The organism is Stenotrophomonas sp. 96582_Sma, from assembly GCF_056480905.1.
Window position 1 is genome coordinate 2,755,921 of the sequence record NZ_CM151122.1, and the last position, 227,350, is coordinate 2,983,270.

Here is a 227,350-nt window from a genome sequence, read left to right on the forward strand (position 1 = left end):
GGTAGACCTCGGTGGTTGTGGCAAAGCGCGCGTCGGTGAAGCCGGCGCAGGCGCCGATCGAACGCGACTCACCCCAGACCACGCCTGGCGACTGCAGCGGCAGGCCGACCAGGTTGCCTTCGGCGTCTGCCGGGGCGATGTGAGTGACCGGGGCGACGGCGGTGATCAATGCCTTCTGGAACTCGGCCTGCGGATCTTCGCTGTTGCCGATCACGTAGAAGCCATCCGGAATGGTGTCGCGCTCGAACGGCTTGCCGTCGCGGGCGCAGCGCGCCGGATCGAACTCGTGCAGGTCGCTGTCGGTGGTCTCGTGCAGGTCCAGGTGCACCAGCAGGTTCGGCTTGCGCTCGGCCACCCAGCGCATCAGCGCGGCGGCTTCCTCGATCTGGCCGCCGTCACGGAAGCTGCGGTTCGGGTCGATGGCATCCGGGTTCCAGCGCTGGATGCGCTCGTAGCCCCACGGGCTGACGCACGGCGCCACGATCAGGTTCAGCCGGCCCAGGTAACGCTCGGCCTGCTGTTCCAGGAACTGCAGCGCGCCGTGCACGCCGCTGGTCTCGTAGCCATGCACGCCACCGGTGATCAACGCGGTCGGCAGCGCCGGGTTCCAGTCGTGGTTGACCACGGCGAACAGCGGGTAATGGTCAGGTGCATAGTCCAGCTGACCGTACTGGATCACATCGAAGCTGTCGTCCAGGCGTTCAAGGGCGGCCACCACGTCGTCGTGGTAGCTGCGCTGACGCTGCTGGCGCGCCCGCCACTGTGCGCGTTCCGCGTCGCCCCAGGGCTGTCCGGGGGTGCCGATCGGGTAGAACTGCGCAACAGTCATTGGGTACTCCAAGGGTCGAACGGGATGGGTGCAGCCGGTCATTCTAAGCCTTGTCGCGCCTGCGGGTCCCCTCCCCCCGCCCCGCCTTCATCCAGGCAGGGTCATCTGGTTGTAAAATCAACGGTTTTTGGCCCCTCACCCCTTGATGGCGAACGCAGCGCAGCCGGTCCTGGGTGGACCGGAATTCCTCCGCCTGCTCGCCCGTCTCAGCGACGGCGCGATGCCGGCCAGCAGTCCCGCCCTGACCGATCGCCTCGGCCAGTGGGTGGACTGGAGCCGTGCCGTGGCCCTGTCCGGGGCGCTCGGCGGACGCCTGCCCGAGCCGGGCGAGGCCACCGAAGCGGCCGGGGATGTGCTGGACGACTGCGCCCAGGCCCATGCCAGCCTGCTGGCCTCGATCAGTGAGGATGCCGAGGCCGAGCGCCTGCTGGACCTGGCCGAAGCCGCCGCCGCACCCAATTTCGCCTCGCTGCGCCAGCGCTACCGGGTGCTGCAGCAGGCCATCCAGACCGCCACCGGGCGCCTGCGCGGCCGCCTGCGCGACCAGCTGGTGCAGGTTTCACCCGAGCTGGCACGGCTGGCCGAGGTCGATGCGGTGATGGAACAGACCCTCACCCCGCGCGAGCACAGCCTGCTGGCCACTGCGCCGGCGGTGCTCGGCGCCCGCTTTGAACGCGTGCACGGCCAGCCCGGCTGGCGCGCGGCCTTCCGCCATGACATGCGCATCCTGCTGCTTGCCGAGCTGCAGCTGCGCTTCCACCCGATCGAAGGGCTGCAAGACGCCCTGCGCTCCCACTGACCGGAACACCATGTCCAGAACTGCTTTCCATGTCGTTGTTTTCCTTGTCGGCCTGCTGGCCGTGTGCTGGATCGGCATTGGCTACGTTTCGGTGCATCCGCTGGGTGCAGCGGTGGCGGCAATCATCGCGGCCTGCTACATCGCCGGTGGCGTGGAGCTGTACCGCTATCGGCAGGCCAGCAACGGCCTGCGCAGCGCGCTGAGCGATCTCTCCAGCGCGAAGGAAAGCCTTGCCCCCTGGCTGGAGCGCGTGCCGATGGGCCTGCGCAACGCCGTGCGCCTGCGCGTGGAAGGCGAGCGCACCGCCCTGCCCGCGCCGGTGCTGACCCCGTACCTGGTTGGCCTGCTGGTGCTGCTGGGCATGCTCGGCACCCTGCTGGGCATGATGGACACGCTGCGCGGCACTGGCCTGGCCCTGCAGAGCGCGACCGACATGGCCGCCATCCGCGGCTCGCTGGCCTCGCCGGTGCAGGGCCTGGCCGTGGCATTCGGCACCTCGATCGCCGGTGTGGCCAGCTCGGCCATGCTCGGCCTGCTGGCGGCGCTGCTGCGCCGTGACCGCCTGCAGGCCGTGCAGCAGCTGGACCGTGCCATTGCCGGCGACCTGCACCCGTACTCGCAGGCCTGGCAGCGCGCCGAATCGCTGCGCCTGCTGCAGGCACAATCTGCCGCGCTGCCGGCGCTGGTCGACCGCCTGCAGGCGATGACCAGCACCTTCGAACAGCACAGTGCGGCCGCCAATGAGCGCCTGCTTGCCGGCCAGGCCGAGTTCCTGACCCAGAGCCAGGCGCTGCAGGAACGCCTGGCGGTCTCGCTGCAGCAGTCGCTACGCGAAGGTGCCGAGGCCAGCGCCGCCGCCATCGGTGGCGCGCTGCAGCCGATGGCCGAGACCACGCTGGCCGGCCTGGCCCACCATGGTGAGGCGTTGCATGCGCGTGTCGAGCAGGCGGTGCAGCAGCAGCTGACTGGCCTGAGCGACGGTTTCGAGCGCAGCCGCGTCGCTACCGAAGCCAGCTGGGCCAAGGTGGTGAGCGAGCAGACCCAGGCACAACAGGCGCTGGTGAGTGATCTGCGCCAGCACCTGCAGGCCTTCAGCGATGGCCAGGGCACGCAGGCGGAAGCACTGGTCGCGCGCATTGGCGAGCGCCTGCAGGCCGATGCCAGCGGCAATGCCGAGGCCTGGCGCGCCGCCGCCGAACAGCAGCAGGCATTGAATACCGCGCTGGTCGAACGCCAGCAGCAGGCATTGCTGGCCACCAGCGAGCATCTGGACGCGCGTGCGCAGGCGCTGCTGCAGGCACTGGAACAGCATCACAGCGCCAGCCAGTCGCTGCTGCAGGATCATGAAGAGCAGCGCTCGCAGCAGTGGCAGGCCGCGCAGGCCGCCGCCGCGACCGCGCACGCCGAACTGCAGGCCAGCCTGGACAGCCGCGAGCAGCAGCGCCAGGCACGCTGGGATGCGGTCAGTGCCGAACTGCAGCAGGCCCACGCCGCGCTGCAGGCCCAGCTGCAGGCCGGCGACGAACAGCGCCTGCAGCGCTGGAGCGATGCCCTGCAGCACGTTTCCACGGAGCTGGCCGAACGCCTGCAGGCCAACGGCGAACGCCTAGCCGCGCAGCAGCAGCAGGTCTGCGACACGTTGGCCGAGACCGCACAGCAGATCGGCGAGAACGGTCGCGCGCAGGCCAGCGCCACGCTGGCCGAAGTGTCCACCCTGCTGCAGACCGCGGCCGCTGCACCGAAGGCCGCCGCCGACGTCATCAACGAGCTGCGCAGCACGCTCTCCGAGAGCCTGGTGCGCGACAACGCGATGCTGGAAGAACGCGGCCGGCTGCTGGCCACCGTGCAGACCCTGCTGGATGCGATCAACCATGCCTCGCACGAACAGCGCACCGCCGTGGACGCGCTGGTCGGTGGTTCGGCCGAGCTGCTGGAACGCGTCGGCAACCGCTTCACCGACCATATCGCCGCCGAGACCGGCAAGCTGGATGGCATTGCCGCAGCGCTCAGAGGCAGCGCCGGTGACGTCGGCCAGCTGGCTGGCGCCTTCGGCGATGCGGTTGCGCAGTTCGGCAGCGCCTCCACCGAGTTGTCCGGCCGCCTGGAACAGATCGGCGGCGCACTGGATGCCTCGCTGGCGCGCAGCGACGAGCAGCTGGCCTACTACGTGGCGCAGGCGCGCGAGGTGGTCGACCTCAGCCTGCTGTCGCAGAAGCAGGTGATGGAAGAACTGCAGCAGCTGGCCGCGCGCCGCGGCAAGGCCGGCAGCGCATGAGCGACGAGCTGGAGGTCGACGGCGGCTCACACGCCCCGATCTGGGCCGCCTTTGGCGACCTGATGTCGGTGCTGCTGGGTGCGTTCGTGCTGATACTCGTCGGTGTGGTCGCCGTGCAGCTGGAGCTGTCGCAGCGGCTGGACCAGGAAGTGAAGCAGCGCCAGGCCGAAGCCAAGCGCCTGCAGACCCTGGAACAGGCACTGGCCGGCCCGTTGGCCGCCGGTCGCGTGACCTTGGTCGATGGCCGCATCGGTATCAGCGGCAGCGTGCTGTTCGCGCTGAACTCGGACCAGCTGCAGCCGGAAGGCCAGGAGCTGCTGCGCAGCCTGGCCGCACCGCTGGCCGCCTATCTGGGGACGCGCGAAGAAATCCTGATGGTCAGCGGCTTCACCGATGACGCACCGGTGCGCGAAGGCAACCGTCGATTCGCCGACAACTGGGAGCTGTCGGCGCAGCGGTCGCTGACCGTGACCCGCACCCTGATCGCCGACGGCGTACCGGCCGACGCCGTATTCGCCGCTGCCTTCGGTAGCGAACAACCGGTCAGCTCCAATGCCAGCGAAGACGGCCGCGCGCGCAACCGTCGCGTGGAGATCGCGCCGATTCCCAAGCCCAAGGCCGCGGATGCCAAGTAAGCCGCCCGCACTGGAGGGCCTGCGCGCACTGGTGCGCGACCTTGATGCGGGGTCGCGCTCGCTGCCGCATTACCCGCAGGTGCCGATGCTGCAGCAGGTGCAGCGCGAGTGGTCGGAACTGCGCAGCGAACTGCAGGTACGCCGCTCGCTGCGCACCGAGGCCCCGGCCGATGGCGGTCCGCTGAATTCGGCGGTGCTGGTGCAGCGCATGCTGGACACGATGCAGTCGACCAGCCCCGGTTACCTGCGCCACTTCATCGACTATGTGGACACCCTGTCGTGGCTGCAGGCGCTGCAGGATGGCGCCGCCAGCGGCGGCGATACCGCGAAGCCGAAGCGTACGCGCAAGCCGCGCTGAACACCGATTGGTAGTGCCGGCCGCTGGCCGGCAGCTGCACATTGCCAGATGGGTCCACGTGGCTGCCGGCCAGCGGCCGGCACTACCCGTCGTGGTAGGCGCCTCACAACGAATGAACATGTCACCAGACAGTCATCTGTCTAGCGCACCATTTTCACGTTGATCCACGGCGCCTGCAGCGCCACCGGTCGCATCGGTTGTCTCCCCTTTTTAACTCCATGAGCTCCGCGCCCGTGCGGTGGCTCGTGCCTGCCTGAGTGTCCGTAACATGACGAAGACTTTGTTGGCCGCTGCGCTGTCCCTGGCGCTCGCTCCCGCGGCCTGGGCGCAGGATGCTGCCCCGACCTCCACTGGCACGTCCGCCACCGATCTCGATGCGGTTTCGGTGATCGGCAGCGGTGAAGCGCGCCAGGTGCAGCGCATCACCCGCGAGAACCTCGACATCCTGCCGCCGGGCACCAGCCTGCAGAAGACGCTCAATCTACTGCCGGGCGTCAACGCGCAGTCGGCCGATGCGCTGGGCACCAACGAGCAGTCGATGACCCTCAGCCTGCGCGGCTTCAACTCCACCCGTCTCGGTTACACGCTCGACGGCGTGCCGCTGGGCGATGGCGCGTACAACAACTACAACGGCCTGACCATCAACCGTGCGCTGATCAGCGAGAACATGGCCGGCGCGGAACTGGCGGTGGGCATCGGCAGCCTCGGCACGCCGTCCACCAGCAACCTCGGCGGCACCATCTCGTATACCTCTGACCGCCCAGCCCAAGAGTTGGGTGGCCGCGTGGTGCAGACCTTCGGCAGCGATGCCAACCGCCGCACCTTCGTGCGCGTCGACAGCGGCGAGTACAACGGCTTCTCCGGCTACGTTTCCGGCATGAATGCCGTCTCCGATCTGTGGAACGACCAGACCGCCTACAACAAATCCACCACAAAGCAGTTCAACGCCAAGGGCGTGTGGAACTTTGGCCGCGGCCAGATCACCGGTTTCGTCGATACCTCGCGCACCACCCAGGCGGACTACTTCTACCTGTCCAAGGACGAGATGTCGCGCGGCCTGGGCTGGGACTGGGGCGGCTACGCGCCGGACTGGAACAAGGCGGTGGCCAAGGCCTACTGCAACACCGCCAGCTTCAATGCGAAGAAGTGCGACAGCAGCGGCCCGGACAAGGATGCCGATGGTGCCTTCACCGCCGGCCAGATCCTGCGTGACGACAACCTGTACTACCTGGCCGGCGACTTCTTCCTGGCCGATGGCTTCAGCCTGCGCGCCCTGGCCTACCACCACGACGACCGCGGCGAAGGCCACAACTGGAACAGCGGCGCGTGGTCGAACAAGGGCACCGCGCAGGAGATCCCGATCATCTTCCGCAACACCATCTACACCATCGACCGCGATGGCGGCACGCTGTCGTTCGACTGGGAGCTGGGCGCGCACCGCATCGAAGGCGGCGTCTGGTACGAGCGCAACACCAGCAGCGCCGAGCGCTACCAGACCGCCGTGGACGGCCCGCGTGACCTGAGTGGCATGAACACCCTGCCCTCCGACGTCGGCGTGTTTGCCCAACGCACCCGCTGGAAGACTCACCAGTTCTTCCTGAAGGACACCTGGCGCCTGCTCGATGACCGCCTGACTCTGGAGTTCGGGGCCAAGAGCCCGCACGCCACCTCCGATGCACAAGCGCTGCCGGGCGATGCGAAGACGCCGATCTCGCCGACCTCGAACAACCAGTTCGCCACCGGTTCGTTGAAGGCCAGCAAGAATTTCCTGCCCAGCATCGGCGCCAACTTCCGCCTGGCCGAGCACCACGAGATCTTCGCCAGCTACGCCGAGAACATCGCCATGTTCCAGGGCGGCTTCAAGCTGGGTCCGCAGGCGGTCAGCCAGGCGACCTGGAACGCTCAGGGCAACCTGAAGCCGGAGGAGTCACGCTCGCTGGAAGCCGGCTACCGCTTCGTCACCGATACCCTGCAGGCCTCGATCGCGGCCTACAGCGTGCGCTTCGACAACCGCCTGCTGCAGTACAACCCATGTGATTCACGCCAGCCGGTGGGTCCGACCTGCGGCAACCGCTTCTACAACGTAGGCGGCGTCGACAGCCGCGGCGCCGAGCTGACCGTGCTGTGGACCCCGAACGAGCACTTCAGCTGGTACACCTCGGCCTCGCTGAACCGTTCGACCTACGCCTCCAACTACGTGCAGGCCGGTGTCGAGCAGCAGATCAAGGGCAAGATCCAGACCGATACGCCCAAGCAGCTGCTGGCCACCGAGATCACCTGGCGTGACAACGGCTGGTTCGCCAGCTTGCGTGGCAAGTACACCGGCGAGCGCTTCTACACCTACACCAACGACCAGGGCTTCGGCGGCTTCACCGTGTTCGACCTCGCCGGTGGCTATGACTTCGGCGAGGTCGGCTTCGCCAAGGGCATGCGCCTGTCGTTCAACGTGACCAACCTGACCAACAAGCGCTACGCCAGCAACCTGGATTCGAGCGTGTTCGCGCCCAGCGACCCCGCCGGCAAGCTGTACGTGTTCCATGCCTCGGCACCGCGCCAGGTGTTCGGTACGATCGACCTTCGCTTCTGATCTTCCGCCCGGAGTCCACTGATGCTCACGACCGCCCTGCTGCTGGCCACCCTCTCCGCCAGCGGATACTCCGCTCCGCATGAGGCAACGGGTGCACCACCGCGCACCCTGCAGCTGGGCGGTCGTACCTATGTGGACAAGGGCCTGGTCGCTGCCGGACGGTTGCCCGCGGGCACGGTGGACTTCCTCGGCGATACGCTGGGCTCGTTTTCGTCGCTGGCGGTGCAGCCCGGCACCTGGAAGCGCACCGCCAGCGGCTACGAAGGCGTGCTCTGGACCCTGCCCGACCGCGGCCGCAACGATCCCGAGGCTGGCCTGTTCTACGACTACGCTGGCCGCGTGGAGCGCATGCAGCTGCGTATCGACGTTATCCGGGCCAAGCCCGGTGCACTCGGCACGTTGACGATGGTGCCGGACAGGGGCGTGGTGCTGAAGGACTTCAACGGGCAGCCGTTCACCGGTGCCGACCCGGGTGAGCACACGATCACCCAGCGCGAGGTGGTGTTGCCCTCGCCGGCCAGCGGCGCAGGCGCGGGCAAGGTCTCGCTGGATGCGGAGTCGCTGCAGTTCACCGCCGATGGCCACTTCTACATCGGCGACGAGTACACCGCCAACGTCTACTACTTCGATGCGCAGGGTCAGCTGCAGGGTGTGATCGTGGCGCCGCCGGCGATCCGTCCGCAGCGCGATGGCAAGCCCGCCTTCGGTTCGCTGGCGGCGCCGCAGACTGGGCGCCGCAACAACCAGGGCGTGGAAGGCATGGGCCTGTCCCCCGACGGTACCCGCCTGTTCGTGGCCCTTCAGAGCGCGACGCTGCAGGACAGCGCAAAAGGCAACGCGGCCGGGCGCATCAACACCCGCGTGCTGGTCTACGACGTGACGGCCTCGCCGACGCCGCAGCAACCGATCGGCCATTACGTGATGGCCCTGCCCGCCTATGCACACGACGGCAAGGGCAAGCTGGACCGTACCGCCGCGCAGAGCGAGCTGCGTGCACTGGATGCCCACCGCTTCCTGCTGCTGGCCCGCGATGGCAACGGTCTGGGCAAGGACGGCGATGACCCGATCGTCTACAAGTCGGTGCTGCTGGTGGATGTGGCCGATGCCAGCAACCTGGCAGGAAGCAACTATGAGTCCGGTACGGCCTCGGTGCTGGCCGACCCGGCGGGCACCGTGTTGAAGGACGGCATCGTGCCCGCACGCAGCGACGAACTGCTGAACCTGCTCGACCGCCCGCAGCTGGCGCGTGCCGGCCTTGACCTGGACACCAAGCGCGGCCCGCATGCCGGGCTGCTCTCGGAAAAGTGGGAAGCCATGGACGTACTGCCAGCGCTGGACCCGCAGCATCCGAACGACATGCTGTTGCTGATCGGCAACGACAACGACTTCATCGCCCGCCACTGCCGCATGCAGGGCCAATCCTGCGACAGCCCGTTCGACAACGACAACCGCGTGCTGGTCTACCGACTGACCCTGCCCTGAGACGTCGCCGGGCATGGCCCGGCGCTACCGGATCAACCCGATACACCCTGTAGAGTCGAGCCATGCTCGACTCATGCCGCAAGGCAGTCGAGCATGGCTCGACTCTACAAAGCTCACCCGCGCAGGGTGGCGCCGCCGTCCACGTACAGATCGCTCATCGCCACGTGCCCGGCCTGCTCGGAGAGCAGGAACATCACCGAGTGCGCGATGTCCTCCGGGGTGGCCAGCTTGCGCAACGGAATGCCGGCCTTGTACGTCTCCAGGCTGCCGGCGATCACCCGCTCGGCCCCGTGCTCGTCCTGCCACATGCCGGTCTGCATCGGGGTCAGCGTTGAACCCGGGGCGACGATATTGCAGCGGATGCCCAGCGGCGCCAGCTCCAGCCCGAGGCAACGGGTAAACATCGTGGCGGCGGCCTTGGACGCGGCATAGGCGGCCATGCCATGCCGCGGCACGCCGGCGGCATTCGAACTGACGGTGACGATCGCGCCTTGGCCTCGCGGTGACATCACCCGCGCCAGCGCACGGCCAACATGGAACACACCATCGGCATTGACTGCGAACACCCGGCGCCAATCGGCATCGGTAGTCCCGGTCACCTCGCCCACGTGCAGGACCCCGGCCACGCTTGCGGCGAGACCGATCGGCCCAATGCTGGCTTCCACACGATCCACCAGTGCGTCCACCGCTACGCTGTCGGTCACATCGAGCGCAAATGCCTGTACACGTGCATCCATTACCACGGGCGCCTCGCGGTCGGTTGCCACCACCGTGCAGCCGGCCTCGGCCAACAGCCGTACCAGAGCCTCGCCGATGCCGCCGGCGGCACCGGTCACCAGGGCCACGCGACCTTCAAAGCCGGTCAACTGCATGTTGCGATCTCCTCTTGCTCATCCCAGTGGCGCAGGCGCGCCGACAACCACGGTGCCAGCTGCGCCACCGCATCGCGGCCGGTCAGCTCGGCATGCAGGAACGGCAGCTCCAGCGCCTGCACCCTGCGCGCGTGCGTGCGCCACAACGCCGACTGCAGCTGCGGCCGCGCCTGATGATCCCGGCCAGCGCGCACGTGCACCAGCGTGCCGTCGAATGGTTGGTGGATGTGTTCGCGGATCAACCGGTTGGTGCCGGTCACCGCACGCACCACGCCATCGAGCACTACATCCGGCAGGCTGCCGAGCGCACTACCACCGCGACGCAGGAAGCCGAGAATACGTTCACGGCTGTCCAGCTCCGGATGTGCATCCGGATCATGGCCGGCAATCGCCAGCAGTGCGCGCAATGCGGCGATGGCATCGGGTTCCGGCTCAGCCCGCCAGCATTCGCTGGGGTAGGCGTCCAGCAGCACCAGTTCGCCGACTTCACGCCCAATCTCGTGCAGGCGCACCGCCATCGCCTGGGCGAGGATGCCTCCCACCGACCAACCCAGCAGATGCACCGGCCCTTTCGGCTGCAATGCGACCACGCGCTGCACGTAGTCGTTGGCCATGGCTTCGATGCTGGACGGCAACGGCTGCTTCGGATCCAGCGCGGGCGACTGCAGGCCGTACACCGGGCGAGCCGGCTGCAGGGCGCGCGCCAGGCTGCGGTAGTTCCAGGCGATGCCACCGGCCGGGTGCAGCACGAACAGCGGAGTGGGCCCATCAGCATCAGTCGCAGCCAACGAGATCACCGGGCCCAATGCGTGGTCGGCCAGCGCCGGCGGCTCGGCAATGCGCGTCGCCAATGCGGCCACGGTCGGCTGCGCGAACAAAGCGCCCAGGCCGAGGTCACAGCGCCAGCGTTGTTCGATGGCCAGCAGCAGGTGCACCGCCGACAGCGAGTCACCGCCGAGACTGAAGAAGTCCGCATCCACCGCCACCGGCGCTTCACGCCCGAGTGCCTGGGCAAACAGCACCGCCAGCTCCTGTTCCAGCGGCGTGCGCGGCGCCAGTCCGGCAATCTCGTTCTGCGGCGGCTTCGGCAACGCGTTGCGGTCGAGCTTGCCGTTGGCGGTCACCGGCCACTGATCCACGCCAACGAACGCCGACGGCACCATGTAGTCCGGCACGCGCGTGGCCAGGTGGCTGCGCAGCATCACGGCATCGGCAAGCGCCGCTGGCACATAGGCCACCAGCCGCGCATCGCCCGGCGTGTCCTGGCGCAGCAGCACTTCCACGCGCTCCATGCCCGGCAGCTCGCGCAGCGCCGCCTCGATCTCGCCCAGCTCGATGCGCAGGCCGCGCAGCTTCACCTGGTGGTCGCTGCGGCCGAGGTATTCGACGGCACCATCGGCGCGCCAGCGCGCCACGTCGCCGGTGCGGTAGATCCGTTCGCCCGGCAGGAAGGGATCGGCCAGGAAGCGCTCGGCGGTCAGATCATCGCGGCCGACGTAGCCACGCGCCAGCTGCACGCCGCCCAGATACAGGTCGCCCGGCACACCTACCGGCAGCGGCTGCATCCGCGCGTCCAGCACGTACAGGCGTGTGTTCCAGACCGGGAAGCCGATCGGTACCGGCCCTGAGCGGTCCTGCGCAGAGGCCGGCCAGTAGCTCACGTCCACGGCCGCTTCGGTCGGGCCATACAGATTGTGCAGTTCGGCCTGCACGCGCGCATGGAAACGATCACGCAACGATGCGTCCAGCGCCTCGCCACTGGTGAACACGCGGCGCAGCTGCAGGCCTTCGGAGGCCGGCGCGGCAAGGAACGCGTCGAGCATCGACGGCACGAAATGTGCGGTGGTGATGTCGTGGGCACGCACAAGCCGTGCCAGCTCGGTCGGATCACGATGCGCGTCCGGACCCGCCACCACCAGCGTCGCGCCGCACAGCAGCGGCAGGAAGAACTCCCAGACCGAGACGTCGAACGTGGCTGGGGTCTTCTGCAGAACACGGTCATCGGAACGGATGCCGTAGTGCTCGCGCATCCACAGCAGGCGGTTGACGATGGCGCGGTGCTCGATGACGACGCCCTTCGGCTCGCCGGTCGAACCGGAGGTATAGATCACATAGGCTGCATCGCTGGGCGCCGGATCGGCCCACGGTGCTGCGAAACTCAGCGCGGTCCATTGGTCGGGGGCAAGCACCGGCACACCGTCCATGCGCGCCGATACCTCTGCCGCAGCCAGTACGCACGCCGGCTGCGCCGAGGCGAGAATACGCGCAAGGCGCTCATCGGGATGGGCAAGGTCCAGCGGCAGGTAGGCGGCACCCGCACGCAGCACCGCCACCAGCGCGATCACCAGTTCCAGCGAGCGCGGCAATGCCACCGCCACCACACTGCCCGGACCGACCGCCATCGCGCGCAGTTGTGCCGCCAGCGCGAAACTCCGCGCTTCCAGCGTTGCGTAGTCCAGCCTGGTGTCGCCGAACACCAGCGCAGGCGCGTGCGGGTCACGGTCCATGCCCTGCTGCAGCAGTTCAACCAACGTAGTCTGTGGCAGCGCATGCGCGGTGGCATTGAAACCATGCACCACCTGCTGCGCTTCTACGGCGGAGGCCAGCGGCACCGCCGCGATGTCTCCGGCCTCCAGCGCCGCCGATACGAAATGCAGCAACCGGGTCGCGTGCGCCTCGACATCCTCCCGACTGTACAACGCGGGATTGGCTTCGATCTCCAGGTCCAGCAGGTGCTGGCCATCGCCACGGAAACCCAGCGTCAGATCATCCACCGGACCGGTGCACAGCACCTCCAGCGTCGCCTGCACGCCAGTCACCGCCAGCGGCTTGTAGAACGGCTGCACATTCACCAGCGGACCGTGCAGCCGCTGCTGTGCGCCCACCAGACCAAGGTCACGGCGCAACTGCTCGCCGCGATAGCGGCCATGCTTGCGACCCTGGCTGAGCTGCCGCCCCAGGCCGCGGGTATAGGCCTCGACGCTGCCCTCGCCAGCCGCCACGCGCAGCGGCAGGACATTCATCACCATCGCCGGCACCCGCGCCGACGCGTTGCCGAGTCGCCCCATGTAGGGCACGCCCAGCACCACTTCATCGGTGGCGCTCATCCGTCGCAGATACTCGGCGGCGAGCGCGGCCAGTACATCCGGCCATGGCTGCAACCAACGCACCGAGGCCTGCAGCAGCTGCTCTCGGAACTCCGCATCCAGCGGCTGCACCCAGCGCAGCGCGTCGTCACTGGCCGCGAGCGTACCGGCCAGGCCCGCGCCCGCCGGCGCGCCCTGCAGCTGCCCGCGCCACCACTGCCCGGCCTGCTCGCGCCGCGGATCGGCACGATACGCGGCATCATCGGCCAGCACGCCAGCCAGCGCTGGTAGTGGCTCACCCGTACGCCCCGCGTACAACGCGCACACACGATCAGTGAACAGCGCCATGCCATAGCCATCGGCCGCCAGATGATGCACGCGCAGGTACCAGACCCAGCGCTGCCCCCCCAGATCGAACAACACCTGCTGGCTTATGCGGTCGCGGGTCGGATCGACCGCGCTGAGCCGGTCGGCCTGCATCAGGGCACGCGCCGCCGATGCCGGGTCGACCTCGCCCGCTAGATCGCGCACCGACAGCAGCGGCACATGTGCCGGGTCATGCCACTGCAGCGGCTGACCATCGGTCCCTTCCGCAAAGCGCAATGCGAATGCCTGGGCTTCGCCCGCAGCCTGGTCTGCTGCTGCGACGAACGCGGCCACGTCCAGCGGGCCCTCGATCCACACCGCATGCGCGGTATTGAACGACGGATTGTCCGGTGCCAGCCGCTGCGCGAACCACAGTCCGGCCTGGGCCTCGGTCAGTGCCACCGGCGTGGCCAGCACAGCGACGTTCATGCGTTCTGCGCGGCCTGCAGTTTCTGCACCACGCCCCACCACTGGCGCAGCGTGGTGTGCTCGGCCAGCTGCGAGAACTCCAGCGGCAAGCCAGTGTTGCCCCAGGCCAGGACCAGGCCGAGCATGCGCATCGAGTCCAGGTCCAGGTCGATCAGGTTGTCGTCGTCACCGATCTCTGCTGGCTCGCACTCCAGAACGCGCGCCACGTCGGCACGCATGCGCTCCAGATCCAGCACCTCACCCGTGGCAGCCATCACAGCACCTCCAGCAGCTGGTCGGTGGTCATCGGCACCCCGCTGGTGCGCGCAATCCAGTGCAGCGCCTGATCGTGATCGGCGCGCGAGAAGTCCGCCACCGCATCGGCGGCGATGAAGGCCTCGATATCACGCTGGAACGCTTCGACCACGGTCGCGGTGCAGCCGATATGGGCGTACACGCCGGTCACCAGCAACTGGTCGCGGCCACGCACCCGCATCAGCGTCTCCAGGTTGCTGCGCTGGAACGCGCTGTAACGGTGCTTGACCAGCACGTGCTCGCCCGGCTGCGGTGCCAGCGCCTCGATGATCGGTTCATGGTCGGCGCTGCGGCGCATTCCGGGCCCCCACAGATCGGCCTGCAGGCCACGGTCACGGCGATCCTGGTCGCCATGCTGGGCGGTGTAGAACACGGGAATGCCGTGCGCGCGGCAATGCGTCAGCAGGCGCACGATATTGTCCACCGCCCGCCGCAGCGGCGTACTACCCGCGTCGAATGCCGCCAGGAAGTAGCGCTGCATGTCATGCACCAGCAGCGCAATACGATCACGCTGCGGGCGCCACGGGCCTCGGGCCTGCGGCAGTTCGGCGGCGGTCGGCAAGGGGTAATCGGTGATACGGGGCAGCGCCATCAGCGCGTTCCTCCTGTCTGTTGCAGATGACGCGCACGCAGCTGCGCGCGCAGTTCGCGGCGGCTGATCTTGCCGACCGCGGTGGTATCGAAACTGTCGACGAACACGACCTGGTCCGGCACCTTGAACGCCGCCAGGCCGCGCGTACGCATCCAGGCTTTCAGTGCCGGCGCCTTTATCGGCTCCCCCTGCTGGATCACGAACGCGCAGCTGCGCTCACCGAGATACTCGTCGGGAATGGAGACCACGGCCGCGTCGAACACACCAGGGTGGGCCAGCAGGTGATCTTCAATCTCCTCGGCGGAGATTTTCTCGCCCGCACGGTTGATGTGGTCACCGGCACGGCCCTGCACCACCAGATAGCCACCGGCCAGCTGCTGCACGCGGTCACCGGTTCGGTAGAAACCGTCGTCGGTGAACGAGCGCGCGTTGGCCACCGCATCGTTGTGATAGCCACGGATGGTGTACGGGCCGCGGGTCAGCAGATGGCCCACTTCGCCTTCGGCCACCGGCTGGTCGTGGTCATCGACCACGCGCACTTCGTCGTCCGGACTGATCGGACGGCCCTGGCAGGCCACGATCAGTTCCTCCGGATCATCCAGGCGGGTGTAGTTGACCAGGCCCTCGGCCATGCCGAACACCTGCTGCAAGGTGCAGCCCAGGCCGTCGATCACGCGCCGCGCAGCTTCCGGCACCAGCTTGGCGCCGCCCACCTGCAGTACCTGCAGGCTGGACAGATCGTGCGGAGTGGTTGCCGCCGCCTGCGCCCACAGCAGCGCCAGCGGCGGCACCAGTCCGCAGCAGGTCACCTGTTCGCGGGCGATCAGCGGGAAGGCCGCATCCGGGCCGGGACCGGGGCTGAGCACCACGCGGGCGCCGGCATACAGCGCACCGAAGAAGCCGGGCGAACTCATCGGGAAGTTGTGCGCGGCCGGCAGCGCGACCAGGTAGACGCTGTCGCGGTCGATGCCGCAGAGGTCATTGCTGGCGCGGAACGAGTAGATGTAGTCGTCGTGCGTGCGCGGGATCAGCTTGGACAGGCCGGTGCTGCCACCGGAGATCTGCAGGAACGCCACCGACTGCGGATCCGGGTCGGCCGGCAGCTCGCTGCGATCGCCCTGCAGCGCCTGCAGCGCGGTGAACTCCGCCGCATCGCCATCGATGACCACGTGGCGCAGCGCCGGCACCTCGGCCTGCAGCGCCCGCGCCAGCCCGCGATGATCAAAGCCATCGTGCAGGTCGGCAGTGATGTAGGCACTGGCCTCGGCCTTGTTGGCGAAGTGCACCAGTTCGGTGATGCGATGCGCCGGCAACGCATATACCGGCACCAGACCCGCACGGAACAGTCCGCATACGGTGGTGATGAATCCGGCGGTGTTGCCCAGCTGCACCAGCACCCGCTCACCGGGCTGCAGGCCGAGTGCCAGCAGTCCGGAACCGATGCGACCGGCTTCGTGCCACAGCTGCGCGTAGCTCAGGCGGACATCGCCGGCGACCACCGCGATGTCATCCGCATAGCGTTCCGCGCGCTCGCGCAGGAACGCCGGGAAGGTCTCGCCGCGCCAGTGACCGGCCTCGCGATAGCGCGCCATCAGTTCATCAGGCCACACCTGCTGCAGTGGCAGGCGGGAGGGATCAATGGAGGTAGTCATGCGGCAGGCTCGATGGAGGGCGCGGATTCATGGACACCCAGCGCGTTCAACAGGGCAGCGAACTTCGCCGCGGTTTCGGCCACCTCGGCCTCGGGTTCCGATTCGGCGACGATGCCGGCACCGGCATACAGGCGCAGCTGCGTGCCCTGCAGGCGTGCGCAGCGGATCGCCACGTACCAGTCGCCGTCACCCTGCGCATCCAGCCAGCCCACGGCGCCGGCGTAGAAGCCGCGCGGCACCGGTTCCAGTTCGCGGATGCGCTGCAGTGCCGCCAGCCGCGGCGTACCGCAGACCGCCGGTGTGGGGTGCAGCTGTGCCAGCAGTTCGGCGGCAGACGTCTGCGGATCCTTCAGGGTGGCATGGATGCGGGTGCCCAGGTGCCACATGCTGGCGGTGGCATGCAGCACCGGCCGTGGCTGTGCATCGATGTGGCTGCAGTACGGTGCCAGGCCCTCGACGATGGCGTCCACCACATGGCGATGCTCGTCATGGTCCTTGGTCGAGGCCAGCAGCGCCTGCGCGGCACGCTCGTCCTCGGCGGCATCGGCGCTGCGGCGTGCTGAACCGGCGAGCGGATGCGACAACAGTTCGGCACCGCGCTTGCGCAGCAGCAGTTCCGGGGTTGCCCCCACCAGCCACGCCGGCGCCTGGCCCAGCTCCACCGGCAACGGCACCGCGTAGGTCGCCACCGACGGATCCGCGCCCAGGCGTGCCAGCAGCACGTCCGGCGACAGCGCCTCGCGGGTGCGTGCCAACAGGCTGCGCGCCAGCACCACCTTGTGCAGGTTCTGCTCGGGCGCACGCAGGACCTGCACCGCCGCGGCAACCGCTGACGCATAGTCCTGCGGCACAGGCTCGGCCCGCAGGGCGCCGTCCAGCGGCGGTGCGGCCTGAGGTTGCAGTGCCAGCGCCGGCAGCAGGCGCTCGGGCTGGTACAACGCATCGTCCGCACGCGGTTCGAACGGCACCGCGCCAACCAACAGGCCCGGACCGCCGCGCTGCTGGGCAAAGAACTCCGAAACGCGCTCTGCCAGCGTCGCCAGTGCACCGGCCGGCAGCGCGGCGCGGCACCCGCGTGCGTGCACGTGCTGGCCCGCATGCTGCAGCAGGAACAGCGACGCGTCGTCGGTGTTCTCCTGCGGCGCTGGCGCAGCCTCCGGCCACGCGCCCTGCATCAGGGAATCGTTCATGGGGTCTCCTTCATTCGATGCGCTGCGGCCAGCGCGCACAGCAACAGCAGCAGCGCGCCGACCAGCAGGTAAGGCAGGCTGGGCCCGCCGCGATACAACAGCGTGCCGAGCATCGGCCCGGCCACCATGCCCAGCCCCTGCGCGGCCGCCACCGTGCCGGCCGCGGCGCCCTGCTCGTGCGCCTCCACCCCATCGGCGGCCAGCGCCTGGAACGAGGGGAATACGAAACCCATGCCGAACGCGGCCAGCGCGTACGCCGCCGGCAACTGCCAGGCCTGCTGCACGCCCGCCACCGAAGCGAAGCCGATGCCGGAAATGAGCGCGCCGAGGACGATCCAGCGGCGTGGATGTACCTCCAGCTTCATCACCAGCGCCTGCGCCAGGATCAGGCCGACGCCAACCGCTGTGAGCGCGATACCCGCCATGCGCGCGCCCGCCGCTGCATCCAAGCCGAGGCGGTCGATCGCGAAGAAGCCGACCGTCACCTGCGCGATGGTCACCGAGACCATGGCGATGAACGCCGCCAGCTGTGGCAGGCGCAGGCGCGGGTCGAGACGGCTCATCGGCTGGCGGCGTTGCGCAGAAGCGCTCTCCACCGGCGGTGTGGCCGGCAACCGCCACGCCAGCAATGCCAGAGCAAGCAGCGGCAACAATGCGGCCACATACAGCGCCAGCGACAGATTCGTATAGGCCAGCCAGCCAGCGGCGGCCGGGCCAAGCACCATGCCCAGTGCGTTGGCGCTGCCCAGGCGGGCGAGGAATTTCGCACGCTGCCCGGTCGGTGCCTTGTCGGCAATCAGCGCGGCAGCGGTAGGAGGCACCGCGGCGTAGAACAGGCCGATCAGGCCACGCGCACCGACCAGCACCAGCACCGATACCAACACAGGCGGCACCGCCTGCAGGGCCACGTCGATAAACACCGCCAGCGCGATGTAGACCACGGTGTAGGCACTCATCGCCAGCATCAGCACGCGCTTGCGGCCGATGCGGTCGCTGAGCTGGCCCCACGGGCGCGCGGCCAGCATCCACAACACACCGGCGGCGGTGACCGAGAGGCCGGCATGCCACTCGGACAAGCCGAGCATGCGGACCACCGGGCCGATCACGGCGACGAAGGACATCATCGCCATGGTGCCGATCAGGGCAGCCAACACCAGCGCCGGCAAGCCGGGAACGACGGGACGTGCGTGCATGAAACACCAGCCGTAACAGGAAAGGATGGCCGGGTGCGTCTGTACGCCCCCGCCCGGCATCAGTCCTGCTCAGGGCCCGATGCCATCCTTAAATGATAACGGCTCGTATTTGCATTTGATACCCATTCTCTTGAATGGGCATGCAACAGTGGGTTCAGCGCATTGCACGCAGGCCCAGCAGACCACGACGCTTGAACCACCACTCCAGCGGCAGCGTCACCAGCGGCGGGATCGCCGCCAGCAGTGCCAGGGCACTGGCCCACCACGGCCAGCGCAGCCGCACCGCCGCGAACAGAGTGACCGCCACATAGGCCAGGAAGGCGACGCCGTGCAGGGGCCCGAACAACTTGACCAGCGCAACGTTGGCCATCGGGCCGTACTTCATCCACATGCCGATGAGCAGGCCGGCCCAGGTCACGGCCTCGATGAAAGCGACCACCGCGAACAGGCGTCCAGTCGGGTGCATGGGGGAACGTTGGGTCACGCGGAGCTCCAGCATCGGGATATCAAATGCGAATGATACGCAGATGCGAACCCCATGTAGAGTCGAGCCGTGCTCGACTGCTGGAACGTGTCCACCAAGGTGGACACCTACCGGAGCACATCCGGCAGGACCTGCTCGCCGATCTCGCGCAGCACCGCGTCCATCGACCGCCCGTTGTCGACCAGGTTGAACATCACATGTGCCACGCCCTGCGCATGCACGCGCAGCAGGTAGTCACGCAGACCATCGCGGCCGACCTTCAGGCCCAGCGGCAATGGCTCGGCTGGCGCCTGCGGATCCGTCTGCAGGTCCAGCAGCATCGACTGTACGAACGGCTTGCCCGGCCCGCCGCGCTGCACCAGCGCCTGCTGCCACAGGCCGATGCGTCCTTCCTGCGCCACCTCCTCGCGGTGATAGGTGGCCCAGCCTTCGCTTTCGCGCGCGATCCATTGCAGGCTCTGCCGCGCAGTACCCACCACCAGCATCGGAATGCGCGTTGCCGGCGCCGGCAGCACGTCGAAACCACCGGTCGCCTGCAGTACGGTGGCCCGTTCATCGGCCTCTGGTGACAACGCTGCGCGCAACAACGTCCAACGCTCACGGAACGCCGCCGCCCTGCCCTCCAGATCCTCACCGAACGCGGCAAATTCTTCCGGGCGGTCACCCGAACCCAGGCCCAGCACGAAGCGTCCGCCACTGATCCGGTCCAGGCTCAAGGCCGACTTCGCCACCTGCAGCGGCTGGCGCAATGGCAGCACGATGGCTGCGCTGCCGACCACGATGCGCTCGGTCGCGGCAGCCAGCATGCCCAGCCACAGGAACGGGTCATCCAGCGCACTCGCTGTTGCATCCGGGCCCTGTGGCACCATCAACGGTACATCGCGGGTCCACAGCGCGGCGAAGCCAAGATCATCGGCCAGCCGCGCGATCCGCCTGGCTTCATGCGGATCGGCCAGCCCATGTGCGGCGACAGGCGTCATCAGGCCCAGGCTCAGACCCTGTTGCGGAAACAAGGCAGCGTAAGCAGGATTGAAATCACTCATGCCGCCAGCTTAGCGTGCAGACCTGCGGCGACGATGACGCACCGCCCACCACTGGAAGAACACTGCATGCCGACGATCCGCCCTGCCCACGTCGATGACCTGCCCGCGATCAGCGCGGTGTGCCTGGCCGCGTTCACTGCGGCGGTGGCGCCTTCGCTCAGCGCGGCCGGTATCGCCACCTTCGGCAGTGTCGCTGCAGCCGATGCGTTTGGTGCGCGCCTGCAGGGTGACAACCACATCCTGGTGGCCGAACAGGATGCGCGCGTGGTCGGCGTGGTCGAACTGAAGGAGGGCCGGCACCTGGCAATGCTGTTCGTCGATCCCGCCTGCCAGGGCCAAGGCATCGGCCATGCCTTGTTCGAAGCCGTGCTGCCGCAGGTACGCGAGCCGGTACTGACAGTGCGCGCCTCGCTCAATGCAGTGCCTACCTACCTGCGCTATGGCTTTGTGCTGGATGGGGAGGTCGGCGAGTTCAACGGGCTGGTGTACCAGCAGATGGTGCGGGCAGCGGCCTGAAGGCATCCGCCGGGCAATGCCCGACGGGCGTCATGCCCTGCGGCACGCCTGTCATAAGCAAACTGAATCAGCAGGCTCCCCGGCGGTTCCTACAATGGCCTGTCACCCTGCCCTTCGAGATGCTGCCGATGCGCGTCGCGCTTTCCGTGTTGCTGCTGGCCTCGGCGCTGAGCGCCTGCACCCCGGCCCCGGTATCCACCGCCAACTCCGCCGAGGCACCCGCGCCGGCGTCCGCCATCGCCTGGCGCCAGGGCGATGTGGACGATGCCTTCGCCGAAGCCGCCGACAGCGGCAAGCCGGTGCTGCTGTACTGGGGCGCGGTCTGGTGCCCGCCGTGCAACCAGCTCAAGGCGGGCCTGTTCAAGGACCCGGCCTTCATCGCGCTGACCAGCAAATTCGTTCCCGTCTACCTGGATGGCGACGAGGAAGGTGCGCAGGCTTGGGGCGAACGCTTCGGCGTACGCGGCTATCCGACCCTGATCGTGCTGGACCCACAGCGCAACGAAATCACCCGCGTGGCCGGTGGCAATGACGCCGCCGAACTGACCCGGGCCCTGACCGTCGCTGCAGGCCGCCGCAGTGCTGTTGCCGCCACCTTGGCCACCGCGCTGGCAACGCCGGACCGGCTGGCCGCCGAAGACTGGCAGGTGCTGGGCGACTATGGCTGGGAAGTGGACGCCAACCGCCTGGCCGGCGAGCGCAGGAGCCAGGATGTGCTGCGCCAGTTGTCCAGGGCGGCACCCGACGCCGCCCTGCAGCGCCGTTTCGCCCTGCTGGCTCTGGCCACAGCCGAGAAGCCCGATGCCTCGCCCACCGAAGTGCGCGAGCTGCTGCAGGCCGTACTGGCACAACCGGCGGAAGTGCGCCGCAATCGTGAGCTGCTGGGCTATGCGGGCGTGCAGCTGGTCAAGCAGGCCAGTGCCGGGCCGGCCACCAGCAACACGCTGGGACGGCAGCTGCTGGTCGCACTGGAGCGCGCAGATGCCGAGCGCGGTGATCGCGCCGACGACGCGTTGTCGCGTGCGCTGACCGAAGTATCGCTGGCCCGCCAGCAGCAGCCCAAGGGCGCACTGCCCGCGGCGCTGGTCGAGCGGGTCAAGCAGCGCGTGGCCGCTGCCGATGCCGCCGCCACCGATGCGCATGCACGCCAGGCCACGATCAGCAGCGCGGTGTACGCATTGCGCGAGGTAGGTGACGACGCGGGTGCCGAGGCGCTGTTGCTGGCCGAGCTGAAGCGCAGCGAGCAGCCGTACTACTACATGCCCGAGCTGGCCGAACTGGCCGAGCAGCGCGGCGACACCGCCGGTGCGCTGGAGTGGTTGAAGCGCGCCTACGATGGTGCACAGGGCCCGGCCACCCGCGTGCAATGGGGCGTGCTGTACGTGGAAGGCTTGCTGAAGCTAGCGCCGGACGATGCACCGCGCATCGAGCAGGCCACCGCGTCGCTGATCGCCGAGCTGGAGGCACAGCCGTCGGGTTACCACCAGCGTACCCGCCAGCGTTTCGAGCGCCTGGCCGGGCAGTTGAAGGCGTGGAGCGGCAAGCACCAGGGTGCGGAGACGCTGGCACGGCTGCAGCAGCGGATGCAGCAGGCGTGCGGTGACCAGGTGGATGGCGCGTGCAAGGACTGGTTGAGTTGAGCTGATGAAAGCGCTGGCGGCGGGTTCGCCTGCCGGCGCTTTTGTTGATCCGTGTGGGAGGGGGCGGGGGCAGCGCATCAGCACGCCGGTGAGGGTTCGGAAAGCGGGTTCTGGTAGTGCCGGCCGCTGGCCGGCAACCCGACCGTCGCTGAATGCCGGCCAGCGGCCGGCACTACCACGCCTCCGTCTTGACCTCTTGATCTATTGACCTCAACCATTGTTGAGGTGCGATAACAGTCTCCCCACGGCCAGCCCCCTTGGCCTTCCCCACGGAGATTGCTTCGATGTCGTACTCGCTTCCCCCGCTCCCCTATGCCTATGACGCCCTCGAGCCGCACTTCGATGCGCGCACGATGGAAATCCATCACAGCAAGCACCACCAGACCTACGTCAACAACCTCAATGCCGCCATCGAGCAGGCCGGCATCGCCGAGCAGCCGGTCGAGGCGCTGATCACCAACCTCGATGCAGTGCCCGAGGCGCAGCGTGGCGCAGTCCGCAACAACGGCGGTGGCCACGCCAACCACAGCCTGTTCTGGACCGTGCTCAGCGCCAACGGCGGCACGCCCGATGATGAGCTGGCCGCCGCCATCGACCGCGATCTGGGTGGCTTCGATGCCTTCAAGGAGGCCTTCACCAAGGCCGCGCAGACCCGCTTCGGCAGTGGCTGGGCCTGGCTGACCAGCGATCGCGACGGCCGCCTGAAGGTTGAAAGCAGCGCCAACCAGGACAGCCCGTTGATGGGCGCTACGGTCGGCCTGTCCGGCAATACCCCGATCCTCGCACTGGATGTCTGGGAACACGCCTACTACCTGCACTACCAGAACCGCCGCCCGGACTACATCGGTGCGTTCTTCAACATCATCAACTGGGCCGAGGTCGGCCGGCGCTACCGCCAGGCCCGGGCCTCATGAGCGGCGAGACACTGCCGTACGCCGGGCCGTGGGCGGGGGTGTTCCCCGCCCCGGCCCCGGTGCCGTCGGTCGAGATGCCGCCGCGTGCCCTGCGGCGGCTGCTCGGCCACTTTCCTACCGGCGTGGCCATCGTCTGCGCGCGCGATGCGCAGGGCAAGCCCATCGGCCTGACCATCAATTCGTTCGTGCCGGTGTCATTGCAGCCGCCACTGGTGCTGTGGAACCTGGCGTTGCACGCGCAGAGTCTTTCCACCTTCCAGCGCGCCACCCGCTTTGCGATCAGCGTGCTGGCGGCCGACCAGGAAGCACTGGCCCGGCGCTTTGCCGATCCGCAGGTACGCAACCGCTTCGACGGTCTGGCATTGCTGGATGACGACGAGGACGCCCCGCCACGCATCGCGGGCGCGGTAGCGCATCTCACCTGTACCCGCCACGCACAGTGGCCGGTGGGCGATCACCTGTTGCTGGCCGGCCGCATCATCGAAGTGCACGAGAACGGCGGCGCGCCGCTGCTGTTCCATCGCGGCCGCTTCCAGCCGGGACCGGCCGAGCTGCTGGTGGAGGTGCGCTGATGAACATCGAGGCTCTGGAATGCATGCTGGCCAGCGGCAAGGACGGCGCGCTGCTGCGCTTCGGCCTGGGCAAGGGCTGGCTGGATGCCGGCAACCCGGTGCGCGCGGCAACCCATCTGGGCCGTTGCGTGGTCCTTGATCCGCAGTATTCGGCGGCGTGGAAGCTGCTGGGCAAGGCCTGGCTGGCCAGTGGCCAGCCGCAGGCGGCGCGCGAAGCGTGGCAACGCGGTTTGAGCGTGGCCGGCAGCAAGGGCGACCAGCAGGCACGCAAGGAAATGCAGGTATTCCTGCGCCGCCTGGACCGCGAGCAGGCGGCCCTGGCGAAGGCGGGCTGAGTCGATCAGCCCGCGTTGGCCGATGCCGGTGCGGACATGATGTCCGACATCGGCAGGCGGCGCGGCTTGCTCGGGAACGCGTGGCGCAGGATGCGCCAGACCACCTGGCCGAACTGGCGCGGCAGCGAGCCGTTGTTGTAGTGCTGGCCGTAACGGCGGCAGATGTCCTTCACTTCCTTGGCAATGGCCGCATAGCGGTTGGCCGGCAGGTCCGGGTAGAAGTGGTGCTCGATCTGGTGGCTGAGGTTGCCCGACAGCACGTTGATCAGGAAGCCGCCGCTGATGTTGGACGAACCGCGCAGCTGGCGCAGGTACCAATGGCCGCGCGACTCATTGCGCAGGCACTCCTTCGGGAAGGTTTCCGATTCGGCGGTGAAGTGCCCGCAGAAGATGATCACGTAGGTCCAGATGTTGCGCAGGCCGTTGGCCACCAGATTGCCCAGCATCACGGTGAGGAAGAACGGGCCGGCCAGCAGCGGGAAGAACACGTAGTCCTTCAGCACCTGACGGGCCATTTTTCGCGCCACCGGGCGGGTCTGCATCCACATCGCACGGCCACTGATGCGGCCCTTCAGCCAACGGCCCAGGCGCAGGTCCTGCGCGGCCACGCCCCACTGGAACAGCAGCGCGAAGATCGGCGCGATGATCGGCTGCAGCAGGTAGAACGGCTTCCAGCGCTGTTCCGGGAAGATGCGCAGCAGGCCGTAGCCGATGTCATCGTCCAAGCCACGCACGTTGGTGTAGGTGTGGTGGCGGAAATTGTGGGTCTTGCGCCAGTTGTCGGCGGTGGCAACGATGTCCCACTCGTAGGTGTTGCCGTTGAGCTTGGGGTCGCCGGTCCAGTCGAACTGGCCGTGCATGACGTTGTGGCCCAGCTCCATGTTCTCCAGGATCTTCGACAGCGCCAGCAGCAGCGTGCCGGTGATCGCGGCCGGCCACAGCAGCGGCATCCAGAACAGTGGCGAGAACGCCGCCAGGAACAGCAGGCCACGGCCACCCACGCCGAACCAGCGCACGGCGGCGGCCACGCGGCGGATGTAGCGGGTATCGGAGGCGCCGAGGCTGCCGATCACACGGTCGCGGATCGCATCGAGTTCCTCACCGAAGGCATGCATCTCGGCGGTGCTCAGGGCACGGTCGGTAGCGCGGGTCATGGCAGACGTCCTCAGAGATCCAGGGTCAGGTCGGTGGTCGGTGCGCTCACGCAGATCCGCACCGGCTGTGCCGATTCGGACTGCAAGTCGCCGGTGCGCAGGTGGCGGGTGGCGCCACTGACGCGGTCACAGCTGCAGCTGTTGCAGATACCCATGCGGCAGCCGTGTTTGGGCTTGATGCCATGGGCTTCGAGGCTTTCCAGCAGCGAGCGGCCACGCGGTACGCTCAACTGTCGGCCACTGCGCGCAAGCGTCAACGACACCTCTCCTTCGCTGCTGGCATCGCGCAGCGGCGCCGGCGGGGTGAAGGCTTCGGCCTGGAAACCGGCCACCTGGTGCGCCAGACGCTCGCGCGCAGCGGCAACGAATCCATCCGGGCCGCAGGCCAGCACATGGCGCTGCGCCAGAGGCGTGTCATCGCCGGCCACCTGCAGATCATGGGTATCGATACGCGCGGCCGGCGCCTCACCCTCGCGGGTGGTCAGCAGATGCACGCGCAGGTTCGGATGCGCTGCGGCCAGCGCCTGCAGTTCATCACGGAACTGCAGATGGGCAGCGGTGCGCTCCCAGTAGAACAGGTCCACCGGCGCCGCCAGCGGGCGCTGGCAGGTGTCGCGCAGCAGGCTGCGCATCGGCGTGATGCCACTGCCGGCCGCCAGCAGCAGCACTGGCGCCGCGGCCGGCATATGGAATTCGCCGAAGGCGGCATCGAGGCGGAATAGTTCGCCCGGCTGCGCATGATTGACCAGATGCTGGCTGACCCGGCCGCCATTGATCGCCTTGACGGTGATCGCCAGCTCGCGCCGACCGAGTGCGGTGGGGCTGTAGCTGCGCTGCCACAGGCGCCCTTCAATCTCGACGCCGAGAGTGACGTGCTGGCCAGCGCGCATGCCGGCCCAGTGCCGGTTAGTGCGCAGGACCAGGGTCGCCGCGCCCTCGCCGGCCGGCTCGCGCCGGACCAGGCGGGCCACCGGCTCGCGCAGGGTCCACAGGGGATTGAGCTGGCCCGCCCAGAAATCGAACAGCGACGGCGAGACCCAGCGGTACGGAGAGAACAGGGACGGACGGACGACAGCGCTCATGGGCGCACTATACGGGCGCACATACACCTGTGTATACATGTGTATATTGAACCGGATTGGGTATGATTCAGCCTCGCCCCACCGGAACCCCCATGGCCGCCGCCACCGCCTTGTCGACGCCCGAAGATGCCAACAGCCCGGCCCGCCGTACGGTGAGCCGCGAGGATCTGCTGGCTGCTGCTCTGAAACTGATCGGGCCGCACCGCAGCCTGTCCACGCTCAGCCTGCGCGAAGTGGCGCGTGAGGCCGGCATCGCGCCGAACAGCTTCTACCGGCAGTTCCGCGACATGGACGAACTGGCCGTGGCGCTCATCGATGCGGCCGGCCGCTCGCTGCGCACCATCATCGGCGAGGCCCGGCAGCGCGCCACCTCCACCGCCACCAGCGTGGTGCGGGTCTCGGTGGAGACCTTCATGGAACAGCTGCGCGCCGACGACAAGCTGCTGCACGTGCTGCTGCGCGAGGGCGCGGTCGGCTCGGACGACTTCAAGCATGCGGTCGAACGCGAGCTGCACTACTTCGAGGAAGAGCTGCAGCACGACCTGGTGCGCCTGGCCGCACTGGATGGCGCCGTACTGCATGCCCCGGAACTGGTGGCCAAGGCCATCACCCGGTTGGTGTTCGCGATGGGTGCCACCGCCATGGACCTGCCACCGGAGAAGGATCCGGAGCTGGTCGAGCAGATCTCCACGATGATCCGCATGATCATCGTCGGCGCCCGTACCCCCGCCGCGTTCCGCCGCGGCTGATCGAGGCCCCTGGGTCGGACCCCTTTCCAGGGGAAAGGGCTCTGACCCGCCCCAGCTCCATGAAGCCCGCCACGCAGCGCCACGGCGCCGATGGACTGTGGCCGCTGTCACAGATCTAGATTGCAGATGCGCAGCTTGAGCATCCTGCACGCGCCATTCACTGCGGTCTCACGCACGCTGAATTATTCAGACCGCGCGCTCCATTCAGTTTGGTGAGTTATTGAACGGGGTTTGAATCCGGCAAGTGCCGCTGCAGTCCTTTCAGATTAATTGCATGGCCCAGGCAAGACCCGATCCGCACAGTGCCGCCTCCGGTCCTGCGGATGCAGGTCCCCCCCAATGAGCTTCAAGGAGAAACACCCATGCGCATGATGCAGTTCACGCCGAAGTTTCCTTCCACGCTTGTCCGATCACGGCTGGCACTTGCACTCGCCGGGCTGATTCTCGTGCCCTCCATGGAGGCCGCGGCCGTTGATCTGAACAACGGCGCGTCCGCTACGGTCGTTCCGGGCCATGTCTGGGTCGGGCAGGACTTCACGCTCCGTGGCAATTCGCAGCTGAACGTCGACGGTACTCGAGTAGGCTCAGTAAATTCGCAGAATTCGACACTCACCCTCAGTAACGCATCCGCCGGCCTGGTCTCGTTGATGGATTCCGTCGGCGACATCCGAGGCAGCACGCTGGCCGGCCTGAACACCAGTGCATTTCTGTCCAACCCGACATCGGCGCGCACAGTCATCGCCATTTCAAACAGCCGCGTCGAAAGTCCTTTTACGGCTTCGCGCATTTCGGGTGGCGGAACCATCCGTGCCTCATCGACGGCCTTTGCTGGCGATGTGCACGGCGTCCTGATGCTGGCGGGCATTCTGGAATTACGCAGCGGCTCTTCTGTCGTCGGCGCGCAGGATGGCATCGACAGCAGACACAACGCCGGCGGCCAGCCCGCCATGGGCCCAGATGGGTGGTACGTACTTGTCGATGGCTCTTCGGTGGAAGGAACCGCTGGCGCAGCGCTCAGCGCGAATACCCAGGGCTCAGCTCCGCAGGTCAACCGCTTCATTGTGCAGAACGGCGCCACGCTGAAGGGTGGCAACGGCAACCTCCTGCAGGCCAATGCAGGTGCCCGGTTCGACTTTAGCGGCCGAACTTCCACGCTGGCCGGTAACTTCACCATCGCAGATACCGCCACCGGCACGCTGCGCTTCCTTGACGGTCTCGACCTCACCGGCCGCATCCTCGGCCCGGCCGACGTCATCGTCGACCAGGGCGGTCGCTGGACGCTGTCCGGCGACAGCAACACCGGCAACCTCACCCTGGGTGCAGGCAGCAATATCTTCCTCGGTGCTGCGGGTACGGCGGCCTATCCGCAGCTGACCGTCAACGGCAACTACGCCGGCAATGGCGGCACCCTGCACTTCAACACGGTACTGGCCGGCGACGACGCGGCAAGCTCGCGCATGCACGTGACCGGTGATACCAGCGGCACCACCCAGGTCACCGTCAACAACATTGCCGGCGCTGGTGCACAGACCGTCAACGGCATTCCGTTGATGCAGGTGGACGGTGCCAGCAATGGTCACCTCGCGCTGCAGGGCCGCGCCATCGGCGGCATGTACGAGTATTTCCTGCGCAAGGGCACTCCGGGCGCGACCAACGGCAACTGGTACCTGACCTCGGCCTACACCGGCAATCCGTGCGACATCAATCCGGCGCTGCCGGAGTGCCAGGGCACTGGTCCGGTGGATCCGGTCGATCCTGTTGACCCGGTCGATCCGGTGGACCCGGTCAATCCCGTCGATCCGGTCCCCGTACTGCGTCCGGAGCCGGGCGCGTACCTGGCCAACCAGGCCGCGGCCGTGCAGATGTTCCAGCTGCGCCGCCATGACCGCGGCTAGCCCGGCTTCGACCGCGCCCGCATCGGCACCTGGGTGCGCGCCGGGCGTGACCAGCTGCAGGCGAACGTGGCCGGCCAGGTTGACGCCCGTACCCACATCAACACCCTGCAGCTGGGCAGCGATGTCTGGCGTTGGGGCGATGGCCGTGGCCAGGTCGGCGTGATGCTGGGCACCGGCGAGGCGACCACGCAGGCGGTGTCGACGCTGAGCGGCTATGGCACGCGCGGCAAGGTCAAGGGCAAGTCGGCCGGTGTCTACCTGGGCTGGGTGCAGGATGCACAGAGCAGTGCCGGCCTGTATGTGGACGGCTGGCTGCAGGCGGCGCGCTTCGACAACGAGGTGCAGGGCGAAGGCATCGCCCGCGAGACCTACGATTCCAGGACCCGCAGTGCGTCGCTGGAAGCCGGATATGCCTGGGCCATCCGCAGCAGTGAGGCCAGCACGCTGTACCTGCAGCCGCAGGCGCAGCTGACCTGGACCGACTACGACGGTGACAGCCTGGTCGAAAACAATGGCACCACGGTCGAGGATGGTCGCGGCGGCGGCCTCAACAGCCGCCTCGGCGTTCGCCTGTTTGGCCAGGGCACGCTGCAGGGCAACCGCGTGCAGCCGTTCCTGGCGGCGAACTGGCTGCGTGGCCAGCGCGATGAGGCCATGCGCTTCAACAGTGAGTCGTTGAGCGCGAAGACGCCGGAGAACCGCTACGAAGTGCAGGCCGGTGCCCAGCTGCAGCTGGGCCAGCGCTGGAGCGCATGGGGTGACCTGCGTGTGCAGCGTGGCGACAGCGGCTATCGCAACCACGGTGCCCAGGTCGGCCTGCGCGCCGCCTGGTAAGCCCCTCGCCGCCCTGGGGCCAGACCGGGGCGGCGTTCCTCGATTTCGATCGCACCCTGCCGGGCATGACATCCGGCAGGGTTCTGGCGCTTAATTGTAATGTTATAACGCCGTCGTCCGCGATGTTCTGACCCTGCTTTCGGCTTCGTGATTGCACGGACTTATTTATATAGCCGTTGCTATATCTATGACCCTCTGCTTTTATATGCGTCAGCCAGGTCGCCCTCGCCGCCTTTCCTCTCCCAAGGACGACGCCTTCATGCCCGTTTCCAGACCCCTTTCCCGCCGGCTGCCTCTGGCTGCCGCCATCGCCCTGACCCTGCCGCTGCCTGCGCTGGCAGCCACACCGAAGCCGACCGAGCTGGACCGTGTGCAGGTCAAGGTCAGCACTGCCACCCGCAGCGAACGCCTGCTGTCCGATGTCCCGATCCGCACCGAAGTGCTGCGCAAGGAAGACATCGCGCTGCGCGCGGCCACTGACTTCTCGCGTGCCGCAGAGCTGATCAACGGCCTGCGCGTGGAAAGCAACTGCCAGAACTGCAACACCAGCGAGGTACAGCTGCTGGGCCTGCCCGGCGCCTACAACCAGCTGTTGTTCGATGGCATCCCGCTGCTGTCCACGCTGGGCAGCGTGTACGGCCTGGAACAGATTCCGGCCGGGTTCGTCGACCGCATCGAAGTGGTCAAGGGCGGCGGCTCGGCGCTGTACGGCCCGGGCGCGGTGGCCGGTGTGATCAACCTGATCCCGCCACTGCCGGCGCGCAGCGGCGGCCATGTGCAGGCCGGCGTGGATGTGCTGAAAGGCACGCCGCAGAAGAACGCCGATGTGCGCCTCGACCTGGTGGCCAAGGATGCCGACGCCGGGCTGTCGGTGATTGCCCAGCGCAACTGGAACAGCGGCATCGACTACAACGGTGACGGCTATACCGAGATCACCCGCAAGAACCTCAAGGTCGGCGGGCTGCAGGCCTGGTATGCGCCCACGCCGGGCACGCGGCTGCGCCTGGACCTGCAGGTGACCGATGAAACCCGCCGCGGCGGCAACCGCCTGGACCAGCCCGAATACCTGGCCAACATCGCCGAATCGCTGGATACGAAGTACCGCCGAGGCAGCGTGTCGTGGGATCAGGAGATCAATGCCGACCTCGATTTCCGCCTGGCCTATGCCTTCGCCGACATCGACCGTGACAGCTTCTATGGCGGCCTGGGCGATGTGGTCACCGATCCGTCTGCGCCTGGCTATGACCCGTCGCAGCTGGATCCGAACGTAGCCGGCAGCGCCGCCTCACGCTCATGGCGCCAGTACGGCCGCACCCACAACCCGCTGCACTACATCGACAGTCAGTTGAACTGGCGGTTGGGTGCGCACGCGCTGGCCTTCGGCGTGCAGTACAAGCACGAGTCACTGCGCGACGACAACCGCACCGGTGACGGGCAGCGCCTGGCAGTGCTGGAGGATGCCACTTTCCACAACCTGGGCGCCTTCATCCAGGACGAGTGGAGCCTGCGCGACAACGTCGACCTGGTGCTGGGTGCGCGCGTGGACAAGAGCTCGGAGCTGGACAGCGCGGTGTTCTCGCCGCGCATCGCGCTGGCCTGGCAGGCCACGCCCAACCTGAAGTGGCGGGCAGGCGTTGCCACTGGCTTCCGTGCACCGGAAATCTTCGTCGAGGATGTGCATGTCGATACGCTGGGTGGCGAACAGGTGCGCGTGCGCAACACCGACGGCCTGAAGGAAGAGCGCGCGTTGACCACCCTGTTCGGCTTCGACTGGCGATCTGACCCGGCCAATCCGGTGTGGAGCTGGGATGCCACCGCCTCGTATGCGCGCATCCGCGACACCTTCGCACTGGGCGAGATCCAGCGCGGCGATGACGGACAGCTCAGTCAGCTGCGCTACAACGCGTCCGGTTCCAACGTGCTGGGGGCGGAAACCAACCTGGGCTGGCAGCCGTCGCCACAGTGGCGCCTGACCGCGGGTGCCTCGTGGTACCGCTCGCGCTTCCGCGAACCGCAGCGCATCTTCGACGACACCGGCGACGGCGGCGACACCGTGATCGAAAGCCGGGACTACCTGAAGACCCCACGCTGGACCGGCCTGGCCCAGCTCAGCTGGATGCCGGCCGAGCCGTGGGAGACCTTCGTCGCGCTGCGCCACACCGGGCCGATGTCGGTGCTGAACAACCGGCTGGGCGAACTGCACCGCACGCGTTCATTCCTGGTGACCGATCTGGGTGCGCGCTGGCACCGTCACCTGGGCGCGCAGGCGCAGCAGGAAGTGTCGGTGGCCGCAGGCGTCAAGAACGTGTTCGACCAGCGCCAGAAGGATCTGGAGGTGGGTGCGTTGCGTGACAGCGACTATGTCTATGGGCCGCGCTTCGCGCGCTCGTGGTACGTCAACCTGCGCTATGCGTTCTAAGCCGCTACGAGCGTTGTTGCTGGCCTGTGCCGTGCTGCTGGCCGCACCGGCGATGGCTGCGGACCTCCACGCGCAGGTCTCGGCCTCGCTGGTGCGGCCGGATCAGCGCTCGCTGCGGCCGATGCAGTGGTCATCGCCACCGAAGCTGGTGGCGTTGTACTTCGGCGCCGACTGGTGCGCGCCCTGCCATGCCTTCGTACCCACACTGCGCAGCGTGCGTGACGCATTGCGCGAGGCCGGCGCCGATACCGAAGTGGTGTACGTCAGCCTGGATGAGAGCGAGGCCGCGCTGCGCCGCTACATGCATGCGCAGGAGATGCCGTGGCCGGTGCTGGACCCGCGCCGCGCCGCGCGCATGCCGGCACTGCAGGCGTTGGCTGGGCTGGCACCGCCGAATCTGGTGCTGATCGATGCTGACGGCAAGGTGCTGGCCAATGGTTGGCAAGGCCGGCGTTACGAAGGCCTGCAGCCCGTGTTGAAGGAATGGACGAAGCAGGCGTGTGCGCAGCAGCAGGCCCATTGCCCCAACGCCGGCATCCAATCGCGGTAACGCCGGGCCATGCCCGGCGAATTGCTTGACGCAGCCTTACGGCCGCCGGGCATGGCCCGGCGCTACCGTTACGGCGCCTCGCCCTCAGCCTTGCGCACGAACGCTTCGAACAGCGCCAGCGTCTGCTCGCTTACATGGTGCTCGATACCCTCGGCATCGCGCCGCGCGGTATCCGGGTCCACGCCCAGCGCCAGCAGGAAACGCTCCACGGTCTGATGGCGCTGGCGGCTGGCATGCGCCAGCGCCTCGCCTTCCGGGGTCAGGAACACGCCGCGGTACGGCCGCTGCACCACCCAGCCATCACGGGCCAGCCGCCGCAGCATCTTCGCCACGGTGGGCTGGGCTACGCCCAGCCGGGTGGCGATGTCGACCTGGCGGGCCTCGCCGCCGTCGGCCAGCAGGTCCGAGATCAGCTCGACATAGTCCTCCACCAGCTCCATCCGGTGCGCCTCGCGCACTTGCCGGAAGCTCTCGACCTGGCGCTCGGCCTCGATCAAGGGGGTGCTTTTCAGCGATGTCGAATCGTCGGTCTTGCCCACGCCTGCGCCTGTCCTTCCGGTTGTTCCGGTGTTGAACCTGAATTCTGGACCAGTAACGCGATAAAGACGATTGTTTCACATTGCTAATGACTATAGCAGGAGCTATATTCGGAGCCATGAACACCCTGGCACCCCGCGACCCTTCGGCCTCCACTGCGGCCAGCCTGGGTGCGCTCAACGCCTCGGTGGCGGTGCCCGACAAGGGCCATTGGTGGTTCCGCCTGCTGGCCTTTCTCGGCCCGGGCTACATGATCTCGGTCGGCTACATGGACCCGGGCAACTGGGCCACCGACCTCGCCGGCGGTTCGCGCTTCGGCTACCTGCTGCTGTCGGTCATCCTCATTTCCAACCTGATGGCGGTGATCCTGCAGGCGCTGTCGGCGCGGCTCGGCATCGCCACCGGCATGGACCTGGCCCAGGCCTGCCGCGCGCGTTACCCCAAGCCGGTGAACCTGGCGCTGTGGGCGCTGTGCGAGGCGGCGATCATCGCCTGCGACCTGGCCGAAGTGATCGGCACCGCGATCGCGCTGAAGCTGCTGTTCGACCTGCCGTTGCTGTGGGGCGCGGTGATCACCGCCCTGGACACGCTGCTGGTGCTGCTGCTGATGAACCGCGGTTTCCGTGCGCTGGAAGCCTTCGTGATCGCATTGCTGATGGTGATCTTCGCCTGCTTCATGGTGCAGATCGCGCTGGCCGCACCGCCGGTGATGGAAGTGCTGGGCGGTTTCATTCCGCGCGCGCAGGTGGTAACTGATCCGCACGCGCTGTACATCGCCATCGGCATCATTGGTGCCACGGTGATGCCGCACAATCTCTATCTGCACTCGTCCATCGTGCAGACCCGTGCCTACCCGCGCACCGATGAAGGCCGACGCAGCGCGCTGCGCTGGGCAGTGACCGACAGCACCCTTGCACTGACCCTGGCACTGTTCATCAACGCCAGCATCCTGATCCTGGCGGCGGCGGTGTTCCATGCCAATGGCCGATTTGATGTGGAAGACATCGAGCAGGCGCACCAGCTGCTGGCGCCCATGCTGGGCGTGGGCGCCGCTGCGACGCTGTTTGCAATTGCGCTGCTGGCCTCGGGCCTGAATTCAACGGTGACCGCCACGCTGGCCGGCCAGATCGTGATGGAAGGCTTCCTGCACCTGCGTCTGCCGCCGTGGCTGCGGCGGCTGATCACGCGGGCGCTGGCGATCATTCCGGTGGTGGTGGTGATCATGCTGTTCGGCGACCAGGGCGCGGTAAAGCTGCTGGTGCTGAGCCAGGTGGTGCTGTCGATGCAGCTGCCGTTCGCGATCATCCCGCTGGTGCGGATCGTGACCGACAAAGTGACGATGGGCGCGCTGGTGGCCCCGCGCTGGCTGGGCAGCATCGCCTGGGTGATCGCACTGGTGATCGTGGCGTTGAACGTGAAGCTGCTGGTGGATACCTTCAGCGGCCAGTAGATCCACGCCATGCGTGGATGCCTTTGTAGAGTCGAGCCATGCTCGACTCATTCCATCACCGCGCGAACAGCAGTCGAGCATGGCTCGACTCTACAGAAAGCAAATCCCGCCAGCAGATCCACGCCACGCGTGTATGCCTTTGTAGAGTCGAGCCATGCTCGACTCATTCCATCACCGCGCGAACAGCAGTCGAGCATCGCTCGACTCTACAGATACAGCGCAATGGCGGCTTCAATCTGCTGCGGCGACTGGAACCCGGCCAGGCGGGTGCGTTCGTCGCCGTCACGGAACAGGGACAGCGTCGGCGTCTGCCGCAACCCCAGTCCCCTGAAGAACGCTTCACCCAGCACTTCCAGCTGCACGCGCAGCAGGGTGATGCCCTGCCCTGCACTGCTGGTCGCCACGCGGTGCAGCGACATCTCCAGCATCCGGCACCCTGGGCACTGGTCCTTGTGGAAATCCACCAGCACCCTCGGATGTTCGGCCAGCAGCTGCTGGAACTGCTCAGGCGTGGTGGCGTCGATGATCTGCATCGGTGTTGCTCCAGTAATGGGCCAGGACCGCGTCGGTCCAGGCCTCGATGGCCGCGGAATGGCAAACGCCATGCGGCATCTGTTCGATCTCCAGCGGCGGGTAGTCGCTGCGGAAGTAGCGGATCAGCCGGTGCACGGCGCCGCAGTAGTACTCCTGTCCCCACTGCGTCTCGCCGGTACCGAACACCGCCAGCTGCCGTGGCCGCTCGCCGCGCTCGGCGATGCCGGCCACCCAGGCTTTCATCTCCGACGGCGTGCGGCCGGCGTTGTCGGTCCAGCAGCCCAGCAACACCAGGTCGGCCTCATCGACGGCCAGAGGCGGTGCCTGGCGCAGGTCGTCGGCCTCCTGCCAGTGCACCGCATGGCCCGCTGCGCGGCAACGCTCCGCAATCAGCCGAGCGAGCTCGCGGGTGTTGCCACTCAACGAGGCCACCACCAGCAGGATGCTCAGCGCTTCGCTGGGCTCAGAGGTCGTCGAAGCCGTTGTCGACGTTGGTCTTCTTGTAACTTGCATTGCGCATCTCGAAGAAGTCGGTCTTGGTTTCGGTGAAGTTGTCGGCGTAGGCCTTGATCCACGGCATCACGTTGTCGGTGGTGTCGCTGTACAGGCGCTCGATGCCGAGCATGCCGGCCATCTTGTTGGCGCGGTACTTCACGTAGCGCACCATCTCGTCCACGTCGATGCCATCGATACCGTCCAGCACCTCCGACGACCACTGCGTCTCCAGCTCGATGGCGTGTTCGAACGATTGGTGCACGTAGGCGGTCAGCTCGTTGGTCTGCAGCTCAGGGTTCTCACCGATGATGGCGCGGACCAACTCGCTGATGAACTTGGTATGCGCCAGCTCGTCACGGTTGATGAAGCTGATGATCTTGCCCGTACCGTTCATGCGGTTCTGCCGCACCATGTTGTAGAAGTAGGCGAAACCGGAATAGAAGTTGATGCCTTCCAGGATCGAGGACTGGATCAACGACTTCAACAGGGTCTCGGCGGTCTTCTCGCGCATGAAGTCGTCGTATGCACCCATGATCGGTGCGTTGCGCTTGATGATGGTCGGGTGGGTCCGGGCGATCTCGAAAATGCGGTTCTGGTTCGGCAGGTCGGTGATCGACGCCAGCACGTAGCTGTAGCTTTCGTTGTGGATCACTTCCTGCTGGCCGATGATCGCGGCGTTGGCATGCGCGGCCGGGTCGGTGATGTACTCGGCCACGTTGTAGATGAAGCGCGTCTGCGGTGAATCCAGCGTGGCGAGCAGGCCGATGATCGAGTCGTAGGCGTTCTTTTCGCGTGCGTTGAGCTCGCCGTACTGGCGGGCATCGAGCTTCATGTCGACCTCGTCGGGAATCCAGAAGTTGGTCGACAGCTCCTTGTAGGCCCGATAGAACGACGGGTACGGAATGTCGTTCCAGTTGAGGATGCCGCTGGTGCGGCCGTTGATGATGCCGGTGCTGCGGTTGGGATGGCGCGGTTCGAGGATCTTGATGCGGTCGAGGGGGGTTGCCATGGGTTTCTGCCTTCGTTCTCTTTCTATCGTGTTGCCGGCCAGCGGCCGGCACTACCATGGATCGCGGGGTTGCCGGCCAGCGGCCGGCACTACCGTAGATCGCGGGGTTGCCGGCCAGCGGCCGGCACTACCGTGGGTCGCCGGCGGTCAGCTGGAGCACCACTCGCATTCGCTGATGTCTATGTCGTTGGAGCGCACGTAGTAGGTGGTCTTCAGGCCTTCGCGCCAGGCACTCAGGTGCAGCTCCAGCAGCGTGCTGGCGCGGATGGTGCTTGGCACGTACAGGTTGAAGCTGATCGACTGGTCGACGTGGCGCTGGCGGCGTGCGTTCTGGCGCACGCTGGCGAACTGGTCGACCTTGTAGGCGCCCTTCTCGTAGTACGGCCAGGTTTCCAGCGACAGGCCCGGCACGGCCACCGGCCGCCGGAAATCCTTCTTTTCCTCGTAGTAGAACGCGCTGTAGATCGGGTCGATGGAGGCGGTGGAACCCGCGATCTGTGCCGTACTCATGTTCGGCGCCACCGCCAACAGCCAGCCGTTGCGCAGGCCGTGCGTGGCGACCTCGCGGGCCAGGCTGTTCCAGGCCGCGCCGTTGTAGTCGCGGTCACTGAAGTAGCGTCCGTTGTGCCAATCGCTGCCGGTGAACATCGGGTAGCTGCCTTTCTCCTTCGCCAGCTGCGCGCTGGCCTGGATGGTCAGGAAGTTGATGCGCTCGTAGAGGCGGTCGGCCAGCTCTTCGGCATCCGGCGATTCCCACTGGATCGCCTGCTGCGCCAGCAGGTGGTGCCAGCCGAACGTGCCCAGGCCGATGGCACGGTACTTGCGGTTGGTGATCGTGGCCTGCGGCACCGGCAATGCGTTGAGGTCGATCACGTTGTCGAGCATGCGCACCTGGATCGGGATCAGGCGCTCCAGCACGTCGGTGGCCAGCAGGTCATCCGGCGCACTGATCGCACGTCCCAGGTTGATCGAGGACAGGTTGCAGACCACGAAGTCACCGGCCCGGCGTGTGGTGACGATCTGGTCGCCGCTGACGATCTCCTGGATCATCCGCGTCGGGCTCATGTTCTGCAGGATCTCGGTGCACAGGTTGCTGGAATAGATCATGCCCGCGTGCTTGTTCGGGTTCCGGCGGTTGACCTCGTCGCGGTAGAACAGGAACGGGTTGCCGGTCTCCAGCTGGCTGAGCATGATCCGCTTGAACAGATCGATGGCCTTCACCGTGCGGCGGCTGATGCGCTCATCGGCCACCAGCTCGGCGTAGCGGTCGCGGAAGCTGCCAGAACCACGCTTCTCGTCGTAGAAGTCCTGCAGGTACCAGCCCTTGGCCTGCTTCACCTCGTGCGGATCGAACAGGTACCAGTCGGCGCGACGTTCGACCGCTTCCATGAACAGGTCGGGCACGCACACCGAGGTGAACACATCGTGCGCGCGCAGGCGCTGGTCCCCATTGTTGAGGCGCAGGTCCATGAAGGCTTCGATGTCGCGGTGCCAGATGTCCAGGTACACCGCCACCGCACCCTTACGCTGGCCGAGCTGATCAACAGACACCGCAGTGTTGTTGAGCTGCTTGATCCACGGCACCACGCCGCCGGAGGAATTGGCCACGCCACGGATCGGCGCGCCGCTGCTGCGCACATAGCCCAGATAGGCTCCAACACCACCGCCGTGCTTGGACACACGGGCGATATCGGTGTTGGAGTCATAGATGCCCTGCAGGCTGTCGTCCACCGTGTCGATGAAGCAGCTCGACAACTGCCCGCCCACCTTGCCGGCATTGGCCAGGGTCGGTGTGGCCACCGTCATGTACAGGTTGGACAGCGCCCAGTACGCCTCTCCGACCAGCTGCATGCGCCGCTCGCGCGGCTTTTCCTCCTGCATCAGGTACAGCGCGATGGTCAGCCAGCGCTCCTGCGGCAGTTCGTAGACCTCACGGCTGCGGTCGCTGGCCAGGTAGCGCGTGGCCAGCAGGTACAGGCCGTTGTACGCGAACAGGCGATCGCGTTCCGGATCGATCATCTCGCCGGCCTGCTGCAATTCTTCCTTCGAGTAGCAGCGCAGGATGTCGTTGCTGTAGATGCCGCGATCGGCCAGGCTTTCCTGCAGGCCCACGTAGGAGCCGTACTTCAGGCCGACGTCGTAGAAGCGGTTGCGGCTGGCGCGCTTGTACAGGCGGCGCAGGTAGATGCGCGCGGCAAACTGTTCCCACTCCGGCGCGACCAGGTCCACGCGCGATTCGGCCTCGCGGATCAGCAGATCGACCAGGTCATCGGCGCTGATGCTCGGTTTGCGTTCGACCATCGACTGCACTACACGGCGGTAGTCGCTCACATCCAGCTGCGGGAACTCGGCATGCACGGCGTCGATGCTGCGCTGCAGGCGCTCGGCCTCGAACGGCAGGCGACGGTTGCCGGCCTCCTTGGTGATCCAGGTCGGCACGCGCTCGCCACCGGCGCGCAAGGCGTCGCCAGCGCCGGCCAGATCGGCCACGCGGAAGGTACTGTCGGTCATGGTGGTGAAACTCCAGGCTCGCACGCGCGTCGGCGGTCGATGCCATGGCGGCCCTGCACGCGATACCGGCGCACGGGGCGGTCGGGGTGGGATGCCAAAGCGCGGGAACACCAGATCGTCGGCAACAGCCTGCGCCTGCGGCCGGTATCCGGGCCGTGGGGGCGATCTGGGTCCGCACGATGGCGGCCGCGTCGACACGGCAAGCCTTCAGGGGCGGGCCGCGGGACGTTTGCTGCATGTCCGGCGGCGGCGGCTGACCGGGAGTGACGGCCACAACATAGTGGGGATACTCGGAGCCGTCAACACAAGATGCGGTAATCAGCACATGTCGCGACGATCAGTCGCAGGATGCCGTGTTGCACCGGCGGCGCCTTGTCGACATCCCCTGCGTCCCCAGTTCGGTACAACATCAACTTTCCCCGGAACACCGCCCATGCGCGCTGCCCAGTACCCCTCCTTCGGCGACCCGGCCGACGTCCTCGCCATTGCCGATGCCGCCCTGCCCGAGCCCGGCCCCGGCGAAGTGCGCATCCGCACCGTGCTGGCCTCGATCCACAACCACGACCTGCTGACCGTGCGCGGCCTGTATGGCTACAAGCCAACGCTGCCGGCGATCGGGGGCAGTGAAGCACTGGGCGTGGTCGATGCACTCGGCGACGGCGTCGACGGCCTGCAGATCGGCCAGCGGGTTGCCGCCGCCTCGGTGCACGGCACCTGGGCCGAGGCCTTCATCGCCCCGGCACGCATGGTGATTCCAATGCCGGAGGCGATCCCCGACGAAATGGCCGCACAGCTGATCGCGATGCCGCTGAGCGCGCTGATGCTGCTGGAGTTCCTGCACGTCGAGACGGGCCAGTGGATCGTGCAGAACACTGCCAACGGCGCGGTGGGCAAATCGCTGGCGATGCTGGCGCGGGCGCGTGGCGTGCATGTGGCCAACCTGGTGCGCAATGCCGATGCGGTCGCACAGTTGAAAGCGCTGGGCATCGATCATGTGTTCGACACCTCGGTGGACGGCTGGAAGGATCGCGTGCGTGAGGCGACCGGCGAAGCGCAGGCCGCGGCCGCGGTGGATTCCATTGGCGGCGACGCCAGCGGCGATCTGGTCGACCTGCTTGGCCACCACGGCACCCTGGTGTCGTTCGGTGTGATGAGCGGCGAGCCGATGCGCATTCCCGCCGGCGGCCTGATCTACAAGGAAGCCACGGTGAAGGGCTTCTGGGGCAGCAAGGTCAGCCAGGCGATGGCGGTGGAGGACAAGCGCCGGCTGGTTGGCGAACTGCTGAAGCGCGCGGCGAGCGGCGAACTGACCCTGCCGGTGGAGCAGGTCTTCGCGCTGGACGACATCGCCCAGGCAGCAAAGGCCGGTGCGGGTTCGGGCCGCAACGGCAAGGTGCTGCTGCGGCCGTGATGGCCGGACAACCGGGGTCGGATCCCTTTCCGTTGGAACGGGATCTGACCCGCAGGAGGAGTGCGGACCAACGGTCCGCACCCACCGAAGGACAGATCGCGCCGCCGAGAGCGTCTACTTTCGTTAAGAACCTGTGATGTATAACTGAATGCGCTTTCGTCATTGGAAGGCGCACGTGGCTGCGTGCGGTACTGACGGCTCCTCCCCCGTTTGGCGTTGTCGCTTCCATGTACCGCACCACCCTGAACCTGCTTGCCGGCGCGATCGCGCTGGGCCTCACCGCCGGCGCTGCCGGCGCCGCTGAAACCGCCGATTCCGGCAAGGACAGCACCACCCTCGGCACTGTGCTGGTGACCGGCTCCAACATCAAGCGCAGCGATACCGCCGGGCCCAACCCGGTGCAGATCGTCAGCCGCGAACAGATCGAACAGACCGGTCGTTCCACCCTCACCGACGTGCTGCGCAACCTGTCGGCCAATGCCGGCAACAGCTTCGACGAGCAGTACACCGGCAGCTTCGCCGCCGGTTCTGCATCGATCGGCCTGCGTGGCCTGTCACCGAAGAACACGCTGGTGCTGGTCAACGGCTATCGGGTGTCCAACTTCGGCTTCGCGCTCAACACCCAGGACACCTTCGTTGACCTCAACGCGCTGCCGATCAGTGCGGTCGAGCGCATCGAAGTGCTGAAGGATGGCGCCTCGGCGGTGTACGGCTCCGACGCCATCGCCGGCGTCATCAACATCATCCTGCGCAAGAACTTCCAGGGCGTGGAAGTCGGCGGCGGCTTCGGTACCGCCACCCAGGGCGGCCTGAACGAACGCAAGGCCAACCTGCTGGCCGGCTTCGGTGATCTGGAACAGCAGGGCTGGAACGTGCTGTTCGGGCTGGATCTGCTCAAGCGCGACCGCCTCGATGGCGATGACCGTGCCTATACCCGCAGCGGCGATTTCCGCGACAAGCCCGGTGGTCGCCTGGCCGGGTGGTCCACTGCCGGTGGCAACTGGCTGAGCAACCCGCGTGCGCCGCAACCGTTCGCCAACTGCCCCGACGGCAGCCAGCTGCGCCCGTACAGCGACTTCGGCAGCACCCTGCCCGGCCAGGCCTGCGCCTTCAATGCGCAGCCGTTCAAGACCCTGCAGCCCGGCGCCGAGCGCCTGCAGGCGTCGCTGAGTGCGACCTACCGCTTCAATGACAGCGTCGAGGCCTTCGCCGATGTGCTGTACAGCCACAACAAGGCCGACCAGATCTTCAGCGCGCCACTGACCGTCGGGCCGGGCCTGCGTGCCTACAACCCGGCCACCGGCACCCTGATCGATGTGCCGGCGGTGCTGCCGGTCGGCCACCCGAACAACCCGGGCAGCACGCCGCTGCCGTTCGAGTACACCTTCTTCGATCTCGGCCCGCGCCTGAAGGACAACACCCAGGTGTTCTACCGTGCCCTGGCCGGCGTGCGCGGCAGTGGCGAGCGCTGGGACTGGGAAGTGGCAGCGCTGACCTCGCAGAGTGCACAGCGCGAGTACGTCGACAACTTCGTCAACCGCTACGCCTTCGAGCAGATCCTGCGCGATGGCAGCTACAACTTCCTCAACCCGTCCAGCACGCCGGGGGCGCTGGATGCACTGCGCCTGCAGACCAAGCGTCCGGGCTGGTACAAGCTGCACGCGTTGAACGTAAAGGCGTCGACCACGCTGTGGGAGCTGCCGGCCGGTGCAGTCGGCTTCGCCTGGGGCGCCGAGTTCCGCAAGGAATCATTGGATGCGCGCACCAGCGCACAGGTGCTGTCGGGTACCGAGCTGCGCCCGGCCATCAACGTGGTCAACGGCGAGCGCCAGGTCAGTGCCGCCTACGCAGAACTGAGCGTGCCGCTGCACCGCACGCTGGAACTGCAGCTGGCCGGTCGCGGCGACCGCTACGACGACTTCGGCAAGGCGTTCTCGCCGAAGGTGGCATTGCGCTGGCAGCCGCTGGACAGCCTGCTGCTGCGCGGCTCGTTCTCGCGCGGCTTCCGTGCACCGTCGCTGCCCGAAATCGCGCCGGGCCAGACCGTCAGCTACGGCTCGGTGATCGATCCGTTCGACCCACTGCAACCGGGCGGCAGCCGCGGCGTGACCAACATCCGCACCGGCAACCCTGACCTGAAGGCCGAGCGCTCGCGTAACTTCAACGTGGGTGCGGTGTGGTCGCCGGATGGCGATACCAGCATCGGCCTGGACTGGTACCGCATCGAACAGGACAACCTGGTCAAGCCTGACAGTGCGCAGTTCATCGTCGACAACCCGACCCTGTTCCCGGGCCGCGTACAACGCGAGAACGGACGCATCCAATTCATCACCAACCAGTACGCCAACCAGGGCGAACTGACCACCTCGGGGCTGGACCTGGACGCCAGCCGTACCTTCCGCACCGACGGTTGGGGCAACTTCACCGTCGCCGGCAGCTGGACCCACCTGCTCAGCTTCAAGCAGCCGCTGGTGGCCGGCCAGGCGCCCTATGACGGGGCCGGCAACAACCGCCACGGCGCACTGCCGCGCACCCGCGGCACCACCTCGCTGAACTGGGCGGTGGGCGACTGGAGCAGCACGCTGAGCCTGCAGTACGTGAGTGGCTACGACCAGCGTGTGGCGACGGTCACCAGCAACCCGGGGCTGCGTGACCGCATCAAGCCGTATCACCAGCTGGATCTTTACGTGGCCTACGAAGGTATTCCCAACACCACGCTGTCGCTGTCGGTGCTGAACCTGACCGACAAGGACCCGCCGTTCGACCCGGCCGGTGGCTCCAACGGTTTCGACATCAGCCAGTACAACCTGCGCGGGCAGTTCGTCTCGCTGGGGGCGCGCTACCGGTTCTGATGCGATATCGGGGCGGCGGTGATGCGCCGCCCCGTTCGCGTTGCCGGCCAGCGGCCGGCACTACCATCAACGTGCATCAGCGGCTCAGGTGCAGGAACTGCAGGTGCCGTTCGTACTGGCTGATGATGTCGTTGATGATCTGCTTGCGGCTGTAGCCGACCAGGTCGTAGTCCTGGCTGCCTTCGAACAGGTGCACTTCAGCGCGGTAGTAGCGCTGGTTGCGCAGCTGCTGCGCGGCGAACGACGGGGTCAGGTAGCCACTCAGGATCACCCGGTACAGGAAGTCCTGCTGCTCGCCGTGGTTCACCGTCAACTCCATGTCGCCGGCCTCGAACCGCGTGGCCACATCCCAGCCCTGCCCGCGCAGCTGCTCGGCCACCGCCTCCATCGCTGGCTTCACGGTGTCGTCCATGAAGCGGTAGACCTGGTCGCGCACCGGGAAGTGCATGGCCTGGCTCAGGCGCTGGCGCCAGCCCTGGTGGTGGCGGTCGTCACCGATCAGCGGCGAGGGACGGTACTGCAGCGCGCGCTTGCGGTGCGATTCGTCACTGAAGGCGCGGGTCAGGCCCCACATCATCAGCAACAACACCGCCGAGAACGGCAGCGACGCCAGCACCACCGCCGATTTCAGCGCATCGATGCTGCCGGCCAGCAGCAACCCGGCGGTCAGCACCGCGATCACCGTGCCCCAGAACACGCGCAGCCAACGCGGACCATCATCCTCCGGCGCCCCGCCATGCGAGGACAACGTGGACAGCACCACCGCGCCGGAGTCGGCCGATGTCACGAAGAAAATGAAACTGACGAACACCGTCACGGCGATCACCGCCTTGCTCCACGGATACCCATCCAGCAGGGCATACAGCACGGTGGGTGGATCATCCACCGCCAGTTGCGCCAGTTGCTGCTGGCCATGGTGCAGCACCTGGTCCAGTGCACTGTTGCCGAAGATCGACAGCCACGCCAGGGTGAAGCCGAGCGGGATCAGCAGCACGCCGAACACGAATTCGCGGATGGTGCGGCCACGCGAGATGCGGGCGATGAACAGGCCGACGAACGGCGCCCAGCCGATCCACCAGGCCCAGTAGAACACCGTCCAGCCGCCCAGCCATTCCGGTCGGCCGCCATAGGCGTACACATCGAAACTCTTGCCGACCACGCTGCCGAGGTAGTCGCCCAGGTTCTGCATCAGCGTGCTGAGCAGATACTGGGTGGGCCCGGCGCACAGCATGAACAGCACCAGCGCGATCGCCAGCAGCATGTTGATGTTGGCCATCCAGCGCACGCCCTTCTCCACGCCTGAAACGGCCACGGCCACCGCCGCGCCCATCATGCTGACCACCAGGATGATCTGCACCAGGTTGGAGTGCGGGATGTTGAACAGGTGCGACAGGCCGGCGTTGAGGTGCAGCACGCCGAAGCCCATGTCGGCGCCGATGCCGAACACGGTGGCGACAATGCCCAGCGCGTCCACGGTGTAGCCGATCGGGCCATTGATGCGCTTGCCGATCAGCGGGTACAGCGCCGAACGCAGGGCCAGCGGCAGATTGTGGCGGTAGGCGAAGTAGGCCATCGCCATCGCAGCGAGTGCAAACACGCCCCAACCGTGCAGGCCCCAGTGCAGGAACAGCAGCTGCATGGCCTGGCGCGCGCCGGCCTCACCGGCCGCCGGATCGCCCTGTGGCGGCTGCAGGTAATGGGTCAGCGGTTCGGAGACGCAGAAGAAGAACAGGGTGATGCTGATGCCGGCGGCGAACAGCATGCCGGCCCAGGAGAGATAGCTGAACTCCGGCTCGTCATGGTCGGCACCGAGCTTGATTCCACCGTACTTGGACAGCGCCACGCCGACCACGAACACCAGGTAGAGGGTCATCGCCAGCAGGTAGTACCAGCCGACATTGAGTGCGGCCCAGTCCTGCGCCTTGACCAGAAGGCGGCCCGCACCGAGCGGGAACAGGCTGACAAACAGCGCGAACGCCACGACAACGATCGCCGCGAAGGCGAACACAGGTCGAAGAGTGCGCACCGGGGATTGTTGCGGCTCCAGTACTTCCATGGGGCGGCGTTCTCCGGTAGATCAAAGGGTTAGCCGATCGATTCTGGCTGAACCGCAGTGGACAGAGCATGAAGTTGCGGCCTGCGGTCACAGGCCCGGCCCACCATTCCGTGTTATCACGCGCGCGCCGAAGCGTGCCTGCGAGCGCAGCCGCGCGCGGACCGCGTGCATCGCGGCCACGCGCGTACTGGCCAATCACGACATTACGTGCACCGCGCACAGCTTGTTGCCATCCGGGTCGCGCAGGTAGGCCAGGAACAGCTGGCGCCCGGCCATGGTGCGGATGCCGGCCGGGTCTTCGATGGCGGTGCCACCATGGGCCACGCCCGCATCCTGCCAGCCACGCACCGCCTCGGCGCTGTCGAGGGTGAAACCAATCGTGCCGCCGTTGGCATGGCACGCCGGCTGCCCATCGATCGGTGCGGTGACGATGAACATGCGGCCGTCCTTGAAGTACACCAGCCGCCCCTTGTCATCGAAGACACCGGGACGGGCGCCCAATGCGGTGAACAGGGCATCGTAGAAGCGATGCGCGACGTCCATGTCGTTGGTTCCAACGGTGATGTGGCTGAACATGCGGGCACTCCCTGCGGAAAGACCGCAGTGTCGGCGAGCCCGGCGGTCATCGCAAACGCCCTGGCCGTTGCCCCCCCTGCACAGGGTTTGTCGTACACCTCCCGATCACACTATAATGGGAATCATTCTCATTAATGATCGATGCCGATGGCCGTGCCCGCCGCCTCCAGCACCGCGCTGGCGGGGTTCTACCGCGAACACCATGGCTGGCTGCTGGGCTGGCTGCGCCGCCGCACCCGCAACGCCGACTGCGCCGCCGACCTGACCCAGGACACCTTCGTGCGCCTGCTCAGCCGTCGTGTCGATCCGTCCGAACTGCGCCTGCCGCGTGCCTATCTCAGCACCATCGCGCACGCGCTGCTGGTCAATCACTGGCAGCGCGCGGATCTGGAGCGCGCCTACCTGACGGCCTTGGCCGCCCAACCGGAGCCGGTGCATCCATCGGCGGAAGAACGCACGCAGGCACTGCAACTGCTGCACGCCATCGCCGACATGCTGGCCGGCCTGGCCGAACGCCCGCGGCGTGCGTTCCTGCTGGCCCGGCTGTCCGGCCTGGGCTATGCGGAAATCGGCCAACAGCTGGGCGTATCCGAGCGCATGGTCAAGAAATACATGGCGCAGGCGATGCTGCATTGCCTGCGCCTGTCCGGCGATGCCACGGCATGAATGCCGCACTGGCCAGCCCGGCGCTGGAGCAGGCGGCAGAGTGGTTCGCGCTGCGCGAGCAGGGCTGGAGTGACAGCGACCAGCAGCGATGGCACGCATGGCTGCATGCCGATGCTGGCCATGCCGATGCGTGGCGCCGGGTCGAGACGGTCTGGCAGTCCTTTGCTCCACTGTCGGCGCCGGCCGCCGCCACCGCGCTGGATGCCGCAGGCCGTCGTCGCCGGCAGGCTCTGTGCAGCCTCGGTGGTGCACTTGGCATCGGCGCGGTTTCACTGCTGGGCCGGCATGGCCTGCAGGCGCAACGCGGCCTGCAGACGCAGCGCACCGTTGCCGGGCACACCGGGCACTGGAGACTGATTGATGGCAGCCAGTTGTGGCTCAACGCCGACAGCGAAGTCACCATCGACATCGGCGGCGGCCGCCGCGCCCTGCATCTGCTGCGTGGCGAGCTGCTGCTGCAGACCGGCCATCACCCTGCGTTCGCCGGCCAGCCGTTGACCGTGCATGTGCCGGGAGCACGCCTGCAGCCGATCGGCACCCGCTTCGCGGTCGGTCGTGAGGCGCAGGGCAGCCGCCTGGATGTGCTCGAGGGCGTGGTGCGCTGCCTGCCGATGTTCGGTGTGGCGCTGGATGTGGCTGCCGGAGGCGCGGTGCGGATCGGCCCGATGGGCGGGCTCACAACGGTCGCTGCCGATCCTCTGCGCGGTGACTGGCAGGACGGACGCCTGCAGGTACAGGACACGCCTTTGGTCCGCGTCATCGATGAGCTGGCCCGCCACCATCAGGGCTATCTGGGTTGTGATCCGGCGCTCGCCGCATTGAAGGTCACGGCAGTACTGCCACGCCTGGACAGCACCCAGGCGCTGCATCTGCTGGCCCGCGCCCTGCCGATCCGTGTCGAGCAGCGCTGGCCGTGGTGGACCGTCGTGCGTCCGCTTTGAAATCGCGGTTCCCTTTCTGCGCGCTCACCGGGCACTACAAGGGAACCCATTGCGGATGTTGCCGCCCCCATGAAACTGCCCTGCCCCTCCCCTCGCCCCCTGGCCATCGCCTTGTGCATGGCCCTGGCGACCCCCTGCCTGCTGCCTGCCTCGGTCCATGCACAGGAGACCGCCGCTGCGGTCCGCTGGCAGATTGCGCCCGGCCCGCTCGACCAGGCCCTGACCGCGTTCGGCCAGCAGTCGGGCCTGTCGATCGCTGCCGATGCGCGCCTGACCCGCGGCCGCCACAGCAGCGGCGTGCAGGCCACGCTCGGTACTGACGCCGCATTGGCGCAGCTGCTGGCCGGCACCGGCCTGGCCTTCCAGCGTGATGCCAGCGGTGTGGTGCTGCAGGCGGCACCCACCGCTGAAGCCGGGGTACGCCAGATCGGCACCCTGCGCGTGGCTGGCCAGGCCAGCGAAGGCGCTTCACCGTGGGGCCTCGCCGATGCCGATGCGGTCTACCGTGACAGCGGCTCCCGCGTGCACCTGGACCATCAGCAACTGGAACGCTTCCGCGGCCAGTCGATCGGCGACGTGCTGGCCGGCGCGGTGGGCGTGCACACCGCTGACGTTCGCAACGGCGGTGCGCTGGACGTCAACATCCGCGGCCTGCAGGGCCAGAACCGGGTGCCGGTGATCATCGACGGCGGCCAGCAGGCCATCGACGTGTACCGCGGCTATGCCGGCGTGCAGCAGCGCAGCTATCTCGATCCCGATCTGATCAGTGCGGTCAGCATTGAAAAGGGACCGAGCCTGGCCGCCAACGCCGCCAGCGCGATCGGCGGCGTGGTCTACATGGAAACGTTGAACGTCGATGACATCCTCGATGATGGCCAGACCTGGGGCCTGCGCATGCGCGGCGGCGTGGCCGACAACAGCATCGACCGCACCCGCACCTTCAAGCAGATCGCGCGCGGCAGCGACAACCGCAACAGCCTGCGCGACCCGCGCGACTGGAATGGCAGCGTGGCCTTCGCCCAGCGTGGCGAAGACTGGCAGCTGGTCGCGGCCTATGCGCGGCGCCGCCAGGGCAACTTCTTCGCCGGCAGCAACGGTGCGCATCGCTACGACAACCAGCACCTGTCCAGCGGCGGTACCGGCATGTCCAGCCAGGCCGTATCCAAGCTCTTCCATCCGGGCGATGAGGTGCTCAACACGCATACCGACAACGAATCGGCATTGCTGAAATTCACCTGGACGCCCAACCCGGACCAGCGGTTGGAGCTGAGCCACCGCTACTTCAACTCCAGCTTCGGCGAGATCATGCCGTCGGCGATCGGACGCGTGGGTGAGTCCAATGAATGGGTGACCTACGTGGACAAGGCCAACACCATGTTCCAGTTCGAGCCGGGAAAAATGCGGGTCAACGCCACCTCGCTGCGCCACCGCTACCGGCCCGAGGCACATCCGTGGCTGGACCTGAGCAGCACGCTGTGGTTTACCACCGCCACCAGCCGCATGTTCAACAGCAACATCGCCAACACGCCGCTGTTCAAGGACGTGCCCAACGACCAGATGCCGGACACGCTGGGCGAAACCTACGGCCCGGGACTGCAGTCGGACGTGAAGACCCAGCGCTGGGGCGTGGACAGCAGCAACACCACGCGCTTCAGCAATGCTCTGGGCGACTGGACGCTGCGCTATGGCGCGTCCTTCCAGCACGAGGACACGGCGCCCAACTCACCGGTGCTGCCGGTGGATTTCAACAACAACCGCTACCTGCGCTCGGGCACGCGCCGCGAAGCCAGCGTGGTGGCATCACTGCAGTGGCAGCCGTGGGACTGGCTGTCGCTGACCGCGGGCGGCCGCTTCACCGACTACCGCACCCGCGACCGCAACCGCGTGGCCTTCGTCAGTGAATCGCGCGACCTGCGCTACACCTTCGCGCGCCTGAGCAAGGGCGGCCAGCTGCTGCCCGGCTGGTACAAGGAGTGGTACCCGGATGCCCAGGGCAATTACACCTATGACTCGCTGCGCGCCACGCCCTATGGCGACAGCACGCTGGGCCAGGCCTACGATTTCGACGGCTTCATTCCCGATCCGCGCGGCGCCAACGGCTTCTATACCAAGCAGATTCCCACTGCCTGGGGCTACAAGCCGGCGATCCGGCGCTCCGGCCACGGCTTCGCGCCCTATGCCGAAGCACGCTTCAACCTCGACCAGGACATGTTCTTCTACGTGAAGTACGCGCAGGGCTGGAAGATGCCCAGCCTGTTCGAGTCGACGCTGGGCAACAGCACCTCGGCACCGGTGGCCGACCTCAAGCCGGAGAAGAACCGCGCCTGGGACATCGGCTTCAGCCTGCTCAAGCAGGACCTTTGGCGTGACGGTGATCGCCTGGCGTTCAAGGTCGCCTGGTTCAAGAACGATATCGACAACGCGATCACCCGTCGCTTCGATTCCAGCAACTGGGCGTTCTACGTCGACAACGTCGACAATTACACCGTGTCCGGCTATGAGCTGCAGTCCGGCTATGACGCCGGCATCGCCTACCTGGACCTGTCGGCCAGCTACTACCAGCGCGCGCGTACCTGCGATGCGGCCACCGCCAAGCGCCTGCGCGAAGACCCCTATGCGAAGTGGAGCAAGCTGGACACCACTCCGGACTGCGTGGACGGCGGCTTCGGCACCTCGTTCGTCAACGCGCAGAACCCACCGAAGTACTCGATTCACAGCACGCTGGGCTTCCGCCTGTTCGACAAGCGGCTGGATACCGGCATCCGCCGCACCTACAACAGCGGCCCCACCCACGAACTGGACAAGCCCTGGAACACCACCGGCTCGACCGGCCTGCAGAACATCTACCTGCCGACCGCGATCTATGACTTCTATGCGCGCTGGCAGTTCACGCCGCGCAGCGAAGTGGAGCTGGTGGTCAGCAACCTGCGCAACACCTACTACATGGACACGCTGGCGATGAGCCTGATGCCGGGCCCGGGGCGCACCACGCGGCTGAACTTCACCGCACGCTTCTGAGTGCTTCAGAAACAGCAACGCCCCGGGGAGATCATCCCCGGGGCGCTTGCTTGCGGCCGCTCACGCTCTGGAAGGGGCCAACCGTGGTTCTGGTAGGCGCCAACCTTGGTTGGCGCAACGATGCATCACTTCGCGGTACTCAGCAGCAGCACTGCAATAGTGACCAGCGCAATGCCGACCCAGCCGATCGGACGCAGGCGGTTGCCGAACAATAGGCGGCCGCAGGTGGCGGTACCGATCACGCCGATCGCACCCCACATCGCATAGGCGGTAGCCAGGTCCATGTAGCGCACCGCTTGGCCGAGCAGGGCGAAGGCGATCCAGACCATGACGATTGCAGCGACGCCCCAGCGCCAGCGGCGGAAACCTTCCGACTTGGCCACCATCATGTTGGCGGCGACGTCGATCAAGGCCGAACAGATCACGAAAAAAAACGCCAAGGTATTCATCAGTGCGCCTCCCCGAGGGTGACGCAGACGATGCCGACCACTGCCAGCACCAGGCCGGCCAGCTGCTGCAGCGACAGGCTTTCACCAAAGACGGTGAGGCCGACCACAGTGAGCAGGGTCAGGCCGAGGCCTTCCCACACTGCGTAGGCCACGCCCACGGCGATGCGGCGCACCGACTGCGCGAGGAAGAAATAGGACAGCGCCAGCGCGCCGGCCATGATCAGATAGCCGGTCCAGCCGCCATCGCGAGCGGCATGGGCCATGAACGAGGTGCCGACCACTTCGGCGACGATCGCCACGGTCAGGCAGGCCCAGGCGACCAGCGCGCCACGGGCGGGAACAGTACGGGACATGTGAAGCTCCTTGCAGGGCGGGGACCACGCCGCCTCATCAATGGATCCACGCCGAGCGTGGAGGGTCCGGAACGCCCCGCAGACGGGGGCGACGGAAGCAAGTATCATCGCCTTTTACGGTGGTATCAAAATGGATTCCATCGACAGGAGCGATGGATCAATGCCCTACTCCCCTGAATCCCTGCAGGCCTTCGTGGAAGCCGCGGCGCTGGGCTCGTTCTCGGCGGCGGCGCGGCGCCTGCGCAAGACCCAATCGACGGTCAGCACCGCCATCGCCCACCTGGAAGCCGACCTGGGCGTGAGCCTGTTCGACCGCAGCGGGCGCTACCCGCAGCTGACCGAGGCCGGGCGCCAGGTACTTGGGCACGCGCAGGAAATCCTGGCTGCCGATGCCCGCCTGCAGCAGTTGAGCGTACGCCTGGCCGCACCGGTCGAACCGCGCCTGACCGTGGCGTTCTCCGACGTCTACCAACTGGACCCGGAACAACGGGGGCTGCAACGCTTCGCCGAGGCGTTCCCGGAGATCGAGCTGGAATGGCTGGATGCCGAGGGCGAGGACGTGCTGGAACTGGTAAGCAACGGACGCGCCGCGCTGGGTCTGCTGCCACGGCAGGAGCACTATCCGGACGGACTGGTGGCACGTCCGCTGGCGCACCACAGCGAGCTGTCGGTGTATGTGGCGCGCGAGCATCCGCTGGCCAGCGCTGGCCGTCGCGCCGCCGCACAGCTGGCGCGGCATAGACAGGTGCGCTTGAGCGCGGAAGTCGATCAATCCCGCGTGGTCACCGGCCTGGCCTGGACCGCCACCGACTACCTGATGGTGATGGAAATGGCCGAGGACGGCCTCGGCTGGGCCGAACTACCGCGCGCACTGGTACAGCGCTACGACCGCGGGCGGCTGGTGGAACTGGTACTGCCCGGCTGGCCACGGCGCATCCACAGCGACCTGCTGTGGCGCCGCGACACGCCGCCAGGCCCAGCCGCACTATGGTGGGCCGACGCGCTGGGGTGAAAAGGGGACGGAGGGGATTAAGTCGTTTGTGGCACAAACGACTTAATCCCCTCCGTCCCCTTTTTCGATTGCCGGCCAGCGGCCGGCACTACCGGTCAACGATGGGCTAGCGCGTAATCCAGCGCCGAGCACACCGCCGCCACCTGTGCGTCGTTGCACTGCTGCGGGGTCGCGCGCGGGCTGTCTGGGTAGACCTCGGTGGTGGTGGTGTACTTCGCCCCGGTAATGCTGGCGCACAGGCCCAGCTTCACCAGCGGGTACTCGATCACGCCATGCGCCACCACCGGCGAACCGATGATCTCGCCCTTGTCGTCGGCCGGCGCGATGTGAGTAACCTTTTCCACTGCGGCGATCACCGCCTGCTGGAAGGCCGCCTGCGGGGCCTCGCTGTCGTCCACCAGATAGAAGCCATCCGGAATCAGGCCCGGCTCGAACGGCTTGCCGTCGCGCGCCGCCAGCGCCGGGCGGAACTCGCTCTCGTCGCTGTCGGTGGTTTCGTGCAGGTCGATGTGCAGCACGAACTGGCCCTTGATCGGTGTGATCAGCTCGATCAACGCGGTCGACTCACGGGCCGGGCCATCGGCGCGGAAATTGCGGTTCGGGTCGATCGCATCGAAGTTCCAGCGGTTGATGCGCTCGAAGCCCCACGGATTCACGCACGGCGCCACCAGCAGGTTGGCCTTGCCGGCGTAATCGGCCGCGTGCTTTTCGAGAAACTCCAGCGCGCCCATCACGCCGCTGGTCTCGTAGCCGTGCACGCCACCGGTGACCAGCGCGGCCGGCAGCGCCGGGTTCCAGTCGCGGCTGCGCAGGGCGAACAGTGTGTAGGTCTCGCCGGCGTAATCGAGCTGGCCATAGGCCACCTTGTCGAAGCGCAATGCCAGGGCTTCGATGCGCGGCAGCACTTCCTCGTCATAGCGACGCAGGCGCCGCTGGCGGCCACGCCACGCCTCCCGTTCCGCCGCTCCCCACGGCTTGCCAGGGGTTCCGACGGGGTAGAAAGCGGCTTGGGACATGGCAGATCTCAGCGAGTCAGGAAGCAATCACCTACTTTACCATCGGCCCGTCAGCATGAACCGGAGGCGCATTCCATTGGCGAATGGAATCAGCAATAATTCTCATTTACGACCTTCCACAACCCGCACCGATGCCCACCCACGCCCCGCAAACGGCCCGCCTGCCACTGGCTGCCGCCCTCGCCCTGTGCCTGATTCCGGCCGCCAGCGCCTTCGCCCAGGACGGCGCCACCACGCTGGACAGCATCCAGGTTTCCGGCAGCTGGCTGGGCACCGGCCTGCATGACAGCGTCAAGCGCTTCGCCGGCGCACGGACGGTGGTCGACCGCCAGCGCATCGAGGCCAGCGGCGCGGCCAGCATCGGCGATGCCATGCGCCGCATCCCCGGCGTGCAGGTCACCGACAACTCCGGCACCGCCGGCAGTTCGGTCTCGCTGAACATCGGCGTGCGCGGCCTGACCGGGCGCTACTCGCCGCGCTCGACCGTGCTGCTCGATGGCGTGCCGCTGGCGGTGGCGCCGTATGGCCAGCCGCAGCTGTCGTTCGCACCGACCAGCCTGTCCAACATCGAGTCGATCGACGTGGTGCGTGGCGGCGGCGCGGTGCGCTACGGGCCGCAGAACGTGGGCGGCATCATCAACTTCAGTACCCGCGCCATTCCCACCGGTGCCGGCCTGCACGGTGAGGCCGGCGTGCGCTACACCGCCTACGACCACGGCGGCGGCGACAGCACCCAGTACAACGCCTTCCTCGGCGGCACCGGCGACAACGGCCTGGGCGCGGCCCTGCTGTACTCCGGCCAGGATGGCCGCGGCTGGCGCCAGGGCAGCGATGACCGTTTCAACGACCTCGCGCTGAAGTTCGCGTACGCCATCGACGAACAGCAGGAACTGCGCGCCAAGCTCTCCTACTACGATGTGCGCTCGCTGACCCCGGGTGGCCTGACCCGCGCCCAGTACGAAGCCGACCCGTTCCAGAACACACGCCCCACCGATTTCTGGAAAGGCCACCGCACCGGCATCGACCTGGGCTACACCAATACGCTCTCGGCCAACAGCGAGTTCGAGGTACTGGCCTATTACAACGAAAGCAGCCGTGCCAGCTCGCTGATCAACGCCGCCAATACCCAGCTGACCGTGCAGCCGCGCGACTACCGTGTGCTCGGCATCGAGCCGCGCTACACCCAGCGCCTGCACTGGGGCGCCAGCGTGCACGACATCACCGCCGGCTACCGCTTCCTGCGAGAGCGTGGCAACGACCGCAGCTACACAGTCACCCGCCGCACCGGCGCGGCCAGTGCCACCACCCGCTTCGACAACGCCACCGACGCACACGCCTTCTACATCGACGACCGCATCGCGATCGGCCAGTGGCGGATCACCCCGGGCGTGCGCATGGAGTGGATCGACATGGACCGCCGCCAGGCGGGTGGCGCGGCGACCTTCAGCAGCCGCAACGACAAGGCCCTGCCCTCGATCAACGTCGCCTACCTGCTGACTCCGCAGCTGACCGTGTTCGGCAACTACACCACCTCGTTCGGGCCGGTGCAGAACATCCAGCTGAACTCACAGACCGCCAGCAACCCGCTGAATCCGGAAATCGCCAAGACCACCGAACTCGGTGCGCGCTGGCAGGACGGTGCACTGCGCGCGGAAGTGACCGTGTTCAAGATGCGCTTCGACAACCAGATCCTGCAGGTGCCAGGCATCACCCCGCCGACCTTCCAGAACATCGGCGCCACCGACCACAAGGGCGTGGAAAGCGCGCTGGAGTACCGCTTCGCCGAAGACAGCGCACTGGCCGGTCTGGAGCTGTACGCCAACTACACCTGGACCAAGGCGATCCAGCAGTCCGGCGACAACCGTGGCCTGGACGTGCCGTTCTACTCGCGCGACACCGACAGCGTCGGCGCACGCTATGCACTGGCCGGCTGGACCTTCAATGTCTCCAGCACCCACCAGAGCGGCCAGTTCTCCGACGCCGCCAACACCTGCGCCGAGAGCGCCGATGCGCGCGTGGGCCGCGTGCCGGGCGTACGCCTGTGGAACGCGCAGGTGGCCTGGCAGGTGCCGGGACTGGGTGACAGCGAGATCGCGCTGGGCGTGAACAACCTGGCCGACAAGCGCTGGTATACCCGCAACGTCGATGGCAACGCCGGCCGCATGGTGGCTGCGCCGCGCACCTTCTACGTGCAGGGCCGCTACCGCTTCTGACGCAGTAACCGCCCGATGCAGTGACGGCGGCGATCACGGTGGCGGCGTATCATGCCGCCACCATGTCACTGCCTGTTTCGCCATCGCGCCTGCATGCGGCCTTCCAGGGCCTGCGCCTGCGGCTGCGCGGCAGTGACTTGTGGTTCATTGCGCTTGCCCTGCTGGTCGGCCTGATCGCCGGCTACCTGACCTTGCTGCAGTCCGGCATCGCACGCTGGCTGCAGGGCACTCTGTACGGGCTGGACGACGGCATGCGCCTGAGCTCCCTGCCCTCGCTGACCTGGACCGCGCTGCTGGTGCTGCCGCTCGGTGGCCTGCTGGTCGGGCTGGTCAGCCTGGCTGCGACCCGGCTCAAGCGGCCCCTGCTCGATGCGGTGGAAGCCAACGCCCTGCATGGCGGCCGCATGTCGATGCGCGACAACCTGATCGTGCTGACCCAGACCCTGCTGTCCAACGGCTGTGGCGCCTCGGTCGGACTGGAAGCGTCGTACACGCAGATGGGCGCGGGCAGCGGCTCGCAGCTGGGCCGGGTGATGCGCCTGCGCCGCAACGATGTGCGCATCCTGGTCGGCGCCGGTGCCGCCGGTGCCATCGCCGCCGCCTTCGGTGCACCGCTGGCTGGTGCGTTCTACGCCTTCGAGATCGTCATCGGCGCCTATACCCCGGCCGCACTGGCCCCGGTAGCCGTCGCTGCGCTGGCCGGTGCATTCGTGGCCGACCAGGCCGGCATCGAGGCCTATCTGCTGCCCGCTGCCTCGACCATCGATGTGCGCGCCGCCGACTACGCCATCTATGGCCTGCTGGGGTGCTGCTGCGCGATGGTCGGCATCGCGGTGATGCGGCTGATCGCTTCGATCGAAGGCACGGTCAAGCGCAGCCCGTTGCCGCTATGGGGCCGGCCGGTCGTCGGTGGCCTGCTGCTGATCCCGCTGGCGCTGGCCAGCCCACAGGTGCTGTCGTCCGGCCATGGCGCGCTGCATCTGGACCTGACCACGCACCTGCCACTGATCTGGATCGGCGGCCTGCTGACCCTGAAGTGCCTGGCATCGGGCATCTCGCTTGGCTTCGGCTTCCGCGGCGGCCTGTTCTTCGCCTCGCTGTTCATGGGCACCCTGGTCGGCGCCCTGTTCGCCGGCCTGCTGGCGATGGCCACCGGCGTGCCGGTGATCGACGCCACCTCGGCCGCGCTGGCCGGCATGGCCGCACTGGCCGCTGCGGTGGTCGGCGCACCGATGACCATGGCCATGCTGGTGCTGGAAGGCACCCACGACTTCCTGCTGACCAGCGTGGTGATGAGCGCGGTGCTGGTCTCCAGCACGCTGGTGCGGCAGTGGTTCGGTTATTCGTTCTCGACCTGGCGCATGCACCTGCGCGGCGAGACCATCAAGAGCGCCCGCGACGTGGGCTGGGTGCAGAACCTCAACGCCGGCCGGCTGATGCGCAAGGGCGTGGCCACCGCGCCGGCCGACCTCGACGCCGCCGCCTTCCGCCAGCGCTTCCCGCTGGGCTCGGGCAGCCGCGTGATCCTGATCGACAGCGAAGGCCATTACGCCGGCATCGTGCAGATTCCGCACGTCTACGGCGACGGCGTGAAGCCCGAAACCACGATCGGCGAACTGGCGGAAAACCGCGACGTGTCACTGCTGCCAAGCGCGGACGTGGTCACCGTGATGCAGCGCTTCGACCACACCCAGGCCGACGAACTGGCCGTGGTCGCTGCCGACGGCCAGGTGCTGGGCGTGGTCTCCGAAGCCTTCGTACGCAAGCGCTACGCCGAGGAACTGGACAAGCGCCAGCGCGAACTGATGGGCGAGCGCGTCGAGGACACCGACTGACCCCGCAAAAAGGGGACGGAGGGGATTAAGTCGTTTCTGGCCGCCTCGAAATCCACGCATGGCGTGGATCTACTGTCACCTCGACCGGGTAGACTCCGGCCATGCGCTTCATTGAAACCTTCCAGGCCGGCCCCTTCGCCGACACCGTGGTCAGCCTGCTGGCCGCCTTCGTGCTGGGCACGCTGATCGGCGCCGAGCGCCAGTACCGCCAACGCACCGCAGGCCTGCGCACCAACGTGCTGGTGGCGGTCGGCGCCGCTGCCTTCGTCGACCTGGGCATGCGCATCGCCGGCAGCGCCGAGGCGGTGCGGGTGATCTCCTACGTGGTCTCCGGCGTCGGCTTCCTCGGTGCCGGCGTGATCATGAAGGAAGGCATGAACGTGCGCGGGCTGAACACCGCCGCCACGTTGTGGTGCTCGGCGGCGGTCGGCAGCTGTACCGGCGCGGACATGCTGGCCGAGGGCGTGCTGCTGACGGTCTTGATCATCGCCGGCAACACCCTGCTGCGGCCGCTGGTGAATGCGATCAACCGCATCCCGATCAACGAGACGGCCACCGAGGCCACCTACGAGGTGCGCCTGAGTGTGGATGCCGAAGCGGTGCCACGTGTACGCGAACGCCTGGTCGATGCGCTGGAAGCGGCGCAGTATCCGGTCGGTGATGTGCAGGTGGTCGAGCATGCCGACGCGCCCACCGATGTGATCGCGGTGCTGGTCAGTACCGCCGTGAGTGCCGATGAGCTGGACGTGGTGCTGGCGCGGATGGAGCATGTGCCTGGCGTGCTGCATGCCACCTGGGAAATCAGTACCCGCGATTGATTCATCCACGCATGGCGTGGATCTACCGAGGTCGTGGTGCAGTAGATCCACGCCATGCGTGGATGCGCTTCTCTCACCCACCCGCCATGCGCTGCTGGGCCCTCAACAACTTGCGGAACGAACCGCACTGGCGCGCGTCCTGTGCTTCCGGGCAGGCCGCCGCGCGCTGTAGATGGCGGCGCACCCGCTGCAGCTGGGTGATCTGCTGCTGCAGGACATCGGCCTGTGCCAGCAGGGCTTCACGATCCAGCGTAATGCATCCGCGCTGAGGCGGCAGCGACAACCCGATCTGCTGCAGCGACAACCCGGCCGACTGGCCAAGGCCGATCAACGCCAGGCGCTCCAGCACCTGATCGTCGTACTGCCGACGCAGGCCGCGACGGCCCAGCGACTGCAACAACCCGAGCTGCTCGTAGTAACGCAGGGTCGAGGCCGGCACGCCACTGCGCTTCACCACCTCGCCGATATCCAGTTCACTCATGGGCTTGACCTCAAGTCGCCTTCAAGCATCAACCTATGGGCAACTTCCCGGCAGGACAAGGCCATGGCCAGTACATCCCCCGTTGATCAGAATGCGCTCTGGAATGGCCCTGGCGGCCAGATCTGGGTCGCCCAGCAGGCCATCCTCGATGGTCTGTTCCAGCCGATGGCCGACCTGCTGGTGGCCGAGCTTCCGCAAACCGTCACGCAACTGCTCGATATCGGCTGTGGCACCGGCGCCAGCCTGCTGGCATCAGCCGCCGCTCGCCCGGCGACACACAGCACCGGCCTGGACATCTCCGCGCCGATGCTGGCACTGGCCCGTCAGCGCGCCGAGGCGGCAGGACTGGACGCGGACTTCATCGTGGCCGACGCGCAGCAGCATCCGCTGCCCTCCGCGCACTTCGACTGGATCCAGTCGCGGCTGGGTGTGATGTTCTTCGAGGATACCGGCGCGGCCTTCGCCAACCTGCACCGCGCCGCGCGACCGGGTGCCGGCCTGCGTTTCATCGCCTGGCGCAGCACAGAGGAGAACCCATTCATGACGACGGCTGAGCGTGCCATTGGCGATGAACTCGATCTACCCCCACGCGCACCAGGAGCACCCGGCCAATTTGCCTTTGCCGATGGCCAGCGCGTGCAGCGTCTGTTGCAGGCCGCCGGCTGGAAGGATGTGGAGTTGGTCGCGGTAGACCTGCCCTGCTCGATCGCCCGCGATGAACTGCCGACCTATGTCGGCCAGCTGGGCCCGTTGGGCTTGGCGCTGCGGAACCTGCCCGAAGACCGCGCCGACGCACTTCGAAACAAGGCGCTGGCCGCGTTCGCGCCCTTCATCGAAGGCGACCGTGTGCGCGTCGATGCCGCCTGTTGGCTGGTCCGCGCCCGCGCCTGATACAAAAAAGGGGACGGAGGGGATTAAGTCGTTTCCGGCACAGCCGGGGCAAGAACGACTTAATCCCCTCCGTCCCCTTTTTCTACTACAGCGCCTCGCCGGCGTCCGCCAGGCGCGATTCAATCAGCGCATACCACTGCTGCAGCACGTCGATCAGCATGTCCAGCTCGGCGTCGGTGCGCTGTGCGCGCCCACTGCGCAGGCAGGCCTGGGCTTCCTGCAGCTGGGCGAGGAAGCCGGCCACGGTATCGGCCTGCAGGATCAACCCCGGCAGGCGCCGCCCGGGAATGCGCACCACCGCATGATTGCCGAGCTGGCCGTACACACTCAGTGTGGTTTCCGTCTTCATGGAAAGAGGCAGGAATTGGGCGTTCATCGCGTGCACCATGGAAAACCTGAGCCGCCGGCAGGCGTGGACAACGGGGGAGACGTGGCCACGTCCTGCCGGCGGTCAGGGGGGACTCGGGATGCCGGGGACTTGCCCCGGTGCGGGACTCTCAGCGCGGCTGGGCCATTCCGGCAATCTGCACGCGCCGGTTCGGCGCCAGGCAGGCGATCAGCTCGCGACGGTTGCGCTGCTCGCACTGTACGATCGGCTCGGCCGCGCCGCGTCCTTCGGCACTGATGCTGGCTGCAGGCACGCCGCCCTGCACAAGCGCGCTGCGCACGGCCTCGGCACGTCGCTGCGACAGGGCCTGGTTGTAGCTGGCACTGCCGATACGGTCGGTATACCCGGTCACCCGGATTGACTGCACCTGACTGGCCTCGCGCACCTGCGCCAGTACGCCCTGCACGGCCTGCTGGCCTTCGGCACTGAGCACCGCGCTGTCGAAACCGAACAGCGCATCGGCGGACAGGCGCAACGGCTGCTCCGGCAACGGCGCCGGTGCAGGCGGGGCCGGCGGCCGCGGCGGGTCCAGCACCGCCGCACATGATTCAGGCTTCCAGTAGCCGCCCTGGGCAATGCCCTTGCTGTCGAATCGCACCTGGAACTGGCAGGTGAAGTACTCCGCGCCCTGCGCAGTGCGGAAGTTGAACAGGTAGTTCCACTCGCGCACGCCCCACATGCCTTCATTGAAATGCGGCGTGCCCAGCAGCGTGTACAGCTGGCGCTTGCTCATGCCCGGCGCGAAGCGGCGCAGGTCGGCGACGTCGGGATAGATGCCTTCCTTCAACGAGGCCTTCGAGGCCTCCGGGAACTGCACGGCGGTGGTTTCGGCAGGACCTTCGGCGGCCGGCGCATGGCTGCGGCAGGCGGCCAGCAGGCCCATTCCCAGGACCAGGCCCAGCACTGCGGCCATCTGGCCGGTGCGGGCGATGCGATGCTGTTTCATGTCATTCCCCCTTTGGACGTTTCCGCGATGCCGGGCCGCGCGTGCGGCCCGGCGGCGGGGATCACCACTGGATGCCGGCACCGACGGCCACACCGGCCTCGCCACGGCTGTTGGTGGAGCCGCTGAACTTGTAGATCCAGCGCCCTCCTTCGGAGACACCGGAGATACCAACCGCCACGCCCGACTCGCCGTTGTAGCTGCCGGCGGCGACCGAGGCCATGCTGCGGCCCGCTTCGCTGGGCTGCGGCAGTGCTGCGGTGGCCATTGCCGAGGCGATACCGGCCGAGGCGCGGTTGTCGGTCTTGCGCAGGTCGCGCTCGAAGCCACCCATGCGCTCGTCGGTGTAGGCCTTCGACCAGTCCAGGGTCTGCGCCATGCCCGACTTCAGCTGGTCGACGTTGACTGCGTCGGTACCGGCGGTGCCGGCGGCGACGTTACGCACCGTGGTCGGGCCGCTGTTGGTGCTGCCCAGCGTGACACTGTTGTAGTTGGTCGCGCCGTTCACCGTGGTGTCGTAACGGATCGTACCCTGCTGCGAGGCCTGCAGCTGGCGTACGTTGACCGCGTCGGTCGCCTGCGAACCGTCGGCCACGTTGACCACCTGGCGTTCGGCACCGGCGGCACCCACTGAGACCGTGTTGGCCCGGTTCGCCACCGAACCCGCACCCAGCGCCACCGAGTTGTCGGCCTGCGCCTGCGAGCCATTGCCCAGCGCGGTCGAGTTGGCACCGGCGGCGGTGGAGCCTGCGCCACCTGCGGCCGAGTTTGCACCGCTGGCGGACGGATCGGCCAGGTTGTTGGTGTTGTTGGCGCGGAAGCTGCCGGCCACGTTGGTGATGTTCTGGATCTTCTGGTCGGTGTACTTCTTCGATTCGTCGATGGCGTAGTTCACGCCGTTCTTCAGCTGGCCGACATTGGTTGCGTCGTACGTATCGGAACCGTCGGCGACATGGGTGATCTTGCGCTCGCTGCCGGTGCTGCCGACCGAAACCTCACCGGCCGAGTTGCTGGCGCCGGTCTGGCCATAGGCGCCGGTGTAGCCGCTCTGCGCACCGACGCTGGCCACCGACCCGGCACCCAGGGCGACGCTGTTGCCGGCACTGGCGCTGGCTCCGTTGCCGACCGCCACGCTGTTGGCACCGGCCGCACTGGCCTGCGGGCCGACCGCCACCGCTTCCGCACCGGCAGCCGTTGCAGGCGCTGCGGTCGAGTTCACTGCCAGGTAGGCACTGCCACCGCTGTTGTTGGTGATGCGTTGGTTGAGGACCTTCAGCGAGCCGTCCACCGCAGTGAAGGCGGCGGTGACATTGTTGTAGTCGCCGCTGGTAAAGGTGCCGTCGGTGGCGATGCTGGAGATGCTGAACTTCGGCGCGGTCCACACGTTGGTGGTGCCGTTGTACGCGGTGGTGCCACCGAAGTAGTTGGCGATGGAGCTGTTCGTGCTGAACAGCTGGTCGCCGGTGATGGCATCACTGCTGCCGGCCAGGATGCTGCCGGCGGCGACGTTGGTGATCTTCACCGCGCCGGTGCCGGTACCCGTCAGCGTCACGCTGTTGAGCACGTTGCCACTGCCATCGACGTCGTACTTCACGGCCAGCTTGTCGATCTCATCGGTCTGGTCGGCAACGTTGGCCAGCGAGTTGCTGACCGCATCGAAGGCGGTACCAACGTCGTTGTAGCTGCCCTTGGTCACGGTGCCGTTGGCGGCGACGTTGTTGATCGAGTAGGTCGGTGCGGTCAGCACGCCGCTGGCGTTGACCGCCGCGCCACCACCGAGGTGGGTGGCCACGGCCTGGTTGGCCGCAAACAGCTGGGCACCGTTGATGGCCTCGCTGCTGGTGGCACTGACCTGGCCCGGGCCGAGATTACGCAGCGTGGTGGCCGTGCCGGTCTGGCCGAGCGTGGCACTGGCGTAGTTGACGCTGCCATCGCCATTGAGGTCATAGCGCAGTGCCCCCTGTTCCGACGCCTGCAGCTGGCCGACATTGACCGCATCGGTGGCGGCGGTACCCGCAGCCAGGTTGGTGACCTGACGCTCGGCACCGGCGGCACCGATGGACACGCTGTTGGCACGGTCAGCCAGGCTGCCGGCACCCACCGCGATGCTGTTGGCGGCGGTGGCGCGGGCGTTGGTACCGACCGCGATCGAGTCGGCGCCGCTGGCCAGTGCCTCGGTACCGGTCGAGTTCACCCGCAGGTACTTGGTGCCACCGTTGCGGATGTCGGTGATCTGCGTGTTGAGATTGACCAGCGAACCATCGACCGCGGCGAAGGCATCGGTGGCGTTCTCATACAGACCCTTGGCGATCGCACCGCCGGTGGAGATGGTGCTGATCTCGAACAGTGGTGCGGTGAAGGCACCGCTGGCCGGATCGAAGGCTGCGCGACCGCCGAAGAAGCTGGCGATGGCCGCATTGGTCGCCGCCAACTGGCCGCCATTGACCGCTTCCAGGCTGCCGGCGGTGACCGCACCGCCGGCCAGGTTGCCGATGGTGGTAGTGCCGGTGCCCGCACCGAGCGTGACGCGGCGATAGTTCGGATTACCGGCACCGTCCAGATCGTAGGTCACCGCAGCGGCCGCCACATCATCGATCAGGCTGATGGCACCCTTCAGCTGGGCCACGTTGACCGCATCGGTATTGACACTACCGGCGGCCACGTTGGTGATCTGGCGCTCGCCGCCACCGGCGGTACCCACCGACACTTCACCGGCCGAGACCTGCGGCGCAGTGAGGCCATAGGCGCTGTAGCTGGCCTGGGCACCGCGCAGCGCGGCCGAACGGTAGCCCAGTGCAACCGAATTGGCCTGGTTGGAGGTCGCCTCGGCACCGAGCAGGGTCTGCCCGTTGGCCGTGCCCACCGCGCTGTCGCCGACGATCACCGAATGGCCCATGCGTGCGGCGTAGTCCGCGGTCGGCACACCGGTCGGGTTGCTCGGATCATTGGTGCCGGCGCCCGGGAAGGCGACGTTGGCATCGACCTTCGGCAGCTCGTGGCGGGCATTGGCACCGATCACCACTTCCTTCGAACCGTTGGCAAAGGCGCCGTCACCCATCAGCACCTGGTAGTCCTGCGCCGCATTGACTGCCCAGCAGGAGATGTCGGCGAGGACAATATCCAGGCACTTGGCCGCCCATGCCGGCGAATCCTTCGGCAGCAGCAGCCCGAGCAGGCCGCCCGGATTGCCGTTGTTGATGTTGTAGATGTAGCTGTCGGAGGTGACACCACCGATCAGGGTCAGGTGCGAGCTGCCGCCGGTGACGGCGCCACCCAGGCCGTTGAGAGTGCTGCCGACCGGCGACAGGTTGACCACGGGCAGGCCCAGCACATTGACCGTCGAGTAGGTCTGCATCACGTTGGCGTTGCTGAGCTTGAGGTTGCCGTTGCTCAGGTAGCCGTTGCCGCCGAACAGGCTGGTGGTGGTCGGGCCGATCAGCTGCCCGACATTGCCGACCAGGCCACCGGTGCCGATGATCAGGCCCGCGTTCGGATCGGCCGGAGCCGGCGCCTTCGGGCTGGTCGGCGGGATCGCCGAGGGCTTGGTCAGGCCGAGACCGCCGAGGGTGCCGCCGACCAGGCCGCCTACGGCACTGCCGAGATTGCCGATGGTGCCGTTGAGGTTGCCATTGAGCAGGTTGCCGACGGCGCCGCCGACATTGCCAAGCGTATCGCCCAGCAGGCCACCGAGGCCGCCGGTGCTGCCACCTGTAGCGCCATTGAGTACACCGCCGACGGTGCTGCCCACCGCACCCACTGTATTGTTGAGCGTGCCGCCCACGGTGCCGCCCACTCCACCCACCGTGCCAACCGCACCATTGAGTGCGCCGCCGACGGTGCTGCCGACCGCACCAGCCGTGCCGTTGAGTGCACCACCCACAGTGCCGCCGACTGCACCAACCGTGCCAACCGCACCGTTGAGTGCGCCGCCGACGGTGCTGCCGACCGAACCGACCGTTCCGTTGAGCGCACCACCGACGGTGCCGCCGACTGCACCAACCGTACCAACGGCGCCATTGAGCGTGCTGCCCACTGCCCCGCCCACCGCACCGACCGTGCCGTGCACGGCGCCGCCGACCGCACCAACCGTGTTGCCGACGGTGCCATCAAGGACGCCACCCACGGCGCCACCTGCCGCGCCGACAACGCCGCCCACCAGGCCACCCACGCCCAGTGCGCTGTTCTGCGCTGCCACAGTCGCTTGGCCGGCCAGCTTCAGATTGCGGTCGGCCACGACTTCCTGGCCATCAGGCGCCTGCACGCGCACTTTGCCGGCAACACCGGTATCGAAAGCTGCGGTGATCGCACGATCATGGGTCTCGCCCGGCAGCTCCTCCTTTGCCGGCAACGTGACCGCCGCCGTCGCCTTGACCTGCCCCTGACCATCGATCTGGTGGCCCGCCAGCTTCAGCTGCGAATCCACCTTGCCGTCAACGGACGCCTTGAGGCCGGACAGCGAGCCAGCGGATGCGCCAGCAACAGCGGCGGCCGCCTTGGCACCGGTATCGATCGAGGCCGCCTGGGCACCGGCGATGCCAACCCTGGCCTTCGCCTGCGCATCCGCAGCCACACCGAGCGGCGCATGCGCGGACGGCGCAACGTTGGCCGCCAGCGAGGCATCCATCTTCGCCACATTGGACGCTGCGTGCCCCAGCCCGACATTGGCGCGAACATCGGCGGCCAGTGCAGGAACCGCGACCTGCTTCGGCGCGGCATTCGCCGCCAGCTTCACCTGTACGGTAGCCGGCAGCACGTCGCGCACGATCGGCAGCGAGGTCGTACTCAGCTGCAGGCCCACACGCGCGTCTGCGCTGATCGCCGGACTGCTCTGCGCCTGGCGCGATGCCGCGGCCAGCGCGACTTCTGCGTCGACCTTGACCGGCATCGGCTGCGCGTATTTCGCGGCCAGTGCCTGCAGATCACGCAGCGACTGATTGGATTCGGATGCTCCTGCATGCCCGCTGGCCAGCGCACACAGCAGGGCCAGGGCCAGTGCGGTCGGCATCAGCAGGACACTGCGCGGATCGCGGGCGGCGCTGCCGCCGCTATCGCCGGTGGCCAGTTCCGAGGCCACAACCAGAGCATTGAGCTGGCGGTTCCATACACGCCGGTAGATGCGGTTCATGAGCATTTCCCCCGTAGGCGAACAACTGGAATGTCAGTGGACTTGCCGTTAGGCAGGTGACTGACATTTCAGCGTTTGCAACGGCGGCTGCGCACTTCATTCCGGCACGGCAATCGCGCATTCCGGCAAATCCACGGTCGGAATCGGCAGCCGGTTATGCAGAAGCGGCAAGCATATCGGCAAGCGGATATGCAATTCCGGCAGGAACCGCCGGGAAACCCTTATGGGGCCTGGATCAGGCGGGCTGGCCGATCTGCGCGGGTGCGCGCATCAGCGTGTCACGCGGCAGTTCACCGAAGACCTTGCGGTAGTTGTCGGCGAAACGCGACAGGTCCCACAGGCCACAACTGAGGGCGATGGCCTTGACCGAACGGCGGCTGGAATCGGCCATCGACAGGCTGCGGCAGGCTGCGCACAGGCGCAGCATCGACAGGTAACGATTGGGCGACGTACCGAACAGGTCCTCGAACGCGTAGCGCAGCCCACGCTCACTGACACCGGCAGCGTCGCAGATCTCATTCATGTAGATATTGCGGCGCAGGTTGAGGCGCATGAAGTTTTCCGCCCGCTGTGCGATCAGATAATGCGTGCGCCGCGCACGGCTGCAACCCGGGCGTTCGGCGGAACCCGCACCCAGCAGTGCCTGCACGTGTTCGTGCAGCAGCCGCTCGGTTTCTTCCGGCTGCAGGCCCGTGCCCTGGCCCAGCTGCAGGTGCAGCTGCTGGTAATGCTGTGCCAGCGGGGCGGCCTCGCTGGCGAGATTGAACAGTGAAAGCGCCTGTCCGGCCGGCGGCGTGCTGCGCAGGCTCAGTTCGGTCAGCTTGCGTTGCACCCGTGCCACCGGCACCAGCATCAGGGTCATGTGCGTGCCCGGGCTCAGGGTGAACTCGCTGATGCCCTCGGGCATCACGGTCAGCGCCATCCCAGGGGCAAGCGGTACGCCATGGCACCAGCTCAGGGTTTCATCGGTCGCATGCAGATACCCCAGCATCGCCCAGTCCGGCGGCAGCATGAAACGTCCACGGCAATGGAATCCACAGCTGATGCTGCAGAACAACGCCTCCTCGTGCACGCGTGACGCGAAGGCCGCCCGCGGCCCATTGCCATCGAGCAGAAGCAGTTCGACATCACATACACGAAGCACGCCGCTCAGCGTCGCCAGGTCGATCGACCGCAGGCCGCTGTCGTCGCTGTCTCCTACCCCACCATCGACCATGACAGTGTCGTCGCCCCCGATTATCCGCCGTGCGGTACGGCCCCCACTGCCTGACAGGGCGCGCACCTCTCATGGAATCTCTTCCATCACCGGGATGCGCGCCGCCAAGGTGCGCACCCCAAAAGAAACGCGAGTACTTGAATGCGAGTATGCCCGATAATTCAACGGGGTAAACATCTGCACCGCGTTGAATAAGATGGATACAGAGGTGAAAATCAGATTGTCGCGTTTGGCACAGTTTTCGCATGCGACCTGAAGCCTGCCTCACATTATCTGCACGTCGATGAATCGTTGTGCGGGCGAACGGATTTCCGTCACAGAACCCGGCTTGAAAATTAAGGACCAATGGGATTCTGCCGAATTTGCATATAGGTTCCGGTTGCAGCCGGCCGCCATTCAGGCAAAGTCGATAACACGGTGATCCGGTCTTTGATAATGACCGCACCCAGGGGGACAGCATGACCATGCACGTATCGCTCGACACGTCGACCACCGGCCCCGCGCCGCGCGGTCGCGGTTGCGCGAACGGCGTCCCGCCTGGAAACGATCACCCTGCTTGAGCACAGCGGGTCCATCCCGCCGTGCCTCCTCCGCCAGGACGTGCGGAGGTCCACGGACGATCCCGGCGGAGCCGGGCCACCGCCCAACAGGTGTCCTGTAGCAGACAGGTAGAGGGAGACAAACGTCATGAACGCATCGATCCGCAAGTTCCTGAAGGAAGAAGATGGCGTTACCGCACTCGAGTACGGCCTGCTGGCGGCTGTGATTGCCGGCATCCTGATCGCGGTCGGCAATGCGCAGATCAAGTCCTTCTTCGAGACCCTGTTCACCAATCTCTCCGCATTGGCCACCAAGGCCTCCGGTAGTGCAGCACCGCCTGCCGGCGGGAACTGACCGGGACCGCGCAGCCGTCGGCTGCGCTTGCGGCTCATTGCAGAAGGCGGCGGCTGACCGTCCACTGACGGACAATGGAGGGTGCGATGACACTGCTGGGATTGCTGGCCATCGGTGTGTGCCTGCGGATCGCGATCAGCGATCTGTACGCCCGTCGGGTGCCCAACGCCTGGCTGCTGTCCGCATGCGCGATCACCGTTGTCGTGCTCATCGCCGGACAGTTCAACGCGCCGCGCCTGCCGTGGGCTTCCCACGTTGCCGGCGCGGCGCTCGGCCTGGTCGCATTGCTGCCTTTCCACGCAGTGCGCTGGATGGGCGCCGGCGATGTCAAATTCTTTTCGGTACTGGGATTGATGCTGGGCTGGCAGGCACTGCTGCCGATCTGGATCGCGGCCAGCCTGGCAGCGGGCGCACATGCCGCACTGGTGCTGGTATCGCGCCGGTTGGGCCCAGTACTGCCCATCGGCCTTCAAGCCCATATGCATCGGGCAAGTTCGCAATGGCATTCGCACCCGGCGCTGCGCGGGATGCAGAGCGCCCGCCAGGGACGCCAAGGCATTCCCTACGCCGCCTACCTGGCGGTATCCGCCATCGCCTGGGTCTTCATCAGCACGTACGGAGGTGTGGCATGAACATCCACAACCGACGCCGGCAACGTGGCGCGGCCAGCATCGAGTTCGCGCTGATGTTGATGCTGGGCCTGCTGCCGCTGCTGCTGTTCACGTTCTCCGGCGTGATGATCATGGCGGCCCAGCAGACGTTGGCAACCGCCTCAGCCGAGGGTGCACGTGCATCGCTGCGCTATGGCAGCGCCAACGAACGCCGTACCGCCGCCTGCGTTGCGGCGCGTAGTTCGATGCAGTGGCTGCTGAACTTCTCGGGTCAGCCGGTCGACTGCAGCAATGGCGGAAACAACGCCATTCTGGTCTCCGCGCAGGCCCCCTGCGCCGGACTGGCCAGCGCCCAGTGCATGACCGTGACGGTCAGCTACGACTACGCAAGCCATCCCTTCCTGCCCGGCACCGCCACGCTTTACAAGTGGGTGATGCGGGCTCCCATCCGCAGCGTCGCGGTCGCTCAGCTCGACCTCGGCAGCGGCAACTGACGTTCGGTACAGGAGACGGTTCCATGCTCAAGTTGACCCGCATTGCTGCCGTCGCCCTGATCGGGCTGGCCGTGCTGCTGGCGGTGATCGCCTTGATGATCGGGCGCAAGCCGGCCGCACCGGCCACGGTTGCCCCGGTAGCGCAGAGCGAAGCCCAGGCGATCACCGTGGTGGAAGCGGTGGCGCGACTGCCGGCCGGCGAACCGATCTCTGCCAACGGACTGCGTCTCGCACAGCGCAGCGCCCCGGTTGCCGGCGCCGCCACCAGCATTTCCGCCGTGGTCGGAAAGGTGCCGGTGCAGGACATCGCCGAAGGCACGGCGATCAGCAGCAACGCACTCGCGCAGGGATTCTCGCTGCAGCTGCGCCCCGGGGAACGCGCACTGGCGGTCCCGGTCGACGAGCTGGTGGGGGCCGGCAACCGCATCCTGCCCGGTGATTTCGTCGACGTGTTCCTCAACCTGCGCACTGCCCAATCCACTGCCGGCGGCCCGGCCGACGCAGCACAGACGCGCCTGCTGCTGTCGCGCCTGCGCGTGCTCAGCTATGGCCAGCAGGACATCGCCCCGGCCAACCATGACGCTGTTGCCAGCAACGAGGCCGATGGCCGCAACGATCCACGCGCCGCCGACATCACCGGAAGCAGCAGCACCCAGAGCACGGGCAGCGGGACCGCCCAGCCGGCACGCAGCGCGGTACTGGCGGTGCCGGTGGCCGATGCCAACCGGCTGCTGCTGGGTGCACAGCAGGGCAAGCTGTTCCTCGCCCTGCGCAACCCTGCCGATTCCGGCCAGCCCGATCTGGCGCTGTTCCCGCAGGCACGCGGGGTGATTGATCCACTGCGTGGCCTGGATGCGGAACAGCAGCTTGCGCTGCAGCGGCCAGAGAATCACGCCTTCGCCGGCATCGACGGCGATGCATTGGCCGGCCGCAGCAACGCGCCCGCGCGCAGCACCCAGGATGCCCCGGCACGCGCACCCGCACCACGGCGCAGTGCCCCACGCGCATCGGGCATCGAAATCATCCGAGGTGACAGCTCCGCCCCCCGTGGTTCCCTTTGACCTGCATCGAGCGCATCCATGACCGAACGTCGCCGCAGTCCACGCCCTTCCCCCCGCCAGCGCTGGCTGGCCCTGCTGCTGGTGCTGCTGGCACCGGCGACAAGCGTGGCCGCCGACGACCTGGTGCTGCAGGCGCGTGAGCAGCGCCCCTGGACGCTGCCGGGCGATCTGGAGCGGGTCGCCATTGCCGATCCGGGCGTGGCCGATATCGTGATGCTGCGCGGCCAGCGCCAGGCCCTGCTGGTCGGCAAGGCGCCGGGCACCACCACGCTCCTGCTCTGGCACCGCAAGCAGACCGAACCACAGCGCCTGCAGGTGCGGGTACAAAGTGCGGTGCAGGGTGCGGCCGACGCCGGCGCGAACGGGCTGGTATTCACCCAGCAGGACAATCAGGGCCTGCTGCAGGGAAGCACCGAGAGCGTGCTGTCGCACATGCAGGAGCAGAAGACTGCCGCCATGGCCCTGGGCAAGGATGGCCTGCTTGCCGACGCATCCACAGTGAGCAGCGGCGGCGTGGTCCAGGTCGAAGTCAAGGTGGTCGAGTTCAACAAGACCGCACTGAAGCAGATCGGCATCAGCTTCCAGAACCGCAATGGCAACTTCGCCTACGGCTTCGCCCGCCCGGGCGGCCAGCTGCCGGGCAATACCGGCATCCTGCCCGGCATGAAGGAAGGCAACTCCGGCAACGAAGCCGAATCGCCCATTTCTTCGGCCTTCCGCCTGGTGTTCGGCTCGACCAAGGGCCTGTGGAATGCCGACGTCGACCTGCTGCAGAGCAATGGCATGGCGCGTGTGCTGGCCGAGCCGACACTGGTCGCGCTGTCCGGGCAGAGCGCCAGTTTCCTGGCCGGCGGCGAGCTGCCGATCCTGGAACCGCAGGGGCTGGGCACCACCACCATCACCTACAAGCCCTTCGGCATCGGCCTGACCGTGACACCGACGGTACTGGCACCGAACCGCATCGCCCTCAAAGTCGCACCGGAAGCCAGCGACCTGGACTACAGCAACGCCATCGCGCTCAACGGCGTGCAGATTCCCTCCATCACCACCCGCCGCGCCGATACCACGGTCGAACTGGGCGATGGCGAGAGCTTCGTGATCGGTGGCCTGGTCAGTTCCAACGTGGTTTCCAGCGTCGGCAAGATCCCGCTGCTGGGTGACCTGCCGATCATCGGCTCGTTCTTCCGCAACTTCGACTACAAGCGCCAGGACAAGGAACTGGTGATCATCGTCACGCCACGCCTGGTGAAGCCGCTGGCACGCAACACCGAGCTGCCGCTGCCCGGCGACCGCGAGGCCAAGCCGCACATGCCCGAATGGGGTGCCTGGCTGCTGGGTCCTATCAGCCAGGACCCGGTGCCCGGCTTCTCACGCTGATTCCATGATGCCTGCGATACCACGCCCATGCCCTACGCCACTGCCCAGCCGCTGCATCCGCAAGGACCGCCGATGAACCTGGTCCTGTACGGAATGGATCGCGAACTGCTGCCCCGGCTGGCGGCCAAACTGCCGCCAACCACCACCCTGCACTGGCAGGACAGCAGCACGCCGACCTCCGCCCAGGACCTGCAACGCGGGCCGCAGAGCCTTGTGCTGCTCGACTTCCGCCCGGAACATGCGGCCGCCTCCAGCGTGCTGGCGCAGCAACTGCAACAGACAGAGCCGGATCTGGCATTGGTTGCCGTCGGTGCCACCAGTGCCGGCCAGGTGGAAGGCGTTGTCATCGCATTGCGGGCGGGCCTGCGTGATGTGCTGGACCTGGACAGCGACAACGTCGGCATCGAGGCCGCGCTGCGTCGCGCCCTGTCACCACGACCGGCTGCCGCCGCGCAGCAGGCGCACAAGGCCCGCCTGATCGTCCTGCTGGGCGTGCGCGCCGGGGTCGGCACCAGTACGCTGGCCGCGCATCTTGCGGTGCTGGCACAGCAGACCCGTGCACTGGCACAGGGCGAGGCACTGCAGCAGGATGGCCTGCTGATGGAGCTGGCCCAGCCTTCGGGCGACCTCGCCCTGTACCTCAACCTGGACAGCCGCTTCCACTACGAAGACGCGCTGCGCAATGCCAGCCGCATCGACGCCACCCTCGCCCGTACGGCCATGGCCCGTCACGATTCCGGACTGGTGCTGCTGGACCGCGCCAGCGGCAGCGATGCGGTACCGCCGTCCGATCCGGGTGCGCTGCTGCAGCGCCTGCGCACCGTGTTCGCCAGCGTGCTGTGTGATGCCGGTGGCTGCCCGCTGCGTCAGCTGCCGCCGCTGCTGCTGGACCAGGCCGACGAGATCTGGCTGGTCACCGATGCCTCCATTGCCACACTGGTGTCGCTCGACCAGGCACTGAAGCATCTTGCCGGGCAGCGCGAACGCGAGAAGCGCCTGCAGCTGGTGATCAACCGCCACGATGACAGCAGCGGCATGAGCCCGGAGCAGATCGCGCGCCGCTTCGAGGTTCCCCTGCTGGCCACGCTTCCCGAACGACCGCGCGTGCGCCTGGCTGCCAGCCAGGGCCACCTGCTGCTGCAGGATGCGCCGCGCGACCCCTACCTGCGTGCCCTCGCCCCGCTGGTTTCGCGCCTGGATCCGGCTGCCTGCCCGGTCCAGGCGCAGGGCCTGCGGGAAAGACTCTCCCTTGCCCTGGGTGGATCGCAATGGAAGACAAGGTAACCCCGTTCCCGCATGCCGTTGCCCGGCCGGTGCTGCCCGAAAGCTCGCCGGGCCATCAGCCGTTCGCGCAGACCGAGCAGTACCAGAAGGTGCTGTCGGCCGCGCATGAGCACCTGCTCAACAGCATCGAGGACGAGCGCATCGACATCGACTCCTGGGCCCCCGACACCATCGCCCGCTGGGTGCAGGTGCAGACGGTGGGCTTCATCCAGGAGTGGCGCATCCCGATCAACGAAGAGGAGATGCAGGTGGTTGCCGACGGCCTGGTCAAGGAGCTGACCGGCTTCGGCCCGCTGGACGACCTGCTGCACGACCCGTCCATCGAAGACATCCTGATCAACGGTTTCAAGGATGTGCACGTGTCCCAGGGCGGCCAGCTCAAGCGGGCCACCCAGCGCTTCACCGACGATACGCATCTGCTGCGCATCCTGCGCCGCATCCTCGCCCCGCTTGGGCGCCGCCTGGATGACTCCAATCCGATGGTCGATGCGCGCCTGCCCAACGGCGGCCGTCTCAACGCGATCATCTCGCCGCTGGCGGTGGATGGACCGATGGTGTCCATCCGCAAGTTCCGCAAGGATCCGTTCACCCCCGATGAACTGCTGGCCAAGGGCACCTTCGATGCGCCGATGCAGGCCTTGCTGAAGGCGATGGTACTGGGGCGCTGCAACATCCTGGTGTCCGGCGGAACCAGCTCGGGCAAGACCTCGCTGCTGAACGCCCTGGCCAGCTACGTCCCCGCGAACGAGCGCGTGATCACCGTCGAAGACACCGCCGAGCTCTCGCTCAACCACCCGCATGTAGTTCGCCTGGAAAGCCGTATCGGCGGCGCCGAAGGGCACGGTGCGGTCAGCATCCGCGATCTGGTCCGCAACAGCCTGCGCATGCGCCCCGACCGCATCGTCGTCGGCGAGGTACGCGGTGCCGAGGTGCTGGAAATGCTGCAGGCGATGAACACCGGCCACGACGGCTCGATGGCCACCATCCACGCCAATTCGCCCCGCGACTGCCTGTACCGGATCGAGATGCTGGCCGGCTTTGCCGGCTTCCAGGGCAGCGAGGACAGCCTGCGCCGGCAGATTGCCAGTGCCATCGACTTCATCGTGCAGATCTCGCGCCTGGGCAGCGGGCGCCGCGTGCTGGTCTCGATCACCGAGATCACCGGGGTCAGCGACAACCTGATCACCACCCAGGAAATGTTCCGCCACGAGCTGCAGATCGACGGCAACGGCAAAGAGATCGATCGCTGGGTCGGGCTGGGCTTCCATCCGCACTCGCACAAGCTGGAGCCGTTCCGCCAGCAGCTGCGCGAATCGCTCTACGGAGACTTCTGAGCATGGGAACCGGCGCGCTGCTGGGCATGCTGAGCATCATCGCGGTGCTGCTGGCGCTGGCAGCCTGGCTGTGGGGCACGGCCAGCAGCCGTGAGCAACGCCAGGTTTCAATGCGGCACGCCGAGCAGCAGCTTTCGCGCGGAAGCGCCACGGGCGGAGCACCCGCCGGGCCGTCCGTCACCGCTGCCAACGACCCGGCGCGGCCCGCCAGCGCCGGGCGCCGCGTGCTGCCGCTGGATGGCCTGCTGCAGCGCGCAGGGCTGCAGACCGGCTGGAAAGTTCCCATCATGCTGCTGGTACCGGGGCTGGTACTGTCGGTGGTGGCGATGCTGCGGCTGGGCACCGCATGGATGTTTCCGCTGACCCTGCTGCTGTACCTGCTTGGCTGCTGGCTGTGGGTGATGCGGCGGACCACGAAGCTGCGTGCGCAACTGCTGCATCAGCTGCCGGACTTCCTCGACAACCTGGTGCGGCTGACCGCACTGGGCAACAGCCTGCAGGCCGCGTTCCAGGTTGCGTCGATGCAGACGAGCGCGCCGTTGCGCGGGCTGCTGGACACCACGGTGCGCTTTGCACGCAGCGGCATGGAGCTGGACCGTGCACTCGCACAGGCCTCGCATCCCTATCGCATGGATGTGCTGAAGGTGTTGTCGGTGGTGATCGGTGTCAGCGTGCGCATCGGCGGGCGCTCCGACCAGATCCTGCAGCGCATGGGCGATTTCATGCGCGATCTGGAACAGGCCCAGCAGGAGCTTGCAGCGACCACCTCGGAGACGCGGATGTCAGCGTGGGTGCTGGGCCTGTTGCCACCGGCCTGCGCGGTATTGATGGCGATCACCAGCCCGGACTTCTTCCAGCCGGTGCTGCACGATCCGCTCGGCCACAAGATCCTGCTGCTTGCACTGGGCATGGAACTTGTCGGTGGCTTCCTGCTGTATCGCTTGGCCAAGTCGCTATGAACCCCCTTCGCCCCGCCGGAGACAACCGATGAGCGCCAGCGCCTGGTTCGCCCTCTCCCTGCTCGTGCTGGCCGCCGGTATCGCCCTGCTCGGTATCGGCGGCTGGGTACGCAGCCATCGTGAGCAACGTACAACGGCCACCTTGAAGACCGCCCTGCAGCCGCGCGAGGCGTCCCGTGACACCGAGCCTGCGCGGCACGATTCGCTGGGCTGGCTGGAACGCTTCGGCCGTGCCCTCAGCGGCGGCCGGCTGGAAACGGCGTTGCTGGCCAATGAAGACCGGCTGCTGTTGGATCTGGCCGGGTGGAACACCCGCCGCGGTACGGCCATCTACCTCGGCCTGCGCCTGCTGCTGGCCGTGCTGGTGCTGGTACTGGTGCTGACATTCAGCAGCGTCACCGGGCTGGCCAGGATCATGGTGATCATCGGCGCCCTCGCCGCCGGCCTGCTGCTGCCCAAGTTCGTTCTCTCCTCCTGGGTGAAACGGCGCCGACGAGCGGTCGACAACGAGCTGCCGCTGCTGATCGACCTGCTGCGTCTGCTGCAGGGCGTGGGCTTCAGCATGGACCAGAGCCTGCAGACGCTCGGCGACAAGCTGCGCGATGCATTGCCGGTCCTCGGCGGCGAGCTGCAGGAGGCCAACATCGCCTATACCCACGGCCGCACGCGCGCACAGTCGCTGCGCCGGCTGAGCGAGGTCTATGCCGACGATGACCTGACCAGCCTGATGCAGCTGATCCTGCAGGTGCACGCCCATGGCGGCGCGGTGCAGGAGCCCCTGCGGCAGTTCAGCATCCGCCTGCGCGAACAGCGTCGCAACACGCTGAAGGAAAAGGTCGGCAAGCTCTCGGTGAAGATGACCGTGGTGATGATGCTGACCCTGCTGCCAGCGTTGATGCTGGTCCTTGCCGGCCCGGCGCTGGTCGCGCTGGCCACCACCATGTCCAAGATGGGGTCCCCCTGATGCCTGCCCTGCGCACTTCCTGCCTCATTGTTGCCCTGGCTGCCGTTGCCGGCGCCAGCGGCTGTGCATCGACCACGCCGAAGTACCTGCGCGCGCCCAGCCTGGCCGCGCCCGAACCGGCACCGCAGGACAGCCGCAATGCCTACCTGGAGCTGATCGAGCGCATGCAGCAGCAAGGCGCATGGTATGCCTCGCTCGCCCACGTCGACGCCTTCCGCCAGCGCTACGGCGATCCGCCGGCGTTGCGCCTGCTGCAGGCCGACGCGCTGCGCGAGACCGGCCAGGCCGATGCCGCGGTCACCCTGTACCGCGATCTTTCCAGTGGCCCCCAGGCCGCCGCGGCCGCCCATGGCCTGGGCCTGATTGCCGCGCGCCGCGACGACGACGCCGGCAGTGAGCAGGCGTTGGCGCGGGCGACCGAACTGCAGCCATTAAATACAAGTTATCTCGGCGACCTGGGCTATGCGCGGCTGCGCGCCGGGCAGTTCGAGCGCGCGCGCGAACCCCTGGCCAAGGCGCTGGAGCTGTCGCCGGGCAATGCCAAGGCCACCGCCAACCTCGCCCTCTGGGCGGTACTGCGGGGCGACACCGCCACTGCCGAACGCCTCGCCCAGCAAGCGAACCTCAACGACGAGACCCGGCTCAGCATCCAGCAGCAGGCGGCGCAGATCCGTGCCCGCCTGCAGCAGCGCCAGGCCGCAGCGGCAGCCGCCGCAGTCGTGCCGGCCGCTGCCCGTGCTCTCGCCAGCGATGCCGCCGGCAACCCGCCCGGCGCCACGCGACTGGCGGCGGAACCGCGCCGCGACAGCCGCGATCAACGCGATCCGCAGCGCCTGCCGCCCTCGATGCTGGAACGCTTCAGCGCCTCCGACCACCCGAACGGGAACACACCATGACCGCGACGCCCCTGACCCGACGCCTGCTGCCCGTTCTGATCTGCCTGCTGCCAGCCGCCGCCGTGCAGGCGCAGCAACAGCCGCTGACCGGGCAGATGCTTGGCGGCAGCACGCCGGCTGCGTCGGCTTCGCAGCCGCTGCAGTCCGAGTCACTGCCCACCGTGGAACTGGCGGCCCCGCCAGCACCGGTGCCGCATGCGGCGCCTGCAGCAGTGGCCAACACCGACGGCAGCACTGCAGCCCCGCGGCCCGGCCGCAGCCAGATCGGCGATACCACGCGCAACCTGTTCCGCCTGCAGGCATCGGGGCAACAAGCCGGACAGCACCTGCCGATCCTCGGCGACCAGGCGACGCTGAGCTACGCCCGCTACATGAAGAGTTTCGAACACGAGATCCCGGACTTCTTTGAAGCCGATGTCGCCAAGTCCAAGGGATCATCCTCATCCGGACGCTGAGGTAGGCCATGAAACGCCCACGCCAGTTCAGTTTCAGCCGCCCACGGGGCGGCATGTCGATCACCATGATGCTGGTCATGCTGGCACTGCTGGCGATGCTGGGCCTGATCGAGATCGGTTACCTGTTCTGGGCCAAGCGCGATGCACAGAAAGTCGCTGATCTGGCCGCACTGGCCGGAGCGCAGCGACTGGAACTGTGCACCTCGGACAACAGCGACAACAGTGCTGCGCGGCAGAGCGCACTCACCCAGAACACCTTCGCAGGAAGCCTGGAAGTCCGCTGCGGAAACTGGAACGTGACCCGCGCCACCGAAGGGCACTTCAGCCCGGTCGTCGATGCAGCGAATCAACGCAATGCTGTCCGTGTCATCACCCGCCGCGCGGTGCTTCCCTTCTTCGGGCAGAACAGCAGCCTGCCGACCGTGACCGCACAGGCGGTGGCGCGCCGTGCAGAACCGACGGCGGTTTTCAGTGTCGGCTCGCAACTGCTGCGCATCAATGGCAACACGCCACTGGGAAATGTCCTGAAACTGGTGGGTGCCGACCTCGACAAGACCACCCTGCTCGGCTACGACGGCCTTGCACAGGCGCATATCACCCCGAACGGACTGCTGCAGGCACTGGGCATTCCGATCGACGTCAACATGGGCGTGGCGGAGTTCAACAATCTGCTGGCCGGCCGCAAGGTCAAGCTGGGCAAGATCCTTCAGGCGACCGTTGACCTGCTCACCCAGCAGGGCGTTGCCCACGTGGACCTGAGTGCACTGGAGAATGCCCTGGTCGTGAAGGGCATCGACCTCAAGCAGCTGGAGGTGAAACTCGGCTCCGATGACAGCGGTGGCGGCCTGTTCGCACGCGTGGTCGCGCCGGATGGAACGATTTCCAGCGCGCTGCAGGCCGATGTCAATGTGCTGGACCTGATCGGCACCAGCATCAGCATCGCCAATGGCGGCCGTGCGGTCTCGGTCGATGAACTCAACCTGCTGGGCCTGGTCAATGCCAAAGCCGCTGTGGTGGAACCGCCGTCCATCGCCATCGGTGGCATTGGCTCGCGCGCTTACAACGCGCAGATCCGTGTCTTCCTCGACATCGACACCAACAACATTCCCGTTGCAGGCGGCGTGCTTTCACTGCTGGGCATCCGCCTGAAGCTGCCGGTCCATGCGGACGTGACCAATGCAATGGCGACCCTGACCAGCCTGCAATGTGGCAGCACGCCTCCCACGGCGACGATCAAGGTCGAGTCTTCCGTGCTGCGCGCCTGCGTCGGCAAGGTGGCCGACAGCGAGCGGTTCTCCAAGCAGAATGTCTGTGGCGACACCCTGCAGAAGGAACAGATGCTCACACTGCTCGGCGCCCCGTTGATCAATGACAGCATCAAGGTCAATACGCTGACCGACACGCAAAGCCTCACCCTCCCCGCCGGCGCGACCGGTTCAACCCAGGTCAACTCCCTGGAGGTGGGCACCGCCGTGTCCGAGCTGGTCAGCGAACTGCTGCGCGTACTGTCCGGCATGCTCGATCCGCGCGACGATGGCATGAGCCAGGGCTCGACCGCAGCGCAGTTGGCCGATCGCTACCTGAAAGCAGCCAACGTTGGTCGCAATCGCTACGACGTCGATGCGTCCATCAAGCTGCTTGAACTTGGCGACCAGACGCGGGGGTTGAAGCCTTTGGGCGCGTGGGATGTACCCAAGGGTGTTCCAAAACCCTGCCTGGTGGGCCTGCTCACATGCTGGGAGGATGGCTCGGTCTGGAAAGGCTATCGCACGGCTGTGACTGGCGAAGGGCTGGGCGTGCTGCCGGCACTGCTGGGTAGCCTGCTCGGCGGACTGACCGTCAACCGGTGTGCAAGCCTGCTGATTTCCTTGAGCGACCAGGCCTACAACAACTGCATGACGCAGAACCTCGCGTCTTACCTGCAGACCGCCCACGACGGCTTCCTGGACCAGTTCGCCGGCGACGGTGTCACCGCCCCCGGCAATGGCCCGGTCAGTTGTTCGGGCCTGCTGTGCTTGCTGCTGAAGCCCGCCCTGGACGTCCTGAAGCCGCTGCTCAACAGCGTCGGCTCCCTGCTGCGCTCGCTGCTGGCGCAGGTGCTGGGCCTGGAACTGGGCCGTACGGATGTGCATGTCCAGTCCATCCAGTGCACGCCCGCACAGCTGGTCTACTGACCCGTGACGGGCGCCCTTGGCGGCGCCCGCGCACATGCTAGACTCCCGGCGGGGAACCACCTTCATCTCAACCCACACTCATCCGTGGATGGTCTAGACATGCGAGAAACTTCAGGGGGCGCGGTCTTCGCCCGGCACGCGCGCGGCGCGGCACTGCTGGCCGTGGCCATGATGCTGGTGGCACCGGCGGCGATGGCTGCCCGTGGCGACCGCGAAGCAGCCGCAGAGCCGGCCGCACGTACCGCACCGGTGGTGCGCAACACCGTTGACGAGCTCAAGCAGCTGATGGATGCCCGCCAGCTGACCGAGCTGCGCACCACCTACAACGGCAACTACGGCGCCAGCCTGCTGTTCAATGCCAACACCCTGACCTACTACGTCGCCCTGTTCCAGGAGAAGAACTTCTGGCGGGTGATCAAGACCGATGCCGTCGACAACGCCGAGCGTGTCTACCGCACCTTCGCGCAGCAGTCAGAGCAGCTGGCCCAGGTCTACATCGACACCACCCGACTGGAAGCCGGCAAGCGCTATACCGAGCGCCTGGTGGCCTACAACGAGGAGCGCCTGCGCACCCTGCAGCAGGAAATGGAACAGCAGCAGGCACAGTCGGCCCAGGTCAGCGCTGCCCTGCAGCAGGCCCAGCAGCAGGCGGTCAGCCTGAGCAGCGACGTGCAGAGCACCAACAGCCAGCTGGATTCCCTGCAGCGCCGCATCCAGATCCTGCAGGCCGAACAGGGCAACCCGGAGCTGAGCCTGCCCAAGCCGGACAGCGTGCCCTCGCCGGCACCGGCGGCCGCCAGCGACGGTCGCTGAGGTCCAGCGCCTGGCGTGCCGTCCAACGGCGCCTACGGGCGCCGTTGTCGTTTCCGGCACCATTCCATTTCAACGGCACGCCTCATGCACGGCATCGTCCAGTTGCCGGCGCTGCACGAAGTCCATGCGCTTGCCATTGGCCAGCACCTTCCCACGATGCTGCCGCGCGCGCTCACAGGCGGCGGGATCCGCGCTGATCGGTATCAGTGCAGCCCGCGCACGCCGCTGCTGCACCACACGCGGACGCAATGAAGCTGGGCTCGCTGCCTTGGCCGCGCTCGCACCTGTTGAGGTCGGCTCCGCCGGCACCTCCCAGCGCCATTCCGCGCGCCCCTGGCACGGCGTCTGCTGGTAGACCGGATGCGGCCCGTCCACACATTTGTAGACGTTGGTCTGAGCATGCGCCCCCGTGGCCAGCAGCAGGTACAACAGCGGGCTCCAACACGCGTTCGACATTGCAGGCTCCTCGTCAGGGCTGCCGCCATCCTCGATGCCGGCACGGCTTCGTGCCAGAGCGATACACGTCACATCCGGCGTAATCCAGCACAGCCGTGCAAGTCGTCGGTCTGGCGCTGCGCTGTACTGCCGAAGGCACCGGCATCCGCGCCAGCGCCTTCCCTCCCTTCCGTCAAGGAAACCACAATGAGCAACTTCGTCACCGTCGCCGACGGCGCGCGCATCTTCTACAAGGATTGGGGTACCGGCCAGCCGATCGTGTTCGCGCACGGCTGGCCGCTGTCGTCCGATGCCTGGGACCCGCAGATGCTGTTCATGGGCCAGAACGGCTTCCGCGTGATCGCTCACGACCGTCGCAGCCACGGCCGCTCCAGCCAGACCTGGGACGGCAACAACATGGACACCTACGCCGACGACCTGGCCGCCGTGCTCGAGGCGCTGGACCTGAAGGACGCGATCCTGGTCGGCCACTCCACCGGTGGCGGCGAAGTGGCCCATTACATCGGGCGCCACGGCAGCAAGCGCGTGGCCAAGGTGGTGCTGGTCGGCGCCGTGCCGCCGCTGATGCTGAAGACCGATGCCAACCCGGCCGGTACCCCGCTGGAGGTCTTCGACGGCATCCGCAAGGGCACCGGCGGTGACCGCTCGCAGTTCTTCAAGGACCTGACCACGCCGTTCTTCGGCGCCAACCGCGACGGCAACACGGTCACCCAGGGCATGCGTGACTCGTTCTGGCTGCAGGGCATGCTCGGTGGCGTCAAGGGCCAGTACGACTGCGTGCACGAATTCTCGGAAGTGGATTACACCGAAGACCTGAAGAAGATCGATGTGCCAGCGCTGGTGGTGCATGGCGATGACGACCAGATCGTGCCATTCGATGCCTCGGCCAAGCTGTCCTCGCAGATCATCAAGGGAGCCGAGTTGAAGGTGTACGCCGGTGCGCCGCACGGCCTGACCGTCACCCACGCCGACCGGTTCAACGCCGACCTGCTGGCGTTCGCACGCGGGTGAGGCACTGCGGCGGCGCCACCCAGCGCCGCCGCCCCTGTGGTAGAGCCGACCGCTGGCCGGCTGCGCAGGATCGGGATGGATTGATCGCGCAAAAAGGGGACGGAGGGGATTAAGTCGTTTGTGCACAAACGACTTAATCCCCTCCGTCCCCTTTTTTGTCAGATATCGCTGTGGTGGTGCGGGACCCCGGTCTTCGGCAGCGGGTCATGCCCGCCCACGAAGTGGCGCACCACCGGTGCACGCTCACCGCGATGCAGCCCGCGCAGCACTTCCTGGATCGCCTTGTCATCGGCGGTGATGCGCTCGTGCTGGCGCAGGTGCTCCAGCCACGATGGGGTCACGAAATACTCCAGGTGGATGCCCGGACTGGCCACATCCTCGACCACGCCCCAGACCACCGCGCCATCGCGGCGGCGGATCGTGCCCAGCGCGCGCATCTGCGCCTGGAACGCGGCGCGGTCAGCCTCGTCGATGCGGTACTCCAGGGTGACCAGTACCGGGCCGCGATCGTTGGATACCGGCACCGACAGTTCCGGTGCCGGCCAGTGTCCCGCCGGGCGCAGGTTCAGGTCTTCAGTACCGGCAATGCGCACGCGCCACACCAGCAATCCGCCGATCACCGCACCCGCGGCAGCCACCAGCAAGGCCAGCTCCGGCGAGGTGCGCTGCGCCAGTGCACCCCAGCTCAGGCCACCGGCCGCCATGCCAGCGGAGAACACCATGATGTACAGCGCCAGTGCACGCGCCCGTACCCACGCTGGCACTGCGGTCTGCGCGGCAATCTGCAGCGACGACAGCACGGTGATCCAGGCAAAGCCATTGATCAGCATCACCAATGGCAGCACGTACCAGCTGCGGGTCAGCGCCAGCCCGACCAGGCTGAGTGCCAGCGACAGCGTGGCCAGCAGCACCAGCAGGTCGCGATCCATCTGCGCGCGCAGCTTCGGCAGCAACAACGCACCACCCACGGCACCGATCCCGATGCAGCCGAGCAGCATGCCGTACTGCCCCGCCCCACCCTGCATCTGGCCGCGTACCACCACCGGCAGCAGTGCATTCATTGCTGCAGCAAAGAAGAAGAAGCCGACCGACTTGATCAACACCGCCTGCAGGCGCCCGGCGCGGCTGGCATAGCGCAGGCCCGCCTTCAGGCCGGCACCGAAGCCTTCCGGCGGCAGGCTGGACTGTTTCGGGTCGCGCTTCCAGCCCCACACCACGAACAGCATTGCGGCAAAGGTGATGGCGTTGAAACCGAAGGCCCAGACCGCGCCGAGCTGGGCGACGATCACACCGCCGATGGCCGGGCCGATCGAGCGCGCGATGTTGATGCCGATCGAGTTCAGCGCCACCGCCGAGGCCAGCAACGGCTGCGGCACCAGTTCGGATACGATCGCGGCCTGCGCCGGCATCGCCATCGCCGCACCGCAGCCCATGCAGAAGGTCAGCAGCACCAGCAACTGCGGAGTCAGCATGTCCATCGCGGTCAGGGCCGCCATCACCGCGGCGACCAGCAGCATCCAGCCCTGGGTGGCCAGCAGGTACCTGCGGCGGTCGACGATGTCGGCCAGGGTGCCGGCGGCCAGTGCCAGCAGCACGATCGGCACCGTGGTGGCCGACTGCACCAGCGCCACCATCAGTGGTGAGCCGGTGCGCTCGGCCATTACCCAGGCGGCGGCCACATCGTTGACCCAGGTGCCGATGTTGCTGGCCAGGATCGCCAGCCAGATCGAGCGGAACATCCGGATTTTCAGCGGGGACCAGGCACCTGCGGCCTGTGCGGGGGGTTGCGACGCGGTTGCGTTCACCATTGCCATGCTCCAACGATCGAGGCGAACAGCGTGTCCTGGCCTCCGGCCTGCTTCAGTGCAGGACCGGCATCGACCCAGGCCAGCTGCAGCTGCCATTGCCAGTGTTCGCTGGCCTGCCAGCGTGTTTCGGATTTGTATTGATTACCGATGCGGCGCGCGCCACCGGCGCTGCCTGGCAACGCCACCAGCGGTGCCGGCGTGGTGTAGACCGCATCGGCACGACGATGCTTCCAGGCCATCTGTACGCCCAGTTCCGTCGTCACCGCGTCGTGCAGGCGCAGGGTCAGGGTCGGCTGGAGGTCCATCAGGTTGGCCGGGGCCAGCAGGCTGGCCTCGCTGAAGTAGGCCGATTTCGGGAACAAGGCGTTGAAGGTTCCCAGGCGGCCGTCATGCAGGTTGCCATCGCCACTGGCGATGTCGGCCTTCAACCCCAACCGCGGCTGCAGCGGCAGGTTCGTCCAGCGCCACCCCGTATCGGTCGCCAGCGTCCAGGCGCGGATATCGAGGGTGCCGGCGGTCGTCCGCAGTTCACCGCCCTGCGCCACCAGCTCGCTGTTCCAGTCCAGTGCACCGGCATGGCCGAACCAGCGCGCGCCCAGAGTGTGCCGACGTTCGGTACCGCTGCCTGCGGCGAAGCGCGCGCCTTCGCGGCGGTAGTCCAGCAGATACAGATCCCACTGTCCCGCGCCCTGTCCCCGCACCGTGGTGGCATAGGCACCCCACAGGTGGGCACCGTGCTCGCCGCGATCATCAAAGGCACCCGGTCGGTTTTCCACTGGCCGCAATGCCATCAGATCAAGCGTACCCAGGCGGCCTTTCCAACCCACACGCGCACCGTCGAACGCCAGGCGAATGTTCGGCCCGTCGCGCACCGACAGCAGCCGTGAACTGCCATAGCCGGCTTCCTGCCGGCCGAGTTGCAGGTGGAAGCCATCGCGCTGCCAGCGCCAGTACGCCTGCTGCACGTCCAGCGCGCTACGGTCGGTACGGCCGGGGCCGCCGGCCTTGCCCCTCTCACCGTGCACACCCAGCTGCAACTTCGCCTGCCAGGTCTCTTCCACATACGTGGCCGAGGCCAGCGCGCGCAGCAGGCCATAGCCATCCTCGCTGCCGCCAATGCCGAACCGGGTCGGGTCGTAGTACAGCCCACGCACACGCAGCGACGCATCCCATTGCAGTTGGCCGTCACCGGCGTCGCTGCAATGACCGCCGTCGCAGGCCTGCACCAGCGACGGTGCGGCCAGCAATGCCAGGCTCAGAACGCGAAGCACGAGCATCCCATCGCGCCCCAGAACGCGGTCAGGTCATCGGTGGGCGCCGCGTGCCGGGCCGCATGACCATGAGCACCGTGAGTGCTGCAGGCTACGCCGTGATGGTGACGATGGGCGGCGGCCAACCCGGTGGCGGTACCGCCGACGTGGTAGCCGCCGAACCGGTTGACCGGCGACCAGTTGGGCATCGCCGGCGGCAGCTGCGGCGCAAGCCCTGCATAGTCGGCGTCGGCATGCACGATGCGGCCACCGACCACGGTCAACACGCTGGTGATGTCGGCGATCTGCGCATCATCCACGCGGAAGAAATCGGCCGAGAGCAGGATGAAATCGGCCAACTGGCCGACCTTCAACGTACCCTTCACTGCTTCGTCGCCGGAGAACCAGGCACTGCCCTGGGTCCACAGGCGCAGCGCCTGCTCGCGTTCGAGCAGGTTCTCATCGCCATACAGGGCCAGCCCGCCGACGGTGCGCCCGGTCACCAGCCAGGACAACGCCACCCACGGGTTGTAGCTGGCCACACGGGTGGCATCGGTTCCAGCACCGACCGGCACGCCTTCGGCCAGCATGCGCTTGACCGGCGGCGTATGCCGCGCGGCCTGCACGCCGTAGCGCTCGACGAAGGCTTCGCCCTGATAGGCCATGCGATGCTGCACGGCGATGCCGCCACCCAGCGCACGGATGCGCTCGATGTTGCGCGGGGTGATGGTTTCGGCGTGATCGATGAACCAGTGCAGGCCATCGAACGGCACCTCGCGGTTGACCTGTTCGTACACATCGAGGATGCGGGTGATGCTCTCGTCGTACGTCGCATGGATGCGGAACGGCCAACGCTTCTCGACCAGCAGCTTCACCACATCGTGCAGTTCCGGCTCCAGCTCCGGCGGCAGTTCCGGGCGCGGCTCGTTGAACAACTCGAAGTCGGCCGCGGAGAACACCAGCATCTCGCCGGCACCGTTGTGGCGCAGCAGGTCATCACCCTGCCGCGGCTGCAGCATCTCGCTCCATCCGCGGAAGTCATCCACTTCCTTGCCCTTGTTCTGGGTGAACAGGTTGTAGGCGATGCGCACGGTCAGCTGGTCATCGCGGTGCAGCTGCTCGATGACCTGGTAGTCCTCGGGGTAGTTCTGGAAACCACCGCCGGCGTCGATCACCGAGGTGATGCCGAGACGGTTCAACTCACGCATGAAATGACGGGTGGAATTGGCCTGGTACTCGATCGGCAGCTTCGGACCCTTGGCCAGGGTCGCGTACAGGATCAGCGCGTTGGGCTTGGCCAGCAGCAGCCCGGTCGGGTTGCCGAGCGAATCACGCACGATCTGCCCGCCCGGCGGATCCGGGGTGTCCTTGGTATAGCCACAGGCACGCAGTGCGGCGCGGTTGAGCAGCGCCCGGTCGTACAGGTGCAGCAGGAACACCGGCGTGTCCGGCGCGATATCGTTGAGCTCCTGCAGCGTGGGCAGGCGCTTCTCGTTGAACTGGGTGGCGGTGAAACCACCGACCACGCGCACCCACTGCGGTGCAGGCGTGCGGTCGACCTGCGCCTTCAGCATGTCCAAGGCATCGCCCAGCGAACGCAGGCCGTCCCAGCGCAGTTCCAGGTTGTAGTTCAGGCCACCACGTATCAGGTGGGTATGGCTGTCGTTGAGGCCGGGCAGCAGGCGCCGGCCCTGGGCGTCGATCAGGGTCGCTTCATTGCCCCAGCCACGCATGATCTCCTCGTCGCTGCCGACGGCAACGATGCGCCCTTCCTGCACGGCCAGCGCCTGTGCATGCGGCTGCTGTGGGTCAAGGGTGGTGATGCGGGCATTGCGGATGACCAGCGTGCTCATGCGACGCTCCTTGGAAGTGGAATCGAGTGCGGCACCGGCACGGCCGGCCAGACCCAGCGCCACCGCGGCGCTGCCGGCCAGCACCACGTTGCGGCGGCCGTGATCGAGTGGATCGTGACTCATGCGAGATCTCCCGGAAGGCGTTGGCCGTCCAGTGCCCAGGCGCCGGGCCCGGTCAGCGCGAGGGCCAGCAGTACCGTGGTCCACATCAACGGGTACTCACTGCCACCGCGCATCCAGAACCAGCCCTTGGGCAGGGCCAACAGAACGGTGAAGCCGATGAAGGCCGCCGCTGCAAGCGCGGCGACGCGGGTCTGCCAGCCCAGCAGCACGGCCAGCCCTGACAGCACCTGCAGCAGGGCCAGCAGCAGCGGCAGCGGTGCCACCGCTGGCAGGCCGAAACCGCGCAGTTCGGTGGCGAAGCCGGCCAGCCCAGGACCGCCGAACCAACCGAACAGCTTGCCCAGCGCGTGTGGCAGCAGGAATCCCCCGGCTGCCACGCGCAGCATCAGCAGGGCCAGGTCGAGGCCATGGCCAGCCAGCATGCTCAGTGCCCGCCTTCCTGCGCGCCGAACATGCGCTTGGCGTACTGGATGCCGATGCCATAGCCACCGGCGTGGTCGCGGGCGATGCCGGTGGTCAGCTCGTAGGTCTCGCCACGCGCCCAGTCACGCTGCAGCTCCAACAGGTACTGCACGCTGGTCATCGGCACTGCACCGGCCTGCACCATGCGGGTGATCGCACGCTCGTGGGCTTCTTCGCTGACATCGCCGCAGGCATCGGTGATCACATACACCTCGAAACCCTGCGCCAGCGCCGACAGCGCCGGGCCGACGATGCAGACGCTGGTCCACAGGCCGGCAACGACCAGGCGACGCTTGCCGATGCGGTTGATCTCATCGATCACCGGCTGGTCTTCCCAGGTGTTCATCGAGGTGCGGTCGAACACCGTCTGGCCCGGGAAGATCTCCGGCAGTTCCGGGAACATCGGGCCGGAGAACGACGCTTCGGCGACGGTGGTCAGCAGCACCGGCACGTTGAAGCCCTTGGCGCCCTTGCTGATCAACGACACGTTGTTGCGCAGCGCGGAGATATCGATGGTGTGGGTGGCGAATGCCATCTGCGACTGGAAGTCGATCAGCACCAGGGCATGGTCGGTGGGCGACAACAGGGCCGGGGCGGGCGTGGCGGTGGCAAGGCTCATGGTTGGACTCCGTTGGAAACACGATCAGGGGGAAGCAACAGGGCCGCATCGCCGGCCAGGTACTGGCCGGGGCTGCAGCCGGTTTCGGCGCGGAAGCTGCGGACGAAATGGCTCTGGTCGAAGAAGCCCAGCTGCTGCGCCAGGCAGGACATCGGCAGCTGCGCGACCGGCAACAACTTGCGCGCACGTTCGATGCGACGACGGCGCACGTAGCGCAGCGGGCTTGCACCGGTACCGGTCCGGAACAGGCGCACCAGATGGAAGCGGCTGACGCAGGCGGCTGCGGCCAGCTCGGTCACCCGCAGCGGCTGCGACAGGTGCTCATCGACATAGCGCAGGGCGCGCTGCAATGCGGCGGCCTGCTGCGGTGCCAGCGCCACGGCGGGCGGATCGGGCGAAAAGACGGTGGCCATGCGGGACGCCGCGAGGGGGTGCCCCATGGTGCGTGGCCGCCGCACGATGCCCTACCCCCGTCGGTCGAGGCCAGCACCTACCCGAATGGGGGAGGCCGACGCCCGAGCAGGCGACGACCGAACAACCGCGCATCCAGTGAATAGGCGCCAGGGCCCAACATCAACAGCGCCAAGGGCAGCACCACCTGTGACCACGGCGCCTGCTGCGCGAGCAGGCCCACGGCCGCCATCAGCACGGCCAGTGGCGTCAACACACCCAGCGTGAGCATCGGCACTGCCAGCAGGCACAGCGCCGACCACCCGCCCGCATGCGTGCCGGGCGTGCACAGTGCCGCGGACAGGCACAGCCGCAGCCACAGCAGGCCGATGCCCGGCCCGCGGTCGGGGAACATCACGAACAGGCGCTGCATGGCCGGGCTCCACAGGGCATGCCGGCGTGATAACCGACCGCGGCGGCGACCGCCTACCCCGTTCGGGTCACCCCGGACTGCCCCGCACCTGCCAGAATGCGCGCCATGCGTGGCCGCCCCTTCCCGTTCCTGCGTCGCCTGCCGACGCTGCTGACGTGCCTGCTGCTGTGGACCGCCCTGCCCGCTTTTGCCGTGCAGCGCCCGCCGGTGAGCGGCGGGCTGCCCGGTTACGAGCACACCGCGTGGCGGGTCGGCCAGGGTGCACCCGGCGATATCTGGGACATCACCCAGGACCGCGACGGCCTGCTGTGGCTGGCCACCGGCTCGGGCCTGTACCGCTTTGATGGCCGTCGCTTCGAACGGCAGGCAGCGCCCGTCGGCAGCCAGTTCCCGTCCACCAACATGGTCACGCTGGCGCATGCCGCCGACGGTGCCCTGTGGATCGGCTACTTCCAGGCCGGCATCAGCCGGTTCGCACAGGGGAGGCTGCACAACTACGGCCGCGAGCAGGGGGTGCCGGTCGGCGTGGTCCCACGCTTCAGCCAGGATCGCCAGGGCCAGCTGTGGGCGGCGATCAATGGCGGGCTGCGCCGCTTTAATGGACAGCGCTGGCAGCCACTGCCGGCCGCAGCCGGCCTGCCCGAACGCCGTGTGCAGTGGGTGCTGCACGACAGCCGGGGCAGGTTCTGGGTGCTGGCCGACCTGAAGATCTGGATGCGTGCGGCCGGCCAGACCACGTTCGAGGACACCGGCATCGCGGTCTCGCAGATGGCAACGCTGGCCGAAAGCCCGCAGGGTGAAGTGTGGTTGGCCGACCGGGTGCGCGGCACCTCACACCCTGGCCAACGCGCAGGGCCTGTTGGCGGCCAGCGAACGTGAAGCGCGGCGTCTTCCGGAACTGGTTGCTGCACGCCTGCAGTTCACTGCCGATGGCGCGCTGTGGGCCACGATGAGCCCGCACGGCGGCGTCGCCCGCATCACCTTCGACGGCAGCCGCGCCGTGCGCATGGAGCGTTTCGATTCGCCGCACGGGCTGACCGCCACCTCCGCGGTGCCGATCATCGTCGATCGCGAAGGCAATCTCTGGGTCGGCACCAACCTCGGCCTCAACCGCTTCCGCGCACGCAGCGTGCACACCCTGGCAGTGGGCCCGAGTGATCCCTACCGCTCGCTGGTGCGGGCCAGCGATGGCCGCGTGTATGGCTATGGCGAAGACCTCAAACCCTACGATCTGCGGCGCACTCTGCTGGATGGCAGTGCCCCGCAGCTGCAGGCCGCCGCGCGCCAGGCACCCACGCCGATCTGGCAGTTCGACTGGGTCAATCTTGCGCGCACGGTCGCCGGCCACACCTCGTTGATCCCGCTGCCGGCCCCGTTCACCGGGCAACCGCTGCACGCCCTGCTGTTCCCCGACGACGCGCAGGCCTGGGTATGCACGGGTGAACGCGGCGTCCTGCACTACCTGCATGGCCAATGGCAGCGCGAGGTCCGCCTGCCCGAGCAGGCCTGCTCATCGCTGGCGCTGGATGCCCATGGCCAGCTTCTGCTCGGCTATGCCGACGGCCGCCTGCGCCGGATGAGCGCGGGCCACATCGAGAGCTTCGATGCCAGCCAGGGCCTGTCGGTGGGGCCGATCACCGCAATGCTGCATCACCAGGACCTGCTGCTGGTCGCCGGCGAAGCCGGTCTGGCTGCGCGCGTTGGCAACGGTCGTTTCGTTCCGGTGCGAACCGACATGGCCGGTGTACTGGAAGGCATCACCGGCATGGTGGCCGATCCGAACGGACACCTCTGGTTCAATGGCAGCCGTGGCCTGGTCCGGCTGGGGAGCGATCAGCTGCGACGGACGCTGCGGACCGGGCTGCCGGTGACGCCACGCCTGTTCGATGCAGTGGATGGCATGCCGGGCATCGCCCTGCAGAGCGGACCGATCGCCACCGCCACGCTGGCCGATGACGGACTGCTGTGGCTGGCCACCAACCAGGGCCTGGCCTGGCTGGACACCACCCGCTCGCACGTCAACACCATGGCGCCCAGCGTGCGCATCGGCGAAGTGCTGTATGGCAGTGAGCACGAGCCACTGCGCGATGGCCTGCGCCTTCCGGCCGGCACCAGCCAATTGCAGATCGATTACGTGGCGCTGTCGCTGGCGCGCCCGGAGCGCAACCGCTACCGCTATCGCCTGTCCGGCGTCGACGACGGCTGGCAGGATGCCGGCAGCAGCACCCGCGCGTATTACACCAACCTCGCTCCGGGCAACTACCGGTTCGAGGTGGAAGCCGCCAACGAAGACGGCATCTGGAGCACTGCACCGGCCAGTCGCAGCTTCCGCATCGCCCCCACTTTCATGCAGACGGTGTGGTTCAAGCTGCTGTGTGCGGCCGCGATCCTCGCACTGCTGGTGATGGCGGTGCGCATCCGCAGCGGGCAGCTGGCCGCGCTGTTCCGCGCGCGCCTGCAGGAACGCAATGGCGAACGCGAACGCATCGCACGCGACCTGCACGACACCCTGCTGCAGGGCAGCCAGGGCCTGATCCTGCGCCTGCACGCGATCAGCCAGTCGCCGCAGACCCCGGAGCAGGTACGCGGCCAGCTGGAATCGGCGATGCAACTGGCCGAGCGCAACCTGGCCGAGGGCCGCGAGCGGGTCAATGCCCTGCGTGAGGGACCGTTCGCTGGCCGCGACCTCGCTTCGGCACTGGCCGATGTGCACGCCGAGTACGCCGGGCATGGCACCAACCCACTGCGCCTGACCGTGGAAGGTGCAACGCCACCGCTGCAGGCCGACGCGGCCGAAGAAGTGTTCCTGATCGGGCGTGAGGCGATCCGCAATGCGTTGCGTCACGCCAACGCCAGCGCCATCGAAGTGGAGCTGTCCTACGGCACGCGGTGCTTCCTGCTCCACGTGCGCGACGATGGCGTCGGCATCGCCGACGACAATGCCGGCCATGGTCATTGGGGCCTGCAGGGCATGCGTGAGCGCGCGCAGCGCCTCGGTGCGGAACTACAGCTGTGGACCCGCGCCGGACTGGGAACCGAAGTCGCGCTGGCGGTTCCCGCCCGGCGCCTGTATCACCGCCGCCCATCGCGCTGGCGCTGGCCCTGGAGTAAAGCAAACCATGACTGAGTCCCCTGCCCTGATCGGCGTGCTGGTGGTCGACGACCACCCGCTGCTGCGTGACGGCCTGGCGGCGCTGCTGGGCGCACAACCCGATCTGCGCCTGCTCGGCGAAGCCGCCGATGGCGAGGAAGCCATCGCCTGCTACCAGCGGCTGCAGCCCGACGTGGTGCTGATGGACCTGCAGATGCCACGGCTGGATGGTGTGGAAGCGATCGTGCGGATCCGCGCGATGGACCCGCGCGCGCGCATCATCGTGCTGACCACCTACCGTGGTGACGTACGCGCGGTCCGCGCGCTGCAGGCCGGCGCCAGCGCCTATCTGCTGAAGGACATGCTGCGCCATGAGCTGGTCGATACGATCCGCATGGTCGCTGGCGGCCGCCGCGCACCGATTCCCCCGGCGGTGGCGGCCAGCATCGCCGCGCATGTGGTGGAAGACCGGTTGTCGCCGCGCGAAACCGAGGTACTGAGGCATGTAGCCGGCGGCCTGTCGAACAAGCGCATCGGCGAGCGCATGCAGATTTCCGAGCAGACGGTGAAGGCGCACATGAAGAGCCTGATGGACAAGCTGGGCGTGGGTGATCGCACGCATGCGGTGACCCAGGCGCTGCGGCGCGGGATCATCAGCCTGGACGACAGCGGTCACGATTAGGGGTTGTTCGGCAGGGCTTGCAGCCCTGCACCCGCGGTAGTGCCGGCCGCTGGCCGGCAACCTCAGGAGCAACAACAGCAACAGCGGGCTTTCCATGGGATGGCGGGGTGGTGCCGGAGTGCGGGGACGCTGCAAGTCCCCCTCCGGGGCCCGGCCCAGCCGCTGGCGGCTGTGCGTTCGGGCGCTTGCGAAGCCGTGCTTCGCAAGCAAAGCGCCCTCACCCATGTAAGCTCGGTCGCCGCTTGCTCGTGTGCGCTGTCCTGCGCACACGGCAAGACCGGGGTTGGGCGTCCTGCCCAACCCGTCGGGCGCATGCGCCCGACCCATGCGGCTCACGCCCCCGCAACCGGACCCACCCCGCCTTCGACAGTTGGCCGCGATCTGTCGGAACGGCGTATTGCCCTGGTGGGTGTCGACCTTGGTCGACACAGTAGATCCACGCCATGCGTGGATGACTCATTCGATATCTGACAGATATTTCGACCAAGGTCGACACCTACCAACAGCCACCGGAATCTGTCAGAGGTGGGGCGGTGTCGGAGTGCGGGGTGTCAGCCGCATGGATGCGGCTGCCAAGCCTACAAGGACGTACTTGCGGCGTCCCCGCACTCCGACACCGCCCCACCACCCAACAGGAAACCCGCCGTTGCTGTTGCTGTTGCTGTTGCTGTTGCTCCAGCTTCCAGCAGGTGCAGGGCTGCAAGCCCTGCCGAACACCATCCTTACCTCAAACGCAGCAGCAGGCTGCCACCCGCGCACACCACCGCCAGCCAGGCCACGCCGTTCCAACCCCACTGCGCCAGCGCCAGGCTGCCCAGCGCACCACCGGCGGCCATGCCGATGAACATGCCCGTGAACAGCAACGCATTGAGCCGGCTGCGTGCCGGCGGCACCAGTCCGTAGACCAACGTCTGGTGCGCCACCAGCGCCGACTGGAAGCCGAAGTCGAACAGCAGCGCGCTCACCACCAGCAGCGGTAGCAGCGCAGCGGCCGGCAGCCACGACTCGGTCAACAGCAGGCCAAAGCCCAGCAGCGCCACCGCGATCGCCAGCCGCGCCACGGCGTGGCAACCCAAGCGATCGGCGAATCGACCCGCAAACGGCGCGGCCAATGCGCCGGCCGCACCGGCAATGCCGAATGCACCCGCTGCGGCACTACCCAGCCCCAACCGTGCATGCAGCATCAGCGCGAGGGTTGACCAGAACGCGCTGAAGCCCACCGCCAGCAGCGACTGGCTGGCCACCGCACGGCGCAGCTGTGGCTGCTCGCGCCACAACGCCAGCAGTGAACCCAACAACGCCGGATAGCGCAGTGTGCTGGTCGGTGCGAAGCGCGGCAGCGCACGCGCCATCACCGCTCCCATCGCCGCCACTGATACCGCGGCCAGCACGAACTGCGTGCGCCAACCCCACGCTTCGGCCACTACGCCACTGACCACCCGTGACAACAGGATGCCGAGCAGCAGGCCGGTCATCACCCGGCCGACGATCTGGCCGCGCTGCACATCCGGCGCCAGCACCGCTGCAGCCGGCACGATGTCCTGCGCCAGCGTGGCCATCAGCCCGACCAGCAGGCTGGCCATCAGCAGGCCCGGCAGGTGGCCAGCCATCGCAGCAGCGCCCAACGCCAACGCCAGCAACGCGGACTTCCACAGGATCAGGTTGCGGCGGTCGAACCGGTCGCCCAACGGCGCCAGCAGCAGAATGCCAAGCGCATATCCCAGCTGGGTCAAGGTCGGTACCAGGCCGGCAGCGCGCTCGCCGGCGCCGAGATCCTGGGCGATCAGGCCCAGCATCGGCTGGCTGTAGTAAAGCGAGGCAACCGAGAAGCCGGCGCCGGCTGCCATCGCCATCACCAGCGGGGTGGAGGGTGCGGTCGCGGGTGCCGCAGCGACGGACAGCGAGGGGGTAGACATGGGGAGTCCGGTGGGGGAAGTGGGCCTATCCTGCCGGTATTCGCGAGACGTCTGTAGTAGCCTTTCGCACATACACTTCATACGTAAAGCGCATGAATGACCTCGCCACCGGCGCCGATCGTCTGGATCTTCTGCGCACCTTCCTGCGCATCGTCGATGCCGGCAGCCTGTCTGCTGCGGCCTTGCAGCTGGGCACCACCCAGCCGACGGTCAGCCGACGCCTGCAGGCACTGGAGCGGCAGCTCGGCCTGCGCCTGCTGCAGCGCTCCACCCACGGCCTGCAGCTGACCGAGGATGGCCTACGCTGCCAGCGTCATGCGCAACGTGTGATCGACGAGTGGGAGTCGCTGCAGGCCGAGCTGCACGGCGAACCGGAAACGCTGCGTGGACGCCTGCGGGTGATGGTGCCGCACGCCTTCGGCCAGGCGCAGCTGCTGCCGACCATGCTCGCGTTCCTCGCCCAGCACCCGCAGCTGAGCCTGGAGTGGATCCTCGAGGATCGGCGCCCGGACTTCATCGCAGAAGGCATCGACTGCGCGGTGCGGGTGGGCCCCGTCGACGAACCGCGCATGGTCGCACTACCGCTCGCCGAAGTACCGCGCATCGTCGTGGCGGCACCCTCGCTGGTGGACGCCACAACAGTCAGTACGCCGGAACAGGCGCAGGCACTGCCTTGGATCTCGCTGGTCACCTATTACCGCGAACGCCTGCTGCTGCATGACGCACAGGGGCGCGCGCATACCCTTTCGATCAGCCCGCGCCTGCTCAGCGACAACCTGTTCGTGGTGCAGCAGGCCGCATGTGCGGGGCTGGGCGCAGCGGTGGTCTCGGCCTGGCTGGTGGCCGACGATCTCGCACAAGGGCGGCTGGTGCAGCTGCTGCCGGACTGGCAGGCGCCGGCACTGCCGGTACACGTGGTGTTTCCCGCCGCGCGCCAGCAGCCGCCGCGGCTGCGCGCCTTCATCGATGCGATGAAGGCCGCGCTGCCGCAATTGCATGGAATGCGGCCGGCGCCGCGTTAGGTCATCGGCGGCATCATCCACGCATGGCGTGGATCTACTGATGGTACGGGTAGATCCACGCCATGCGTGGATTCTGCCCCGCCCCGCAATCAGTTGGCCTTGGCCGCCTCGGCATTCCACGCTGCGACCCTGGCCTTGGTGTCGGCCAGCATCTTGTCCAGCGCGGCGCGGTCATACATGTTGCCGCGCAGGATCACGCTGTCGATCTTTTCGGTGGCAGCAATGTCCTGCAGTGGGTTGGCGGTCAGCAGTACCAGATCGGCGGCCTTGCCCTGTGCGACACCACCGTAGCGGTCCATCTGGCCGAACCAGGCCGGGCCGGAACGGGTTGCGGCCGACAGCGCCTGCGGTGCGCTCAGGCCTTCCTTCACGAACAGCTGCAATTCCTGGTGCAGGGCGATGCCCGGGAAGTTGAACGAGTTGAGGAAGCCCGCATCGGTGCCCGCAATGATCGTCACACCGGCTTCCTGCAGCATCGGCAGCACCGCCGCGACCTGGTGGTACTGCGCGTGGCGCGCTTCGATCTGTGCCGGCGTGGCCTTCGCCGCGCGGTCCACGCGCCACTGGTAGGTCGCGCGCAGGCCCGGGCCGATGTAGGCCAGGTACGGATCGTTGGCGTGGTCATCCTGGTCAAGGAAATCGAGGATGCGGCCACCGTTGAGGGTCGGGGTCACGAACACGCCGCGCTTGGCGAAATCGCGGTAGGCGTGCATCGCCGTGTCACGGTCGAAGCTGGCGTCGAGGCGGCGGTTGGCTTCGGCGCGGTCGATGCGGCCGGCACCGAAGTCGGCGGCGATCTGCGCTTCGTCCTTGCTGCCGGCCTTGAATGCATAATCCAGATGCTCGATCGAGGCCAGGCCCGCATCGACCGCCTGCTCCACGGTCAGTGCCATCGGAATATGCCCCGAGGCCTTGAAGCCGGCCTTGCGCGCAGCACTGGCCGAGTACAGGAACAGCTCCGGCTTCAGCGTGCTGTCGGTGATCTTCACGAAATCAACCTTGTCGTGCTGCAGGCGGGCGATCGCCTTGTCGGCGTCGGCCTCGCTTCCCACTTCGATCGTACCCTTCCAGACCGGCTTGATGCCTTCGATCTTCGCGCCCGAACTGAGCAGGCGCGGACCAAACAGCGTGCCCTTGGCGATCTCGCCGCGCCACTGCAGCACCTGCTCGGGCAGGTCACCGGAACAGTCGCGCACGGTGGTGATGCCGTGCGCGATATATAGCGGCAGCAGCGCCTTGTTCTCTTCGATCAGCGCCGGGCCACCACCGAAGTGCACGTGCATGTCCCACAGCCCCGGAATCAGGTACTTGCCCTTGGCATCGATCTGGCGGGCCGCGCTCCACTGGCTGCGCAGCTGCGCGTCCGGGCCGACGGCGACGATGTCCTCGCCACGGATCACCACGCTCTGCCCGGCCAAGGTGCTGGCGTGCTCGACATCGACCACGGTGGCATTGCGGATCAACAGGTCAGCGCGCTCGGCGGCCGAGGCCGACAGCGGGGCCACTGCAAGGAGGATGGCAAGGGACAACGGACGGGAACGGAACATGGACAGCATCCTGATGGGCACGCCCAGCGTGCGGGTGGAAGGGGTTTGCATTCAGCGCACCGCGCCGTGCTGGCGCAGCAGGGTCTCAATTCCGGTATAGCCGCGCTGGCGCGCGTGCGCCAGCGGCGTCACGCCGTCGCCGTCGGCAAGCTCCGGGTCGGCACCGGCCTCCAGCAGCAGCTGCACGATCTGCACGTGGCGCGCACCGCCATCGCCGAGCAGGATCGCTTCCAGCAGCGCGGTCCAGTGCAGCCGGTTGACATGGTCCACCGCCACACCGGCCCGCAGCAGCGTGCGCACAGTGGCGACGTGACCGCGCTCGGCGGCCGGAATCAGCGCGGTGCCGCCATAGCGGTTGGTGCTGCGCAGATCGGCGCCATGCGCCAGGGTCATCGCCAGGATCTCGTCCAGGCCGCGCGCACCGGCGTACAGGTAGGCGCTGTCCTGCAACGCGTCCTTGGCGTTGACGTCTGCCCCGGCCTCGATCAGCTCACGCGCGGCATCCACGTTGTTGCCATGCGTGGCCAGCAGCAGCGCGGTGCGGCCCTGGCCATCGCGCGCCTCCAGCGTGGCGCCATCCTCGATCGCCTGTCGCAGCGCATCGGCATCGCCACGGCTGGCAGCATCGCGCAGGCGGCCATCGACGTCGGCTTTGGACGTTGCGGTGCAGGCCGGGGAGACCATGGCCAGCAGGAACAACAGCAGCACGCGCGCTAACGGCGCAGGCCAGCTAGGGGAACGATGGACGCGCATGACGGTGTCTCCTCATGACCGTCGCCACGGAACGCCGTGCGACGGTAGCAACAGCCGGGCATTGCCGGCCCCTGCCCTGCATGGTAGAAGTCGGCCTGGGTATCCAGAAGTGAAATGTTCAAATGCAAGACAGTGCCAAATCGAATAGAACCCTGTTCGAACTGGACCTGCTGCGTGCGCTGGTGATGGTGGCCGACTGCGGCAGCTTCACCACTGCGGCCACGCGCCTGCATTCGACCCAGTCCACCGTCAGCCAGAAGGTGCGCCGGCTGGAGGAACTGGCCGGGCATCGCCTGCTCGAACGCCGCCACCGCGACGTACACCCCACCGATGCCGGCCACACCCTGCTCGGCTACGCGCGGCGCATGCTCGACCTGAACGAGGAAATGGCGCAGGCGCTGGCCGGTGCGATGGTGGAGACCGCAGTCCGCATCGGCGTGCCCGAGGATTTCGTCAACGCGCAGACCACGCGCATGCTGGCCGCCTTCAGCCGTCGCCACCCGCAGGTGAAGCTGGAGATCAGCAGCGGCCTCAGCCGCGACCTGGCGCAGGGCTTCGACCACGGCGAGCTGGACCTGGTTCTGGTCAAGCAGCGCCGCAACAGCCGCCAGGCGGTGCATTGCCGGCGCGAGCCGATGCACTGGATCGACAGCCTGCGCAGCAGCTGCCTGCAGCAGGACCCGCTGCCGCTGGTCACCTTCCCGCCGCGCGGGCTGTACCGCGACGAGATGATCCATGCCGTGGAAGCGCTGGGCCTGCGCTGGCGCATCGCCTTCACCAGCTCGTCGCTGAGCGGCATCCAGGGCGCGGTGGCCGATGGCATCGGCATCAGCCTGCTGCCGCGCCGCGCGGTCAGCCGCGAGCACCGCATCATCGATGGAGAGCGCGAGCTGCCGGTGATCGACAACTATGAGATCGGCCTGCTGCATCGCTCCGATGCCGAGGATGCCGTGCGAGCGCTGGCCAGCGAACTGTGGCGGCAGGTGCAGCGCGAACCGGACTGAGCACCGCACATGAGGTAGTGCCGGCCGCTGGCCGACAACCTCGACAGCCACATTGTCCAGGCGCGGGCATGGATCTAGCGCATTGATCATCGATATCTGATCAGACCTGCCGCACCAGGGCACTACATCGCCGGCTACAGTCCCCGTTGTTTCCGTGTCCCACGGCGCTCTGCCATGTCCGATGAAATCCCCACCCGCTTCGATCCCCTGCCCGCTGCACTGCAGACGCATCTGCAGCACCAGCGCTCGCTGATCGCTGCGCGCGTGGCCGCCGGCTTTCCGACGTTGCCGGTGCAATGGCCGCTGGCGGCCACCACGCTGCAGCGCGTGGTCGATGCCGAGCTGATCGACCGTGATGACGGCGATGGCTGGGAAGCGCTGGGCGTGGCGTTCGGTGACACCCTGGCCCAACGCGTGCCGGGCCTGGCCTGGATGCAGGTCACCGATGCCTGGGGCATCGACGCGGTGCTGCGCTATGCCGACAGCAGCCTGCAGATCGGCGCCAGCACGCTGCTGCTCAAGCGCATCGAGCAGGGCGAGCTCATCGACATCGCCCATCTGCTGGCGTGGCTTGAGGAATTTGTCGCCACCCGCGCCGACGATTACGCCTGAAAAGCTGCCGAGCATGGCTCGGCGCAACCGGAACTGGCGTGGCGTCGTGGGTAGATCCACGCCATGCGTGGATGGAACCACCGCGCGGCCACATTCATCCACGTATGGCCTGGATCTACAGCCAACGGCCATCAACTACCACGCGTCGCTCCACCGGCACTGCGGCCACAGCGGCCGGGCCGTGGTCGGCACGCACCGCCACGAATGTGGCCGGATGCCCTTCCACAAGACCGTACTGCGGCAGCCCGATCACCTGCGCGGCATGGGTGGTCACCATGTCCAGCGCCAGCATCAGGTCGGCATCGGTATGGAAGCCGGAGCGGTAGCCCAGCAGCATCGCGCGTTGCAACAGGTCGCCGTTGCCATACGGCCACCAGCAGTCGCGGATGTTGTCGTTCCCGGCGAACACGCGCACACCAGCGTCATGCAACGCGCGCAGCGGCGGGAATGGATGATCGCCCGGCGCGTTGCTCATGATCGCCACACCCGCCGTCGCCAGCGCCTCGCCCACCTGCAGCGCGCGTGCCAGCGGCACCTCGCCCAGCGAATAAGTATGACTGACCGCCACCCTTCCCTGCAGGCCGGCGGCCCGGGTCCGCGCGGCGATACGCAGCAGCTGGGCCAGGCCGGTTTCGCCAGGCTCATGCAGGTGGATGTCCAGCTGCACGCCATAGCGCTCGGCCAGGCCGAACAACAGTGCCAGCTGGCCCTCGGCATCGCCATCGAGCGTGGTCGGATCGATGCCGCCCAGCACGTCCACACCCGCTGCAAGGGCCTGCTCAAGCACCGCTGCGGTACCCGCGCAGGACATCACCCCGGCCTGCGGGAACGCCACCAGCTGGATGCGCATGATGCCGGCGCAGCGCAGCGCGGCCTCGCGTACCGCCTCCAGGTGGCGCAGGCCGGTGCTGCCATCGATATCGACATGGCAGCGCATTGCCACTGTGCCGAAGCCGCTGCATTGGCGGATCAGCGCCTCGGCGCGATCGACCATCGGCGCCGCAGCCGCCACTGCCGCCTTTTCCACCGCCAGCCGTTCACGCAGGCTGTTCACCGGCTGATGCGGGTGCCAACGGTCGCCGACGAAGCTCTTGTCGAGGTGAATGTGGCCGTCGACCAGCCCGGGCAGCACCGCGAAGCCCTGCAGGTCGACGCATTCCGCCCCTTCAGCCGGCGCGGCCTCGCCATTGAGCCCGCTGATGCGGCCATCACGGATATGGAAATGCAGTGGCGCGCCGTCGCGGTCGACACCAGCGTGGATGAACTGCAGGGTCATCGGGAATTCCCGGAAAGCCAAGACTGGCGCCATCCTGCGCCTCGATAGCGCCATCGGCCAACGAAATATCTGGATGGCACGCATTCACCAGAACGATGATTCCCCCTGCGACAACCGGTCGCAGCCACGCCGTGCACACCCCTGAACGGGTAACATGGGCGCCTGTTTCCGCTGTGATGCCACATGGGCCCGTCCGACCGCCACGATCGTCTCCGCCGCTGGCAGGCCGCGTCCCTGCTTGCCGCCGCTCCGATCGCCAGCCTGTCCGCCACTGATGCTGCGGCCGCTGCGCCGCTGCAGTCGCCGCCGGGCCAGCAGCGCATCGCCCCGGCTGCGCTGGTCGAGCGCCTGCACCAGCGCGTGCTGTCCGGGCAGAGCGCCACCGCCACGCTGGAACACTGGTGCGCCGAGCACGGCCTGGCCGAACAGGCGCGGGTGCGCGCCGTGCGCATACACGGCCAGGACAAGCCGGCCCCCGCCGACGTGCTGCAGGCGCTGGGCGTGAAGCCGGGTACCGACCTGCGCTATCGCCGCGTGCAGCTGGTCTGCGGCAGCCGCGTGCTGTCCGAGGCCGACAACTGGTACCTGCCTGGTCACCTCAGCCCGGCCATGAACCAGGTGCTGGACAGCACCGACGAACCGTTCGGTCGCGTGGTCGGCCCGCTCGGCTTCCAGCGCCAGACCCTGTCTGACCAGACGTTCTGGCCGCCGCGGGGCGAAGGCGATCACGGCGTGATCCTGGAAGTGCGTGCCCTGCTGCGCGACCGCCAGCAGCAGCCTTTCAGCTACGTCATCGAGTCGTACCTGCAGCAGGCGCTTCCGTAACGCGCCGCGGCGCCGGGCATCCGACGGCTACGGGCCCGTGATGGCGTTGGCTGCAGGATCCACCGAGAACACGAAGCGCCCACCACGCTGGTCCCTGCCCCATGTCATCGGCGCCGTGGTCAGACTGTAGACCGGGGCCGCCTTGTCCGTGCCGATCGCCTCGGACCAGGCACTGAAATCCTCATCGGTACGGCTTCGGATCTCGCCAACACACAGGCTGTAGCCACAGGCGAAAGACACCAGCGTGCCGTCGCTGCCGATGAGCCGGGTCGCGGCCGTCCTGTAGAGCCGGGTCAGGTCCTGCACTTCCGGGTGGCCAGCCGCATCGCGCTCGAACTGGCTGATCGCCTGCGCGAAAGCCTTGTCGGAACCCAGCAGCGCCTCGCTCTTCTGCACGGACACCGCACCCTCGTTCAGCAGCATGCGCTCGCCCTCGAGGAAGTGCCCCTCCGGTTGCGCGAGCCCAGCGGCAGCCGTCGTGGCACTCGATGCCGTTGCCGCGCGCGATGGCCCAGCGTGCTCCGCTGGCTGCGCGTGAGACTGCGCAGGCGCGGCATTGGCCACTTCCGCGGCATCCTCCACGCTGGCCGCCTGCCTGCCGCTGCAACCTGCAATGGCCAGCACGGCAATCACGCTCCACCCCCTGACATCCATGCGCATCCTCCTCCGGGTAGCGCCACAGCATGCCACGCGCGCAGCGGCAACACGGGTGCACTGCACAAAGAAAAGCCCAGCAATGCTGGGCCTTTCGTTCGCCTGCGGGATCAGCGGAACCGGTAGTCCAGCTGCACCCAGTACTGGCGGCCATACGGGTCGTAGTTGCCGACCGGGTAGAACGGCCAGCCGCCACCGTTCTTGTCCGCCGGCGGGCGGCTGTCACGCAGGTTGTTGACGATCACACCCACCGACAGGTTCTCGCCGAACTGGCGGAACACGCTGGCGTTGTACGTCATGTACGGCGCGATGCGGCCACTGCCATCGGTCTTCGGCAGCGAGCCGAAGCGGTTGCCGTACAGCGTGGTGGTCCAGTCACCCTGGTTCCAGGTGATGCTGCCGTTGGCCTTGCTGCGCCACTGGTAGTCATCCAGCGAATTGCGGATGTCACGCTCCGGATCATCGGAGAACTGGCGGTATTTGTGCTCCAGCACCACGGTGTAGGCCAGGCGCGTGGTGAAGCGGCCATAGCGACCGGCATCGAAACGCCAGTTGCCCTTCAGGTCCAGGCCGCGAACCGATTCGGAGGCCGCGTTGATCGGATTGATCAGCACCCGGGTCACCTGGTCCGGCTGCACGGTGGCATCGGACGGATTGCGGATCACCCGCGACAGCGCGTCCTGGCACAGCGGCGAACCGATATCGCGCGCTTCGCCGCCCAGCGTCCGGCCCAGGCGGCAATCGGCCTCATCACGCAGGATGCGGCTGGTATCGAGGCTGGTCACTTCGTTGTCGATGCGGATGTCGTAGTAGTCAGCGCTGAAATCCAGGCCGGACAGCGGCGACCAGACCACGCCGAAACCATACGACTTGGCCGATTCCGGCTGCAGCTGCGCATTGGCGCGGTTGCTGTAATCAATCGACAGGCCGTTGTAGTCGCAGTTGTCGTACGACTGGCCCGCAGTGCGGCAGCGCCAGTAATCGGTCATGCCCGGGTTGTAGCCGCGGGTTTCGGTGGCAAACACGTAGTTCATGTCCGGCGCACGGAAGCTGGTCGCCGCCGTACCACGGATCAGCAGGCTCTCGATCGGACGGAACTCGACGCCGAAACTCCAGGTGGCCTTGCCGATGTGCTCGCCACCGGCACGGTACTGGTCATAGCGACCGGCCAGGGTGGTGGTCAGCGACTGCAGCAGCGGCAATTGCAGCTCCACACCTGCAGCGTAGCGGTCACGCTCGCCACCGGCGCCGACGCCTGCACTGGTGTTCCAGAACTCGCCGCTGCCCAGGCGCGGGTCCGGTCGGTTGCGATAGCCCTGGCTGCCGGCCTCGACCACCGCTGCCAACGCCGCATCGCCCCCAGGCAGCGCGAACAGGCGGCCGTTGACGCTGGCGCTGAAGGTCTGCAGCCATGCCGCGTTACGGCTTTCCTGGTAGTCGGACAGCCCCTCGTATTCGTTCGGGGTCAACGGCTGGAACAGGCGCGCCGGATCCGGCGCATAGACCTCAACGCCGTTGCGCACACCCAGCTTCGGGCCGAGCAGGTATTCGTTGATGCCGGCCAGCAGCACCGGGCGGCGGGTGCGGTTCTCGTATCGCGAGCGGCTGTAGACCGCCTCATAGTCCCAGCCGCTGTCGCCGATCTGGCCACGTGCGCCGACGTTGAACGACCACGAGTTTTCCAGGAAGCGGTTGGCATTGCGCGGCAGGCCGCCGATTTCCTCCGGCGCGAAGCGCCGGTACCAGCTTTCCAGGTTGCCGGTGGTCTGGTTGTAGAAGTAGTTGCGGGCCGAGGTCCAGGTCGGCGCACGCGTGTTGTTGTAGATCCGCGCGCTGCCCACGGCGACATCGGCGAACAGGTCAGTGGTCTCGTTGACGTGGAAGGTCAGCAGGCCATAGCCATTGAGGTTGCGCTTCTGGGTCTGCACGGTCCAGTAGCTGGCGGCGGCCTCGTTGCTGCCGCAGTACCAGCCCTGGCGAGGGTTGAAGGCGCGGAACACGCTGCCGCCATAGATGTCAGACGCCCCGTCGCAGCCAGTGACGCCCGGATCGATGTTGCGGCCGGTGGCGGCATTGCGGCGATAGGCGATCGCGGTCGCCTGCGGTGCCTTGCCGGCCGGATCATCGTCCAGCGAATCCATGAAATCGCGCTGGCGCGCGTGGATCGCCTTGCGCACATCGAACTCGAAGCCGAACAGCGCATCCCAACGCTCGCCGGAACTACCACCGACCACCTGCGCGCGCTGGTTGTCGCCGCCGCCCTGCTGGGTGCCACCGGCGCGCACATTCACATCCACGCCCTCAAAGCGGTCCTTGAGGATGATGTTGACCACGCCGGCGATCGCATCGGAGCCGTATACCGCCGATGCGCCAGCGGCCAGCACCTCGATGCGCTCGATCAGCGCACTGGGAATGTTGGCCAGGTTGACCACGTTCACCGAGCCCTCGTAGGCCAGCGGGTAGTCGGCCTGGCGGCGGCCGTTGACCAGCACCAGCGTGCGGTTCGGGCCCAGCCCGCGCAGGTTGATGGTGTTGGCGGCCGGGGTGAAGGTGTTGCCGAAGTCCTCGCCCTGTACGTTGCCGGTGTTCTCGGTCAGCGCGCTCAGTGCGTCGAAGGCATTGCGGTAGCCCTGCGCATCGATCTGTTCGCGGCTGATCACCGTCACCGGCGACGGGCCCTCGACACTGGCGCGTGGAATGCGCGAGCCGGTGACCTTCACTTCCTGCAATGTGGTGGGTGCGCTTTCCTGCGCGAAGGCCGGCATCGAGACCAGCATCAGGGACGACAGTGCGAGCACCAGCGGACGCGGGCGCAGCGCCTTGTGGGAGGCGGACATGGGCTTCCTGGGGAGTTGGGCGGGTGGTGGTACGGGGGCAGCGGCCTGTACGGCGCATAACGATCCCGTAACGAAAGTGTCCTGAATGGGGGGTTTCAACGGAAATGACCAGGCCTGATGGCCTTATGCCTGAACCGAATCAGACCCGCAGTGCCATCCACCACACTTTTGCAATGTTTTGAATGGTGCAGGGCTGCAGGCACGGCCATCGTGCCCGGGATGATGACCCCGTACCCCACTTCCCTCCTTCCCCCATTGCGCCCGGTGCTGCGCCGTCACCTGCTGCAGCTGCAGGCCGCACCGGTCACCCTGCGCCCTTTCCAGCGTGCCGACCTGCCGCGCTGGCGCCTGTTCGATGACCGCCGCCGGCGCGGCCGCCGCGATCCGTCCGTCATCGATGAGGAAGCGCGCTTCCTCGCCCACATGCATCGCTCACGCCTGGAACAGGACAACGACCAGCTGCTGCTGGGGGTGTTCGATGACGAGCACGGCAACGTACTGGACCAGCTGCACGTACGGCTGCAATCACTACACGCGCGCAGCGCCGAACTGCTGTCGCTGCAGCATTGGCACCCGCATGCCGACGCGGCGCTGCAGGCGCTGTGCCCGTTCCTGTTCGAGGACGTCGGCCTGCATCGCCTGTTCGTGATGCTGCCACCGGACTGCAGTGATCCGTTCGCCACCGCGCTGCGGGCCTTCGGCTTCGAGCAGGAAGGCCTGCTGCGCGACCATCATCTGGATCTGGATGGCTGGCAGGATCGCCAGCTGCTGGCGCTGACCGCCCCCATGTGGCGGAGCAAGCACAGCGTGCTGGACTAGCGCACCCGCTCCAGCGCGTTGCCGGCACCGGTCAGCACCGAGCAGGCGTGGTCCTGCAGCTCTTCGGCGCTGGCCTCGTTGCCGGTGCCCGCGTCCACACGGGTGGCCAGCAGGATGAAGCCCGGGACGCCCTGCACGGCGTCCCGGCCCGCCACAACCAGGCTCCACTGGCCGACGTCGTCCACGCCTGCGAGGTCGTAGGCCAGCAGATTGAGCGGATTGGCGGTCAGTTCTGCGCCCGGCAGCAGGCGTGCCTGGTACTGATGGCCGCGCAGCAGCACCGGCAGCGGTGTCCACTGGCTGCCCAGAGCGGCAGCATGCGTGTCCAGCGCCTGCAGCACGTCGGCACGCAGGCAATCCACGTGAATATGCAGCTGATGTTGCGAGCGGCCATGCGGTGAATTCAGCGCCAGGCTGGCAACGTTGCGCGGCAGCGGTTGGCCCAGCGCCCGTTCGGTGTGGGTGCGGGCCAGCCAGGCCGCGCCGAAGTAGTTGGGTGCACCACGCTGGTACAGGCTGCGGCTCTCGATGCCGCTGACCTTGTCCAGCGGCATCAGCAGGAACTGGTAGTCGCCGTGCGCGTCCTTGACCAGCACATCGCGGCGGTCTGCTGCCGTCTCCACCCGCAGGCAATCGCCACGCGGGCCTTCGGCGCCCTGGCAGTCACGTTCAATCAATCGCCACAATGCATCGGAATGGGCCGGCGGCGGAGGCGCGCTGGCACAGGCAGACAACAGCAGCAGGGACGACAGCAGGAAGGGGCGCAAGGACACGGCACGACTCACGGAGCAGGCACGGCAGACAGCGCCGCGCTGCATTCTAGCCAGTGCAACGCTGCAATCAGTAGGTGCCGAACGGCACTTCAACCACGATCGGGGCGGCACCCTCGCCGGCCTGCAGGCTGTAGCGGTCCAGCGCGCCATCGTCATCGGCGTGCGGCTGGCGCTGGAAATGCAGCGGATAGCGGCTGTCCCCCAGGCGCACGGCACTGCCGTCGGCCTCCAGCGCGGCACCTTCCGGAATCAGCAGACCGCCCAGGTCGCTGTAGGCGCCAGGTATATCGGCGAAGCTATAGTCGGCCAGCTCGTCCACCCGCTGCATCGCATAGACGTGCGGCACATAGGGTCGTGCAGGGCTACGGCCATTGCTCAGATCCGTCACCCAGGCCTGCGGCAGGTGGTACTCCCCGCGCAGCGCAGCGACGCCCAGCGAGGGGCTGGCCACCTGCAGGCAGCACACCGCCCGCTTGCCCTCGCGGTCGAGGATGGCGAAACGGTCGCCGCGGGTGGCCGCCTGCGGCAGCATGGCGAAGGCCAGGTTACGCTGGGCCGGCGCGTAGCCGGATTCGGTCTGCAGGTTGCGCCAGGCGCCGAATACCGGGGTTTCGACCGGCGCGGGTTCCGGATCGGCAGCGGAGGCGGCAAACGCCATGCCCAGCAACGACAACACCAGCGCCGTCATCGTCTTGTCCTTGCCGCGGAAACTGCCTGCCGTCATACCGTATCCAACACCTGCGCCGGAAAGGCCCGGCCTGCCCGCTGGCGTACTGCCAGCCATTGCTCCCACTATGCAATGACCACGCTGTGCCGGCAATGACCGGGGCGCTGACGCCTTTCGCACGCTCGGTGCTATCGTTCCCGCCATCTTCCCCTGCGCAGGAGCGCTCGCATGTCTGCATTCCGTCTGTCCCTGTTGCTGCCGGCCTCCGCCCTGCTGCTGTCGGCCTGCGTCAGCACCCCTGGCCCGGAAGTCAAAGGCAGTGGCCGCTGCGACGCCAGCCAGCTGGGCTGGGCGATCGGCCAGCCGGCCAACGAGCCCAACATCCGTCGCCTGTCCCGCGAGAGCGGTGCCGGCCTGGTCAACCCGATCGGCCCCAGCACCATCACCACCAAGGACATCCGCCCGGACCGCCTGCGCGTGTTCGTGGACAAGGACAACATCATCACGTCCACCCGCTGCGAGTAAGCGCGGCAGCGGGATTTTGTAGAGTCGAGCCATGCTCGACTGGCTTTTCGGATGGGTCGCGCAGAAAACCAGTCGAGCATGGCTCGACTCTACATTTCAGGGTTCGGTATACCCCGCGCAGTCCGGCAGCGCCTGGTCGGGGTGGAATACCCCATCGCTGAAGCGGAACAGCCGCGTGTAGGTGCACGCCGGGTCCTGCTCGGTGCGCAGATCCTGCTTCTTCAACGGCCCCTTGGCCAGCGAATCCTCGAAGCGCGAAACACCGGCCGGGAACCGGGTCGCCACGGTCTGGTAGCGCAGCACCGGCATGCCCTCGGCGACCGTATCCAGCGCCAGCTTCGCCGAGAAGCCGTATTCGTCATGGCAGGCACCTGCGCGCTGCTTGATGTCCTGTTCGCTGAAACAGGCGCGGATCATCGCATTGCCCAGCCATGGCACGGTCAACACGTCGTCGTCCACCTGGATGTCGTCCTGCAGGTGGCGCACGCGTGCCAGTTGCAGCGTGGACGCGTCGGCACCTCCACCGGAGTACATGGCGCTGAACGTGACGATGCCACCCACCAGCACATTCTGGCGGGCGCGCTGCTGCGGGTCGGTCACCGGTTCATCGCTGCCCACGCCAGGTGCCAGCCGCACGATCCACGGCCACAGCGACAGCTCGCTTTCCTGCGGCACGTCGATGCTGACGTGGTAGGTGTGTGGCGTGCCCTGGCCCGGTTCCTTCTCAAGTACTTCCAGCACGGTCGGCCGGTCACCATCTTTGGCAACCGGCTGCACGCGCACGCACCAGATGCCGTCCCGCGTGCACTCGTAGAGCCCCACCGGCCCCGTCTCATTGGCGATCAGCACCTGCCCCAACGGCTCCATCACGTTGCCCGCAGCGTCACGCTGCTGCGGCAGGATCGAGCCCTGCGCCAGCGCCAGCATCGGGGTGGCCAGCAGTGCAACGCACACGGTCGTGCGGGCAAGGACGGGGGGCATGGATGAGATTCCTGCTCGTGGAATCCAGATGGTAACCGCTGCTCCGGTAGAGTCGAGCTTGCTCGACTGTGCCTGTCGGGAATTGCAGCCGAGCATAGGCTCGGCTCTACAGTAAAGCCACATTGTATCCGTCAATGCCCACTACAGTCGCAGCCACCCCACCCTTTCGCCTTCGATGTCTGGCCGATGCCCGGATTGAACGTATTGCTCGGATCCAGCTGCCTGTAGAACCCGGCCAGCGCCGGCTTGGCCGGGTACAGGTGGCCGACGTTGTGCTCGGCTGGATACTCGGCGCCACGCTGATCCAGCAACGCCCACATCGCATGCTCGATCGCCATCGGGTCTTCGCCTTTGCGCGCGATGTAGTCCTGGTGGAACACGTGGCACAGGAAGTGGCCGTAATACAGCTTGTGCAGCAGGCGGCCATCGATATCGACCGGCAGCTGCTCGAACCAGTCGGCATCATCGCGGCGCAGGGCGATGTCCAGCGCGACGATGTCCTGCACCTGGTCGCGGTGTACCTCGCGGTAGCGCACCGCGGCGCCGGCCACAGCGAAGCGATGCAGGAACGCCTTGCGCCCCTCATCGGCCGTGCAGTGGAAGTAGCCGCCCTCATGGTCGGCGAAGAAGCCGCGCAGCCAGGCCTCGGTTTCCGCGGCGTCCTGCGCGGAGACCTTCAGCAGCAGATGATGCTCGTAGCGCTGGCGGAACTCGCCCATGCGCTTGGGCAGGTGCGAGGGCAGCAGGCCGGTCAGCACCTGCATCACCCGGTCGGTCACGCCGCGCAGGCCCAGCCGCTCGAACCAGCCATCAACCCGGCTCTTCAATGCGAAGGCGGCCGGCACGCGGGCGGTGCCGAGGCGGTCGATCAACAGGAAGCTGTCCTTGCCGTAGCGTTCGCCGATGTCATAGGCATCGCGGTGGATATACTCGCCGGCAATCGGCAGGCGTTCGAAGCCGGTCAGCAGCTGGCGCCGGATCGCGGTCAGGCTGTCGGTGCGGTTACTGCCGATATAGAAGACCTCGGCGGCCTCCTTCTCGAAGGTATCCAGGCGCACCGCGAATACTGCCAGCTTGCCGGCAGACCCCGCTGCCTCGAAGTGGCGGCTGGGGTCGGCATTGAAGCGTGCTGGCGTATCGGCATCGACCCGGCGCACTTCCTCGGCGTAGCGTGGATCGGAGGCGGCGCGGCCATCGCCGTCCCCAACGTCGGCAGCACGGTAGTCACCCGCCTGCACGCGCTGCAGGATCTGCTCGGGCGTATCGCCCAGCGCGATGCCCAGATGGTTGACCAGCTGCAGCTGGCCCTGCGCATCGACCTGCGCATACAGTGCCAGCTCGGTGTAGGCCGGGCCACGGCGCACCAGCGCGCCGCCGGAGTTGTTGCAGATGCCACCGAGTACCGACGCACCGATGCAGGACGAGCCGATCACCGAATGCGGTTCGCGGCCGAGCGGTGCCAGCGTCTGCTCCAGGCGGTCCAGCGTCGCGCCAGGCAGGCACAGCACCTGGCGGCCCTCGTTCAACAGCTGGATGCCGGTCAGGCGCAGCGTGCTGACCAGCACGATCGGACGCCCATAGTCGTTGCCATCCGGGGTCGAGCCACCGGTCAGGCCGGTGTTGGCCGCCTGCAGGATGATCGCTGCCCCGCCCTGCACCGCCGCCTGCAGCACACGCCACAGCTCCAGCAGCGTCCCCGGGCGCACCACCGCCAGCACCGGGCCGTCGCCGAAACGGTAGCCACGGCGGAAACGGCGGGTGGCCTTGTCGCCGGTCAGTACATGGCGGTTGCCGACCGCATCGCGCAACTGCGCCAGCACGGCATCGTGGCCACTCACGGCAGGTTGACCAGCGAATCGCGGCCGATGTCAGCGATGCGGCGCGCACCGGTCAGTGTCATCGCCACGCGCATTTCCTTGGCAATCAGGTCCAGCAGGTTGGCCACGCCCGCCTCGCCCTGCGCTGCAAGTGCATAGACGAAGGCACGGCCCAGCAGCATGGTATCGGCACCCAACGCCAGCATGCGCACCACGTCCAGGCCGGTGCGGATGCCGGAATCGGCGAGGATCTTCAGGTCGCCCTGCACCGCATCGGCAATCGCCGGCAATGCACGCGCGGTGGACAGCACGCCGTCGAGCTGGCGGCCACCGTGGTTGGAGACCACGATGCCATCGGCGCCGAACTTGACCGCATCACGTGCGTCATCCGGGTCGAGGATGCCCTTGATCACCATTGGGCCCTTCCAGAACTCGCGGATCCACTCCAGGTCCTTCCACGAAATGGAGGGATCAAAGTTGCTGCCCAACCAACCGATGTAATCCTCCAGCCCGGTCGGGTTGCCGCGGTAGGTGGAGATGTTGCCCAGATCATGCGGGCGGCCGAACAGGCCCACGTCCCACGCCCAGTGCAGGTGGGTGATGGCCTGGCCGATGCGGCGCAGCGAGGCATTCGGGCCGCTCATGCCCGAGTGGGCATCGCGGTAGCGCGCACCCGGCACCGGCATATCCACGGTGAACACCAGGGTGGTCACGCCCGCGGCCTGCGCCCGCTCCAGCGCGTTGCGCATGAAACCACGGTCGCGCAGTACATACAGCTGGAACCACATCGGCCGCTGGATGGCCGGTGCCACTTCCTCGATCGGGCACACCGATACGGTGGACAGGGTGAACGGGATGCCGTGGCTGTCGGCGGCGCGCGCCGCCTGCACCTCGCCGCGCCGGGCATACATGCCGGTCAGGCCGACCGGGGCGAGCGCCACCGGCATTGCCAGCGTTTCGCCGAACAGTTCGGTTTCCAGGCTCAGGTCGGACATGTTGCGCAGGATGCGCTGGCGCAGCGCGATGTCGGACAGGTCGGAAACGTTGCGCTTCAGCGTGTGCTCGGCATACGCGCCGCCATCGATGTAGTGGAACAGGAACGGCGGCAGCCGGCGTTGCGCTGCGGCACGGTAATCGGTGGAGGCGGAGATGATCATGGGGTCAACCGTGTGGGGAAGGTAGACGCGAGGCCCGCGCACGCCGGGCTTCGTTGTCATCGAGGGTGCGCAGCGTGGTGTGCACGAACTCGAGGTGGGCATGCGCGGCGGCGCGCGCGCGTTCGGGGTCGCCGGCCAGCACCGCGTCCATCATCTCGCGGTGCTGGTCGGACAACGGCGAGAAGGTCCTCGCCGAGGTGTAGAGCTTTTCGCGGCTCTGCGAGATGTTGGTCTGCAGCAGGTCGAACAGGCCGCGCATCACCTGCAGCAGCACCAGGTTGTGCGAGGCCTCGGCGATGGACAGGTGGAAGGCCGCGTCGGCCTCGGCTTCACCGGTGGGATCGTCCTTGCCGTGCGCGTCCATCATGGTCTGGAAGGCCTGCGCGATGCGCGTACGATCCTCATCGGTGGCGCGCAACGCTGCATGCCAGGCGGTGGCACCTTCCAGCGCGTGGCGGATCTCCAGCACGTCGAAGCGGTATTCCGGGTCGCCCTGGAACAGCGGCAGGTACGGCGCCAGCGGTTCATCCAGCGCCTGCCGCGCGCGCGCCGCGGGTTCGGCCACGTAGGTGCCGCCACCGACCCGTGCGGTCAGCAGGCCCTGGCTGGCCAACTGCGCGATGGCCTCGCGCAACGCCGTTCGCGAGACCCCCAGCTGCACCGCCAGGGTGCGTTCGGCCGGCAGCCGGTCACCCGGCTGCAGCCGCTGTTCCTGCACCAGGCCGCGCAGCTGCGCGGCCACCTTGTCCGAAATACGTTGCGTGCTCATGGCGTCATTGTGGCCCGAAGCGCGCAGCGGGTGGTCGACTGACCGTGCATGGCTCAGGGAATCATCCAGGTCAGCCAGTAAGCCTGGGCCAGGGTGATCAGGCCGACCATCGTGGTGAAGATCAGGCTGTGCTTGACCGTGAAACGGAACAGGTCCGATTCCTTGCCGGCCAGGCCGACCGCCGCGCAGGCAATGGCGATCGACTGCGGCGAGATCATCTTGCCGGTCACGCCGCCAGTGGTGTTGGCCGCCACCAGCAGCACGTCGGACACGCCGATCTGCTGCGCGGTGGTGGCCTGCAGTGCCGAGAACAAGGCATTGGACGAAGTATCCGAGCCGGTCAGGAACACGCCCAACCAGCCCAGGAACGGCGAGAAGAACGGGAACGCATCACCGGTGTGCGCCAGTGCCAGCGCCAGCGTCGCCGACAGGCCCGAGTAATTGGCGATGAAGGCGAAGGCCAGCACCATGCCGATCGAGTAGATCGGCATGCGCAGCTCACGCACGGTCTCACCGAAGGTCTGCAGCGCCGAACGGGCCGGCATGCGCAGCGCGATGATGGCGATCACCGCGGCGAGGATGATCGAGGTGCCGGTGGCCGAGAACCAGTCGAACTTGTAGATCGCCTCGTAGCTGAGCGGTGCATCCACGATCGGCGGCATCTTCTGCACCATCTGGTCCAGGCCCGGCACCGGGATCTTCAGCACCCAGCTTTCCAGCGGGCCGCCCGCCGCGAACAGCGACTTGAACGGCTTGATGCTCCACAGCGTGACCATCGCAGTGAGGATCAGGAACGGCGACCAAGCCTTGGCGATCTGGCTGACGCTGTAGCGCGGCGCCTCCAGTGCCTGTGCGGCCGCCTCGGCGCTGGTTTCGGTATCGAAACGGAAGATCCGCACCGGCTTCCAGCGGCGCAGGAACAGCGTCAGGCAGACCAGCGAGGCCAGCGACGCGGTGATGTCCGGCAGCTCCGGGCCGATGAAGTTGGAGGTCAGATACTGCGCGATGGCGAACGAACCACCGGCCACCAGCACTGCCGGCCAGGTTTCCTTGATGCCGCGCCAGCCATCCATGATCGCCATGATCCAGAACAGCACGATGATCGTAAGGAACGGCAGCTGGCGCCCAGCCATCTGGCCGATCTCGAAGGCATCCAGACCGGTGACCTGCCCGGCCACGATGATCGGAATGCCCATCGCACCAAAGGCGACCGGCGCGGTGTTGACGATCAGGCACAGGCCGGCGGCATACAGCGGTTTGAAGCCCAACCCGACCAGCAGTGCCGCGGTGATCGCCACCGGTGCACCAAAGCCGGCTGCCCCCTCCAGGAAGGCACCGAAGGCGAAGCCGACCATCAGCATCTGCAGGCGCTGGTCCTCGGTGACCGACAGGATCGAGGCGCGGATGATGTCGAACTGCCCGGTCTTGACCGAGACTTTATAGAGGAATACCGCGCCGATGATGATCCAGGCGATCGGCCACAGGCCGTAGACGAAGCCGAAACCGGCCGCGCCCAGCGCCTGGCTCAGCGGCATGCGGTAGAACAGCAGGGCGACGCCGAGCGCGATGGCCACGGTGATCGTGCCGGCCAGCCAGCCCTTCATGCGCAGCACGGCCAGGGCGACGAAGAAGAACGCGATCGGCAGCAGCGCGATCAGGCTGGACAACCACAGGTTGCCGGCGGGGTCGTACAGGTGTTGCCAGGGCTGCATGAGGGCTCTCGACTGGGGCGGGATGTGCTCCACCGCAGGCGGTGGGTCGCCATGGTCGTCGATTATTGGTATTACCAATAATGATTTCGATCAGACCACTTGCAGCGGATTTAACCGCCGCTCCGACGAAGCGCCTATTAGACCATAGGGCTAGATGCCATATTGGTCCGACCATTTAGATCCCGTGATAGTGCCGGCCGCTTGCCGGCAATTCGAGATTCCCTACGAAATCCGCTTCTCCAACCGCCGCATCACCGCCAGCACCAGCACGCACAGCACGCTCACCCCGATGGCAATCACGTACTTTCCTATGCCCACGGCGATGCCGATGGCCGCCGCCATGATCAGCGAGCTGGCCGTGGTCAGGCCGCTGACCTGATCCTCGCGTGACCCACGCAGAATGGTGCCGGCGGCAACGAAGCCGACGCAGGCGACCACGGCTTCGATCAGGCGCACCGGGTCGACCTGCAGCAGGTCGCGGTAACGCTCCTGCTGGAAGTGCTCTGCCACTGAATCGCCGAGTCCAACAATCAGCGCAGCAGCGCCGGCAATCAGCATGTGGGTGCGCAGGCCCGCAGCGTGCTTGCCCATCTCGCGCTCGACACCGAGCACGCCGCCGAACAGCATTGCTGCGGCCACGCGCAGCAGGATCGAGACATCCTGGGTGAGTTCCATGGGCAGGCTCCGGGCGTTTCCCGGAGCGTTGCTCGGCAGCCGTGGGATGGCGGTGAAGACGATGGCACGCCCTCTTCACCGCATGCTTCACCGCATGCGCTCATCCACGCATGGCCTGGATCTACTGGCCATCGCCATGCGTAACCTTCACGCACTCGATCATTGCGCCAGATAACCACCATCGATCGCATAGTATGTGCCGGTCGCGAACGAGGCGTCGTCGCTGGCCAGCCAGGCAACCAGCGCCGCCACTTCCTCGGCCGTGCCCAGCCGCTTCAACGCGTGGCGGCCTTCCAGCGTGGCGCGCACCTTCGGGTCCATCTTCTCCAGCAGCGGCGTGCTGATGAAGCCCGGGCCGACCGCGTTGACACGGATGCCGTCGGCCGCATGCTCCCAGGCGGCGGTCTGGGTCAGCCCGACCACGCCGTGCTTGGCCGCCACGTACGCGGTGGAACCGGCATAGCCCACCTGGCCCAGGATCGAGGCCATGTTGATGATGCTGCCACCGGTTCCGGCCGTGCGCATCGCCTGGATCTGCGCACGCTGGCACAGGAACACACTGGTGAGGTTGACGTCGATTACCCGCTGCCAGCCATCGATCGGATAGTCACCGCTGCTTGCGGCCGGCCCGCCGATACCGGCGTTGTTGACTGCCACATGCAGGCCGTCGAGTTCCTTGATCGTGCGCTGCACCGCCGCCTCCACGGCCGCGTCGTCTGTAACGTCCAGCGCAATGCCGATGGCCTGTGCACCGGCACTGCGCAGCTGCGTCACGGTGGCATCGACTGCATCCTGCTTCAGGTCCCAGACCGAAATACGGGCACCGGATGCGGCCAGCGTCTGGGCCACGGCCAGGCCGATACCGGACACGCCGCCGGTCACAATCGCGGTCTTGCCGGTGAGCTGGTAGTCAATCATCTGCGTTCTCCATCAGTGGGGGTATCGATGTGACCTGCAATGGCCAACCGCCCCACCCTACGCGCCCGCTCGTGATGGCCCGGCCGACATCGCGTCTACGGGTGATCGTTCCAGCCATGAAACCTCAACTCAAGTTGATGTATGGAATTGCGTACGGATATGCATGCAAAACGCTGGCGTATGTTCGGCGGCATTTTCACTTTGGCCGTAATCGTCAATCGTTTTGACCATATTGAAATCAAAAGCGCGCGAATCAAGGCGACAATGGGAAACGTTTCCAGTTTCTTCGACACATTCCATTCAACCTGGTGTTCCCCCACTATCCAGCGTGCCCACGCCCCTGCTTCCCAGCATGTCTGCACGGGTAACGACGGGATCTGCATCTGCATTGCAGAGCGCGTGGGCGAGGTAATGCCAGCGTCCACCTCCAAAGCACGTGCCGAGCGATGTCCCGATATTTCACTTTTGCTGATTACCGCCGCTTCGGCCACCGCCATGGCTTCGATTACCGCGCCGACCCGGAGCACCTGCGTGACGACCAGTGGGCCGGCCATGGCGAGGTCAACGAGCAGTTCCTGCGCGGCGGCATGAGCCTGATCGCCTCCGACGTCCATAATCGCTTCCCTTATGTCGCCACCGCCCAGCAGAGTCCCGGCCTGGCCATCCGCGTGATGCTGCAGGGCCAGGTCGATGTGCGCATTCCGCGACGTGGTGGTTTCACCCTGCGTGCTGGTACGGCGATGACCGCGCACCACCGCGAACAGGTTCAGATGACCGGTGCGCATCCTGGCGAAACGCGCATGCGCGGCGTCAGCGTGATGGTGCCCGGCCAGATCGATCCGGACCTGTTCCAGCTGCCACAGTTGGAGACCGCGCTCAACACCCACCTGGAATGCCGCCACTGGGCCATTCCGCATACCCTGCTGCCGGTGCTGGGCCAGCTGTTCGAAAGCCCATGGGAGGACGGCATCGACGCGTTGTGGCGCGAAGGCGTCGCACTGCAGCTGCTGGCCGTTGGGCTGAAGGCCGAGGATCTGCAGACCGACCATGTACGAACGCTGCGGGCTGGCCAGCGCGAGCGCCTGGAGCGCGTGCGTGCCTACCTGCATGACGATCCCAGCCACGCCCATAGTCTGATCGAACTGGCCCAGCTGGCCTGCATGAGCCCAAGCTCGCTGCGCCGTCATTTCGCCCAGCAGTACGGCTGCTCGGTGTTCGACTACCTGCACGAACAACGCATGCGCCACGCCGAGCAGGGCCTGCGCGAGGACGGCTGGACTGTCGAGCAGGCTGCGGCCGCCAGTGGTTACCGCCACCCCAGCAACTTCGCGGCTGCATTCCGCAAGCGTTTCGGCCTGGTACCCAGCCGCTGGCGCACCGGACCCTCAAAGGTCGGATAGCAGCTTCTGCTTCACGCCATCGCGGATGCCGGCCAGCGGCCGGCACGACCGCAGCCGCCTGAATCGACCTGCCATGGCTCCGCTCTGGTAGGTGTCGACCTTGGTCGACACGCTTTCACGCCATCGCGGATGCCGGCCAGCGGCCGGCACGACCGCGGCCGCCTGAATCGACCTTCCATGGCTCCGCTCTGGTAGGTGTCGACCTTGGTCGACACGCTTTCACACCATCCCAGATGCCGGCAAGCGGCCGGCACGATCGCGGCCGCCTGAATCGAACTTCCATGGCTCCGCTCTGGTAGGTGTCGACCTTGGTCGACACGCTCTCACACCATCACGGATGCCGGCCAGCGGCCGGCACGACCGCGCACCGCCGGGTATCGCGCACCCGGCGCACCTCATCAACCTCAATACACCGGCAGATCGATGTAACTGGCCTGCGCCGCGCTGTGCCAGACCCGCTGCGTGGCCTTCTGGTAATCGCCGGGCTTGGCCAGGTAGACGTTCGGCACGTAGGTCTGCGGGTTGCGGTCATACAGCGGGAACAGACTGGACTGCACCTGCACCATCACCCGGTGCCCCTTCTGGAAGATGTGGTTGGCGTTGGGCAGGTCGAAGCGGTACGGCAGCACCTCGTTGGCGGCCAGCGGCTTCGGATCGCTGAAGCTCTCGCGATAGCGACCACGGAAGATCGCCAGCGACACCGGCAGCTCGTAGCCGCCCATCTCCGGCGTCGACGCTTCCTGGTCCGGATACACGTCGATCAGCTTCACCACCCAGTCGCTGTCGGTGCCACTGGTCGACGCCTGCAGGTGCACCACCGGTGCGCCGCCGATGCGCAGCGGCGCGGTCAGCGGTTCGGTGATGAAGGTCAGCACGTCCGGGCGGCCATCAACGAAACGCTGATCCTTGACCAGCCAGGTGGTCCACATGTCGCGGTCACCGAAACGGACCGGGCGCGGCACGAACGGCACCGGCTTGGCCGGGTCGGACACGTATTCCTCGAAGTCACCCTCGCCCGCCGCCGGCGCCTGGAACGCCAGCTTGCCGCCGGCCCGCAGGTACAGCGGCTTGCTGCTGGCGGTACAGCCCTTGTCGCAGCTGCGAGGCCAACCCTTCAGGCGATCCCAGTGGTTCTCGCCGGTGTTGTAGATCAGCACCGGCGGCGTGTCCGCCTTCGGCGCACCGTCCACCAGGTACTGGTCGAAGAACGGCTTGAGCACGTCACGGCGGAACTGCAGTGCGGTATCACCATCGAACTTCAGCGCGCCCAGCTCGCTGCCACTGTAGTTCACCTGGCTGTGCCGCCACGGGCCCATCACCAGGTAGTTGCGGTTGTTGCCACTGTCGTGCCCTTCCATTGCCTGGTAGGCGTGGTTGGCACCCCACATGTCCTCCTGGTCCCACAGGCCCTGCAGCCACATGGTCGGCACCTTCAACGGTGTTTTCGCCATTACCGCGTCCAGCGCCTGGCCCTGCCAGAAGCCGTCATAGGCCGGGTGCTCCACCAGTTTCTTCCACCAGGTCAGATGGTCCACGCCGGTGAAACGCGCGTAGTCGCCAGCCGAACCGATACGCAGGAAGGTGCTGTAGTCATCGTAGCCGAGGCTGGGCAGCGGCGTGCCCTTGCCGCGCTTCTCGGTCTGCATCGCGAAGTAGTTGAAATTGACCTGGCGGAACGCGCCGTAGTTGAGCCAGTCGTCGCCCATCCAGCCATCCACCATCGGGCTCTGCGGCGCGGCCACCTTCAGCGCCGGGTGCGGGTCGGTCAGCGCCATCACCACGGTGAAGCCCTCGTACGACGAGCCGAGCATACCGACCTTGCCGTTGCTCTCCGGCACGTTCTTCACCAGCCAGTCGATGGTGTCCCAGGCGTCGGTGGAGTGGTCCACCTTGGTGTTGTTCAACGGTCCGCGCAGCGGCCGGGTCATCACGTAATCGCCCTCGGAGCCGTACTTGCCGCGGATGTCCTGGAATACGCGGATGTAACCGCCATCGACAAATACCTCGTCGCCCTGCGGCAGCAGGTCGCGCATGCGCGGCGAATCACTGCGGCTGGCGCGGCCGGCAGCATCGTAAGGCGTGCGGGTGAGCAGGATCGGGGCATTGCGCGCGCCCTTGGGCACCACGATCACCGTATACAGCTTGGTGCCATCGCGCATCGGCACCATCACCACGCGCTTGTCGTAGTCACGACCGACATCAGGGGCAACGAAGGGCTTGCCGCTGATGTCCGGGGTCATCGGCGGGGTTTCGGCGGCCAGCACTGTGCTGGACAGGCAAAGGGCAATGGCTACAGCGACGGCACGCACACGCATGGACAACCCCTCCCGGCAGGAAAGCCTCAAGCCTACTCCTGCCTTGAGCCGTGAAGTGTGTGCAGGCTTTGCATTCTGCGGTGGATGTGGGCAGGACTGATGGCACATGTGCGACCAGCTGCTGCGCTCGTCGGCAACCGGTAGTGCCGGCCGCTGGCCGGCAACTTCATCCACCTCGGGCACGGTACGCGGTTGCCGGCCAGCGGCCGGCACTACCGATCAGGCTGCCGTTACCTCATGCAGCGCCAGCCAGCGCCAACGCCCCTCTTCCCGCCGCAGCACCGCCAGCGATTCCCGCCATACGGGCTCGCCGCCATCGATCGCATGCCCTTCGCGATAGCGCAGCACCGCCAGCGGTGATGGCGCTTCCACCGCCTGCAGGGCGTCGATGGAAATCTGCAGCCCTGGACGCGCGCCATGACCACCCGCGAACAGTGCCTGCACGGCCTTCCGGTCCAGCCTGCGACCCGCGATGCCGACCATGCTGAAGTCCGCGCAGAAATGCGCCATCAGGTCCTCCAGCGCGTCGGTGCCGGCGTCGGCGCGGAACCAGGCCTGCAGCTTGTCGTGCAGGTGGTGGACTTCGTGTTCTGCGGTGGTATCCATCAGGTGTTCTCCGGTTGCGAAAGGGTGAGCAACTGCGGCCGGCGCAGCAACGCCATCGGCAGCAGGGTAAGTAGAGCGGCCAGACCCAGCGCCACGCCGGTGGCGCGGGCCGGCAGCCACTGCATGGCCAAGGCCAGCAGCAGCGCGATGGCCGCGGTGCCCAAGCAGAAGCTGAGCTGGCGATTGAGGTTCCAGAGCGCACTGGCATCGCCCAATGCTTCGCCCTCGACCCCATGGAAGGCCAGCGTCTGCGCCGTGCTGCTGCACAGGCTGCCGCCAGCGCCCATCAAGGCAAACAGCAATGCGGCAATGGCAAAGACCGGGTGTGGCAGCAGCGCCATCAACAACAGGCCGCAGGCCTGCAGGAGCATGCCCGCACGCAGCACTGTGGCCGGGCCGAAGCGGGTCAGCAGGCGCTTGCTGGCCGTGATCGCAATGGCCGAGGCCAGCGCCCACGGCAGCATCAGCGCGCCGATGCGCGCGGCACTATAGCCGGCCTGGTGCAACTGCAGGGTACTGACCAGCTGGCTGCCGATGAACACGCCGGGTACGGCCAGGTAGACCAGCATCGCCAGGCGCAGCCCGCGATGGGACAGCAGCGACCAGCGCAGCAGTGGCTGCGCCTGCTGCCGTGCATGCCGCAGGTGAGCCGCCGCCAACAGCATTGCGATCAACAGCAGTACGGCACCGGCGGTCCGATGTCCGGGCTCGCCCAGCCAAGTCAACGCCAGCAGCAGCGCGCCCAGCGCCGCCATCGCGGTGGACAGCGCATAGGCCTGCAGGCGTGGCGCACTACGCGCGCCATCGGCCGGCATCCACGCCAGCACCAGTCCAATCGCCACCACGGCCAGCGGCAGGCTGGCCCAGAGCACACCGCGCCAAGACAACCACTGCACCAGCAGCCCACCGAGCGCAGGCGCCAGTGCCGGCACCAGCAGCGCCACCAGCAGGATGCGGCGGGTCAGCGCGCCACGCTGGTCAGGCGTGCACTGTCGGTACGCTGCCGCTTGTGCCACCGGAATCAGCAGGCCACCAGCCAGGCCCTGCAGCAGGCGCCAGCCCAACAGCCAGCCAATACCCGGTGCAGCCCCGGCCAACACTGCGGAGGCGGCGAACAGCAGCAACGCCACCAGCAGCAGGCGACGCTCACCGCAGCGTGCGGCCAGCCAGGGCGCCAGCGGAATCACCACGCTCAGGCCCAGCATGTAGGCGGTGCCGACCCAGGCCAGGGTACCGACGTCGGCATGCAGTTCCGCCGCCAGCGCCGGATAGGCCACCGTGGCGATGAACATGTTGACCAGATCCAGAGCGAACACCAGCAGGAAGATGGCCTCATGGCGCAGGCGGGGGGACGGCATCGGCGACGCTCCAGCAGGGAAGCGGCCAGCATGCCGTGCGGGCCTTGTTGGAAAAACACGACAGCAACTGCAACACTGTCAAATCTGCTTTGACAATGAATTGCCATGGTCAGCCTTGATCGCTTCGATATCTTCCGTGCAGTGGTCGAGGCCGGCAGCCTGACCGCTGCCGCCGATCGCCTGGGCCTGAGCCGTGCGGTGGTCAGCTTCAACCTGAAGCGGCTGGAGCAGGAGCTGGGCGTGACCCTGCTGCTGCGCAGTACCCGCCACCTGGCCCTGACCGAGGCCGGCGAACAGTTCCTGCAGCACTGCGTGCAGGCGCTGGACGCCGCACAGGCGGCGATCGATGCCGCCCGCCGCGACCAGCATCAGCTGCAGGGCGTGCTGCGCCTGACCACCACCCCAGAGTACGCCCAGCTGCGCCTGATTCCTGCGTTGGAGGCGTTCCGTGCGCGGCATCCGGCCCTGCAGCTGCACCTGTCGACCTCACCGGCACCGGCCGATCTGATTCCCGAACGCTTCGATCTGGCCATCCGCCTCGGCCGCCTGCCCGATTCGGGCCTGCACGCCAGCGAACTGGAACGGCACCCACTGTGCGCGGTGGCGGCTCCGTCCCTGCTGGCACGCCTGCCCTCTGCCGATGCTGCCGATGACCCCGTGCAGCTGGGCACCCTGCCCCGCCTCGGCTACCCACGCCTGGCCGACGTGCCGGTGATTGCACCTGACGGCAGCGACGCCCTGTTCGCCACCAACCCGGGCAACGCGGTGGTGCGCGTGAATGGCGCCAGCAGCCTGCGCGCCTTCGCCGTGGCCGGCGCCGGGGTCACCGTGCTGCCACGCTGGCTGATCCAGGACGACCTGGCCCAGGACCGGCTGCGCCCGGTGCTGCGCCAGCACCGGTTCCCGCAGCAGAGCGTGTACGCGGTCTACCCGCACAGCACGCAGCCCTCACCGAAGGTGCGGCAGCTGATCGATTTCCTGCGCGGGTGGTTTGTCACCTGAAAAAAGGGGACGGAGGGGATTAAGTCGTTTATGCATAAACGACTTAATCCCCCCCCCTCCTTTTTGCATGGCCCCTTGCGGGGCCATGCCTTCAGGCATCAGCGCAGCACCTGCTCCACCAGCTGCACATCCACCGTCTGCAGCGGTTCGGCGGCGTTGCGCGACAGCTGCACCTGGTAGGTGCCGCCATCGATCTTCCACTGGCGGGCCTGCGCATCGTAGTGAGCCAGCGTCTTCGGCTCGGCTTCGATGCGGATGCGGCGCTGTTCACCCGGCTGCAGGGTCACCTTGTCGTAGCCGATCAGGCGGATCGGCGTGGTGCTGCCGGCCGGCAGCTTCAGGTACAGCTGGGCGACGTCGGCACCGGCGCGCTTGCCGGTGTTGCGGATGTCGACGCTGGCGACCAGGCGCGAACCCTCCACGCTCACCTTCAGGTTTTCATAGGCGAAGGAGGTGTAGGACAGGCCGTGGCCGAAGGCGAAGGTCGGGGTCAGGCCCTTGGCTGCCATCCACTTGTAGCCGACGTTGGCGCCTTCGATATCGAAATCGAACACATCACCGAACGGCTTGGCCGGCTTGAAGCCGAGGCCGTCGATGTGCGGGCGCGGCAGCTGCGATTCGTCCACCACCCAAGTCACCGGCAGGCGGCCGGACGGATTGACCTGGCCGGTCAGCAGCGCGGCAATGCCTTCGCCACCGCGGATGCCCGGGTACCAGGCCTGCAGCATCGCCGGCACCTGCGCCAGCCACGGCGTGCGCACCGGGCCGTTGGTTTCCAGCACCAGCACGGTTTTCGGGTTGGCCTTGGCCACGGCCGAGATCAGTGCGTCCTGATTATCCGGCAGCTGCATGTCCGGCAGGTCCACCGATTCGGCCGCCCACTGGGTGGCAAACACGATGGCCACATCGGCCTGCGCGGCTGCCTTGGCCGCAGCGGCGGCGTTGGTGCCGTCCACATACTCGATGGTTGCATCCGGACGTGCCGCACGCAGCGATTCCAGCGGCGAGGACGGGTGGAAGATCACCGGGCCCGGCCAGGTGGTCGGCAGCACGCCCGGCACCGCGTTGGTGCCCTTGGCGGTCACGCCCACCATCGACGAACCACCGCCACCGATCACGCCCTTGTCGGCATGACCGCCGATGATGACGATGCGCTTCACGCTGTCGGCCAGCGGCAGCAGGTTGCCTTCATTGCGCAGCAGCACGCTGCCTTCTTCCACCGTGCGCTGGGCGACGGCGAAGCCAGCCTCGGCATCGACCTTCTGGTGCTGCGGCGGGTTGTCGAAGTTGCCGTGCAGGAACATCGTGCGCAGGATGCGCGCCACCATGTCGTTCAGGCGCGCCTGCGGCACCACGCCACCATGCACGGCCAGGCGCAGCGGTTCGTCAAAGAACACTGCCGCATCGAACACTTCACCGGCCGACTGCTGGTCCAGGCCGGCCAGCGCTGCCTTGGAACCGCTGTGCACGCCGCCCCAGTCGGACATCACGAAACCGGGGAACTTCCATTCCTGCTTCAGCACCTGATTCATCAGGTAGCCGTTCTCGCAGCCGTAGGTACCGTTGATCTTGTTGTACGAGCACATCGCCACGCCCGGGCGGCCGGCGTCCAGCGCGATCTCGAAGGCCAGTAGGTCCGACTCGTGCATGGCCTGTTCGCCGATGCGCACGTCGTGGAAGTTGCGGCGGGTCTCCATGTCGTTCAGCGCGAAGTGCTTCATCGAGGAGATCACGTGCTGGCTCTGCACGCCCTGGATCAGCGCGCCGACCATCGAACCGGCCAGCAGCGGGTCTTCACCGGCATATTCGAAGTTGCGGCCGTTGCGAGGGTCGCGCTGCAGGTTGACGCTGCCGGACAGCAGGATGTTGAAGCGCTGCTGCCACGCTTCGCGGCCCATGGTCGCGCCGCCGGCAAAGGCGACCGCACGGTTCCAGGTGGAGGCGGTGGACGGGCCCGACGGCATTGCCGTGGCGAAGTCACCCGGGCGGATGCCACCCGGATTGGTCACGCCGACGCCGGCATCGGCCGACTGCTGCGATGGAATGCCCAGCCGCGCTACGCCCGGCACGAAACCGGCCGACCCGACCGCGCCTTCCGGCAGCGGGCCACCGTCCTTGCCCAGCCCGAAGTAGCTGTGCAGCATCTGGAACTTCTCATCCTCGGTCATCGCCTTCAGCAGCAGCGCAGCGCGTGCATCGGCGTTGAGGGTGGTGTCCATCCACGGCGTGTCGCCATGCTTGTCGGCGGCATAGGCCAGGGTCAGCAGCGTGGCACGCAGGGCGCTGCCTTCCACCTTGAACGGTGCACTGCTGGCGGCCTGGAAGCCGTCGCTGAAATAGCTGGCATCGGCCTCCAGCGCCACACGTGCCGGGTCGAAGCCTGCGGCCTTGGCCGATTCACCGGCCACCGCGCCGAGCAGCACCGCCGGTGCGCCCAGCCGCGAACACGTGACCAGCGCCGGCAGCTGCGCGGCACCTGCACCAGCATCGGTGTAGACCGCCACGGCATGGCGACCGTCATCCAGGCGCAGGTAGTTCAGGCCCGGCTGGTCCGGGCCGGATTCAGCAGCAATCGGCAGCCGGGTCAGCACGGCCTGGCCGCGCTGGGTCTGGCCATCGTCCTTGCCCGCAGCAATGAAGCGGTACGCGTAGCCCAGGCCATCGGCCAGCACCTGCAGCGGATCGACCTGGCCGATGCCGCGCTGCACCTGGCGCACGCTCACCGCGTCCACCTGCAGGGTCTTCAGCTGGGCGGCCAGGGCCGGCATGGCCTCGGCGGTCGGGGCCTGTTCCAGGGTCAGCACAGTGAACGCGGCGGGGTCGGCCCAGGCCGGGGCGGCCAGTGCGGCTGACAGGGCCAGGGACAGTGCAAGCGGCTTTGTAAACGTTTTCATCGGCAGGCGTAATTCCGTTGCCAAGGCAATCGGTCCAGGGAAAGTGCCGCCGAAGGGTGCAGCGTTCATGCCGCGCAGGGGTTGCCAGGCAACGTCCCGCAGGCCGAAGGACGGGCTGGTCTGCGCCTGGGACCCTCCTCCCGGCGTGACAACCTGCCTGTCCGGGCCGCGCAGGGCGACCTAATCATGTGAAGATTGTGCGAGGGCGTTCACACCTGTCAACAGGACCTAAGTCACAGGCCGACCCCAGCCACTGGTTATCAGGCCATCACCGGCGGTCATCAGCGCGCCGCGCGAGGCTGCTGATAATGGAGATCCCTGGCCACGAATCGAGCCCATGACCGTACACCGCGACTTCGATCATCTCTGGCGCGACCGCTGTGACACCTCCAGCCAACGCGCGCCGCGCGTGCTGATCCGGGTGTTCGTGGCCCCCGGTGAGCTGGAGCGCAGCGTGGCGTTCTACGAGCAGTTGCAGGGCGTGGTGGCCGATGCCGGGTTCCCGTTTCCGGAGGCCGGCCTGCGTCTGGCGATGGTCGGTGCGTTCCTGTTGATCGAGGGCAGCAAGGCGGCGCTGGCGCCCTTCACTTCGACCACGGGGACGCTGCTGGTCGATGACGTTCGGCCCTATCACGACAAGCTGGTGGCGGCTGGCGCTGAAATCATCTTCCCGCTGCAGGTGGTACCGACCGGGGCGGCGTTCAATGCGGTGCATCCCGATGGCACCGTGGTCGAGTACGTGCATCACCGGCCGGATCCGCAGGGGCGGTGAGGGTGCGCGCGGCCGGGCTGCGCCCGGCACCCGCAGAGGCAACGGCCAACGCTACAGCAGAATCAAATGCCGCATTCCGTGGGATGGCGGGGCACTGTGGGTCTGCGGGGACGGCGCAAGTACGTCCATGTAGCCTTGGTCGCCGCATCCATGCGGCTCACACCCCGCAAACCCACAGTGCCCCGCCTTCGACAGCTGGCTGGTGGCCAGTAGATCCACGCCATGCGTGGATGCTTTTCAAATCAACACGAGATATTCGATTCCGGTGGAGGTCCATCCACGCATGGCGTGGATCTACAATTCCTCCATGTCCTCTCCCGCCCTGCCCTGGAATGGCACGCTGCTGCTGGATGCTCACGTGGCCGTGCTGCAGGGCCACGCCGGTGGCAGCGATACGCACGCGCACTACGCCCATCAACTGTTGCTGAGCGAAGCCGCGCTCTGGCAGGTCGAGGTCGCTGGCGTACGGCAGCAGGGCCAACGGCTGTGGCTGCCGTCATTCCAGCCGCACGCAATCCTGTCGGCGCCGGAAGCGGGCTGTACGGTGTTCCTCGAGCCCGCACATGCCGATCCCGGGCAGATCGAGCAGCACCTGCACGCGCTGCCGGGCAACGCGCTGGAGCTGCACGACTGGCTGCCACGGCTGAGCCGCCCGCAACCACTGGACCGCCGCGTGCAGGCCGCGCTGTCCCGTATCGCCCAGCACCTGCCCGGGCCGGTGCCAGCCGCCGATATCGCCGAGGCGGCACATCTGTCGACCAGCCAGCTGCATCGACGCTTCCAGTCCGATCTGGCGGTGACCCTGCGCGGCTGGGTGCTGTGGCAACGGCTGCGCAGCGCACTGATGCATCATCTGCGCGGGCACAGCCTGACCGACAGCGCGCACGCGGCCGGATTCGCTGACCTGGCCCATCTGTCGCGCAGCCTGCGCCGCATGTTCGGCATCGGTGCCGCGCAGCTGCAGGGCCTGCAGCTGCACGCGGCCTGACACGCCCCATCATCCGCGCCTGCGCAGACCTTCCGGCAACTCCGGTACCTCGCCATGCGGCAGTTCGCGGAACGGCGCCAGCAGCTGTCCGGGATAATCGCGCGGATAGTCCGGCTGGCTGCCGATGCCGAGGTCGCGTTGCTGCAGCCGATAGCCGGGCGCATCGAAGGCGGTCCCCAGCAGGTGATCCCAGACAGTCAGGAACAGGCCGAAGTTGACGTCGCCGGCGGTGCCGTAACGCATGTGGTGGAAGCGGTGCAGCGGCGCCCAGGCCATCACCCGGCCCAGCACGCCGGGACGCATGTCCACGTTGGAATGCTGCAGCAGCAGCTGGATGGCAATGGCGAACGCCAACACCGCGGCTACCGGCATCGGCAGGCCCAACAGCAGCAGCGGCAGCACGCCGCCCACCGCTTCGGCCGCCTGGTGCAGCGGGTGTTTCATCAGACCGTTGAAGCCATACATGCGGGTCACGCTGTGATGCACCGCATGCAGCCGCCACAGCCAGCCGATGCGATGGCTGGCGTAGTGCACCAGGGTTATGCCGAGATCGGCGCAGATGACGGCCAGCAGCACCTGCAGCGCGAATGGCCACTGCAGCGGCCAGGCCTGCCACGGAATGATGGCTGCCAGCAGTGGCACCGCCGCGATCGACAGCAGGTTCAGGCTCTCGTTGACCAGCGCATGCAGGGTGTCACGCAGGCTGTCGCCGTGATCGTGGTTGAACGCAGGGTCATAGGGCCACACGCGTTCGGCGGCGAACGAAATCGCGATGGCGACCGCCAGCAAGGCCAGCAGCCATAGTGGGTCGCCGTGGAGGTGGCCGATCCAGGCGACGGCGGCGGCAACGAAACCCAGCAGGAACAACGGGGCATACAGGCGGAGCATCCAGTGCTTCATGGGCAATCCGGAAAGTAAGGGGCCTGCATGCTGGCGCCGCGTATGGGCCGCCGGCTTGAACAAACGGCGCAACCCGGCGCGCTCCCCGGTGGATGACCATCATGGACGCACCACGTTTCCCACATCCACGCATGGCGCGGCTCTACAATGGCGCCCTCATCGCGCCCGGGGCCGGCATGGATTCCTTCAACCTGATGCGTGCCTTCCGCCGCATCGTCGAACGCGGCGGACTGGCCCGCGCTGCCGAAGACCTGGGCATGTCGCCGGCCGGGCTGAGCAAGCAGTTGCGCACGCTGGAAGCGCATCTGGGCGTGGTACTGCTGCAGCGGACCACGCGGCGCATGAGCCTGACCGAGACCGGCCACGCCTATTACCGTGAATGCTGCCGCCTGCTCGACGAGCTGGACGCATTGGAACGTGGCATCGCCGAACAGCGCGGCGACGTAGCCGGACGCCTGCGCGTCAATGCGCCGCAGTCGTTCGCGCTGAGCACGCTGTCGCCGCTGCTGCCGCGCTTCCTGCAGCAGCATCCACAGCTGTCGCTGGACCTGGTGATGGAAGATCGCCTGCTCGATGCAGTCGGTGAGGGTTTCGATGTGTCGCTGCGGCTGCGTGCCGAGCTGGATGATTCACGCCTGGTGGCACGCCGGCTGGCGTCGCTGCAGCAGGTGCTGTGCGCGGCCCCGTCCTACCTGCGACAGCATCCGGCACCGCAGGCGGTGAACGATCTGCAGGCGCACAGCGTGCTGGCCTACAGCCTGTCCGACTCACCGGGCAGCTGGCCGTTGCTCGGCCCTGATGGCCAGGTGACGATCACCCTGCCAGCGCGCGTCACCGTCAACAACAGCCTGCTGCTGCGCGACCTGCTGGTGGCCGGCATGGGCATCGGCGCCCTGCCCTCGTTCCTGGCGGCACCCGCACTGGCCCGTGGCGAACTGCAGCAGGTGCTGCCCGACCACCGCTATCCGCCGCGCTTCGTGCATGCGGTCTACCCCACCTCGCGCCACCTGCAGCCCAAGGTGCGTGCCTTCATCGATTTCCTGCACGCCGAGCTGCCCGGCTGCGCCGGCCTGGATTCGTAACCGCCAGCGAAAACTGAGCTGCCCGCAGCGTGCTGTTTCGGCCACGCCGCGCTGCCTACTCTGCCGCCTCCCCTCTCACCGATGGCAGGCAGATGTCTTCCGTTCCTTCCCCCGCCACCGCCGCGCCGGTGGTCGATTTCTTCCACGACGTGGTCTGCGGCTGGTGCTTCGTGCTGGCCCCTCGCCTGCAGCAGGTCTCGGCCGAACTCGGCATCCAGGTGCGCCACCGCAGCTTCGTGCTGCAGGACTCGCGCGCGCAGATGGTCGAGGTGTTCGGCTCGATGGAGCGCGCCAAGGCGATCATCCTGCGCCACTGGACCGACTGCGCCGCGCATGAAGACACCGCGCGCATCGATATCGAAGGCATGCGCGCACAGGACTTCGAGTATCCGTCCGGCTGGCTCGGCGCACTGGCCTGCCAGGCCGCCGGCATGCTCGGTGGCAACGACGCCCATGGCGCGATGTTCGATGCCGTGCAGTGGGCGCACCTGCACCAGCACCGCAACATCGGCGACGCCGAAGTACTGCTGGATATCGCCGAAGCACTGGGCCACCCGCGTGGCGCCTTCGCTGACCACATGCGCAGCGACGCAGTGCGCCAGCGCGTGCAGGCCGACCGTGCCGAAGCCGCGACCCTCGGCATCCGCTCCATTCCCACCGTGATCGGCGGCAACGGCCTGCGCCTGCAGACCCTGCCGCTGCCGCAACTGCGCCAGGCCCTGGCGCACCTGGTCGCGGCCTGAGCCGCACCGTCCCCCACCCTGCAAGGAGATTCCCCATGACCCCACGTACCCTGGCCACCGCGCTGGCCCTGCTGCTGGCCGGCACCGCCGCTTCCACCACCGTGTCCGCGCACGAACGCGTTCCCTCCGGCCAGCAGGTCGGCACCAGCCCCTGGGGGCCGAAGGACGAGATCGGCCGTCTCAACCTGATCACCGAGGCCTCGCGTGCGGCGATCCTGTCGCGGGTGAGCGGCGGCAAGGCCTATGATCTGGCCACCGAATACTACGTTGGCATGCCCAGCTGGCAGGATGCCGGCGACCCGCACTACCAGTTCTGGATGACCCACACCCCGCGCGGCACGGTGATGGATGATCCGATGGGCGTGGGTGAAACCATGAACCTCACCCGCAGCTACACCGGCACCGCGTTCTCGATGTACAGCCACACCGGCACCCACATCGATGCGCTGAACCACTTCGGCATCCACGGAAAGATCTGGAACGGCTTCGAGGCCGACAAGCACCTCGGCGACCGTGGCTGGAACGTCACCGGCATCGAGAAATTCCCGCCGCTGATCGCGCGTGGCGTGCTGATCGACGTGGCCGGCGCCAAGGGCGTAGACATGCTGCCTGACAGCTACCGCGTCACCCGCCAGGACCTGAAGGATGCGCTGGCACGCCAGCGGGTGAAACTGCAGCAGGGCGACATCGTGCTGATCCGCACCGGCCGCATGCGCCTGTTCGAACAGCCGAAGGCCTACATGGCCAACCCGCCGGGCATGGGCCTGGACGCGGCGCGCTTCCTGGTGGAGGACAGCGGCGCGATGATCGTCGGCGCCGACAACCTCAGCTTCGAGACCTTCCCCTCGGAGGTGTCCGACGACTACGTGCCGCTGCACACCTACCTGCTGGCCCAGCAGGGCGCGCCGATCATCGAGCTGGTGGCGCTGGACGAACTGGCCCGCGACAAGGTCTATGAGTTCGCCTTCATCGGTGGCCCGCTGAAGATCCGCGGCGGTGATGCCGCGCCGCTGCGCCCGGTGGCGCTGCCGGTGCGCCCGTAACCGGGAGTGCCCGTGCCTGTAGGTGCCGACCCTGGTCGGCACCGTTTTCCCATCCACGCATGGCGTGGATCTACTGGAGAGAACCCTGGTAGATCCACGCCATGCGTGGATGCTTTAGCCCTTCAGCAACCTGAAACCCGACCTTCCGATTTCATTAGTAATTCTACTCACAAGGCGAGTAGCATGTCCGGTCTCAGCCCCTGATACCGGCCCGTCGATACTCGCGCCATGCCTGCCGTTTCCGCCCGTTCCTGCCGCTTCAAGCCAACCCGGCGCCTCCCTTGGAGGATCGGCTGATGGGTGCTGTCGTCGCCCTCGACCGGCTGCTGGACGGGCGCCAGCTGTGGCGCGGCCCAGCCCGCCAGGGGCCGGCCAGCGACCACTTGGCCAGTGGCCATCCGGCGCTGGACGCACGCCTGCCCGGCGGTGGCTGGCCGGCCAGCGGGCTGTGCGAGGTGCTGCAGGCCGCGCCCGGCGTCGGCGAGCTGGCGCTGGTCTGGCCGGCGCTGGCGAAGCTGAGCCAGCGCGACCGCCCGATCGTGCTGGTCGCCCCGCCCTACCGCCCGCATGCCCCGGCCTGGGCGGCGGCCGGGCTGGACCTGGCCCAGCTGCAGATCATCCACGCCGCACCGAAACAGGCGCTGTGGGCCGCCGAACAGTGCCTGCGCTCTGCGGCCTGCGCGGCGGTGCTGTGTTGGCCACACCAGGCCGACGACCGCTCACTGCGCCGGCTGCAGGTGGCTGCCGACAGCGGCCAGTGCCTGGGCTTCGTGTTCCGCGAGGCGCAGGCAGCGCGCAACCCCTCCCCGGCCAGCCTGCGCCTGCAGCTCAACCACGGCCAGGTGCGGGTGCTGAAGTGCCGTGGCGGCCTGCCACCGGCGCAGCCGTTGCCACTGGCCATCGCCCACTGAGGCCGCGTCATGCATTGGGCCTGCCTGTTGTTGCCGCAGCTGGCACTGGACAGCGTGCTGCGCCTGCAGCCGGACCCGCAGCGGCCACTGGTGCTGCTGCAGGGGCCGGCGCAGCGTCGCGTGCTGCGCGCGGTCAGCCCGTCGGCACGCGCAGCGGGACTGCGCCCGGGCATGCTGCTGTCGGCCGCACAGGTGCTGGTGCAGGACATGTACCTGCACGACTACGACCCGAACGCCGAACAGCACACCCGGCAGCTGCTGGCCAGTTGGGCCTACGCCTACAGCTCGCAGGTCAGCCTCGATTTTCCGCACGCGCTGGTCATGGAGATCGGCGCCAGTCGCGCCCTGTTCGGTGACTGGCTGACGATCGAAAAGCGCCTGCGCGGCGAACTGCATGAGCTTGGTTTCCGCCACCGCCTGGTGGCCGCGCCCACCGCGCATGCCGCGCGCGTGCTGGCCAACGTCCACGACGGCCTCAGCATCGATGCGCAGCAGCTGCCAGCGGCACTGGCGCAGCTGCCGTTGCCGCGTTGCGGCCTGCCCAGCGAAGCGGTGACCGTGCTCGGTCGTTCCGGTCTGCGCACGCTGGGTGCGGTGCTCGAACTGCCGCGCGACAGCCTGGCCCGGCGCTTCGCCCCCGAGGTGCTGCAGCAGCTGGACGCATTGCGTGGCCTGCCCACCGCGCCACTGCGCTACTACCAGCCACCGGATCGTTTCGATGCGCGCATCGAATTCGAATACGAGATCGAATCCAGCCAGGCCCTGCTGTTCCCGCTGCGCCGCCTGCTGCTGGACCTGGCGGCCTTCCTGTGCTCGCGCGATGGCGGCGTACAGCGCTTCGACCTGCACTTCGAGCATGACCTGCTGCCGGCCAGCGTGCTGACCATCGGCCTGCTGGCACCCGAGCGCGATCCCGCGCTGCTGTTCGAGATCGCGCGCAACCGCATGGAAGCGTTCGCCCTGCCCGCTGGCAGCCGCGCACTGCGCCTGCAGGCCGAACAGCTGCCACCGTTCGTGCCCGCCGCGCGTGACCTGTTCGATACCCGGCCGGCACAGGCGATGCCCTGGAACCAGCTGCGCGAGCGCCTGCGGGCGCGGCTGGGCGATGACGCCGTGCAGCCGCTGGCGGTGCAGGCCGACCATCGCCCCGAACGCGCCAGTGGCACCCAGCCGCCGGCCAAGTCTCCGTCGTACTGGCCGCTGCGCCCTGGCTGGCTGCTGGACACCCCACAACCGCTGCGTGATCCGCGCCTGCGCATCGTCACCGGGCCGGAGCGGATCGAATCGGGCTGGTGGGACCAGGCCGATGCGCGCCGCGATTACTACGTGGTGGAAACCGCGCATGGCCAGCGCGGCTGGGCTTTCCGTGACCGCAATGATCCGCATGCGCCGTGGATGCTGCACGGCTGGTTCGGCTGAGCCGCCATGCACAGCGAACTGCCCGGCTACGCCGAACTGCACTGCCTGTCGGCCTTCAGTTTCCAGCGTGGCGCCTCGATCGCCGAAGAACTGTTCGCGCGCGCTGCCGGCCAGGGCTACCGCGCGTTGGCGATCACCGACGAATGCTCGCTGGCCGGCATCGTGCGTGCCTGGCAGGCGGCGAAGACGCATGGCGTGGCGCTGATCGTCGGCGCCGAATTCCAGATCGAGGACGGGCCGAAGCTGGCCCTGCTGTGCACCGACCAGGCCGCCTATGCTGGTCTCTGCCAGTTGATCACCACCTGCCGGCGGCGCGCGGCCAAGGGCGAATACCGCTGCCTGCGCGAGGACCTGCTCGGCCTGCCCGACGGCCTGCTGTGCCTGTGGCTGGACCGGCAACCGGCCGCCATCGATCTGGAACTGTTGCGCACCGGCTTCGATGATCGCCTGTGGCTGGCGGTGGAGCTGCACCATGAGCATGACGACGCGCGTCGCCTGCAGCAGCTGCAGGCCTTCGGCGAACGCCACCACCTGCCGCTGGTGGCCAGTGGTGATGTGCACATGCACGTGCGCCGCCGCCGCGCCCTGCAGGACACACTGACCGCCATCCGCCACCGCTGCAGCGTGGCCGAGGCCGGCTGGCGCCTGTTTCCCAACGGCGAGCGCCACCTGCGCCCGCGTACTGCGCTGGCCCAGCTATATCCGCCCGAACTGCTGGCCGAGACCCTGCGCATCGCCGAGCGCTGCCACTTCACCCTGGAGCAGCTGCAGTACACCTATCCGCGCGAGCTGGTGCCCGAGGGCCACGACCCGGACAGCTGGCTGCGCGTGCTGGTGGAGCGCGGCATCCCGTGGCGCTGGAAAGGCGGCATCGAACCGGCACAACGCAAACAGATCGAGCACGAACTGGCATTGATCCGGGAAAAGAACTACGCCTCGTACTTCCTCACCGTGCAGGACATCGTGCGCTTCGCGCGCAGCCAGGACATCCTCTGCCAGGGTCGTGGCTCGGCGGCCAACTCCGCGGTGTGCTTCGTACTGGGCGTGACCGAGATCGACCCGGCACGCAGCAACCTGCTGTTCGAGCGCTTCATCTCCGCCGAGCGCGACGAACCACCGGATATCGACATCGACTTCGAACACGAGCGCCGCGAGGAAGTGCTGCAGTACGTGTTCAAGCGCTATGGCCGCGAGCGCGCGGCGTTGACCGCGGTGGCGATCAGCTACCGTGGCCGCAGCGCGATCCGCGACGTGGCCCGTGCGCTTGGCCTGCCGATGGACCAGGTCAACGAACTGGGCGCGGCGATGGACCACTGGGGCGGCCATGTGCCGCTGCCGGAGACCCTGCGCGAGCGCGGCTTCGATCCGGAAACCCCGCTGATGCGGCGACTGCTGGCGCTGACCACCGAACTGATCGACTTCCCGCGCCACCTGTCGCAGCACCCGGGTGGTTTCGTGATCTCCGAGCATCCGCTGTCAACCCTGGTCCCGGTGGAGAACGCGGCGATGGCCGACCGTACCGTCATCCAGTGGGACAAGGACGATCTGGATGCCACCGGCCTGATGAAGGTCGACTGCCTGGCGCTGGGCATGCTCACCGCCATCCGCAAGTGCCTGGCGATGCTGCAGCAGCATGGCCTGCACAGCGGGCGCATGGATGCGATTCCCGATGAAGACGGCCCGACCTACGACATGATCTGCGCCGCCGACACCATCGGCGTGTTCCAGATCGAGTCGCGCGCGCAGATGGCGATGCTGCCGCGCCTGCAGCCACGCGAGTTCTATGACCTGGTGATCGAGGTGGCGATCGTGCGCCCCGGCCCGATCCAGGGTGACATGGTCCATCCTTACCTTGAGCGGCGGCGGATCCTGCGTGAACAGGGACCGGACGCGTTGAACGACCCGGACAACCCGCTCTACCCGCCACAGCTGAAGCGCGTGTTCGCGCGCACCCTCGGCGTGCCGCTGTTCCAGGAACAGGTGATGCAGCTGGCGGTGGATGCGGCCGGCTACACCCCGGGCGAGGCCGATGCCCTGCGCCGCTCGATGGCCGCATGGAAACGCCGTGGCGGCCTGGAACCGCATCGCGAGAAGCTGCTGGCCGGCATGCTCAAGAACAGCTTCAGCCGCGAATACGGCGAGCACCTGTTCGAGCAGATCAAGGGATTCGGCGATTACGGTTTCCCGGAAAGCCACGCCGCCAGTTTCGCCCTGCTGACCTATGCCAGCTGCTGGCTGAAGTGCCATCACCCGGCCGCGTTCACCGCCAGCCTGATCAACAGCCAGCCGCTGGGCTTCTACAGCCCCGACCAGCTGCTGCAGGACGCGCGCCGGCATGGCATCCGCGTGCTGCCGGTGGACGTGCGCCACAGCGACTGGGACTGCACGCTGGATTTCAGCAAGGGGCCGGCGGCGATCCGGCTCGGCCTGCGCCTGGTCGATGGCTGCAACGAACCCGCCGTGCAGGCCATCATGCGCGAACGTGCGCGGCGCCCGTTCGACGATGTGGGTGACCTGTGCCAGCGCACCGCCCTGGACCGCCGCCAGCAGGGCCTGCTGGCCGATGCCGGGGCACTGCGTGGGCTCAGCGGCCATCGCCATCGTGCACGCTGGGATATCTCCGGCGTGGAGAACCGGCTGCCGCTGTTCGACCAGGCCCGCGCCACCGCCGAAGTCCGCGTGGCGCTGCCCCTGCCCAGCGCCTGGGAAGACATGCAGGCCGATTACCGCAGCACCGGCACCACGCTGGGCCGCCACCCGATCTCGTTCCTGCGTGCGCAACTGCGCAGCCGCGGTTGCCTGGATACCGCACAGCTGGCAGACCGCGGCCATGGCCGACGCGTACGCATCGCCGGCCTGGTACGCATGCGCCAGCGCCCGCAGACCGCCAGCGGCGTCACCTTCCTCACGCTCGAGGACGAGACCGGCATGGTCAACGCCGTGGTCTGGCGGCACCTGGCCGACCGCCAGCACCGCGTACTGGTCGACACCCAGCTGATGCAGATCGACGGCCGCCTGGAACGCGTTGATGGCGTGCAGCATGTCATCGTGCAGCGCATGCACTGCCTGGATGAACTGCTGCAGGGACTGCGTAGCCACAGCCGCGATTTCCATTGACGATACACAACGTCACACAACGAACTGGCCATTGCCGGTCCGCATCCGCTATCGTCGGCACATCCAAGGAAGGACGACGCCATGCCCCGCGCACTGCTGCTGACCACGCTGGTGGTCTCGACCCTCGCCCTGCTTGTTTCCGGCTGGACCGCCTGGAGCCTGCATCGCAGCCAATCACCACAGCGCATCATCGAAGCACGCGGGCTGGTCATCCACGATGCAAGCGGCCAGCCGCGGGTGATCCTCGGTGCACCGGTTCCCGATCCGCTCAGCCAGGGCCGTACCCAGGGGCCGCGCGCCACCGCCTTGTCCGGCCTGATCCTGCTCGGCCCCGACGGCTCCGAACGCGGCGGCTACGGCACCAGCGACCGCGGCGGCGAAGCCCTGCTCACCCTGGACGATGCCACCGGCACCACCGAAGTGTTCAAGGTCGTCGCCAACCCCGACCGCGGTGCCAGCCTGATGGTCAAGCACCAGAACAACACCGGCGCCATGCTCACCTCCTGGCAGGGCAAGCCGGAGCTGATGTTCGTCGATGACAGCGGCCAGTCCTACTACGTGCGCCCCGGCGCCAACGCCGCGCCCTGATCTGCTTGTGTAACGTCGAGCCATGCTCGACTGCCGGTCATGTAGAGTCGAGCCATGCTCGACTGCACTTCGCTCCAACGCCGCGATGCCTGATCGAAAAGCAGTCGAGCATGGCTCGACTCTACAAACCACACACCGCCGCCAGATCATCGGCCAGCTGCCGCAGCTGCGCCGATCCCAGCGCCGCACACGTAATGCGCAGCCCATGTCCCGGCGCTGCCACCGCGAACACTTCGCCTGCACGTACATGCCATCCGCGCGAAGCCAGTGCCAGCACCTGCGGATGGCTGTCGGTTGGCAACGGCAGCCACAGGTTCAATCCTTCCATCGGTTGCGGTGTCGGCACGCCCCGCGCACGCAGCAGTTCCTGCAGCGACTGCAGGCGCTGCTGGTAACGCTCACCTGCCGAGGCGATCTTCGCCCGCTGCGTCGCCGACGCCAGCACCGAAGTCGCCGCATCCTGCAGCAGATGGCTGACCCAGCCGGTGCCGGACGCCAACCGCAACCGCAACCGCGATGCGGTCTCCTCATCGCAGGCCAGCCAGGCCAGCCGCAGGTCCGGACCCAGTGGCTTGGACAACGAACGCAGCACGGCCCAGCGACGACCATCCAGCGGCAGCACCGAGTGATAGGCCTGCTGCGAAAGCAGCGCGTAGTGATCGTCGATCAGCACCGCCACCTGCGGGTAGGCCGCCAACAGCTGCCGCAACGCCCGCGCCCGCTTCGCATCCAGGCTGGCCCCGGTCGGGTTGTGCGCGCGCGGGGTCAGCAGCACCGCGCGTGCGCCAGCCTCCAGTGCCGCACGCAGCGAATCGACCTGCATGCCATGCGCGTCCACCGCCACCGGCAACGGCGCATGGCCCACCGCATTGAGCACGTTGAGGCTGCCGAGGAAGCACGGATCCTCCACCGCGATGCGATCCCCCGGCAACAGCCACGCCGCCAGCAGGCGTTCGATGCCGTCGACCGCGCCATGGGTCAGCTCCAGCGCATAGCCCTCCGGACAGTCCGCATCCAGCGAGGCGCGTGCCAGCGCCTGCAACCTCGGGTCGACCGTGCCTACGCCGTACAAACGCGGCGCTGCCGGCGCCAGGCGCAGGTTCGGCAGCAGGCGCGGGTCCGGGTTGCCACCGGCGAGGTCCTGCAGGGCCAGCCCTGGCGTGCTGCCCTCGCGCGCCAGCGTCGGCGGCAATCCGCGCACCACCGTGCCACGACGGCCCGCCGTGCTGGCCAAGCCCGCCGCATCCAATCGCTTGTAGGCCGCAGCCACGGTGTTGCGGTTCACCCCCAGCTGCTCGGCCAGTTCACGCACCGGCGGCAGCACGCTGCCGGCCGGCAAGCGGCCCTTGCCGATGCCGTCGCGGATGCTGTCGAAGATCGACTCGGCGCTATGCCCGGTGATTTTCATTTTGTCCTATGCCAAAATATATCTTGTCCTGTGCCAGTGTATCCCACCCTGGCCACCCTGCATTGGAGGTGCCCGCATGCCCCTTGCCGCTGCCGACTGGCCCGTCGCCCAGTCCGTTGAACAGATCGCCGCCAACCTGGTCACGGTGCGCCAACGCATCGCCGATGCCTGCGCACGTGTCGGCCGTGACCCGGCCAGCGTGCGCCTGCTGCCGGTCAGCAAGACCGTCGATGACGCCCGCATCCGCATGGCGGTGGCCGCAGGCTGTCACGAACTGGGCGAGAACAAGGTGCAGGAGGCGCAGCGCAAGGCCGAAACAATGGCCGACCTGGGCGTGCACTGGTCGGTGATCGGCCATCTGCAGACCAACAAGGCGCGCTACGTGGCACGCTTCGCCAGCGAGTTCCAGGCGCTGGACAGCCTGCGCGTGGCCGAGGCCCTGCAGCAGCGCCTGCAACTGGAAGACCGCACGCTGGATGTGTTCGTGCAGGTCAACACCTCGGCCGAACCGAGCAAGTACGGACTGGAACCCGACGCAGTCGAGGCCTTCGTGCAGCAGCTGCCGGCCTTCAATCGCCTGCGTGTGCGCGGCCTGATGACCCTGGCCATCTTCACCCCCGACGTCGAGCGCGTGCGCGCCTGCTTCGTGCGCCTGCGCGAACTGCGCGACCAGCTGCAACGCACCGCCCCGCCCGGCCTTGACCTGTCGCAGCTGTCGATGGGCATGTCCGGTGATTTCGAAGTGGCCATCGAGGAAGGTGCCACCGTGGTCCGCGTCGGCCAGGCCATCTTCGGCGCCCGCGCCACCCCGGACAGCTTCTACTGGCCGAACAGCGGAGCCCCGGCATGAAGCACGCAGTCGTTCTGCAACACGTCGCCTTCGAAGACCTCGGCACCCTGCAGCCTTTGCTGTTGGCACAAGGCTGGCAGCTGCAGGTGCTGCAGGCCGGCGTCGATGCGCTCGATCCGGCCGAAGTGGCCGACCTGCTGGTGGTGCTGGGCGGCCCCATCAGTGCCAATGACACAGAGACCTATCCCTTCGTCACCGACAGCATCGCCCTGCTGCAGCGCCGGCTGCAGCAGCAGCGGCCAACCCTGGGCATCTGCCTGGGTGCACAGCTGATGGCGCGTGCACTCGGTGCCAGTGTCGCTCCCAGCGGCGGCAAGGAAATCGGCTTTGCGCCACTGCTGCTGACCGATGAAGGCCAGCGTTCACCGCTGCAGGCCCTGCAGGGCATTCCGGTACTGCATTGGCATGGTGAGGCGTTCGAGCTTCCGGCCGGTGCACGCCGCCTGGCCAGCACGCCGGCCTGCCGTCACCAGGCCTTCGCCATCGGCCATCACGCGCTGGCCCTGCAATGCCATCCGGAACTGGACGCGCGCCAGTTCGAGCGTTGGCTGATTGGTCACACGCTGGAGCTGGCCCAGGCCGGCATCGATCCGAATGATCTGCGCGCGCAGGCGGGTCGCTATGGCGCACCACTGGCCGCGGCCGCCACCGCGATGTTCGACCATTGGCTGCAGGACCTGCCGGAGACACCGCGATGAACTATCGATTGCAGATCCACCGCGATGGCGCCTATTGGGGCCACTTCGACTGCAGCGGCCCTGATGCCCTGCAGCGCATGGACGCCATCGCCGCACAACTGCCTGCGGATCAGGGCTTCCAGTTGAAACGGCAGAAAGGTGTTGGCGAAGAGCGCATCCTGTCCAGCAATGCCGACGGCCTGCGCGTACTGGCTTCGCAGATCCAGTACCGCGATCTCTGATGATCGTCACGGTAGTGCCGGCCGCTGGCCGGCATTCGAATCTACCGGCCAGCGGCCGGCACTACCCCGGCTGTTCGGCCGCGTGCGAAGCTTCACCGATGCTGACCCTGCAACGCGGCAACCACCACGGACTGCTCATCGCCCCGCGCTGGCCCTCCACCCGCATCCAACTGGAAGAAGAGGTACTGCAACGCCTGCTCGACGCGCAGGCAATGCTGCCTGTGGGGCTGCGGCTACTGCTTACCCGTGGCTTCGAACCCAGCCACAGCCGTCTCGGTGGCTTCCGCCGCCTGGTGCGTCGGCTCGGCATCACCCTCTTCCGTGCCTGTTATCCGCAGCGCCAGGATGAAGTCGACGCCATCTTCGGCGCCAACGGCCACGACATCGATGGCCGTCATGTCGATGTCTCACTGGCACTGCACGGCAAGCGGCTGCGGCTGCTGCCCCTGGGCGTGTTCACCCCGCCGCGCTGGCAGCACCGCCGCATCGCCCGGTATGCCGAGCCAGTCGCACGAGCGAAGCGCAGCCTGCAGCACTGCGGATTCGTGCTGCATCACAATCCCACCGAAGCGCTGCAGATCCACTGCGATTACCCCCCACGATGACCCCCGCGGCTGGCTGCGCATCGTCCGCCGCTCGCCTCGTTGATGCAAATGATTCTCTTTTGCTGTAAGGTGCGGCCGCTGCCCTTGCCGCCGCGGGCTGTTCCCTTTCCCAGTTGTCGCCCGCCCCGTGTCCACGCCTGTCGAACCGACGGATGTCGCGCAGCTGTGCGCGGCCCATTACCGGCCGCTGCACGCCCATGTCCGCCGCAAACTTCCGCAACGCAGCGACGCCGATGACGTCGTCCAGGAAACCTGGCTGCGTGTCCTCAAGGTCGCCGCCAGTGGCCTGCTGAGCAATGGCCGCGCGTACCTGTACCGTGTTGCCCACAACCTGATTGCCGACCATTACCGGCAACGCCAGCGCCGTCGCGAAGAAGCGCTGGATGACACGCAGTTGCATGCCATCGCCGATCCTGCGCCGCTGCCCGAGCAGCGACTGCTCGACGCCGAACAGCTGCGCCACCTCGACGCGATCATCGCCGCGCTGCCACCGCGCTCGCGCCAGGTGTTCCTGCTGGCGCGGGTTGAACAGTTGGCGCTGGCCGAGATCGGGCGCCAGCTCGGCATCAGCCGGCAGACCGCGCACGGCCATCTGCTGCGCGCACTGGTCGCCCTGCAGCAGGTGCCGGGCGCATGAGCCTGGACGCGATCGCGCGCGAAGCTGCACGCTGGTGGCTGGACGGGCACGACGGTGGCCGCGACGAGAACGCGTTCGAGCAGTGGTACCAGGCCGACCCTCGCCATGCTGCGCAGTACCAGCATCTGCAACACCTGTGGCAGGCCGGTGCGACGCTGCCCAGCCTGCAGCGGCAACAGCAGCGCAGGCAACGCCGTCGCCTGCGCGAAGCCGGCATTGCGGTTCTGTTGCTGTGCGCGCTGGGTCTCTACAGCCGCCATGTGTCGCCGCCCGTAGCGCAGGTCCTGCGAACGGCCGCTGGCGAGATCCGCGAGGAGACCCTTCGGGATGGCTCGCATGTCCTGCTGTCACCCGGCAGCGAAGTGAAGGTGCGCATCGATGGGCAGCGCCGCCAGCTCCAGCTGCAGCGCGGCCAAGCCTGGTTCCAGGTCGCCGCCGATGCCGACCGGCCCTTCCAGGTGCATACCCCACAGGGCACCGTCACTGCACTGGGGACCGCATTCGATCTTGCCGTGCAGGGCAACAGCAGCGTGGTCACCGTTACCGAGCATCGCGTGCGCGTGGACAGCGGCAACGTCAGCATGCTGGCTGACCACGGCGAACAGCTGCGCTTCGATGGGCAGGCAACAGCCCATGCAACAACGACCGCCCCCGGAGCATTGGCCTGGCGCGAGCGGCGCCTGCATTGGGTCTCGGCCCCACTGGCCGACGTCACGCAGGGCCTGGACCGCTGGCATGGCGGGCACACGTGGGTCGTCGGCGAGCAGCTGCGCCAGCAGCCGGTCACCCTGCTTGGCAGTGCCGACGGTGCGGCCGGCAATCGCGACCAATTGGCCACTCAGTTGCAGGTGCGCGTGCTGCGCCTCGGCGCGGGCATACAGGTGTGGCTGCCGCCACGCAGGGAACAGCGTGATGGACCCTGACATCCGGTCTACGGCTGCGTCTACCCAGGATGACGACGCTCTGCGTCAGCCCCTGGAGCCCCCGATGCTGTGCCCCCGCCCCCTTGTCCTCGCCCTGTCGCTGGCCTGTACCAGTGCCCTTCCGCTGCTGCCCGGCAGTGCCCACGCACAGACCGCCACCCGTACCTACAATCTGCCCGCACAACCGCTGGCGGCCGCGCTGGACGCCTACAGCCGGCTGACCGGCGTCGATCTGGTGATCGGCGCAGCGCTGCCCGCGGGCCATTCGGCGCCTGCGCTGCGCGGTGACTTCGACGATGCGCAGGCCCTGTCGCGCCTGTTGGCAGGCAGCGGCCTGCGCCCGCGCTTCGTCGATGCGCGTCGTGCCGCCCTGGAGCCGGCACCGGCTGAACGCGCCGATGGCAGCCGTCGCACTGGCCCGCTGCGTGTGCAGGGTACTTCCGCACACGGTCAGGCACCGGGTGCCGGCGCCAGTCAATATGTACCGGCCACCCGCGATGGCTTTGCGCCCTCGGTGGGCAGCGAGCGCGTGGCGATGGCCGAACGCCAGGAAGGCAACAGCCTGCTGCGCTCGATGCCCGGCACCCACAGCTTCCATTCGCGCAGCCAGCCGGGCCTGCAGGTCAACATCCGCGGCATGACCGGTGCCGGCCGGGTCAACACCATGATCGACGGTGTCACCCAGACCTTCCGCAACAATGCCGGGCACGGCTCGGGCGGCCCGTTCGCCTATGTCGATCCCTTCCTGCTGGCCGGTGTGGACGTGCAGCGCGGTGCGGTCGCCGGTGGTGATGGCGCCGGCACGCTGGCCGGCAGTGCCAACTTCCGCACGCTGGACATCGACGATCTGCTCGGCGAGGGGCGCGACTGGGGCCTGCGTGCGGGCTACCGCCACGGCAACAACGGCTACGGCAGTGGCCGTACCTTCGCCGGTGCCTGGCGCCACAGCGAAGAGGGTGGCGACCGCCAGTTCGGCCTGCTGGCCGCCGCCAGCAGCAGCCGCAGCAGCGAGTACTCGACCGCACGCGGGCAGAAGAACAACGCCGACCCGGGCAGCCAGCAGCCCAGCAGCTGGCTGTTGAAGGCGCGCCTGCAGCCCAGCGACCAGCATCGGCTGGACCTGAGCCACATGCGTTACGAAAACGACTTCTACCACAACTATCCGTGGCAGATTTCCGCGCGCAACCAGCGCGCCAGTTACCACTACACACCCTATTCGCCGTGGATCGACCTGCGTGCGACCTTCGCCAGCAACAAGACCCGGCTGTTCTACCCGCCGGTGGAGGACTCCAGCTACATCGGCCGCCGCACCCACAGCAGCCTTAGCAGCTGGACCGTGGACAACACCAGCCGCTTCGACATCGGTGCACTGCAGGCGCGCTGGAACACCGGCATCAAGCACCAATCGGACATCTATGTGGCCGATACGCCCATCCTGCGCGGTGCCAACCCGCAGGGTCGCAGCCAGCTGGACAGTGTGTTCAGCACGCTGGAGCTGCAGTACGACATCTATGCCCTGACCGCAGGACTGCGCCAGGACCGCTTCGGCATCCGTGGTCACATCCCGGTGTGCTCGGATGTGCCCGGCCAGTGCGCGGAGATCAATGGCGGCGACATCGACGTGCGTCGCACAGAGCGCGCACTCAGCCCGAGCCTGGCGGTTTCACTGCAGGCCACCGACTGGCTGCAGCTGTTCGCCGAGGTCTCGCGCACGTCGCGGCCGCCGCGCGTGCAGGAAATGTTCTTCGAGAAGATCCCGCTGGAGGACGCCAGCGTCGCCGACGGCATCGGCGCCAATCCGTTCCTGCGCCGCGAGCGCTCGCGCAACCTGCAGTTCGGCGCCAACCTCAGCACCGACTCGCTGCTGGTCGACGGTGACCTGGCACAACTGCGGGTCACCCGCTTCGACAACCGCATCCGCGACTACATCAAGCCGCAGTACCTGCTGATCGTGCATCCGCCGGAAGTGGAACCGTTCGTGGTGCCGATCGACAGCGATCCGCAGCTCAATGCCTGGACCGATGTGCTGGACGCCGACGACTTCAGCGCCACCACGCGCTGGATGAACCACCCCGGCGTGGTGCGCATGCGCGGCATCGAACTGGAAGCCCATTACGCCAGCGAGCACTACCACGCCACGCTGAGCTGGACCCGCTCGCGCACCAGCGCGCCGGCCATCGAGTTCGTCAACCTGGAAGACATCACTGCCCTGCCCGACCGCTACTGGACGCTGGACGTGGGCGGCCGCTGGTGGCAGCAGCGCGTGCAGGCCGGCCTGCGCGCCGAGTACTCCGGTCCGACCGAGGAAGGCTACGACTTCTTCCAGACCCGCAAGACCGGCGGCACCGGCGTGCTGCTGGACTTCTACGCCAGCTTCAAGCCGCAGGCCAACACCACGCTGTGGCTGAACATCGAAAACCTGCAGAACAAGGCCTATGACAACAATGCCTCGATCGACAGCATCTTCAGTCCGATCCTGGACCGCGGCAACGGCCGTGGCCGTACCGTCTCGATGGGCGTCAATGTGGCGTTCTAGCCGTCGCTGGCTGCCGCTGTGCCTGCTCGCGCTCGCGTCAATGGCCAGCGCGCAGCCGATGCCCGGCAAGGTGCTGGACCTCGCCAGCGGCCAGACCCTGGACGAAGCTGCGTTCGTGAAGCGCGCAGCGAACGCTCCGCGACTGCTGCTGGGCGAACGCCACGACCTGGCCGGTGACCACGCTGCCCAGCGCTGGCTGCTGCACGCGCTGCAGCAGCAGCGTCCACAAGGCGCGCTGGTGCTGGAGATGATTGCCAGCGAACGCCAGCCGCGCCTGCAGCGGGTGCAGCGCTGGCTGGCCAAGGGCAACCATGCCGACGGTGCACGCCTGCAGGAGCTGCTGGGCTGGGATACACGATGGCCGTGGACCGCCTACGGCGGGCTGGTGCAGGACGCCACCGCTGCCGGCATCCCCTTGTTCGGCGGCAATCTCGCGCGCGTCGAGGTCAACGCCCACCTGGCGTCCGCTGATGCAGTGCGGTTCCCGGTGCCCGCCGCCCGCCAACGCCTGTCGGATGTGGTTCTGGCCCAGCACGCAGACGCGGCACCGATGCTGGAAGGGATGCTGGCCGTGCAACAGGCCCGCGACACGCGCATGGCACAGGTGCTGACCGCAGCACCCACACCCGCGCTGCTGGTAGCCGGTCGCTGGCATGTGCTGCGCGGCACCGGGGTGCCGGGCTACCTGCCACCGGATACGCCTGCGCTGGTGATCGCATTGGCCTCGCCGGGTGAAACCGTCGGTGCTGCTGATGCCGATCTGCTGTGGGTGCTGGACGATGAGTGAGCGCGGCCAACACTGGCAGGCGATCGTGATCACCGTCGTCCTGCACCTGCTGCCCCTGCTGCTGTTGGTGCACTGGGTTGCAATGCCGCCGATGCTGCCACCGCCGGAGCAGGACGTGCGCATCAGCCTGCGCCTGCTGGCACCGGCCACGCCGCCACAGCCCGTAGAGGAGCGCCAGGCCGATACCCCCACCCAGGCGCAGCAGGCGCGTGCATCGCAACCGACAAAGTCGCCCCCGCCACCGAAGCCCACCGCCGCGCGCGAGGGCGAGTTGGCCGCCAGCGAAACGGGCGGGACGGGTCGAAAGCCGCTGCCGGTCGCCCCGCCTGCGGCCGCGACCGATGCAAGTCCCGCACCGGCATCGATCACGGCCGCGCCGCCCGCTCCAGACGCGCCACCGGCGGACTTCCAGGCCGGCGCCGCCAGCGACCAGTGGGAAGCCCGCCTGATGGCGCGGCTGGAGCGTTACCGCTATTACCCTGCCGCCGCGCGCTCGCGCCGGCAGCAGGGCACTGCCTGGGTCAGGGCCAGCATCGACCGCGAAGGTCGCCTGCTGGCGCTGCGGCTGGAGCAGTCCAGTGGCCAGCCGATGCTCGATGACGCTGCGCTGCAGACCTTCCGTCGCGCGCAGCCGCTGCCGCCCATTCCCAAGGAACTGAAGGCACCGCAGGAACTGGTGGTGCCGGTGGAGTACTACCTGCGCTAGGCGGCGTAGGCCTCCGCCTCGATCTCGAACAGCATGCCGTCCAACGCCAGTCGCGGCACCGGGATCAGCGTGCAGGTGGGCGCCGCGCGGTTCGGCCAGCGCCGTCGCACCTGGTGGGCAATGATGCCCAGCCGGTCCTCATCGTGGTCGACCACCAGGATGCGCAGCCGCGCCACATCGGCCAGACTTGCCTGCGCCGATCGCAGCGCGGTCTGCAGGTTGTCCAGCGCCTGCCCGACCTGTTCTTCGAAGCTGGGCGAGAGGCGGCCCTGGGCATCTTCGCCGCCCTGCCCTGCGACATGGATCACCCGTGCCGGCAGGCGCACCACCGCCACGTGTGAGTAGCCGTTGGCCGAAGGATCGTAGAGACCCGGTGGATTGAACAGTTCCAGCAGGCCATGGCTGAGGTCCGGTGTGGTCAGCAGGTTCATGCCGCGCGCCTCGTGGGGGATGCCGGCAGTCTGTGACCTCAACTCCGGTTGAGGTCAAATGGGTCCTGTGCAACAGAGTAGTCCGCCATGCGCAACGATCGCGCGTTCCCGTGGACTCGAGCCTGCTCGACTTCCACCGACCAGAAGCAGTCGAGCAAGCTCGACTCTACAGAAGCGTGGTCACGTCCACGCTGGGTCTGCGGTGAAATCAATGGTCAACCAGAACGTGCTGCCCCGCGCATACAGCCGCACCGCAATCTCGTCACGCATCGCATCGACCTCGCCCACTGAACCCAGCGGCGTGGCCGGGTCGGCCAGCACGTGGATCTCGATGAAGCGCATCCGCCCCATCTTCGCCACATGGCTGGTGAAACCGGCATAGCCACGCTCGGCGACGAACGCCTGCATCACCCGCTGCACGCGCCGGTCCAGATCATCCGGTGCCACCTGCAGCACTTCGCGCATGGCCTTCCAGGCACTCCGCGCCGGCACCGGCAACACCGCCAGGCTGATCAACGCCAGCACGATCGAATCCAGGTACGGCACCCAGTGGTGCCACTCACCACCGTGCAGGACCAGCGCCAACACGAAGGCCAGCACCACCGCCAGGCTCATCAACCCACCCAGCAGCCAGCCCCGTACATCCAGCCACAACAGCGCGGAGCGCAGATGCCGCGCCCGCTGCGCGACGAACGCCGCCATCGCCAGGTTGCTGGCACTCAGCAATGCCGCCCACCACAGCGCGGGCCCGAACTTCACTTCGTGCCCGCCCGTGGTCAAACCGATCACGGCGTTGGCCAGCGCATACACGCAGGCCAGCGACAGGATCACACCGCCCAGCGCCTCGACCATCGGCTCCAGGTGCCAGTAGCCGTACTGGAAGCGCGGGCTCTGCTCCCGCGCCACCAGCCGCAGCACCGACAACGACACCAGGGTCAGGGCGACATCGACCAGGCTGTACACGCCGTCGAACAGGATGGCCTGCGATCCCACCAGCAGGCCACCGATGAAGCCGACCGCGCTCACCGCCAGGGTGACCCCGATCGAGAACGTCAGGATGCGTTGCTCGCGCGCGGTATCCATCGTTCGCCGAACGGCCGACCGTTGCCGGTCAGGCCTTCAGCACCTCCACCTTGTACGAAACCGCATCACCCTCCTGCTCGATGATGAGCCCGTGCACGTCCGACTCGAAGCCCGGGAAACGCGCATTCTGCTCGCGGGCGATGCGCAGCGACTGGATGATCGGCTCGTCGCTGTCACCGAAACGCTCACCCGGCATGATGGTCGGGATGCCCGGCGGGTACGGCACCAGCATGGTCGCCGCAATGCGGCCACTGATCTGCTCGATGTCGACCCGTTCGATCTCGCCCTTCACCAGGTGGTTGTAGGCATCGGCCGGGGTCATCACCGGCGTCGGCAGATCCACGTACATCTCGCGCATCACCTTGGCCACGGCGAATTCCTGGTTGAACGCATGCAGCGCGTCGCACAGGTCACGTAGGCCCCAGCCGGCGTAGGCATTCGGATAGTCGGCGGCCAGCGTCGGCAGTGCCTGGCTCAGCGGCGCATTGCGATCGTAGAGCTCCTTGAACGCCATCAGCTCGGTGACCAGGGTGCTCCACTTGCCCTTGGTGATGCCCATCGAGAACAGGAACAGCACCGAGTACAGGTTGGTCTTCTCCACGGTGATGCCGCGGCCCCACAGGAACTTGCTCAGCACCGCCGCCGGGATGCCCAGCTTGCCCGTGCTGCCGTCCATCGCCAGGCCCGGCGTCAGCAGGGTCACCTTGATCGGATCGATCAGCACATAGTCATCGACCAGGTTCTCGAAACCGTGCCAGTGCGCATCCGGCTGCAGGTACCACTCCTCGCGCTTGGCCACCAGCGGCGCCGGTGTATCGCCCTTGTCCAGGCTGCGCTCGACCTGGGTCGGCTGCCACACGCTGAACCACCAGTCGTCGCGACCGAGGTCGTCGCGCACGTGCAGCATCGCGCGGCGGAAGGCGATGGCCTCGTCGTGCATTTCCTGTACAAGCGAGCGGCCCGCGTCGCCTTCCATCATCTTCGAGGCCACGTCACAGGCCGCGATCACCCCGTAGTGCGGGCTGGTCGAGGTGTGCATCATGAACGACTCGTTGAAGCGCTCGGCATCCAGGTTGCGCTGCGCCGAATTGCGCACGTGGATCATCGACGCCTGCGAGAACGCCGCCAGCAGCTTGTGGGTCGAATGCGTGGTGAAGATGATCGCATCCTGCTCACGCGGCTTGCCCTTGGCCATGCCATAGTGGTTCTCGTAGAACGGGTGGAACGCGGCGTAGGCGTACCAGGCTTCGTCGAAATGCAGGAAGTCGACCGCGCTGCCGATCTCGTCGGCGATCTTCTCGGCGTTGTAGCACAGGCCGTCGTAGGTCGAGTTGGTGACCACCGCGATGCGCGGCTTGGAGCCAGCCTTGTAGGCCTGGCTGGCCAGCGGGTTGGCAGCGATGCGCTGCTGCAGCGACTCCGGCGTGAACTGATCCAGGCTGATCGGACCGATGATGCCGTGCGCGTTGCGGCTGGGGGTGAAGTACACCGGCACTGCACCGGTCATGATCAGCGCGTGCAGCAGCGACTTGTGGCAGTTGCGATCGACGAACACTACGTCACCGCGCGCCACCGTGCCATGCCAGACGATCTTGTTGGCGGTGGAGGTGCCGTTGGTGACAAAGAACGTATGGTCGGCACCGAAGTTGCGTGCCGCCTCGTTCTCGGCGTCCCTGATCGGGCCGGTGTGATCGAGCAGCGAACCCAGCTCCGGCACCGAGATCGACAGATCGCTGCGCAGGGTGTTCTCGCCGTAGAACTGATGGAATGCACGGCCGACCGGCGACTTGGTGAACGCCACGCCGCCGGCATGGCCCGGGGTGTGCCAGGAGTAGTTCGACTCGGCTGCATGGTGGATCAACGCCTTGAAGAACGGCGGCAGCAGGTTCTTCATGTAGTCTTCGGCCGCGCGCATCACCTGCCGCGAGATGAAGCTCTTGGTATCTTCGAACAGGAAGATGAAACCGTGGATGTACTTGAGCAGCTTGCTCGGCACCTTCTCGATGGTGCGGCGCTCGCCGTACAGGAACACCGGCAGATTGGCGCGGCGTGCGCTCTGCTCGCGCAGGAAGGCGGTCAGGCGCTGGAACTCACCATCCACCTCTTCACTGCCGTCGATCGAGATCAGCACCGCCGAGGCCGCCACGTAGGTTCGGGCACCGGCGCGGGCATCATCCAGGTTCAGGCCGCACAGCACGCGCTGGTCGTTGCTGCGCAGCTCCTCCACCAGGGCGCGGATCAGGATGCCGCCGATGCGCGGCGACTCGTAGTCGTTGTCGATGACAATGACCGGATAGTCCAGGGACTTGAAGTACACGTTGATTCTCCTTGTCTAACTCAGGAACGCTGGGCGCCGGCGCTGATCGCCGAGGCCTCGCGGGCGCGCTGCCGCTGCTGGCGGCGCTCCTCGCTGAAGAAGGGATAGAACACGGTGATGAACAGCACGAACAGGAAGGCGTACTGCACGATGGTTCCCGACGAGCCGTAGATCGCCCACAGGCAGTACACGACGGTCAGGCTGGTCAGGGTCCAGAACGCTCCGGTGTGGACCAGGGTGTGCGAACGCTCGACCACGAAGTAGCAGGCCACGCACGAGTAGATGTAGGGCAGCAGGGTCAGCACCACCGCCGCCGAGGTGATCACGTCGAACTGGGCCGACGCGGTTTCCGAGGTGGAGGTGACCAGCACCGCCAGCGTCATCAGCACCGCCACGATCAGCACGCCCTTGACCGGCACGTCATCCTTGTTGGTCTTGCTGAAGATGCTCGGGAACAGGCCGTCATCGGAGGCTGCCTTGGCGCTCTGTGCGGTCAGCAGGATCCAGCCGCCCAGCGAACCGGCAGCGCCGATGAAGGCACACAGGCTCACCAGCGCGCCACCCCAGCCACCGACGGCCTTGGCGGCAGCCAGTGCAAACGGTGCATCAGAAGTCTGCAGCTCGCCATTGGGCACCATGCCCATGATCACCGACGAACTGGCGATGTAGGCGATGGCAGCCAGGAACACGCCCGCCAGGGTGGCGCGGGCCACGTTCTTTTCCGGATTCTCCACCACGCCGGCAGTCACCGAAGCGGATTCGACGCCGATGAAGGCCCACAGGGTCAGTGCCGCGGCACTGGAGATCGCGCCGAAGTTGGATTCACCGGACACGTTGTAGGCGCCCTTGAAGATGTCGGCATCGAAGAAGAACCAGCCGAAGATGGCGATACCCAGGATCGGCACCAGCGCGAAGCTGGTGGTGACCGTCTGCACGCGGCTGACGAAGGCCGGGCCGATCATGTTGGCGAAGCTCAGCGCCCACACCAGCACAAGCACCGCGATGCAGCGCACCAGCGGCTCGGACAGGATCGGGAAGAAGTAGCTGAAGTAGCCCACCGCCGCGATAGGAATGGCGACGTTGCCGATCCAGTTGGCGAACCAGTAGATGGTATTGGTCTGGAAGCCCATGTAGGGCCCGAACCAGTCACGCGCATAGGCATAGGGACCGCCGGCCTTCGGTGCCAGCTTGCCCAGCTTGGCGAATACGAAGGCCAGCAGCAGCGCACCGGCGGTGGTGATCAGCCAGCCCCAGATCGAGGCGGTGCCGATCTTGGCCAGACTGGACGGCAACAGGAACACGCCTGAGCCCATCATGTTGCCGGCGACGAGGAAGGTGGCTCCGACCACCCCGATTTTCTTTGCTTCTGCCATGACAATCTCCTGTACTGGCATGAGCCCGGTACAACCGGGCGTGGGGACGGTTACGCTGGCGTACGACCGCTGGCGCCTATTTGATGAAGTTGTATTGCAGACTGCCCTGCACCCGGACCGTGTCGCCGCGCGCGCCGCTCTGCTGTTCCAGGCGGCCGTACAGCAGCTCCATGCCCATCGTCCACGACGGTGCCGGGCTCCAGATCAGGTTGAACACGCCGTAGCGGCTCTGACGGAATGCGTCGGCTGCCAATGCAGCATTCCGCTCCAGGGTCAGCTGGCCGAAGATCAGGTTCGAACGCCACAGCTCGGACCAGTAATGGGTGTAGCCGACGAAACCGCCGTGCAGGTCCAGCGCGTCTAGACGGCCATCGGCACTGACCACCGCGTCCAGTCCGGAGCCGGTCAGGTCGGCGGTGTAACGGCTGAGGCCGCGCCCGCCGAGGGCACCGAACAGCAGCAGGTCGCGCTCGCCTACCGAGGCCGAACCGCTGAGTTGCAGGCCACCGGCCATACGCCGGTCGCGCTCGCCATCGCCGTCATAGGCCAGGCTGCGTGCCACCGCGCCCAGCTGCAGGTGGCCCCAGTCGCGCTCCATGCGCGCGGTCACCGTCACGTCGGGCAGGCGGTTCACTGCGGCTCGCTCATCGCTGGCGCCAGCAAGTTCGGTCTTCGGATCTTCGGCGGCGACGGTCAGGGTGTTGCCCTTGCCCATCGCGAAACTGTGGTGGATGCCTGCCACCAGCAGGTAGCCGGCACCGCCGGGACCTTCGAAATCCAATGTGTCGGGCAGGCTGTCCGGATCCATGAAGCTGGAGTAGCCGTAACCGGCATAGGTATTGCCGAGCTGGCCATAGGCATGGCGCAGCCGGAATTCGTAGCCGTCACTACTGCCGAAGAAGTCGTTCTCCAGGTAGAAGCGCAGGTTGCCGTGCGTGGTCGGACGCCGCGCCTCGAAACTGAAGCGGGTCTGCTTGGCATGGATGTTGAAGTTCGAGACATCACGATGACTGCCACCGACCGGCATCGACGAGGGAATGAACTGATCCTCATCCCCCGCTGCACGCGAATCGGCGATGGCATCCAGCTTGGCGTAGCCGCCGATACGGATCACCGTGTCAGTACCCGGAATGGCGAAGAAGCCCTTCAGATCCGGATCGGTCGGGCCGGCCGCACTGTCCGGTCGCGACGCGGCGGTGGACGGATCGGCCACCGATTCGCGCTGCGGCAGCACCGGCTGTGCCACGCCCGGTACCTGGGTGGGGTGCAGCAGGTTGGCAGTGCTGGCAGGCGCGACCACGGCGGCGGGTGCCTGTGCTGTAGCAGGCGCAACGGTTGCGTCGCGCTGCTCAAGGCGGTCCAAACGCTGCTGCATGCCCTCCAGCGCCTGCCGCATGGCCGCAATCTCACGACGCAGCGCCTGCGCGTCCTCCTTGTCATCCACCTGTGCATACGCCGGCGTGATCGCCAGTGCTGTCACACAGGCCAGGCTCAGTACCGCCACGCGCATTGCATCCTCCCTGGACGACCCCTGTTCGCAGCACGCAGACAGGACGCACGCATGCGCCACTCCGGCCTCGTGCTGCCGTTGCTGGAAATGCGGATACTGCGTCGACGACACCGGCCAGCCTGCGCATGGCAGGCAACAGGACGATGACACTGCCCTGCCCGCACCGATGTCGACGCCATCAAGGCCGCGCTGCCAGAGAGGTGGCGACCGCAGCGGTCTGGGTAACAAGCACGGAGTGAGAGTGTCGTGAATGGCTGTGCCAGCCGACCCTGATCAGGGCGTGGCGAGCGCGGCATCCATCGCGCATTGACGCTGTATTCCATGCGTCACAGGCTAATCCGCCTGTCGTTTTTGGCCTTGATTGGAATCAAGGCGGGATGCTTGATGTCAGTCACGATTCAGACGTGACGATGAACCACTGTTGCGCGGGCCCACAACCGCAATGCCCGCCATGGAATGCGACAGGCCCGCATGCTGCCATGCGGGCCTGCGCAATGTTTCATGGGTCTGGCGCCACTCAGCGCGGGCCAAGCACCGTCTGCAGATCGGCACCCTGCGGCAGACCCGCACGACGCTGCACCTGGCCCTGTGCGTCCTGGAACAGGATGCCCGGTGTGCCCTGGAAGCCCATCTCGATCATCAGCACCTGATTGGCGTCGAGCTTGCCAGCGATCTCGCGGCTGATGTTCGGCAGCGCCTTGATGCCACCGCGATCAAAATCGTGCTCGTTCTGCAGCAGCGCCGCACTCGGGTCACGCGCGGCAAGGATCGCCGCGGCCTTGGCCGGGCTGTCCTCGCGGATCACGCCGACCATGATGTGACGCAGCTGCACCTTGCCGGCATCGACCCACGGCCGTGCCGCTTCCCAGAACTTGTGGCAGTACGGGCAGTTGGCATCGCTGAAGGTATAGACCACGCGCGGCGCATCGGCCTTGCCATCACGCACCCAGGCGCTGGCTTCCAGCTTGGTCCACATCTTGGCCGACATCGGCGAAGCCACCAGCTTTTCAACGGCCTCAGCGGCTACATCGTTGCCCTCCGCATCGAACAGGCTGCCGACCAGTACGTTCTTGCCGTCAGCAGTGACATAGGCCGCTGCCGGCTGCTGGCCGCCGACCACGCCGGCGAAGCCCCGCAGGCCACCGGGGGCATCGAATTCTGCGACGACCTCGAAACCATGCTTCTCGATGCCCTTCAGCACCGCAGGGCGATCGCCCTTGTTGGCCGTGGCTGTGGCGCTCGCTGCCGGTGCCGCGGCGGTCTTGCCCGGTGGCGTCTGTGCCTGGCTGCAGGCAGCCAATGCCAGCAGGACCGGCAGCAACAGCACCGCAGGGGCGGTGCGCAGGGAAGTCGACAACATGGGAACTCCGTAGTGAGATGCCCGCGCAGGCTACCGCAGCCGGCGCAGTTTGTGTTCAAGACCGGCTGCCGTCAGTTCGCCCAGGTGCAGTTCACGCAGGCGCCCTTCGGCATCGAAGAACAGGGTCGAGGGATAGGCCTGCACGCCCAGCACCGTGGATGCCGCAGCGTCATCATCGAGCAAAACGTTGTGCAGCAGCAGCCGTTCGCGCGCAACGAAACCCTGGACCTCCTCAAGGGTTTCACCCTGGTTGAGGAACACGAACTGCACATCCGCATGTGCCTGCTGCGCCGCAGCCAGGACCGGCATCTCGCGCCGGCAGGGCCCGCACCAGGTCGCCCAGAGATTCAGCACAAGCGGTTTTCCCCGGAACTGCTGCAGATCAACCCTGCCCCCCTGCAGATCAGCAACCTGCAGTACCGGCAAGGGCATCTGACGCTCCTGCCATGCGGACAGCAGCTGACTGCCGCCCGCCCATAGCAGCACACCCGCCAACGCCGCACCCAGCACCGGGGCGCGCAACGCCCGCCATGGGCGCACCCGCCACAGCCCCCATGCCGACCCCGCAACCAGGACAACCACCAGGTGGTAGCCACCATCGGCAATCTGCAGAATGCTCCACGGCGCCTCGCGATACAGGGCGAAGTTCAAGGCCACGAAGCTGATGCGACCACACAGCAGGCCCACCAGCAGCATGTCCAGAACCATGCTGGGTGCAGAAGGCAGCGGCATGCCGTCCTTCCTGCGTGGCCACAGACGCGCCACGGCCATGGCAATCACTACGCACACGAGAATCAACACCACCGGCATCGGCACCGGCCCAACGCTCGACATCAGACCACCTGTTCAATCGTCCACTGACTGCATGGTCGAAGTGTCGCGCTCCGGTTGCAAGCGCGACGATGCCGCCGACATCAGGCCGCGCTGCGCCCCAGTTGCATCACCGACGCCGATTGCAGCCCGCGCAGGCTGCCTGCCACCGACGGCATCAAGGGCCGCTCGCGACGCTTGCTGCTGACGTGACGCCGATAGTTGGCCGGCGTCATGCCAACGATGCGCAGGAACAACCGGCGGAAAGCACTCTGATCAGCGTAGCCGACACCCCACGCCACCTCATCGATACCCGCCCCCTGCTGCAGCAGGGTCTGCGCCTTGGCGATGCGCAGCCGTTGGCAGTATTCGATCGGCCGCAGGCCGGTGGCCTTGAGGAACCGCCGCTGCAGTGTGCGCGGCTCCAGCCCGGAGACCTCGCAGATCGCGGCAAGGGTGGCGCCGCGTGCCGCCGTGGTGTGCAGCCAGCGCTGTGCCTTCAGCACATCACGATCGCCATGTGCGAAGTTGGCGCTGAAGCGCTCCAGGTCCTGCTGGATCGTGGCGGGCACGGTGATGCCCAGTTGCTGTGCGACCGCACTGGCCACGCCCTGCCCGTGCAGCCGGTACAACAATCGCAGGCCAAGGAAGCGCCAGGCCTGGGCCCCGCCGACCGTCAGCAGGTCACCGTCATCCACCAGCGCCCGCTCGCTCGGCACCCAGCTCGCGGCCTGCGCCTGCAGGCCTGGATGGCGCCCGAGATCGGGGCCACTGACCGTACGCCCGGCCAGCAACCCGGCACGTGCCAGCACGCTGACGCCATCACTGGCGGCGGCCAGCAGACTCCCGCCGTCATAGTGCGCACGCAGCCAGTCCAGCAGGACCTCGTCCGCGCGCAGGCACGCGCCGGCACTGATCTGGCCGGGAACCGCGATCACAGCCGGGATGGCCGCATCGAGCATTTCCGCACCCGCAATACGATGCACCCCGGTCTGGCTGGCCGGCACGATCCAGCGGGTGACCAGCACCCGCTTGAACGGCCGACGCTGCTGCTGGGCAAGGCGATTGGCAACGTGCGCCATTTCAGCCAGTACGGAGGCGGCAGACGGATCACCTCCCGGGTATTCAACCACCGCGATCTCGACGAATCCTTCGTTCCTGAATCCTTCCACAGACCACCTCCTCGGTTCGTTGCAGGCCATCGAACGGCCGGTTCAGGCGAAGGGTAGGAACTGGTCCATCGGCGGGGCTATGAAGAAAGTTGCAAAGTGCGCTGAATGCGCGCACCCGGGCCAAGCCTTGACTCTCGACCAGACTCCAGGCTTCACAATGGTCGGCAGCCCCAGCAGGAATCCGCCATGAACATTGGACAACTGGCCCGCCAGGCGGGCGTACCGATCGATACGGTGCGCTACTACGAACGACAGCAGCTGCTGCCGACTGCGGCCCGCTCGGCGGGTGGCTACCGCATCTTCGGCGAGCAGGACCTGCGCCGGCTGCGATTCATCCGCCGCGCCAAGGCGCTGGGCTTCAGCCTTGAAGAGATCGGCGAGCTGCTCGCATTGAGCGATCGCCATTCGCAGGACATGGGCAGCGTGCGCGACACCGCGCAGGCACGCCTGCAGGACATCGCACAGCGGATGGCGGAGCTGCAACGCATGCACACTGCACTTTCGCTGCTGGTCGACGCCTGCCCAGGTCACGGCGCGCTGGACCAGTGCCCGATCCTGGCGGCACTGACCGACGACGCTGCACAGGCGAAAGGCGACTGACATCGGCTTCGCAACGCATGTGAAGAAAAGTGCAACAAATGCTTGCCAACCCCCTGGGGCAAGGCTATTATTTCGCTCCTCAGCGACGTGGGGCCATAGCTCAGCTGGGAGAGCGCCTGCATGGCATGCAGGAGGTCAGCGGTTCGATCCCGCTTGGCTCCACCAATCTTTCGGCATTAGGCCGTCGAAAGGTCGCTAAAGAACATTGATGAGAATTGCGTCCCCATCGTCTAGAGGCCTAGGACATCACCCTTTCACGGTGGCGACCGGGGTTCGAATCCCCGTGGGGACGCCACTCATCACGAACAACGAGGACCCGGCCGATAACCGGGTCTTTTTTGTTCACCGCCTACCGGCATTCAGGTTGTGGCGTTGCGATTCCCCTGCCCTCGTGGTCGCGGTTGAACCGGAACGAAAAAAGCTCAAAAAAAGCTTCCACAAACGTGAACACGCAGGTATGATAGGCGGCTCGGTAACACGGGGCCATAGCTCAGCTGGGAGAGCGCCTGCATGGCATGCAGGAGGTCAGCGGTTCGATCCCGCTTGGCTCCACCACTTTCGACATTAGGCCGTCGAAAGTTCTACAACTTGAAGTTTTTCGTGCGTCCCCATCGTCTAGAGGCCTAGGACATCACCCTTTCACGGTGGCGACCGGGGTTCGAATCCCCGTGGGGACGCCAGTTTCAAAACGGACTCTGCTCCCGGCAGATCATCCGGAGTTTCATTGGGGCCATAGCTCAGCTGGGAGAGCGCCTGCATGGCATGCAGGAGGTCAGCGGTTCGATCCCGCTTGGCTCCACCACTTCGACATTAGGCCGTCGAAGGATCTACAACTTGAAGTTTTCGTGCGTCCCCATCGTCTAGAGGCCTAGGACATCACCCTTTCACGGTGGCGACCGGGGTTCGAATCCCCGTGGGGACGCCAATTCTTGAAAACCCTGGCTTCGGCCGGGGTTTTTCTTTGCCTGCGATTCCCGGAAGGCCCTGTCCACGCATGGCGTGGATCTACCGCAGAGCCCGCGTAGATCCACGCCTTGCATGGATGGCTTCACCTGCGCCGCACCTCAGAACCGGCGATACATCCCGATCGACGCCGGTGCTGTCGGCGCAAAACCGAACTGCGCGTACAACCGGTGCGCCTCACCATCGGCCAGCAGGCTGACGTATGCCGACGGCGGCAGGTTCGCCTGCATCCAGCCCTCCAGGCGACGCATCACTTCCTTGCCCAGGCCCTGACCCTGCAGGCGCGGCAACACAGCGATATCGCAGACCTGCAGGTGGCAGCCCCCATCGCCGACGATGCGCCCCATCGCCACCAGCTCGTTACCCTGGTAGGCACACACGCCATACAGGGTATTGGGCAGCGCGCGTGCCGCCGCCTCCTGGCTCTTGGCACTGAGGCCCGCCAGCACACGCAGCTGGCAATAGTCTTCGACCGTGGGCACGGCGTCGCGGAACTGGCAGGCGACGGAATCATTCATGCGCTATCTCCCTGTAGGTCGGGCTATCCTGCCTCATCCATGTCGCAGCTGCTGCGACCCACGCCCGCAGAGTTCCCATGTGCTATTCCGCCCTCATCCGCGCCGACTACGCCAAGCTGGTGCGCGAGTTCGGCGCCATCCTGTCGTTGGAAGAATTCGCGGAGCTGTACGCGCACGATCCTGGCAAGAAGCGCCCCAGAACTCCCAAGGCGATGGATGACGGCTTCGCCGGCGCGCGCACCGAGCAGGGCCGCGACATCGTCGCGAAAATCCAGCAGTGGCATGCGCAGGAACGCCAGGATCTGGAAGCGGAGCTGGCCCGCCAGCGCGAGCGACGCGATATTGCCAATGCCACGCTGGCGACCCGCCCCACCCAGAAGGCACGCAACGACCTGCGCGTGGCCGGCAACCGCATCGATCGTGCGCAGGCTCGGCTGGAAGATCTGCACCGGGTGCAGCTGCTGCCGCGCGACAACCGTATTTTCCCCGGTACCTACGCACCGGTGATGGTCAGCGAGAGCGGCAAACGCGTGATCAAGCCGATGCGCTACCAGTGCCGGCTGCCGGACAAGCCTGCGCGCAACGACGTGCTATATCCGGGCACCTACAACGCGCGGCGCGACAGCCTGGAAGGCTATTGGCGCGGTGCGTTCGGGCTGCGCCACGGCGTGGTGGTGGTGCAGGCGTTCTATGAGCACGTGCCACGCCACGCCATCGCCTGCCGTACGCTGGGTGCCGATGAGAAGGATCAGGACGTGGTGCTGGAGTTCCGGCCCGATCCCCCGCGCGACCTGCTGCTGGCCTGCCTGTGGGCGGAATGGGAAGGACCGGAAGGTCGCCTCCTGTCATTTGCCACAATCACCGACACGCCTCCGCACGACGTCGCCGCTGCGGGCCATGACCGCGGCGTCGTTCCCATCCGCAAGGAACACCTCGATGCCTGGCTCAATCCCGATCCGGATGACCTGGCGCGGCAGTACCGCATCCTCGACGACCGCGAGGAGATCCGCTACGTATACGAAGAAGCGGGCTGAACACCGCGCACAGATGAAAAACCCCGCCTGGGCGGGGTTCATGGATCAGGGATTGCCGCCGCACATCGCCTCTTCGCAGAAGGCCTGTTCCTGCAGGCATTGTTCGACCTCTCCACCCCGCGCGATGCAGCTCTTGTAGAGCTGGAAACAGGGCTGGCCACACCACGCGGCAGAGGCCGTACCACCGAAGACCGCCATCGAAAGGACACCCGCAGCAACCATGCGCTTGATCCACTTCTTCATGCCACTCTCCTTGTAGGCCTGAGCATTCAGGCCCGGGCAGGATACGCCCACCGCTTCAGCACGCGCCAATCAGGCGCTGGCGCTGGCGCGGCCCACTGCGCGTACCAGCGCCTGGCTCAGATCTGCCGAGAGATAGGGCTTGACCAGCAGCACGCCGGCCAGCATCGGCTCGGGCAGCTGCTCGGCCTGCATCCCGGTGGCCAGCACGAACGGCACTCCGCGCGCCGACAGTGCCGCAGCCACCGGCTCGCTGGTCTCATTGCGGGCCAGGCGGTAATCGAGCAGGGCCACGTCCGGGGTCGACGCCTGCAGCAGGCGCAGCGCTTCAGCCACGCTCGCGGCCAGCCCCACCACCGTCGCACCGGCATGCACCAGCTGCATCTGCAGCAGTGCGGCACTCATCTCGTCGTTCTCGACCACCAGCACCCTCAGGTCCTGCAACACTGTCATCGGCTACCGCTCCTGGAGGCATTCAAGCCGCCGCAGTATAGCCATGACAGGGCCGAAGCCGACAGGACGCGCCCCGATCGGCCTCCCCACTATGAAAGCCGTGCCGACCTCGGTTACACTCGCACGCTGCCTGCCGGTGTGGCGGAATGGTATACGCAGCTGACTCAAAATCAGCCGGGGGTGACCCCATGAAGGTTCGAGTCCTTTCACCGGCACCACTGCATCAAAGGCCAGGTCACCGACCTGGCCTTTTGCAATTTCAGGGCCCGGGCGCCGACACTGGCGACGATGCCAGCGCCCGCCCTGCCCACGCTCCCTGCCACCCTGCCCGCACGGCTGCGTCCACTGCACGTGGATGATGCTGCCGCCTGGGCCCGCTATCTCTCGCTGCCGGGCGTGACCGAGCACACCAGCTGGGGCGACGTTTCCGAAAGGGCACTGCGCTGCCAGATCGCCGGTTACCTGCCCACGGCAACGGACCAGCGCTGGGCGCTGGTGGGCGCCGACAGCCAGCTGATCGGCACCGTTGGCCTGAACGGAATCGACCTGTCGCATGGCCGCGGCGAACTTGCCTATGATCTCGATCCGCGCTGGCAGGGTCAGGGACTGGCCACGCAGGCAGCACGCGCGGTGCTCGAATGGGGCCATGCCGCACTCGCTCTGGTCCGAATCCAGGCGACTGTCCTGGACAGCAACGCCCGCTCGATCGCCGTGCTGGAACGCCTCGGCATGCAGCGCGAAGGCCTGCTGCGCGCTTACCGGCGGGTTCGAGGACAGCCCCGTGACTTCTGGATGTACGCCCGCGTCGAAGGCTCCGCGTCACCATGCTGAAACACAACTGCGACTTCCGGCAAGCTTTGGAATAGACGCAGCGCACACTTTTCTTGCAAGCCACACGTGCTTCTGCCTATCGTGATCCCAGCCGGAGCTGGGGGCGGGGGAATGCATGACGTTGCGTGCGGCACTGTTTTTTCTGGTCACGCACGCGCTCGTCATTGCCTTTGTTGGCCCGCAGGACCCGGTCGGCTCCTACCTGATGCTGATCACTGCGCCGTTGCTGGCTGCACTGGCCTGCGTGCGGCGTGCGCGTGACAGCCGCCAGGGGGCCTGCAAATGGCGGACGCTGGGCGCTGCCGTGGGCCTGTTCTCGCTGGCCCTGCTCGCCCTGCTGTACCGCAATGTGGCCGGCCTCGATCCTGCGCAGATGACCGTGTCTTCGCTGATCCTGTACGTGTTCTACCGCATCCCCCTGACCTACGTGGCCGCCAGCCCGGGCGGCGGCAACCGCTGCATCCGCGCGGTGGACCTGCTGATCATCGCGCTGCTGTGGCTGCTGTACTTCGGGCACACGCGGGCGATGGCGCATTTCAACGCCGCATTGTGGACGCAGTGCCTGAACGCCATGAGCAACCTACAGAACAGCCTGGTGTTCTGCTTCGCGCTGATCCGCTTCCTCGCCGAGGACAATCCCGACCGCCGCGATTTCTTCCGGACACTTGCGATCTACGCGCTGGGCTATTTCCTGCTGGCGTTCTACATCAACACCTACCAGCCGCAGCTGCCTGACGGCAACTGGGGGGACCTGCTGATCAGCGGACTGTTCATGGTGCTGGCCGTCATGGCCGCCAGCAAGCGCCGCTATCCGGCGGTGGAGGTATCGCGCAGCCTGCGCCGCATCGTCGACGCCGGCGTGCCGTTGATGCTGCCCTTGCTGCTGATGATGGTGGCGCTGCTGGTCGCGCGCCTGCAGCCCACCCTGGCCACGGTGGGCTTCATTGGTGCCATGCTCGGTTATGCCCTGCGCAGCGTGCTGAGCCAGGTGGAGATCCAGCGCCAGCGCGATGAGCTGGAAACGCTGGCGCGGCGCGATCCGCTGACTGGGCTGGGCAACCGCCGCAGCTTCGACGAATCTCTTGGCAATGCCCGTGGCCGCGCACGCCGCCAGGGACTCGGGCTGGCGGTACTGATGATCGACATCGACCACTTCAAACGGCTCAATGACACCTATGGCCATCCGGAGGGCGATCGTCGCCTGCAGTCGGTCGCCGCCATTCTTGATGGCTGCCTGCAACGGGGTGACGATCTGCTGGCGCGCTATGGCGGCGAAGAGTTCATCGCCGCCCTGCCCTCGCCCGATGCCGCCCACGCCCTGGGCCTGGGCGAACGGCTGCGCGCTTCGGTTGAAGCCGCAGCCCTGCCCGCCCCCGAGGCCACCGTAACCATCAGCATCGGCGTGGCCTGGCAGGCACCCGGCGAAGACCGCGATCCGCGCGACCTGGTCGAACGCGCCGACCAGGCCCTGTATCGCGCCAAACATGCCGGACGCAACTGCGTACGCGGCGACACCGATAGCAAGGAAGACCCGTCCGGTCGCCGCGCCTAGACCGCGTGCAGCCCCGCTGTTCCGTGCCGGGGCCCGGCCCCGCCCTGCACGCGGAAGCTGGCCACGGTCTGCAGCAGCTGCGCCGACTGCTCTTCCATGCTGCGCGCCGCCGCCGACGCCTCCTCGACCAGGGCCGCGTTCTGCTGGGTGCCCTGATCGATCAGGTCGACCGCATGATTCATCTGCTGGATATCGTCGCTCTGCTGCTGCGAGGCCGTGCTGATTTCAGTCATCAGGTCACTGACCCGGCGCACGTTGGTCACGATTTCATCCATGGTACGGCCCGCGCTCTCAACCTGCGCCGTGCCGGCGCCCACATTGGCAACCGACTCATCGATCAGGTGCTTGATCTCCTTGGCTGCGCTGGCCGAACGCTGCGACAGCTCGCGGATCTCAGTGGCAACCACGGCAAAGCCGCGGCCATGTTCACCGGCACGCGCAGCCTCCACCGCTGCGTTCAGCGCGAGAATGTTGGTCTGGAAGGCGATGCCGTCGATCACTCCGATGATGTCGACGATGCGCCGCGACGAGGCATTGATCACCGCCATCGTCTCGACCACTTCATGCACCACAGTGCCGCCTCGAGCGGCGACGTCGGCCGCTCCACCGGCCAGCTGGCTGGCCTGGCGCGCGTTGGTGGCCGTGCGCTGCACGGTCTCGGCCAGGCCCTTCATCGACACAGCGGTTTCCTCCAGCGAGGCCGCCTGCTGCTCGGTACGCTGCGAGAGGTCGCTGTTGCCCTGTGCGATTTCGGTCGCGCCGGCTGCGATGGTGTCCGCGGCGAACTTGATCTGGCCGATGATCGCGGCCATCGCCTCGACCAGCGAATTCACGCCTTCGCACAGTTCGGCGATCGACCCGTTCTTGTCGGCGGTGGCCACGCGCTGGGTCAGATCGCCCTGCTTGGCGGCAGCCACCACCTCGCGGGTCTGCGCCACGGCGCGCTGCATGGCCTGGTTCTCGTGCACCTGCGCGGTGATGTCGGTGGCGTACTTGACGACCTTGAACGGCTTGCCATTGAGGTCCAGGATCGGGTTGTAGGATGCCTGGATCCAGACCTCGCGCCCGCCCTTGCCCAGGCGCCGATACTGGCCGGCGTCATATTGGCCGCGCCCGAGCTTCTCCCAGAACTGGCGATACTCGACGCTGCTGCGATGCTCAGGCTCGACAAACAACGAATGGTGCTGCCCGCGCACTTCGTCCAGGCTGTAGCCGGTAGCGGCCAGGAAATTGTCATTGGCCGACAGGATGCGGCCATCCATGCTGAACTCGATCACCGCCTGCGATTTGGCGATCGCGGCCAGTTGCCCCGCCGAGTCGGCCGCCTGCAGCTTCTGCGCGGTGATGTCGGTCGCGAACTTGACCACCTTGTACGGCCGCCCCTGGCGGTCCAGCACCGGGTTGTACGAGGCCTGGATCCAGACCTCACGCTGGCCCTTGCCGAAGCGCCGGTACTGTCCGGCGTCATATTCGCCACGCCCCAGGCGCACCCAGAAGTCGCGGTATTCCGCGCTGCGCGCCTGCTCGGGGTCGACGAACAGGGAGTGATGCTTGCCCTGGATCTCCTCCAGCCGGTAACCCATCGCCTGCAGGAAATTGTCATTGGCCCGCAGGATGGTGCCGTCGAGCGCGAACTCGATGACAGCCTGCACGCGATGCAGCGCGGCCACCTGCGCTTCCAGCTCGGTGCGGTCGGTCATCGCCGCCTCTGTGCTGGTGCGTTGCTGCGGCGCCAGCACGCCAAGCAGCGCACGCCACGGCGACCAACGGGTATGCAGCTCGGCCGGCGCCTGCGCGCCTGCCGTGAAGCCTGGAATGAGCATTGTCTGATCCTCGGTGTCCGGTAAGCGGTTGTGACCCGACGGGCGGGATGCCCGGCGGCAACATCAGTTGCCAGGGACTACAGGTGCCAACGGGCACCTCTCGAGCGACTGCCAAGAACGTCTGCTGCGGGTGCGATCGGCATCTGGAAACGGCGGAACACACTGCGCGGACCACCCGTCGGGGGCAGCCTGGGGTCCTGCGGCGGGTGACTGGAGCGGGATCCAGAGGGAGTATCGGCGACGCCGTCGGCCGCTTTAGCGGGATTCCGCGACGTCCGTCGCAACTCCGTGCATTGCAGCCGGAATGCGGTAGACGATTGCCGTGTACTTCACGCCCTGCTCACGTGCCACAGCCTGCCCACCAAGGGACTCAGCCAGTGCACGGCTGGACCGGTTCCGTTCCGCCACCGGGTAGCGGAACGCAGCACAGCGCAGGCGCCCGGAGGCCGCCGACCACACCGCCGCCACTGCCTCGCGGCCATAGCCGTGCCCATGCATCACTTCTGCGATCCAGATGCCCAGTTCGGGTTCTGCTTCAAGGGCTCGATGCAGGCCTGCCAGGCCAAGGAATACCCCATCCCCGCGCCTGCGGATCACCAACGTGATGTCGGTCCCGTCGGCGATGGTAAGCAGCCACGTCCGCCAGACGGCAGCAAACGTCTCCTTCGAGGGTGGCGGCTCAAACGCCATATAGCGGGTCAGCCCGGGTGTGATTGCCACAAATGCCTCGTCGGCATCACCGGGCGTGAAAGGCCGGAGGTGCAGCCGCGGACTGTCGATGGTCCAGTCGTCCAATGTCATCTTCTGCATCGCCTGGGCATTGCGTGCAGCATCGCTCAGCAGAAGGATGCAGCTCAAGGCAGAAAGGTTTACATGACCAATGCGGGATTCCCCAGCAGGAGAAAATGACCAGCATGAAGGTCCCGCAGGATGCTTATCGACATGGAGATCGCATGTTCCCTCGCTTTGCCAGCCTTCTCTTCCTGGCCCTGTGCAGCAGCAGCGCGCTGGCCAACGACGCCGCCTATCGACCCGCCTTCCACCCCGACCAGCTGAAGGGACCACCCGCAGGACGCCCGAACGAAGTGCTGGTGCTGGGCAGCCCGCACCTGTCCAGCCTGCCGGAGACCTTCACGCCGGCGATGCTGGAACCTCTTCTGCAGCGCCTGGAAGCCTGGCGGCCCACCGCGATCGCGGTGGAGAACCTGTCCGGCCTGCAGTGTGACTTCATGCGCCGCAATCCGGCCCGATACGCGGAGAGCGTAGCGGACTACTGCTTCGATCCGGCACCGGCGCAGGCCGCCACCGGCCTGGACGTGCCCAGCGCCAACGTGGAGATGGAACGCCTGCTTGCGGATTGGCCGAAGGCGCCAACCGCTGCCCAGCGGCGCCGATTGGCCGCCGTGTTCCTGGCCGCGGGCGAAAGCAGCTCGGCAGTCGTCCAATGGCTGCGGCTGCCCAGGGAAGAGCGACGTGCTTCGGACAGCCTGACACCGGAACTGGTGCAGTTCCTCGACACGCGCATGGCCCGCCGCAACGAGGCCGGACTGGTGGCCGGCGTACTTGCGGCACGCCTGGGGCTGGAGCGCCTGTGGTCGGTCGACGACCACACTGCAGATTCGCCAACACCGGAATCGCAGCAGAAGGCCTACGCTGCCGCCATACGCGGTGCCTGGGACAATTCCTTCGTCAAAGCGCGCAGGGCGGCCGATGAACGACTGGAGGCCAATCTTGCTCAACCGGATGGATTGCTCGCAATGTATCGCGCCTACAACACGCCCGAGGCCGCGATGGTGGCCTTCAACAGCGATTTCGGCGCGACCCTCGTCGAGCCCTCGCCGGAAGGCTTCGGCCGCAACTACGTGGGCTACTGGGAAACCCGCAACCTGCGCATGGTCGCCAACATGCGCGACATCCTGGGCCAGCATCCAGGCACCCGCATGCTGACCATCGTCGGTGCCTCGCACAAGGGCTACTACGAGGCTTACCTCGATCTGATGCACGACGTGCAGCTGGTCAGTTCGGATGAAGTACTGCGCTGACGCAACATGACGTGGAGGATGCGGTGACCATCCACCGCATCACTCCGCCGCGTTCCTGCCCGTCCGCCACAGCACGATGCTGGCGGCACCGATACAGGACAGCGTGAACACCAGCAGGGCGACCGCGCCGCCCTGCAGTACCGGCAGCAGGGCCTGCGCGTGAAGGTCGCCGCGCAGCTGTTCCGCACGCAGGCAGGCGGCCAGCGCGAGGCACCAGCCAACCATCGCCGGGGCGTAGGCCCGCATCGCAACCGGGTTCCAGACCTTCATGGGATCACCTGCATGAGTGGATGTGCGCGCAGTATTCGCGCACGCCCTCTCACAGGCTGAGATCAGCCCTCGGCGGCTTCGGAATCATCGCCGGGCAGCTCACTGACCTCGCCCTGCACCTGTACGTTGTTGCGACCCATTGCCTTGGCCCGGTAGCACTGGGCATCAGCCGCCGCCACGGCCTGGTCCACGCTCATCCCACCCGCCAATGGCGCGATACCGATGCTGGCACCCACATGCAGGCGGTCCCGGTCCCACGGAATCGACAGCGATGCCAGGGTGTGCAGCAGTTCACCGCCGATGCGCGCGGCACGACGCGGCGTGCAGCCGGACAGGATCACTGCGAATTCGTCGCCGCCCAGACGCGCCACTACGTCCGAATCGCGCACACCGTGGCGCAGCACGCTGGCCACCGCCCACAGCACGGCATCGCCAGCCAGATGGCCCCAGGTGTCGTTGACCGGCTTGAAGCGGTCCAGGTCGATGTACATCAACGACGCGGCCTGGCCAGTTCGCTCGACGCGGGTGATCGCCTGCTGCAGATGCACCTCGAAACCGCGACGGTTGCTCAGCTCGGTCAGCGGATCGATCTCGGCCAGATGGCGCGCTTCGCGCTGGCGCGCGCGCTGCTGGGTGTCATCACGCAGTACCCACACTGCACCGCGTACATGACCTTCATCATCGCGCAGCCAGGCACGGGTCAGGTCGACCGGGATCGTGGCCGTGCCCAGGCGCAGCAGAAGATCGGCGTGCAGGTCCACCGCATTGCTTTCCGGGTCCAGCAGGACCGACACATCCAGTACCGAGCCGGGCGCATATTCGGTGGTCAGTGCCAGCACGTCCTGCACCTTGTGCCCGGCCAGCGACAGCGCGCCATCACCCGCCAGGGTGCGTACTGCGGCGGCATTGGCGTAGTCGATACGGCCATCCAGGCTGACACTGAGCACCAGGTCGGCAACCGCATCAAGCGTGATACGGCTGCGCTGCTCGCTCTCGAACAGGTGCTGCTCGCTGCTGCGCTGGGCGCTGATGTCCTGGATCTGCGACACGAAATGCAGCGGTTCACCGTGCTCGGTGCGCACCAGCGACACCGACAGCCGCGCCCAGATCACCTTGCCGTCGCGATCGAGATAGCGCTTTTCCAGGTGGTAGTGGCTGCGCCGCCCGGCCAGCAGATCCTGCACCAGGGCCAGGTCGGTCTGCAGGTCATCGGGGTGGGTCAGGCGCTGGAAATCAACCTGCAGCAGTTCTTCGCGGGGGTAGCCCAGGATCCGGCACAGTGCGTCATTGACGTCCAGCCAGCGTCCTTCCAGCGACACCAGCGCCATGCCCAGCGCCGCCGACGTGAACGCACCGGCGAATTTCTCTGCCGACAGGCGTGCTTCGGCGCGCGCCTGCAGGATCTCGGTGATGTCGATGGACATGCCGACATAGCCGATCCGCGCGCCGCCGGCACCATCCATGCGGCTGATCGACAAGCGCACCTGGCGTGGCTGGCCATCCTTGCGCCGCAGTGTCCACTGCCGTGAATAGGTCTGCTCATCGGCGCGGGCGCTGAGTGCTTCAAACGCGCCCGGCAGGCTTCCGTCCGCAGCCGCCAGCGGACGCAGCCAGGCCGCCAGCTCGTCCGGATCGTGGAAATCACCCAGTCGCCGCTGGCCGACCACTTCTTCCGCGCTGTAACCCAGCAGGCGTTCCGCGCCGGTATTGAACAGGGTGATGGTGCCTTCGGTATCGGTCGCGATCACCGCCACCTCATCGGACGCGTCGACCACGGCCTGCAATCGCTGCCGGCTCTCGGCCGCATCCTGCCGCGCCTGCTGCAGCTCGGTCACGTCGGCGTGCGCACCGGCCATCCACAGCGGTCGTCCCTGCCCGTCCCATTCGAACACGCGGCCACGGTCGTGGATCCACATCCACTGGCCGTTCTTGTGGCGCATGCGCAACAGGCAGACATAGTTGTCGCTGCGGCCTTCGAAATGGTCCTCGAGCGCCGCGTCGGACAGGGCGATATCGTCGGGATGGACCAGCGTCAGGAACGTCTTCTGGCACACCGGCTCCAGTTCTTCCAGCCGATAGCCGACAATCTCCGCCCAGCGCGCATTGACCCGCATTTCGCCGGTCTGCACGTTCCATTCCCAGGTACCGGCAGCGGTGCCGTCGATGATCATGGCCAGGCGCCGGCGCTCCTCTGCCAGTTCCTGCAGGCGCCGCTCGAGCAGCCCGTTGCCGTTGTTTCCCTGGCCCGCCATCAATCCGGTCCCCGGCCCGCACAGGCGGGCAGCAGCCGCAGCACAACGCTGCAGCCCTCAACGAAGACAACGGGTCCTGCTGGCGTCATGGCCCTCCCCAGCGACAGCGGGGAGGCCAAACGCCCCCCTCAGGCGCAAGTGTGCGCAATCACGGGGAAAATCGACAAGTCCCCCGCCACGAATCAAGCGTGACGGGGGACACGGTCCTCAACTGCGCTTGGCGCGGGCGAAGGCCTCCGCCAGGGCGTTGTTGGCCGGGGGCGCGGACTGAGCGGGACGGCCGCCATTGCCCTGGCCCCGGTTTGGCCCGCGGTTCTGGCCGCCTGCGTCGCGGCGCAGCCCCTGCCCCTGGCCGCGGTCATCGCGCTGGCCCGGGCGGCTGGTGGCCTGGCCCGGGGTATCGTCCAGGCGCCGGGTCAGGGCGATGCGCTTGCGCGCCACGTCCACCTCCAGCACCTTCACCTTGACGATATCGCCGGCCTTGACCACGTCGCGCGGGTCCTTCACAAACGTATCGGAGAGCGCCGAAATGTGGATCAGGCCGTCCTGGTGCACGCCGATATCGACAAAGGCGCCGAAGGCCGCGACGTTGCTGACCACGCCTTCCAGCACCATGCCCTCGCGCAGGTCCTTGATGTCCTCGACGCCCTCGGCGAAGCGCGCCGCCTTGAACTCCGGACGCGGGTCACGGCCCGGCTTTTCCAGTTCCTTCAGGATGTCGCGCACGGTCGGCACGCCGAAGGTGTCGTCGGTGAACTGTTCTGCCTTCAGGCCGCGCAGGAAGCTGCCATCACCGATCAGCGCCTTGATCGGGCGCGCGGTGCTGGCCACGATGCGCTCGACCACCGGGTAGGCTTCGGGGTGCACCGCCGAGGCGTCCAGCGGCTGGTCACCATCGGCGATACGCAGGAAGCCGGCGCACTGCTCGAAGGTCTTCTCGCCCAGGCGCGCGACCTTCAGCAGGTCCTTGCGACGCTTGAACGGGCCATTGTCGTCACGATGGCGCACGATGTTCTCGGCCACCGTGGACGACAGGCCGGACACGCGCGACAGCAGCGCGGCCGAAGCGGTGTTCACGTACACGCCCACGGCATTCACGCAGTCCTCGACCCGCGCATCCAGCGCCCGTGCCAGGCGGTACTGGTCCACGTCGTGCTGGTACTGGCCGACACCGATCGCCTTGGGTTCGATCTTGACCAGTTCGGCCAGCGGATCCTGCAGGCGGCGCGCGATGGACACCGCGCCACGCAGCGACACGTCCAGCCCCGGGAATTCCTTGGCCGCGAACTCGGACGCCGAGTACACCGACGCGCCCGCCTCGCTGACCACCACCTTCTGCAGCTTCGGGTTGGCGGCAGCCTTGATCGCTTCGCCGGCCAGCTTGTCGGTTTCGCGGCTGGCGGTGCCGTTGCCGATCGCGATCAGTTCCACGTTGTGCTTGGCGCACAGCTGCTTGATCGTCTGCAGCGACTGGTCCCACTGGCGGCGCGGCTCGTGCGGGTAGATGGTGTCGGTGGCGACCAGCTTGCCGGTGGCATCGACCACGGCAATCTTGCAGCCGGTGCGGATGCCCGGATCCAGCCCGAGTACGGTCTTCGGGCCCGCCGGCGCGGCCAGCAGCAGGTCCTTCAGGTTGTCGCCGAACACTGCGATGGCTTCGGCCTCGGCCTTTTCGCGAGCCTGGTTGAACAGGTCCAGCAGCAGATGGGTGTGCAGCTTGGCACGCCAGGTCAGGCGGCAGGCATCCAGCAGCCAGCGGTCGGCGGCGCGGCCCTGATCGGCGATGCCGGCCTTGCGCGCCACGCGTCCTTCGGCGTACTGGTGGCCGGCCTCGGCCTCGTTGCCCGGGTCCAGCTCCAGGAACAGGATCTCCTCGCGGCGCGCACGGAACAGCGCCAGCAAGCGGTGCGAGGGAATCTTCGCCAGTGCCTCGGCGTGTTCGAAATAGTCACGGTACTTGGCGCCTTCGGTTTCCTTGCCCTCGGCCACGCGGGCACGGATCACGCCGGTCTCGCCCAGCCAGGTGCGCAGCTCACCGACCAGCGCGGCATCTTCGCCCCAGCGCTCCATCAGGATCGCGCGTGCACCTTCCAGCGCAGCCTTGGTGTCGGCCACGCCCTTGTCGGTGTCGACGAAGGAAGCCGCGAAGACCTGAGGGTCCTGCGTCGGGTCGGCCAGCAGGCCATCAGCCAGCGGTTCCAGACCGGCCTCGCGGGCGATCTGGGCGCGGGTACGGCGCTTGGGCTTGTACGGCAGGTACAGGTCTTCCAGCCGGCTCTTGGTGTCGGCGGCCAGGATGTCGTTGCGCAGTTCGTCGCTGAGCTTGCCCTGCTCACCGATGCTGGCCAGCACCGCCGCGCGACGGTCTTCCAGTTCGCGCAGGTAGGTCAGGCGCACTTCCAGGTTGCGCAGCTGGGTGTCGTCCAGGCCCCCGGTCACTTCCTTGCGGTAGCGCGCGATGAACGGAACGCTGGCGCCCTCGTCGAGCAGGCCGACGGCGGCACGTACCTGGGCGGACTGGGCACCGATCTCGTCGGCGATGGTCTGGGCGATCTGCTGGGCGAGCGCGCTCTGGGCGTTCTTGGCGTCGTGCATTGCTTCAGGTCTGTGCCGCGTTACGGGAAGACCCCATTCTGGCAATCCACGACGGAGCCGGACAAGGCATTGACAGGGGGCGAGGTTCAGCAGCGAGGCCGGAGTGGACGCCGGCATCCTGGCGAAAAGAGGGCTCGGACTGGCCCTGGGCTGGGATGCCGGCGCGGGCGCGCGATGGTGGGCGCGCCCTGCCGCGTGTTGCGGAGGTCAGCGGTAGTGGCGGGCGGCGCGCTGCATGACGATCTCGTCACGCATGCCTTCCAGGGCCATCAGGCGGACCTTGCCGACACCCTGCAGTTCCATGAACCGCTCCGTGTAGAACTCCGGCCCCAGCGCGGTGTCGGCGCGGGATTTGCTGAAGCCGTAGGGCACCACGCCCTTCTCGCCATCCTTGCTACCACCGACATAAAGAACGATTGCCATGTGATGTATTCCTCCAAATTGCTACTGCGTACTGCACTCGATGAGCGATGCTGCGAGCTCATCGAGGGAGAGCTTACCGCGTCGAACCTGACTGGAACGTCACGAAGGCTAATGACGATCGGTTGCATGCAGATGACTGCGGGATCGCAGCAGAATGCTTACGGATCTTTAACTTCCGACTAACGAATCGGGGTTTCCAGCCAACGGCGCAGCCCCTCGTGGGTGGTTTGGGATGATCGCGGAAAGCCGGTTTCCTGTGGGCTGCCCGGGTGGGTGGGGCTGGCGGGGACGCCGTGAACCCGTCCCTGGGGGCTTAGCCGCGGCATCCATGCCGCGGATACCCCGCCAGCCCCACCCACCCGGCCGTTGACAGATTTCTGCTGCGTCTACCACCCACGGAGAAGAAAAAAGAAGATCAAAAGCAAAAGCAGCCTGGCTGGCCGCTTTTTGTAGAGCCGAGCCCACGCTCGGCTGCTTTCAGACCAGTCCGCGAAGCCGACCGCAGGCTCGGCTCGCGAGCAAGCGCAGCGCGCGACCCGCTTCTGCTGTTCTTTTTCTTCTCCGTGGCTGGACGCGCACGGAAACTGTCAGAGGCCGGGTGGGGTGGGTTCGCGGGACCGTTGGCGCCATGGATGGCGCCATCGAGCCCCCAGGGACGGGTTTACGGCGTGTCCCGCGAACCCACCCCGCCCGGCCCAATCACATGAAACGTATTCCGCGACCAAGCCACGAGGGGCTGCGCCGTTGGCTGGAACCTACGGCCACCAGCCACGCCCGAACCGGGCGAAATGATCGGCCGCGCGCTCGAACGGGTTGCGCGCACTCACCCCGCCACACAGCAGGTACACCGGCAGGTACAGCGGCCCCAGCACCATGTATTGGTACACGTGCGCGCGTTCGTGGTCATCCAGCCGGATCAGCGGCTCCACGCCCCACCCCGCCTGGTGTGCATAGGTGCGGCAGGAAATGCCCAGGTCATGCCCGGTGTGCAGGATCACATTGCCCAGGGTGATCGCCCCACCCGGCCCCCACGGCCAGCGATCGAACACCAACGCGCTGTCACGGCCGCTCCAGCGCAGCGTCGCCCCGCCAAGCATGCCGGCCAGTCCACCGATCAGGCCGAGCAGTGAATTGGGGGACGTCCACACCGCGCCCAGCACCTGCAGCGCGCGCAGCCAGACCGGCCGGGGCGTCACGGGAGTCTTCAATCGGCCTCGTTGGGAATCAGCAGCCACAGGATCAGGTAGACCAGGATGCCAGGGAAGGCCGCCGAACCGATCGAGACCAGCACGAACACGATCCGCACCAACGTGGGATTCCAGCCGAAGCGATGGGCGATGCCGCCCATCACGCCGGCGATCATGCGGTCGTTCAATGAACGCGACAGCGTGCGCGGCGTGGTGTTCATGGCGGTTCTCCTGGGCTACGGGAAAAAGCAGTCGAACATGGCTCGACTCTACACCGCCCCTATGTCTACGGCGTGCGGTGGCGCAGGGCCTGCAGGCGGGCGCCGAACCAGGCGGCTGCAGTCTGTTCAGGCTGCCCCGGGCACTGGATGCGATAGGGCTTGCCGCTCATGCTGCTCTGGCTGGCGGCGCGCTCGATGAACTGCTCGGCGCTGTCCACCATGTTCTTCTTCAGCAGGTAATCGTACTTGCGCTGCAGGTGCGACCGCGCATCGCTGCCGTCGTACCAGCTGCCATTGCGCTGGAACCGGCACTGGGAGCCGTCCAGGCTGGAGATCAGCTGGGCGATCTCCCGGCGTGCATCCGTACTGGGTGCGGCGTGGGCAACAGGTGCTGCCAGCAGCAGCGTGGCAAGCAGCAGCGTGAACCGTTGCGACATCATTATTCTCCAAGGCAGTCGAGCAAGCTTGTATGTTCCTCCCGGCTCCTACGAGGTATGTAGGAGCCAGGGTGGAGGGACCGTCAAGCATGCATCTGCGGATACTAGCCGACAGACGAGTCGAGCGATCCCCATCCCGCACACGAACGTCGATAAAGGATCGTACGGCCCCCAAAGGGGATCGTCGATGTAGGCAAGCTAACGTCGGTGCGGTACCACCCCAGCCCCTTAAAGATAGCTGGGAGCCGTACAAATGTCTGATTCTCTCGATATTGGCGTGGACGTGGACTCCAAGGAGTTCGTACCGGCAGTGGCCGACCGCAAGGCCGGCGACAGGATCGCCAACACCCGGGCCGGCATAGCCCAGTGGCTCAACACCTTGCCCCAGCGATGCCGGATTGGCATGGAGGCGACGGGGCGGTACTACGAGTTGTTGGCTCGGATGGCTGGCCAAGCAGGCCACGTTGTCTATGTGATCAATCCACGTCTGATCAAGCACTACGGCCGGGCGACGGGCTCGCGTGGCAAGACGGACGCCATGGACGCCGAAGCGATCGCCCGGTACGTGAAGAAGGAGAACGATCGCCTGCGTGAATACGTACCGCGTACCGACGAGCAGCAGCAGATGCACGATTTGCTGCGCAAGCGGCAGACGCTGGTAAAGACACGCGCGCGCCTGGAGCAATCCTTCGGGGTAAGCAAAAGTGCCCCCGGGGAGCTGTCAGATCTGTTCTGCGCTCTGGCTGGGACGCTGTCCGAGCTGGAAAGCGAACTGCAGCGCTTGGGTCGCGATGGCGAGCATGGCACGCTCTACAAGCGCCTGTTGACCATCCCTGGTGTCGGCCCTGCCGTCGCCGCTCACCTGATCTACTACATGACGCGCTGGCCGTTGGCCAGCGCCAACGCGTGGATCGCCTGCACCGGCCTGGATCCCCGGCCTAACGAGTCTGGCGGCAGAACGGGACGGCGTCGGCTGTCCAAACAGGGCGCGCCAGTGCTGCGCCAGATGCTCTACATGGCCGCCATGGGGCTCAAGCGGTGTCGCCAGGGGCAACCGCTCTACGACGAGCTGTCAAAACGCGGTCACCCCAGCACCGCCGTCTTCAACATCCTGGCCAGAAAGCTGGCCAGGATCGCCTGGGGTGTCTTCAAAAGCGGCCGGGACTTCGATCCGGCCATGCTGAAGGTGGGTCAAGCCTGCTTCCAGCAGGCTTGACCACGAACATAGGATCTCGACTCTACAAAAGCGAAGCAAGCCTTACACGTCGCGCGCCTTCAACCAGCCATCGATCGTGGCCGGCACTTCGCGCTGCGCGCGACCGGACACGTAGATGCCGATATGGCCGCCACGGAAACTGGACTCGGTGTAATCCTCGGTGCCCAGGCGTCCACGCATTGCGCGCGAGGCATCCGGCGGCACCAGGTGGTCCTGCTCGGCGTAGATGTTCAGTACCGGCAGGGTCACCTTCGACAGATCCACCGCCTCTTCGCCGATCCGCACCGTGCCGTTCATCAGCCCGTTGCCCTGGTAGAACTGCTTGATGAAGTCGCGGAACGCCTCGCCCGCCAGGTCCGGTGAATCGAAGATCCACTTCTCCATGCGCAGGAAATCCTCCAGCGCCGCCTTGTCATCGAGGATGTCGAGCAGGCCGACGTACTTCTGCACGTTCAGGCGGAACGGCTTGAGCATCAGGTAACTGGCATTCATCAGGTCGGCCGGGATGTTGCCCAGCGTGTCAACCAGCAGGTCCACATCCACCTGCCGCGCCCAGTGCGAGAGCATGTTGTCGGCGGTGTGGAAATCGACCGGGGTGACCATGGTGATCAGCTTGCCCAGCTTCTGCCGGCGCAGCGCGGCGTAGCACAGCGCGAACACGCCGCCCTGGCAGATGCCGAGCAGGTCGACCGGTCCACCACTGCGCGCGCGCAGCGCATCGACCGCGCCATCGATGTAGCGCAGCAGATAGTCCTCCAGGGTCTGGAAGCGCTCCGAGCGATCCGGGTAACCCCAGTCCAGCACGTAGACGTCCTGCCCCAGCGCCAGCAGCTTCTGCACCAGTGAGCGATCGGCCTGCAGGTCGACCATGTACGGCCGGTTGACCAGCGCGTAGACGATCAGCAACGGCGTGCGCCGGGTCGGTGCCTGTTCGCCGACGAAGCGGTACAGCACCACCTTGCCGTCGCGCCAGACTTCCTCGCGGGCGGTGACGCCATAGTCCACGTCTTCCACCTGCGGCAGCAGCTTCAGCCCTTCCATCAGCTTGCGCTGCATGGCCAGGGTTTCCTGCATCAGGTCATCGGCGTTGAAGCCCAGCGGTCCTTTCATCGGTCACGCGTCCGCGTGGAAGTACGGGGCGCTGCCTTTGGTGCAGCCTTCTTCGCAGGCGCCTTTTTCGCAGCCGCCTTCTTTGCCGGCGCGGCCTTCTTCGCGGCCTTGCGCGCGACCGGCTTCACCTTCGCCGGCGCCGGCTGTGCCACCGGATCGACCTCGCCCGTACCGGCCATGGCCACCACCTGTGCCTGCAGGCGGCGCAGGCTGCGCTCCAGCTCAGCGATGCGGCGGTGCGCGGCGTCCATCTCACTGCGGGTCGGCAGGCCGATCCGTTCACTCATCTGTTCCACCTCGTGCTGCAGGCCGGCGCGCAGGCGCATCTGAGCGTTGCCCAGCGCGGCATACACCTGCTGGAACGGTTCGGACAAGGCGACCTTGGCGTAGGCCTCCTCGGCCACTTCAATCCACAGGTCGAACATCGCGCGGGCGCTGGTCAACTGGCTGCCCGGCTGCTCGTGCTCGGCCAGGCGCTGCTCGAACAGCGCGAAGGCCTCGTCCAGCGCCTGCTTGATCTGATCGACATAGGCGCGCGAATGCTGCTGGTATTCCTCCTGCGCCCGCAGCAGCGCCTGCCAGCGCGCCTGGTGCTCGCGGCCGGGCCCGAACGCCGGGCTCTGCAGCCACGGACCGGCCTGCAGCTGGAACTGCTGCAGCCAGGCGGCAAACTCCGGTACAGCGGCGCCAGCGTGGGTGCTGCCACGGGCGCCCTGCAGCATCCACTGCAGCATGCCGTCGCCCTGCCCCTGCACCGCCTCGCGCCAGGCTTGTGCCACATCGGCACTGCTGGCGTCGCGGCCGGCGAAACGCGCGGCCACTTCCTGCATGGTGCCGTACCAGCTGCCCGCCTGTTCGCGGAAGCGGCGCACGGCATCTTCCGGCGCGCCCTGCCCCTGCTCGGGCAACAGCTGGCCCCACCAGTCGAACAACCGCTGCCAGCTGCCGGGATCGTCACCAGCCGGTGCGCCGGGCGTGCTCGCATGGCGCAGGGCATCGCCCCAGGCGCTGAAGTACTGCCGGGCCAGGGTTTCGAAATCACTGCTGCCGGCGTCGTGGGCCGAGCTGGTCATCGCAGGCCTCCGCAGGGCTGGCTCATGGCTTGGGGATACGCAGGGTCTTGCTGATCATCAGCGACCCGGACAGGGCGAACAACAGCACCATCGGGTGCAGCTGCCACGGGCCGATCTGCCACTGGCCGAACCAGATGTTCTGGCCGATGGCATCGGTACCGGCGGCGATCGCCAGCACGATCACCAGCACCAGGCTGGTCGGGATCGGGGTGCCCTCGAAATACGCGACCTTGCCCTCGTCGCCGGCCAGCGCCTCGGCGGTGACGTTGTAGCGCGCCAGGCGGCTGACGCCGCAGCAGACGAAATAGCTCAGCACCAGCCAGTCCCAGCCGCCCTGCATGCCGCAGGCGTAGGCCAGCGCCGCCGGGGCCACACCGAAGGAGATCACGTCGGACAGCGAGTCCAGCTCGCGGCCCAGGGTGGAGCTGGACTTGCGCCAGCGCGCGATGCGCCCGTCGAGGGCGTCGAAAATGAAAGCCAGCGGGATCAACGCCATGCCGAACAGCAGGTAGCCGCGCTCGCCGTCCTGCAGGAAGCGCATTGCGGCAAAGACCGCACCGGTGCCGCAGAAAGCATTGGCCAGGGTGAACCAGTCGGCCAGCTGGAATTCGCGCAGCATCGAGAAGTGACGTTTCATGGGGTCTCACGGAGCATCAAGGCCCACAGGTTACCGCGAGCGCCGCCACTGGCGACAGCGCTGGCAGGCCCCAGCCTTCACCGCTCCCTCACCTGTCCTCACCGGCGGTGAATTTTTCGCCACCCATCTTGACAGCCTAGGGGGGTGGCGCCTGTCGCGGCTTATCCACAAAGTTGCCCACGCGTAATCCACACCCCCTGTGGACAACCAGATCTCACCGACTGCGACGCTGGACATTTCCTCATCACCCCGAAGCGGGGTTTCCCTACTTCCCAAGCCACAAGGTCGGCGCTATGGTCACCGGCGGACCCGCCGCCGCCACGTCCGAAACTCTGCAACGGACGATGATGATGCTGGATGCTCCCACTCTGGCCGCACAGCTGCGGCAGCCCCATGGCGAGGCCGCGCTGGCGGTGGCCGACTCGATGAACCGCAGCAACGGCGCACTCAACCTGGCCGCGATCGGGCTGCTGGCCGTCGGCACTGGCGAACGGGTCCTGGAGATCGGCCCCGGCAATGCGGCCTTCGCGCCGCTGATGCTGCAGGCCACCGACAGCCACTATCTGGGTATTGAGCTGTCCACCGCCATGGTCGAGGCCGGCAACCAGCGCCTGGCCAGCGCCGGGTTGGCCGAGCGTGCCGCGATGCGACACGGCGACGCTCATGCGCTGCCGGTCGCCGATGCCGCGATGGATGCCGCGCTGGCGGTCAACACCCTGTACTTCTGGCCGAACCTGGCGCCGGTGCTGGACGAGCTGGCGCGGGTGCTGCGCCGGGGCGGCCGCCTGTGCCTGGCCTTTGGCGACGCCAGCTTCATGCGCAGCCTGCCATTTGCTGCCGACTTCCAACTGCATGAGCTGGACGCGGTGGAGCTGGCGCTGCGGGTATCGGGCTTCCGCGTCTCGGCCTGGCGCAGCCACCGGGAATCTGCAGCCGGCAATGACGGCCAGATCCGCGAAAAGCACTTCCATCTGCTGCTGGCACAGCGGCGCTGAAGTGGTAGAGCCGGCCGCTGGCCGGCTGCCGCGGCATTCCGGATTGCCGGCCAGCGGCCGGCACTACCCAGCCTGTACCCGCCGCCAGCGAGCAACACAGAACACCTGCATCACCAGTGGCCGACCCACCGCAGCCGCCGCAACGACTGTGATCCGAACGCGTGGTAGAGCCGGCCGCTGGCCGGCTGCCCGGACCGTTCCGCGTTGCCGGCCAGCGGCCGGCACTACCCAGCCTGCACCCGCCGCCAGCGAGCAACACAGAACACCTGCATCACCAGTGGTCGGCCCACCGCAGCCGCCGCAACGACCGTGATCCGACCACGTGGTAGAGCCGGCCGCTGGCCGGCTGCCGCGGCATTCCGGATTGCCGGCCAGCGGCCGGCACTACCCAGCCTGCACCCGCCGCCAGCGAGCAACACAGAACACCTGCATCACCAGTGGCCGACTCACCGCAGCCGCCGCAACGACTGTGATCCGACCGCGTGGTAGAGCCGGCCGCAGGCCGGCTGCCCGGACCGTTCCGCGTTGCCGGCCAGCGGCCGGCACTACCCAGCCTGCACCCGCCGCCAGCGAGCAACACAGAACACCTGCATCACCAGCGGTCAGGCACACCATAGCTACCGCGCCGGACGCGAGCCAACCGAGTGGTAGAGCCGGCCGCTGGCCGGCTGCCCCGGCATTCCGGATTGCCGGCCAGCGGCCGGCACTACCCAGCCTGCACCCGCCGCCGCCAATGCGCGAAGCAGAACACCTGCATCACCAACATCGCCAGCAACCCCAGTGGCCACGCCCACCACAGCCCGGCCAGACCATGCCGCGCCTGCAACCACATCGCCAACGGCAGCTCCAGCAGCAGTACCGCTGCCATGCCCAGCAACGCTGGCAGCAAAACCGTGCCACTGCCTCGCATCACTCCGACCAGCACCGCGCTGCCTCCCATCGCCAGCACGCCCCATACCACCGTGCGCAGCTGCGATGCGGCCAATTCGCGCACCTCTGCGGCCGCCAGAATCAGCCCGGTCAGCCAGGGCGCCAGCGCCATCACCAGCAGCACCACCACGCTCAGCATCGCCAGCCCAAGCAGCACACCGGTGCGAGCGATGGCGGGCAGCCGTGCCGTACGCCCCGCGCCCATCGCATGCGCCGCGAGGATGGTGGCGGTGATCCCCAGCGACATCGCAGGCAGTTGCACCCAGCTCATCAACTGGTTGACCGCACCGTAGGCGGCCGTGGCCGTGTAGCCGTAGCGGTTGATCCAGCCCAGCAACACGATTTCGGCAATGGCCAGGCTGAGCATCTGCAGCGATGACGGTACGCCGATGCGCAGCATCGCGCGGATGAGCACGCCATCGAAACGGATGGCACGCAGCAGCTCACGTCCCGGCGCCAACGGGTGCTCCATCCTCTGCCACCGCCACATAAGCCAGGCCAGGGCCAGCAGCGAGGCAAACGCCGCCGAGACTGCCGCACTGGCCGAACCCAGCTGCGGCAGGCCGGCCCAGCCGAGGATCAGCAGCGGCGTGCACAGCAGGCCGACCACCGTTGCCAGCAGCAGCGCATGCAGCGGTGTCTTCGCATCGCCCACCGCGCGGCTCACCGCAGTGGCCAGCCACAGCAGGAAGAACACCGGTGCCGTCAGCAACAGCACGCGTGCGTAGACAATGGACTCACTGAGGACCGCTGCCGGCGTGCCCAACGCCGCCAGCAGTTGTGGCGCGAAGCCGCCGCCCACAGCCATCACCAGCACCGACAGCAGCAGGATCAGCGCCACCGCGCTGCCAGCCACGGCGCGTGCCTGCTGCGGGCGGCCCGCACCCCAGGCCTGGCCGATCAGCACCATCGCACCGGTCGCCAGGCCCATTACCAGGGCCAACAGCAGGAAGAAGACCGGAAAGAACGCAGCCGCTGCAGCCACTGCCTGTGTGCCGAGCAGATGGCCGAGGTAAATGTTGTCCAGCGTGCCTGCGGCCAGCTGCAGCGCATTGGTCAGCAGCATCGGCAGCAGCAGGGTCAGATAGGTGCGCCACAGCGGGGGTGCTGCCGGAGGTATCGGATGTACAGGGGGGCTCATGGGGTTCTCTGGGCAAGGCGCCGCCCTGCCCGGCGTTTCCGCCAGCAAAGCACGCACAGGGGAAGCGGGCCTGGACCCGCGGTCAGGTGGGGCCGTCGCTCAGCAACGGCGCGATGGCTCAGCCGTCGGCGTGGTCCGCAGGATCGTCGAAGGCCAGGCGCAGAGCGTGGGCGCACACATCCGCGGGCCAACTCCGCAACGCCGCTTCCAGGCCCGCGCGGTCATGCGCGAACAGGACACGGATCGCCTCCTCGAAACCCGGCAGGTCACCGGCGATGGTCTGCAGGAAGTGATAGGCACGCTCGCTGTCACGACGCTGGCGGTCCTTGTCAGCACCGGCACGGCTGGCCGCCTCCACCAGCTTGCGCAGCACCACCGAGGCACCGCCAGGCTGCTCGGCCAGCCACGCCCAATGGCGCGGCAGCAAGGTCACTTCTCGGGCGACCACACCCAGCTTGGGGCGGCCACGGCCACGTGGGGTTGCGGGCGCCTCTTCGGCAGTGACGTCGGCATCCGTCTCCACGGCGGCGGGAAACGCTTCGTTTACCCGCGCCAGGAGTTCTGCGTCGCTGCCACGCGTATCGAAATCACGGGTGCGGCCGGTGGCGTTGTCGAACACCAGCAGCGGACCGGCAGCGTTGTCGACACGCAGTTGCTTCAGCGCCAGCGCGGCCACTTCCGGCGTACCGGAAGCGACCAGGCGATGGCCGTCGAAACAACTGAAGGGAGGAAGTCGGGACGCAGGCATGGCAACGGCATCAGAGGCGATGCGCGAATATTGCCCGGGTAATTCTCTCCCGTCAATATTGCCCGGGTATTAATTTGCCAGAAGAGCGCGCCGACCAAAGGTTGGCAGCTACCCGATTTCCCGGCTCACAGGCGGCTGAAGGACCAGCTCACCATGCGCCCGTCCTTGTACGGCATCACGCCGTGGAACGGGCGCGGGTCGGCGTCGAACACCAGCGGCAGGAAGTTGCGGTCGCCCTCCCACATCGGCAGGGTGTCCAGCTTGTCCAGGTCCACCCACTCCAGCGTGCCTTCGTGGTTGCCGCCGTGCGGGGTGCCCTCGAATCCATCGATGACGAACACGAAACCCAGCCAATCCTCGCCGTGCTTGCCGAAGCCTGGCCAGCTGATGGTGCCGCGCAGGCGCATGCCGGTGCAGTCGATGCCGGCTTCCTCGGCGATCTCGCGGCGCATGCTGGCCGCCACATCCTCGTCCGCTTCGATCTTGCCGCCCAGGCCGTTGTACTTGCCCAGGTGGTGGTCACCGGGACGGGTATTGCGGTGGATCATCAGCACCTGGCGACGATCAGGCGACAGCACATAGCCCAGGGTGGCGACGATCGGGGTGTACGGCATGGGGCAGCATCCAGCGGCAGGTCAGCCGTGGATTATGGCCGATCAGCGCACCAGCGACAGGCGGCGCTCGGCAGGTGTGCCAGCACCGTCGGGATCGCGGCGCAGGGTGGCCACGCCGTGGCCGCGCTCGGCCAGGTACTCCAGCCACTTGCCGAGGAAGGTATTCATCCGCATGCGGTGGCTGATCAGCTCCGCCGGCGGCGGGTACAGGCCCATGGTGTCCTGCCAGCGACGGCCGACGTAGCAGTGGGTGGTCTCGGCCTGGCGCGCGTCACGGTACAGACGCACATAGGCCGACGGATCCGGCTCACCGGTGACCGGGTCGGCCAGGTCGTAGGTCAGGCGCAGTTCCACCGTGTAGCGGTGGCACTCGATCACGTCCAGGCGGACATCCAGGCCGTCGCCGATCGAGGAAATGTAGCTGCCCGCCACCAGTCCGGCCGGTTCGAACAGACGCACCAGATGGCGGTAGTTTTCCGCGTACAGGCCCATGAGCCAGCTCAGCCGGCTCAGGCGGGGAATGCGTTCGGTGCGGGGCAAGGCTCGGGCCATGGGTCGATCCTACACGTTGGTGCTTCAACGTGGGGGCGCGCACGTGCAAGCCAACCCCTGGGTAGTGCCGGCCGCTGGCCGGCAGCTCTGCATCGCGGCCGAGGGTTCATCCACCAGCCGGCCAGCGGCCGGCTCTACCAGATGAGGATCAATACAGCTCGCGCTGCAGCCCCAGCGTGGCCAGCACCTTGCTGGAAATCTCCTCGATCGAGGTATGGGTGGTGCTCAGGGTCGGGATCCGCTCCATCTGGAACATCACCTCGGCCGCAGCCACCTCGCGCTTGCAGGTGTCCAGGTTTGCGTAGCGCGAGTTCGGGCGGCGCTCCTGGCGGATCTGCTGCAGCCGGTCCGGGTCGATGGTCAGGCCGAACAGCTTGCGCCGGTAGTTGCGCAGGCGTGGCGGCAGGCGGTCGCTTTCCAGGTCTTCGTCGGTCAGCGGGTAATTGGCCGCGCGCACCCCATAATGCAGGGCCAGGTAGATGCAGGTGGGCGTCTTGCCGGCGCGCGACACCGCCACCAGGATCACGTCGGCATCGTCGTAGTTCACCGCGATGCCATCGTCATGGGTCAGGGCGAAGTTCATCGCGTTGATGCGGCGGTGGTAGGTGTCGAAATCCACCATGCCGTGCGCCTGGCCGACCCGGGCCAGGCGCGGACTGGCCAGTTCACGCTCCAACGGCTCGATGAACGGCGCGAACACATCCAGCATCAGCGCGCCGCTGTCGGCCAGGATCAGGCTCAGGCTCTGGTCCACGCAGGAGTTCACCACGATCGGCCGGACCTGGTACCGCTCCCCTGCCGCCTGGATCCGGGCACAGGCTTCACGCGCTTTTTCGGGGTCGTCGACAAACGACATGCGATCGGTAATGAAGCTGAACCCGGAGAACTGGGTAAGCAGGCTATGCCCAATGGTTTCAGCGGTGATACCGGTTCCATCGGAAACGTAGAACACCGGACGGATGGTCGACATGCGCGCTTTTACCCCCTACGAAGCCTAAAAAGGCCGCCAGCACAAGCTTGTGCCGACGGTACTCTGCCCGGCATCATATCGGCTTCTTCCTACGGACGCGGCCATTCCAGCCCGCCTCGGGCGATGGCCAAACGGAGCATCGCGCTTGAACGAGAACATCCTGTGGTTGCACGAACTGCGTCTGGCCGATCTGGCCCGCGTAGGCGGCAAGAATTCGTCGCTGGGCGAGATGATCGGCAACCTGGCCGGTCTGGGCGTTTCGGTGCCGGGCGGTTATGCCACCACCGCTGAAGCCTTCAAGGACTTCATCGCGCACAACGATCTGTCCAAGCGCATCTTCGACAAGCTGGCCACGCTGGACGTCGAGGACGTCAACGCGCTGACCGCAGCGGGCAAGGAAATCCGCACCTGGGTGATCGATGCCCCGCTGCAGCCGCAGCTGGACCAGGACATCCGCACTGCCTACGCCCAGTTGAGCGCCGACAATGGCGGCGGCGACGTGGCCGTGGCCGTGCGTTCGTCGGCCACCGCCGAGGATCTGCCGGATGCCTCCTTCGCCGGCCAGCAGGAAACCTTCCTCAACGTCACCGGTGCCGACGACGTCGTGCACAAGGTCAAGGAAGTGTTCGCCTCGCTGTACAACGACCGTGCCATCGCCTACCGCGTGCACCACGGCTTCAAGCATGAAGACGTGTTCCTGTCCGCCGGCGTGCAGCTGATGGTGCGTTCGGGCGTCGGTTCCTCCGGCGTGCTGTTCACACTGGACACCGAGTCCGGCTTCCGCGATGTGGTGTTCGTCACCTCGTCCTTCGGCCTGGGCGAAATGGTCGTGCAGGGCGCGGTCAACCCGGACGAGTACTACGTCTACAAGCCCACCCTGCAGGCCGGCAAGCCGGCGATCCTGCGCCGCTCGCTCGGCAGCAAGGCCATCCGCATGGTGTATTCGGATGTTCCGGGTGAGCGCGTCAGGATCGAGGACACTCCGGTCGAACTGCGCAACACCTTCTCGATCAGCGACGAGGACGTGCAGGAACTGTCCAAGCAGGCGCTGGTCATCGAAAAGCACTACGGCCGCCCGATGGACATCGAGTGGGCCAAGGACGGTGTCAGCGGCAAGCTGTTCATCGTGCAGGCGCGCCCGGAAACGGTGAAGTCGCGCAGCCATGCCACCCAGATCGAGCGCTTCGCGCTGACTGAAAAGGGCGGCAACGTGCTGGCCGAGGGCCGCGCCGTCGGTGCCAAGATCGGTTCGGGCGTGGCCCGCGTGGTCAAGACGCTGGACGACATGAACCGCGTGCAGCCGGGCGACGTGCTGATCGCCGACATGACCGATCCCGATTGGGAACCGGTGATGAAGCGCGCTTCGGCCATCGTCACCAACCGTGGTGGCCGTACCTGCCACGCCGCGATCATCGCGCGCGAGCTGGGCGTGCCGGCCGTGGTCGGTTCGGGCAACGCCACCAAGGTCATCGAAGATGGCCAGCTGGTCACCGTCAGCTGCGCTGAAGGCGATACCGGCTTCATCTACGAAGGCAAGCTGGGCTTCGAGCGCACCACCACCGATCTGGGCAACATGCCGCCGGCACCGCTGAAGATCATGATGAACGTGGCCAACCCGGAACGTGCCTTCGACTTCGGCCAGCTGCCGAACGCCGGCATCGGCCTGGCCCGTCTGGAAATGATCATCGCCAGCCACATCGGCATCCACCCGAACGCGCTGCTGGAATACGACCGCCAGGATGCGGCAACCAAGAAGAAGATCGACGAGAAGATCGCCGGTTACGGTGATCCGGTCAGCTTCTACGTGGATCGCCTGGCCGAAGGCATCGCCACCCTCACCGCCTCGGTCGCACCGAACGCCGTGATCGTGCGCCTGTCGGACTTCAAGTCCAACGAGTACGCCAACCTGATCGGCGGCAGCAACTACGAGCCGCACGAAGAGAACCCGATGATCGGCTTCCGCGGCGCCAGCCGTTACGTCGATCCGAGCTTCTCGGCCGCCTTCGCGCTGGAGTGCAAGGCCGTGCTGCGCGTGCGCAACGAAATGGGCCTGGACAACCTGTGGGTCATGATTCCGTTTGTGCGCACCCTGGAAGAAGGCCGCAAGGTCATCGAGGTGCTGGAACAGAACGGCCTGAAGCAGGGCGAGAACGGCCTGAAGATCATCATGATGTGCGAAGTGCCGTCCAACGCACTGCTCGCCGATGAGTTCCTGGAGATCTTCGACGGCTTCTCGATCGGCTCCAACGACCTGACCCAGCTCAGCCTGGGCCTGGACCGCGATTCGTCGATCGTCGCGCACCTGTTCGACGAACGTAACCCGGCAGTGAAGAAGCTGCTGTCGATGGCGATCAAGTCGGCACGTGCCAAGGGCAAGTACGTCGGCATCTGCGGCCAGGGCCCGTCCGATCACCCGGATCTGGCCGAATGGCTGATGCAGGAAGGCATCGAGTCGGTGTCGCTGAACCCGGACACCGTGGTCGATACCTGGCTGCGCCTGGCCAAGCTGAAGGCGAACGGCTGAGACCGTGATTGCTGAGGGCTGACGTCGCTTTCATCGGCGCCGGCCCATACTTCAGCTGCATGCAAGCCCCGCCTCTGCGGGGCTTGTTGTTTCTGGCGTCTGCGCGCGCCACCTCCCCCGCTGCAAAGGAGCCCGCATGCTCGCCACTGCCCCACCCGCCCCCGCCGCAACACCCTGGTTCCACTCCCTCGATTGGGAACGCCTGCTGGAGACCTACGGCGTGCCATTGCTGGCCGCGATCGTGGTGCTGCTGGTCGGCATGTGGGTGGCGCGACGCCTGTCCAACGCGATGCCACGCGCCACCGCGCGCATGGGCGTGGACCCGATGCTGGGCAATTTCCTGCGCAACGTGGTGTACGCCGCGTCGCTGGTGATCGTGGTGGTGCTGGCAATCGGCACGCTGGGCGTGCAGATCACCCCGCTGCTGGCCGTGCTTGGCACCGCCGGCCTGGCGGTAGGCCTGGCACTGAAGGACTCGCTGTCCAACATCGCCTCGGGCGTCATGCTGGTGACGCTGCGCCCGTTCCGCGTCGGTGATGTAGTGACGGTGGCCGGACAGACCGGCACGGTGCGCGAAGTGCGCATCTTCCAGACCGTCATCACCGGTGCCGACAATCAGCACACCACCATTCCGAACACGCTGATCACCGCTGCGCCGATCATCAACCTGACCGCCGAGCCGACCCGCCGCGTCGAACTGGTGGTGGGCATCGGCTATGAAGACAACATCCAGCTGGCGCGCGACACCGCGCTGGCGCTGATGAAGGCCGACCCGCGCGTGTTGCAGACGCCGGCACCGGACGTAGTGGTGTACGAACTGGGCGCGCACGCGATCAATCTTGGCATCCGCTGCTACGTGAAGTCGGCCGACTGGTTCGGTACCAAGGTCACGCTGCTGGAACAGCTCAAGCTGGGCTTCGACAAGGCCGGCATCAACATCCCGTATCCGCAGCAGGACATGCACCTGTACCTGCATGGCAAGGATGGTGGCGTGGTCGAGGCCGACGCGCTGGTGCGCGACAAGCCCTGATCCGACACAGAAATGCCGGCCAGCGGTCGGCACTACCCTGCCCCGCGCGCCCCGGTAGTGCCGGCCGCTGGCCGGCAACCTCCAGGATCAGGCGGCGACGCTTTCTTCCAGCGTTGGGTAATCGGTGAAGCCGATCGCGCCTCCGCCGAAGAACGTCGCCCGATCCGGCGGGTTCAATTCCGCACCCAGACGCAGGCGCTCCGGCAGATCCGGGTTGGCGATGAACGGGCGACCGAAGCCGATCAGGTCGACCCAGCCTTCCGCCAGTGCCTGCTCGGCGCGCTCGGCGGTGTACTTGCCGGCGTAGATCAGGGTGCCCGGGTAGATCAAGCGCAGCGCCTGCTTGAACGCCACCGGCATCAGCGGTGCATCGTCCCAGTCGGCTTCGGCGATGTGCAGGTAGCCCACGCCCAGCGCACCCAGCAGGTGCGCCGCGGCCAGGTAGGTAGCCTGCGGCGTATCGTCCACCGCGCCCTGCAGCGTCGTCAGCGGCGCCAGACGAACACCGACGCGGTCACCACCGGCTACTGCAGTCACCGCCTGCACGACCTCGCGCAGGAAACGCAGCCGGTTCTGCAGCGAGCCGCCATAGCCGTCGCTGCGCTGGTTGGCCTGCGAGTCGATGAACTGGTTGATCAGATAACCATTTGCACCGTGAAGCTCGACACCATCGAAGCCGGCGGCCAGCGCATTGCGGGTGGCCTGCGCGTAGTCGGCGATGATGCCTGGAATCTCGGCCTCGGCCAGCGCGCGCGGCATCGAGTGCTGGATCATCTCGCCCACGCCCGCTTCCGGGCCGGCGCCGGTGGGGTCGACAAACACCTTCACGCCCTCGGCCAGCAGCGCCGACGACGACACCGGCGCGGCACCACCGGGCTGCAGGGCCACGTGCGAGACCCGACCCACGTGCCACAACTGGGCGTAGATGCGACCGCCTGCAGCGTGCACGGCATCTGTCACCTGTCGCCAGCCCTGCACCTGTTTCGGGCTGTGGATGCCCGGCGTCCAGGCATAGCCCTGGCCCTGCGGGCTGATCTGGGTACCTTCGCTGACGATCAGGCCCGCGCTGGCCCGCTGCGCGTAGTAGGCGGCCATTTCCGCGGTGGCAACGTTGCCGTCGGCAGCGCGCGAGCGGGTCATCGGCGGCATGACGATTCGGTTGGGCAGTGTCAAGGCGCCCAAGCGGTGGGAGGTAAACAACATGGCGGACATCTCTTGCGGGGGGAGTGCCAGCAAGAATGGGGACCGCCTGCGAAAGGCAACAGGCGTGTTGTGGCAAAACAGTTATGCCCGGCAGGCAAGGATGGCCTGGCATGAAGGCTCATCCATGCATGGCGTGGATCTACTCCAGGCTGGGTTCCATCCTGATCGTGCCATGCGCCACGCGGTCATAGCACGTGCGCACCACGTCTTCGCCGTACTTGCGCTCCAACCGGCGCACGATGAAGTGGCCGCGCGCCATGTCCTGGTAGTAATCGGTGAACATCGTATTGAGCGTCGCACCGGCAGCGGCACCCACGATCGGCACCGCCTGTGCGGCGAATTTCTCGGTGACCACCACGCCGAAGCGCGCGGCTACCTTCTCCACCATCTTTGCCAGCAGCTTGCCGGCTTCCTTCGGTGCCACGCCCAGGGTCAGGTCACGGCCGGTCACCACGCGCCCGGCCAGCTCGGCCGACAGATGGCGCATCACATCGGTGGTGAAGCCGCGGGCCAGGTAATAGCCCGTCTCGCTGGCGTCATCGCGCGGCGAGTTGCCGCCCAGCGCGAACACCTCCAGGCAGGCCTGGCGGGTACTGAACTCGGACAGGTCGAAGCCTTCGCTGCGAGCCACGTCGGCCACGGCGCGCATCATGATGGTGGTCGACACCGGCAGTTCGATGAACAGCGCGGCAAAGCCAAAGGCGCCGCCCACCGCACCGGAGGTCGCTGCGGCCAACTTGTGCCAGCGGGTGGACGCCCCCTTGCCGGGGGTGTTGTCCATGCTCCACAGCGCTGCCTGCGCCGACTTGGTCAGCGCCGCCTGCACGGCGCCATGGATGCGGTTGGAGACCGAGTTGGGCAGCGCCTTCACCGCGAACTCCAGCGGCGTGCCGACCAGATTGGCCATGCGCGCGGTCAGGGTCGGCGCTTCCAGCAGGGTCACCGCCCGCTGCAGGTCAGACCAGTCGCGGGCGTCGTGAGCAATGTCGCGGGGGAGCAGGATGGGCTCGTTCATGGCGCCGATCTTAGCGCCAGGGAGTTGAACGGAGGGTAGTGCCGGCCGCTGGCCGGCAACCTGATACACGTCACGAAGGCCGCTGAATTGCCGGCCAGCGGCCGGCACTACCAGTTCGCGTGTCATCCGGTAGCGGCGGGCCATGCCCGGCGTCGTCGTTCAGGCAACCGGCAGCCCCGACAGCGCGCCCATGAACTGGCGGTAGTGACGCAGCTCGGCGATGGAGTCATGCACATCGCTCAGCGCGGTGTGGTTGCTGTTCTTGCCAACGCCAGCGGCCACGGTCGGCGCCCAGCGCTTGGCCAGCTCCTTCACCGTGGACACGTCCAGGTTGCGGTAGTGGAAGTACTTCTCCAGGCGCGGCATCTGGCGGTGCAGGAAGCGGCGGTCCTGGCAGATGGAGTTGCCGCACATCGGCGAGAGGCCGGCCGGGATCCACTGCGCCAGGAAATTCACCGTCTGCGCTTCAGCTTGGGCAAGGGTCACCGTGCTGTCCACCACACGCTGCCACAGGCCCGAACGGCGGTGCTGGTTGCGGTTCCACTCGTCCATCGCTTCCAGCGTTTCCAGCGGATGGTGGATGGCGAATTCCGGACCTTCGGCCAGCACGTTGAGCTGGGCGTCAGTGACTACGGTGGCGATCTCGATGATCGAATCGTTGTCGGTATCCAACCCGGTCATTTCCAGGTCGATCCAGATCAGTCGTTCGTTGGCCGCGCCGTTGTCCGCCATGTGTCGCCTCGTTGCTGGGCAGGCGCGCGGCCTACCGGTGATGGAAAGAGGCGCCCATCATACCCGTTCGCCCCTCAGCCCTCGCTGGCGTGGTCTTCCAGCAACAGCGGCGGCTTGCCGCGCTTGGCGCGGAAATAGTTGGTCAGGCGCATGCTGGCTTCCTTGGCCAGCACCCCACCGTGGATCTCCACCCGGTGGTTGTGGCGACCATCGCCGAGCAGGTCGAACACACTGCCGCAGGCCCCGGTCTTGGGATCGCTGGCCCCGTAGACCAGTCGTGCAACGCGCGCGTGCACGATCGCCATCGCGCACATTGCGCACGGCTCCAGGGTCACATACAGGGTGCTGCCGAGCAGGCGATGGTTGGCGAGCAGTTTTCCACCTGAACGCATGGCCACGATTTCGGCATGCGCACTGGGGTCGTGCGAAGCAATGTTGAGGTTCCAGCCCTCACCCAGCAGCTGGCCGTCGGCACTGACCAGCACCGCACCCACCGGGATCTCGTCGAACTCGCGTTGTGCGCGCTCGGCCAGCGCCAGCGCGTGGCGCATCCAGTGTTCGTCGGTGTCGTGCACCGGCACACCCAGGGCGTCGGTCATGGCGGTTCTCGCGTTTCTGCAGGGCCAAGATGGCCGCCGGGGCCGCATTGTACGCCCGCAGCCGTGCAGGCGCCGCTAACGCGCGTCGAAGCGCTCGCGGGCAGCGTCCAGCGCCGGGAAATTGTGCTCGGCCCAACGGTCCAACGCGGTCAGGGTGTCTACCAGACTGCGCGCAACCTCGGTCAACCGGTACTCCACGTGCAGTGGCTTGCCGCCCAGATCGCAGCGCTCGATCAGGCCGTTGCGCTCCAGCTGCCGCAGGGTCTGGGTCAGCACCTTCTGCGAGATGCCTTCGATCTTCCGCAGCAGCGCACCATTGCGTTGCGGGCCCTCGGCCAATGCCGGCAGCAGCAGCATCACCCACTTGCCGGAGATCAGTGCCAGCGCATCGCGCGCCGAGCAGTCGGCGGCATAGACATCACCGGGAAAGGCCATGGTTACCTCAAAGTGCGTAATTGCCGGGACATGCCGGCATCGCGAGGATGGTCGCACATCCCAATACGCCCCTCCCTCATGCGCGCCCTGATCCTGCTGGCCCATCCCGAACCCCGTTCCTTCAATGCCCACCTGGCCACGCAGGCGGCCGAGCAGCTGCGGCACGACAATCTGCAGGTGGACATGGTCGACCTGTATGCAGAGAGCTTCGATCCGCTGGAAGCCTCCTGGCACCATCCACGGCGCCTGCAGCCCGAGCGCTTCGGTCCCCAGCGCGAACAACGCTACAGCGCCGAACACGACCAGTTGCCCACCGATGTGCAGCATCACCTGCAACTGCTGCGGGCCGCGGACCTGGTGATCCTGCAGTTCCCACTGTGGTGGTTCGCGGCGCCGGCCATCCTCAAGGGCTGGCTGGACCGCGTGCTGGTCTACGGGCCGATGTACAACAGCCGGCAACGCCACGAGCGCGGCGTGATGCAGGGCAAGCGTGCGCTGCTGAGCGTCACCACCGGCTCTTCGGCGCGGGCATGCGCGGTTGACGGCCGCGAAGGCGATACCCGGCTGTTGCTCTGGCCATTGATGTACAGCCTGCGCTACGTCGGCTTCGAGGTGATGGAGCCGTATATGGTGCACGGCGTGCGTTCAGGGCTTGCAGCGGAACGCATTCAGGCCCACGACGAAGCATTGGTTGCAGCCACCCTTTCCTACCGCGAGCGACTGTCGCGATGGCGGCAGTGGCCGACCGTGCCCTTCAACAACAGTGAGGACTTCGAGGATGGCGTGTTGCTGCGCGCGGAAGCGACTGCCTACAGTCCCTTCATCCGCCATCGCAACGCCGGATGAACCCGCACCTGCAGGCACGGCCGGAAAGCTTCACAATGCGTATTCCTGTCAAGCACCTTGGTGAACACATGACCACCCTCCGTCCCTCTCGCGCCGACGACGGCGCCGCCCTTGTCGATCTCTGGCGCCGCGCCGTCGACGCCACCCACGACTTCCTCAGCACTGAAGATCGCCTGGCGATCGATGCCGAAGTCGCCGGTTTCCTGCCGCAGGCGCCGATGACCGTTGCTGTCGATGCACAGGATCGGCCGCTGGGCTTCATGCTGATCGACGGCACCCACATGGAAGCACTGTTCATCGATCCGGACGTGCGCGGCACCGGTATCGGTCGGCAGCTGCTGCAGCACGCACTGGCCCTGCACCCGCAGCTGAGCACCGACGTCAACGCACAGAACGCGCAGGCCGTGGGCTTCTACCTGCGCATGGGCTTTGTCGAAACCGGTCGTTCGCCGCTGGATTCGCAGGGCCGCCCGTATCCGCTGATCCACCTTCGGCATAAGGCCTGACATCCGTTGGCAGCAGCTGCGTGTTAGCGTGGCTGCTTTCGATCAAGGAATGCCGTACATGGATGGTGCAAAAGCCCTGTTGACCCTGTTTGCGCTGGGCATCAGCCTGGTCTGGATCCTGGTGCCGTTCGCCATCTTCGCCGTGCGCAACCTGCTGCGTGAGGTACTGGTCGAGCAGCGTCGTACCAATGAACTTCTCGAGCATATCGGCGGCTACCGCATTCCGAAACCGCAACCCGAACCGACCGTCTGGCGCGCGCCCTGAGCGGGCGCACGCCCGCCGTGGCTCAGGCTGTCGCCTCGAAGGCCGGTGAGTACTGCACCTCGCCCTGAGCCAGCGGAGGCTGCAGGCAAAGCGCCTGGAAGTACTCCGCCGGCACGCCCGGCAACACCAGACCCGGCTCGGCACGGAAGCCGAAGCGCCCGTAATAGGCCGGCTCGCCCAGCAATACACAGCCATGCGCACCCTGCTGACGCAGTGCTTCAAGTGCGGCGCGCATCAGGGCCGCACCGATGCCCTGCCCCTGCCAGGCGGGCACTACCGAGATCGGGCCCAGACCAAACCAGCCCGTGCTGCCATCGCTGACCGTCACCGGCGACAGGGCAATGTGACCGACCACCTGGCCCTGAGTTTCGGCGACCAGCGAAATGCTCAACTCCCCGCGGGTGCGCAGGGCGTCGACGATGAACTGCTCGGTGTGGCTGCTGTGCGGGGCTTCGCGGAAGGCGGCCTCGGTGAGTGCATGGATGGCGGCGTGGTCGGCCGTGGTTTCGGTGCGGATCATGCAGTTCAAGAGAACGCCTTTGATAATGTGATGGATGCGTGAATTATTGATTTAGGTCGCAGATTCAACCGCGAGCAGCCCCTGCCAGCAAGGCCAACGCGACGCCCGAATCCCCTGTGCTGCAATCGATTCGCCGGAATACACCGCATCGGGCGCGTCAAAAAGCCGTCGCGGCGGTGGCGCAGCGTTCCTGACACGCTCCATAATCGAGAAACCTGTCACCCAGGAAGGATATATGGACATGGACGCACGATGCAGGATCAGGCCATGGGAGTAGCGCTCCCTGAAAGGAAAAGGCAGCCGCTGCTGGCGTTGCTCGCCCTTATCCCACTGGCCGCATGCTCGCCCTATGCTGATGCCGAGCGCGACGTCGCCGCTGGTGGGCGCGGCCTGGCCAAACTCAACCCATCACCGCAGCAAGGCTACGAGCTGGTGCTGACACTGAAGGATGCCCCCGGTCCCTTCGCGGTGGTCGAGGGCGTTGCCCAGTACGACGCACGCAACTATGCAGCATGTGGGCGGATCGTACCTGCAACGGGCACTGCGGGCCGCATCACCAGTCAGGAACCTATCGCACTGCGCCAGGTGGGCGAGAACGAATACCGCGGCACGTTCTACCTCGACCGCATGCAGGACGAGGATTACTACGGGCGTGGTGTCTGCCATTGGGCGCTGACGGGAGTCGGTGCGATGTTGCGCGCTACGACCGGCGAGGCGGATACGCGATTCCTGACGTTCATCGACAAGGAGCGCATGGACGCGGGGAGCCGGGTGACGCGGCACTACCCACGCGCCGACTACCCCCGAATCGAAGAGATCACCGGATACGGAGCGAGCGGCGAGGAAGATCCTTCCAGCTATCGCGCCGATCTGCGCAATGCGTTGTTCTCAACCACCACCACTGTGCAGAAGCTCATGCCATGAGCCGCCAGTTCCACAACCCCTACCCCCAAGGAGGCCGACATTGCGCCACAAGATGATTCCGTGCCTTGCTCTGCTTCTGTTGACCGCCTGCAACCCGGAGACCGCCATGAACCAGGAACGTGCCGCTGCTGAAGCCGATGTCGCCCAGGGTGGGCGCGGCCTCGCCAAGCTCAACCCCAGCCCGCGCAAGGCCTATGAACTGGTACTGCGCCTGAAGGATGCACCCGGCGATTTCGCACTGGTCAAGGGCGTAGCGCAGTACGACGTCACCAACGAAGACCAGTGCGGCCACATCGAGCCGGCCACCGGCACAGCCGCACGTATCACCAGCCAGGAACCGGTGGAGCTGCGCAAGGTCGCTGAGGGCGAGTACCGCGGCACGCTGTATGTGGACCGCATGCTGGATGAGGACTACTACGGTCGTGGCGTCTGCAAGTGGGAGTTCACCGGTGCCGGGGCAATGCTGAAGGCGACGGGTGCCGAAGAAGAGACCCGCTTCCTCACTTTCGTCGACGCCAAGCCGCTGACCGAAGGTGGCGCCCATACGCTCTACTATCCGGATCTGGTCTATCCGAAGGCAGATCGCGTTCCCAACTTCCCAGCCAGTGGCGAGCCCGATCGCAGCAACTACGCCCCTGATCTGCAGGACAAGCTGTTTACGATCACCCTCTCCGCAAGTGAGGTGGCGCCGTGACCATCACCTCTCAGGACTACGCCGCGTTATCCAATGACGCCTACAAGGATCGGGCCGTCGGCCGACGTGAACCCGGCCAAGAAGAAAAAGTCACGTTAAACGGCCATGAGTACAAGATACTTGAGCATGTCAACAATCGTCTCAACGGCTATCAGGGCACCGTCTATCAGCGCGTAGACACCAAAGAGATCGTCATTGCGCATCGTGGCACCGAGCAGATCGCTCGCGATGCGATTCTGACCGACGGCGGCATGGTGGTTGCGCGCACCAACGTGCAGGCGCCTGACGCGATTGCTTTGACACAGAGGACGCTCGAAGGCGCCGCGCTTCAATCCCGCTTGAACGGTGTGCCCGCGCCCCAGGTCACCGTCACAGGCCACTCCCTCGGCGGTGCCCTGGCCCAGATCACCTCGCACCACTTCAACGTCAAGGGCGAGACCTTCAATGCCTACGGCGCGGTCAGCCTCAGCTACCGCATTCCGGAAGGCGGCAACACCATGATCAACCACGTCATGGCCTCCGATCCGGTCAGCGCTGCCTCGCCGCACTTTGGCCAGGTCCGCATCTACGCCAAGCCCGACGAGATCAAGACGCTGGCAGCGAACGGCTTCAGCAATCACGCCCTGCGTGATCTGATTCCAGACCGTCCGATCATCGCGGCCACCAGTTCATTCGGCGCGCACAAACTGGGCAACTTCCTCAACGAAGGCTCGGTGCTGAAGCACCCGGAAACGCAGAAGCTGGCGAAAGACAACGCCAAGATGATCGAGGAGTACCGCGACGACGTGGAATCACTGCGTCGTGGCGTCACCCGCGCGGCACGCGGCATCCCTGGCGGCGCCATCGATCTGTACGACCACATCCGCGGCCCGCTGCAGCCCGGTGAACCAGCACGCCGCGAAGCAGAGAAGAACGGCCATCACACCAGCATGCTGCGCATGGACGATGCCAATCACCTGGGCAACCCGCTGTTCAACGACGCGATCCGTGGCGTGCATGCGCAGGACGTTCGCGTCGGCCGCGTGCCGGATGTGATGAGTACGCAGTTGGCCGGTAGCCTGGCGGCGGAGATGCACGCTGCAGGCGGCAAGCGCATCGACGAGGTGGTGATGAATGCCGACGCCTCGCGCAGCTTCGCGGTGCAGGGCCAGGGCGGCGACCCGGCGCATCTGCGCGTGTCGGTGGACACGGCCGTGGCGATGAACACCCCGCTGGAGCAGAGCAGCCAGCGCATTGATCAGCAAGCTGCGGGACAGCGCCTGGCACAGGACCGCGATCAACAACTGGAACAACAGCAGAACCAGACCCGCAGCATGCAGGCCTGATGAACAGCGCGGGAGCCGGTCAATCCAGCTCCCGCGTCACTTCGGCCCTCTGCCTCAGGGGCTGGAGGCCGCGACCGGCGCGGACGCACTGGCGATCACGAACAGATCCGGCCCGGAATCCGGGAAGCCACCACAGGCGCGATCACCCGGCGCTACCGGATCACAGGGCCACTGCGCCCGCGCGACCTTTTCGCGCAGCTCGAAGCGATCCCCAGTCCAGACCACGAAGGCCAGGTGCTCGCGGTTCCAGTCACTGTAGGCACGCGGACCGCCCTTCTGCGCCGTCTCCGGGTACTGCACGAACCAGCGCATGGCCGGGCCGTACTGCAACTTGCTGTGGTCCAGGCTGATCCGGCCGTCGCGCGACAGCTGCCGCGCACGATCGGCCTCCGTCACCTGGGGCATGGCCGGCATGGCATCGGCGGTCACATCCCTCGGCGCGGCGTCCCCGCGAACCTGGTACACACGCTGGCCCACATAAGCCTCGCGGCAGTCACCCGCTGGCACACGCACCGGCTCCGCGCCGTACTCATCGCGGTTGGCAACCTGGTCGCTGCAGGTGAACGGTGCCGCCACCAGGTAGAACGTGCTGTCGGCGTCGCGTCCTTCCAGCGAGCGCACCCAGATGTCGCCCATCCGCGCGATGAAGTCCGGGCGCTGGCCGTAGCCCGGCACCGCCTTGAACCAAACCTTCTGTTGCACCTCACGCTCGCGCCAGCTGCGCGGCAGGTGGATGTCCTGCTGGGGCAGCGCGACCAGCAGCGCGGCCAGATGCGCCGGCATCGTGCCCTGGCAGGCGCCGATCAGCAGCTCGCCCTGGGCCGCCAGCCGCCCAGCCAGATCCACCGGGCAGCGGGCACCAAGCGCACGCTCGGTCGCCTGCTCGGGCGGCAACGGCGCGATGACCAAGGCGGGTGGCGCGGGAGCTACCGCCGGGACGGCTGGCTCGACGACGGCAGGCGGTGCAGCGACAGGCGCCGCCGCGGGTGCAACGGGCGCAGGCGTCGGGTCTGCAACCGGCGCCGCGGCAACGGCTTCAGACGGCATGGGTGCTGCAACAGACGCCGTCCCTGCAGGCACGTCAACGGTTGGCTCGGCAGCCGGGGGCGTCTCCACGACGGGTGCCGCGGCCTCCTGAGCCTGTGCCGACGCTACGGCAAGTCCAAGTGACAGCAGCCAGAGCGGCGGCAGGCGGCGCACGGATGCATTGCAGCGGGCAGCGGCGTGCCGGGCATTCGAGGGAACGATTCGCATGTGGTGTCCTTCCGAGTGGGTTTCCATGTCGGCGCCACAGGGCGCCACGCGTCGTACGTAAAGCGCCGGCGGGTCCCCTGCCCGCCGGCATCAGGTGTTACAGGGATCGAGAACGCTGCTCCTGCTCGCGGGCGAGCGCGGCCGCCGGGTCCTGCTGGGCGACACTGGCAGCCAGCTGCTGGCTGCTCTGCGCCAGCGGCTGCTGGGCGGCCTGCTCCCGGTCAACGGACGCACGCAGCATCGCCGGATCTCCCAGCGTGCCCTGCACCGCAAACAGCGTGCGCCCGTCGTTGCCCGCCAGCAGATGATCGATACGCGACAGGCCGGCCTTCTGCGCACTCAACGCCAGCGCGCCGGCGGCGTTGTCCAGTTCCTGTTCACTGCGCAGTCCGCTCTGCACCCCCATCTGCTGCAGGTGCTGGCGTGCCCCCTGGAACAGGGCGTGTCCCGGCTCGCCCGGCTGCGACATGTCGCGCAGGGTGGCCTGCTGCGCCGGCGCCCCTACTTCGCCCCGCTCCAGCCGCGCCATCACATCAGGCGTCAGCTTCTGCTGCCACGCATCGAATCGCTGCTGGCGGGCCTCGATGCCGTTAAGGCCACCATTGATCGCGCGCGTCGCTTCGCGCACATCCTCGCGCGCCGCCTCCGGCACGCGCGTTTGCCACTGCCACACCGCAATACGGCCCGCATGCTCAGGCTGCGCGGCCAGCTCCGGTTGATTCACCAGATCCAGATCCAGCGCCTTGCCGGCACGCTCATAGTTTTCCTTGCCGACCAGCGGCAGATAGCCGCGGCCGTGATACTTCAATGCGTCGCCGGGCGCATCATTGCCCATGCGCCCGCCATACATCAGTTCGGCCAGGCTCTCCGGCCGCCCACGCAGCGCCTCCTGGCGGGCGCTCTCCAGCGCGGCGTTGCCATTGCGCCACGCAGCTTCCACCGGGATCTGCGAGATTCCCCGGGTGAAGTTGAAACTTTCATTGAGCCGGCTCAAGCCGCGCGACTCGTGCCCTGCCTGGGCCATGAAATTGGCCAGTTCAAGCGGGGAGTCGATGCCGGCTTTGGTCGCCTGCCGCAACAGCTGCGACTCTCTATCGGTCGACACAGTGCAACTCCTGAATCTTCATCAGCGCGGATTCCCTTCCGCCGGTTGGAGCTTGGCTCATGGAAGCGACACCTCGGCGACACTGGACGGGTCGAAGTCCTCGAACCGCACCCTGCCCAGCTCCGCCACCGAGTAATCCCGGATGTTGGTCGCTTCGGTCTCGATATCCACGACCTTGCGTCTCACCCCGTCCACCCAGCAGGCCTTGTCCGCGGGCGCATAGCGGAACCGGTAGGTGCTGCTCCAGCGCTCGCGGCTACCGCCGTTGGTGATCACGCTGAAGGTGCCCTCCTCGACCATTGCATACGCAAAAGGGTCGCCGGCCAAGCCACCTCGGGTGGAACACGGCACCAGCTTGTCGTTGCGCGCGGCCAGCTGCCAGCGCCCCCGCCCGTCACCGCGTAGCAACAGCAGCACCCGGTTCGGTCCGTGTTGGCCGGGCACCAGCCCTTCCGGCGTCGGCTGGTCGATGACCAGCAGCTGATACTCGATGCCATCGCCGTTGAGCTCGCCCCTGACGGCTTCCAGCAGGTTCGCACCGGACGGAACAAATGCCAGGGCATCGTCCATGTGTGCGCCAACCCTGTCTTCCATCCCCTCCCACTCCTTCAATATCGTCCCGCCGATGCTCGCGTCGTAGGCGGGCATAGTGGCGTTGCCCAGTCGCGTCAGTCACCCTGCAGATGCGGATGATAGCTCCGGGAGCACCATGGCAGCGTCGGTGGCATGCGTCACCCGTTGAGCGGAGGGACAGGGTCCTCATGGACGGGAAAGCTCCTGCAATCGGTAGCGCCGAAGCGTCATTTTTCTGACGCCAGGAGAGCTTAGCGCGAGGAGGTCGCTTGCGTCGAAGATCGAAAGCTTGAAATGGCGCTACCAGTCACAGAATCGGGGACCGCATCCACGAAGCAAGACGGGCGCAGGCGGCGCAACACCCCCAAATCGCCTGTAGCTTCACATGCAGTTGTTGAATGCCAGAGGACAGGCTTTCGCATCGGCGTCGATACATTCTCCCACTGCCTTTTCCTCCGCCTCGGGCAGCGTCCGGCCGCGTACGCCTGATATCTCTTGAAAAGTGGAATAGCACACGCGACGTAGACGGATCTGCATTGTGCTCCCGCCGCAGCTCTGCAGTCCCGCAAGGCAATCTAAGTTGCCCAGCTTACCGTACTAGCATTAACGCATTTCGTCCCAGTGAACATCAGCGCAGTAGAAGAGACTGCTGAGACACATTCAGCCGGAAGTAGGCGCGCAGCATTTTATGCCGTGGCTCTCCAACGACAACATTCTTCGAGACTATACCAGCGAGCCCGCCGACACATTTACATCAAAATTCTTCAAAAATAGGCTTGGTACAGTTTTCATACAGCACCGCGCACTTCCCGCTCACATCATTCTTGCACTTGGAGTGCGCCATTATCAGCGCCATTTCCGGCGTAGCTCCACGCCCCAGCGCCGACATTCCACGACCCGTCTTCCCACTTGGAATGACCCAAGCCACACACTGATTTCGATACGCCAAACTGACGGAGCAATCGGCGGCACCAGTTGAACTGCACTTCCGCAACGCCTCTTGCTCTGCCGCTAGCTGTGACCGAAGGCCAGTCGATGCTCCTGCGTCCTGAGTAGACCGGGACTCGGCGATTGCCCCCCAAGTCTTTATCCACCGCCCCGTCGGAGAGTTTGCGGGCAATTCGGAAATCCCGCCACTCGATGTGCTACTCGGTGCGCCACTTGGAATGGGGGCACAACCGCGGGCGCCCTGACCTCCAATCGGATAGTACCCTGGCGGACAATTGCCTTCAGCGAACGCAACTTCGGTCAATGAGACGAGAAGAAAGAAGAAAAGAATCACCCATTGCTTTGCTCCATTCATGAAACTGTCCTCACCCCCTTCTCATTGGACCAGCTGGACGGCACCGGAATTGGCATTCCCCCTAAGACCAGCGGCTGACGGCACCGAATCGCCTCCGCCATACAATCGTGGACTGACCACCTGCCCCACACCACCAACATCAGCTTGCGTCACAGAAGGCGAACTCGGTTTATAGCTCTGCCCGCCCGTCGAACCCGGCGGCTGACCATTCGGGCCCGGCGATGCTCGGGAGGTGCGCGCTTGGCTGACCGTTTGGGGTACTCAGACAACGCATTGACTCGACCGGCGCGTGTACCTCCTGGTGTGCCATTGCTCTGATATTCCTTGCCGCATGCCCTTGATCAGAATTCATCAAACAAAGGCTTGGTACAGTTCGAATAGAACACTTCACACCGTCCTGCGCGATCATTGCGGCACATTGCTTCCGAAGCGACAAGCGCCAACTCGGGGGTAGCCCCTGTCCCAAGTCCCGCACGTCCAGTACCGGATCGTCCGCTTGGAATGACCCAGGAAATACACTGGTTGAAATAGCTCATGCTGACCGTGCAGTCCCGGGCACCTGACGCTCCACACTTTGAAACTGCTTCGCGCTCGGCCTCATTCTTGGATCGCAACCCCGTTGAAACCCCTGCATCCTGAGTACTTTTCGACTCCGCAATTGCCCCCCAGGTCTTGGTCCATTTGCCAGTCGGAGTTGCGAGACGGATCTCAGAGGAGCCAGTGCTTCCAGTGGCACCTCCCGGAATCGGCGCACATCCGCGCGCCCCCTGCCCGCCAATAGGGTAATACCCGGGCGGGCAGTTTCCTTCTGCCCACGCACGATCAACACCACCCAATAGCAGCAGGCACGAGGCGAGCAATACCCAATGTGCAATCAACTTCATAGCGAACGTACCTCCACCGTCTCCAGCCAAGCGATCAAACTAGGCAATTCCTGAATTGGCGTTCCCTCTGAGGCCAGAAGACGGATGCTGAGGCTCATGTCCACCTTGCAATCTTGGCATTACCGCTTGTCCTCCACCCAACTGAGATCCCGCAGCTGAGGACGGTGCCTCTGGCTTGTAACTCTGACCACCGCCCGTCGAACCCGGCGGCTGACCATTCGGGCCCGGCGATGCAGGTACTGCACTACCGCCTATCTGCGAATATGCCATGAAGCTGCCCAATGTTCCCTGGAAGAACATCGCCGCCATTGGGGGCGCAGTCAGAATCAGCGTGGTCAGGATCAGGCCCATGCCGCCTTGCTGTAGCGCCATGCTCGACATACCTTCACTGAAATTCTGACCCATCAGCGTGCCCGTCAACGTGCTTCCCCAGAAGGCGAACGCAACCTTGGACACCATCTTCATCGCGATGCCGGTCATCGCTGCCAGAACCGCCATGGAGAACATCGTGCCTATGCCGTAGAGCAGCCACTTCTGGAACAGCTGCTTGGTCTGGTCAAACAGCAAGCACAGGATGAACAATGGCCCCAGGCCGATGAACAACGCCAGCGCGACCTCATACAGCAAAAGCATTGAGCCAGCTGTGACTGCCGGACCACCCGTGCCCATACCAATGAACCACATGGCACGGGTCTTCGCGTTGTCCAGCGTCACGTCGCTCATCACGTCCAGCGCGTCAACGCTGGATAGCGCCAGCTGCATGTAGCCCAGGTTCTCATCGATCAGATCCTCCGGTGAGTCCTTCTTCCCGGTCACGACGTAAGTGATCTCGTTCTTCACGTCATTGATGAGAAAGCCATGCATCTCGCGACCGAACATACCCATGGTCGTGGCAACCGACACGATCAGCGCGGCCTTGGCCATGTTGGTCACGAGCACCATCATCGAATCGCGGCTGCGACCGGTGGCGATCCGGAAACCCTGAATCAGCACCCAGAGCGTCATGAGAGTCAGTGCAATGCCACCGACCCACGCCATCATGCGTCCAAGCAGCTTGACGCCGTACTCCGCGATTTCCTTATGCAGGTAATCGAGGATCAGCCGGAAGAACACAAAGTCACCAATTGAGGATGACGCGTGCAGATTCTGCAGCATGTGCAGGGGGCCTTGCCCCAACATGGCATCCATCAGCCCAAGATCCATAACTTCACCTAGAATGTGATTGCAGCTCGACCGGAGCAGCGTCTAATCAGTTGGAGAGCGCTGCCTTCAGTGCCGCGGCCTTCACTACGGTACCGAGAGGTGACTGACCGGTACCCTTCAATGCGCGCTGCGCAAGAATCTGCTGCATCTTGGTCAGCGCCTGAATCTGCTTGTCATACCCTTCAGTCTTCTTTTCCCAGGTCGCAAAATCCGCCTGCATATAGGCGTCAGAAACGACTGCGTTCGCGGAGGCCTCCGCCATCGCACCCTCGCCGCTCCACAGATCGCGGATATCCTTGATCCTGTCCAGCACCTTGCGCATGTCGGGCATCGTCTTCTGCACAACTTCCACGGTCTCGTTGTACTTCTGATTCTCCATGACCTGGATTGCAGCGCAGATGTTGCGCTGCTGGGCTATGATGTCCCCACCCGGGCTCAAGTCCAACGCAGTGAGGATACCGCTCAGGCTCATGATATTGCCGGCACCGCAGCGCTCGGCGACATTCCACTCAAGCGGAACCGGCTCCAGCTTCACGCCTTGAGGCATCAATGGCGAGGCGATGATCTGATTGAACTTCGCCAGCTTCTGCGCCCAGTTCTGAGTTGTTTCCAGAAACCGTTGCGCCTGGGTACCGTACTCGAGCAGGGCTTCCCCCTGAGCGGTAAACGTATGGATCTCAGTCAGCGTGCTGTTGACGGTATTCAAGCCAACCTCAACCACCGGGATGGGGTATCCCTTCACAGGCAAGCTGAGCAATGCGGCGACGGAAATCGCCATGGCGGTGGAACGGAGCCGGGAGACTGCGCTCGGCGTTCTAGCAGTACGGGCAGTGGTTTCCATGTTCTTCTCCATCGAATTCAAGGGGCTTGCTGCGTTCACGTCCATTGCGACAGTCATGCTGCAACCTCCTTACTGTTGGATGCGGGCTTTCCGGAGCCCTTGCGGTTCTTGTAGAAATCTTCCAGCCACTGTTCCGGCGTCAGCTCATCCACCGTCACGCGTGCACGCACGGCGGCGGTCTGCAGGACGCGATGCATGATGTCGATGTTATCGGTCGACGCCGAGATCACCGACAGGATGTCGTCCATGCCGCGCAGGTTGAGCTGGCAGACACTGGACGCATGACCCTGCTTGACCAGGAAGCAACGCGAGCGCTCGTCCAAGGCGGTAACCACATTGAACTCGGCCTCGGTCAACTTCAGGCCATCCATGTAGTCGCTCTTGCTGGCATTCGGGTTCGGCAGCAGGATCAGGGTAGCGGTCTGCTCGATCAGGGCGGCGGAGATATCACTCTTCAGCGCGTCCTCCGGGCTCTGCGTGGCAAAGATGCCGAGACCGTTCTGCTTACGGATGGTCTTCTGCTTGTTCTTTGCGAACTCCTTCAGGCCACCCTCGCCATCCAGGATCTTCCAGAACTCGTCCATCACATAGATCAGCGGACGACCGTCGATCAGCGACTCCAGGCGGTGCAGCAGGTAGTTGATCACCGGCACGCGCACTTCAGGATTGTCGATGATGTCGGTGTAGTCGAAACCGATGATGTTGGCCTTGCTCAGGTCAACGGTATCCACGGGATTGTCGAACACCCAGCCCAGCGAATTGCTTGATGTCCAACGGCGCATGCGCGCGTAGAGGCCATCGTCGCCCATATTGGGCAGGCTCTTCTGGAAGTTGGTCATGCTGCGCAGGTGCATCGGCGTATCGAGCATGCTTTCCACCGCGCGGTAGATGTCCTCTTCTTCGCGGGCGCTGTATTCGCGCTTGCCGGCCAGCACCTTGATCAGGTCGGCCAGGAACTGCACGTTGGCTTCGCTGTTCTCGCACTGGAACGGGTTGAAGCCGGTCGGCGCGCCGTTCTCCAGGGCCAGATAGTTTCCTCCGCAGGCACGCACGAAGATCTCAGCACCGCGGTCCTTGTCGAAGAAGAAGATGGTCGGCGACGGCTCGTACTTCTGCACCTGGCTGAGCAGGAAGTTGATCAGCGCGGTCTTACCGGTACCGGACTTGCCGATCACCATGGTGTTGGCGATCGCCTTCTCGCCCAGCGAGTTTTCCGACGGATGGGTCGCGTGGAAATTGAAGTAGTACGGCTGGCCGTTGGTGGTCTGCAACGTGGTGACGCAGTCGCCCCACGGATTGTTGTGCTGCTTGCCGGTGGCGAAGTTGTGCAGCGGCGACAGGCCCAGGAAGTTCAGCGAACTGACATTGGCCAGGCGAGTGCGGTAGCGCCAGTTACCCGGCAGCTGCGAATAGAAGGACGAGGTAACCGCCAGGTCTTCCTTGGTCGACACGAATCCGGCGTTTGACAGCTCGGCACGGGTCGAGGCGACGTTCTGCGAAAGCTTGGCCTGCGTGTCGCCGTAGACCGCCATGATGAAGTGGTATTCACCCAGCACGAAGTTGCCCGACGACAGCTGATCCATGGCCTGGTCCAGCTCGACGATCTGGCTGACCGCCTTGTCGCCGGAGGAGATCATCATGCCCTTGGTGCGGTCGAGCACCTTCAGCGCATCCTGACGCCCCATCGGGCTGAACGAATGGGTGATGACGTACTCGTAATCCAGGTACTTCAGGCCGTTGAGGATGCCCGGGTAGGTCCCCTCGGCATACTCCTTGATGTTCAGGATGGCGCCAAAATGGTTGGCGCCATTGGGGGTGTTGATCGCAAAATCGCCGGTCTTGGCCGAGAACATGTGGCGGCTGACAGGCAGGTAATCCTTGATCGGCGCCGACAGCACCGGCACCGGCTCATCGATGCGATTGATCAGGTAGCCGAACAGCTCCAGCGTTTCCGAGAACACCACACCGTTCTTGGCTTCGTACATGCCCAGGCGATACGGCGCGTAGTCGCGGATCACGGCCTCGACGTTGCCGGCCAGTTCCATCAGCTTCTCGACCGCCTGCTCCTGCTCGGCGCGCAGCTTGTCTACGTTCGCCGACTTTTCGACAAAGCGCTTACCGGCCACCACCGGGCGGTAGATCATGGTCAGGTACAGCTCGTTCTGCATGATGCGCTGCGAGGACAACATGCCCATGTACTGGTCGGACACGTCCTGGTTGAAGCGCTGCTTGTAGCTGCTCTTGCCCTTCAGCGTGCGGCGGCGACGGATGTCGTGCACCCAGAAAGCGACGTTGACGAAGTCCGGTGCGCGCAGGGTCTGCAGCAGGCGGTTGAACGTGTTGTGGCGATGCTCGAGCTCCCACTCCTCACGGCCGACGAACGGCAGTCCTTCCAGATGCCAGGTCATCAGGTAGTCGCCGCCCGTGGTCTTGACCACGTTCGGAGCGACATGCGACGACAACGGGATGAACTCACTGATGGAGGTGTCAGGGCTGAACATACGACTGCTTCCAAAGAGGTACTGCCAAGGAGTTTCAAGAGACCTGGCGGGCGAGAACGCCCGCCAGGCCGGATCCGGACCTCAATCCATTCGGGCCGGCTTGTTGCGGTAGTGATTGGGGTTGAACACCCACATGCCATCGTGTTCCGGCACGTTGCGCACCTTCAGCTTGAACATCAGTCGCAGGCCCAGCAGGCGGAAGATCATTTCGTCACGCTTGGCCATGTGCCGCATGATGAAAATCGCCACCGGAATGGTGAGCAGGAACCAGAAGTTCGTGTACACACTGAGCAGCAACAGCCCGCCTGCCACCATGAAAAATGGCAGATAAGGCACGCCCAGGAACATCGCTGGGCGCGTGCAGCCGCGGAACACGACGTTCTTATGCACTGTAGTACTGGATCGCGTTGTTGATCAGGTAGTAGGTCGTGCTGGTGCCAGCACCGCACTTGCCGTCGCTGCCTTCACCCAGCAGCATGCGCGCGATCTGGCCGGCGGCACCGATCAGCACGCCACCGATCAGGATCGGCGCGACGTCGCTGATGCGCTTGTGAGCAAAAGCGATCTGGTAGCCCGCGAAGATCACCGCAATGGTCACCACGGCGATCGAGGCCATGTTCAGCAGGCCGTTGATGTTGGAGAAGAAACCGCAGACCTTCTTGTCGGTGCCGCCGAAGTCGGTGTTGGTGGCGAACACCTGCGGGGCGAACAGTGCGCCAACGAAGATCGTGGCCATCAGCAGGGTCTTCAGCGTGCGCTGGGCCTGGACGAGGTCGAGATTGGATCGCTTCATGGATTGATTTCCTTGTTGATGGACTAACACAACTGAATCGACCAGCCGGGGGACTGGCCGCACCACGACTTCGTCAGAACACGAAGGCCGCATCCCCTGCGGGAATCTGCTGCAACGGCGCAGCCTGCACCGGTGCATTGAATGAATTTTCGCCACCGGCCACAGGCTGGTTGCGCTCGCTCCAGGGCCGCAGCATCACGGGCCCCTCGCTGCCGGCGCTGGCAGCGCCCGGCAACTGCTGCGGCATGGCCATTGTCTGCGCCGGACCCTGCTGAGGCAGCTGCTGAGGCAGGCCACCGGCCTGTTGCTGCGGATAGGCGGCCCCTTGGGTGGGCTGCGCCTGCGGCTGCATCATCCGATCCACCGAGCCCAGTACCACTTTGGAAAGCGCCTGGTCGGCGATGTTCAGCAGGCTGCCCCGCGCCATTGCACCGGTGGACGGATACACGACATACGCACGTGCCGGATCTTCCGACGGCACGTACACCGGGCCACTCGCCTGCGCAACGATGCGCGCCTGCGCCGGCGAAGCGAGCTGCGGGTGATGCTCGACCTTCACGCTGCGGCGTTCGCCGCGACTCACCACGTCGATCGGTGCAACACCATTGCTGGCAAGCTGCTGCCCACGGCGCATCGAGTCATAGACCTTCTGCACATAACCATGACGGAAGCCGGTCTCGAAATTGCCCGAGTAGTAGCAGCTGAACGACTTGCCCCAGTCACCACCGGAGCGCTTGTAGCACTCGGCGAGGATGCGCGAACCGGCCTGCAGGTTCGGGCACTGCTGGAAGGCCTTCTCGTAGGAATCCAGACCGTACTTGCCGAGGTTGTAGCGATTGACCTGGGCCAGGCCAATGGAGAAGTTGTAGCCCTTCTCCTCCAGCATGCGAACGGTGGCCAGCGCCTCGTCCAGGGCCTTGGGCTGGCGCACCAAGGCACCACCGACCACGCCGATGGCGTAAGGGTTGCGCGACGATTCCACGTTGATGACGTGCTGCATCACGTCCATCGAGACGGCCATTTCCGGGCACGCCATCATTTCCAGTCCTGGCAGCATTGGTCAGCCCTCCTGCCCCTGGGCACGCCCAGGATTGAAATCAATACCGGTGATATAGCGCGAGCCTGCGTGCGCCTTGATATGCACGACGATGTCGATGGTCATCATCAGCAGTCGCTTGATCACGTTGAATTCCAGGCCCGAACCTTCGGTCGAGGCCTTGACCATCAGCGCCAGCTGATCCCAGGTCTGCTCCGGGCTGCCGGCATGGCAACTGGTGATCGAGCCCGGATGGCCCGATGCGCAGTTGCGGATGAAGTAGAACGCCTCGTCACCGCGCAGCTCGGCGAGGATGATGCGCTCGGGTTTCATGCGCAGACAGGCTTCCATGCAGCTCTTTGCGCTGACATTGCTGGTGCTCTGCCCACCCTTGGAGTACAGCAGGTGCACCACATTGGGTTGGGTCAGAAACAGCTCGCGCGCATCCTCGATCGTGACCAGGCGCTCGCTGTCCGGGATATGATTGACCAGCGCTTTCATGAAGGTGGTCTTGCCGCTACCGGTCGCACCGGATACGACGATGTTCTTGCGGTACATGACCGCACGCCGGAAGAACTCGGCGTACTCGCGCTGCTGGCGCAGCTCCAGAAGCTCGCGATCCTGCTCGCTCAGACTGCCATCCTGTTCCAGAATCTGGTTGAAGAAACCATCCTCGTGGTACTGGGTGAGCGACTTGGTGTGCTTGGACGGCAGGCGGATAGTGATCGAAACCTTGCCGGCGTCACATGCGGGCGGAATCACGAACTGCGCACGCTGGCCGGTGGGGAACGTGAGCGACACGACCGGATCGGCATCGGTGATGCGCTGGCCGGTGTTGCTCTCGTTCACCACCGCCGTGCAGAACTGCCGGGCCCGCTCGAAGGTCAGGCTCGGCACGTCTACGCGCTGCCACCCCGCCCGGGTTTCCAGGTACAGCTCACCGGGACGGTTGATGCAGATTTCCGTCACTTCCGGGGAAGTCATGTACTCGGCGATGCCCAGCACTTCGTACTGATAGCGCAGGAAATCGCTGGAGACGAGGGCGAGGGGTGACACTTCGGCGTCCATGATCGTTCGTTGGGTTACCGGCGGGGGTGGAGCACGTTGGTGAAGTCGACGTCCTTGGCGACGTAGACGTTCACGATCGTGCCCTGGTTGATGGTGACTGTCGGCGGACGACGGTTGCTGCTGAGTGCCTCGTTGGCCAGGCGCTCCATCGTGCGTGCGGTAGCACTCTCATAGGGCGACTGCACCGTCATGCCGTTGTTGGCGATGGTGGTCGTCTCCGGACCGTGTTCGGCAGCCGCGTACTTGAAGGCATCGGAAATCAGGCTGATCATCAGCGCCGAGGCGATACGGCTGCCCCAGTGCGCGCTGTACTGGCCCGGATGACCGGCGCCGCCCAGCTGATCCACGCCCGGGCTGGACATCGCAACATCGATGCCATTGGGGGTGGTGATGCGATCCCAGATCACTTCCACGCGCTTGCCGATCGGACCACCGCCGTAGGCGCCATAGATCTTGGAGCCCTTGGGCAGCAGCAGGTTGCGACCGTTGATCGAGTACACCGGCTCGGTCAGCAGGCACGACGTGTAGCCGGCCAGATCGGTGATGATGCGGGTTTCCAGCACGCACCGCAGGTAGGTGCCGCGCACCAGCAGCGCATCGGGGCTCTGGATGTAGGTGGCACTGGAAACGTCTTCCACATCCGGCCCACGGCGGATCTTCTGCTGCCCCTGCTGGTTGTTGGGCATCATGTTCGCAAGCAGCGCCTGGCGGGTCTGTTCGTCGAGCGCACTGCGCTGCGGTTGCGCGCGATTGCCCGCCGCAAGCGCGGCATCATCCACGCCAGCCATCCGGCGCTCGACCAGCGTCGGCCCACGGGGTTCCATGGCTTCCGGCCGGGACGCGATGGGCACCAGCTTCGGACCTTCGTCCTGCGACATCGGCGGAAGCATCGGAATCGGTTCGGCGGCAGTCGGCGGCGCCTGCGGAGGCGGCGCAACGTCCGGCAATGTCGGCGTGCTGGCACGTGCGACATCCGGCACCTTCTGCACGGCGTCATCACTATCCTGGCCCTTGCGGAACAGCAGGAAGCCCATTGCCATCAGCAGCAGCACGATGCCGCCGAGGAACAGCAGCGCCTTGCGGTTCAACCGCTGTTCTTCGGCCGAGCGCAGCTGCGGCGCGGCCGCGTCCAGATCCGGCGCCGGCTCGGCCTGGGCCGTGCCGAAGTAGGGATTCGACGGCGCGTCCGGGGCACCCTGTGCGCCGTACGGGCTCTGGCTCTCGTCGCGTCCGTTGTTCGGGTCGTTTCCGGGAGTGTTCTGCTGGCTCATTTCTTCACGTTCCTTCGCAGGCCGACGACGAAGTCGCCGTGGCGGATGACCAGGTACGGGTGCGTCCCGTGCACGATCAGCGTATTGCCTTCAACCGTGGTGTTGACCACGAAGTCTTCACCGTATTCCGTTTCGCGACCAAAAACCGCCGGGAAGATGCCGGTCTTGTACTCCGGCGAATTCGGCAGTTTCAGATAGGTGAAACGACCATCGTCATAGGCGTTGACCGGTATCAGCCACCCCATCTTCTTCGCCTTGCTGGTCGAATAGGAGTAGTTGAAGTTGTACTGGCGGTCCTTGGCCAGTTCAGAGCTCAACAACGGCTTGGCCTCTTCCTCGACCGCCTCCTGGGCGACGCCGAACACGGTGTCGTTCGGATAGACGAAGGCGATCTTGTACTGCACGCCTGCACGACGGGCCTGTTCCAGCTGGCGCCAGTCGGTGGCCACCACCTTCAGCTCGAAGATGTAGGAATGAGTCTCGGTGCGCACCATCATGTTGGTGTCGACGTCGACGTTCTTCGGCTTGATGTAGAACACGTTCTCACGACGGGTCAGCTCCCAGCCGCTGCTGAAGCCGGTGCTGTAGTCGAGGATCTTCTCGTTCGGGCTCAGTTCGATCTGGGTGGTCAGGCCCAGACCGGTGCGAACCGGATAGATGCGGTCCTTCTCGTACTCGTAATGGTCCACCGCCTGCGCCATCGCCGCTGCTGAAAACAACAGCGACAACATCGACAGCAGCGCCAGTGCGCTTCCCCTGATATTTCGACTACTCATCGGTTGCTTGCTCCATCAGCAGTTCCGGTGGAATTGTTCTGCGCCGGCCTCATGGCCGGCTGTCCGGGCATGGCCTGCCCCGGCATTGCTTGCCCCTGCACCGGCTGACCCGGCATGGGCTGCCCCTGTACGGGCTGACCCGGCATCGGCTGGCCCGGCGTCGGGCCATTGGCCGGGACGGCGACCGGCTGGCCGGTGGCCGGATCGATCATCGTGGCCGCGGCCGGGTTGTTGGGATCGTAGACACCCTGGGCCTGCTGCGCGGCCTGTGCAGCCTGCTGCGCCTGCGCCTGCATGGCGCCGTCATCCGGCACCGGGACGCCACGGGAATAGTCGTTGTCGACGCGATACTCGGTGACCTGGAAGGCCAGCGGATTGAGGATGCGATCCTGCTCGGACAGCGCCAGGTTCTGGTTGTAGCCGAAGCGCATCGTCACCAGCTGGTTGTCCAGGTAGGTGGCAACGCCAGTGCGCTTGTCCAGCAGGCTGCGCTGGATGCGCACCGAAGCGCCGCGGAAGCTGCCGTTCGCTTCGGCGCCCAGCGGCGTGATGCTGAGGATCTTGACCCGGATGGCACGTTCGCGGCCATACATGACGAACGGGTTCTGCGGGTTGTTGCCGGCATAGCGCACGCGCATGGACTGCGCCACCGGATCGGTGGACATCACGAACACCAGTTCCCAATCGCGCAGGCCCATCACCGCCGAGTCGTACGACTCGCGCGCCAGTACGTACTGGGCCACATTGCTGCGATTGATCGCTTCGTTGCTGGTAATCGTCTCGCCCTGGAAGGTCCCGCTCAGGCGTGCGACCGTCGCGGTACCCGTGTACGCATCGGCCATCACCAGGAACGGCACCTTCTCCTTCAGCGGCAGCATGTAGTAGTAGCCGCCCGCCAGTGCGAGCGACATCAGCAACGAGCCCGTGGCGACCCACCAGGCACGGCGCTCGCTGCGACGCGCCATGTCGGCCACGGTGATCTCGTAGCTGACCGCCTTGGCGACCGACTGCTCGACCTTGGGACTGTTGCCGGGATCCTTCTTGCGGAACATGGATTCTTCCGTACTGCTGAAACATCAATGGGCATGGAGCCCCTGCGACAGGCGCGCGGGGAGCGGCACGTTCGATGGTTTCGAGGTGGACTCAGGTGCCGCTGTTGGAATCAGCGCCCTGCGCCGACGCGGTGGGCGTCGAGCCTGCGCTCTGCACAACGATCTGGTTGCCAACAATGGAGACGGAGATGCCTTGCGCCGAATACGCCGAAGTCAGATCGATCACGGCCTGCTGCGCATTGGTGGTGTCGATCTTCGAGACCGCGCCATACAGCGTGAAGTCCGAGCTGAGGCGGTAGTCCAGTGTTCGTCCGGAATCCTTGGCCCAGCGCTCGAGCATGGCTTTGAGCGTGCCATCCATCGGCGAGGCCTGGTAGACGTAGCTGGAATACAGCGGGATCTCGGTCGTCGCCACGGCAAAGCGGTTGACCGGCTTCCAGCGCCCACCGAAATCGGGGGCGGACTTGGTGGCACACCCTGCCACCATCAGCGCCGCAACTGCGGCGATGGAGATTTTCGCGATAAACGCCTGATTCATACGGGCTTCACTTTGACGTACGAAAAAGCAGTCCCGAGCGTTGGTTCCCTGGCCGTCCGGCGCTGCATGGCGCACGCCGGAATCGGGGAGGCGCGCTGGCATGCAGCACACCTGCCCCGGCTCCCCTGCAGCCCGAAAGCTGCCAACCAGGTCGCGGGGCCGCCAGACGTTGCCGACGACACACCCGCACACCCTCACCAACGTCGAAACCATCCTTGTTTCCATGGCACAAACTCCTGGCCACCCTGCGTTACAACTTTTGCCATCCAGCACACACTTCTGGATGACGCACACAGAGTTACACAACCACGCGTCAATTCCATGTCAGACAAGTCTGAAAATCTATGAACAGATGCCGAATTTTTGACTCAGCTCACGCTTTCACGTCGGTGAATATGAATCTACGTCACAAATTTAGCGACGTGAATTAGACGTTAAGCATCGGAACGTCGACCTTCGGCAGCAGCCGCGATGTGAAATAGCGATCCTTGTAATAGCGGATCTTGTCGCACTTCACCGGATGCGGTATGCCCTCGTAGAGGAATACTTCCTTGTCCGGCCCCATCGCCTTCAGCTCCTGCGGCAGCATCAGTGCACGCCGCTCTTCGGTGAAGTTATGGGTCTTCTCACGGGCATGGGTGACGTTCTTCTTGCGGACGGTGGTGTAGCCCAGCATGTCCGAGTAGTCGTTGGCGTCCTGCTGCTCGCGCGGCGCGTACAGGATCTGCAGTGCGTGGTTGGTGATGATCGTGCGTGACACTTCCCGGCCGTAGGTGGCATCAAGCTGGGACATGCTCTGGATGATCGGCAGCAGGCGGATGTTGTAACCGGCCATGTAGGACACCGCCGAGGCGATGATCTCGACCTTGCCGATCGAGGTAAATTCGTCCATCAACAGCAGGCACTGGTACTTCAGGTCCGGGTTGGACTTGGGCAGTTCCTTGGTGTTGAGGTTGATCAACTGGCTGAAGAACAGGTTGATGATCAGCCGGCTCTCGGCCAGCTTGTTGGGCTGGATGCCGATATAGATGGTCATCTTCTTCCTGCGCACATCGGTCAGCAGGAAGTCGTTGCTGCTGGTGGCCTTGTCCAGCACCGGATTGATCCAGGGATTGAGCGGCTCCTTGAAGGTGCCCAGGATCGAGGCGAAGGTCTCGTCGGCCTGGGACAGCATGTTGGCGAACGCCGAACGCGCGTTGGCGCTGAGGAACGACCGCTCCGACAATGCCTTGAGGTACTTCTTCAGATCGGTGCCGTCCCCCGACGACAACCGGTAGACAGCGCCCAGCGTGGGCGTCCCCGAGCCGCCCGGGAAACCGCTGCTGCGCTCGTCGTCCCAGTTTTCGAACAGATACAGGGTGAAGGCCATGAACGCGTTGCGCGCCTGGCTGACCCAGAATTTCTGGTCCTCGGCCCCGTCCGGATACAACATCGCGGCGATGCTCATCAGGTCCGAGACACGGAACGCCGGGTCATCGGAAACATAGCTGAGCGGGTTCCAGCGGTGCGTGCGCCGATCTTCGGCGAAAGGATTGAACAGGTAGATCTCCTGCCCTTGACTGGCACGCCAGCCACTGGTCAGGTCGAAGTTCTCCTGCTTGATGTCCAGCACCACCAGCGATTCGCCGTACTCCAGCAGGTTCGGGATGACGACGCCCACGCCCTTACCTGAACGGGTGGGCGCTGCAAGGATCACGAACTGCTGGCCGTCCAGCCGCACCAGCTTGCCGCCATGGCTGCCAACCACGATGCTCTGGCCGGTCTTCTTGAACATGCCGTGCTTGGACAGGTCGGCGCCGGTGGCAAAGCGCGCGTCGCCGTGCAACGAGCGCTTGTCCTTCTTCAGCAGCAGCACCAGGCCGGTCACCAGCAGCACCAACAGCGGCAGGCCGAAGCCGAGATAGCCGGCCCACTTGATCTTGCCCACGAACGGCGCGACCTGCGGCTGGCCAATGGCGTGGTAATACTGGTAGTACGTGTTCCAAGTGAACAGCTTGGTGTCCAGCCCCAGCAACAACAGGGTCAGGTAACCGGAAAACACGAAACCAAGCAGCAGGGTCGCCAGCGTGATGATGGCGATGAGCAGATACTTCTTACTGGGCAACACCCGGATCCTCCATGATGCGCACAAGGGCGCGACGGCCTAGCGGCGGCGCCAGCGCGACGCCTTCTTCCGCAGGTGGTTTTCGTTCTCCAGCCCGGGCTCTTCGCCCTCTTCACGCACCAGTGCCTGCAGGCGTTGGCGCGCTTCGGCCAGCGACATCAGGTCGGTCAGACGATCCCCATCGTCGGCGACGACCGCATGGCCGACCACATCGCCCGGAGCGTACACCGGCGCGTAGGACACCGCTACCAGCTGATAGCGGCCGCGCGTCTCCAGCACATGCCTGAATTCCTGCATCGACATCCTCCTTGTTCCAGCACTCCGCAGCCCCTGTGTTTCGCATCATGCCGACGTCCATGTCGTCATTACATGCAGGACGCCGACAACAATGCGCCGAACCTGCTTTCGTAACGAGCCCGTGCCCGGCTTGCCGCAACCCCACGGATCAAACGCTGATTTACCCCCAGCGTGGCTGCTGCTGTTGCGGTGCAGCAGTACAATGCACGGCTCCCCGCCCCCATCGCGCCCCCGCATGAGCCCCAACTCTTCCCTGGCTGCGCGGCTGACGCCCCGTCAGCGCACCCTGATCATCCTTGCCCTGTCCCTGGGCGGCTTCGCCATCGGTACCAGCGAGTTCGCCAGCATGGGCCTGATGCTGGAGATCAGCCGTGGCCTGTCGATCTCCGAAACCCAGGTCGGCCACCTGATCAGCGCCTATGCCATCGGCGTGGTCGTCGGTGCGCCGATTCTCGCCTTCGTCGGCGCCAGCTTCCCGCGCCGCAAGCTGCTGCTGGCGCTGATGGGCTTCTATGCTGTCGGCAACCTGGCCAGCGCACTGGCACCGAACTACGGCACGATGCTGATCGCACGTTTCGTTGCCGGCTTGCCGCATGGCGCCTACTTCGGCGTGGCGATGCTGGTGGCCGCCGCAATCAGTCCGGCCGGCCAGCGCGGCCAGGCGATGTCGCGCGTACTGCTGGGCCTGTCGATCGCGATCCTGGTCGGCAATCCGCTGACCACCTGGCTGGGCCAGCAGCTGAGCTGGCGCACCGCCTTTGCCCTGGTCAGCGTGCTGGCCATCGCCACCGTGGCGATGATCGCGCGCTTCCTGCTGCCGGACCCGGACGAGGTGCGCACCTCGCCGATGCGCGAACTGCGTGCCTTCAACACCCCCCAGGTGTGGCTGGCGCTGGCGATCGGCGCGGTCGGTTTCGCCGGCATGTTCTGCGTGTTCACCTACCTGGCGCCGACCCTGGTGCAGGTCACCGGCGTGGCCGAATCGTGGATGCCGCTGGCGGTGGGCGTGTTCGGCATCGGCGCGATCATCGGCAACATCGCCGGTGGCTGGCTGGTCGACAGGTTCCACTTCAAGGCCGCCGCGGTGGTGCTGCTGTGGTCGATCGTGATGCTGCTGCTGTATCCGCTGGCCGCGCAATCGGTGTGGACCATCGGCCCGATGATCATCACCGTCGGCACCATGGGTGCGCTGGCTGCGGTGCTGCAGACCCGCCTGATGGACGTGGCCGGCGAAGCACAGACCCTGGCTGCCGCCTCCAACCATGCCGCCTTCAATACCGCCAACGCGCTCGGCCCGTGGCTGGGTGGCATGGCGATCAGCGCCGGCTTCAGCCCGGCCAGCACCGGCTACGTCGGTGCGGCCACCGCCATCGGCGGCCTGCTGCTGTGGTGCGTGGCGGTGATGCTGGACAAGAAGCGCAAGAGCGCCGTCGCCGGCAGCCTCTGAACATCGCGCCGGATCGTCATTCGCTGCCCGTGCGGCGGCGGCGATCCGGCCGTAGCAACGCGGTATCGCCGGCCGCCAGGGTCGTCCGCGCCAGCTCACCACGCTTCACCCGGTCCAGCACCCGCTGCGAATTGGCCGCGCAATCGATGCCCTCCGGCCGCGCCTGGATATCTTCGATCAGGGCCAGCAGGTGCGCACGGCTCTCTGACAGCCGCAACTGCAGCGCTTCGATGTCGGCCACCTTCTGCTGCAGCATCGTGATCAGTACCTCGTGCTGCCACTGGCCCATGTCCGGCGGCAACAGCGCGCGGATCTCTTCCAGGCTGAAACCGGCGCGCTGCGCACCGGTGATCAGTTCCAGCAGCAGCACCGCCTGCTCCGGATAATCGCGGTAGCCGTTGGCCTGGCGCTGGACCACCAACAACCCGGCCTCTTCGTAGAAGCGGATGCGCGACGCTGCCAGGCCCGTGCGGCGGGCCAGCTCACCGATCTTCATCTGCCTGAATCCTCGACATGGAAGCCTGTTGACCTTCAATCAAACTTGAAGGTTAGCGTAGCCCCATTCCCCTGTCCTGGAGCTGTCCGATGTCGCTGTTCTCGCCCCTGGCACTGCCCTCCGGTGCCGTCATCCGCAACCGCATCGCCAAGGCGGCGATGGAGGAAAACATGGCCGACGCCGACCACGCTCCCTCCGAAGCGCTGCTGCAGTTGTACCAGCGCTGGGCCGACGGCGGCGCCGGACTGATCATCACCGGCAACGTGATGGTCGATGGGCGCGCCATGACTGGGCCCGGCGGCGTGGTACTGGAGGATGATCGCCACCTCGACCGCTTCACTGCCTGGGCGGACACTGCCCGCTCGCGGGGTGCGCAGATGTGGATGCAGATCAATCACCCGGGGCGGCAGATGCCGGCCGCACTCGGTCAACCCGCGCTCGCGCCGTCGGCCGTTGCATTGCAGATGGGCGCGCTGTCCAAGCAGTTCGCGCCGCCGAAGGCGATGACCGAGGACGACATCGACTCGGTGATCGCGCGCTTCATCCGCAGTGCCGAACTGGCCGAGCGCGCCGGTTTCAGCGGGGTGGAGATCCATGCCGCGCACGGCTACCTGCTCAGCCAGTTCCTGTCGCCGTTGTCGAACCGGCGCGAAGACCACTGGGGCGGCAGCCTGGAAAACCGTGCGCGCCTGCTGCTGGAGATCGTGCAGGGTGTACGCGCGGCGGTGGCGCCCACATTCGTGGTGGCGGTGAAGCTCAATTCCGCCGATTTCCAGCGCGGCGGTTTCTCGCCCGAGGACGCACGCGAAGTGGTGGAGATGCTGGCCCCCCTCGGCGTGGATCTGGTCGAACTGTCCGGCGGCAGCTATGAAGCACCGGCCATGACCGGCGCCGCACGCGACGATCGCAGCGTGGCCCGCGAAGCGTACTTCCTCGAATTCGCACGCGAGATCGCCACGGTGGCAACGATGCCGTTGATGGTCACCGGCGGCATCCGCCGCCGCGAGGTGGCAGAACAGGTACTGGCCAGCGGCATAGCCATTGTCGGCATCGCCACCGCACTGGCGATCGAGCCGGATCTGCCACAGCACTGGCAGCAGGGCCGCGACCCGGCGCCGACGCTGCGCAACATCAACTGGCGCAGCAAGCCGCTGGCGGCCAGCGCACACATGGCGGCAGTGAAGTATCAGCTGGGCCGGTTGAGCCGGCGCCGCCCCACCGCACTCACGGTTTCACCGGCATGGGCACTGCTGCTGGCACAGGCGGCCGCACAGTGTCGGACCCGCCGCTACCGGCGCTGGATCAGCGCCCGCGCCATCGCACATTGAGCCGCGCGGTCTTCTCATCGCCGCAGCGATGCTCCACCATCTGCAGGGCCGGCGGCAGTCCGCCGCCGGTCGCAGCATGGAGATGGAACCCACGTGGCAGCAGGATCAACCAGGAACCGCGAGAAGCTGCTCGATGACCTGCTCTCGCTGGGCCGCAACTGGGCACTTGCCATCGCCATCGCCGGTGCCGGGGCCGCTGTCCACTACAACGAATCGGTCTACGAGGCCGGGCTCTGGCGCGGCCTGTTGCCCATGCTCTGCTTCCTGGTTGCGATCATCTGGATCGTGCTCAGCATCATCCGCTTCGACCTGACCATCCAGCAGCACTTCGAGCGCAAGCTGTCGCGCTGGCTCAGCCGCCTGCTCTACGTGCTGCTGCTCGGTACCGGCATCACCGCCGTGTTCTTCGTCACCGAGCTGGCAGAGAACAATCATATTGCGCGGATGTGCGACTCGGTAGCCAACGAACCCGGCAGCCGCATCTACAGGTCGGCCGAATGCCAGCGCCTGTATCAGCACCGCGCTGCCTACCGGCAACGGTTGGAATCGGCCGAGGGTGAGTTCGACTGAGGCCTGCATCGGCCCTGCATCGCGTGCGCGAAAAACACATGGCGTGGATATGTGATCGGGCACAGTGGCTGCGCCTCCCTTGCAGCAAACGAACGCCGCCGACATGCACCACCCGCCCGCCCCTGCCCGTCACGATGCCATCGCTCTGCAGGCTGGCGTGCTCGGCAGTGTGCTGGGCGTGACACTGTTCAAGGCGATCGCACTGTCAGCGCTGGCGAGTGGCTCTTTGATGGTGATCGGGCTGTGGCTGCTGGCCTGTGCGCTGCTGGCTGCCTGGGCACTGGCCGCCTGCCTGGCCTGCCTTGCGCTCAGCCGGCGCGTATTCGTGCTGATGCTGGCGCTGAGCATGATGCTGATGATCTGCGTGGCCTGACAGCAGCAGGCGCCGGACTATCGCGCATCTGTTACAGAATAACAAGTGTGATTGGTCGGATTGTCTGCGCCCGGTGTCACGGATTTGAATTCCATGGCCAGCCCGGCACCACCCGAGACCCTCCCATGAACCTGCAGCCCCTGCTCCGCACCACCCTCGTCGCCATCACCCTGGCCTCGCTCAGCGCCTGTGCAACCTATGACGACAGCAACATGCATCAGGCCTGCCAGGAGTCGCCGCATCTGAAGGACCTGCCGCGCGAAGTGGCTGCCCGCGAGAGCCGCTGCAACAAGAGCATGGAAGTGTGGTCGAGCGAGCGCAAGGGCAGTGACCGGCCGATCGACCTGAGCGGCAAGAAGAAGGATCTGTAACCGCACCCGGCGCAGCCCACATCGGCTGCGCCTCCGCCCTGTACGTCAGTCAGCCTCCGGCAGTCCGAACCCGCGCTGCAACGCTTGGCGCAACCCTGCCTGATCACCTCCCGCATCGCAGGCCCACGCGACAATTCCATCGGGCCTCACCAGTACCGCCCCCAGGCCGAGCGCATCGTCCACCGCCGAGGCAATGCGGGTGAACGGCTGCCGCCAACGGTCGACGGGGTTGTACGAAGCGCCGTTCTCATCGAGCACAAGCAACACCCCCTGCCCCGTCCTCAGCACCTCTCCCATGCGGCGGCCATCGGCCAGCAGGAAGTCCGGCACGCTGCGACCGGCCAATGGATGGCCATCGCCCAGATCGAGCTGTTGCGACACGCCCCAGACCCGTTCGGCCAGATAGGTGGCGCCATCGCGGGTGCCGGCCAGATCGGCCATGACCGCCGCCAACGCGCGCGAACCGGCTCCAGGACGCATCAGCGCAACCTGCGCGCGCGACCAGTCCAGTACGTTGGCGCCAATTGGATGCCGTTCCGCGTGATAGCTGTCCAGCAGCGCCACGTCAGCGTCACCGCGTATCACGCTAGCGAGTTTCCAGCCCAGGTTCATCGCATCGCCGATGCCCAGATTCAGGCCCTGCCCTCCCAACGGGGAATGCACGTGCGCAGCGTCGCCTGCCAGCAGCACGCGGCCGTTGCGATAGGCGCTGGCCTGGCGCGCACCATCGGTCCAGGTGCTGTGCAGATGCAGCGCGGTGATGGTCACGTCGCGGGCAGACACACGTCGCAGCAGCGATTGCGCTTCATCCAGCGCGAGAGGTTTTCGATGCCCGGCACCGCCATCGAAATCGGCAAGCGCGAGCACACCGGGGGGATTGAAATTGCACATGCCCTGCGCGGTGTACTGACGGCCCGGGGTCAGCACGCCGGGATCTTCCAGATCGACCTGCAGCGAATGACCGGTGAATTCGGGATCCGTGCCGATGAAACTGAAACCGCATTGCTTGCGCACTGTGCTGCGGCCTCCATCGCAACCTACCAGCCAGCGACCACGTACCGCCCCGTCAGCGGTCTCGATCTCCACTTCGGTTGCACCGGCGCGCACCGCCTGTACTGCACGCCCGCGTTCGATGCGCACGCCCAGCGTGGTCGCACGTTCGGCCAAGACCGTTTCCAGGGCCCGCAGCTCCACCGCCATCTGGCTGCCCACCGGCGACGGCAGGCGCCAGGTCCAGCGCGTGCGGTCGACGTCGTCCAAGGCAAACGGTATTCCGGCGAAGTGGCCGCCCAGCGCCCGCGGCTGCGCGAGCCAATGGGCGGTGCCGGGCGGCGGCGCCCCCTTCTCGGGCTTGAGCACCTGTGTCGCGGCGACCGCGTCCAACAGGCCGCGCCGATCCAATGCCTCCAGCGTAGAGGCGTTCAAGCCGCGCAGCCCGAATGGCAAGCGCTTCAACGGCGAGCCGGCGGATCTGGCCTGTTCCAGCACCAGCACTGAACACCCGGCCTGCGCCAGTTCACAGGACAGGAACAGGCCCACCGGGCCAGCACCGGCAATGACGACGTCGTACAGCATGGGGAATCCTTGTGAGCGCCGGGTCGGCGCTCTGGCGGGTCAAATGTTACACTCGGTGTACGTTTCCACAAGTGAACCGCCCATGACCCCGCCTCCAGGTCGTCGCGAACAACGCAAGGCCGAGACCCGACAAGCGATTTCGGACGTCGCCACCGAGCTGATCATCCGGCGTGGCTTCGAGGCCGTCTCCATGTCCGAAATCGCCGAAGCCGCGGGCGTCTCACGCAAGACGGTCTTCAACTACTTCGCCAGCAAGGAAGACCTGGTGTTCGATCGCGATGAGGAGGCGCGCATGCTGCTGCGCGAGGGCATGATGGCGCGCAGCGGCATGACCCCGCTGGCGGCCTTCCAGTCACTGGTGCGCGAGTTGCTGGAGGCTGGCCATCCGCTGCTGCGCATCAATGCCGGCGCTGCCGCCTTCTGGGGCACCGTGGCGGAGAGCCCGGTACTGGTCGCGCACGCGCGACGGCTGCAGGCGCAGTTGACTGACGACCTGGCGCGATTGATGGCCGACGCTGCCGGCCGGCCAGAACATGACGCCGAAGCGCGATTGGGCGCGGCCATGCTGCTGGCGTCGATGGTGGCGGCCTATGAGAAGGGATTGGCAAGCCAACTGCAGGGCGAGGACCCGCGTGAGGCCATGCTGCAGCTGATCGTGCGTGGCGCCACCGGGGTACTGGTGGCCTTGGCGGGCACCCCGTATACGGACCCCGGCGCGCGTCCATAACGCATTCGGGGGATAGGTCACGAAGTGTTGCAAATGCTAATCTTTCTCATTTACAGACACACACCCTCTCCCGATGCCTTTTCCAATGCCCCTGCAACGCGCCCTGTGCCTGGCACTGACCCTGCCCCTGGCACCCCTTGCCCATGCTGTCGAGCCCTCCACTGCCGCGCCAAAGGACCTGGACAAGGTCGAAGTTCGCGGACGTGCACAGACCCTGTACCGGGTGGACGATGCTGCGGTCGGCACCCGCACGGATACACCGCTGGAGCTGGTCCCACAATCGATCCAGGTCATCCCGCGTGAACTGATCGACGATCAGGCCGCGCGTCAGGTGACCGACCTCTATCGCAGCATCAGCGGCATCAGCTACTTCAGCTATGCCGGGGTGACCCTGCGCGGCTTCCGCCAGGAGAACGTGCTGTATGACGGCCTGCGCGGCGACCCGTATGCAGGTTTCTCGGTCCCGCAGTTGTTCAACATCGAGCGCGTGGAAGTGCTGAAGGGACCGGCAGGTGCGCTGTATGGCGGTGGTGATGCAGGCGGCGTCATCAACTATGTAACCCGCAAACCGAAAGCCAGTGCCGGACGCAACATCGAGATCCAGCTGGGCGACAAGAACTTTCGTGCCGGATCGATCGAGGGTACCGGGCCGTTGAATGCCTCCGGCAGCGTGCGCTATCGCGCCGGGCTGTATGCCGACAGTGAAAAGGGCGTGCGCTGGAACACCGACAGCGAAAGCGTGATCGGCGACGCCTCGCTGGCCTTCGACATCGGCCAGACCGGCGAGCTGGTGCTGCAGTTCACCGACATCACCCAGAACCTCGGCGGCAACCGCCTGCGCGGCGTGCCGGTGAATGATGCGGGCACCTTCCTGACCGACCGCCGCTGGAACCACAACGAGGCCAGCGACTTCCTCGACATGCGCGCCAAAGTGGCGCTGGCGCAGTACCGCTTCGCACCACGTGACAATCTGGATGTGGACTTCGCCGCTCGCTGGTTCAGCAACAACGAGCACCAGATGTACCACGAGCCGATGGGCCTGATCGATCGTGACCGCGATGGCGTGGCCGAGTGGATGACTCGCCAGCTGCGCAACCAGATCCGCGACAACGAAGCATTCACTGCCAACGGCAATGCAGTCTGGCGGGTGACGACCGGCGCGGTTGAGCACAAGGTGTTGTTCGGTGCCGATGTGTACCAGCTGGATGCGGATTTCACTGCACAGACCGCCAACAGCGCCGACCTTGCCCGTGGTGCGGGGCCGGTGCGCGGTATCGACCTGTTCAATCCCGTGTACGGCGCCAGTACCTGGCACGACTACAACCTGGCGGCCCTGCCCTGGCGCAGCACGTCCACCCGCAGCAAGCGCTATGGCGGCTATCTGCAGGACGAGCTGGCACTGGGCACACGCTGGCATGTGCTGGCCGGGCTGCGCTGGGATGGCTTCAAGGACGACGACCGCATTGCCGGCAGCAGTGTGGACGGCAACGACCTCAGCTGGCGGCTGGGAAGCACGTTCACCGTGCGCGAGGGCCTGAATGTCTACGCCAACGTGGCCAGTGGTTTCGTGCCGCAGAGTGCCGCCAACCAGAATCCGGCCGCTGGCGGACCGTTCGATGCCGAGCGCAGCAAGCAGTGGGAAGTGGGCATGAAGTCCCTGCTGGCCGACCGTGTGACCTTGAACATGGCCGCCTACCGGATCGACCGCAGCAATATCGTGCAGGCCACCGGCGAAGTGATCGGTGGCGTGAACCAGTTGGCCGCGCTGGGCCTGGTGCGCAGTACCGGCATGGAGCTGGATCTGCTGGCCGACCTCACCGAGCGCTGGGTGCTGAATCTGACCTACGCCTACAACGATGCGCGGGTGAAGGATGCAGGCCCGAATGGCATCACCAACGCTTCCGGCGACCGATTCGCCAATGCGCCACGCAACAAGCTGGGAATGTGGACGCGCTACGACCTGCCGTCGATCAACTCCGCCATCGGCTTTGGTGCTGACCATGTAGGTGAGCGCGTCAGTCTGGACGGGCAGACGGTCAAGGCTTACACCGTGTTCGACATGAGCTGGAAGACCACATGGAAGCAGTGGCAGTTCCAGGCCAACGTCAAGAACCTGTTCGACAAGGTATATGCAGCCAGCGGTTTCATCGCGCGCAACGGGCATTTCCCGGGTGAGCCGCGGCGGGTGTACGTGCAGGCCGCTTACAGCTTCTGACGCAGGGCTGGGGGCGGTGATGATGGGGAGGTGGCAACCCACCTCCCCTGTGGGTGTCAGTGCGAGCAGGCCACCAGCATCGAGCGGGTGGCCATCTGGGTGGAAGTGAAGCCATTCTTGTTGCCCACCGCGATGGCGTTGCCGTCGTCGCCATCCTTGCTGAAGACTACATAGCCGCCTGGGCACATCTGTCCGGCCTTTTCGTAGCAGCCACTCCATGAACTGGAGCCGCTGCAGTCGATGGAGACGCCGCGCCGGCCATCAGGGGTAACGGTCATCTTCGCGGTGGTACAGCCACCCAACGCGGCCACGAGCAACAACGGAACGAACAACTTCATGGGTACTCCAGGGATTGGGGGGCAGCGAGTGGGCGCCAAGGCTGGAGTGCCTGGATTGCGCGAACCTTGCGCCGACAGCGTGTTTCCTGCGTCACCACAGCCGTGCGGAAGATCGGGAAGGCACGCCATGTTCACGCAATGTTCCTGTAATACGGTGCCGGCGCGTGCCGAACCGCCCTGCCACGCCCTTCCTGCCCAAGCCCTGCCGATGCACATCCTGCTGATCGAAGACGAAGCCGAACTGGCCGCCACCCTGAAATCCGCCCTGCAGCGCGAGCGCTACGTGGTGGACCTGGCCAACACGCTGGCGCTGGCCCGCGAAGCGGCCCTGTGCGGATCGCACAATCTGGTGCTGCTGGACCGCACCCTGCCCGACGGTGACGGGCTGGGATTGATTTCCCTGCTGCGTGAGCGCAACCCCGGGGTGCCGATCATCGTGCTGAGCGCGCTGGGCCAGCTGCCGGACCGCATCGCCGGCCTGGATGAGGGCGCGGACGACTATCTGACCAAGCCCTTCGCACTTGAGGAACTGTTCGCCCGCATCCGCGCTGCAGGGCGCCGGCCGAGCGGCATGCAGGTGGAACTGGTCAGCATCGGCCGGTTGGTGTTCGACCCGGCATCGGGTGAAGCCAGTGTGGGTGGGCAACGGCTTGAGCTGCCGCGCCGCGAGATCCGTGTGCTGACCGCGTTGGCCCGGCGGCTGGGGCGCACCGTGCTGCGCGAATCGATTGAGATGGCGGTGTATGGATTCGATGACGGCATCCATTCCAACACGCTCGACTCGCACGTCTCGCGCCTTCGCCGCAAGCTGGCCGATGCCGATGCAGGAGTAGAGATACACGCCATCCGTGGCGTCGGCTATCTGATGCGGGAAGCCAAGTAATGGCGCGTCGTCCCTCGCTGAAGCGCCCGTTGATCGTCAAAACGCTGATCTATCAGCTGCTGGCGTTGCTGGTGGCGTTCTTCGCGCTGCTGATGGTGCTGATACGTGCCGACAGCGGTGGCTACTACACCATCCAGACCTTCGCGCCGGTGGCGGCCGACGCGGTGCACCGCGACCGCAATGGCGACCTCTACGTGCAGAACACGCCGGAACTGGCCGAACTGCTGAAGGTCGTTCCCGGTGCATGGTTCATCGCCGAGGATGAGCACGGCCACCACGTTACGTTCGGGCCTGTGCCGCCGGCCTATGCCTCGCTGGTTGGCGCACTGGATGGCATCCCCTTTGGCGACCTGCGCGGGCGCGACCGCAGCGATGGCCTGGCCGTCGTGGTCCGCCAGCACAGCGGGCCGGCGGGCAAGCTGACCATCATGGCCCATGGCGAAACCGATACGCTGACCTGGCAGATGGCGTTGGCGGCACACATCATCACCCTGCCGATCTTCCTGCTGCTGGGCCTGGCCACCATCGTCCTGACACCGATCATCGTAAGACGAGCTTTGGCCGGGGTGGAGCGCATCGCCCAGGAAGCCCGCAACATCTCCGCCAGTCGGCGCGGTGTCCGCCTGACAGAAACCGCGGTGCCGGTGGAGATCGCTCCGTTGGTGACGGCGGTGAATGAAGCACTGGAGCGGCTGGACGAGGGGCACGAGCGGCAACGCCGCTTCATCGCCGCCGCCGCGCATGAGCTGCGCACCCCCATTGCGATTCTGAGGGTGAAGGTCGATGCGGCCGACGACGCCACCTCGCGCAACCTGGCCGTGGAAGTGGCACGGTTGGCGACGCTGGCAGAGCAGTTGCTGGATCTGCACCGCATGGACGAAGACGGGCCGAAGGAAACCATCAACCTGGCGCGGGTGGCCAAACGGGTGGCCGCCGATCTGGCGCCGCTGTTGATCCAGTCGGACAAGACCGTAGCCGTGGCGGTGGAATCGCACTTCCCGGTGTTCGGCGAGACCGGCGCAGTGGAGCGGGTAATCTCCAACCTGGTGCTGAATGCTGCCGAACATGGCGGACGCCAGATCATCGTGCGCGTTCAGGGCAGCTGCCTGGAGGTCGAGGACGACGGCCCCGGCATACCGGTCGACCAGCGCGAACGGGTTTTCGAACCCTTCCAGCGGCTGCGCCCGCGGCAGACAGGCGCAGGACTGGGGTTGAACCTGGTGCGCCAGGTGATCGACCGCCACGGCGGCCACGTCACGATTCTGGATGCGCCTGGCGGTGGTGCATTGATCCGTGTTGAGTTTCCACTGCACCCGGGCGTAACCAGCGCGCCACCGCTGGAGCACTGAACACACCGCATGCACCTGTGTAACTGGCACCTGTCCATGCGAAGCCGGTAGCGAGGACAGGCAAGGTTGCGGCAATGTTCGCTGCACAGCATCG

201 protein-coding genes, 7 tRNA genes and 2 pseudogenes (1 of these 210 cut by a window edge) are annotated in these 227,350 nt (G+C 66.6%); 99 read left to right on the forward strand and 111 right to left on the reverse strand.

Features of this window, described 5'->3' with window-relative positions; all coding sequences use genetic code 11:
• On the reverse strand, positions 1-829 hold the 5' portion of the coding sequence (locus ACZK2R_RS12795) for a M14 family metallopeptidase (RefSeq protein WP_125895728.1). 89 nt of this gene lie to the left of the window's left edge; the window shows 829 of its 918 coding nt (coding positions 1-829); the start codon lies at positions 827-829; its stop codon lies beyond the left edge, outside the window.
• A gap of 145 nt (positions 830-974) precedes the next feature.
• Here ACZK2R_RS12795 and ACZK2R_RS12800 point away from each other — a divergent pair, with 145 nt between their 5' ends.
• The 6 genes from ACZK2R_RS12800 to ACZK2R_RS12825 all read left to right on the forward strand — a co-directional run bounded on the left by ACZK2R_RS12800 (position 975) and on the right by ACZK2R_RS12825 (position 8,965).
• Positions 975-1,628, forward strand: coding sequence for a DUF3348 family protein (locus ACZK2R_RS12800; RefSeq protein ID WP_125895727.1), 654 nt, complete (start codon positions 975-977; stop codon positions 1,626-1,628).
• Between the two features lie 10 nt (positions 1,629-1,638).
• Complete coding sequence (locus tag ACZK2R_RS12805) at positions 1,639-3,903, forward strand: DUF802 domain-containing protein (protein ID WP_180838521.1); 2,265 nt, start codon at positions 1,639-1,641, stop codon at positions 3,901-3,903.
• Positions 3,900-4,538, forward strand: coding sequence for an OmpA family protein (locus ACZK2R_RS12810; RefSeq protein WP_046986176.1), 639 nt, complete (start codon positions 3,900-3,902; stop codon positions 4,536-4,538). The genes ACZK2R_RS12805 and ACZK2R_RS12810 overlap by 4 nt, the downstream gene beginning before the upstream one ends.
• Positions 4,456-4,896, forward strand: coding sequence for a DUF2894 domain-containing protein (locus ACZK2R_RS12815; RefSeq protein ID WP_219631029.1), 441 nt, complete (start codon positions 4,456-4,458; stop codon positions 4,894-4,896). Before ACZK2R_RS12810 ends, ACZK2R_RS12815 begins: the two co-directional genes overlap by 83 nt.
• Before the next feature lie 268 nt (positions 4,897-5,164).
• Positions 5,165-7,483 carry a TonB-dependent receptor gene (locus ACZK2R_RS12820; protein ID WP_125895808.1) on the forward strand — a complete coding sequence of 773 codons (2,319 nt, stop codon included), beginning with the start codon at positions 5,165-5,167 and terminating at the stop codon, positions 7,481-7,483.
• A gap of 21 nt (positions 7,484-7,504) precedes the next feature.
• Complete coding sequence (locus ACZK2R_RS12825; RefSeq protein ID WP_180837629.1) at positions 7,505-8,965, forward strand: esterase-like activity of phytase family protein; 1,461 nt, start codon at positions 7,505-7,507, stop codon at positions 8,963-8,965.
• Between the two features lie 113 nt (positions 8,966-9,078).
• Here ACZK2R_RS12825 and ACZK2R_RS12830 read toward each other — a convergent pair whose 3' ends face one another.
• The 9 genes from ACZK2R_RS12830 to ACZK2R_RS12870 all read right to left on the reverse strand — a co-directional run bounded on the left by ACZK2R_RS12830 (position 9,079) and on the right by ACZK2R_RS12870 (position 20,166).
• Positions 9,079-9,837 carry a 2,3-dihydro-2,3-dihydroxybenzoate dehydrogenase gene (locus ACZK2R_RS12830; protein ID WP_125895810.1) on the reverse strand — a complete coding sequence of 253 codons (759 nt, stop codon included), beginning with the start codon at positions 9,835-9,837 and terminating at the stop codon, positions 9,079-9,081.
• Complete coding sequence (locus ACZK2R_RS12835; RefSeq protein WP_125895811.1) at positions 9,828-13,718, reverse strand: enterobactin synthase subunit F; 3,891 nt, start codon at positions 13,716-13,718, stop codon at positions 9,828-9,830. Before ACZK2R_RS12835 ends, ACZK2R_RS12830 begins: the two co-directional genes overlap by 10 nt.
• The gene (locus tag ACZK2R_RS12840; RefSeq protein ID WP_125895812.1) at positions 13,715-13,972 is read right to left on the reverse strand and encodes a phosphopantetheine-binding protein; all 258 of its coding nucleotides are present in this window, start codon (positions 13,970-13,972) and stop codon (positions 13,715-13,717) included. Before ACZK2R_RS12840 ends, ACZK2R_RS12835 begins: the two co-directional genes overlap by 4 nt.
• The gene (locus ACZK2R_RS12845; protein ID WP_478487296.1) at positions 13,972-14,604 is read right to left on the reverse strand and encodes an isochorismatase family protein; all 633 of its coding nucleotides are present in this window, start codon (positions 14,602-14,604) and stop codon (positions 13,972-13,974) included. The genes ACZK2R_RS12840 and ACZK2R_RS12845 overlap by 1 nt, the downstream gene beginning before the upstream one ends.
• Positions 14,604-16,256 (reverse strand): (2,3-dihydroxybenzoyl)adenylate synthase, encoded by a 1,653-nt coding sequence (locus ACZK2R_RS12850; RefSeq protein WP_125895814.1) that lies wholly within the window; start codon positions 16,254-16,256, stop codon positions 14,604-14,606. The genes ACZK2R_RS12845 and ACZK2R_RS12850 overlap by 1 nt, the downstream gene beginning before the upstream one ends.
• On the reverse strand, positions 16,253-17,446 hold the full coding sequence (locus ACZK2R_RS12855) for an isochorismate synthase (protein ID WP_125895815.1): 1,194 nt from the start codon (positions 17,444-17,446) through the stop codon (positions 16,253-16,255). Before ACZK2R_RS12855 ends, ACZK2R_RS12850 begins: the two co-directional genes overlap by 4 nt.
• Positions 17,443-18,639 (reverse strand): MFS transporter, encoded by a 1,197-nt coding sequence (locus tag ACZK2R_RS12860; protein WP_125895816.1) that lies wholly within the window; start codon positions 18,637-18,639, stop codon positions 17,443-17,445. The genes ACZK2R_RS12855 and ACZK2R_RS12860 overlap by 4 nt, the downstream gene beginning before the upstream one ends.
• 154 nt (positions 18,640-18,793) lie before the next feature.
• Complete coding sequence (locus ACZK2R_RS12865; RefSeq protein ID WP_049462784.1) at positions 18,794-19,105, reverse strand: DUF3817 domain-containing protein; 312 nt, start codon at positions 19,103-19,105, stop codon at positions 18,794-18,796.
• A 125-nt stretch (positions 19,106-19,230) separates the two neighbouring features.
• On the reverse strand, positions 19,231-20,166 hold the full coding sequence (locus tag ACZK2R_RS12870) for a TIGR03571 family LLM class oxidoreductase (protein ID WP_125895817.1): 936 nt from the start codon (positions 20,164-20,166) through the stop codon (positions 19,231-19,233).
• Positions 20,167-20,232: 66 nt separating this feature from the next.
• Between ACZK2R_RS12870 and ACZK2R_RS12875 the strand changes: the two genes are divergently transcribed.
• The 5 genes from ACZK2R_RS12875 to ACZK2R_RS12895 all read left to right on the forward strand — a co-directional run bounded on the left by ACZK2R_RS12875 (position 20,233) and on the right by ACZK2R_RS12895 (position 24,143).
• Entirely contained in the window at positions 20,233-20,682 is a 450-nt protein-coding gene (locus ACZK2R_RS12875; protein WP_125895818.1) for a GNAT family N-acetyltransferase, read from the forward strand.
• A gap of 119 nt (positions 20,683-20,801) precedes the next feature.
• Positions 20,802-22,322 (forward strand): thioredoxin family protein, encoded by a 1,521-nt coding sequence (locus tag ACZK2R_RS12880; RefSeq protein ID WP_125895819.1) that lies wholly within the window; start codon positions 20,802-20,804, stop codon positions 22,320-22,322.
• Between the two features lie 284 nt (positions 22,323-22,606).
• Positions 22,607-23,236, forward strand: a complete 630-nt coding sequence (locus ACZK2R_RS12885) for a superoxide dismutase (RefSeq protein ID WP_125894415.1) — start codon at positions 22,607-22,609, stop codon at positions 23,234-23,236.
• The gene (locus ACZK2R_RS12890) at positions 23,233-23,808 is read left to right on the forward strand and encodes a flavin reductase family protein (protein ID WP_033833194.1); all 576 of its coding nucleotides are present in this window, start codon (positions 23,233-23,235) and stop codon (positions 23,806-23,808) included. The genes ACZK2R_RS12885 and ACZK2R_RS12890 overlap by 4 nt, the downstream gene beginning before the upstream one ends.
• A complete protein-coding gene (locus ACZK2R_RS12895) occupies positions 23,808-24,143 on the forward strand; it encodes a tetratricopeptide repeat protein (protein ID WP_008267331.1) in 336 nt (111 codons plus the stop codon). Before ACZK2R_RS12890 ends, ACZK2R_RS12895 begins: the two co-directional genes overlap by 1 nt.
• Before the next feature lie 5 nt (positions 24,144-24,148).
• Here the strand turns inward: ACZK2R_RS12895 and ACZK2R_RS12900 are convergent, their stop codons facing one another.
• Both ACZK2R_RS12900 and ACZK2R_RS12905 read right to left on the reverse strand, forming a co-directional pair.
• Positions 24,149-25,297 carry a fatty acid desaturase family protein gene (locus ACZK2R_RS12900; protein WP_125894413.1) on the reverse strand — a complete coding sequence of 383 codons (1,149 nt, stop codon included), beginning with the start codon at positions 25,295-25,297 and terminating at the stop codon, positions 24,149-24,151.
• 11 nt (positions 25,298-25,308) lie between these two features.
• Positions 25,309-26,379, reverse strand: a complete 1,071-nt coding sequence (locus ACZK2R_RS12905; RefSeq protein WP_180837631.1) for a ferredoxin reductase — start codon at positions 26,377-26,379, stop codon at positions 25,309-25,311.
• Between the two features lie 92 nt (positions 26,380-26,471).
• On the opposite strand from ACZK2R_RS12905, the gene fabR reads away from it, so the two are divergent.
• The 4 genes and pseudogenes from fabR (at position 26,472) to ACZK2R_RS12925 (ending at position 32,826) form a co-directional block, all read left to right on the forward strand.
• The gene (fabR, locus tag ACZK2R_RS12910) at positions 26,472-27,128 is read left to right on the forward strand and encodes an HTH-type transcriptional repressor FabR (RefSeq protein ID WP_005409961.1); all 657 of its coding nucleotides are present in this window, start codon (positions 26,472-26,474) and stop codon (positions 27,126-27,128) included.
• A gap of 947 nt (positions 27,129-28,075) precedes the next feature.
• Positions 28,076-29,857: pseudogene (locus tag ACZK2R_RS12915) on the forward strand (autotransporter family protein).
• Between the two features lie 259 nt (positions 29,858-30,116).
• The gene (locus tag ACZK2R_RS12920) at positions 30,117-32,276 is read left to right on the forward strand and encodes a TonB-dependent receptor plug domain-containing protein (RefSeq protein ID WP_125894407.1); all 2,160 of its coding nucleotides are present in this window, start codon (positions 30,117-30,119) and stop codon (positions 32,274-32,276) included.
• Positions 32,266-32,826 (forward strand): thioredoxin-like domain-containing protein, encoded by a 561-nt coding sequence (locus ACZK2R_RS12925; RefSeq protein ID WP_125894405.1) that lies wholly within the window; start codon positions 32,266-32,268, stop codon positions 32,824-32,826. The genes ACZK2R_RS12920 and ACZK2R_RS12925 overlap by 11 nt, the downstream gene beginning before the upstream one ends.
• Positions 32,827-32,894: 68 nt before the next feature.
• Here the strand turns inward: ACZK2R_RS12925 and mntR are convergent, their stop codons facing one another.
• A complete protein-coding gene (gene mntR, locus ACZK2R_RS12930) occupies positions 32,895-33,365 on the reverse strand; it encodes a manganese-binding transcriptional regulator MntR (protein WP_006372477.1) in 471 nt (156 codons plus the stop codon).
• A 116-nt stretch (positions 33,366-33,481) separates the two neighbouring features.
• Between mntR and ACZK2R_RS12935 the strand changes: the two genes are divergently transcribed.
• On the forward strand, positions 33,482-34,813 hold the full coding sequence (locus tag ACZK2R_RS12935) for an Nramp family divalent metal transporter (RefSeq protein ID WP_125894403.1): 1,332 nt from the start codon (positions 33,482-33,484) through the stop codon (positions 34,811-34,813).
• Between the two features lie 206 nt (positions 34,814-35,019).
• Here the strand turns inward: ACZK2R_RS12935 and ACZK2R_RS12940 are convergent, their stop codons facing one another.
• The 4 genes from ACZK2R_RS12940 to ACZK2R_RS12955 form a co-directional block, all read right to left on the reverse strand.
• Positions 35,020-35,346: a thioredoxin family protein gene (locus ACZK2R_RS12940; protein WP_049461515.1), complete on the reverse strand. Its 327-nt coding sequence runs from the start codon at positions 35,344-35,346 to the stop codon at positions 35,020-35,022.
• Positions 35,318-35,797 (reverse strand): flavodoxin, encoded by a 480-nt coding sequence (locus tag ACZK2R_RS12945; protein WP_180837663.1) that lies wholly within the window; start codon positions 35,795-35,797, stop codon positions 35,318-35,320. The genes ACZK2R_RS12940 and ACZK2R_RS12945 overlap by 29 nt, the downstream gene beginning before the upstream one ends.
• Before the next feature lie 13 nt (positions 35,798-35,810).
• Complete coding sequence (locus ACZK2R_RS12950) at positions 35,811-36,851, reverse strand: ribonucleotide-diphosphate reductase subunit beta (RefSeq protein ID WP_125894401.1); 1,041 nt, start codon at positions 36,849-36,851, stop codon at positions 35,811-35,813.
• Positions 36,852-36,998: 147 nt separating this feature from the next.
• Positions 36,999-39,362, reverse strand: a complete 2,364-nt coding sequence (locus tag ACZK2R_RS12955) for a ribonucleoside-diphosphate reductase subunit alpha (protein WP_180837632.1) — start codon at positions 39,360-39,362, stop codon at positions 36,999-37,001.
• Positions 39,363-39,795: 433 nt separating this feature from the next.
• On the opposite strand from ACZK2R_RS12955, the gene ACZK2R_RS12960 reads away from it, so the two are divergent.
• Together ACZK2R_RS12960 and ACZK2R_RS12965 are read left to right on the forward strand one after the other, a co-directional pair.
• Positions 39,796-40,773 carry a zinc-binding dehydrogenase gene (locus ACZK2R_RS12960; RefSeq protein WP_125894397.1) on the forward strand — a complete coding sequence of 326 codons (978 nt, stop codon included), beginning with the start codon at positions 39,796-39,798 and terminating at the stop codon, positions 40,771-40,773.
• Positions 40,774-41,000: 227 nt separating this feature from the next.
• On the forward strand, positions 41,001-43,625 hold the full coding sequence (locus tag ACZK2R_RS12965) for a TonB-dependent receptor (protein WP_125894395.1): 2,625 nt from the start codon (positions 41,001-41,003) through the stop codon (positions 43,623-43,625).
• A gap of 76 nt (positions 43,626-43,701) precedes the next feature.
• Here ACZK2R_RS12965 and betT read toward each other — a convergent pair whose 3' ends face one another.
• Together betT and ACZK2R_RS12975 are read right to left on the reverse strand one after the other, a co-directional pair.
• Complete coding sequence (betT, locus tag ACZK2R_RS12970; RefSeq protein ID WP_049400600.1) at positions 43,702-45,681, reverse strand: choline BCCT transporter BetT; 1,980 nt, start codon at positions 45,679-45,681, stop codon at positions 43,702-43,704.
• Positions 45,682-45,876: 195 nt separating this feature from the next.
• Complete coding sequence (locus ACZK2R_RS12975; RefSeq protein ID WP_106468284.1) at positions 45,877-46,257, reverse strand: VOC family protein; 381 nt, start codon at positions 46,255-46,257, stop codon at positions 45,877-45,879.
• Positions 46,258-46,404: 147 nt separating this feature from the next.
• Here ACZK2R_RS12975 and ACZK2R_RS12980 point away from each other — a divergent pair, with 147 nt between their 5' ends.
• From ACZK2R_RS12980 to ACZK2R_RS12990, 3 genes are all read left to right on the forward strand, one after another.
• Positions 46,405-46,923: a sigma-70 family RNA polymerase sigma factor gene (locus tag ACZK2R_RS12980; protein WP_180837633.1), complete on the forward strand. Its 519-nt coding sequence runs from the start codon at positions 46,405-46,407 to the stop codon at positions 46,921-46,923.
• A complete protein-coding gene (locus ACZK2R_RS12985) occupies positions 46,920-47,864 on the forward strand; it encodes a FecR family protein (protein WP_180837634.1) in 945 nt (314 codons plus the stop codon). The genes ACZK2R_RS12980 and ACZK2R_RS12985 overlap by 4 nt, the downstream gene beginning before the upstream one ends.
• Before the next feature lie 69 nt (positions 47,865-47,933).
• Positions 47,934-50,882 carry a TonB-dependent receptor gene (locus ACZK2R_RS12990; protein ID WP_180837635.1) on the forward strand — a complete coding sequence of 983 codons (2,949 nt, stop codon included), beginning with the start codon at positions 47,934-47,936 and terminating at the stop codon, positions 50,880-50,882.
• A gap of 125 nt (positions 50,883-51,007) precedes the next feature.
• Here the strand turns inward: ACZK2R_RS12990 and ACZK2R_RS12995 are convergent, their stop codons facing one another.
• Positions 51,008-51,331 carry a DMT family transporter gene (locus ACZK2R_RS12995; protein ID WP_125894389.1) on the reverse strand — a complete coding sequence of 108 codons (324 nt, stop codon included), beginning with the start codon at positions 51,329-51,331 and terminating at the stop codon, positions 51,008-51,010.
• Complete coding sequence (locus tag ACZK2R_RS13000; RefSeq protein ID WP_010485170.1) at positions 51,331-51,684, reverse strand: SMR family transporter; 354 nt, start codon at positions 51,682-51,684, stop codon at positions 51,331-51,333. The genes ACZK2R_RS12995 and ACZK2R_RS13000 overlap by 1 nt, the downstream gene beginning before the upstream one ends.
• A 160-nt stretch (positions 51,685-51,844) precedes the next feature.
• Here ACZK2R_RS13000 and ACZK2R_RS13005 point away from each other — a divergent pair, with 160 nt between their 5' ends.
• The gene (locus ACZK2R_RS13005; protein ID WP_180837636.1) at positions 51,845-52,696 is read left to right on the forward strand and encodes a LysR family transcriptional regulator; all 852 of its coding nucleotides are present in this window, start codon (positions 51,845-51,847) and stop codon (positions 52,694-52,696) included.
• A 95-nt stretch (positions 52,697-52,791) separates the two neighbouring features.
• On the opposite strand, the gene ACZK2R_RS13010 is transcribed toward ACZK2R_RS13005, so the two are convergent.
• Complete coding sequence (locus ACZK2R_RS13010) at positions 52,792-53,712, reverse strand: M14 family metallopeptidase (RefSeq protein ID WP_180837637.1); 921 nt, start codon at positions 53,710-53,712, stop codon at positions 52,792-52,794.
• Positions 53,713-53,843: 131 nt separating this feature from the next.
• On the opposite strand from ACZK2R_RS13010, the gene ACZK2R_RS13015 reads away from it, so the two are divergent.
• The 3 genes from ACZK2R_RS13015 (at position 53,844) to ACZK2R_RS13025 (ending at position 58,578) form a co-directional block, all read left to right on the forward strand.
• On the forward strand, positions 53,844-55,925 hold the full coding sequence (locus tag ACZK2R_RS13015) for a TonB-dependent receptor family protein (RefSeq protein ID WP_180837638.1): 2,082 nt from the start codon (positions 53,844-53,846) through the stop codon (positions 55,923-55,925).
• Positions 55,926-55,987: 62 nt separating this feature from the next.
• The gene (locus ACZK2R_RS13020; RefSeq protein WP_219630873.1) at positions 55,988-57,760 is read left to right on the forward strand and encodes a chloride channel protein; all 1,773 of its coding nucleotides are present in this window, start codon (positions 55,988-55,990) and stop codon (positions 57,758-57,760) included.
• Between the two features lie 101 nt (positions 57,761-57,861).
• Complete coding sequence (locus ACZK2R_RS13025; RefSeq protein WP_012511332.1) at positions 57,862-58,578, forward strand: MgtC/SapB family protein; 717 nt, start codon at positions 57,862-57,864, stop codon at positions 58,576-58,578.
• A 73-nt stretch (positions 58,579-58,651) separates the two neighbouring features.
• Here the strand turns inward: ACZK2R_RS13025 and ACZK2R_RS13030 are convergent, their stop codons facing one another.
• Positions 58,652-59,059 carry a MerR family transcriptional regulator gene (locus tag ACZK2R_RS13030; RefSeq protein ID WP_180837640.1) on the reverse strand — a complete coding sequence of 136 codons (408 nt, stop codon included), beginning with the start codon at positions 59,057-59,059 and terminating at the stop codon, positions 58,652-58,654.
• Positions 59,060-59,122: 63 nt separating this feature from the next.
• Between ACZK2R_RS13030 and ACZK2R_RS13035 the strand changes: the two genes are divergently transcribed.
• Positions 59,123-59,950, forward strand: a complete 828-nt coding sequence (locus ACZK2R_RS13035; protein WP_180837641.1) for a class I SAM-dependent methyltransferase — start codon at positions 59,123-59,125, stop codon at positions 59,948-59,950.
• A gap of 85 nt (positions 59,951-60,035) precedes the next feature.
• Here the strand turns inward: ACZK2R_RS13035 and ACZK2R_RS13040 are convergent, their stop codons facing one another.
• The 4 genes from ACZK2R_RS13040 to ACZK2R_RS13055 form a co-directional block, all read right to left on the reverse strand.
• Entirely contained in the window at positions 60,036-60,326 is a 291-nt protein-coding gene (locus ACZK2R_RS13040) for a DUF6959 family protein (RefSeq protein ID WP_019659952.1), read from the reverse strand.
• 121 nt (positions 60,327-60,447) lie between these two features.
• Positions 60,448-61,284: an OmpA family protein gene (locus tag ACZK2R_RS13045; protein WP_125894375.1), complete on the reverse strand. Its 837-nt coding sequence runs from the start codon at positions 61,282-61,284 to the stop codon at positions 60,448-60,450.
• A 61-nt stretch (positions 61,285-61,345) separates the two neighbouring features.
• A complete protein-coding gene (locus ACZK2R_RS13050; protein ID WP_180837642.1) occupies positions 61,346-66,406 on the reverse strand; it encodes a YadA-like family protein in 5,061 nt (1,686 codons plus the stop codon).
• Positions 66,407-66,641: 235 nt separating this feature from the next.
• Positions 66,642-67,622, reverse strand: coding sequence for an AraC family transcriptional regulator (locus tag ACZK2R_RS13055; RefSeq protein ID WP_032128070.1), 981 nt, complete (start codon positions 67,620-67,622; stop codon positions 66,642-66,644).
• Between the two features lie 687 nt (positions 67,623-68,309).
• On the opposite strand from ACZK2R_RS13055, the gene ACZK2R_RS13060 reads away from it, so the two are divergent.
• The 13 genes from ACZK2R_RS13060 (at position 68,310) to ACZK2R_RS13120 (ending at position 80,938) form a co-directional block, all read left to right on the forward strand.
• Entirely contained in the window at positions 68,310-68,516 is a 207-nt protein-coding gene (locus ACZK2R_RS13060; protein ID WP_126927984.1) for a Flp family type IVb pilin, read from the forward strand.
• A gap of 86 nt (positions 68,517-68,602) precedes the next feature.
• Entirely contained in the window at positions 68,603-69,148 is a 546-nt protein-coding gene (locus ACZK2R_RS13065) for an A24 family peptidase (protein WP_125894372.1), read from the forward strand.
• Entirely contained in the window at positions 69,145-69,621 is a 477-nt protein-coding gene (locus ACZK2R_RS13070; protein ID WP_049398481.1) for a TadE/TadG family type IV pilus assembly protein, read from the forward strand. Before ACZK2R_RS13065 ends, ACZK2R_RS13070 begins: the two co-directional genes overlap by 4 nt.
• Before the next feature lie 23 nt (positions 69,622-69,644).
• A complete protein-coding gene (cpaB, locus tag ACZK2R_RS13075) occupies positions 69,645-70,682 on the forward strand; it encodes a Flp pilus assembly protein CpaB (protein WP_180837643.1) in 1,038 nt (345 codons plus the stop codon).
• An 18-nt stretch (positions 70,683-70,700) separates the two neighbouring features.
• On the forward strand, positions 70,701-72,059 hold the full coding sequence (locus ACZK2R_RS13080; RefSeq protein WP_049398479.1) for a type II and III secretion system protein family protein: 1,359 nt from the start codon (positions 70,701-70,703) through the stop codon (positions 72,057-72,059).
• Positions 72,060-72,086: 27 nt separating this feature from the next.
• On the forward strand, positions 72,087-73,343 hold the full coding sequence (locus ACZK2R_RS13085; RefSeq protein WP_317618055.1) for a CpaE/TadZ family protein: 1,257 nt from the start codon (positions 72,087-72,089) through the stop codon (positions 73,341-73,343).
• Positions 73,328-74,677, forward strand: coding sequence for a TadA family conjugal transfer-associated ATPase (locus ACZK2R_RS13090; RefSeq protein ID WP_049398477.1), 1,350 nt, complete (start codon positions 73,328-73,330; stop codon positions 74,675-74,677). Before ACZK2R_RS13085 ends, ACZK2R_RS13090 begins: the two co-directional genes overlap by 16 nt.
• Positions 74,678-74,679: 2 nt before the next feature.
• The gene (locus tag ACZK2R_RS13095) at positions 74,680-75,636 is read left to right on the forward strand and encodes a type II secretion system F family protein (RefSeq protein ID WP_180837645.1); all 957 of its coding nucleotides are present in this window, start codon (positions 74,680-74,682) and stop codon (positions 75,634-75,636) included.
• Positions 75,637-75,664: 28 nt separating this feature from the next.
• Positions 75,665-76,600 (forward strand): type II secretion system F family protein, encoded by a 936-nt coding sequence (locus ACZK2R_RS13100; RefSeq protein WP_032128078.1) that lies wholly within the window; start codon positions 75,665-75,667, stop codon positions 76,598-76,600.
• Complete coding sequence (locus ACZK2R_RS13105) at positions 76,600-77,496, forward strand: tetratricopeptide repeat protein (RefSeq protein WP_125894366.1); 897 nt, start codon at positions 76,600-76,602, stop codon at positions 77,494-77,496. The genes ACZK2R_RS13100 and ACZK2R_RS13105 overlap by 1 nt, the downstream gene beginning before the upstream one ends.
• Complete coding sequence (locus tag ACZK2R_RS13110; RefSeq protein WP_125894364.1) at positions 77,493-77,951, forward strand: DUF3613 domain-containing protein; 459 nt, start codon at positions 77,493-77,495, stop codon at positions 77,949-77,951. Before ACZK2R_RS13105 ends, ACZK2R_RS13110 begins: the two co-directional genes overlap by 4 nt.
• Positions 77,952-77,959: 8 nt before the next feature.
• A complete protein-coding gene (locus ACZK2R_RS13115; RefSeq protein ID WP_125894362.1) occupies positions 77,960-80,125 on the forward strand; it encodes a TadG family pilus assembly protein in 2,166 nt (721 codons plus the stop codon).
• A 99-nt stretch (positions 80,126-80,224) separates the two neighbouring features.
• Positions 80,225-80,938 carry a DUF2968 domain-containing protein gene (locus ACZK2R_RS13120; protein ID WP_043402505.1) on the forward strand — a complete coding sequence of 238 codons (714 nt, stop codon included), beginning with the start codon at positions 80,225-80,227 and terminating at the stop codon, positions 80,936-80,938.
• A 69-nt stretch (positions 80,939-81,007) separates the two neighbouring features.
• Here ACZK2R_RS13120 and ACZK2R_RS13125 read toward each other — a convergent pair whose 3' ends face one another.
• On the reverse strand, positions 81,008-81,394 hold the full coding sequence (locus ACZK2R_RS13125; RefSeq protein WP_125894360.1) for a hypothetical protein: 387 nt from the start codon (positions 81,392-81,394) through the stop codon (positions 81,008-81,010).
• A 186-nt stretch (positions 81,395-81,580) separates the two neighbouring features.
• Between ACZK2R_RS13125 and ACZK2R_RS13130 the strand changes: the two genes are divergently transcribed.
• Positions 81,581-82,405, forward strand: a complete 825-nt coding sequence (locus tag ACZK2R_RS13130) for an alpha/beta fold hydrolase (RefSeq protein WP_125894358.1) — start codon at positions 81,581-81,583, stop codon at positions 82,403-82,405.
• Positions 82,406-82,563: 158 nt separating this feature from the next.
• Here ACZK2R_RS13130 and ACZK2R_RS13135 read toward each other — a convergent pair whose 3' ends face one another.
• The 7 genes from ACZK2R_RS13135 to ACZK2R_RS13165 all read right to left on the reverse strand — a co-directional run bounded on the left by ACZK2R_RS13135 (position 82,564) and on the right by ACZK2R_RS13165 (position 89,343).
• On the reverse strand, positions 82,564-84,213 hold the full coding sequence (locus tag ACZK2R_RS13135) for an MFS transporter (RefSeq protein ID WP_180837646.1): 1,650 nt from the start codon (positions 84,211-84,213) through the stop codon (positions 82,564-82,566).
• Positions 84,207-85,490: an alginate export family protein gene (locus tag ACZK2R_RS13140; protein ID WP_180837647.1), complete on the reverse strand. Its 1,284-nt coding sequence runs from the start codon at positions 85,488-85,490 to the stop codon at positions 84,207-84,209. Before ACZK2R_RS13140 ends, ACZK2R_RS13135 begins: the two co-directional genes overlap by 7 nt.
• Positions 85,469-87,316 carry an amidohydrolase gene (locus ACZK2R_RS13145; protein ID WP_180837664.1) on the reverse strand — a complete coding sequence of 616 codons (1,848 nt, stop codon included), beginning with the start codon at positions 87,314-87,316 and terminating at the stop codon, positions 85,469-85,471. Before ACZK2R_RS13145 ends, ACZK2R_RS13140 begins: the two co-directional genes overlap by 22 nt.
• A gap of 119 nt (positions 87,317-87,435) precedes the next feature.
• Positions 87,436-87,861, reverse strand: coding sequence for a DoxX family protein (locus ACZK2R_RS13150; protein WP_049398467.1), 426 nt, complete (start codon positions 87,859-87,861; stop codon positions 87,436-87,438).
• Positions 87,862-87,863: 2 nt separating this feature from the next.
• The gene (locus ACZK2R_RS13155; RefSeq protein ID WP_049422794.1) at positions 87,864-88,520 is read right to left on the reverse strand and encodes a hydrolase; all 657 of its coding nucleotides are present in this window, start codon (positions 88,518-88,520) and stop codon (positions 87,864-87,866) included.
• Positions 88,517-88,960 (reverse strand): helix-turn-helix transcriptional regulator, encoded by a 444-nt coding sequence (locus ACZK2R_RS13160; RefSeq protein WP_180837648.1) that lies wholly within the window; start codon positions 88,958-88,960, stop codon positions 88,517-88,519. Before ACZK2R_RS13160 ends, ACZK2R_RS13155 begins: the two co-directional genes overlap by 4 nt.
• Positions 88,961-89,010: 50 nt before the next feature.
• Positions 89,011-89,343, reverse strand: coding sequence for a hypothetical protein (locus tag ACZK2R_RS13165; protein WP_125894352.1), 333 nt, complete (start codon positions 89,341-89,343; stop codon positions 89,011-89,013).
• 96 nt (positions 89,344-89,439) lie between these two features.
• Here ACZK2R_RS13165 and ACZK2R_RS13170 point away from each other — a divergent pair.
• Together ACZK2R_RS13170 and ACZK2R_RS13175 are read left to right on the forward strand one after the other, a co-directional pair.
• Positions 89,440-92,470, forward strand: a pseudogene (locus ACZK2R_RS13170) (sensor histidine kinase).
• On the forward strand, positions 92,463-93,116 hold the full coding sequence (locus ACZK2R_RS13175) for a response regulator (protein ID WP_107432195.1): 654 nt from the start codon (positions 92,463-92,465) through the stop codon (positions 93,114-93,116). Before ACZK2R_RS13170 ends, ACZK2R_RS13175 begins: the two are co-directional and overlap by 8 nt.
• A 722-nt stretch (positions 93,117-93,838) precedes the next feature.
• Here the strand turns inward: ACZK2R_RS13175 and ACZK2R_RS13180 are convergent.
• Complete coding sequence (locus ACZK2R_RS13180) at positions 93,839-95,032, reverse strand: MFS transporter (protein ID WP_125895875.1); 1,194 nt, start codon at positions 95,030-95,032, stop codon at positions 93,839-93,841.
• A gap of 92 nt (positions 95,033-95,124) precedes the next feature.
• Here ACZK2R_RS13180 and ACZK2R_RS13185 point away from each other — a divergent pair, with 92 nt between their 5' ends.
• Positions 95,125-96,054, forward strand: a complete 930-nt coding sequence (locus tag ACZK2R_RS13185; RefSeq protein ID WP_180837649.1) for a LysR family transcriptional regulator — start codon at positions 95,125-95,127, stop codon at positions 96,052-96,054.
• Positions 96,055-96,143: 89 nt separating this feature from the next.
• On the opposite strand, the gene ACZK2R_RS13190 is transcribed toward ACZK2R_RS13185, so the two are convergent.
• Together ACZK2R_RS13190 and ACZK2R_RS13195 are read right to left on the reverse strand one after the other, a co-directional pair.
• Complete coding sequence (locus ACZK2R_RS13190) at positions 96,144-97,601, reverse strand: amidohydrolase family protein (RefSeq protein WP_180837650.1); 1,458 nt, start codon at positions 97,599-97,601, stop codon at positions 96,144-96,146.
• 51 nt (positions 97,602-97,652) lie between these two features.
• The gene (locus tag ACZK2R_RS13195; RefSeq protein WP_180837651.1) at positions 97,653-98,354 is read right to left on the reverse strand and encodes an ankyrin repeat domain-containing protein; all 702 of its coding nucleotides are present in this window, start codon (positions 98,352-98,354) and stop codon (positions 97,653-97,655) included.
• Positions 98,355-98,476: 122 nt separating this feature from the next.
• Here ACZK2R_RS13195 and ACZK2R_RS13200 point away from each other — a divergent pair, with 122 nt between their 5' ends.
• Together ACZK2R_RS13200 and ACZK2R_RS13205 are read left to right on the forward strand one after the other, a co-directional pair.
• A complete protein-coding gene (locus tag ACZK2R_RS13200; RefSeq protein ID WP_180837652.1) occupies positions 98,477-99,358 on the forward strand; it encodes a LysR substrate-binding domain-containing protein in 882 nt (293 codons plus the stop codon).
• 174 nt (positions 99,359-99,532) lie between these two features.
• Positions 99,533-99,970: a DUF3806 domain-containing protein gene (locus tag ACZK2R_RS13205; RefSeq protein ID WP_121503529.1), complete on the forward strand. Its 438-nt coding sequence runs from the start codon at positions 99,533-99,535 to the stop codon at positions 99,968-99,970.
• A 115-nt stretch (positions 99,971-100,085) separates the two neighbouring features.
• On the opposite strand, the gene ACZK2R_RS13210 is transcribed toward ACZK2R_RS13205, so the two are convergent.
• Positions 100,086-101,246, reverse strand: a complete 1,161-nt coding sequence (locus tag ACZK2R_RS13210; protein WP_180837653.1) for an amidohydrolase family protein — start codon at positions 101,244-101,246, stop codon at positions 100,086-100,088.
• A gap of 183 nt (positions 101,247-101,429) precedes the next feature.
• On the opposite strand from ACZK2R_RS13210, the gene ACZK2R_RS13215 reads away from it, so the two are divergent.
• On the forward strand, positions 101,430-102,071 hold the full coding sequence (locus ACZK2R_RS13215) for a hypothetical protein (RefSeq protein ID WP_180837654.1): 642 nt from the start codon (positions 101,430-101,432) through the stop codon (positions 102,069-102,071).
• Positions 102,072-102,098: 27 nt separating this feature from the next.
• Here ACZK2R_RS13215 and ACZK2R_RS13220 read toward each other — a convergent pair whose 3' ends face one another.
• Positions 102,099-102,731 (reverse strand): hypothetical protein, encoded by a 633-nt coding sequence (locus ACZK2R_RS13220; RefSeq protein ID WP_258015768.1) that lies wholly within the window; start codon positions 102,729-102,731, stop codon positions 102,099-102,101.
• Positions 102,732-102,835: 104 nt separating this feature from the next.
• Entirely contained in the window at positions 102,836-105,562 is a 2,727-nt protein-coding gene (locus ACZK2R_RS13225; RefSeq protein ID WP_180837655.1) for a TonB-dependent receptor plug domain-containing protein, read from the reverse strand.
• A gap of 219 nt (positions 105,563-105,781) precedes the next feature.
• Between ACZK2R_RS13225 and ACZK2R_RS13230 the strand changes: the two genes are divergently transcribed.
• Positions 105,782-106,381 carry a GNAT family N-acetyltransferase gene (locus ACZK2R_RS13230; protein WP_121503533.1) on the forward strand — a complete coding sequence of 200 codons (600 nt, stop codon included), beginning with the start codon at positions 105,782-105,784 and terminating at the stop codon, positions 106,379-106,381.
• Here ACZK2R_RS13230 and ACZK2R_RS13235 read toward each other — a convergent pair.
• Together ACZK2R_RS13235 and ACZK2R_RS13240 are read right to left on the reverse strand one after the other, a co-directional pair.
• Positions 106,378-107,154, reverse strand: coding sequence for a CDP-diacylglycerol diphosphatase (locus tag ACZK2R_RS13235; protein WP_125895867.1), 777 nt, complete (start codon positions 107,152-107,154; stop codon positions 106,378-106,380). The two genes, ACZK2R_RS13230 and ACZK2R_RS13235, sit on opposite strands and share 4 nt — an antisense overlap.
• A gap of 67 nt (positions 107,155-107,221) precedes the next feature.
• Complete coding sequence (locus ACZK2R_RS13240; RefSeq protein WP_180837656.1) at positions 107,222-107,878, reverse strand: decarboxylase; 657 nt, start codon at positions 107,876-107,878, stop codon at positions 107,222-107,224.
• A 171-nt stretch (positions 107,879-108,049) separates the two neighbouring features.
• Between ACZK2R_RS13240 and ACZK2R_RS13245 the strand changes: the two genes are divergently transcribed.
• Positions 108,050-108,346: an I78 family peptidase inhibitor gene (locus tag ACZK2R_RS13245; protein ID WP_006373100.1), complete on the forward strand. Its 297-nt coding sequence runs from the start codon at positions 108,050-108,052 to the stop codon at positions 108,344-108,346.
• A 96-nt stretch (positions 108,347-108,442) separates the two neighbouring features.
• On the opposite strand, the gene ACZK2R_RS13250 is transcribed toward ACZK2R_RS13245, so the two are convergent.
• From ACZK2R_RS13250 to ACZK2R_RS13280, 7 genes are all read right to left on the reverse strand, one after another.
• Positions 108,443-109,327 (reverse strand): hypothetical protein, encoded by an 885-nt coding sequence (locus ACZK2R_RS13250; RefSeq protein ID WP_180837657.1) that lies wholly within the window; start codon positions 109,325-109,327, stop codon positions 108,443-108,445.
• Positions 109,328-109,458: 131 nt separating this feature from the next.
• The gene (gene dld / locus ACZK2R_RS13255; protein WP_180837658.1) at positions 109,459-111,165 is read right to left on the reverse strand and encodes a D-lactate dehydrogenase; all 1,707 of its coding nucleotides are present in this window, start codon (positions 111,163-111,165) and stop codon (positions 109,459-109,461) included.
• Positions 111,162-112,301, reverse strand: coding sequence for an FMN-dependent L-lactate dehydrogenase LldD (gene lldD, locus ACZK2R_RS13260; RefSeq protein WP_478487302.1), 1,140 nt, complete (start codon positions 112,299-112,301; stop codon positions 111,162-111,164). Before lldD ends, dld begins: the two co-directional genes overlap by 4 nt.
• 4 nt (positions 112,302-112,305) lie before the next feature.
• Complete coding sequence (gene lldR / locus ACZK2R_RS13265; RefSeq protein WP_049398449.1) at positions 112,306-113,070, reverse strand: transcriptional regulator LldR; 765 nt, start codon at positions 113,068-113,070, stop codon at positions 112,306-112,308.
• 53 nt (positions 113,071-113,123) lie between these two features.
• Positions 113,124-114,782 (reverse strand): L-lactate permease, encoded by a 1,659-nt coding sequence (gene lldP / locus ACZK2R_RS13270; RefSeq protein ID WP_180837660.1) that lies wholly within the window; start codon positions 114,780-114,782, stop codon positions 113,124-113,126.
• 222 nt (positions 114,783-115,004) lie between these two features.
• The gene (locus tag ACZK2R_RS13275; protein WP_005410036.1) at positions 115,005-115,457 is read right to left on the reverse strand and encodes an MgtC/SapB family protein; all 453 of its coding nucleotides are present in this window, start codon (positions 115,455-115,457) and stop codon (positions 115,005-115,007) included.
• A 159-nt stretch (positions 115,458-115,616) separates the two neighbouring features.
• On the reverse strand, positions 115,617-116,375 hold the full coding sequence (locus tag ACZK2R_RS13280) for an SDR family NAD(P)-dependent oxidoreductase (RefSeq protein ID WP_049398446.1): 759 nt from the start codon (positions 116,373-116,375) through the stop codon (positions 115,617-115,619).
• A gap of 446 nt (positions 116,376-116,821) precedes the next feature.
• On the opposite strand from ACZK2R_RS13280, the gene ACZK2R_RS13285 reads away from it, so the two are divergent.
• Positions 116,822-117,775, forward strand: coding sequence for a helix-turn-helix transcriptional regulator (locus tag ACZK2R_RS13285; RefSeq protein ID WP_180837662.1), 954 nt, complete (start codon positions 116,822-116,824; stop codon positions 117,773-117,775).
• A gap of 404 nt (positions 117,776-118,179) precedes the next feature.
• Here the strand turns inward: ACZK2R_RS13285 and ACZK2R_RS13290 are convergent, their stop codons facing one another.
• From ACZK2R_RS13290 to ACZK2R_RS13300, 3 genes are all read right to left on the reverse strand, one after another.
• A complete protein-coding gene (locus tag ACZK2R_RS13290; protein ID WP_180837666.1) occupies positions 118,180-120,090 on the reverse strand; it encodes a CocE/NonD family hydrolase in 1,911 nt (636 codons plus the stop codon).
• A 219-nt stretch (positions 120,091-120,309) separates the two neighbouring features.
• Complete coding sequence (locus ACZK2R_RS13295; RefSeq protein ID WP_180837770.1) at positions 120,310-120,696, reverse strand: DUF4440 domain-containing protein; 387 nt, start codon at positions 120,694-120,696, stop codon at positions 120,310-120,312.
• Positions 120,696-122,054, reverse strand: coding sequence for an MFS transporter (locus tag ACZK2R_RS13300; protein ID WP_180837771.1), 1,359 nt, complete (start codon positions 122,052-122,054; stop codon positions 120,696-120,698). Before ACZK2R_RS13300 ends, ACZK2R_RS13295 begins: the two co-directional genes overlap by 1 nt.
• A 105-nt stretch (positions 122,055-122,159) precedes the next feature.
• On the opposite strand from ACZK2R_RS13300, the gene ACZK2R_RS13305 reads away from it, so the two are divergent.
• Positions 122,160-123,056 (forward strand): LysR family transcriptional regulator, encoded by an 897-nt coding sequence (locus ACZK2R_RS13305; protein ID WP_125894589.1) that lies wholly within the window; start codon positions 122,160-122,162, stop codon positions 123,054-123,056.
• A gap of 98 nt (positions 123,057-123,154) precedes the next feature.
• Here the strand turns inward: ACZK2R_RS13305 and ACZK2R_RS13310 are convergent, their stop codons facing one another.
• Positions 123,155-125,950, reverse strand: a complete 2,796-nt coding sequence (locus tag ACZK2R_RS13310) for a beta-glucosidase family protein (protein WP_125894587.1) — start codon at positions 125,948-125,950, stop codon at positions 123,155-123,157.
• Between the two features lie 337 nt (positions 125,951-126,287).
• Here ACZK2R_RS13310 and ACZK2R_RS13315 point away from each other — a divergent pair, with 337 nt between their 5' ends.
• Both ACZK2R_RS13315 and ACZK2R_RS13320 read left to right on the forward strand, forming a co-directional pair.
• A complete protein-coding gene (locus tag ACZK2R_RS13315) occupies positions 126,288-126,722 on the forward strand; it encodes a VOC family protein (protein ID WP_049422820.1) in 435 nt (144 codons plus the stop codon).
• A gap of 283 nt (positions 126,723-127,005) precedes the next feature.
• On the forward strand, positions 127,006-127,710 hold the full coding sequence (locus ACZK2R_RS13320) for an AraC family transcriptional regulator (RefSeq protein ID WP_125894585.1): 705 nt from the start codon (positions 127,006-127,008) through the stop codon (positions 127,708-127,710).
• Between the two features lie 9 nt (positions 127,711-127,719).
• Here ACZK2R_RS13320 and ACZK2R_RS13325 read toward each other — a convergent pair whose 3' ends face one another.
• A complete protein-coding gene (locus tag ACZK2R_RS13325) occupies positions 127,720-128,610 on the reverse strand; it encodes a sterol desaturase family protein (protein WP_180837772.1) in 891 nt (296 codons plus the stop codon).
• 131 nt (positions 128,611-128,741) lie between these two features.
• On the opposite strand from ACZK2R_RS13325, the gene ACZK2R_RS13330 reads away from it, so the two are divergent.
• The 7 genes from ACZK2R_RS13330 to ACZK2R_RS13360 all read left to right on the forward strand — a co-directional run bounded on the left by ACZK2R_RS13330 (position 128,742) and on the right by ACZK2R_RS13360 (position 137,513).
• A complete protein-coding gene (locus tag ACZK2R_RS13330; protein ID WP_180837816.1) occupies positions 128,742-129,692 on the forward strand; it encodes a LysR family transcriptional regulator in 951 nt (316 codons plus the stop codon).
• A gap of 92 nt (positions 129,693-129,784) precedes the next feature.
• On the forward strand, positions 129,785-130,435 hold the full coding sequence (locus ACZK2R_RS13335) for a DsbA family oxidoreductase (RefSeq protein WP_121503545.1): 651 nt from the start codon (positions 129,785-129,787) through the stop codon (positions 130,433-130,435).
• 35 nt (positions 130,436-130,470) lie between these two features.
• Positions 130,471-131,478 (forward strand): cyclase family protein, encoded by a 1,008-nt coding sequence (locus ACZK2R_RS13340; protein WP_164162816.1) that lies wholly within the window; start codon positions 130,471-130,473, stop codon positions 131,476-131,478.
• 296 nt (positions 131,479-131,774) lie between these two features.
• Entirely contained in the window at positions 131,775-132,389 is a 615-nt protein-coding gene (gene imuA / locus ACZK2R_RS13345) for a translesion DNA synthesis-associated protein ImuA (protein WP_125894579.1), read from the forward strand.
• A gap of 9 nt (positions 132,390-132,398) precedes the next feature.
• The gene (locus tag ACZK2R_RS13350) at positions 132,399-133,808 is read left to right on the forward strand and encodes a Y-family DNA polymerase (protein ID WP_125894577.1); all 1,410 of its coding nucleotides are present in this window, start codon (positions 132,399-132,401) and stop codon (positions 133,806-133,808) included.
• Positions 133,809-133,814: 6 nt separating this feature from the next.
• On the forward strand, positions 133,815-136,925 hold the full coding sequence (locus tag ACZK2R_RS13355; protein WP_180837773.1) for an error-prone DNA polymerase: 3,111 nt from the start codon (positions 133,815-133,817) through the stop codon (positions 136,923-136,925).
• Positions 136,926-137,006: 81 nt separating this feature from the next.
• Complete coding sequence (locus ACZK2R_RS13360; RefSeq protein WP_019336451.1) at positions 137,007-137,513, forward strand: hypothetical protein; 507 nt, start codon at positions 137,007-137,009, stop codon at positions 137,511-137,513.
• Positions 137,514-137,634: 121 nt separating this feature from the next.
• On the opposite strand, the gene ptsJ is transcribed toward ACZK2R_RS13360, so the two are convergent.
• On the reverse strand, positions 137,635-138,921 hold the full coding sequence (ptsJ, locus tag ACZK2R_RS13365) for a MocR-like B6 salvage transcription factor PtsJ (protein WP_153856097.1): 1,287 nt from the start codon (positions 138,919-138,921) through the stop codon (positions 137,635-137,637).
• 76 nt (positions 138,922-138,997) lie between these two features.
• Between ptsJ and ACZK2R_RS13370 the strand changes: the two genes are divergently transcribed.
• From ACZK2R_RS13370 to ACZK2R_RS13410, 9 genes are all read left to right on the forward strand, one after another.
• A complete protein-coding gene (locus ACZK2R_RS13370; protein WP_180837774.1) occupies positions 138,998-139,771 on the forward strand; it encodes a YggS family pyridoxal phosphate-dependent enzyme in 774 nt (257 codons plus the stop codon).
• Positions 139,768-140,469, forward strand: a complete 702-nt coding sequence (locus tag ACZK2R_RS13375) for a glutamine amidotransferase (RefSeq protein ID WP_180837775.1) — start codon at positions 139,768-139,770, stop codon at positions 140,467-140,469. The genes ACZK2R_RS13370 and ACZK2R_RS13375 overlap by 4 nt, the downstream gene beginning before the upstream one ends.
• Entirely contained in the window at positions 140,466-140,690 is a 225-nt protein-coding gene (locus tag ACZK2R_RS13380; RefSeq protein WP_125894569.1) for a hypothetical protein, read from the forward strand. Before ACZK2R_RS13375 ends, ACZK2R_RS13380 begins: the two co-directional genes overlap by 4 nt.
• Before the next feature lie 98 nt (positions 140,691-140,788).
• Entirely contained in the window at positions 140,789-141,295 is a 507-nt protein-coding gene (locus ACZK2R_RS13385; RefSeq protein ID WP_180837817.1) for a hypothetical protein, read from the forward strand.
• A 127-nt stretch (positions 141,296-141,422) separates the two neighbouring features.
• Positions 141,423-141,932 (forward strand): sigma-70 family RNA polymerase sigma factor, encoded by a 510-nt coding sequence (locus tag ACZK2R_RS13390; RefSeq protein ID WP_121503551.1) that lies wholly within the window; start codon positions 141,423-141,425, stop codon positions 141,930-141,932.
• The gene (locus ACZK2R_RS13395) at positions 141,929-142,855 is read left to right on the forward strand and encodes a FecR family protein (RefSeq protein WP_032129372.1); all 927 of its coding nucleotides are present in this window, start codon (positions 141,929-141,931) and stop codon (positions 142,853-142,855) included. The genes ACZK2R_RS13390 and ACZK2R_RS13395 overlap by 4 nt, the downstream gene beginning before the upstream one ends.
• 64 nt (positions 142,856-142,919) lie before the next feature.
• The gene (locus ACZK2R_RS13400) at positions 142,920-145,391 is read left to right on the forward strand and encodes a TonB-dependent receptor (RefSeq protein ID WP_180837805.1); all 2,472 of its coding nucleotides are present in this window, start codon (positions 142,920-142,922) and stop codon (positions 145,389-145,391) included.
• Positions 145,378-146,178, forward strand: coding sequence for a ChaN family lipoprotein (locus ACZK2R_RS13405; protein WP_180837806.1), 801 nt, complete (start codon positions 145,378-145,380; stop codon positions 146,176-146,178). Before ACZK2R_RS13400 ends, ACZK2R_RS13405 begins: the two co-directional genes overlap by 14 nt.
• Positions 146,171-146,884: an energy transducer TonB family protein gene (locus ACZK2R_RS13410; protein WP_180837807.1), complete on the forward strand. Its 714-nt coding sequence runs from the start codon at positions 146,171-146,173 to the stop codon at positions 146,882-146,884. Before ACZK2R_RS13405 ends, ACZK2R_RS13410 begins: the two co-directional genes overlap by 8 nt.
• On the opposite strand, the gene ACZK2R_RS13415 is transcribed toward ACZK2R_RS13410, so the two are convergent.
• From ACZK2R_RS13415 to ACZK2R_RS13450, 8 genes are all read right to left on the reverse strand, one after another.
• Positions 146,881-147,315 carry a RidA family protein gene (locus tag ACZK2R_RS13415; RefSeq protein WP_134951330.1) on the reverse strand — a complete coding sequence of 145 codons (435 nt, stop codon included), beginning with the start codon at positions 147,313-147,315 and terminating at the stop codon, positions 146,881-146,883. The two genes, ACZK2R_RS13410 and ACZK2R_RS13415, sit on opposite strands and share 4 nt — an antisense overlap.
• A 180-nt stretch (positions 147,316-147,495) precedes the next feature.
• Entirely contained in the window at positions 147,496-148,398 is a 903-nt protein-coding gene (locus ACZK2R_RS13420; protein ID WP_180837808.1) for a cation diffusion facilitator family transporter, read from the reverse strand.
• A 28-nt stretch (positions 148,399-148,426) separates the two neighbouring features.
• The gene (locus ACZK2R_RS13425; RefSeq protein WP_180837809.1) at positions 148,427-150,715 is read right to left on the reverse strand and encodes an Orn/Lys/Arg family decarboxylase; all 2,289 of its coding nucleotides are present in this window, start codon (positions 150,713-150,715) and stop codon (positions 148,427-148,429) included.
• Positions 150,716-150,735: 20 nt separating this feature from the next.
• Positions 150,736-152,088 carry an arginine/agmatine antiporter gene (gene adiC / locus ACZK2R_RS13430; protein ID WP_006461445.1) on the reverse strand — a complete coding sequence of 451 codons (1,353 nt, stop codon included), beginning with the start codon at positions 152,086-152,088 and terminating at the stop codon, positions 150,736-150,738.
• Between the two features lie 76 nt (positions 152,089-152,164).
• Positions 152,165-153,598 carry a DcaP family trimeric outer membrane transporter gene (locus ACZK2R_RS13435; protein ID WP_180837810.1) on the reverse strand — a complete coding sequence of 478 codons (1,434 nt, stop codon included), beginning with the start codon at positions 153,596-153,598 and terminating at the stop codon, positions 152,165-152,167.
• A gap of 517 nt (positions 153,599-154,115) precedes the next feature.
• Complete coding sequence (gene dsbG, locus ACZK2R_RS13440) at positions 154,116-154,958, reverse strand: thiol:disulfide interchange protein DsbG (protein WP_032129379.1); 843 nt, start codon at positions 154,956-154,958, stop codon at positions 154,116-154,118.
• Between the two features lie 30 nt (positions 154,959-154,988).
• Positions 154,989-155,792 carry a TlpA disulfide reductase family protein gene (locus tag ACZK2R_RS13445; protein ID WP_032129380.1) on the reverse strand — a complete coding sequence of 268 codons (804 nt, stop codon included), beginning with the start codon at positions 155,790-155,792 and terminating at the stop codon, positions 154,989-154,991.
• An 80-nt stretch (positions 155,793-155,872) separates the two neighbouring features.
• Positions 155,873-156,940 (reverse strand): GlxA family transcriptional regulator, encoded by a 1,068-nt coding sequence (locus ACZK2R_RS13450; RefSeq protein ID WP_125894554.1) that lies wholly within the window; start codon positions 156,938-156,940, stop codon positions 155,873-155,875.
• A gap of 186 nt (positions 156,941-157,126) precedes the next feature.
• Here ACZK2R_RS13450 and ACZK2R_RS13455 point away from each other — a divergent pair, with 186 nt between their 5' ends.
• The 7 genes from ACZK2R_RS13455 to ACZK2R_RS13485 all read left to right on the forward strand — a co-directional run bounded on the left by ACZK2R_RS13455 (position 157,127) and on the right by ACZK2R_RS13485 (position 158,465).
• Positions 157,127-157,540 (forward strand): heavy metal-responsive transcriptional regulator, encoded by a 414-nt coding sequence (locus ACZK2R_RS13455; protein ID WP_032129382.1) that lies wholly within the window; start codon positions 157,127-157,129, stop codon positions 157,538-157,540.
• A gap of 89 nt (positions 157,541-157,629) precedes the next feature.
• Positions 157,630-157,705 (forward strand) — tRNA-Ala (locus ACZK2R_RS13460).
• 54 nt (positions 157,706-157,759) lie between these two features.
• Positions 157,760-157,835: transfer RNA gene (locus tag ACZK2R_RS13465), tRNA-Glu, on the forward strand.
• A 184-nt stretch (positions 157,836-158,019) separates the two neighbouring features.
• A tRNA-Ala gene (locus ACZK2R_RS13470) sits at positions 158,020-158,095 on the forward strand.
• 49 nt (positions 158,096-158,144) lie between these two features.
• Positions 158,145-158,220 (forward strand) — tRNA-Glu (locus ACZK2R_RS13475).
• Positions 158,221-158,266: 46 nt separating this feature from the next.
• A tRNA-Ala gene (locus ACZK2R_RS13480) sits at positions 158,267-158,342 on the forward strand.
• 47 nt (positions 158,343-158,389) lie between these two features.
• Positions 158,390-158,465, forward strand: a tRNA-Glu gene (locus tag ACZK2R_RS13485).
• Between the two features lie 139 nt (positions 158,466-158,604).
• Here the strand turns inward: ACZK2R_RS13485 and ACZK2R_RS13490 are convergent.
• On the reverse strand, positions 158,605-159,021 hold the full coding sequence (locus tag ACZK2R_RS13490) for a GNAT family N-acetyltransferase (protein WP_010484960.1): 417 nt from the start codon (positions 159,019-159,021) through the stop codon (positions 158,605-158,607).
• Between the two features lie 77 nt (positions 159,022-159,098).
• On the opposite strand from ACZK2R_RS13490, the gene ACZK2R_RS13495 reads away from it, so the two are divergent.
• Positions 159,099-160,055: an SOS response-associated peptidase family protein gene (locus ACZK2R_RS13495; RefSeq protein WP_049461923.1), complete on the forward strand. Its 957-nt coding sequence runs from the start codon at positions 159,099-159,101 to the stop codon at positions 160,053-160,055.
• Positions 160,056-160,100: 45 nt separating this feature from the next.
• Here ACZK2R_RS13495 and ACZK2R_RS13500 read toward each other — a convergent pair whose 3' ends face one another.
• Together ACZK2R_RS13500 and ACZK2R_RS13505 are read right to left on the reverse strand one after the other, a co-directional pair.
• Positions 160,101-160,298 (reverse strand): hypothetical protein, encoded by a 198-nt coding sequence (locus tag ACZK2R_RS13500; RefSeq protein WP_010484956.1) that lies wholly within the window; start codon positions 160,296-160,298, stop codon positions 160,101-160,103.
• 69 nt (positions 160,299-160,367) lie between these two features.
• Positions 160,368-160,748, reverse strand: coding sequence for a response regulator (locus tag ACZK2R_RS13505; RefSeq protein WP_032129385.1), 381 nt, complete (start codon positions 160,746-160,748; stop codon positions 160,368-160,370).
• Between the two features lie 132 nt (positions 160,749-160,880).
• Here ACZK2R_RS13505 and ACZK2R_RS13510 point away from each other — a divergent pair.
• From ACZK2R_RS13510 to ACZK2R_RS13520, 3 genes are all read left to right on the forward strand, one after another.
• A tRNA-Leu gene (locus tag ACZK2R_RS13510) sits at positions 160,881-160,966 on the forward strand.
• A 70-nt stretch (positions 160,967-161,036) separates the two neighbouring features.
• A complete protein-coding gene (locus ACZK2R_RS13515; protein WP_180837811.1) occupies positions 161,037-161,579 on the forward strand; it encodes a GNAT family N-acetyltransferase in 543 nt (180 codons plus the stop codon).
• A 115-nt stretch (positions 161,580-161,694) separates the two neighbouring features.
• On the forward strand, positions 161,695-163,131 hold the full coding sequence (locus tag ACZK2R_RS13520) for a GGDEF domain-containing protein (protein ID WP_180837812.1): 1,437 nt from the start codon (positions 161,695-161,697) through the stop codon (positions 163,129-163,131).
• Here ACZK2R_RS13520 and ACZK2R_RS13525 read toward each other — a convergent pair.
• Together ACZK2R_RS13525 and ACZK2R_RS13530 are read right to left on the reverse strand one after the other, a co-directional pair.
• On the reverse strand, positions 163,128-164,954 hold the full coding sequence (locus ACZK2R_RS13525) for a methyl-accepting chemotaxis protein (RefSeq protein WP_180837813.1): 1,827 nt from the start codon (positions 164,952-164,954) through the stop codon (positions 163,128-163,130). The genes ACZK2R_RS13520 and ACZK2R_RS13525 overlap by 4 nt on opposite strands.
• A 255-nt stretch (positions 164,955-165,209) precedes the next feature.
• Positions 165,210-165,812 carry a GNAT family N-acetyltransferase gene (locus ACZK2R_RS13530; RefSeq protein WP_258015780.1) on the reverse strand — a complete coding sequence of 201 codons (603 nt, stop codon included), beginning with the start codon at positions 165,810-165,812 and terminating at the stop codon, positions 165,210-165,212.
• A 95-nt stretch (positions 165,813-165,907) separates the two neighbouring features.
• On the opposite strand from ACZK2R_RS13530, the gene ACZK2R_RS13535 reads away from it, so the two are divergent.
• Complete coding sequence (locus ACZK2R_RS13535) at positions 165,908-166,996, forward strand: DUF5694 domain-containing protein (protein WP_180837814.1); 1,089 nt, start codon at positions 165,908-165,910, stop codon at positions 166,994-166,996.
• Positions 166,997-167,035: 39 nt separating this feature from the next.
• Here ACZK2R_RS13535 and ACZK2R_RS13540 read toward each other — a convergent pair whose 3' ends face one another.
• From ACZK2R_RS13540 to ACZK2R_RS13570, 7 genes are all read right to left on the reverse strand, one after another.
• Positions 167,036-167,266 carry a hypothetical protein gene (locus tag ACZK2R_RS13540; RefSeq protein ID WP_125894546.1) on the reverse strand — a complete coding sequence of 77 codons (231 nt, stop codon included), beginning with the start codon at positions 167,264-167,266 and terminating at the stop codon, positions 167,036-167,038.
• 62 nt (positions 167,267-167,328) lie between these two features.
• Positions 167,329-169,518 carry a PAS domain S-box protein gene (locus ACZK2R_RS13545; protein WP_478487307.1) on the reverse strand — a complete coding sequence of 730 codons (2,190 nt, stop codon included), beginning with the start codon at positions 169,516-169,518 and terminating at the stop codon, positions 167,329-167,331.
• 207 nt (positions 169,519-169,725) lie between these two features.
• Positions 169,726-172,113: a Tex family protein gene (locus ACZK2R_RS13550; protein ID WP_180837815.1), complete on the reverse strand. Its 2,388-nt coding sequence runs from the start codon at positions 172,111-172,113 to the stop codon at positions 169,726-169,728.
• Positions 172,114-172,320: 207 nt separating this feature from the next.
• Positions 172,321-172,536, reverse strand: a complete 216-nt coding sequence (locus ACZK2R_RS13555) for a hypothetical protein (protein WP_005410085.1) — start codon at positions 172,534-172,536, stop codon at positions 172,321-172,323.
• A gap of 755 nt (positions 172,537-173,291) precedes the next feature.
• Positions 173,292-173,696, reverse strand: coding sequence for a hypothetical protein (locus tag ACZK2R_RS13560; protein WP_428993093.1), 405 nt, complete (start codon positions 173,694-173,696; stop codon positions 173,292-173,294).
• A 44-nt stretch (positions 173,697-173,740) separates the two neighbouring features.
• Positions 173,741-173,944 (reverse strand): PspC domain-containing protein, encoded by a 204-nt coding sequence (locus tag ACZK2R_RS13565; protein ID WP_006374017.1) that lies wholly within the window; start codon positions 173,942-173,944, stop codon positions 173,741-173,743.
• A gap of 65 nt (positions 173,945-174,009) precedes the next feature.
• The gene (locus ACZK2R_RS13570; protein WP_071229599.1) at positions 174,010-174,381 is read right to left on the reverse strand and encodes a YfeK family protein; all 372 of its coding nucleotides are present in this window, start codon (positions 174,379-174,381) and stop codon (positions 174,010-174,012) included.
• A gap of 253 nt (positions 174,382-174,634) precedes the next feature.
• On the opposite strand from ACZK2R_RS13570, the gene ACZK2R_RS13575 reads away from it, so the two are divergent.
• Positions 174,635-175,597, forward strand: coding sequence for an IS110 family transposase (locus ACZK2R_RS13575; RefSeq protein ID WP_478487309.1), 963 nt, complete (start codon positions 174,635-174,637; stop codon positions 175,595-175,597).
• Between the two features lie 42 nt (positions 175,598-175,639).
• On the opposite strand, the gene ACZK2R_RS13580 is transcribed toward ACZK2R_RS13575, so the two are convergent.
• Genes ACZK2R_RS13580 through ACZK2R_RS13590 form a run of 3 tightly spaced genes read right to left on the reverse strand, consistent with a single transcriptional unit; the run spans position 175,640 to position 178,417 of the window.
• On the reverse strand, positions 175,640-176,707 hold the full coding sequence (locus tag ACZK2R_RS13580) for a class III poly(R)-hydroxyalkanoic acid synthase subunit PhaC (RefSeq protein WP_071227618.1): 1,068 nt from the start codon (positions 176,705-176,707) through the stop codon (positions 175,640-175,642).
• Positions 176,704-177,780, reverse strand: a complete 1,077-nt coding sequence (gene phaE, locus ACZK2R_RS13585; protein ID WP_180837952.1) for a class III poly(R)-hydroxyalkanoic acid synthase subunit PhaE — start codon at positions 177,778-177,780, stop codon at positions 176,704-176,706. The genes ACZK2R_RS13580 and phaE overlap by 4 nt, the downstream gene beginning before the upstream one ends.
• Before the next feature lie 22 nt (positions 177,781-177,802).
• The gene (locus tag ACZK2R_RS13590; protein WP_032130352.1) at positions 177,803-178,417 is read right to left on the reverse strand and encodes a CDP-alcohol phosphatidyltransferase family protein; all 615 of its coding nucleotides are present in this window, start codon (positions 178,415-178,417) and stop codon (positions 177,803-177,805) included.
• 344 nt (positions 178,418-178,761) lie between these two features.
• Here ACZK2R_RS13590 and ACZK2R_RS13595 point away from each other — a divergent pair, with 344 nt between their 5' ends.
• Complete coding sequence (locus tag ACZK2R_RS13595; protein ID WP_049398211.1) at positions 178,762-179,412, forward strand: class I SAM-dependent methyltransferase; 651 nt, start codon at positions 178,762-178,764, stop codon at positions 179,410-179,412.
• 706 nt (positions 179,413-180,118) lie between these two features.
• On the opposite strand, the gene ACZK2R_RS13600 is transcribed toward ACZK2R_RS13595, so the two are convergent.
• The 5 genes from ACZK2R_RS13600 to ppsR all read right to left on the reverse strand — a co-directional run bounded on the left by ACZK2R_RS13600 (position 180,119) and on the right by ppsR (position 184,367).
• Positions 180,119-181,483 carry an MATE family efflux transporter gene (locus ACZK2R_RS13600; RefSeq protein ID WP_125893946.1) on the reverse strand — a complete coding sequence of 455 codons (1,365 nt, stop codon included), beginning with the start codon at positions 181,481-181,483 and terminating at the stop codon, positions 180,119-180,121.
• 118 nt (positions 181,484-181,601) lie between these two features.
• A complete protein-coding gene (locus tag ACZK2R_RS13605) occupies positions 181,602-182,231 on the reverse strand; it encodes a DUF2239 family protein (RefSeq protein WP_125893944.1) in 630 nt (209 codons plus the stop codon).
• A 125-nt stretch (positions 182,232-182,356) separates the two neighbouring features.
• Positions 182,357-182,845: an NUDIX hydrolase gene (locus ACZK2R_RS13610; protein WP_049462146.1), complete on the reverse strand. Its 489-nt coding sequence runs from the start codon at positions 182,843-182,845 to the stop codon at positions 182,357-182,359.
• Positions 182,846-182,887: 42 nt separating this feature from the next.
• The gene (locus ACZK2R_RS13615; RefSeq protein WP_049398213.1) at positions 182,888-183,397 is read right to left on the reverse strand and encodes a DUF1249 domain-containing protein; all 510 of its coding nucleotides are present in this window, start codon (positions 183,395-183,397) and stop codon (positions 182,888-182,890) included.
• 148 nt (positions 183,398-183,545) lie between these two features.
• On the reverse strand, positions 183,546-184,367 hold the full coding sequence (gene ppsR, locus ACZK2R_RS13620) for a posphoenolpyruvate synthetase regulatory kinase/phosphorylase PpsR (RefSeq protein WP_006452040.1): 822 nt from the start codon (positions 184,365-184,367) through the stop codon (positions 183,546-183,548).
• 145 nt (positions 184,368-184,512) lie between these two features.
• On the opposite strand from ppsR, the gene ppsA reads away from it, so the two are divergent.
• Positions 184,513-186,891: a phosphoenolpyruvate synthase gene (gene ppsA, locus ACZK2R_RS13625; RefSeq protein ID WP_014037623.1), complete on the forward strand. Its 2,379-nt coding sequence runs from the start codon at positions 184,513-184,515 to the stop codon at positions 186,889-186,891.
• Between the two features lie 136 nt (positions 186,892-187,027).
• Complete coding sequence (locus ACZK2R_RS13630) at positions 187,028-187,921, forward strand: mechanosensitive ion channel family protein (protein ID WP_050509854.1); 894 nt, start codon at positions 187,028-187,030, stop codon at positions 187,919-187,921.
• An 87-nt stretch (positions 187,922-188,008) separates the two neighbouring features.
• Here ACZK2R_RS13630 and ACZK2R_RS13635 read toward each other — a convergent pair whose 3' ends face one another.
• From ACZK2R_RS13635 to ACZK2R_RS13655, 5 genes are all read right to left on the reverse strand, one after another.
• Positions 188,009-189,124, reverse strand: a complete 1,116-nt coding sequence (locus ACZK2R_RS13635) for an alkene reductase (protein ID WP_180837950.1) — start codon at positions 189,122-189,124, stop codon at positions 188,009-188,011.
• Between the two features lie 139 nt (positions 189,125-189,263).
• Positions 189,264-190,139 (reverse strand): EcsC family protein, encoded by an 876-nt coding sequence (locus ACZK2R_RS13640; protein WP_125893938.1) that lies wholly within the window; start codon positions 190,137-190,139, stop codon positions 189,264-189,266.
• A gap of 159 nt (positions 190,140-190,298) precedes the next feature.
• On the reverse strand, positions 190,299-190,871 hold the full coding sequence (gene orn, locus ACZK2R_RS13645) for an oligoribonuclease (RefSeq protein WP_107431636.1): 573 nt from the start codon (positions 190,869-190,871) through the stop codon (positions 190,299-190,301).
• 74 nt (positions 190,872-190,945) lie between these two features.
• Complete coding sequence (gene tadA / locus ACZK2R_RS13650; RefSeq protein ID WP_125893936.1) at positions 190,946-191,470, reverse strand: tRNA adenosine(34) deaminase TadA; 525 nt, start codon at positions 191,468-191,470, stop codon at positions 190,946-190,948.
• A 75-nt stretch (positions 191,471-191,545) separates the two neighbouring features.
• Positions 191,546-191,905: a winged helix-turn-helix transcriptional regulator gene (locus ACZK2R_RS13655; protein WP_032129513.1), complete on the reverse strand. Its 360-nt coding sequence runs from the start codon at positions 191,903-191,905 to the stop codon at positions 191,546-191,548.
• A 78-nt stretch (positions 191,906-191,983) separates the two neighbouring features.
• On the opposite strand from ACZK2R_RS13655, the gene ACZK2R_RS13660 reads away from it, so the two are divergent.
• From ACZK2R_RS13660 to ACZK2R_RS13670, 3 genes are all read left to right on the forward strand, one after another.
• Positions 191,984-192,751 (forward strand): NAD(P)H-dependent oxidoreductase, encoded by a 768-nt coding sequence (locus ACZK2R_RS13660; RefSeq protein WP_478487311.1) that lies wholly within the window; start codon positions 191,984-191,986, stop codon positions 192,749-192,751.
• 68 nt (positions 192,752-192,819) lie between these two features.
• Entirely contained in the window at positions 192,820-193,257 is a 438-nt protein-coding gene (locus tag ACZK2R_RS13665; protein ID WP_032129515.1) for an acetyltransferase, read from the forward strand.
• 58 nt (positions 193,258-193,315) lie between these two features.
• Positions 193,316-193,522 (forward strand): hypothetical protein, encoded by a 207-nt coding sequence (locus ACZK2R_RS13670; RefSeq protein ID WP_005410107.1) that lies wholly within the window; start codon positions 193,316-193,318, stop codon positions 193,520-193,522.
• Positions 193,523-193,544: 22 nt separating this feature from the next.
• Here ACZK2R_RS13670 and ACZK2R_RS13675 read toward each other — a convergent pair whose 3' ends face one another.
• Positions 193,545-194,051, reverse strand: a complete 507-nt coding sequence (locus ACZK2R_RS13675; protein ID WP_428993064.1) for a GNAT family N-acetyltransferase — start codon at positions 194,049-194,051, stop codon at positions 193,545-193,547.
• 243 nt (positions 194,052-194,294) lie between these two features.
• Between ACZK2R_RS13675 and ACZK2R_RS13680 the strand changes: the two genes are divergently transcribed.
• From ACZK2R_RS13680 to ACZK2R_RS13690, 3 genes are read left to right on the forward strand one after another with little or no spacing between them, the layout of a single operon-like run.
• The gene (locus tag ACZK2R_RS13680; RefSeq protein ID WP_125893930.1) at positions 194,295-194,966 is read left to right on the forward strand and encodes a hypothetical protein; all 672 of its coding nucleotides are present in this window, start codon (positions 194,295-194,297) and stop codon (positions 194,964-194,966) included.
• A gap of 40 nt (positions 194,967-195,006) precedes the next feature.
• On the forward strand, positions 195,007-195,660 hold the full coding sequence (locus tag ACZK2R_RS13685) for a hypothetical protein (protein ID WP_049436610.1): 654 nt from the start codon (positions 195,007-195,009) through the stop codon (positions 195,658-195,660).
• Entirely contained in the window at positions 195,657-196,985 is a 1,329-nt protein-coding gene (locus ACZK2R_RS13690; protein WP_180837949.1) for an XVIPCD domain-containing protein, read from the forward strand. The genes ACZK2R_RS13685 and ACZK2R_RS13690 overlap by 4 nt, the downstream gene beginning before the upstream one ends.
• Before the next feature lie 54 nt (positions 196,986-197,039).
• Here ACZK2R_RS13690 and ACZK2R_RS13695 read toward each other — a convergent pair whose 3' ends face one another.
• The 18 genes from ACZK2R_RS13695 to ACZK2R_RS13780 form a co-directional block, all read right to left on the reverse strand.
• Positions 197,040-198,239, reverse strand: coding sequence for a hypothetical protein (locus ACZK2R_RS13695; RefSeq protein WP_180837948.1), 1,200 nt, complete (start codon positions 198,237-198,239; stop codon positions 197,040-197,042).
• A 97-nt stretch (positions 198,240-198,336) separates the two neighbouring features.
• Positions 198,337-199,344 carry an XVIPCD domain-containing protein gene (locus ACZK2R_RS13700; protein WP_125893925.1) on the reverse strand — a complete coding sequence of 336 codons (1,008 nt, stop codon included), beginning with the start codon at positions 199,342-199,344 and terminating at the stop codon, positions 198,337-198,339.
• Positions 199,345-199,401: 57 nt separating this feature from the next.
• Complete coding sequence (locus tag ACZK2R_RS13705) at positions 199,402-199,938, reverse strand: hypothetical protein (RefSeq protein WP_010484878.1); 537 nt, start codon at positions 199,936-199,938, stop codon at positions 199,402-199,404.
• 733 nt (positions 199,939-200,671) lie between these two features.
• Positions 200,672-201,220 carry a DUF4189 domain-containing protein gene (locus ACZK2R_RS13710; protein WP_237707004.1) on the reverse strand — a complete coding sequence of 183 codons (549 nt, stop codon included), beginning with the start codon at positions 201,218-201,220 and terminating at the stop codon, positions 200,672-200,674.
• Positions 201,221-201,561: 341 nt separating this feature from the next.
• The gene (locus ACZK2R_RS13715; RefSeq protein WP_125893923.1) at positions 201,562-202,104 is read right to left on the reverse strand and encodes a DUF4189 domain-containing protein; all 543 of its coding nucleotides are present in this window, start codon (positions 202,102-202,104) and stop codon (positions 201,562-201,564) included.
• 39 nt (positions 202,105-202,143) lie between these two features.
• The gene (locus ACZK2R_RS13720; protein WP_125893921.1) at positions 202,144-203,292 is read right to left on the reverse strand and encodes a TrbL/VirB6 family protein; all 1,149 of its coding nucleotides are present in this window, start codon (positions 203,290-203,292) and stop codon (positions 202,144-202,146) included.
• 61 nt (positions 203,293-203,353) lie between these two features.
• Positions 203,354-204,205: a hypothetical protein gene (locus ACZK2R_RS13725; RefSeq protein ID WP_125893919.1), complete on the reverse strand. Its 852-nt coding sequence runs from the start codon at positions 204,203-204,205 to the stop codon at positions 203,354-203,356.
• Positions 204,202-206,649: a VirB4 family type IV secretion/conjugal transfer ATPase gene (locus tag ACZK2R_RS13730; RefSeq protein ID WP_125893917.1), complete on the reverse strand. Its 2,448-nt coding sequence runs from the start codon at positions 206,647-206,649 to the stop codon at positions 204,202-204,204. The genes ACZK2R_RS13725 and ACZK2R_RS13730 overlap by 4 nt, the downstream gene beginning before the upstream one ends.
• Before the next feature lie 81 nt (positions 206,650-206,730).
• A complete protein-coding gene (locus tag ACZK2R_RS13735) occupies positions 206,731-207,039 on the reverse strand; it encodes a VirB3 family type IV secretion system protein (protein ID WP_010484859.1) in 309 nt (102 codons plus the stop codon).
• Entirely contained in the window at positions 207,032-207,442 is a 411-nt protein-coding gene (locus ACZK2R_RS13740) for a TrbC/VirB2 family protein (protein WP_010484857.1), read from the reverse strand. Before ACZK2R_RS13740 ends, ACZK2R_RS13735 begins: the two co-directional genes overlap by 8 nt.
• 73 nt (positions 207,443-207,515) lie before the next feature.
• Positions 207,516-208,499, reverse strand: a complete 984-nt coding sequence (locus tag ACZK2R_RS13745) for a lytic transglycosylase domain-containing protein (RefSeq protein WP_049463037.1) — start codon at positions 208,497-208,499, stop codon at positions 207,516-207,518.
• Positions 208,500-208,502: 3 nt separating this feature from the next.
• On the reverse strand, positions 208,503-209,546 hold the full coding sequence (virB11, locus tag ACZK2R_RS13750; RefSeq protein ID WP_032976212.1) for a P-type DNA transfer ATPase VirB11: 1,044 nt from the start codon (positions 209,544-209,546) through the stop codon (positions 208,503-208,505).
• Positions 209,547-209,560: 14 nt separating this feature from the next.
• A complete protein-coding gene (locus ACZK2R_RS13755; protein ID WP_125893915.1) occupies positions 209,561-210,817 on the reverse strand; it encodes a TrbI/VirB10 family protein in 1,257 nt (418 codons plus the stop codon).
• A complete protein-coding gene (locus tag ACZK2R_RS13760) occupies positions 210,814-211,593 on the reverse strand; it encodes a TrbG/VirB9 family P-type conjugative transfer protein (protein ID WP_101765724.1) in 780 nt (259 codons plus the stop codon). Before ACZK2R_RS13760 ends, ACZK2R_RS13755 begins: the two co-directional genes overlap by 4 nt.
• Positions 211,590-212,645, reverse strand: coding sequence for a VirB8 family type IV secretion system protein (locus ACZK2R_RS13765; protein ID WP_032129528.1), 1,056 nt, complete (start codon positions 212,643-212,645; stop codon positions 211,590-211,592). The genes ACZK2R_RS13760 and ACZK2R_RS13765 overlap by 4 nt, the downstream gene beginning before the upstream one ends.
• Before the next feature lie 91 nt (positions 212,646-212,736).
• A complete protein-coding gene (locus ACZK2R_RS13770) occupies positions 212,737-213,183 on the reverse strand; it encodes a hypothetical protein (RefSeq protein WP_032129529.1) in 447 nt (148 codons plus the stop codon).
• A gap of 427 nt (positions 213,184-213,610) precedes the next feature.
• Positions 213,611-215,290: a type IV secretory system conjugative DNA transfer family protein gene (locus tag ACZK2R_RS13775; protein ID WP_125893913.1), complete on the reverse strand. Its 1,680-nt coding sequence runs from the start codon at positions 215,288-215,290 to the stop codon at positions 213,611-213,613.
• A gap of 36 nt (positions 215,291-215,326) precedes the next feature.
• The gene (locus ACZK2R_RS13780; protein WP_006374755.1) at positions 215,327-215,584 is read right to left on the reverse strand and encodes a hypothetical protein; all 258 of its coding nucleotides are present in this window, start codon (positions 215,582-215,584) and stop codon (positions 215,327-215,329) included.
• Positions 215,585-215,819: 235 nt separating this feature from the next.
• Here ACZK2R_RS13780 and ACZK2R_RS13785 point away from each other — a divergent pair, with 235 nt between their 5' ends.
• Positions 215,820-217,031: an MFS transporter gene (locus ACZK2R_RS13785; protein ID WP_125893911.1), complete on the forward strand. Its 1,212-nt coding sequence runs from the start codon at positions 215,820-215,822 to the stop codon at positions 217,029-217,031.
• A 16-nt stretch (positions 217,032-217,047) separates the two neighbouring features.
• Here ACZK2R_RS13785 and ACZK2R_RS13790 read toward each other — a convergent pair whose 3' ends face one another.
• Complete coding sequence (locus ACZK2R_RS13790) at positions 217,048-217,527, reverse strand: MerR family transcriptional regulator (protein ID WP_125893909.1); 480 nt, start codon at positions 217,525-217,527, stop codon at positions 217,048-217,050.
• Positions 217,528-217,616: 89 nt separating this feature from the next.
• Here ACZK2R_RS13790 and ACZK2R_RS13795 point away from each other — a divergent pair, with 89 nt between their 5' ends.
• The 4 genes from ACZK2R_RS13795 (at position 217,617) to ACZK2R_RS13810 (ending at position 220,169) form a co-directional block, all read left to right on the forward strand.
• On the forward strand, positions 217,617-218,855 hold the full coding sequence (locus tag ACZK2R_RS13795) for an NADH:flavin oxidoreductase/NADH oxidase family protein (protein WP_180837947.1): 1,239 nt from the start codon (positions 217,617-217,619) through the stop codon (positions 218,853-218,855).
• Between the two features lie 93 nt (positions 218,856-218,948).
• Entirely contained in the window at positions 218,949-219,425 is a 477-nt protein-coding gene (locus ACZK2R_RS13800) for a hypothetical protein (protein ID WP_125893904.1), read from the forward strand.
• A gap of 103 nt (positions 219,426-219,528) precedes the next feature.
• Positions 219,529-219,798, forward strand: a complete 270-nt coding sequence (locus ACZK2R_RS13805) for a hypothetical protein (protein ID WP_010484830.1) — start codon at positions 219,529-219,531, stop codon at positions 219,796-219,798.
• A 125-nt stretch (positions 219,799-219,923) separates the two neighbouring features.
• The gene (locus ACZK2R_RS13810; RefSeq protein WP_049398237.1) at positions 219,924-220,169 is read left to right on the forward strand and encodes a hypothetical protein; all 246 of its coding nucleotides are present in this window, start codon (positions 219,924-219,926) and stop codon (positions 220,167-220,169) included.
• 45 nt (positions 220,170-220,214) lie between these two features.
• On the opposite strand, the gene ACZK2R_RS13815 is transcribed toward ACZK2R_RS13810, so the two are convergent.
• On the reverse strand, positions 220,215-221,744 hold the full coding sequence (locus ACZK2R_RS13815) for an FAD-dependent monooxygenase (RefSeq protein WP_180837946.1): 1,530 nt from the start codon (positions 221,742-221,744) through the stop codon (positions 220,215-220,217).
• A gap of 82 nt (positions 221,745-221,826) precedes the next feature.
• Here ACZK2R_RS13815 and ACZK2R_RS13820 point away from each other — a divergent pair, with 82 nt between their 5' ends.
• Positions 221,827-222,471, forward strand: coding sequence for a TetR/AcrR family transcriptional regulator (locus ACZK2R_RS13820; RefSeq protein ID WP_049398239.1), 645 nt, complete (start codon positions 221,827-221,829; stop codon positions 222,469-222,471).
• Positions 222,472-222,544: 73 nt separating this feature from the next.
• Complete coding sequence (locus ACZK2R_RS13825; protein WP_180837945.1) at positions 222,545-224,686, forward strand: TonB-dependent siderophore receptor; 2,142 nt, start codon at positions 222,545-222,547, stop codon at positions 224,684-224,686.
• Positions 224,687-224,742: 56 nt separating this feature from the next.
• On the opposite strand, the gene ACZK2R_RS13830 is transcribed toward ACZK2R_RS13825, so the two are convergent.
• The gene (locus ACZK2R_RS13830; RefSeq protein WP_071227584.1) at positions 224,743-225,024 is read right to left on the reverse strand and encodes a hypothetical protein; all 282 of its coding nucleotides are present in this window, start codon (positions 225,022-225,024) and stop codon (positions 224,743-224,745) included.
• Positions 225,025-225,232: 208 nt separating this feature from the next.
• Between ACZK2R_RS13830 and ACZK2R_RS13835 the strand changes: the two genes are divergently transcribed.
• Entirely contained in the window at positions 225,233-225,907 is a 675-nt protein-coding gene (locus ACZK2R_RS13835; protein ID WP_125893896.1) for a response regulator transcription factor, read from the forward strand.
• Positions 225,907-227,256 carry a sensor histidine kinase gene (locus ACZK2R_RS13840; RefSeq protein ID WP_032128607.1) on the forward strand — a complete coding sequence of 450 codons (1,350 nt, stop codon included), beginning with the start codon at positions 225,907-225,909 and terminating at the stop codon, positions 227,254-227,256. Before ACZK2R_RS13835 ends, ACZK2R_RS13840 begins: the two co-directional genes overlap by 1 nt.
• The last annotated feature ends 94 nt before the right edge of the window (positions 227,257-227,350 follow it).

Excerpts from the sequence above, each read along its gene's own strand:
- ACZK2R_RS12800 (WP_125895727.1), top strand. The coding sequence starts at position 975 with ATGGCGAACGCAGCGCAGCCGGTCCTGGGTGGACCGGAATTCCTCCGC.
- ACZK2R_RS12805 (WP_180838521.1), top strand. The coding sequence starts at position 1,639 with ATGTCCAGAACTGCTTTCCATGTCGTTGTTTTCCTTGTCGGCCTGCTG.
- ACZK2R_RS12810 (WP_046986176.1), top strand. The coding sequence starts at position 3,900 with ATGAGCGACGAGCTGGAGGTCGACGGCGGCTCACACGCCCCGATCTGG.
- ACZK2R_RS12815 (WP_219631029.1), top strand. The coding sequence starts at position 4,456 with ATGCCAGCGAAGACGGCCGCGCGCGCAACCGTCGCGTGGAGATCGCGC.
- ACZK2R_RS12820 (WP_125895808.1), top strand. The coding sequence starts at position 5,165 with ATGACGAAGACTTTGTTGGCCGCTGCGCTGTCCCTGGCGCTCGCTCCC.
- ACZK2R_RS12825 (WP_180837629.1), top strand. The coding sequence starts at position 7,505 with ATGCTCACGACCGCCCTGCTGCTGGCCACCCTCTCCGCCAGCGGATAC.
- ACZK2R_RS12830 (WP_125895810.1), bottom strand. The coding sequence starts at position 9,837 with ATGCAGTTGACCGGCTTTGAAGGTCGCGTGGCCCTGGTGACCGGTGCC.
- ACZK2R_RS12835 (WP_125895811.1), bottom strand. The coding sequence starts at position 13,718 with ATGAACGTCGCTGTGCTGGCCACGCCGGTGGCACTGACCGAGGCCCAG.
- ACZK2R_RS12840 (WP_125895812.1), bottom strand. The coding sequence starts at position 13,972 with ATGGCTGCCACGGGTGAGGTGCTGGATCTGGAGCGCATGCGTGCCGAC.
- ACZK2R_RS12845 (WP_478487296.1), bottom strand. The coding sequence starts at position 14,604 with ATGGCGCTGCCCCGTATCACCGATTACCCCTTGCCGACCGCCGCCGAA.
- ACZK2R_RS12850 (WP_125895814.1), bottom strand. The coding sequence starts at position 16,256 with ATGACTACCTCCATTGATCCCTCCCGCCTGCCACTGCAGCAGGTGTGG.
- ACZK2R_RS12855 (WP_125895815.1), bottom strand. The coding sequence starts at position 17,446 with ATGAACGATTCCCTGATGCAGGGCGCGTGGCCGGAGGCTGCGCCAGCG.
- ACZK2R_RS12860 (WP_125895816.1), bottom strand. The coding sequence starts at position 18,639 with ATGCACGCACGTCCCGTCGTTCCCGGCTTGCCGGCGCTGGTGTTGGCT.
- ACZK2R_RS12865 (WP_049462784.1), bottom strand. The coding sequence starts at position 19,105 with ATGCACCCGACTGGACGCCTGTTCGCGGTGGTCGCTTTCATCGAGGCC.
- ACZK2R_RS12870 (WP_125895817.1), bottom strand. The coding sequence starts at position 20,166 with ATGAGTGATTTCAATCCTGCTTACGCTGCCTTGTTTCCGCAACAGGGT.
- ACZK2R_RS12875 (WP_125895818.1), top strand. The coding sequence starts at position 20,233 with ATGCCGACGATCCGCCCTGCCCACGTCGATGACCTGCCCGCGATCAGC.
- ACZK2R_RS12880 (WP_125895819.1), top strand. The coding sequence starts at position 20,802 with ATGCTGCCGATGCGCGTCGCGCTTTCCGTGTTGCTGCTGGCCTCGGCG.
- ACZK2R_RS12885 (WP_125894415.1), top strand. The coding sequence starts at position 22,607 with ATGTCGTACTCGCTTCCCCCGCTCCCCTATGCCTATGACGCCCTCGAG.
- ACZK2R_RS12890 (WP_033833194.1), top strand. The coding sequence starts at position 23,233 with ATGAGCGGCGAGACACTGCCGTACGCCGGGCCGTGGGCGGGGGTGTTC.
- ACZK2R_RS12895 (WP_008267331.1), top strand. The coding sequence starts at position 23,808 with ATGAACATCGAGGCTCTGGAATGCATGCTGGCCAGCGGCAAGGACGGC.
- ACZK2R_RS12900 (WP_125894413.1), bottom strand. The coding sequence starts at position 25,297 with ATGACCCGCGCTACCGACCGTGCCCTGAGCACCGCCGAGATGCATGCC.
- ACZK2R_RS12905 (WP_180837631.1), bottom strand. The coding sequence starts at position 26,379 with ATGAGCGCTGTCGTCCGTCCGTCCCTGTTCTCTCCGTACCGCTGGGTC.
- fabR (WP_005409961.1), top strand. The coding sequence starts at position 26,472 with ATGGCCGCCGCCACCGCCTTGTCGACGCCCGAAGATGCCAACAGCCCG.
- ACZK2R_RS12920 (WP_125894407.1), top strand. The coding sequence starts at position 30,117 with ATGCCCGTTTCCAGACCCCTTTCCCGCCGGCTGCCTCTGGCTGCCGCC.
- ACZK2R_RS12925 (WP_125894405.1), top strand. The coding sequence starts at position 32,266 with ATGCGTTCTAAGCCGCTACGAGCGTTGTTGCTGGCCTGTGCCGTGCTG.
- ACZK2R_RS12935 (WP_125894403.1), top strand. The coding sequence starts at position 33,482 with ATGAACACCCTGGCACCCCGCGACCCTTCGGCCTCCACTGCGGCCAGC.
- ACZK2R_RS12940 (WP_049461515.1), bottom strand. The coding sequence starts at position 35,346 with ATGCAGATCATCGACGCCACCACGCCTGAGCAGTTCCAGCAGCTGCTG.
- ACZK2R_RS12950 (WP_125894401.1), bottom strand. The coding sequence starts at position 36,851 with ATGGCAACCCCCCTCGACCGCATCAAGATCCTCGAACCGCGCCATCCC.
- ACZK2R_RS12955 (WP_180837632.1), bottom strand. The coding sequence starts at position 39,362 with ATGACCGACAGTACCTTCCGCGTGGCCGATCTGGCCGGCGCTGGCGAC.
- ACZK2R_RS12960 (WP_125894397.1), top strand. The coding sequence starts at position 39,796 with ATGCGCGCTGCCCAGTACCCCTCCTTCGGCGACCCGGCCGACGTCCTC.
- ACZK2R_RS12965 (WP_125894395.1), top strand. The coding sequence starts at position 41,001 with ATGTACCGCACCACCCTGAACCTGCTTGCCGGCGCGATCGCGCTGGGC.
- betT (WP_049400600.1), bottom strand. The coding sequence starts at position 45,681 with ATGGAAGTACTGGAGCCGCAACAATCCCCGGTGCGCACTCTTCGACCT.
- ACZK2R_RS12975 (WP_106468284.1), bottom strand. The coding sequence starts at position 46,257 with ATGTTCAGCCACATCACCGTTGGAACCAACGACATGGACGTCGCGCAT.
- ACZK2R_RS12980 (WP_180837633.1), top strand. The coding sequence starts at position 46,405 with ATGGCCGTGCCCGCCGCCTCCAGCACCGCGCTGGCGGGGTTCTACCGC.
- ACZK2R_RS12985 (WP_180837634.1), top strand. The coding sequence starts at position 46,920 with ATGAATGCCGCACTGGCCAGCCCGGCGCTGGAGCAGGCGGCAGAGTGG.
- ACZK2R_RS12990 (WP_180837635.1), top strand. The coding sequence starts at position 47,934 with ATGAAACTGCCCTGCCCCTCCCCTCGCCCCCTGGCCATCGCCTTGTGC.
- ACZK2R_RS12995 (WP_125894389.1), bottom strand. The coding sequence starts at position 51,331 with ATGAATACCTTGGCGTTTTTTTTCGTGATCTGTTCGGCCTTGATCGAC.
- ACZK2R_RS13000 (WP_010485170.1), bottom strand. The coding sequence starts at position 51,684 with ATGTCCCGTACTGTTCCCGCCCGTGGCGCGCTGGTCGCCTGGGCCTGC.
- ACZK2R_RS13005 (WP_180837636.1), top strand. The coding sequence starts at position 51,845 with ATGCCCTACTCCCCTGAATCCCTGCAGGCCTTCGTGGAAGCCGCGGCG.
- ACZK2R_RS13010 (WP_180837637.1), bottom strand. The coding sequence starts at position 53,712 with ATGTCCCAAGCCGCTTTCTACCCCGTCGGAACCCCTGGCAAGCCGTGG.
- ACZK2R_RS13015 (WP_180837638.1), top strand. The coding sequence starts at position 53,844 with ATGCCCACCCACGCCCCGCAAACGGCCCGCCTGCCACTGGCTGCCGCC.
- ACZK2R_RS13020 (WP_219630873.1), top strand. The coding sequence starts at position 55,988 with ATGTCACTGCCTGTTTCGCCATCGCGCCTGCATGCGGCCTTCCAGGGC.
- ACZK2R_RS13025 (WP_012511332.1), top strand. The coding sequence starts at position 57,862 with ATGCGCTTCATTGAAACCTTCCAGGCCGGCCCCTTCGCCGACACCGTG.
- ACZK2R_RS13030 (WP_180837640.1), bottom strand. The coding sequence starts at position 59,059 with ATGAGTGAACTGGATATCGGCGAGGTGGTGAAGCGCAGTGGCGTGCCG.
- ACZK2R_RS13035 (WP_180837641.1), top strand. The coding sequence starts at position 59,123 with ATGGCCAGTACATCCCCCGTTGATCAGAATGCGCTCTGGAATGGCCCT.
- ACZK2R_RS13040 (WP_019659952.1), bottom strand. The coding sequence starts at position 60,326 with ATGAACGCCCAATTCCTGCCTCTTTCCATGAAGACGGAAACCACACTG.
- ACZK2R_RS13045 (WP_125894375.1), bottom strand. The coding sequence starts at position 61,284 with ATGAAACAGCATCGCATCGCCCGCACCGGCCAGATGGCCGCAGTGCTG.
- ACZK2R_RS13050 (WP_180837642.1), bottom strand. The coding sequence starts at position 66,406 with ATGAACCGCATCTACCGGCGTGTATGGAACCGCCAGCTCAATGCTCTG.
- ACZK2R_RS13055 (WP_032128070.1), bottom strand. The coding sequence starts at position 67,622 with ATGGTCGATGGTGGGGTAGGAGACAGCGACGACAGCGGCCTGCGGTCG.
- ACZK2R_RS13060 (WP_126927984.1), top strand. The coding sequence starts at position 68,310 with ATGAACGCATCGATCCGCAAGTTCCTGAAGGAAGAAGATGGCGTTACC.
- ACZK2R_RS13065 (WP_125894372.1), top strand. The coding sequence starts at position 68,603 with ATGACACTGCTGGGATTGCTGGCCATCGGTGTGTGCCTGCGGATCGCG.
- ACZK2R_RS13070 (WP_049398481.1), top strand. The coding sequence starts at position 69,145 with ATGAACATCCACAACCGACGCCGGCAACGTGGCGCGGCCAGCATCGAG.
- cpaB (WP_180837643.1), top strand. The coding sequence starts at position 69,645 with ATGCTCAAGTTGACCCGCATTGCTGCCGTCGCCCTGATCGGGCTGGCC.
- ACZK2R_RS13080 (WP_049398479.1), top strand. The coding sequence starts at position 70,701 with ATGACCGAACGTCGCCGCAGTCCACGCCCTTCCCCCCGCCAGCGCTGG.
- ACZK2R_RS13085 (WP_317618055.1), top strand. The coding sequence starts at position 72,087 with ATGCCCTACGCCACTGCCCAGCCGCTGCATCCGCAAGGACCGCCGATG.
- ACZK2R_RS13090 (WP_049398477.1), top strand. The coding sequence starts at position 73,328 with ATGGAAGACAAGGTAACCCCGTTCCCGCATGCCGTTGCCCGGCCGGTG.
- ACZK2R_RS13095 (WP_180837645.1), top strand. The coding sequence starts at position 74,680 with ATGGGAACCGGCGCGCTGCTGGGCATGCTGAGCATCATCGCGGTGCTG.
- ACZK2R_RS13100 (WP_032128078.1), top strand. The coding sequence starts at position 75,665 with ATGAGCGCCAGCGCCTGGTTCGCCCTCTCCCTGCTCGTGCTGGCCGCC.
- ACZK2R_RS13105 (WP_125894366.1), top strand. The coding sequence starts at position 76,600 with ATGCCTGCCCTGCGCACTTCCTGCCTCATTGTTGCCCTGGCTGCCGTT.
- ACZK2R_RS13110 (WP_125894364.1), top strand. The coding sequence starts at position 77,493 with ATGACCGCGACGCCCCTGACCCGACGCCTGCTGCCCGTTCTGATCTGC.
- ACZK2R_RS13115 (WP_125894362.1), top strand. The coding sequence starts at position 77,960 with ATGAAACGCCCACGCCAGTTCAGTTTCAGCCGCCCACGGGGCGGCATG.
- ACZK2R_RS13120 (WP_043402505.1), top strand. The coding sequence starts at position 80,225 with ATGCGAGAAACTTCAGGGGGCGCGGTCTTCGCCCGGCACGCGCGCGGC.
- ACZK2R_RS13125 (WP_125894360.1), bottom strand. The coding sequence starts at position 81,394 with ATGTCGAACGCGTGTTGGAGCCCGCTGTTGTACCTGCTGCTGGCCACG.
- ACZK2R_RS13130 (WP_125894358.1), top strand. The coding sequence starts at position 81,581 with ATGAGCAACTTCGTCACCGTCGCCGACGGCGCGCGCATCTTCTACAAG.
- ACZK2R_RS13135 (WP_180837646.1), bottom strand. The coding sequence starts at position 84,213 with ATGGTGAACGCAACCGCGTCGCAACCCCCCGCACAGGCCGCAGGTGCC.
- ACZK2R_RS13140 (WP_180837647.1), bottom strand. The coding sequence starts at position 85,490 with ATGCTCGTGCTTCGCGTTCTGAGCCTGGCATTGCTGGCCGCACCGTCG.
- ACZK2R_RS13145 (WP_180837664.1), bottom strand. The coding sequence starts at position 87,316 with ATGAGCACGCTGGTCATCCGCAATGCCCGCATCACCACCCTTGACCCA.
- ACZK2R_RS13150 (WP_049398467.1), bottom strand. The coding sequence starts at position 87,861 with ATGCTGGCTGGCCATGGCCTCGACCTGGCCCTGCTGATGCTGCGCGTG.
- ACZK2R_RS13155 (WP_049422794.1), bottom strand. The coding sequence starts at position 88,520 with ATGAGCCTTGCCACCGCCACGCCCGCCCCGGCCCTGTTGTCGCCCACC.
- ACZK2R_RS13160 (WP_180837648.1), bottom strand. The coding sequence starts at position 88,960 with ATGGGGCACCCCCTCGCGGCGTCCCGCATGGCCACCGTCTTTTCGCCC.
- ACZK2R_RS13165 (WP_125894352.1), bottom strand. The coding sequence starts at position 89,343 with ATGCAGCGCCTGTTCGTGATGTTCCCCGACCGCGGGCCGGGCATCGGC.
- ACZK2R_RS13175 (WP_107432195.1), top strand. The coding sequence starts at position 92,463 with ATGACTGAGTCCCCTGCCCTGATCGGCGTGCTGGTGGTCGACGACCAC.
- ACZK2R_RS13180 (WP_125895875.1), bottom strand. The coding sequence starts at position 95,032 with ATGTCTACCCCCTCGCTGTCCGTCGCTGCGGCACCCGCGACCGCACCC.
- ACZK2R_RS13185 (WP_180837649.1), top strand. The coding sequence starts at position 95,125 with ATGAATGACCTCGCCACCGGCGCCGATCGTCTGGATCTTCTGCGCACC.
- ACZK2R_RS13190 (WP_180837650.1), bottom strand. The coding sequence starts at position 97,601 with ATGTTCCGTTCCCGTCCGTTGTCCCTTGCCATCCTCCTTGCAGTGGCC.
- ACZK2R_RS13195 (WP_180837651.1), bottom strand. The coding sequence starts at position 98,354 with ATGCGCGTCCATCGTTCCCCTAGCTGGCCTGCGCCGTTAGCGCGCGTG.
- ACZK2R_RS13200 (WP_180837652.1), top strand. The coding sequence starts at position 98,477 with ATGCAAGACAGTGCCAAATCGAATAGAACCCTGTTCGAACTGGACCTG.
- ACZK2R_RS13205 (WP_121503529.1), top strand. The coding sequence starts at position 99,533 with ATGTCCGATGAAATCCCCACCCGCTTCGATCCCCTGCCCGCTGCACTG.
- ACZK2R_RS13210 (WP_180837653.1), bottom strand. The coding sequence starts at position 101,246 with ATGACCCTGCAGTTCATCCACGCTGGTGTCGACCGCGACGGCGCGCCA.
- ACZK2R_RS13215 (WP_180837654.1), top strand. The coding sequence starts at position 101,430 with ATGGGCCCGTCCGACCGCCACGATCGTCTCCGCCGCTGGCAGGCCGCG.
- ACZK2R_RS13220 (WP_258015768.1), bottom strand. The coding sequence starts at position 102,731 with ATGCGCATGGATGTCAGGGGGTGGAGCGTGATTGCCGTGCTGGCCATT.
- ACZK2R_RS13225 (WP_180837655.1), bottom strand. The coding sequence starts at position 105,562 with ATGTCCGCCTCCCACAAGGCGCTGCGCCCGCGTCCGCTGGTGCTCGCA.
- ACZK2R_RS13230 (WP_121503533.1), top strand. The coding sequence starts at position 105,782 with ATGATGACCCCGTACCCCACTTCCCTCCTTCCCCCATTGCGCCCGGTG.
- ACZK2R_RS13240 (WP_180837656.1), bottom strand. The coding sequence starts at position 107,878 with ATGACGGCAGGCAGTTTCCGCGGCAAGGACAAGACGATGACGGCGCTG.
- ACZK2R_RS13245 (WP_006373100.1), top strand. The coding sequence starts at position 108,050 with ATGTCTGCATTCCGTCTGTCCCTGTTGCTGCCGGCCTCCGCCCTGCTG.
- ACZK2R_RS13250 (WP_180837657.1), bottom strand. The coding sequence starts at position 109,327 with ATGCCCCCCGTCCTTGCCCGCACGACCGTGTGCGTTGCACTGCTGGCC.
- lldD (WP_478487302.1), bottom strand. The coding sequence starts at position 112,301 with ATGATCATCTCCGCCTCCACCGATTACCGTGCCGCAGCGCAACGCCGG.
- lldR (WP_049398449.1), bottom strand. The coding sequence starts at position 113,070 with ATGAGCACGCAACGTATTTCGGACAAGGTGGCCGCGCAGCTGCGCGGC.
- lldP (WP_180837660.1), bottom strand. The coding sequence starts at position 114,782 with ATGCAGCCCTGGCAACACCTGTACGACCCCGCCGGCAACCTGTGGTTG.
- ACZK2R_RS13275 (WP_005410036.1), bottom strand. The coding sequence starts at position 115,457 with ATGGAACTCACCCAGGATGTCTCGATCCTGCTGCGCGTGGCCGCAGCA.
- ACZK2R_RS13280 (WP_049398446.1), bottom strand. The coding sequence starts at position 116,375 with ATGATTGACTACCAGCTCACCGGCAAGACCGCGATTGTGACCGGCGGC.
- ACZK2R_RS13285 (WP_180837662.1), top strand. The coding sequence starts at position 116,822 with ATGTCCCGATATTTCACTTTTGCTGATTACCGCCGCTTCGGCCACCGC.
- ACZK2R_RS13290 (WP_180837666.1), bottom strand. The coding sequence starts at position 120,090 with ATGCGTGTGCGTGCCGTCGCTGTAGCCATTGCCCTTTGCCTGTCCAGC.
- ACZK2R_RS13295 (WP_180837770.1), bottom strand. The coding sequence starts at position 120,696 with ATGGATACCACCGCAGAACACGAAGTCCACCACCTGCACGACAAGCTG.
- ACZK2R_RS13300 (WP_180837771.1), bottom strand. The coding sequence starts at position 122,054 with ATGCCGTCCCCCCGCCTGCGCCATGAGGCCATCTTCCTGCTGGTGTTC.
- ACZK2R_RS13305 (WP_125894589.1), top strand. The coding sequence starts at position 122,160 with ATGGTCAGCCTTGATCGCTTCGATATCTTCCGTGCAGTGGTCGAGGCC.
- ACZK2R_RS13310 (WP_125894587.1), bottom strand. The coding sequence starts at position 125,950 with ATGAAAACGTTTACAAAGCCGCTTGCACTGTCCCTGGCCCTGTCAGCC.
- ACZK2R_RS13315 (WP_049422820.1), top strand. The coding sequence starts at position 126,288 with ATGACCGTACACCGCGACTTCGATCATCTCTGGCGCGACCGCTGTGAC.
- ACZK2R_RS13320 (WP_125894585.1), top strand. The coding sequence starts at position 127,006 with ATGGCGTGGATCTACAATTCCTCCATGTCCTCTCCCGCCCTGCCCTGG.
- ACZK2R_RS13325 (WP_180837772.1), bottom strand. The coding sequence starts at position 128,610 with ATGAAGCACTGGATGCTCCGCCTGTATGCCCCGTTGTTCCTGCTGGGT.
- ACZK2R_RS13330 (WP_180837816.1), top strand. The coding sequence starts at position 128,742 with ATGGCGCGGCTCTACAATGGCGCCCTCATCGCGCCCGGGGCCGGCATG.
- ACZK2R_RS13335 (WP_121503545.1), top strand. The coding sequence starts at position 129,785 with ATGTCTTCCGTTCCTTCCCCCGCCACCGCCGCGCCGGTGGTCGATTTC.
- ACZK2R_RS13340 (WP_164162816.1), top strand. The coding sequence starts at position 130,471 with ATGACCCCACGTACCCTGGCCACCGCGCTGGCCCTGCTGCTGGCCGGC.
- imuA (WP_125894579.1), top strand. The coding sequence starts at position 131,775 with ATGGGTGCTGTCGTCGCCCTCGACCGGCTGCTGGACGGGCGCCAGCTG.
- ACZK2R_RS13350 (WP_125894577.1), top strand. The coding sequence starts at position 132,399 with ATGCATTGGGCCTGCCTGTTGTTGCCGCAGCTGGCACTGGACAGCGTG.
- ACZK2R_RS13355 (WP_180837773.1), top strand. The coding sequence starts at position 133,815 with ATGCACAGCGAACTGCCCGGCTACGCCGAACTGCACTGCCTGTCGGCC.
- ACZK2R_RS13360 (WP_019336451.1), top strand. The coding sequence starts at position 137,007 with ATGCCCCGCGCACTGCTGCTGACCACGCTGGTGGTCTCGACCCTCGCC.
- ptsJ (WP_153856097.1), bottom strand. The coding sequence starts at position 138,921 with ATGAAAATCACCGGGCATAGCGCCGAGTCGATCTTCGACAGCATCCGC.
- ACZK2R_RS13370 (WP_180837774.1), top strand. The coding sequence starts at position 138,998 with ATGCCCCTTGCCGCTGCCGACTGGCCCGTCGCCCAGTCCGTTGAACAG.
- ACZK2R_RS13375 (WP_180837775.1), top strand. The coding sequence starts at position 139,768 with ATGAAGCACGCAGTCGTTCTGCAACACGTCGCCTTCGAAGACCTCGGC.
- ACZK2R_RS13380 (WP_125894569.1), top strand. The coding sequence starts at position 140,466 with ATGAACTATCGATTGCAGATCCACCGCGATGGCGCCTATTGGGGCCAC.
- ACZK2R_RS13385 (WP_180837817.1), top strand. The coding sequence starts at position 140,789 with ATGCTGACCCTGCAACGCGGCAACCACCACGGACTGCTCATCGCCCCG.
- ACZK2R_RS13395 (WP_032129372.1), top strand. The coding sequence starts at position 141,929 with ATGAGCCTGGACGCGATCGCGCGCGAAGCTGCACGCTGGTGGCTGGAC.
- ACZK2R_RS13400 (WP_180837805.1), top strand. The coding sequence starts at position 142,920 with ATGCTGTGCCCCCGCCCCCTTGTCCTCGCCCTGTCGCTGGCCTGTACC.
- ACZK2R_RS13405 (WP_180837806.1), top strand. The coding sequence starts at position 145,378 with ATGTGGCGTTCTAGCCGTCGCTGGCTGCCGCTGTGCCTGCTCGCGCTC.
- ACZK2R_RS13410 (WP_180837807.1), top strand. The coding sequence starts at position 146,171 with ATGAGTGAGCGCGGCCAACACTGGCAGGCGATCGTGATCACCGTCGTC.
- ACZK2R_RS13415 (WP_134951330.1), bottom strand. The coding sequence starts at position 147,315 with ATGAACCTGCTGACCACACCGGACCTCAGCCATGGCCTGCTGGAACTG.
- ACZK2R_RS13420 (WP_180837808.1), bottom strand. The coding sequence starts at position 148,398 with ATGGATACCGCGCGCGAGCAACGCATCCTGACGTTCTCGATCGGGGTC.
- adiC (WP_006461445.1), bottom strand. The coding sequence starts at position 152,088 with ATGGCAGAAGCAAAGAAAATCGGGGTGGTCGGAGCCACCTTCCTCGTC.
- ACZK2R_RS13435 (WP_180837810.1), bottom strand. The coding sequence starts at position 153,598 with ATGCGCGTGGCGGTACTGAGCCTGGCCTGTGTGACAGCACTGGCGATC.
- dsbG (WP_032129379.1), bottom strand. The coding sequence starts at position 154,958 with ATGTTGTCGACTTCCCTGCGCACCGCCCCTGCGGTGCTGTTGCTGCCG.
- ACZK2R_RS13445 (WP_032129380.1), bottom strand. The coding sequence starts at position 155,792 with ATGTCGAGCGTTGGGCCGGTGCCGATGCCGGTGGTGTTGATTCTCGTG.
- ACZK2R_RS13455 (WP_032129382.1), top strand. The coding sequence starts at position 157,127 with ATGAACATTGGACAACTGGCCCGCCAGGCGGGCGTACCGATCGATACG.
- ACZK2R_RS13490 (WP_010484960.1), bottom strand. The coding sequence starts at position 159,021 with ATGAATGATTCCGTCGCCTGCCAGTTCCGCGACGCCGTGCCCACGGTC.
- ACZK2R_RS13495 (WP_049461923.1), top strand. The coding sequence starts at position 159,099 with ATGTGCTATTCCGCCCTCATCCGCGCCGACTACGCCAAGCTGGTGCGC.
- ACZK2R_RS13500 (WP_010484956.1), bottom strand. The coding sequence starts at position 160,298 with ATGAAGAAGTGGATCAAGCGCATGGTTGCTGCGGGTGTCCTTTCGATG.
- ACZK2R_RS13505 (WP_032129385.1), bottom strand. The coding sequence starts at position 160,748 with ATGACAGTGTTGCAGGACCTGAGGGTGCTGGTGGTCGAGAACGACGAG.
- ACZK2R_RS13515 (WP_180837811.1), top strand. The coding sequence starts at position 161,037 with ATGCCAGCGCCCGCCCTGCCCACGCTCCCTGCCACCCTGCCCGCACGG.
- ACZK2R_RS13520 (WP_180837812.1), top strand. The coding sequence starts at position 161,695 with ATGACGTTGCGTGCGGCACTGTTTTTTCTGGTCACGCACGCGCTCGTC.
- ACZK2R_RS13525 (WP_180837813.1), bottom strand. The coding sequence starts at position 164,954 with ATGCTCATTCCAGGCTTCACGGCAGGCGCGCAGGCGCCGGCCGAGCTG.
- ACZK2R_RS13535 (WP_180837814.1), top strand. The coding sequence starts at position 165,908 with ATGTTCCCTCGCTTTGCCAGCCTTCTCTTCCTGGCCCTGTGCAGCAGC.
- ACZK2R_RS13540 (WP_125894546.1), bottom strand. The coding sequence starts at position 167,266 with ATGAAGGTCTGGAACCCGGTTGCGATGCGGGCCTACGCCCCGGCGATG.
- ACZK2R_RS13545 (WP_478487307.1), bottom strand. The coding sequence starts at position 169,518 with ATGGCGGGCCAGGGAAACAACGGCAACGGGCTGCTCGAGCGGCGCCTG.
- ACZK2R_RS13550 (WP_180837815.1), bottom strand. The coding sequence starts at position 172,113 with ATGCACGACGCCAAGAACGCCCAGAGCGCGCTCGCCCAGCAGATCGCC.
- ACZK2R_RS13555 (WP_005410085.1), bottom strand. The coding sequence starts at position 172,536 with ATGGCAATCGTTCTTTATGTCGGTGGTAGCAAGGATGGCGAGAAGGGC.
- ACZK2R_RS13565 (WP_006374017.1), bottom strand. The coding sequence starts at position 173,944 with ATGAACACCACGCCGCGCACGCTGTCGCGTTCATTGAACGACCGCATG.
- ACZK2R_RS13570 (WP_071229599.1), bottom strand. The coding sequence starts at position 174,381 with ATGTCGCAACGGTTCACGCTGCTGCTTGCCACGCTGCTGCTGGCAGCA.
- ACZK2R_RS13575 (WP_478487309.1), top strand. The coding sequence starts at position 174,635 with ATGTCTGATTCTCTCGATATTGGCGTGGACGTGGACTCCAAGGAGTTC.
- ACZK2R_RS13580 (WP_071227618.1), bottom strand. The coding sequence starts at position 176,707 with ATGAAAGGACCGCTGGGCTTCAACGCCGATGACCTGATGCAGGAAACC.
- phaE (WP_180837952.1), bottom strand. The coding sequence starts at position 177,780 with ATGACCAGCTCGGCCCACGACGCCGGCAGCAGTGATTTCGAAACCCTG.
- ACZK2R_RS13590 (WP_032130352.1), bottom strand. The coding sequence starts at position 178,417 with ATGAAACGTCACTTCTCGATGCTGCGCGAATTCCAGCTGGCCGACTGG.
- ACZK2R_RS13595 (WP_049398211.1), top strand. The coding sequence starts at position 178,762 with ATGATGATGCTGGATGCTCCCACTCTGGCCGCACAGCTGCGGCAGCCC.
- ACZK2R_RS13600 (WP_125893946.1), bottom strand. The coding sequence starts at position 181,483 with ATGAGCCCCCCTGTACATCCGATACCTCCGGCAGCACCCCCGCTGTGG.
- ACZK2R_RS13605 (WP_125893944.1), bottom strand. The coding sequence starts at position 182,231 with ATGCCTGCGTCCCGACTTCCTCCCTTCAGTTGTTTCGACGGCCATCGC.
- ACZK2R_RS13610 (WP_049462146.1), bottom strand. The coding sequence starts at position 182,845 with ATGCCGTACACCCCGATCGTCGCCACCCTGGGCTATGTGCTGTCGCCT.
- ACZK2R_RS13615 (WP_049398213.1), bottom strand. The coding sequence starts at position 183,397 with ATGGCCCGAGCCTTGCCCCGCACCGAACGCATTCCCCGCCTGAGCCGG.
- ppsR (WP_006452040.1), bottom strand. The coding sequence starts at position 184,367 with ATGTCGACCATCCGTCCGGTGTTCTACGTTTCCGATGGAACCGGTATC.
- ACZK2R_RS13630 (WP_050509854.1), top strand. The coding sequence starts at position 187,028 with ATGCTCGCCACTGCCCCACCCGCCCCCGCCGCAACACCCTGGTTCCAC.
- ACZK2R_RS13635 (WP_180837950.1), bottom strand. The coding sequence starts at position 189,124 with ATGTTGTTTACCTCCCACCGCTTGGGCGCCTTGACACTGCCCAACCGA.
- ACZK2R_RS13640 (WP_125893938.1), bottom strand. The coding sequence starts at position 190,139 with ATGAACGAGCCCATCCTGCTCCCCCGCGACATTGCTCACGACGCCCGC.
- orn (WP_107431636.1), bottom strand. The coding sequence starts at position 190,871 with ATGGCGGACAACGGCGCGGCCAACGAACGACTGATCTGGATCGACCTG.
- tadA (WP_125893936.1), bottom strand. The coding sequence starts at position 191,470 with ATGACCGACGCCCTGGGTGTGCCGGTGCACGACACCGACGAACACTGG.
- ACZK2R_RS13655 (WP_032129513.1), bottom strand. The coding sequence starts at position 191,905 with ATGGCCTTTCCCGGTGATGTCTATGCCGCCGACTGCTCGGCGCGCGAT.
- ACZK2R_RS13660 (WP_478487311.1), top strand. The coding sequence starts at position 191,984 with ATGCGCGCCCTGATCCTGCTGGCCCATCCCGAACCCCGTTCCTTCAAT.
- ACZK2R_RS13665 (WP_032129515.1), top strand. The coding sequence starts at position 192,820 with ATGACCACCCTCCGTCCCTCTCGCGCCGACGACGGCGCCGCCCTTGTC.
- ACZK2R_RS13670 (WP_005410107.1), top strand. The coding sequence starts at position 193,316 with ATGGATGGTGCAAAAGCCCTGTTGACCCTGTTTGCGCTGGGCATCAGC.
- ACZK2R_RS13680 (WP_125893930.1), top strand. The coding sequence starts at position 194,295 with ATGCAGGATCAGGCCATGGGAGTAGCGCTCCCTGAAAGGAAAAGGCAG.
- ACZK2R_RS13695 (WP_180837948.1), bottom strand. The coding sequence starts at position 198,239 with ATGCGAATCGTTCCCTCGAATGCCCGGCACGCCGCTGCCCGCTGCAAT.
- ACZK2R_RS13705 (WP_010484878.1), bottom strand. The coding sequence starts at position 199,938 with ATGGAAGACAGGGTTGGCGCACACATGGACGATGCCCTGGCATTTGTT.
- ACZK2R_RS13710 (WP_237707004.1), bottom strand. The coding sequence starts at position 201,220 with ATGAATGGAGCAAAGCAATGGGTGATTCTTTTCTTCTTTCTTCTCGTC.
- ACZK2R_RS13715 (WP_125893923.1), bottom strand. The coding sequence starts at position 202,104 with ATGAAGTTGATTGCACATTGGGTATTGCTCGCCTCGTGCCTGCTGCTA.
- ACZK2R_RS13720 (WP_125893921.1), bottom strand. The coding sequence starts at position 203,292 with ATGGATGCCATGTTGGGGCAAGGCCCCCTGCACATGCTGCAGAATCTG.
- ACZK2R_RS13725 (WP_125893919.1), bottom strand. The coding sequence starts at position 204,205 with ATGACTGTCGCAATGGACGTGAACGCAGCAAGCCCCTTGAATTCGATG.
- ACZK2R_RS13730 (WP_125893917.1), bottom strand. The coding sequence starts at position 206,649 with ATGTTCAGCCCTGACACCTCCATCAGTGAGTTCATCCCGTTGTCGTCG.
- ACZK2R_RS13740 (WP_010484857.1), bottom strand. The coding sequence starts at position 207,442 with ATGAAGCGATCCAATCTCGACCTCGTCCAGGCCCAGCGCACGCTGAAG.
- ACZK2R_RS13745 (WP_049463037.1), bottom strand. The coding sequence starts at position 208,499 with ATGCTGCCAGGACTGGAAATGATGGCGTGCCCGGAAATGGCCGTCTCG.
- virB11 (WP_032976212.1), bottom strand. The coding sequence starts at position 209,546 with ATGGACGCCGAAGTGTCACCCCTCGCCCTCGTCTCCAGCGATTTCCTG.
- ACZK2R_RS13755 (WP_125893915.1), bottom strand. The coding sequence starts at position 210,817 with ATGAGCCAGCAGAACACTCCCGGAAACGACCCGAACAACGGACGCGAC.
- ACZK2R_RS13760 (WP_101765724.1), bottom strand. The coding sequence starts at position 211,593 with ATGAGTAGTCGAAATATCAGGGGAAGCGCACTGGCGCTGCTGTCGATG.
- ACZK2R_RS13765 (WP_032129528.1), bottom strand. The coding sequence starts at position 212,645 with ATGTTCCGCAAGAAGGATCCCGGCAACAGTCCCAAGGTCGAGCAGTCG.
- ACZK2R_RS13770 (WP_032129529.1), bottom strand. The coding sequence starts at position 213,183 with ATGAATCAGGCGTTTATCGCGAAAATCTCCATCGCCGCAGTTGCGGCG.
- ACZK2R_RS13780 (WP_006374755.1), bottom strand. The coding sequence starts at position 215,584 with ATGCAGGAATTCAGGCATGTGCTGGAGACGCGCGGCCGCTATCAGCTG.
- ACZK2R_RS13785 (WP_125893911.1), top strand. The coding sequence starts at position 215,820 with ATGAGCCCCAACTCTTCCCTGGCTGCGCGGCTGACGCCCCGTCAGCGC.
- ACZK2R_RS13790 (WP_125893909.1), bottom strand. The coding sequence starts at position 217,527 with ATGAAGATCGGTGAGCTGGCCCGCCGCACGGGCCTGGCAGCGTCGCGC.
- ACZK2R_RS13795 (WP_180837947.1), top strand. The coding sequence starts at position 217,617 with ATGTCGCTGTTCTCGCCCCTGGCACTGCCCTCCGGTGCCGTCATCCGC.
- ACZK2R_RS13805 (WP_010484830.1), top strand. The coding sequence starts at position 219,529 with ATGCACCACCCGCCCGCCCCTGCCCGTCACGATGCCATCGCTCTGCAG.
- ACZK2R_RS13810 (WP_049398237.1), top strand. The coding sequence starts at position 219,924 with ATGAACCTGCAGCCCCTGCTCCGCACCACCCTCGTCGCCATCACCCTG.
- ACZK2R_RS13815 (WP_180837946.1), bottom strand. The coding sequence starts at position 221,744 with ATGCTGTACGACGTCGTCATTGCCGGTGCTGGCCCGGTGGGCCTGTTC.
- ACZK2R_RS13820 (WP_049398239.1), top strand. The coding sequence starts at position 221,827 with ATGACCCCGCCTCCAGGTCGTCGCGAACAACGCAAGGCCGAGACCCGA.
- ACZK2R_RS13825 (WP_180837945.1), top strand. The coding sequence starts at position 222,545 with ATGCCTTTTCCAATGCCCCTGCAACGCGCCCTGTGCCTGGCACTGACC.
- ACZK2R_RS13830 (WP_071227584.1), bottom strand. The coding sequence starts at position 225,024 with ATGAAGTTGTTCGTTCCGTTGTTGCTCGTGGCCGCGTTGGGTGGCTGT.
- ACZK2R_RS13835 (WP_125893896.1), top strand. The coding sequence starts at position 225,233 with ATGCACATCCTGCTGATCGAAGACGAAGCCGAACTGGCCGCCACCCTG.
- ACZK2R_RS13840 (WP_032128607.1), top strand. The coding sequence starts at position 225,907 with ATGGCGCGTCGTCCCTCGCTGAAGCGCCCGTTGATCGTCAAAACGCTG.